The sequence below is a fragment of the Pantoea sp. EKM103V genome (genome assembly GCF_011800365.1).
GTDB lineage: Bacteria > Pseudomonadota > Gammaproteobacteria > Enterobacterales > Enterobacteriaceae > Pantoea > Pantoea anthophila.
The window spans coordinates 1-227,511 of the sequence record NZ_JAALFQ010000007.1 but is presented as its reverse complement, the minus strand read 5'-3'; the positions used below and the strand labels follow the sequence as shown (position 1 = coordinate 227,511).

Sequence of the window (227,511 nt, the reverse complement as noted above, 5' to 3'; positions counted from 1 at the left end):
AGAGGGACTTGAACCCTCACGTCCGTTAAGACACTAACACCTGAAGCTAGCGCGTCTACCAATTCCGCCACCTTCGCATACCCGTAACACCCTGAGAATGTTACAACCACGGAGGCGCATTCTAGAGATTTTACTCTTTGCGTCAACAACTATTTCGTCGGGCTGAAACGATCGCTCTAAAAAGCAACATTTTCAGCCCGGCAACGCGGTCAGTAGCGGAAAAAAGGATTAACGGGTTTTCGCACCGCGACCATAGACGGCACGGTAAACTTTAAAGCGGCCAGTCTGTGCGATCACTTCATGGCTGCCGAACGCCTCATCCAGCGCCTGTGGATAGGGCAGGAAGGCATTGGCAACGATACGCAGTTCACCGCCGGTGTTCAGATGCTTCACCGCGCCACGGATTAACGCCTGTGCCGCATCGAGGCTGGTCTGCGTGCCTTCATGGAACGGCGGGTTAGAGATAATCATGTCGAAACGTCCGGTGACGTCAGAGAAGACGTTGCTGGGGAAGACCTCGCCCTCAATGCCGTTGGCGGCCAGCGTCGCCTTACTCGCTTCAATCGCCGCCGCGTGAACGTCACACAGCCACAGGCGTACTTTAGGCGAACGGGCATGCAGTGAGGCGGCAATGACGCCTGCGCCACAGCCCATATCCAGCACTTTTCCTTTGGTGTGTGGCGTAAAGGTGGAGAGCAGCAGGGCACTGCCGCTGTCCAGACCATCGCGGCTGAAGACGCCTGGCAGGGTGTGAATCGTCAGATCATCCATCTGATACTGCTGACCAAAGGCGCCGGCATCAAAGTCAGGCTGTGCGTCGAGGCGACCGTGATAGAGACCACAGCGGCGCGCGCTGTCGATCTTCTCCAGCGTTACCCAGGACTCCAGCATGCCTTCTGCACTGCGCACGCCGCTGCGGTTTTCACCGACCACGAACACGTCGCAGCCCACCGGCAGCAGCGACAGCAGATTCTGCAGCTGGAACTGCACTTCCGGCTTATTTTTGGTCCAGAAATACACCAGCGTATCGCAGCCCTGCACATCTTCCGCCTGCGCAACCAGTCCATAACGCGCCTGTTCGCCCATACGGCGGCTCAGGTTTTGCCAGTGATGATATTGCTGGGTGTGTACGCGCGACGAGGCGGTTTCCAGCTGAGCGGGCAGGTCATCCTGCAAATCGCCAGCAAATAAAACGTGGCGGGCGGTAAATTCATCACTGTGGCGCAGAATGACTTCGCTGGCCGGGGTAAAAGCAGACATGTAGAGCTCCTGTAAGATCTGAGCGGGGATTATAGTGGTTTGTTGGCGCATGTTCGATGGGTTTGCTAGCATAGCGTCGCATTCAGGCAGCCAACAGGTAACACCATGACGTCCAGGCGCGACTGGCTTTTACAGCAAATGGGAATTACGCAGTATCAACTGCGCCGCCCGCGCGTGCTTCAGGGCGAAATTGCCGTCACGCTGGCGCCGGACACGCAGTTAATCATTGTCGCTGACGTGCCCCCCGGGCTGGATGAACCGCTGATGCGCGACGTGCTGCAGACGCTCAATCTTCAACCCGCCCAGGTGATGACCGTGACGCCGGATCAACTCCAGATGCTGCCGGAAACGCTGAACTGCGCCGGCTGGCTGCTTGGGGTTGAGAGTGCACAGACTTTTAATGGCGTGGCACTGACCAGCGCCGCTTTCAATGAACTGATCAGCAGCGGCGTCGCCAGACGCGCGCTCTGGCAACAGATGTGTAACCATGACAGCCATCTCTTTACTCACCCCTGACGATCGGGCCGAGGCCTTTGCCATCGAGCGTCGCAGTCACGCGTTTCCCTGGAGTGAACAGACGTTTGCCAGCAATCAGGGCGAGCGCTTCCTCAATTTACGGCTGGATGCCGAAGGAAAAATGGCCGCCTTTGCCATTACCCAGGTGGTGCTGGATGAAGCGTCGCTGTTTAACATTGCGGTCGATCCCGCCTGGCAGCGCCGGGGATTTGGCCGTCAGCTGTTGCAGCATCTGATCGACGAGTTAATAAAACGCGATGTGCTGACGCTGTGGCTCGAAGTCCGGGCGTCCAATCTGCCCGCCATTGCGCTTTATGAGCAGATGGGATTCAACCAGGTGAGCCGTCGTTCCAACTACTATCCCACCGCCAGCGGGCGTGAAGATGCCCTGATGATGGCGCTGACGCTGTAGCGGTGCTAAGGAGCTTTAATGTCAGAACAGTGGGATTGCATCCTGTTTGATGCGGACGATACCCTTTTTCATTTCGATGCTTATGCCGGGTTGCAGCGGCTGTTCGCCGGTTATGACGTGCAGTTCTCCGACCAGGATTACAGTGACTATCAGGCGGTTAACAAGCCGCTCTGGGTCGATTACCAGAACGGCACGATTACCGCGTTGCAGCTACAGACCCAGCGTTTCAATCACTGGAGCGAAAAGCTCAGCGTCGCCCCGGAGATCCTCAACAGCGGCTTCCTGACCGCAATGGGCGAGATCTGTACGCCGCTGCCAGGCGCGGTGAGCCTGATGAAGCAGCTGCACGGTCGGGTAAAGATGGGCATCATCACCAACGGCTTTACCGCGCTGCAGCAGACGCGCCTGGAGCGCACCGGTTTCCGCGACTACTTTTCGGCGCTGGTAATCTCTGAGCAGGTCGGCGTGCCAAAACCGGCGGTGGAGATTTTTGATTATGCGCTGAACCTGATGGGCAATCCGGATCGTCAGCGGGTGCTGATGGTCGGGGATACGCCGGAATCCGATATTCTCGGCGGCATGAATGCCGGGGTGAAAACCTGCTGGCTCGATGATGGCACCCGGCCGCTGCCGGAACATATCAAACCGACCTGGCAGGTCAAATCGCTGGCTGAGCTGGAAGCGCTGCTGATCGGCTGACAGATCCGAATACAAGTACAAGTAAATCTGACAGCAATAGACAGAGTTGATGCGCAGGGAATACGGGCAGAGGAGGAAAGCGTCCCGCGCCATGGATGGCGCGGGCCGAGCGGCCAGGGAGGGTTTAAGCGACTTTCCGATCTGACCGTGTTCCCTTCGCAGGCTCGGCCTCACCAGCTCCCTGACTGAGTTCTGTGCTCGCGTCCTGAACCGCTACGTTTTCTTCTCATCATCTTCATCCCGATCCTCCTGCACCGGCGTGCTGGCGGTGAGCAGGAACGGTGACTGCTGCCAGCGGGTACGGCGGTGGCGCAGCAGGGTACGGGAGAGGATAATGCCGATGGCCAGCGCCAGCAGCATCATCAGGCGCAGAATATTGGTGGTGTTGTCGACCTGATGTGAGTCGGTGACCAGCACATGGGTGTCCAGCGTCACGCGCAGAAAGCCCAGCGGGCCATCGTTTCCGGCCAGGGGCTGCACAATCTGATGGTTGAAATAGCTGCCCGCACGCTGCCCGTCGAGAGCGAGCCTGTCGCGCACGTTAATGTTTTCTCCGCTGTGCGCCACCAGGCTGCCATCACCGTCATACACCGACGCATCCAGAATGCGGCTGTTCGCCGTCATCTGATTCAGAATCGCTTCTATCTGATTACGGTTGTTTTCACTGTTGTCCATCAACGGCTTAAGGCTGAACGCCACCTGGCTGGTCAGCGTATGAGCCAGCTCTTCGACCTGTTCAGAACGCGCCATCTGATGACCGGTACTGAACCAGGAGACGCCCTGCATCAGGGCGACCAGCAGCGTCATCGAGATGAGAACGATCACGGTACGATGTAAGCGAAATTTCAGCGCGGTTTTAGCCATTACTCATCCGGGTCATGTCACAACAGAAAGCCTGGAGATTATGTTGCCAGAAGCGACGCAGACAGGGTAGCCTCTTGCGTGGTTTTGTTGTCCCTACAGGAGCTCTGATGCCAAATCGTTTAACCTGGTGCGATCTTCCCGCCGATGTCTCTCTCTGGCCGGGTTTGCCCCTTTCTCTTAGCGGTGATGAAGTGATGCCGCTGGATTATCGCGCTGGCCGCACCGGCTGGCTGCTGTATGGCCGCGGGCTGGATAAGCAACGGCTGACCGATTATCAGCATCAGCTGGGTGCAGCGATGGTGATTGTCAGCGCCTGGAACGTCGATGAGTATCAGGTGATCCGCCTGGCGGGCTCGCTGACGCCGTTTGCGACTAAACTGGCGCACGATGCCGGACTGGACGTGGCGCCGCTGGGTAAAATCCCTTACCTCAAGACCCCCGGTCTGCTGGTGATGGATATGGACTCCACCGCGATTCAGATCGAATGTATCGACGAGATCGCTAAACTGGCAGGTAGCGGAGAGCAGGTAGCAGAAGTGACAGAACGCGCGATGCGCGGTGAACTCGACTTCAGCGCCAGCCTGCGTCAGCGCGTTGCCACCCTGCAGGGCGCAGACGCCAATATTCTGAAACAGGTGCGTGATGAGCTGCCTTTAATGCCGGGCTTAACCACCCTGACGCAGAAGCTGCAGGCGCTGGGCTGGCAGGTGGCTATCGCCTCCGGCGGCTTCACCTACTACGCCGAATACCTGCGCGATAAGCTGCATCTGTCGGCCGTGGTCGCCAACGAACTGGAAATCCGCGACGGCAAACTGACCGGCAACGTGCTGGGTCCGATTGTCGACGCACAATATAAAGCCGATACGCTGAAGAAGCTGGCGCAGCGTTTTGATATCGCGCCGGAACAGACGGTCGCGATTGGCGACGGAGCCAATGACCTGCTGATGATCAAAGCCTCCGCGCTGGGCATTGCGTTCCATGCTAAACCTAAGGTGAATGAGCAGACTGCGGTCACCATTCGCCATGCCGATCTCATGGGGGTGTTCTGCATCCTGACCGGCAGCCTGATCCACGAAGAGCGTTAACTGAGGAATTGATTTGGCCAAAGCGGCAAAACGCGCATTTGTCTGTAACGAATGCGGCGCAGATTACCCACGCTGGCAGGGGCAGTGCAGCGCCTGTCACGCCTGGAACACCATCACCGAGGTGCGCATTGCCGCCTCACCCGCGGCTGCGCGCAACGAGCGCCTGAGCGGCTATGCCGGCAGCGCCAGCACCAGCCGGGTTCAGAAACTGTCAGAAATCAGCCTGGAGGCACTCCCGCGCTTCTCCACCACCTTTAAAGAGTTTGATCGGGTGCTGGGCGGCGGCGTGGTGCCGGGCAGTGCGATTCTGATTGGCGGCAGCCCCGGCGCCGGTAAATCCACGCTGCTGCTGCAGGTGATGTGTCGGTTGTCGGAAGGGATGAAAACCCTGTACGTCACCGGCGAAGAGTCCCTGCAACAGGTGGCGATGCGCGCCCATCGTCTGGGATTGCCCACCGAAAATGTGAACATGCTGTCGGAAACCAGCATTGAGCAGATCTGCCTGATCGCCGAGCAGGAGCAGCCGCAGCTGATGGTGATCGACTCGATCCAGGTGATGCACATGGCGGAGATCCAGTCCTCGCCGGGCAGCGTCGCCCAGGTGCGGGAAACCGCCGCCTACCTGACACGCTTCGCCAAAACGCGCGGCGTGGCGATCATCATGGTGGGGCACGTCACGAAAGATGGCTCGCTGGCCGGTCCGAAAGTGCTGGAGCACTGCATCGACTGTTCGGTGCTGCTGGATGGCGATGCCGACTCCCGCTTCCGCACCCTGCGCAGTCATAAAAACCGCTTCGGTGCGGTCAATGAGCTGGGGGTGTTTGCCATGACCGAACAGGGCATGCGCGAAGTCAGCAATCCGTCAGCGATCTTCCTGTCGCGCGGTGAAGAGATAACTTCAGGCAGCTCGGTTATGGTGCTCTGGGAGGGAACGCGACCGCTGCTGGTGGAGATTCAGGCGCTGGTCGATCACTCAATGATGGGCAACCCGCGTCGCGTCGCGGTCGGGCTGGAGCAGAACCGCCTGGCCATACTGCTGGCGGTGCTGCACCGTCATGGCGGATTGCAGATGGCGGATCAGGATGTGTTCGTCAACGTCGTGGGCGGCGTCAAAGTCACCGAAACCAGCGCCGATCTGGCGCTGATGCTGTCGATGGTGTCGAGTCTGCGCGATCGTCCGCTGCCGCAGGATCTGGTGATCTTCGGCGAAGTGGGGCTGGCCGGTGAGATCCGTCCGGTGCCCAGCGGTCAGGAACGCATCTCGGAAGCGGCGAAGCACGGCTTCAAACGTGCCATCGTTCCGGCAGGAAATGCGCCGAAAAAACCGATTGCCGGGATGCAGGTTTTCAGCGCGAAAAAGCTGGCCGATGCGCTGGCGATTCTGGACGATCTGTAACGCGCCTGACGCCTGCCCGGAAAAACCACGGGCAGGCGGCACCCACCTTAACCGCATTGATGCAGGAGGCACGACATGTCGTCGTTTGAGTATCTGAAAACGGCCATTCGCCAGCAGGGGCACACGCTGCAACAGGTCGCTGACGCCAGCGGCATGACCAAAGGCTATCTGAGCCAGTTGCTCAATGCCAAAATCAAAAGTCCCAGCGCGCAGAAGCTGGAAGCGCTGCACCGCTTTCTGGGGCTGGAATTTCCGCGCCGTGATAAAAGGGTGGGCGTGGTATTCGGTAAGTTCTATCCGCTGCATACCGGCCATATCTATCTGATCCAGCGCGCCTGCAGTCAGGTGGATGAGCTGCACATCATCATGGGCTACGATGAGCCGCGCGATCGGGAGCTGTTTGAGAACAGCGCCATGTCCCAGCAACCGACGGTCAGCGATCGCCTGCGCTGGCTGCTGCAGACCTTTAAGTACCAGAAAAACATCCGCATTCACGCCTTCAACGAGGAGGGGATTGAACCCTATCCGCATGGCTGGGATGTCTGGAGTGAGGGCGTCAGCGCTTTCCTCAGCGAGCACGGCATTGCTGCGGACTGTATCTACACCAGCGAAGCGCCGGATGCGGAGATGTATCAGCAGCACCTGGGCATTCAGACCGTGCTGGTCGATCCCAACCGATCCTTTATGAGCATCAGCGGCGGGCAGATCCGTCAGGATCCGTTCCGCTTCTGGGAGTACATCCCGACAGAAGTTAAACCCTTCTTTGTGCGTACCGTGGCGATCCTCGGCGGCGAGTCGAGCGGTAAATCGACGCTGGTGAACAAACTCGCCAACATCTTCAACACCACCAGTGCCTGGGAATATGGCCGCGACTATGTCTTTTCCCATCTGGGCGGTGACGAAATGGCGCTGCAATATTCTGATTACGACAAGATCGCGCTGGGACAGGCGCAGTACATCGATTTCGCGGTGAAATATGCCAATAAAGTGGCGTTTATCGACACTGACTTCGTGACGACTCAGGCGTTCTGTCTGAAGTATGAAGGGCGTGAGCATCCGTTTGTGCAGGCGCTGATCGATGAGTATCGCTTTGATCTGGTGATTCTGCTGGAGAACAACGTGCCCTGGGTGGCGGATGGCTTACGCAGCCTGGGCAGCTCAGTGGATCGGCGGGAGTTTCAGTCCATGCTGGTCACGATGCTGCGGGAAAACAACATCGACTTCGTCCATGTCCAGGAAGATGACTACGACACCCGTTTCCTGCGCTGTATTGAACTGGTCAAAGGGGTGCTGGGCGAGAAGAACGTTCAGCCGTAAGGTCTGTCATAGCCCGGTCTGCACCGGGCTACTTCATACATACATCCTCAGCGCGGCGGCTGTTGCTTTTCACCGCCGCCGCAGAACAGCCGGATTAATAGACCATAACCACTTTGCCGCGCATGTGACCTTCCAGCACACGCTGATGGGCAGCGGTTAAGGTCTCAACGCTTAAGCCGTGCAGCGTCTCGCTCAGTGTGGTCTGCAGTTTACCTTCATCCAGCAATGCCGAAACGGCATCCAGAATCTCGCCCTGGCGCGCCATATCGGGCGTTTTAAACATGCTGCGGGTGTACATCAGCTCGAAGTGCAGAGCGGCACTCTTCAGCTTCAGCTGATCCATCGACAGCGGATGCTCATTTTCCACGATGGTGCAGATATGGCCCTGCGGGGCGATCAGTTTTGCCATCGTCTCCCAGTGACCGTCGGTATCATTCAGGCAGAAGATGTAGTCCACCTGTTTAATGCCCTCTTTCTCCAGCTCACCGATCATATCTTTGTAGTTGATCACCTTGTCGGCGCCCCGATCGCGGCACCACTGCGCGGAGTCCTCGCGGGAGGCGGTGGCGATGATCTGAACCTTGCTGCGCAGCTTCGCCAGCGGGATCGCCAGCGATCCGACACCGCCAGCGCCGCCGACGATCAGCAGTGTCTGATCCTCGGTTGCCGTCTCCAGGTTCAGCCGCTCAAACAGGCCTTCCCAGGCGGTCAGCGCCGTCAGGGGAATGGCCGCCGACTGCGCCCAGTCCAGGCTTTCGGGCTTGTGGCCGGTGATGCGCGCATCCACCAGCTGCTCGGTGCTGTTACTGCCAGGACGGGTCAGGTCGCCCGCGTAAAAGACCTCATCGCCGGGTTTGAAGTTGCTGACTTTGCTGCCGACTTCCAGCACGACGCCGCTGGCATCCCAGCCGAGAACACGCGGCACCTGTAAGCCATTTTTGATCGCCCCTTTGTGGACTTTGGTGTCGACCGGGTTGACCGAGGCGGCTTTGACGCTGACCCGCAGGTCATACTCACCGGGCGTCGGGGTTTCAGGGAAGATTTCTGTGAAGTTTTCAGGACTTTCCGGATTAATAGCGATAGCGCGAATAGACATAGCATTTTCCTGTTAAGTCAGGCTCAAAGCCTGGAGAGTGTCAGTTGCCATTCTGGCCCTGGGCAGTGCACGCCAGCCGGTGAAGAGGCCGCCCGGCGGGTGATGCGCTGTCCGTGGCAGACTGGCGTCACGATCTGGAACAGGTTTAAGTGTAGAACCTGGTTTTAGCGGTGATAAGATGGACAATCTTTCATAGAGTGTTCGTCTGAGGTGAACAATGGCCTTCCGGCAGTGGCAGGATATGGCGCTCTTTGCGCTGGTGGCGGAGTGCGGCAGCTTTACCGGCGCGGCAGAGCGGGCGGGACTGCCGAAATCGAGCGTCAGTCAGCGCATCAGCCAGCTGGAGCAGCGGGTAGGGATTCGGTTGCTGAACCGCACAACCCGCCAGCTCAATCTGACCTTTGCCGGTGAGCGCTATCTGCTGCATTGTCAGGAGATGATGCAGGCGAGTGAACGCGCGGATCAGGCGATCGCCAGCCTGCGTGAAAATCCCAGCGGTCGTCTGCGCATCACCAGCCCGGCGGGGATCGGCGCGACGCTGCTGGCACGCTGTAACGCGGCATTTTTACGCCTCTACCCCGATGTGACGCTGGATGTGTCGATCTCCGACGAGATGCGCGATCTGGTGCAGGAGGGATTCGATGTGGCGCTGCGCACCGGTCAGCCGCACGAGTCGTCGCTGATTGGCCGCCGGATCGGTAACTGCCCGCGACTGCTGGTCGCCTCGCAGGGCTATCTCGATCAGCATCCGCCGCTGGTTCATCCGCAGCAACTCTCTGCGCACCGCTGTATTGCCCATCGCGCCTGGAATGAGTGGGTATTACAGCGCGATGATGAGTTCTACCGCTGGCTGCTGCCGCCAGGCCACCTCACCGATAATCTGCTCTACGCGCGTGAATGCGCGCTGGGTGATGCCGGTATCACGCTGCTGCCGCACTTTCTGACCGATGGCGCGATGGCGGACCCGCGTCTGGTACCCGTTCTGCCGGAATGGGAGATTGAAGGGAATGAACTCTGGCTGGTCTATCCGGGGCGCAAACTGCACTCTCCGGCGCTGGCTCGCTTTATCGAGTTCGCGCTGCAATCCCCGGTGTTCAGGGATTTTTATCGCTGACTGAGCCAAAAAAAAGGGCGGCATCGCTGCCGCCCGTTTGTATCTTTACTTCGTCATACGCTTGTACTTGATGCGCTTCGGCTCCAGCGCATCTGCGCCGAGGGTACGCTTCTTGTACTCTTCGTATTCGGTAAAGTTACCTTCGAAGAATTCAATTTTGCCCTCATCCTGGTAATCCAGAATATGGGTGGCGATACGGTCCAGGAACCAGCGGTCATGCGAGATGACCATGGCACAGCCCGGGAACTCCAGCAGGGCGTTTTCCAGTGCGCGCAGGGTTTCGATATCCAGGTCGTTCGTCGGTTCATCGAGCAGCAGCATGTTGCCGCCAACCTGCAGCAGCTTCGCAAGGTGCAGACGACCACGCTCACCGCCTGAGAGTTCGCCCACGCGTTTGCCCTGATCGACGCCCTTAAAGTTAAAGCGTCCGACATAGGCGCGGCTTGGCATCTCGGTGTTACCGATGCGCATAATATCCTGACCGCCGGAAACTTCTTCCCACACGGTTTTCGAGTTGTCCATGCTGTCGCGGAACTGATCCACAGCGGCCAGCTTGACGGTGTCGCCCAGCACGATGCTGCCGGAATCAGGCTGTTCCTGACCGGACATCATGCGGAACAGCGTCGATTTACCCGCGCCGTTCGGACCGATAATCCCGACAATCGCGCCTTTCGGCACGGAGAAGGAGAGATCGTCAATCAGCACACGGTCGCCATAGGACTTACGCAGGTTGCTGACTTCCAGCACTTTGTCACCCAGACGGGCACCTGGCGGAATGAACAGTTCGTTGGTTTCGTTACGCTTCTGGTAGTCGGTATTGTTCAGCTCTTCAAAGCGTGCCAGACGGGCTTTGCCTTTAGACTGCTGGCCTTTTGGTCCTTTGCGAACCCACTCCAGCTCTTTCTCAATCGACTTGCGACGGGCAGCTTCAGAAGAGGCTTCCTGCGCCAGACGCGCATCTTTCTGCTCCAGCCAGGAGGAGTAGTTGCCTTCCCATGGAATGCCTTCGCCACGGTCCAGCTCCAGGATCCAGCCTGCCACGTTATCCAGGAAGTAACGGTCATGCGTAATGGCGACGACTGTGCCTTCGAAGTCGTGCAGGAAGCGTTCCAGCCAGGCGACAGATTCCGCATCCAGGTGGTTAGTCGGTTCGTCCAGCAGCAGCATGTCTGGTTTTTCCAGCAGCAGGCGGCAGAGGGCAACACGGCGACGTTCACCACCGGAAAGGGTCGCGACTTTCGCATCCCAGTCTGGCAGACGCAGCGCATCGGCTGCACGTTCCAGCTGGGTATTCAGGTTGTGGCCGTCGTGCGCCTGGATAATCTCTTCCAGACGACCCTGTTCAGCGGCCAGCTTGTCGAAATCAGCATCCTCTTCAGCGTAGAGTGCGTAAACTTCATCAAGGCGTTTCAGTGCGCCAACCACTTCCGACAGCGCTTCTTCAATCGACTCACGCACGGTGTGTTCAGGGTTGAGCTGCGGTTCCTGCGGCAGGTAGCCAATCTTGATGCCTGGCTGCGGACGCGCTTCCCCTTCGATATCTTTATCGATGCCGGCCATGATGCGCAGCAGGGTCGATTTACCCGCGCCATTCAGGCCGAGTACGCCGATTTTAGCGCCAGGGAAGAAGCTGAGCGAGATGTTCTTCAGGATATGTCGCTTCGGCGGAACCACTTTGCCGACGCGATGCATGCTATAGACGAATTGAGCCACGTTGGTTTGAGCCTCTGGGTCTGTTGGTCGTTGGAATGATGTCGAAGTTTAGCCTTTTTCACCCCTTAATCCCAGCCGGGGGGCGGCGAATATTCGCGGGTCGGGGGCGGTCAGGCATAAGACGCTGATTTGTCCGGCTCACCGGAGAGCCATATGAAAAGGCGGGCAGAGACCGGCTGGCCTCCGGCCTCAGGGCAGACGCAGGGGAATAGCCTGCTGCGTCAGCCAGGTCTGCAGGGCCTGGTCGGGGGCACTGTCGCTGACCAGCAGATCGAAGCGCTGCAGGTCGCCGATGCGGGCGGGCAGCACTTTGCCATATTTGCTGCTGTCCGCCACCAGCACCGACTGCCGGGCGCGCAGCATGGCATGATGTTTCATCGTCAGCTCGTTGGTGTTGTAGCAGGTTGCGCCCTGATCTTTGTCGATCCCGGCCGCAGAGATAAAGGCGAGCGTCGGGCAGAGATCGTCGAGAAGGGTGTGCACACCCACCGGCGTAAAGAGCGCATTGTCGGCATGAAACTCCCCGCCGCTCAGGATCACGTGACAGGCCGGTTTCTCTTTCAGAGCCAGAAACGTGTTCATGGCGCAGCAGATGGCGGTAAAAGAGAGCGTGTCGGGGAGGGCATCAATGATATAGGGCAGGGTGGTGCCACAGTCAAAAAAGACCGTGTCGTTCTCGCTGACCAGGCTAGCGGCCACCTGAGCCAGCCGCTGCTTTCTGGCGGCGTTCTGCCCGTGCTGGTCGCTGACAAAATAGTGACCGGCATGACTTTTGGGATCGCTGACGATATAGCCGCCCAGCAGCACTACGCTGGAGCCCGGCTCGGTCAGATCGCGGCGAACCGTCATCTCAGAGACGCCCAGCAGCCGGGCCGCATCTTTCAGATGGAGTTTGTCGGTGCGTTTGAGCGCCTGCGTCAGTTTCTGGATGCGTTCATCGCGCCGGGTTTCCATGGTCATCTCTCTGTTCCCTATCCTGCAGTGCGGAGGAAGGACGCCGGAATCGGCGTCGATACGCGACAAACCTCACAGATTTGAATGAGTTGCGTCTCATCCGCCAGGCTGGCACTCAATCTTACCTGCAATCTGTAAGGGCCGCAAACCTCTGGCGCGCGGGGGAATCGCGCCACTGCTCAGTGGCGACCGGCTTACTGTAAGCCGGGCGTTAAATCGCCACCAGGCCGCGCACGCCTTCTGCCTCCATGGCGTCGCCGCGGCCTCGCTGCACAATTTCACCGCGGGACATCACCAGATAGCTGTCCGCCAGTTCGGCCGCGAAATCATAAAACTGCTCAACCAGCAGGATCGCCATATCGCCTCGCTGCGCCAGCTGGCGGATCACCGCGCCGATCTCTTTGATCACCGATGGCTGGATCCCTTCGGTCGGCTCATCCAGGATCAGCAGCTGCGGCCGACAGGCCAGCGCCCGGCCGATCGCCAGCTGCTGCTGCTGGCCGCCAGAGAGGTCGCCGCCCCGGCGTGACTTCATCGCCTGCAGCACCGGGAAGAGCTGATAGATCTCCTCCGGGACGGCCCGTGCCTCTGCCGCCGGAAAGCGTGACAGGCCCATCAGCAGATTCTCCTCCACCGTCAGACGCGGAAAAATTTCCCGCCCCTGCGGCACATAGGCGATGCCAGCCTGCACCCGCTGATGCGGTTTGCGGCCATTCATCCGCTGCTGCTGCCAGTGAATCTCCCCCGACTTCGCCGGGATCAGGCCCATCAGGCACTTCAGCAGCGTGGTTTTTCCCACGCCGTTGCGCCCCAGCAGGCAGGTGATTTCGCCAATCCTGACCTCAAACGAGAGGCCGCGCAGGATGTGACTGCCGCCATAATATTGATTCAGTTCAGTAACCTGTAACATCTCAGCGCCCCAGATAAACGTCGATAACCTGCTCGTTGGCCTGCACCTCGCGCAGCGATCCCTCCGCCAGCACCTGTCCCTGATGCAGCACCGTAACGTGGTCGGCGATGGTCTCCACAAAGCCCATGTCGTGCTCTACCACCATCAGCGAATGTTTCCCCGCCAGGCTGCGAAACAGTTCGGCGGTGTAGGCCGTTTCCGCATCGGTCATGCCCGCCGCCGGTTCATCCAGCAGCAGCAGATGCGGCTCCTGCACCAGCAGCATGCCAATCTCCAGAAACTGCTTCTGGCCGTGCGACAGCAGACCCGCCCGGCGCTGGCGCTCGCCGCCCAGCCGCAGCAGCTTCAGCACCTCATCAATCCGGTCCCGCTGCTCGCTGTTGAGGCGGGCGCGCAGGCAGGCCCACACCGATTTGTCGGCCCTGAGGGCGATCTCAAGATTCTCGAACACGGTCAGCGCTTCAAAAACCGTGGGTTTCTGGAACTTACGGCCAATCCCGGCGCGGGCGATCGCCACCGGTGACAGACGGGTCAGATCGCTGTCCTGGTCGTAGATCACCCGGCCTGCATCCGGCCGGGTTTTGCCGGTGATCACATCCATCAGCGTGGTTTTGCCCGCGCCGTTGGGGCCGATCACGCAGCGCAGCTCACCGACGCCGATCTGCAGCGAGAGATCGGTCAGCGCCCGGAAGCCCTCAAAGGAGACGCTGATCTTATCGAGCTGCAGCACCGGATCGCGCTGCACCCGGTGGCGATCCGCTAACTGGGGTTGGGTAAACAGGGCATCACTCATTTTTTTCTCCGGCGCAGCAGGCCAATCACGCCGTGCGGCAGAAACAGCGTGACCAGGATAAACATCAGGCCCAGGAAAAAGAGCCAGTATTCCGGGAAGGCGACGGTGAAGAAGCTGCGCGCGCCGTTAACGATCGCTGCGCCCAGCAGCGGGCCAATCAGCGTGCCGCGTCCGCCCAGCGCCACCCAGATCGCCGCTTCGATCGAGTTGGCGGGGGACATCTCGCCAGGGTTGATGATGCCGACCTGCGGCACATAGAGCGCCCCGGCCAAGCCGCACAGCACCGCGGAGAGCGTCCAGACAAACAGCTTGAAGCCGCGCGGATCGTAACCGCAGAAGGTCAGGCGGTTCTCCGCATCCCGCACGGCGGTCAGCACCCGGCCAAATTTGCTGCGCGCTAGGGCGAAGCCGATCGTCAGGCTCAGCAGCAGCAGCAGCACCGTGGCGACAAACAGTCCGATACGGGTCGGGGTCGCCGTGACCGAAAAGCCGAGCAGGGTGGTGAAGCCGGTAAAGCCATTGTTGCCGCCAAAACCGGTTTCGTTACGGAAGAAGAGCAGCATGCCCGCGTAGGTCAGCGCCTGAGTCATAATCGAAAAGTAGACGCCTTTGATTTTTGAGCGAAAGGCGAAGAAGCCAAACAGCAGCGCCAGCAGGCCTGGCACCAGCATGCTGAGACAGAGCGCCCACGCGAAGGAGTCGGTGCCGGCCCAGAACCAGGGCAGCTCACGCCAGGAGAGAAAGGACATAAAGGCGGGCAAGCCTTCCCCGGCGGCCTGGCGCATCAGGTACATGCCCATGGCGTAGCCGCCCAGGGCAAAAAAGAGGCCGTGGCCCAGCGACAGCAGGCCGGCGTAGCCCCACACCAGATCCAGCGCCACGGCGACCACCGCATAGCAGAGGATTTTGCCGACCAGTGTCAGGGTGTAGGTGGAGATTGCCAGCGGATGTGTAGCGGGCAGCAGCGCCAGAAACGGCATCACCAGCAGCGCCAGGGTGATAACCAGGCCAAGGGTAAAGGTCAGGCGTGGGGCGGTGCGCGCCACGCGAAGCGTGATAGGTTGCGTCATCAGTCAGTCACCCTTCCTTTCACCGCAAACAGCCCCTGTGGACGTTTCTGAATAAACAGCACGATGAGCACCAGAATCAGGATCTTGCCCAGGACCGCGCCAATCTGCGGCTCCAGCACTTTGTTCAGAATGCCCAGACTGAAGGCGGCGACCACGGTGCCCGCCAGCTGGCCGACGCCACCCAGCACCACCACCAGAAACGAGTCGATGATATAGCCCTGACCCAGTTCCGGGCCGACGTTGCCCAGCTGCGACAGCGCCACGCCGCCCAGCCCGGCAATGCCGGAGCCGAGTCCGAACGCCAGCATATCGACGCGGCCGGTCGGCACGCCGCAGCACTCCGCCATGGCGCGATTCTGCGTCACGGCGCGCACGTTCATGCCCAGGCGGGTGCGGTTCAGCAGCAGCCAGGTGAGCGCCAGCACAAATACCACGAACAGGATTACCGCGATGCGGTTCCACGGCAGCACCAGATTAGGCAGCACCTGCAATCCTCCTGACAGCCACGACGGGTTCGCTACCTCCAGGTTTTGTGCCCCGAACAGCACCCGCACCAGCTGAATCAGCATCAGGCTGATCCCCCAGGTGGCGAGCAGCGTCTCCAGGGGGCGGCCATAGAGATGGCGGATCACCGTGCGCTCCAGCGCCATACCGACGGCGGCGGTGACCAGGAAGGCGACCGGCAGCGCCAGCAGCGGATACCAGGCCAGGTAGTGCGGCGCAAACTGCTGAAACAGGCTCTGTACCCACCAGGTGGCGTACGCGCCGAGCATCAGCATTTCGCCGTGTGCCATATTGATCACCCCGAGCAGGCCATAGGTGATCGCCAGGCCCAGCGCGGCCAGCAGCAGGATCGATCCCAGCGACAGGCCGCTGAAGGCCTGACCCAGCAGATCGCCCCACCGCAGCCGCTGCTGAATCTGTTGCAGGCTGTCCGCCGCCGCAGCCCGCACCGTGGCATCCGGTTCATTTGCGGGCTGAGTCAGGCGTTGCAGGCTGGCCTGGGTGTCAGGATCGCTGGACTCACCCAGCAGATTGACCGCACGCAGGCGCACCATCGGATTGCTGTCTGCCAGTTGCAGGTTAGCCAGCGCCAGCGCTAAGGCGGCATGAACCCGGCTATCCTGCTCGGCGGCGAGGCGCTGCGTCAGCAGCGGCAGCTGGTCGGCAACCCCCCCATTCTGCAGTTGCTGCGCGGCGCGCAGGCGCAGCGCGGCATCACTGCTCACCAGCTGGTGGGCGGCCAGCGCATTGTTCACCAGCACGCGCAGCCGGTTGTTCATAAAGAGTTTTTTCAGGTTGCCTGCGGGCTGAGCCGCACCCTCCAGCGGTGTCAGCTGTGTACCCTGCTGGCTGAAGGGCTGTTTGTTCTGGTCGATGACGACCGTTTCGGCGTGCAGCGCTTCCAGCAGCGGCAGGCGCTGACTGTCCGGCGCGGCGGCCCATTGCTGCAGCAGGGTGGCCTGCTGGCTGCGGCTGGCGGCGGCAAAGTCAGCCGCCGGTCCGGCGCTGGCCAGCAGCGGCATCAGCAGCAGCAGGCTGAATAAGCAGCGGCATAGAGTCATAAAGAGAGCCTCGTCAGGGGGAGGCAGCACGGCGGATTAAACAGCCGTGCTGCCGCTTCGCAGCGATTGACGCTGCCTGTCTGCCGCGCGCTTACTGCGCGGTTTTTACCGGGTAGTCGGGCTTTTTGTCGTTACCGGCAATGTACGGGCTCCACGGCTGTGCGCGCACCGGCTTGTCGGTCTGCCACACCACGCTGAACTGGCCGTTCTCTTCCACTTCGCCAATCATCACCGGCTTGTGCAGATGGTGATTGGTTTTGTCCATGGTCAGGGTAAAGCCATCCGGTGCGTTAAAGGTCTGACCGGCCATTGCGGCCCGCACTTTGTCGACATCGGTGGTGCCCGCTTTTTCCACCGCCTGGGCCCACATATGGATGCCCACATAGGTTGCTTCCATCGGGTCATTGGTGACCACGGTGGCGGCGTTCGGCAGATTGTGCGCTTTGGCGTAGGCGCGGTAGTCCGCGACAAACTTCGCGTTGGTCGGGTTGTCGATCGACTCGAAGTAGTTCCAGGCGGCTAACTGGCCGACCAGCGGTTTGGTATCAATGCCGCGCAGCTCCTCTTCACCCACCGAGAAGGCGACCACCGGAATTTCGGTGGCTTTGATCCCCTGATTGGCCAGCTCTTTGTAGAACGGCACGTTGGAGTCGCCGTTGATGGTCGAGACCACCGCAGTTTTGCCGCCAGCCGCAAACTTTTTGATATTCGACACGATGGTCTGGTAGTCGCTGTAACCAAACGGCGTATAGACCTCTTCGATATCCTTGTCCGCCACGCCTTTGCTGTGCAGGAAGGCGCGCAGGATCTTGTTGGTGGTGCGTGGATAGACGTAGTCGGTGCCCAGCAGGAAGAAGCGTTTAGCACTGCCGCCATCTTCGCTCATCAGATACTCCACCGCCGGGATCGCCTGCTGGTTTGGCGCCGCACCGGTGTAGAAGACGTTAGGCGACATCTCTTCGCCTTCATACTGCACCGGATAGAAGAGCAGGCCGTTCAGCTCTTCAAATACCGGCAGCACCGATTTGCGTGACACTGAGGTCCAGCAGCCAAACACCACCGCCGCTTTGTCCTGCGTCAGCAGCTGCCGCGCCTTCTCGGCAAACAGCGGCCAGTTAGAGGCGGGATCTACCACCACCGGCTCCAGCTTTTTCCCCAGCACGCCCCCTTTGGCATTGATCTCATCAATGGTCATCAGCGCCACATCTTTCAGCGGCGTTTCAGAAATCGCCATGGTGCCGGAGAGGGAATGCATGATCCCCACTTTTATGGTGTCAGCCGCCTGCGCACTCCAGGCTAATCCCATGCTGACAACGGTGGCGGAGAGCGCAAAAGCTTTGATCAACGAACGTCTTTTCATCATCTGAACCCCTGAGTGGTTGTTGTGTTATTCGATGGTCTGGAGCCGGGCCTGCTGCAGGCGATGCAACGTGATCTTCCTGACTTCCGCCTTGCTGACGGCGATATGGTCGGTCAGCATGCGTTGCGCGTCGGTGGTCTGTTGCTGAAAAATCGCCTTTAAAATCTCTGCATGTTCCTGATAGGTCGCGCAGATACGGTCGTCGCGGGTGAAGTCGAGCCGCCGGATAATGCGGATCTTCTCCGTGAGTTCGGCATGGATGCGGGCCATCTCCGGGTTGCCCGCGGCTGCCACCAGCGTCATGTGAAACGCCTCATCGTGCTGCGAAACCACCAGCCCCTCGGTGAGCGCCTCTGCCTCACACCAGAACTGGTTCAGCTCCGCTAACAGGGCCGCACACTGCGGAGCGGGCAGGGCACAGAGGCGTTTTACCGCCTCGCACTCCAGCACGGTGCGCAGGTCATAAAGCGATTCAAACCAGGCGAAATCGAAGTTTCGGATCTGCCAGCCGCTGCGGAACCACACTTCCACAAAGCCTTCGCGCTCCAGCCGGAACAGCGCCTGACGCACCGGTGTGCGGCTTACCGCCAGCCGTCCGGCGATTTCGCTTTCACTGAAGCGGTCACCCGGCATCAGGCGAAAGGCGAAGATATCGGCCTTGAGCGCCTGATAGACCCGCTCTGCCAGCGCCTCCGGGCGCGCTTTTGGGGATTGAGGTTGCCTTGTCATTGCTGCTCCTTATTCCAGCCACAGCAGGTTATCGCCCGGGCTGACCGGGCGGCCCGCCTGGCAGGCGATACGCGTGACCCGACCGGCCTGCGGGGCGACAATCGCCAGCTCCATCTTCATCGCTTCCACGATGATCAGAGTCTGACCGGCGCTGACCGCGTCGCCCGGCTGCACCAGCACTTTCCAGATATTGCCGTTGAGGTCAGCCTGCACCGCCACGCCGTGCTCCTGCTCTTCGCTGACGCTGGCCAGCGCCTCCTCAGCCTGCGGCGCGCTCTGCTCTTCCTGCGCCCATAACTGCACCTCCTGTTCAAAAGCGGCGGCCTGGCGCTGGCGGAACGCCGCGATCTCAGCGGCGTGATCGGTGAGGAACTGCTGGTGGGCGGCAAAATCGAACTGCGTCTCTTCGATGCGCAGGCTGCCACGACCTTCGCGAAAATCTTCGCGCAGCCGGGTCAGCTCCTCTTCACTGACGGGATAAAAGCGCACCTGATCGAAGAAGCGCAGCAGCCACGGCGCGTCGGGCGCGAACTGCGGATTTTTCAGGAAGGTGTTCCAGATCGGCAGCGTCCGGCCCACCAGCTGATAGCCGCCAGGCGAGTCCATACCGTAGATACACATGTACATGCCGCCGATGCCGACGGTGCCTTCGGCGGTAAAGGTGCGCGCCGGACTGTATTTGGAACTCAGCAGACGATGGCGTGGATCGACCGGCACAGCGCAGGGCGCGCCAAGATAGACGTCGCCCAGCCCCAGCACCAGATAGCTGGCGTTAAACAGGGTCGCGCGCACCTCCTCCCGGCTGCTTAAGCCATTAATACGCTGGATAAAGTCCACGTTGTTCGGCAGCCAGGGGGCGCTGGCGCGAACCGTCTCCTGGTAGCGGCTGACGGCACCGAGCGTGGCGCTGTCCTCAAAGGCCATCGGCATCCACACCACGCGGGAGGGGACCTTCAGCGTGCTGACATCGCCCAGCGTCGCCTCCAGCGCCAGCAGCAGCGTCATCAGGGCGGACTGATTGATGATGCGGCTGTCGTAGCGTACCTGCAGCGAGCGCACGCCCGGCGACAGCTCCTCGACGCCGGGTTCTGCCTGCGCCGTCAGCGCATTCATCAGCAGATGCACGCGCAGACGTAGCGCCAGATCCAGCACGTTGTCGCCATATTCAATCAGCACATATTTGTCGCCCGCCTGGCGATAGACCACTTTCGGGGTGGTGTCGGTGGCGTCGAGGGCGGCGAGAATCGTGGCGGAGCCGTGAGCGGTTTCAGCCAGTGACGGCACGGCAAAGGCCGGGGGATGTTCCGGGCGCAGCGTCTCAATCAGATGACGCTGCGCGTTTTCCCGCGCCAGCGCCTCCTCCGCGCTGATTGGATGGAAGCGGATGGTGTCGCCGGGTTTGACCTGACCGACCTTCCACAACTCGGCTCTGGCGATGGTTACCGGACAGACAAAGCCGCCGAGGCTCGGGCCGTCGTGCGTCAGGATCACCGGGAAGTCGCCGGTGAAGTTGACCGCACCGATGGCATATTCACAGTCGTGAACGTTGGAGGGATGCAGGCCCGCCTCACCGCCGTTGGCGCGGGTCCAGGTCGGTTTCGGGCCGACCAGCCGCACGCCGAGACGGTTAGAGTTGTAGTGCACCTGCCAGTCGCTGGCAAAGAACTCGTCAATGGCGGCCTGGGTGAAAAAGTCCGGTGCGCCGTGCGGACCGTAGAGCACACCGATACGCCATTCACTGCCGTAGTGCGGAATCAGCGACGCATCAAGCGGCTGCGGCGCGCCAGTCGGGGCCGGTGTGGTGCAGGCGGCGCGCGCAGGCTGTGAGACTGGCAGCATGTCGGCGACCCGCAGGGTGCGTCCGGCGTGACCGCCAAACTGACCCAGCGAAAAGGTGCTGCGGCTGCCCAGATATTCCGGCACGTCAAAGCCGTTGCGCACCGCCAGATAGCTGCGGCAGCCCTGGCGGGCGCGTCCCATCGTCAGCGTCTGTCCCGCTTTCACCGTCAGCGGCTGCCAGTAACTGACCGCTTCACCATCAAGCTGCGCGTCACACTCTGCGCCGGTCAGCGCCACAATCGCGTCGTAGTGGAAGCGCAGGGTGGGGCCCTGCAGGGTGAACTCCAGCCCCGCCGCCGCCTCATGGTTTCCGACGATGCGGTTAGCCAGCCGGAACGCAAAGTCATCCATCGGGCCGGAAGGCGGCACCCCGATGTCCCAGTAGCCGAGGCGGCCGGGGTAGTCCTGCACCGAACTGAAGGTGCCGGGCTGCAGCACCTCCACCACGGTGGCGGCAGGCACCACGCTGTCGAGATAGCGCGTCCAGACGTTGCCGCTGCGAAACGCCTCGCTGGTGGTAATCTGCCGCAGATAGTCGAGGTTGGTGGCGATACCGTGCAGCTGGGTTGCATCCAGCGCGTGATGCAGTTTTTCCAGCGCCGCTTCACGGTTATCGGCATGCACAATCAGCTTGGCGATCATCGGGTCATAAAAGCTGGAGACTTCGCTGCCGGTTTCGACGCCGCTGTCGACACGCACGCCGTCAGGAAAGCTGACCGCGGTTAACAGGCCAGGGCTGGGCTGGAAGTTTTTCAGGGGATCTTCCGCGTAAAGCCGCACCTCGATCGCCGCGCCCTGAGGCGGCTGCTGCAGGCGTGACCACTCCACCGGATCACCCGCCGCCACCTGCAACATGCACGCCACCAGGTCAAGCCCGGTGACGCATTCGGTGACCGGATGTTCAACCTGCAGGCGGGTGTTCACTTCAAGGAAATAGAACGCCTGCTGGCTGACGTCGTAGATGTACTCCACGGTGCCTGCGCTGCGGTAGTTCACCTGCCTTCCAAGCCGCACCGCTGAGGCGAGCAGGGCATCGCGCGTCTCCTGCGAAAGGCCGGGCGCGGGTGTCTCTTCCACCACCTTCTGATTGCGGCGCTGCAGGGAGCAGTCGCGTTCACCCAGTGCGACGACGGTACCGTTACCGTCACCAAAAATCTGCACCTCAATATGGCGGGCGCGATCGATGCAGCGCTCCAGAAACACGCCTGCATCACTGAAGAACTGCTCACCAAGGCGGCGCACGCTCTCCCAGGCGCTGGCGAGTGCGTCGGCGTCGGCGCAGCGCGTCAGGCCAATGCCACCCCCACCGGCGGTGCTTTTCAGCATCACCGGGTAGCCAATCTCGTCGGCAGCCTGAATCGCCTCCTCCAGCGAGGCGAGCAGCGGGGTGCCTGGCGTCATCGGTACGCCCGCACTGGCTGCCAGCTCACGCGCGCGGTGCTTCAGGCCGAACTCGCCAATCTGCTGCGCGGTCGGGCCGACAAAGGCGATGCCCGCCGCGTCACAGGCTTCGGCAAAGGCCTGGCTTTCCGACAGAAAACCGTAGCCCGGCCAGATCGCCTGCGCGCCGCTCTGCTGCGCCGCCAGAATTTTGTCGATGCGCAGGTAGGAGTCACTGGCTTTGTCGCCGCCGAGGGCGATCGCGCTGTCCGCCTGCTTAACGTGCTGCGCGTTGCGATCCGCGTCAGAGTAGACCGCGACACTTTTGACGCCCAGGCGCTTCAGGGTGCGAATGGCGCGGCAGGCAATCTCGCCCCGGTTGGCAATCAGTACGGTGGTGAACATGATCAGTGACTCCCCTGTGAGGTCAGCCAGTTACGCCAGCCGCCCGATTCGGTGATTTCCAGCGCGCTGTTCAGCGCCGCGCCTTCGCAGATAAAGCCTTTCACGATCCGCCCATCCGCCAGCGTCAGGCTGCCGATACCCAGCGGGGCGGGGATCTCCGCCACAAATTCGCCGAAGCGTGCCAGCGGGATGTCCCACAGCTCCACGATGATGGCGGCACCCTGTTCGTCCCGCATCAGGCCGGGCTTTTTGATCGCCCCGTCCAGCAGGGCGAACAGGCGGTAGTGAGGGGCGGTCTTTGTCTCTTCCACCCACACCGCCCTGCGCTCGGTGAGCTGGAAATTCAGCGGCATGCCGGTGAGGTGTGCCCCCACCACCGCCAGCCGGACATGATCGGGGGAGACGGGGAGAGCGACGGGCGGCGGGCAGGGCAGGCCAGTCGCCCCCAGCGGCAGCGCCAGCTGGCGCTGCCAGCGAATGCCAAATTCAGCCAGCGCCCGGTCGTGCCAGGCGGGCGCAATCAGCGTGATACCCGCCGGAAGATCGTCATTGCGGAACGGTGCGGGCAGCGCCAGCGCGGCGAGGTCAGCGAGGTTGGTAAAGTTGGTGTAGGTGCCAAACTGTGAGTTGTAGTGAATCGGCTCCTGCTTCATCTCTGCGAGGGTATGAATGGTGGGCGAGGTCGGCACCACCAGCGCGTCGAACTGCGCCAGGGTCTGCTGAATCTGGCGCGTCAGCCCGGCCCGCAGATACTCCGCTTTGTAGGCATCGACGGCGCTGTATTTCAGGCCGCTGGCGACGATCTCATGCACTACCGGGTCCATATCGGTGGGGCGATCGAGCATCCCGCCTACCGCCACGGTGCGCTCAGCGACCCAGGCACCGTAGTAGAGCTGCTCTGCCAGCTGCCGGAACGGCGTGAAGTCGATGGGGTGCAGCGTCGCGCCACTCGCCTGCAGGGCCTCCAGCGCCCGATCCCAGGCGGCTTCAGCGGCGGCATCATCGAAAAACTCCGGCGTGTCAGGAACGGCAAAGCGGGGGCGAACCGGCAGGCTGGCGGGGGCAGTGCGCGGATTCACGCGCGAATAGGCGTCCCCGGCATCGTAGCCCCCGATCACGCTGGCGACGCTCCAGGCATCTTCCGCCGTCAGGGCGAACACGGAAATCGTGTCATTGAGGCGGCAGGCGGGCACGACGCCGCGCGCAGAGAACCAGCCTTTGGTCGGCTTCAGGCCAACGATATTGTTGAAACCGGCCGGGACGCGGCCCGAACCGGCGGTATCGGTGCCCAGGGAAAAGGCGACCAGTCCGCGCGCCAGCACCGAGGCCGAGCCGGAGCTGGAGCCGCCGCTGACATAATCGGGGTCAAAGGTGTTACTGACCGCGCCAAAAGGTGAGCGGGTGCCGACCAGACCGGTGGCAAACTGATCGAGGTTGGTTTTACCAATGACCACGGCCCCGGCCGCTTTGAGTCTGGCTACCGCTACCGCGTCCTCGCTGGCGGTATAGGTAAAGGCGGGACAGGCGGCGCTGGTGGGCCAGCCCGCCACATCGATATTGTCCTTGACCGCGAACGGCACGCCGAACAGAGGCAGCGATGCGGGATCGCGCTGATAGTGAGCCAGCAGCGGTTCAATCTGAGCCGCCAGCTGATCCGGGGTCGCCAGCATGATCCAGGCATTATCCCGGGGATCCAGGGCGGCAAGGTGAGCGCTCAGCAGTGCGCTAATCTGATGTGGCGCCTGCTGGTAGCGTTGTTGCCAGGCGTGCAGTGTCAGGCCAGTGGTCGAAGTCATAAGAAGGATTCCAGCTGGTATACAAGATGGAATTCAACAGAGCAAAGGGTGTGCCACTTTTTTAAGCTGATGATTCAACGCCTTAAAACGACAGGTGATAAGTTTTTCTGATGATTATTTGCACAATGACGGCGCGCAGGCTGAACGATGACGGTGCGTTTAATCGTCGCGTGCGTAAATATTGTGAAGAACATGGCAAGAGTCTGATGCCCTGGTTAGCATGAAGACTGCCTGGCAACTCGCCGGCGCCCAGCAACAGAGGAGATTTACGTGGTGAAGTGGCGTAACTGGATGATAGGGATCTGCCTGGTCGGTACGGCCAGCAGCGCATGGGCCGATTCGCTGGATCAACAACGGCAACGTTATCAACAAATTAAACAGGCGTGGGACAGCAATCAGATGGCCACCGTGGAGCAGCTGTTGCCCACGCTTCAGGATTATCCGCTCTATCCTTATCTGCAATATCGCCTGCTGGCACAGGATCTCGATCAGGAGACCGCCCTGGCCGTACAGAATTTTATTCGCCAGTATCCCACACTGCCGCCTGCGCGCTCGCTCAGCACCCGCTTTATCAATGTGCTGGCTTACCGGCAGGACTGGCAGGGCGTGCTGAATTTCAGCCCGACCGAACCGAAACCGGTGCAGGCGCGCTGTAACTGGTACTACGCCAAATGGGCCACGGGTCAGCAGCAGGCCGCGTTTGATGGCGCGAAGCAGATCTGGCTGCGCGGCACTGCGCTGCCTGCCGACTGCGATAAGCTCTTCTCGGTCTGGCAGTCATCGGGTCAGCTTTCACCGATCACGATCCTGGAGCGTATCCGTCTGGCGATGAAGGCGGGTAACGACAGCCTGGTGAGCTATCTGGCGAAAACCCTGCCGGCAGATTATCAGACCATGTCTGACGCGGTGCAGGCGCTGCAGCAGGACCCGCTGACGGTCAGCACCTTCGCCAGCGCCGTCGGACCCACCGACTTTACCCGCCAGGCGACGATTTACGCCTTTACCCGCGTGGCGCGGCAGGATATGGAAAACGCCCGCAGCCTGATCCCGATTCTGGTCCGGGCGCAGAAAATGGGGCCGGAAGATGAGCAGGCGCTGAAAGAGATCGTGGTCTGGCGCATGATGGGCAGCGATCTGACCGCTGAACAGGCACGCTGGCGCGATGCCGTGGTGATGAACAGTGAGTCCACCGCGCTGGTGGAACGCCGGGTGCGGCTGGCACTGTCGCAGCACGATCGGCGCGGTCTGAACACCTGGATCGCCCGTCTGCCGGTGGAGGCCAAAGAGAAAGATGAGTGGCAGTACTGGCAGGCTGACCTGCTGTTTGAGAAAGATCGCAAAGAGGAAGCGGAAGAGATCCTGCGTAAACTGATGCAGGCGCGTGGCTTCTATCCGATGGTGGCCGCTCAGCGTCTGGGGGTGGATTATCCGCTGCAGATTGATGAAGCACCCAAGCCTGACAGTGCTACGGTGCAGGGCCCCGAGCTGGCGCGCGTCCGTGAACTGATGTACTGGGGGCTGGATAACCTGGCACGCAGCGAGTGGAGCAATCTGATCGGCAGCCGCACACATACGCAGCAGCAGATGCTGGCGCGCTACGCCAATGAGCAGGACTGGTGGGATCTCAGCGTGCAGGCCACGATCACGGCCAAAATGTGGGACAGTCTGAAAGAGCGGTTCCCGCTGGCATGGCAGAGCGTTTACGAGCGCAACACCCAAGTGAAGCAGATCCCGCCAAGCTATGCGATGGCGATTTCGCGTCAGGAGAGTGCCTGGAACCCGAAAGCGCGTTCGCCGGTCGGGGCGAGTGGTCTGATGCAGATCATGCCTGCCACCGCGGCGCACACCGTGAAGATGTATGACATCCCCGGCTACAGCAACAGCAGTCAGCTGCTCGATCCGGAAACCAATATTCAGATTGGTACCCAGTATCTGGAGTATGTCTACCAGCAGTTTGACCAGAACCGGATTTTCGCCTCTGCGGCTTACAATGCCGGTCCGGGCCGGGTGCGAAGCTGGCTGAAAACCAGTGCAGGTAATCTCGACGCCGTGGCGTTTATCGAGACCATTCCGTTCTCTGAAACGCGCGGTTACGTGAAGAACGTGCTGGCCTATGACGCCTACTATCGGCACTTCATGGGCAAGCCTGACAAAATCCTGTCAGATGGTGAGTGGAATCGCCGTTACTAGCTGTGCTAAGCTTCCGTACTCTTTAGCGAGTACGGAAGCCTCTTCATGACCCATTCTCATTCCCCCTCTGCCGAAACCCCTCCGGCCGACGATAGCTGGCAGCGCTTTGTCAGGCTGATGCAGCAGGCCTTTGCCGATGGCCACGCGCTGCCCCTGATGCAACTGATGATGACGGCGGATGAGCGGGAAGCGTTTGGTACACGACTGCGGATTATCGAAGAGTTGATGAAGGGGGAGATGAGCCAGCGCGAGCTGAAAAACGAACTTGGCGTGGGTATCGCCACCATCACCCGTGGCTCTAACAGTCTGAAAGAGGCGCCGCCGGAGTTGAAACGCTGGCTGCAGGCGCATCTGGACGGCGAGTAATTACGACTGATAGAGCGGATGAACAAACGGGCAGAGCGCCAGAATCAGGGCCTGATGATAGACGCTGGCGCGGCTGAGCAGGCCGTGCGTGAACGCCCCGATAGCCCCGCCCTGATGTTTAATATTTTCAATGCCGGTTAACCGCGCCATCTCTTCGCCCAGTTCCCGCCCTTCGCGCAGACCCGCCAGCACCGCCGGCGGCAGCGTGAAGCTGGCTGACCGCGACTCGCCGCGCTGCTTCTGATTCTCTATCACGATACAGGCAAAGGCGCTGTCCTCTTCGATCCCCGCCTCAATCGCCACCCAGAATGTCGCTTCAGGCCGTACCTGACGGGCATTCATTACGCGCTGACGTGCGCCCGTTCGCGTTTCGAGGTGGCTCAGCGGCTGGGCGGCAACACCACTATCGACCCCGACCCCTTCAATATGGCAGGATCCCTCGCCGAAAACGTCGTTGAATGCCTGCGCAATCGCGTGAATCTTCGCTGGATTGGTGGTGGCTGCGACAACATGGTACATAATTAATTGAACCCTCAGATGGTTAAGCGCCTGGCCCATCAGGCTACAGACAGGCTCTAAGGCGATTCTGGTCGCAGTATAACGGAAACTACTATGTTACAGGTCTATCTTGTTCGTCACGGTGAAACGGTTTGGAATGCGGAACGTCGCATTCAGGGGCAGTCCGACAGTCCGCTGACGGAAAAAGGTGAACAGCAGGCGCATCAGGTGAGTGAACGCGTGAAACATCTGGGTATTACCCACGTTATCACCAGCGATCTGGGCCGTACGCGCCGCACCGCAGAGATTATCGCGGATGCCTGTGGTTGCACGGTGACGCTCGATCCGCGCCTGCGGGAACTCAATATGGGCGTGCTGGAGAAGCGTCCGCTGGATGGCTTAACCGCCGCAGAAGAGCAGTGGCGTGCCACGCTGGTGAACGGCACCGAAGGCGGGCGCATCCCGGAAGGGGAGTCCATGTCCGAACTGGCAGCGCGCATGCACGCCGCGCTGAATGCCTGTCTCGACCTGCCGGCCGGGAGCCGTCCGCTGCTGGTCAGTCACGGTATGGCGCTGGGATCGCTGGTCAGCACCATTCTCGGTCTGCCTGCCTGGGCGGAACGCCGGCTGCGTCTGCGAAACTGCTCGCTCTCGCGGGTCGATTATCAGCAGAGCGCCTGGCTGGCCGAAGGGTGGATTGTGGAGATGGCGGGCGATATCTCTCATCTGGATGCGCCTGCACTCGACGAGCTGCAGCGCTGAAGATGCGCAGGCCGCCGTCGTGAGGACAGCGGCCTGAGTATCAGCTGACCGGGGTCTGGCGGCGAATCGGAATCAGATATTCGCAACGGATCTCTGTCGGCGGCTCGGCACGCTTTTTACCGCCGTGGGTATAGAAGCGTTCAATATCCTGCCCCTGACGGCGGGTCAGCCCCAGCGTCGGCATGCAGGTGCCGTAGAGCAGCAGGATGAACTCCTGCAGATTGACGCGCGGGCCGGTGTAGGTGAACTGCACATAATCGCCCGCTTCCAGAATGACATTCTGACCGGAGTGCAGGCTGCCCGCGCTGTCAGCCGGCACCGCTGTGGTGTAGAGGATCTCCTGCTCGTCATCTTTTTCCTGGCTGGCGCGCACCTGATGCAGGCCATACAGCACCGGCGGCACGGTATCCGTTTCCAGCAGGAACTGCTTCCAGAAGTGAATCCGCATCTCGTCACGGTAGCTGGAAATCTGCTCCAGAATACAGGTGTAGTTCTGGGTCTGACCCACCAGCACCGTTTCCGGTAGAGTGACGAAGGTCGGTTCCGGCTGCGTCTCATTGTCCAGACGGATAGGGGGACGAATACCGAAGGAATTCCAGTCGGAAGCGCGACGATACCAGGCCGGCGTCTGCGCAAACTGCTTCTTGAAGGCGCGGGTAAAAGTCTGTTGTGAATCAAAACGATACTGCAGTGCGATGTCCAGAATCGGACGGCTGGTCAGGCGCAGCGCCACCGCCGCTTTAGACAGGCGACGCGCCCGGATATAGGCGCCGATCGCATGTCCGGTCACGTCTTTAAACATCCTTTGTAAGTGCCATTTAGAGTAACCGGCTTTCTGGGCAACGTTGTCCAGTGAAAGGGGTTGATCCAGATGGCTCTCCAGCCAGACAAGCAAATCGCGAATGATACCGGCTTGGTCCATAAAACATCCTCATACTCTGGTGGTGCAGCTAAATGCATCGAAGAATATTAGCACTCATTGCTCAAAAGACGTGGGCCGTTTTCCGGGGAAGATTGTGCTAAATCAGTGCGGGCATAACCCGTTTTGGTTTTGTCATTATATCGATTGACAGTACATTACATGTTCATCTATTCAATTTGCAATGGTAACCCCATGACAAGACCTCGTCTTATCCTCGCTGCGCTGACCGCACTGACCTTTTCCAGCCCGCTGCTCGCCGAACAGATCGGCTCTGTCGACACGGTGTTTAAGATATTCGGGCCTGACCACAAGATTGTCGTTGAAGCCTTCGACGATCCGGATGTTAAAAATGTAACCTGCTATATCAGCCGGGCGAAGACCGGTGGGATTAAAGGCGGGCTGGGGCTGGCTGAGGATACCTCCGATGCGGCAATTTCGTGCCAGCAGATTGGGCCAGTGGAGCTGAGTGAGAAAATCGCGCAGGGCAAAGCGGAGGGGGAGGTGGTCTTCCGCCAGCGTACCTCGCTGATCTTCAAAAAGCTGCAGGTGGTGCGCTTCTTCGATAAAAAACGTAACGCCCTGGTCTATCTGACCTACTCCGATAAAGTCGTCGATGGTTCACCGAAGAATGCGATCAGCGCCGTGCCGATTATGCCGTGGCACTGAGCATAAAAAAAACGCCCGCAGGGGCGTTTTTTTCAGGCTTACCGCAGCTTACTCATGCAGGTCGCCGCAGAAGCGGTAACCTTCGCCATGGATGGTGGCGATGATTTCAGGCGTGTCCGGCGTCGATTCGAAATGCTTACGAATACGACGGATGGTCACATCCACGGTGCGGTCGTGCGGCTTAAGGTCACGGCCGGTCATTTTTTTCAGCAGATCGGCACGGGTCTGAATCTTGCCCGGATTTTCGCAGAAGTGCAGCATGGCGCGGAACTCACTGCGTGGCAGTTTATAGTGCTCGCCGTTCGGGTTGATCAGTGAGCGGCTGTTGATATCCAGCTCCCAGCCATTGAATTTGTAACTCTCAACCTGACGGCGCTCTTCGCCCGGCATGGCGAGATTCATGGTGCGCGACAGCAGATTACGGGCACGAATCGTCAGCTCACGCGGATTGAACGGTTTGGTGATGTAGTCGTCAGCGCCAATTTCCAGACCGAGAATTTTATCAACTTCGTTGTCACGGCCGGTCAGGAACATCAGGGCGACATTGGCCTGTTCGCGCAGTTCACGGGCCAGCAGCAGGCCGTTTTTACCCGGCAGGTTGATGTCCATGATCACCAGGTTAACGTCATTGTCGGTCAGCACCTGATGCATTTCTGCACCATCAGTCGCCTCATACACCACATAACCTTCTGCCTCGAAGATGCTCTTGAGGGTGTTACGCGTGACCAGTTCGTCTTCAACGATAAGAATGTGCGGGGTCTGCATGTTTAGCTACCTAAAATTTGCCAACAAATTGAAAACAGGGCGTACAGCGGTATGGCGTTCTCCATCATCGAGAGCAGCGGGCCGCGCTGAACCGTTGTACGAAATCATATTTTGATAAGCCATCTATCAACGTCAACAACAGTATTAGCTCAGCCAGTCAGGATGAAAATTGCATGCCCCAGGCGAGAATGATAATGGCGCATATCCTAACTGCATTAACAGCAACCTAACAGCACCAACTACAACCGATAAGCATAAAAACAACGCTTCGTTGACTTATATCAAATGCAATTGTAGCACGTTAACACTTTTGTGAAAAACTTCTCGTAGATTGCCCGTTTAGCTCACAAAAAGCATCATTTTCATTACATTTTTCACGCTTCGGTTCCAAAATGAAACCCACTGGTAATCACATTCTATCCTGTTGAACTTAAATGTATTAATAGTGGTTTCTTTAATAAAGGCCGCTTCGCCGGTAAAAAGATTCGGACCGCTTTTTTTAACCGGTTTTAACAATGTTAATCACCGCTTTTCTTATTCGCTTCCGCCCGCTGAATCCTGAACAGTCATGTTAATATGGCGTTATGTAAATGGACCAATGGAATAAATATGCTCTTCCCCCTGATTCTCGTCTCGCCCGCGCGGCCAGAAAATATCGGCGCTGCGGCGCGCGCCATGAAAACCATGGGCTTCAGCCAGCTGCGCATTGTGGACAGCGACGCCTGGCAGGACCCGGCCGCGCGCCGGGTCGCGCATGGCGCGGGTGAGATCCTCGATAACGTCCAGACGTTTGCAACGCTGGCTGACGCATTAGCTGACATCGACTTCTCCGTCGCCACCACTGCGCGCAACCGGGCAAAGTTTCGCTACTACGCCACGCCAGAGCAGGTTGAAACACAGCTGCTGGAGAAGCGTCAGTGGGTAAAGAGTATGGCGCTGGTATTTGGTCGCGAAGACAGCGGGCTGACCAATGAGGAGCTGGAGCAGGTCGATCTGCTGACCGGCATCCCGATGGCGAATGACTATCCATCACTCAATCTCGGCCAGGCGGTGATGGTCTACTGCTATCAGCTGTCGAAGCTGAATCAGGTTGAGGCTCCGTTTACCGCCGCCGCAGACGGGCAGCAGTTGCAGGCGCTGCGGCAGCGCTTGCATCAGCTGCTGGCGCAGCTGGAGGTGAGTGATGATGAGAAGCTCTCTGACTGGATCGATCAGCGGGTGGGGCTGCTGGAACAGCGCGACACGGCGATGCTGCATCGTCTGCTGCACGATATTGAAAAAAAACTCGCAGATTAATCCTCGGCGAAAATCTGATTTTGCAGTAACAGATCGCAGAGAAGTTCAGCATCGCAAACGATCAAAGAGCGTTTTACGATTTCGCCGGTGGCTCTGCGCAGTCAGGGAAACGGGCCCGCCGGACAAATCGGGTTGACTTAATGTGCGCTTTGCTTTACTTCTGGATGCCAGACGGACAGACAAAGACAGACAGAAAAAAATCTCAATGCGTAAAATCAGCCTGAACACCACAATTATTACCATCACCATTACCACAGGTAACGGTGCGGGCTGACGCATACAGGAAAAACAGAAAAAAAGCCCGCACCTAACCAGTGCGGGCTTTTTTTTTCGGCTTAAATTCAGGAGAGTTTATATCATGCGAGTGCTGAAATTCGGCGGGACCTCGGTAGCGAATGCGGAACGGTTTCTTCGCGTCGCTGACATTCTGGAAAGTAATGCGCAACAAGGACAGGTTGCAACCGTGCTCTCTGCGCCAGCAAAGATCACTAACCACCTGGTGGCGATGATTGAAAAAACCATCAGTGGTCAGGACGCTTTGCCGAATATCAGCGACGCTGAGCGCATCTTCAGCGAGCTGCTGCAGGGGCTTGCTGAGTCACAGCCTGGCTTTGAATATGAGCGGCTGAAAACCCGCGTGGACCTGGAGTTTGCGCAGCTGAAGCAGGTGCTGCACGGCATCAGCCTGCTGGGGCAGTGCCCGGACAGCGTCAACGCGGCGATCATCTGCCGCGGTGAAAAGCTCTCGATTGCCATTATGGAGGCGCTGCTGCAGGCACGCGGTCATGAGGTCAGCGTGATCGATCCGGTAGAGAAGCTGCTCGCTGTCGGTCACTACCTGGAGTCCACCGTCGACATCGCCGAATCGACCCGTCGCATCGAAGCCAGCCAGATCCCGCCGCAGAATATGATCCTGATGGCGGGCTTTACCGCCGGCAACGAGCGCGGTGAGCTGGTGGTGCTGGGCCGTAATGGCTCAGACTACTCGGCGGCCGTACTGGCCGCCTGTCTGCGCGCCGACTGCTGTGAAATCTGGACCGATGTCGATGGCGTCTATACCTGCGATCCGCGTCAGGTGCCGGATGCGCGCCTGCTGAAATCGATGTCCTATCAGGAAGCGATGGAGCTCTCCTATTTCGGGGCCAAGGTGCTGCATCCCCGCACCATTGCGCCCATCGCGCAGTTCCAGATCCCGTGCCTGATCAAAAACACCGCCAATCCGCAGGCGCCCGGCACCCTGATTGGGGCAGAAGGCGAGCAGGATGAGAATCCGGTGAAAGGCATCACCAACCTGAATAACATGGCGATGGTTAACGTCTCCGGTCCCGGCATGAAAGGGATGGTCGGAATGGCGGCCAGGGTGTTTGCGGCGATGTCGCGCACCGGCATTTCCGTGGTACTGATCACCCAATCCTCGTCTGAATACAGCATCAGTTTCTGCGTGCCGCAGAGCGAGCTGGCGCGGGCGCGTCAGGTGCTGGAAGAGGAGTTCTATCTGGAGCTGAAAGATGGCCTGCTGGACCCGCTGGATATCATTGAAAATCTGGCGGTGATCTCGGTAGTGGGCGATGGCATGCGCACCCTGCGCGGCATCTCAGCCAAATTCTTCTCGGCGCTGGCGCGCGCCAACATCAATATCGTGGCGATTGCGCAGGGCTCCTCTGAACGTTCCATCTCCGTCGTGGTTAACAACGACGAAGTGATCACCGGCGTGCGCGTGGTGCATCAGATGCTGTTCGCCACCGATCAGGTTATCGAAGTCTTTGTGGTGGGCGTCGGCGGCGTCGGCGGTGCGCTGCTGGATCAGTTACATCGCCAGCAGGCGTGGCTGAAGCAGAAGCATATCGACCTGCGGGTCTGTGGCATCGCCAACTCGCATGCGCTGTTAACGAATGTTCACGGCATCGATCTGAGCCACTGGGAAGCGGCATTAAGCGAAGCCAAAGAGCCTTTCAATCTGGCGCGCCTGACCCGGCTGGTCAAAGAGTATCATCTGCTTAATCCGGTGATTGTGGACTGTACCTCCAGCCAGGCGGTCGCCGATCAGTATGCCGATTTTCTCAGCGAAGGTTTCCACGTGGTGACGCCGAACAAAAAGGCTAACACCTCATCCTGGAACTACTACCAGCAGATGCGTGCCGCCGCGGCCAAATCGCGCCGCAAATTCCTTTATGATACTAACGTCGGTGCCGGTCTGCCGGTGATCGAAAACCTGCAGAACCTGATGAACGCGGGTGATGAACTGCTGCGCTTCTCCGGCATTCTGTCTGGCTCGCTCTCCTTTATCTTCGGCAAGCTGGATGAAGGCGTCTCCCTGTCTCAGGCGACTCAGATGGCGCGGGAGATGGGCTTTACCGAACCCGATCCGCGTGACGATCTCGCCGGCACAGACGTGGCGCGTAAGCTGCTGATCCTGGCGCGCGAAGCGGGTCATCAGCTGGAGCTGACGGATATTGAAATTGAGCCGCTGCTGCCCGCCAGCCTGACCGACATTGCAGACGTTGAGCAGTTTATGCAGCGCCTGCCTGAGCTGGACAACGCCTTTGCCGCGCGGGTTGCGCAGGCGCGTGATGCGGGTAAAGTGTTGCGCTATGTCGGCGTGATCGAAGAGGGCGGCGTCTGCAAAGTCAGAATTGACGCCGTAGACAGCAACGATCCGCTCTTTAAGGTGAAAAATGGCGAGAATGCGCTGGCATTTTACAGCCGCTACTATCAGCCGATCCCGATGGTGCTGCGCGGGTACGGTGCAGGAAATGATGTGACAGCGGCCGGTGTCTTTGCCGACCTGCTGCGCACGCTGTCATGGAAGTTGGGAGTTTGAAAATGGTAAAAATTTACGCACCGGCCTCGATTGGTAACGTCAGCGTCGGCTTCGATGTGCTGGGCGCGGCGGTTTCGCCGGTCGACGGTTCCCTGCTGGGTGACTGCGTCTCCGTGGAGGCGGCAGAGCACTTTTCACTGACCAACGCCGGACGTTTTGTCAGTAAGCTGCCCGCCGATCCCAAAGAGAACATCGTTTATCAGTGCTGGCAGCGCTTCTGCGAGGCGGTGGGCAAAGAGATCCCGGTGGCGATGACGCTGGAGAAGAACATGCCCATCGGCTCCGGGCTGGGCTCCAGCGCCTGCTCGGTGGTGGCCGGTCTGGTCGCGATGAATGAATTTTGCGGTAAGCCCCTCGATGACAGCACCCTGCTGACGCTGATGGGCGAGCTGGAAGGACGTATCTCCGGCAGCGTTCATTACGATAACGTCGCGCCCTGCTTCCTCGGGGGCATTCAGCTGATGCTGCAGGAGAATGAGATTATCAGCCAGGCCGTGCCCGGCTTTGATGACTGGCTGTGGGTCATGGCCTATCCGGGCATTAAAGTCTCGACCGCCGAAGCGCGCGCGATTTTACCGGCGCAGTACCGCAAAGAGGAGTGCATCAAGCATGGCCGCCTGCTGGCGGGCTTCATTCACGCCTGCCATACGCGTCAGCCGCTGCTGGCCGCTAAACTTATGCAGGATGTCATTGCTGAACCTTATCGCACCAGACTGCTGCCGGGCTTCGCTGAGGCGCGACAGGCTGCCAAAGATATCGGCGCACTGGCGTGCGGTATCTCAGGCTCTGGTCCGACACTTTTCGCCGTTTGCAATCAGATGGAAACGGCACAGCGGATGGCTGACTGGCTGAGCCAGCACTATCTGCAGAACGATGAAGGCTTCGTCCATATCTGCCGTCTCGACACGGCTGGCGCACGACAATTGGGATAACGCATGAAACTCTACAATCTTAAGGATCACAACGAGCAGGTCAGCTTCGCCCAGGCGGTGAAACAGGGTCTGGGATCACAGCAGGGTCTGTTCTTTCCGCTGGAACTGCCGGAGTTTGAACTGACAGACATCGACGCGATGCTGGAGATGGATTTTGTCAGCCGCAGCAGCAAAATTCTGTCGGCTTATATTGGTGATGAGATCCCGGCCGAACAGCTGCATGAGCGTGTTAAAGCCGCGTTTGCGTTTCCGGCTCCGGTCAAAGCGGTCAGTGAAGATGTGGCCTGTCTGGAGCTGTTCCACGGTCCGACGCTGGCGTTTAAAGATTTCGGCGGCCGTTTTATGGCGCAGATGCTCTCCTATGTTTCCGGTTCAGACGAGCAGATCACGATTCTGACCGCGACCTCCGGTGATACCGGTGCGGCCGTGGCCCACGCCTTCTACGGCATGGAGAATGTGCGTGTAGTGATCCTCTATCCACAGGGCAAGATCAGCCCGCTGCAGGAGAAACTCTTCTGTACGCTGGGCGGCAACATCGAAACTATCGCCATCGACGGCGATTTCGATGCCTGTCAGGCGCTGGTCAAGCAGGCGTTCGATGATGAAGTGCTGAAAAAGACGATTGGCCTGAACTCAGCTAACTCCATCAACATCAGCCGCCTGCTGGCGCAGATCTGCTACTACTTTGAAGCGGTAGCGCAGCTGCCGCAGGAAAAACGCAATCAGCTGGTGGTTTCCGTGCCAAGCGGCAACTTCGGGGATTTAACGGCGGGTCTGCTGGCGAAATCACTGGGGCTGCCGATCAAACGCTTTATCGCCGCCACCAACGCCAACGACACGGTGCCGCGCTTCCTCGGAAACGGCGAGTGGCAGCCTAACCAGACGGTCGCGACCCTTTCGAATGCGATGGATGTCAGCCAGCCGAACAACTGGCCGCGTGTGGAAGAGCTGTTCCGCCGTAAAACCTGGCGGCTGACCGACCTGGCCTGCGGCGCGGTCTCTGACGAAACCACCCGTGCCGCCATGCGTGAACTGGCTGAGATTGGCTACATTTCTGAGCCCCACGCCGCCATCGCCTGGCGTCTGCTGCGCGATCAGCTGCAGGAGGGCGAGTATGGCCTGTTCCTCGGCACCGCCCATCCGGCCAAATTCCGTGAAAGCGTGGAAGCGATCCTTGAGCAGACCCTGACGCTGCCGCCGGAACTGGCGGAGCGTGCGGAACTCCCGCTGCTGTCACACCAGATGCAGGCGGACTTTGCCGCGCTGCGGGCATTTCTGCTGAAATAATCTTTCCCGGCTGCGGGAAAGAGAAGACGCGCGGGGCTACTGCTCCGCGCGCTTGAACACCAGCTCGCTTTCGCTGCTGCTGGCTGCATCAAAACGGTAGCCTTCCAGATCAAACGCCTTAAGCTGCTCCGGCTTTGTCAGGCGCTCCTGAATCACATAGCGACTCATCAGGCCGCGCGCCTTTTTGGCGTAGAAGCTGATGACTTTGTAGCTGCCATTTTTCTCATCCAGGAACACCGGCTTAATCATCTGCGCCTGTAACGCTTTCGGTCTGACCGCCCGGAAATATTCATCTGAGGCGAGATTGATCAGGACGTTGTCGCCCTGTTCCGCCAGCGCGGCGTTCAGCGTTTCGGTGATGAGATCACCCCAGAAGGTATAGAGATCTTTACCTGCCGGATTCGCCAACCGAATGCCCATCTCCAGCCGGTAAGGCTGCATAAGATCGAGTGGACGCAGCACGCCATACAGGCCAGACAGCATGCGCAGGTGCTGCTGCGCAAAATCGAAATCCTGATCGCTGAACGTCTCCGCCTGCAAACCGGTATAAACATCGCCTTTAAACGCCAGAATCGCCTGGCGGGCATTCTGCGGCGAGAAGTCGGGCTGCCAGCTGTTAAAACGCTCGGCATTCAGGTGCGCCAGTTTGTCGCTGATGCCCATTAAGGAGGCGATGCGGGCCGGTGACAGGTCACGCGCAATCTCAATCAGCTGTTGTGACTTTTCTAACAGCGCAGGCTGGGTATAGCGGGTTGTCGCCAGCGGGCTGTCATAATCCAGCGTCTTGGCGGGAGAGATCACCATCAACATAGTTGCTTCCTCGTTTAATGCCTGCTTTAACAGGATATTGGCAGCTTATCAGGCTCCGCAGTGTAGCAAAAAAGCCGCAAAGAATGACGAATCACACCTATTTGTTCGCGCTATCGTAAACGGCATTCCCTGACCTTGCGCCACCGTTGGCGCGTGATATTATCGCAACAGCCTTTTTTCACACTGACAGTTAACTAAGAGAAAAGAACATGACGGACAAACTTACCTCCCTGCGTCAGCTCACCACCGTCGTTGCCGACACCGGTGATATCGCAGCCATGAAGCTGTATCAGCCGCAGGATGCCACGACTAACCCTTCTCTGATTCTTAACGCCGCGCAAATCCCTGAATACCGTAAACTGATCGATGAAGCGATCGGCTGGGCGCGTGAGCAGAGCAGCGATAAAGATGAGCAGCTGCAGCTGGTTTCTGACAAGCTGGCCGTAAACATTGGTCTGGAAATTCTCAAACTGATCCCGGGCCGTATTTCGACCGAAGTGGATGCGCGTCTCTCTTACGACACCGAAGGCAGCATCAATAAAGCCCGCAGTCTGATCAAACTCTACAACGATGCCGGTATCAGCAATGACCGCATCCTGATCAAACTGGCCTCAACCTGGCAGGGTATCCGCGCCGCGGAGCAGCTGGAAAAAGAGGGCATCAACTGTAACCTGACGCTGCTGTTCTCCTTCGCTCAGGCGCGTGCCTGTGCCGAAGCGGGCGTTTTCCTGATCTCTCCGTTTGTGGGTCGTATTCTGGACTGGTACAAAGCCAACACCGACAAAAAAGAGTACGCAGCACACGAAGATCCCGGCGTGGTTTCTGTTTCTGAAATCTACAACTACTACAAGCAGCACGGCTATGAAACCGTCGTGATGGGCGCCAGCTTCCGTAACACCGGCGAAATCATCGAGCTGGCTGGCTGTGACCGTCTGACCATTTCGCCTGCGCTGCTGAAAGAGCTGGCCGAGAGCGAAGGAACCCTGGAGCGTAAACTGAGCTACAGCGGTGAAGTGAAAGCACGTCCGGCCCGCATGACCGAGTCTGAGTTCCTGTGGCAGCACAACCAGGATCCGATGGCGGTGGCGAAGCTGGCAGAAGGCATCCGCAACTTTGCCGTTGATCAGGGCAAACTTGAGAAGATGCTGGCAGAACTGCTGTAATCCTCCGATCGTGACGGCGCAGGCCGTCACGGTTTTCCCTTTTCCGACCCTTTCACTTTGTATTATCCTTTCGGCTATTCCCCTTTTACTCCACCGCACCGCGGTCATTCACAGCGAAGCTAACCATGAATACATTACGCATTGGCCTGATCTCGGTTTCCGATCGCGCCGCGAACGGCATCTATCAGGATCAGGGGATTCCCGCGCTGGAGAGCTGGCTCAGCACGGCCATCAGCAGCCCGTTCGAAATGGAGTCCCGACTGGTGCCGGACGAGCAGCCGATGATTGAGCAGGCGATTTGCGAGCTGGTCGATGAACGCTTTTGCCATCTGGTGCTGACCACTGGCGGCACCGGCCCGGCCCGGCGCGACGTCACTCCCGACGCCACCTTAGCCGTCGCCGATCGGGAGATGCCCGGATTCGGTGAGCAGATGCGCCAGATCAGCCTGCAGTTTGTGCCGACCGCGATTCTGTCGCGTCAGGTTGGCGTGATCCGTAAGCAGTCACTGATTCTCAATCTGCCTGGTCAGCCAAAGTCGATCAGGGAGACGCTGGAGGGGCTGAAAGATGAGCAGGGCAACGTCAAAGTCCACGGCATTTTTGCCTCTGTACCTTATTGTTTACAGCTACTGGAAGGACCGTATGTCGAAACCCATCGCGACGTGGTAGCAGCATTTCGGCCTAAAAGCGCGATACGTGAGATAAACAACTAAATATTGTCCATTTCAGGCATAAGCTAAAGCCCGACTGGTGTGGCAAAAGATTGACGGTATAGTAATAAGATCTTTACAACCCGATCTTTTGCCTCTGGACTATTATGAACCTGACCTCTACGCAGCGTCTGACCGGTAAGGATTACAGAACCCTGGCGCTGGCCGCACTGGGCGGCGCGCTGGAATTTTACGACTTCATCATTTTTGTCTTCTTCGCCACCGTGATTGGCGAACTCTTTTTCCCCGCCGATATTCCCGAGTGGCTGCGCCAGCTGCAGACCTTTGCCATTTTTGCCGCCGGCTATCTGGCACGTCCGCTGGGCGGCATCGTGATGGCCCACTTTGGCGATAAAGTGGGGCGTAAGAAGATGTTCAGCCTGAGCATTATGCTGATGGCGCTGCCGACATTGATGATGGGCGCGCTTCCCACCTGGCAGACCATCGGCGTGGCCGCACCGTTACTGATGCTGCTGATGCGGATGCTGCAGGGGGCGGCGATTGGTGGCGAAGTGCCGGGAGCCTGGGTGTTTGTCGCTGAGCATGTGCCCTATAAACGCATCGGTATCGCCTGCGGCACATTGACGGCCGGGCTGACCATCGGGATTTTACTGGGGTCGCTGGTGGCGACGCTGATCAATACCTCACTCTCACCCCAGGCGATTCATGATGGCGGCTGGCGCATCCCGTTCTTCCTCGGCGGCCTGTTTGGGCTGGGCGCGATGGTGCTGCGCCGCTGGCTGCATGAGACGCCGGTGTTTGTGGAGATGCAGCAGCGTAAAGCGCTCTCCAGTAAGCTGCCGCTGAAAACAGTGCTGGCTGAACATAAAAAATCGGTCGTCATTTCCATGCTGCTGACCTGGCTGCTCTCCGCCTGCATCGTGGTGGTGATCCTGATGTCCCCGGTCTGGCTGCAAAAACAGCTGGCCATTGCGCCTGCGTTGACGCTGCAGGCCAACAGCCTGGCCACCGTCATGCTCTGCTTCGGCTGTATTATTGCCGGCCTGGCGGCCGATCGCTTCGGTGCCAGCCGCACGCTGTGTGTCGGCAGCCTGCTGCTGGCGATCTGCTGCTGGCAGTTTTATCATCTGACTGCACTCTATCCGCAGCAGCTCTTCCTGCTGTATGGACTGGCCGGCCTCAGCGTTGGCGCCGTGGGCGCCGTGCCGTTCGTGATGGTGCGTGCCTTTCCGGCGGAAGTCCGTTTTACCGGTATCTCCTTCTCCTACAATCTCGCCTATGCGATTTTCGGCGGCCTGACACCGATTTTTGTGTCGCTGCTGATGAATGTGTCGGTGATGGCCCCATGCTGGTATGTGATGGCACTGGCGCTGGTGGGACTGGTGACGGGGATCTGGCTGCGGCGTGATATCAGCCACGAGCCAGAACTGCATCAGGGGGTTAATTCGCTGTAGTGAAATGACGCGGAGCCTGACTCCGCGTTTTATTATGATTGATGCGGCTTCTCGCCAATCGGCAGAACGGTACGGCCAAAGGTTTCGTTCAGCACTTCCCCCATGGCCAGATAGCAGGCGCTGGCGCCGCAGAGAAGGCCAACCCAGCCTGCCGTAGTGACCAGCGCAGGCAGATGCATCAGATGCGCCACGGCCAGCAGCAGAAACAGCAGCGTGAGCGTGGCGAAAACAAACTGCAGCATCCGCGCACTTTTCAGCGTGCCGACAAACATAAACAGCGTGAAGATGCCCCACAGAAGCAGCCAGGCCCCCAGAAAACGTTCGTCGGGGGCGTTCGCGAGGCCCATTTCCGGCAGCAGCAGAATCGCCACAAAGCTTAACCAGAACATCCCGTAAGAGGTAAAGGCCGTCAGCCCAAAGGTGTTATTCTTTTTAAACTCCAGCAGGCCTGCCAGCACCTGCGCAATCCCACCATAAAAAATCCCCATGGCCAGGATCGCGACGTCCATCGTGAACAGGCCCGCGTTGTGCAGGTTAAGTAAAACCGTTGTCATGCCAAATCCCATTAATCCCAGCGGGGCAGGGTTGGCCAGTGTTGAATTTGCCATAGTTCCTCGGCGGTCAGTAAACGTTGATGATAAAAAGCGCTCCGCTTCACTCCATCGAGCGGAGCGGCGCATCATATTCAGCGTTCTGCCTGGGTTCTTTGATCCCGACCGGGCCAGAGGTGAAAATTTTTTTTGGTTTAACCCTTGATGCGCATCGAAGCGGCCCCATTTACTTCTCATCGAGCGTTGTGAACGTTGGAAAAAAAGCATGTGCTGGCAGGTTGAATGCAAACAACCCGCCCACATAAAAGGTTCACAACCCAAATTGGCAACGAATTTAAGTGGGAGATGTTTAGATGGGTAAGATTATTGGTATTGACCTGGGTACAACCAACTCTTGTGTTGCGATCATGGATGGCACCAAAGCACGCGTGCTGGAAAATGCCGAGGGCGATCGCACCACGCCTTCAATTATTGCGTACACACAGGATGGCGAAATTCTGGTCGGTCAACCGGCTAAACGTCAGGCAGTGACCAACCCGCAGAATACCCTGTTCGCAATTAAGCGTCTGATCGGTCGTCGCTTCCAGGACGAAGAAGTTCAGCGTGATATTAAAATCATGCCGTACAAAATCGCCAGCGCTGACAACGGCGACGCCTGGCTGGAAGTGAAAGGCCAGAAAATGGCACCGCCGCAGATTTCAGCTGAAGTGCTGAAGAAAATGAAAAAGACCGCCGAAGATTACCTCGGTGAGCCAGTGACCGAAGCGGTGATCACCGTTCCGGCATACTTTAACGATGCACAGCGCCAGGCGACCAAAGATGCAGGCCGCATCGCGGGTCTGGAAGTTAAGCGTATCATTAACGAACCAACCGCTGCTGCACTGGCCTACGGCCTGGACAAAGGTCAGGGTAACCGCACCATCGCCGTGTATGACCTGGGTGGCGGTACCTTCGATATCTCCATCATCGAGATCGATGAAGTTGATGGCGAAAAAACCTTTGAAGTTCTGGCAACCAACGGTGATACCCACCTGGGTGGTGAAGACTTCGACAGCCGTCTGATTAACTATCTGGTAGCTGAATTTAAGAAAGATCAGGGCATCGATCTGCACAACGATCCTCTGGCGATGCAGCGTCTGAAAGAAGCCGCAGAGAAAGCGAAAATCGAGCTCTCTTCTGCTCAGCAGACCGACGTTAACCTGCCGTACATCACTGCAGATGCGACCGGTCCTAAGCACCTGAACATCAAAGTGACCCGCTCTAAGCTGGAGTCACTGGTTGAAGATCTGGTTGCACGCTCAATCGCGCCACTGAAAGTTGCGCTGCAGGATGCTGGCCTGTCGGTTTCTGACATCAACGACGTTATCCTGGTCGGTGGTCAGACCCGTATGCCACTGGTTCAGGCGAAAGTCACCGAGTTCTTTGGTAAAGAGCCACGTAAAGATGTGAACCCGGACGAAGCCGTTGCTGTCGGTGCTGCGGTTCAGGGTGGTGTACTGGGTGGCGACGTGAAAGACGTGCTGCTGCTGGACGTAACCCCGCTGTCACTGGGTATCGAAACCATGGGTGGCGTGATGACGTCGCTGATCAGCAAAAACACCACCATCCCGACCAAGCACAGCCAGGTCTTCTCGACTGCTGAAGATAACCAGTCAGCCGTGACCATTCACGTGCTGCAGGGTGAGCGTAAGCGCGCCAATGACAACAAGTCACTGGGCCAGTTCAACCTTGACGGTATCCAGGCTGCGCCTCGCGGTATGCCGCAGATCGAAGTCACCTTCGACATCGATGCGGATGGTATCCTGCACGTGTCGGCGAAAGATAAGAACAGCGGTAAAGAGCAGAAAATTACCATTAAAGCCTCTTCCGGTCTGAACGACGAAGAGATCGAAAAAATGGTGCGTGATGCGGAAGCGAACGCAGAAGCTGACCGTAAGTTCGAAGAGCTGGTACAGACGCGCAACCAGGGCGATCAGATTGCCCACAGCACGCGTAAGCAGCTGGAAGAAGCCGGCGACAAACTGTCAGCAGACGACAAAGCGCCAATCGAAGCCGCACTGGCCGCGCTGGAAACTGCGCTGAAAGGCGAAGACAAAGCGGAAATCGACGCCAAAATGCAGGCGCTGATGGAAGTGTCCGGCAAACTGATGGAAGCCGCACAGCAGTCTCAGGCAGGTGCAGCCGATGCCGGTGATGCGTCAGCGAAGAAAGATGACGACGTTGTCGATGCTGAATTCGAAGAAGTAAAAGACAACAAGAAATAATTGCCCCTGACCGGGCGCGACGGCTGGCCTGACAGCCGTTGAAACCAGCACGGGCGTCGGAGATCTCTCCACGCCCGTGCGATCATGTTAAGGGCTAAATAAACATGGCGAAGAGTGATTACTACGAGATTTTAGGCGTCGCCAAATCCGCGGACGAGCGTGAAATCAAAAAGGCGTACAAACGCCTGGCAATGAAATTTCACCCGGATCGTAATCCCGGAGATAAAGAAGCCGAAGCCAAATTCAAAGAGGCTAAAGAAGCGTACGAAATCCTGACCGATGCGCAGAAGCGTGCGGCCTACGATCAATATGGCCATGCAGCCTTTGAACAGGGCGGCATGGGTGGCGGTGGATTCGGCGGCGGCGGCTTTGGCGGCGGCGGTGCAGACTTCAGCGATATCTTTGGCGACGTATTCGGTGACATCTTTGGTGGTGGACGCCGTCAGCGCGCATCCCGCGGCGCCGATTTACGCTACAACATGGAGCTGACGCTGGAAGAAGCGGTACGCGGCGTGACCAAAGAGATCCGCATTCCAACGCTGGAAGAGTGTGATGTCTGCCACGGCAGCGGCGCGAAACCGGGCACGCAGCCACAAACCTGTTCGACCTGTCACGGTGCAGGCCAGGTGCAGATGCGCCAGGGCTTCTTCACCGTTCAGCAGGCCTGTCCGACCTGTCACGGTCGCGGCTCGGTGATCAAAGATCCGTGCAACGCCTGTCACGGTCACGGTCGCGTTGAGAAGTCGAAAACGCTGTCAGTGAAAATTCCGGCCGGGGTCGACACCGGCGATCGTATCCGTCTGAGCGGAGAAGGCGAAGCGGGCGAGCAGGGCGCACCAGCGGGCGATCTCTACGTTCAGGTTTCGGTGAAGAAACACCCGATTTTCGAACGTGAAGAGAACAACCTCTACTGCGAAGTGCCGATTAACTTTGCGATGGCGGCGCTGGGCGGCGAGATTGAAGTGCCGACGCTGGATGGACGCGTGAAGCTGAAAGTGCCGTCAGAAACCCAGACCGGCAAGCTGTTCCGCATGCGCGGACGCGGCGTGAAATCTGTCCGTGGTGGTGCGGTTGGTGACCTGTTGTGTCGCGTCGTGGTGGAAACACCGGTCAGCCTGAACGAGAAACAGAAATCGCTGCTGCGTGAACTGGAAGAGAGTTTTGGCGGTCCGAGCGGCGAGCACAATAGCCCGCGCTCCAAGAGCTTTTTCGACGGTGTGAAAAAATTCTTTGACGACCTGACCCGATAAACCGGGAAAGATAAAACGGAGCCCTGGGCTCCGTTTTTTTTGGCCTCTGATCAGGGATGCTGCACACCGACTGCCCCGCAGCGTAGCCGGGCCTGCGGATGATCCGGTCAATGCGAGCGACAACGCCGGACACAAGCTGCTGTTAACGGGCGATATGAGTCGTTACACTTATTCACTTTCACTCGCCGATCAGGAAGATAAACGTTGAATAAGCCTCGGAAACTCAGAAACCTCCTCAGGAGCTTTATTGAAAGTGATGCCAGTAACGGCATGATATTAATCCTGGCAGCCGTGGCGGCCATGATCCTCGCCAATACCGCTGCGACGGCCGAAGGCTATCAGGCGTTACTGAATGAGCCTGTCCAGATCCGCTTTGGTGCGCTGGATATCAGCAAAAATCTGCTGTTATGGATAAACGATGCGCTGATGGCGCTGTTTTTCCTGCTGATTGGGCTGGAGGTGAAGCGCGAGCTGAGGGTCGGTGAACTCGCAAGCCGGGAGAAGGCAATCTTTCCGGTTATCGCAGCCCTGGGAGGCATGGCGCTGCCCGCCCTGATCTTTCTGGCTTTCAACCACGGTGATGAGATTGCCCGCAACGGCTGGGCGATTCCCACGGCAACGGATATCGCGTTTGCACTGGGGGTGCTGGCCCTGCTCGGCAGCCGGGTTCCTGCTGCGCTGAAAGTTTTTCTGATGGCGCTGGCGATTATCGATGACCTGGGGGCGATTGTGATTATCGCCCTGTTCTATACCAGCGGCCTGTCGATGCTCTCTCTGGGCGTGGCGGCAGCGGCGATTGTGGTGCTGGCCCTGCTGAATTACTTCAACGTCCGCAAAATCTCGATCTACATTCTGGTGGGCATTGTGCTCTGGACCGCCGTCCTTAAGTCGGGTGTTCATGCAACGCTGGCAGGCGTTATCGTGGGCTTCTTTGTGCCGCTGGAGAAGAGAGAGGGGCACTCGCCAGCAGAGCATCTGGCGCACGGCCTGATGCCGTGGGTGAACTGGCTGATTCTGCCGCTGTTTGCCTTTGCCAATGCCGGTATTTCCCTCGCCGGTATTACGCTGGGCGATATCCTGTCACCGGAACCGGCAGGCATCATCTTTGGCCTGTTAATCGGCAAACCCCTGGGCATTACGCTCTTCTGCTGGCTGGCCGTCAGATTGCGGCTGGCGGTATTGCCTGGCGGCACCACCATCCGCGATATCATGGCGATCGGCGTGCTGTGCGGTATCGGCTTCACGATGTCGATATTTATCAGTTCACTGGCCTTTGATGCCGCCCATGAGCAGCTGGTGACGTTCTCTAAGCTGGGGATTCTGACCGGTTCTCTGCTCTCCGCCGTGTTGGGATATAGCCTGTTACGGGTCAGGCTGCGTTAAGAGAGAGGAGGCGAAAGCCTCCTTTTTTCGCCCTGCATCACCCTCACGAGGAGTGGCGGTGCGGCAAATGACAGGCGAAAAAAAACCGGCGTAAGCGCCGGTTCTTTCAACAAAGCGATAAACAACAGGCGATTAAGCCAGTTTGTTGATCTGTGCAGTCAGGTTTGCTTTATAACGTGCAGCTTTGTTTTTGTGGATCAGACCTTTAGCAGCCTGACGGTCCACGATTGGTTGCATTTCATTGAATGCGTTCTGCGCAGCAGCTTTGTCGCCTGAAGCGATCGCCGCGTATACTTTCTTAACGAAGGTACGCATCATAGAGCGGCGGCTAGCGTTATGCTTACGGCGTTTCTCAGATGTTACGGCGCGTTTCTTAGCTGATTTGATATTAGCCAAGGTCCAACTCCCAAATGTGTTCTATAGAGACAAATCAAAGGCCGAGGACTATGCCCTTCCAACCTGATTTTGTCAATGGATTTGTGCAAATAAGCGTCGCTCTATGAGCAGCACTCGGTTACGTATTTGATGGCGCAAGATTCTACCAGCTTCGCCTTCCTGAATACAGTATTTCGCGACAAAATTCTCAACACGTGCTTCTGTAACAGGAAATGCAGCGCGTTAAGCATGAAAGGCGTGCTGACGGGTTAACCTGAACCGGTTTCAAGGGTATAATCCGCCGATTTCCACCGGTTTGGGTCAGCCATGAAGTTTATCCGCGGTATTCATAATCTTAACGAGCAGCATCGCGGCTGCGTTCTGACCATTGGTAATTTCGATGGCGTACACCGCGGGCATCAGGCACTGATGGCCCGGCTGTGTGAAGAGGGACGCAAACGTAATCTGCCGGTGGTGGTCATGGTCTTTGAACCACAGCCGCTGGAGCTGTTTGCTGGCGATAAAGCCCCGGCTCGCCTGACGCGCCTGCGTGAAAAACTGCGCTACCTGGCTGAAGCCGGCGTCGATAAAGTGCTCTGCGTGCGATTTGACCGTCGCTTTGCGGCGTTATCCGCCCAGCGTTTTATCAGCGACCTGCTGGTTGAAAAGCTCGACGTCAGATACCTTGCGGTGGGCGATGATTTCCGCTTTGGCGCCGGTCGCCAGGGGGATTTCCGGTTATTGCAGAAAGCCGGTGTGGAGTATGGCTTCGAGGTTATCAGCACCGAAACCTTCTGTGAGGGCGGAAAGCGCATCAGCAGCACCGCCGTGCGTCAGGCGCTGGCCGCCGATGATTTAGCGCTGGCGCAGACGTTGTTAGGCCATCCTTTCACGATTTCCGGCCGCGTCGTGCACGGTGATGCACTGGGACGCACGCTGGGCTTCCCAACCGCCAACCTGCCTTTACGCCGCAGCGTGTCGCCGGTGAAAGGGGTCTATGCGGTGGAAGTGGAAGGGCTGACGCCGGAGCCGCTGCCGGGCGTGGCGAACATCGGCACCCGTCCGACGGTAAAAGGTTTACGCCAGCAGCTTGAAGTTCACCTGCTCGACATCAATATCAATCTTTATGGTCGTCACATTGATGTGGTGCTGAAACAGAAAATACGAAACGAGCAGCGCTTTGCCTCACTGGAGGCGTTGAAAGAACAAATTGCGAATGATGTGGTAACGGCCCGGCAGTTCTTTGGGCTGCTTTAACCTGAGCGAAAAACGGAATCGAGAATCTGATGAGTGACTATAAATCTACCCTGAATTTGCCGGAAACGGGATTCCCGATGCGTGGCGATCTGGCCAAACGCGAACCGGGAATGTTGCAACGTTGGTATGCCGACAACCTGTATGGCGTTATCCGCGAAGCCAAAAAGGGGAAAAAAACCTTTATCCTGCATGATGGCCCTCCTTATGCGAACGGCAGCATTCATATCGGTCACTCAGTTAACAAGATTCTGAAAGACATTATCGTTAAGTCGAAAGGCATGGCGGGCTATGACGCGCCCTATGTGCCGGGCTGGGACTGTCACGGTCTGCCTATCGAGCATAAAGTTGAGCAGATGATCGGCAAGCCGGGCGAGAAAGTCACGGCGGCAGAATTCCGCGAAGCGTGCCGCAAATATGCGGCAGAACAGGTTGAAGGCCAGAAAGCGGACTTTATCCGTCTGGGCGTACTGGGCGACTGGGATCGTCCTTACCTGACCATGGACTTCAACACGGAAGCCAACATCATCCGTGCGCTGGGTAAAATCATCGGCAACGGTCACCTGCACAAAGGCGCGAAGCCGGTGCACTGGTGCCTGGATTGCCGTTCTGCCCTGGCCGAAGCGGAAGTGGAATATTACGACAAGACCTCACCGTCGATTGATGTGATGTTCAACGCCGTCGATGCCGACGCGGTGCGTCAGGCGTTCGGCGTCACCACGGTTAACAGCCCGATTTCACTGGTTATCTGGACCACCACCCCGTGGACGCTGCCCGCTAACCGCGCCATCTCTCTGCACCCGGAATTTGACTATCAGCTGATCCAGATCGAGGGCCGTGCCCTGATCCTGGCAAAAGAGCTGGTGGAAAGCGTGATGAAGCGTGCCGGTGTCAGCGAATGGCAGGTGCTGGGCGAATGCAAAGGTGCCGCGCTGGAGCTGCAGCTGTTCCAGCATCCGTTCCTTGAGCAGATTCAGTCGAAAGTGGTGCTGGGCGAACACGTCACGCTGGATGCCGGTACCGGTGCGGTCCATACGGCACCCGGCCACGGCCCGGATGACTATGTGATCGGCCAGAAATATGGCATCGAAACCGCTAACCCGGTCGGGCCAGATGGCGCGTATCTGCCAGGTACTTACCCGACGCTGGATGGGGTTAACGTCTTTAAAGCCAACGATATGATCGTTGAGCTGCTGAAAGAGAAGCAGGCGCTGCTGCACGTTGAAAAACTGCTGCACAGCTACCCGCACTGCTGGCGTCACAAAACGCCTATCATCTTCCGTGCCACGCCACAGTGGTTCATCAGCATGGATCAGAAAGGCCTGCGTGCGCAGTCGCTGAAAGAGATCAAAGGCGTGCAGTGGATCCCGGACTGGGGTCAGGCGCGTATTGAATCGATGGTGGCGAACCGTCCGGACTGGTGTATCTCTCGTCAGCGTACCTGGGGCGTGCCGATGGCGCTGTTCGTTCATAAAGAGAGCGAAGAGCTGCACCCGGATACCCTGGCACTGATGGAGAAAGTGGCACAGCGTGTTGAGCAGGATGGCATTCAGGCCTGGTGGGATCTCGATCCGCGTGAGCTGATGGGCGATGACGCCGATCATTACGTCAAGGTTCCGGATACCCTGGATGTCTGGTTCGACTCCGGGTCAACCAGCTATTCTGTCGTGGATGCCCGTCCGGAATTCGAAGGACAGGCGCCGGACCTCTATCTGGAAGGGTCCGATCAGCATCGCGGCTGGTTTATGTCCTCGCTGATGATCGGCACCGCGATGAAAGGTAAAGCGCCTTATCGTCAGGTACTGACACACGGTTTCACCGTGGATGGTCAGGGCCGCAAAATGTCGAAATCGATCGGCAACACCGTGTCGCCGCAGGATGTGATGAACAAGCTGGGTGCTGACATTCTGCGCCTGTGGGTGGCATCAACCGACTATTCGGGTGAAATGGCGGTCTCCGATGAAATCCTGAAGCGTTCCGCCGATGCCTATCGCCGTATCCGTAACACCGCCCGCTTCCTGCTGGCAAACCTTAACGGCTTCAATCCGGCCACCGACCTGGTGAAACCGGAAGAGATGGTCGTGGTGGATCGCTGGGCCGTGGGACGTGCGCAGGCGGCGCAGGCCGATATCGTCGCCTCTTATGAGAACTACGATTTCCATGAAGTGATCCAGCGCCTGATGCAGTTCTGTTCTGTGGAGATGGGCAGCTTCTATCTCGACATCATCAAAGATCGCCAGTACACCGCGAAGGGCGACAGCCTGGCGCGTCGTAGCTGTCAGACCGCGCTGTGGCACATCGTTGAAGCACTGGTACGCTGGATGGCGCCGATCATGTCCTTTACCGCGGATGAGATCTGGGGCTATCTGCTTGGCGAACGCGCGCAGTATGTCTTCACCGAAGAGTGGTATCAGGGTCTGTTTGGCCTGGCGGAAGATGAAGCCCTGAACGATGCCTACTGGGCTGAGCTGCTGAAAGTGCGTGGCGAAGTCAACAAGGTCATCGAGCAGGCGCGTGCCGACAAACGTATCGGTGGCGCACTGGAAGCCACCGTGACGCTCTATGCCGATGCGGAGCTGGCCGCTAAGCTGCAGGCGCTGGGCAACGAGCTGCGCTTTGTGCTGCTGACCTCGGGTGCCCAGGTAGCTGATTACGCGCTGGCAAACGATGAAGCGCAGCAGAGCGAACTGCTGAAAGGTCTGAAAATTGCGCTGCACAAGGCGGAAGGCGAGAAATGTCAGCGCTGCTGGCATTACACTACCGACGTCGGCCAGAATCCGGAGCACGCTGCGGTCTGTGGTCGTTGTTACACTAACGTAGCCGGTGACGGTGAACAGCGTGAATTTGCCTGATGCGTAAACCTATTCTCTCAACCGGATTGCGCTGGCTGTGGCTGGTGCTGGTGGTCATCGTTGTCGACTTCGCCAGTAAGCAGTGGGTGATGAACAACATGATGCTGCATGAAACGCAGCCGCTGATGCCTTATCTGAACCTGTTCTATGCGCATAACTATGGCGCGGCGTTCAGTTTCCTGGCGGACAAAGGCGGCTGGCAGCGCTGGTTCTTTGCCGGTATTGCGCTGGCGATCGTGGTTTCACTGGTGCTGATGATGTATCGCAATCAGGCCAGCCAGAAGATTTCAAACATCGCGTATGCCCTGATTATCGGCGGTGCGATAGGCAATTTATTTGATCGCTCCTGGCATGGCTTTGTGGTCGATTTTATCGATTTTTATGTCGGTAACTGGCACTTCGCTACATTTAATATCGCTGACTGCGGCATCTGTATTGGTGCCGCATTGGTGGTGCTGGAGGGCTTTTTCAGCCCGAACGGCAAACAGGCTAAACAGAAAGGGTAAGTGATGACTGAGTCCGTACAGCGCGACAGCGCGGTGTTGGTGCATTTTACGCTGAAGCTGGAAGATGGCTCGACGGCGGAATCGACCCGTGCAAACGGTAAGCCTGCGCTGTTCCGTCTCGGTGATGGCAGCCTCTCTGCGGCACTGGAGGAGGCACTGCTGGGGCTGAAAGCGGGTGAAACTAAACAGTTCACTCTGGCGCCGGAAGAGGCATTTGGTGGCGTCAGCCCTGACCTGATCCAGTATTTCTCGCGTCGTGACTTTATCGATGCCGGTGAACCGGAAGTGGGGGCCATCATGCTGTTCAGCGGCATGGGCGGCAGTGAAATGCCAGGCGTGATCCGTGAAGTCTCCGGTGACTCGATCACCGTGGATTTTAACCATCCGCTGGCAGGTCATCGTATTCAGTTTGATGTAGAGGTGCTGGAGATCGATCCGGCACTGGAGGCGAACGATGCAAATCCTGTTAGCTAATCCGCGCGGTTTCTGCGCCGGCGTTGATCGCGCCATCAGTATCGTTGAGCGCGCGCTGGAGATGTATGGCGCGCCCATCTACGTGCGTCACGAAGTGGTGCATAACCGTTACGTGGTCAACAGCCTGCGTGAGCGCGGGGCGATCTTCATTGAAGAGATTAGTGAAGTGCCGGATAACGCGATTCTGATCTTCTCCGCGCACGGTGTTTCGCAGGCGGTGCGTGCAGAAGCCAAAGCGCGCAATCTGACCATGCTGTTTGATGCAACCTGTCCGCTGGTGACAAAAGTGCATATGGAAGTGGCACGTGCCAGCCGTAAAGGCGTTGAGGCGATACTGATCGGTCATGCGGGTCATCCGGAAGTGGAAGGCACCATGGGGCAGTACAACAACCCCAATGGCGGGATGTATCTCGTCGAGTCACCGGAAGATGTTTTCCGGCTGACGGTAAAGGATGAAAACAACCTGAGCTTCATGACGCAGACCACGCTGTCAGTGGATGATACGTCAGACATCATCGATGCTCTGCGTCAGCGCTTCCCAGCGATTATCGGGCCGCGTAAAGATGATATCTGCTATGCCACGACCAACCGCCAGGAAGCGGTTCGCACCCTGGCGAAAGATGCCGAGGTGGTGCTGGTGGTGGGGTCGAAGAACTCCTCCAACTCGAACCGTCTGGCTGAACTGGCGCAGCGCGCCGGTAAGCTGGCGAAGCTGATCGACTCTGCTGATGATATTCAGGAAGAGTGGGTCAAAGGCGTGGCCTGTATCGGTGTCACCGCCGGTGCCTCAGCGCCCGATATTCTGGTGCAGCAGGTGATTCAGCGACTGCGTGAGCTGGGCGGCGAAGCCGCGATCGAGCTGATTGGCCGTGAAGAGAACATCGTCTTTGAAGTGCCAAAAGAGCTGCGCGTCGAGGTGCGCAACGTGCAGTAACCGCACGTTAATCCTGATAAAAAGGCCGACTCTGTTCGGCCTTTTTTGTTTTTATCGGCCGATGAAAAGCCCATCTTTTGCCATGGCGATTGCTTTTACTGATAATCGCAGGCGGCTGGCATAAAATTCTTATTATCCCTGATTAATAGTGGCGTGACTGTTAACTCGTCGTTAACCTGATGACGCTTTGGATGCATAGTTTTGTTTTAGGAATGAATAAATATGAAGAATATCCGCATTGCCGTTGTGGGCGCGCCGGGCCGTATGGGCCGTAATCTGATTGAGGCGACACAGCAGGCAGAAGGCGTGGAGCTGGGTGCTGCGCTCGCCCGTCCGGGTTCATCGCTGACCGGCAGCGACGCCGGAGAGTTAGCGGGCATCGGCAGAAACGGCATCCTGATTGCTGACGATTTACGTGCAGTGATTGATGACTTTGATGTGCTGATCGACTTTACCCGTCCGGAAGGCACGCTGGAGTATATGGCGATCTGCCGTGAGCACGGCAAAGCGATGGTGATCGGCACCACAGGGTTCGATGACGCAGGCAAAGCAGCCATTCGCGCCGCCTCAGAAGATATCGCCATTGTATTCGCCGCAAACTTCAGTGTGGGCGTTAACCTGGTGCTGAAGCTGCTGGAGAAAGCCGCCAGCGTGATGGGGGAGTATGCGGATATTGAGATTACTGAAGCGCACCATCGCCACAAAGTGGATGCGCCATCGGGCACCGCACTGGCGATGGGTGAAGCGATTGCCGATGCGATGCAGTGGAAACTGGATGAGCACGCGGTCTATACGCGCGAAGGACACACCGGCGAACGTCAGCCTCAGACTATCGGTTTTGCCACGGTGCGCGCCGGGGACATCGTCGGTGAGCATACGGCTATGTTTGCGGATATTGGCGAACGGGTTGAGATAACCCACAAGGCCTCAAGCCGTATGACCTTCGCAAAAGGTGCGGTTAAGTCGGCATTATGGTTGAAAGAGAAGAAAGCAGGCCTGTTTGATATGCGGGATGTGCTGGATCTGTGATGTTGTGCGTGTTGTGAACCATCGTGATGTGGTTATTTCAATCGTTAACCAATTGATTGGAAAAGGGCAATATTTTTATTGCCCTTAATTTTGTCTTAAATCCTCGCTATGATGTAAAAGCAGATCAAACTATCTGTTTTTATCACTTTCTGTGCGTTTTATCTCCGTTAAGATGCCATTTTTGACCATTTGGTCAAAAAAATCAGCCTGACAGCCTCGCGTTCTTATTTTTACTGCCTGGCAAACGATTATTCGGCCGGGTTTTCTCCTGTTTTTACCGCTTAAGCCCGTTTCTGGCCTCATAAGTCAGATAAAGATGAAAAAAATGGGCCTCAGGGTAGACAAGCCCCAGGGTGATCATTAGAATGCGCGCAATTTGCCAAAAATCGACAATTCAGGCGGTTTTTGCATTGATTCAGGCGGCTATTTTGAATTAATATGCAGATATTATGACTGTTTATTCCCTGGAGGATGTTTTGATTAAGTCAGCAATCCTGGTTCTGGAAGACGGAACCCAATTCCACGGTCGGGCCATCGGGGCAACGGGGTCGGCAGTGGGGGAAGTCGTTTTCAACACCTCAATGACCGGTTATCAAGAAATCCTCACTGATCCTTCCTATTCCCGCCAAATCGTTACTCTCACTTATCCCCATATCGGTAATGTCGGTGCCAACGCCGCTGATGAAGAATCAAGCCAGATTCATGCTCAGGGCCTGGTCATCCGCGATCTGCCGTTGATTGCCAGCAACTTCCGAAGCGAAGAGGGACTCTCCGCTTACCTGCAGCGCAACAACATTGTGGCCATTGCCGATATCGATACCCGCAAGCTGACGCGTCTGCTGCGTGAGAAAGGCGCTCAGAATGGCTGCATTATCGCCGGTGATAATCCGGATGCCGCGCTGGCGCTGCAGAAAGCCCAGGCGTTCCCCGGGCTGAAAGGGATGGATCTGGCGAAAGAGGTCTGCACGACGGAAACCTACAGCTGGCAGCAGGGCAGCTGGACGCTGGGCAGTGGCCTGCCGGAACAATCCTCAGCGGAATCTCTGCCTTATCATGTGGTGGCTTACGATTACGGTGCCAAGCGCAACATTCTGCGTATGCTGGTTGACCGCGGCTGCCGTCTGACCGTCGTACCGGCTCAGACACCGGCGGAAGAGGTGCTGAAGATGAATCCGGATGGCATTTTCCTCTCCAACGGCCCGGGTGACCCGGAGCCATGTGACTATGCCATCAGCGCGATTCAGGCCTTTCTGAAAACCGAGATTCCGGTGTTCGGTATCTGCCTGGGTCATCAGCTGCTGGCGCTGGCCAGCGGAGCCCGGACCGTGAAGATGAAGCTTGGCCATCATGGCGGCAACCATCCGGTGAAGGATCTCGACAATAATCGCGTGATGATCACCGCCCAGAACCACGGTTTTGCCGTCGATGAGAACGATCTGCCCGCGAACCTGCGTGTCACCCACATTTCGCTGTTTGATAAAACGGTGCAGGGCATTCACCGCACTGACAAGCCAGCCTTCAGCTTCCAGGGACACCCGGAAGCCAGCCCGGGACCGGGTGATGCTGCGCCGCTGTTTGACCACTTTATTGAATTGATTGACGCCTTCCGTCTGCAAGCGAAGTAATCAGGAGCTAATTCATGCCAAAACGTACAGACATAAAATCAATCCTGATTCTTGGTGCCGGTCCGATTGTGATCGGTCAGGCCTGTGAATTTGACTATTCCGGTGCGCAGGCGTGTAAAGCGCTGCGTGAAGAGGGTTACCGGGTCATCCTGGTGAACTCCAACCCGGCGACCATCATGACCGACCCTGAGATGGCCGATGCCACCTATATCGAGCCCATTCACTGGGAAGTGGTGCGCAAAATCATCGAAAAAGAGCGTCCGGATGCCGTACTGCCGACTATGGGCGGCCAGACTGCGCTGAACTGCGCACTGGAGCTGGAGCGTCAGGGCGTGCTGGAAGAGTTTGGCGTGACCATGATTGGTGCGACTGCAGACGCCATTGATAAAGCAGAAGATCGTCGTCGCTTTGACGTCGCGATGAAAAGCATCGGGCTGGACACAGCCCGTTCCGGTATCGCACACACCATGGAAGAAGCGCTGGCCGTGGCGGAAGATGTCGGCTTCCCCTGCATCATCCGTCCCTCCTTTACCATGGGCGGCACCGGTGGCGGCATCGCCTATAACCGCGAAGAGTTTGAAGAGATTTGTGAACGAGGCCTCGACCTTTCACCAACCAATGAGCTGCTGATTGATGAGTCGCTGATTGGCTGGAAAGAGTATGAGATGGAAGTGGTTCGCGATAAAAACGACAACTGCATCATCGTCTGCTCGATTGAAAACTTCGATGCGATGGGGATTCACACCGGTGACTCCATCACGGTCGCCCCCGCTCAGACGCTGACGGATAAAGAGTATCAGATCATGCGTAACGCCTCGCTGGCGGTCCTGCGTGAAATCGGTGTGGAAACCGGTGGCTCTAACGTCCAGTTCTCGGTGAACCCGAAAGATGGTCGCCTGATTGTTATCGAGATGAACCCGCGCGTCTCTCGCTCCTCTGCGCTGGCTTCAAAAGCGACCGGCTTCCCGATTGCGAAAGTTGCGGCCAAGCTGGCGGTCGGCTTTACTCTCGATGAGCTGATGAATGACATCACCGGTGGTTTAACGCCCGCCTCATTTGAGCCGTCGATTGACTATGTGGTCACCAAAATTCCACGCTTCAACTTCGAAAAATTTGCCGGTGCCAACGACCGCCTGACCACCCAGATGAAATCGGTCGGTGAGGTGATGGCGATTGGCCGCACATTCCAGGAGTCCGTACAGAAAGCGCTGCGCGGCCTGGAAGTGGGCGCGCACGGCTTCGACCCGAAAGTGCATCTGGACGACCCGGAAGCCCTGACCCGCATCCGCCGCGAGCTGAAAGATGCCGGTTCAGACCGTATCTGGTATATCGCTGACGCGTTCCGCGCCGGGATGTCGGTCGATGGCGTCTTCAATCTCACCAACATTGACCGCTGGTTCCTGGTGCAGATTGAAGAGCTGATCCGGCTGGAAGACCAGGTGGCTCGTGAAGGGGTAAACAGCCTGGATGCGACCTTCCTGCGTGCGCTGAAGCGTAAAGGCTTTGCCGACGCCCGGCTGGCGGCGCTGGCAGGCGTGGCTGAGAGCGAAATTCGCAAGCTGCGTCAGCAGTTTAACCTGCACCCGGTTTATAAGCGTGTGGATACCTGCGCCGCCGAGTTCGCCACCGATACCGCTTACATGTACTCCACCTATGAAGAGGAGTGCGAAGCCAATCCGGCGACGGATCGCGATAAGATCATGATTCTGGGCGGTGGGCCAAACCGTATCGGTCAGGGTATTGAGTTCGACTACTGCTGCGTTCACGCCGCGCTGGCGCTGCGTGAAGATGGTTACCAGACCATTATGGTCAACTGTAACCCGGAAACGGTGTCGACCGATTATGACACCTCCGACCGTCTCTACTTTGAGCCGGTGACGCTGGAAGATGTGCTGGAAATCGTCCGTATCGAGCAGCCTAAAGGCGTGATCGTGCAGTATGGCGGTCAGACCCCGCTGAAGCTGGCGCGTGCGCTGGAAGCGGCAGGTGTGCCGGTTATCGGCACCAGCCCGGACTCTATTGACCGTGCTGAAGACCGTGAACGTTTCCAGCAGGCTGTCGATCGTCTGAGCCTGAAACAGCCAGCCAATGCCACGGTTGCGACACTGGAGCAGGCCGTTGAGAAAGCCGCTGGCCTGGGCTATCCGCTGGTGGTGCGTCCCTCTTATGTACTGGGCGGCCGTGCCATGGAGATCGTCTACGACGAAACCGACCTCAAGCGCTACTTCCAGACAGCGGTCTCCGTCTCTAACGATGCGCCGGTGCTGCTGGATCGCTTCCTGGATGATGCGGTCGAAGTGGATGTGGATGCGATCTGCGACGGTGAGCGGGTGCTGATTGGCGGCATCATGGAACATATCGAGCAGGCTGGCGTTCACTCCGGTGACTCCGCCTGTTCACTGCCGGCCTACACCCTGAATCAGGAGATTCAGAATGTGATGCGTCAGCAGGTTGAGAAGCTGGCGTTCGAGCTGAACGTCCGCGGCCTGATGAACGTCCAGTTCGCGGTCAAAGACAACGAAGTCTACCTGATCGAAGTTAACCCGCGCGCCGCGCGTACCGTGCCGTTCGTCTCGAAAGCGACCGGTGTGCCGCTGGCGAAAGTGGCCGCACGCGTGATGGCAGGCAAAACGCTGGCAGAGCAGGGCGTTACCGAAGAGGTGATTCCGCCTTACTACTCCGTGAAAGAGGTCGTACTGCCATTCAACAAGTTCCAGGGCGTTGACCCGATTCTTGGACCGGAAATGCGTTCGACTGGTGAAGTCATGGGCGTGGGCCGCACCTTTGCTGAGGCCTTCTCTAAAGCGATGCTGGGCGCACAGAGCAACATGAAGAAGTCGGGCCGTGCGCTGCTGTCGGTGCGTGAAGGCGACAAGAAACGTATCGTCGACCTGGCGGCCAAGCTGCAGAAGTTTGGTTTCGAGCTGGATGCGACACACGGCACGGCGGTTGTGCTGGGCGAGGCGGGAATTAACCCACGTCTGGTGAACAAGGTGCATGAAGGTCGTCCGCATATTCAGGACCGTCTGAAGAATGGCGAATATAGTTATATCGTCAACACCACGGCAGGACGCCAGGCGATTGAAGATTCGAAGCTGATTCGCCGCAGTGCTCTGCAGTATAAAGTGCACTATGACACCACGCTGAATGGCGGTTTCGCCACCGCGATGGCGCTGAATGCTGACCCGACGGAGCAGGTCATCTCCGTTCAGGAGATGCACGCGCAGATTAAGGCGATGTAAGACAAAGTAGTGTGAAAAGCGGCTCCTGCAGGAGCCGTTTTTTTTGTTTCTCACCTGGCGATAATCTGAAAATCAGGCTCGCGTAAAGCAAAGGATTTGCCTTAAAGTCACTGATTTGACTTAGTTTTTTAGCTATAGGTGCGAATCGGCCCCGTTCGCACAAATTTATAAGATAAACACTTCCTGTCCGGATTTTTCGCCAGTAATATGCCTGCCGCTCATCACCGGAGCGTGCAAGGACACCTATAAAAATGAAAATGCGTACTTTTTCTCTGAGTGCAGTGGCTGCACTGATGGCTATTCTTCCTTTCGCCAGCCAGGCGGAAATCACCCTGTTAAAACAGGATCCACAGGCTGGCGATCCGCTTAGCCGCCTCAACTTTACCTTTGGCGGCAGCATCCGTGCTCAGGTCAATCACCAGACCGGCGTGGATGACAAATCGTACAAGCGTGACGGATTCGATGGCGGCACCCGTTTCCGTTTCGGCGCGGATTACTACCTGTTCGATGATGTCAGCTGGATCAGCTACTACGAGCTGGGCGTGAATATTCCGGCGGTATTCAGCTGGGATCGTCACTATGCAGACGGTGCGAATAACACCACGCGCCGCCAGCTCTACACCGGTCTGAAAAGCAAGACCTGGGGCCAGCTGACCTTTGGTCAGCAGAACAGCGTTTACTACGATACCGTAGGGGCCAAGACCGATATCTGGGACTACGACATGATCGGTCAGGCACCAGGCAACGGGATCAATGGCGACTACGATGGCTCTTACCGTTCGCGTAAGCAGCTGAAGTATAAAAACACCTTCGGCGATCTGGATCTCTACGCCTCTTATCTGTTCGACGATAATGAGTTCCTGCCAGGCAACGGCCTGCGCTACAAGCGCAAAGGCGGCGGTTCGCTGGGTGTGGATTATCACATTACCGACGATCTGAGCTGGGGCACGGCGTGGAACTACACCCGCGCGGCGATGCGTAACCCGAACAACGGCGACAGCGGCGATTACGATCAGAACATTTATGGTACCGCGCTGAGCTGGACCCCGGGCAACTGGACGCTGTCAGCGGGCGGCGGCTGGTATCAGAACTTCATGACCACCAAACGCAAAGATGTGCATGACTACTTTGCTGGCGATGCATGGGGCGTGGAATACTTTGCCGGTTATAAAATCCCGGTGGCGCAGTATGGCCTGAAAGCGGTGCAGCCGTATGTTATGGGCGATCGCATTGAGTATGCGACCGGCCGTGATTATCAGCGCATCGACAACGGTCTGGGTGTGACGCTCTTCCTCGACTACGGTTTCCGTGTCGATTACGAACATGTCTTTACCTCCAGCACCGATAACCTGGGTGATATGAATCTGGTGCGTCTGCGCTACGACTTCTGATAACCCCGACGGCTCCTGCGGGAGCCGTTTTCTTATTCGCCCGGTTTTGTGCCAGCTGGCGTCAGATTACTGGCGAGCTGCGGCTAACAGACGCGATTTCGCGGTGAAAAACGCTGCGCAGGCAGTGAAACGCGACATCATAAAAAGCTTTACGCAATTAGACCTTCCCCCCTATCGACGAAAGTTTCACCTTCTCGTATCATGGCGCCAATTTTTTTCCTGTGAGTAGTTAACATGATTAGTCTTATCGCGGCATTAGCAGCAGATCGCATTATTGGAATGGAGAACGCCATGCCGTGGGACCTGCCTGCAGATCTGGCGTGGTTCAAGCGTAACACCCTGAAAAAACCGGTAATTATGGGCCGGCTGACCTTTGAATCGATTGGTCGCCCGCTGCCTGGCCGACTGAATATCGTGGTCAGCAGCCAGCCCGGCACCGCCGAAGGCGTCACCTGGGTCACTTCGCTGGATGAGGCGCTTCAGGCTGCCGGTGAAGCCGAAGAGATCATGGTGATCGGTGGCGGACGCGTTTATGAGCAGATGCTGAAGTGTGCCGATCGCCTCTATCTGACCCACATCGATGCAGAAGTAGAAGGTGATACGCAGTTCCCGGATTACGAGCCGGATGAGTGGCAGTCAACGTTCAGCGAGTTCCACGACGCTGATGAGCATAACTCCCACAGCTACTGCTTTGAGATCCTGGATCGCCGTCGCTGATTCCTTGCCCGCCCGCCTGTAACCTGGCTGTCATCTTTATTCATTAGCATTGCTTCTTTTCCGGGACCGACACAAAGGAAGCAATCACTGATGAAGATCGAACTCTCCGCGTTAAGCACAGACCGCCTGCCCGATTCGCAGCGACGTAAGTTCCTTGCCGGTTCCGGCGCACTCGGGCTGACCGGCTTTCTCAGCGGCGGCCTGACTTTCTCATCCGGCGCACTGGCGCAGGAAAAACCCGCCGGCAGCCCGCTGTTGGGCTTTCAGGCGATTGCCGCTTCGACCGCGGATGAGATTGTCGTGGCGCCAGGCTATCGCGCTGAAGTGCTGATCTCCTGGGGCGATCCGCTGGTTAATGGCGCGGCTGAGTTCGATCCGCATGGCAACAACAGCGCGGAGGATCAGGAAAAGCAGTTCGGTGACAACAATGACGGGATGAGCTTCTTCGCCATTGATGAGCATCGTGGCGTGATGGCAATCAACAATGAGTATGTGAATGAGCCGACGCTGTTCGCCCATGGCGGCAGCAAAGCGACCAGCCTGGATGATGTGAAGAAATCACAGGCGGCGCACGGCGTTTCTGTCGTTGAGATTAAACGCGGCGAAGGCAATCGCTGGCAGGTTGTCCGTCCTTCAGATTACAACCGCCGCATTACCGCCAATACCCCGATGCGTTTTTCCGGTCCGGCCGCAGGCGACAAAGCGCTGCAGACCGCCGCCGATCCTCAGGGCCTGCAGGTTCTCGGCACCTTTGGTAACTGCGCCAACGGTAAAACGCCCTGGGGCACTTATCTGACCTGCGAAGAGAACTACGACACCTACTTTGGCACGCATGACGCGGATTTTACGCCGACCGCCCAGCAGAAGCGCTACACCCTGAACGCCGCCGAGCCGGAGCGAAACTGGTCCGATTTTGATCCCCGCTTCGATATCGCAAAAAATCCTAACGAATTTAACCGCCACGGCTGGATAGTCGAAATCGATCCCTTCGATCCCCAATCGGTGCCGGTCAAACGAACCGCGCTGGGGCGTTTCAAGCATGAGAATGCTGCGGTGACGGTTGCTAAAACCGGCCAGCTGGTGGTCTACATGGGCGACGATGAGCGTGGCGAGTACATTTATAAATATGTCTCGGACGACAAGGTTAACCCGGACGATGCGAAAGCGAATCACGGACTGCTCGATCGGGGCACGCTCTATGTGGCGCAGTTTAACGGCGATGAACAGGGCACACCCCTGAAAGGCAGCGGTCGCTGGCTGGCACTGAAATGGGGGGAAAATGGACTCACTGCTGAGAAAGGATTTCATAGCCAGGCCGATGTCCTGATCAATGCGCGTGCTGCTGCCGATGTGGTTAACGCCACGCGGATGGATCGGCCGGAATGGATCGCCGTTAACCCGCATGATGGCCGCGCCTACTGTACGCTGACCAATAACAACAAGCGCGGCAATGAGGGGATGCCGGTTAATGCCGCCAACCCGCGTCCTAAAAATATCTACGGCCAGATTATCCGCTGGGATGAGAAGGGCGATGCCACGGCCACGTCGTTTGCCTGGGACATCTACGCGTTATGCGGCAATCCGATTGCCCATCCCGAAGGCATCTATCGTGGCACACCGAACATCACTGCTGAAAACACCTTTAACAGTCCGGATGGCCTGGGGTTTGATGCGCAGGGACGGCTCTGGATCCTTACCGATGGCAAATACAGCAACAAAGAGGATTATCAGGGGCAGGGGAATAATCAGATGCTGGCAGGAGACCCGGACAGCGGCGAGATTCGCCGGTTTATGGTCGGCCCTAAATCCTGCGAGCTGACCGGCATTACCTTCACGCCTGACTACAGAACGCTGTTCGTGAACGTGCAGCACCCTGGCGAAGAGGGGGATTCACATTTTCCTGACAACAGTCCGCGCCCGCGCTCGTCGGTGATCATGATCACCCGGGAGGATGGCGGCATTATCGGCGCATAAAACAGCAGGCTGGCCGCCAGGCCAGCCTCAGGGTTATAGCGCCGGAGGCGCCAGACTTTCGCTGGAGTCGAGCGCTTTCTCGCGGTTAGAGGGCTGAACCACATAGCGCTGCTCTTCCCAGTGCAGCAGGGTCAGCGCGCCGCCCCAGCAGCAGCCGGTATCCAGGCCGATAATTCCCTCTGGCGTGCCTTTGCCTTCCAGTGAAGCCCAGTGACCGAAAACGATGGTGTAGTCCCGGGCGACCGGTCCGTCGATGTTGAACCAGGGCTTCAGCGGTGGCAGCGCCGATTCAGGGGCATCTTTGCAGATCATGTCCAGCTGACCATTGGGGAAGCAGTAGCGCATACGGGTAAAGGCATTGGTGCTGAAGCGCAGTCGGGCCAGACCGGTCAGATCTTCGCTCCAGTTATTTGGCATATCGCCATACATCGCATCCAGGAACAGCGGATAACTGTCGCTGGCGAGCACCGCTTCCACTTCCCGCGCACATTTTTTCGCGGTGTCGATATCCCACTGAGGCGTGATACCGGCGTGTCCCATGACCAGCTTTTTCTCTTCATCCACCTGCAGCAGCGGCTGCCGGCGCAGCCAGTTGATCAGCTCATCAGCATCGTCCGCTTCCAGCAGGGTGGTGAGGCGATCTTTCGGCTTGTTACGGCTGATTCCGGCATAGACCGCCAGCAGATGTAAATCGTGGTTGCCCAGCACCAGGCGCACGGCGTCGCCCAGTGACTTCACATAGCGCAGGACCTCCAGTGAGCCAGGACCGCGCGCCACCAGGTCACCGGTCAGCCACAGCGTGTCATGCTCGGGATTGAAATCGACCTGCTGCAGCAAGGCACGTAATTCATCGTAGCAACCATGGACGTCGCCAATCAGGTATGTGCTCATAACGTTTTATCCATCGGGAATGTGCCCGACGTATCGGGCAAAAGGCGTGAAAATCAGTGAATGTGCGTCTGGATGGCGAGGCGGAACACCGGGATTTCAACGTGAAAGGTGTCGCCCTGATCGTCGACCATCACGTAGTGTCCCTGCATGGTGCCCATCGGCGTTTCGATGACAGCACCACTGGTGTACTGGAATTCGTTGCCCGGCGGGATAAGCGGCTGCTCACCGACCACGCCTTCACCCTGAACTTCTGTTTCGCGGCCGTTACCGTTGGTAATCAGCCAGTAACGCCCCAGCAGCTGCACGGCGGAACGGCCCAGATTGCGTATCGTAATGGTATAGGCGAAGACGTAGCGATCCTCATCCGGCGAGGACTGGGAGGCGACGTACTGGCTTTGCACATGAACGGAGACGCGGGCCGTTTCACTCATGACTTACTCCTGCGATTTTCCCTGATGTGTCGCCAGCCAGTTAGCCAGCTGACAATATTGCGCGACCGAGACGTTTTCAGCACGCAGACCAGGATCAATGGATAACTCTTCCAGCGCACCCGCCGCCACCATATGGTTCAGGCTGTTGCGCAATGTTTTACGGCGCTGACCAAAGGCTTCTGTCGTGATACGGCTCAGGATACGCACGTCGCTGACCGGATGCGGTGGCTCGGCAAACGGCACCAGACGCACGACAGCCGAGTCCACTTTCGGTGGCGGCGTGAAGGCGTGTGGCGGCACTTCCAGCACCGGAATAACCTGACAGTAATATTGCGCCATCACCGTCAGGCGACCATACGCTTTGCTACCCGGGCCCGCAACCAGACGGTTAACCACCTCTTTCTGCAGCATGAAGTGCATATCTTTGATCGAACCAGTATAGCTGAAAAGGTGGAACATCAGCGGGGTAGAAATATTGTAAGGCAGGTTACCAAATACCCGCAGCGGCTGGCCTCTCTCCTGTGCCAGCGCGGCAAAGTCGAAGGTCATGGCATCCTGCTGGAAGATGGTCAGTTTCGGGCCAAGGAACGGATGCGTTTGCAGACGCGCCGCGAGATCGCGGTCCAGCTCCACCACCGTTAAGCTATCGAGGCGTTCACCCACCGGCTCGGTTAAGGCGCCGAGGCCAGGGCCGATCTCCACCAGCGCTTCATCGCGCTGGGGATGAATGGCGGAGACAATGCTGTCGATAATGTACTGATCGTTCAGGAAGTTCTGCCCGAAACGTTTACGGGCGTAGTGCCCCTGATGGACGCGATTATTCATTACTGCTCTTGATCATAGTGATGGCGAGGTTAAGCGCCGTGATAAAGCTGCCCGGTTCCGCCTGACCCAGCCCGGCGAGTTCAAGCGCGGTGCCGTGGTCAACGGAGGTCCGGATAAAGGGCAGGCCCAGGGTAATATTTACCGCGCGACCAAACCCCTGAAACTTCAGTACCGGCAGGCCCTGGTCGTGATACATCGCCAGCACCGCATCGGCGTTTTGCAGATATTTGGGCTGGAACAGCGTATCCGCAGGCAGCGGGCCGGTCAGTTTAATGCCCTGCTGACGCAGTTCATTGAGGGCCGGCGTAATCGTCTCGATCTCTTCCCGTCCCATGTGGCCGCCTTCACCGGCGTGGGGGTTAAGACCACAGACATAGATATGCGGCTCGGCAATGGCGAACTTCTGCTGCAGATCACGATGAAGAATGGTGATCACTTCATGCAGGCATTCGCGGGTGACCGCCGCAGGCACCTCTTTCAGCGGCAGATGCGTGGTGGCCAGTGCCACACGCAGCGCTTCGGTTGCCAGCATCATCACCACGCGATGACCGCCTGCGCGGTCGGCGAAGAATTCGGTATGGCCGGTAAAGGCGATACCGGCATCGTTAATCACGCCTTTGTGCACCGGACCGGTAATCAGCGCCGCAAATTCACCCTGCAGACAGCCGTCACAGGCGCGGGCCAGCGTGGCCAGCACATAGTCACCGTTAGCGACACAGAGTTCGCCTGGTGTGACCGGCTGTGCCGTCTCAATCGGCAGAATGGTCAGCGTCCCCGCCTGCTGCGGCACGGGGTCCGCCTCAGGCTGGTAGTGACGCAGGGTCAGCGGCAGACCGAGCTGCGCTGCCCGCTGCTGCAACAGGGCAGGGGAGGCGCAGACGACGAGTTCCACCGGCCAGGCGTGCTGAGCCAGCTGAACGGTGAGATCGGGACCAATCCCGGCGGGCTCGCCGGGAGTGATCACCACACGCTGGTTACTGTGCATTGCCATCCAGAATCTTCACATAAGCACTGGCGCGCTGTTCCTGCATCCAGGTCTGCGCTTCTTCAGCAAATTTACGGTTAAACAGCATGCGATAAGCGCGCTCTTTCTGGGCCGCGTCGGTTTTATCCACCTGGCGGGTATCCAGCAGCTGAATCAGATGCCAGCCGAAAGAGGAGTGCACCGGCTGGCTGGTCTGGCCTTTCTGCAGACGCAGCAGCGCATCACGGAAGGCGGGATCAAAGACTTCCGGAGAGGTCCAGCCGAGATCGCCACCCTGATTCGCCGATCCCGGGTCATCAGAGTACTGTTTGGCCGCGGCGGCAAAGGTGGTTTTTCCGCTGCGGATATCGGCCGCGATCTGTTCCAGTTGCGCCCTGGCCTGATCGTCAGTGAGAATCGGCGATGGTTTCAGCAGAATATGACGGGCATGCACCTCAGTGACCGAGACGTTCTTACTTTCGCCACGCAGGTCGTTCACCTTCAGGATATGGAAGCCCACACCTGAACGCACCGGACCGACGATGTCACCTTTTTTCGCCGTTGCCAGCGCCTGGGCAAACAGGGTCGGTAACTCTTCGATTTTACCCCAGCCCATGTTGCCGCCTTTCAGCGCCTGCGAGTCGGCGGAGTAGGTCACGGCCATTTTGCCGAAATCCGCACCATTTTTCAGTTCGCCAACCAGCTGTTTCGCCAGCGTTTCCTGCTCATCGACCTGCTGTTGCGTCGGGTTTTCCGGCAGCGGCAGCAGAATGTGGCTGATGTTCAGCTCGGTTCCCTGGCTGTTCTGGGCGGCAATCTGGGTTGAAAGCGTATCCACTTCCTGCGGCAGGATGGTCACGCGACGACGCACTTCATTGTTGCGGACTTCGGCAATCATCATCTCTTTGCGGATCTGTGAGCGATAGACGCCATAGTTCATGCCGTCATAAGCCAGACGACTGCGCAGCTGATCCAGCGTCATGCGGTTCTGTGCGGCGATGTTCTTAATCGCCTGGTCCAGCTGCTCGTCGCTGATCTGGATCCCCGCTTTTTCACCCATCTGCAGAATGATGTTGTCCATGATCTGGCGTTCCAGAATCTGATGGCGCAGCGTTTTATCATCTGGCAACTGCTGACCTGCCTGCCGGGCCTGAGATTTCACCGTGCCCATCATGCCGTCCACGTCACTCTCAAGAACCACGCCGTTATTGACCACGGCGGCAACTTTATCAACGACTTGTGGTGCTGCGAACGCGGTGTTGGCACTGATTGCCACACCAAGAATCAGCATTCTCCAGTTCTTCATACTTTATCCATTGTTGGTTCCGCACTGCGGGATTGCCTGTCAAACATCACAACATCAGAAAGCGGGCTGGTAAGGGATAATCCCCTGACGCAGCATATCGTTGGTGCCTAAGCCATAGTTGGAGCTCAGACCACGCAGCTCAATGTTGAATGAGATTTGGTTGTCATATTTACTGTCGTCGTTTTCCCAACCGTTAATTTTGCGTTCGTAACCGACCCGAATGGCATAACAGCATGAGCTGTATTGCAGGCCTACCAGCTGCGAAGCCGGACGGCTGTTGCGGGTATCGTAGTAGTACGCGCCTACCACGGACCATGCATCCGCAATCGGCCAGCTGGCCGTGGTGCCCACCTGAGAAATCCCGTTTTTGTAGACACGGCTGTTAACCAGGTTACTGTCGTTCAGCGCAGCCGCAACATATTCCGGGCTGCTGTAACGGTAGCTCAGCTGCACCATGCGATCGGCATCACGACGATATTCCAGTACGGTATTGCCCTGGGAAACGTTGTCGAGTTTGGTGTCATACTGCAACCCACCCCGGACGCCCCAGCGATCGCTGATTTTCCAGTATGTATCGCCAGCCCAGATCAGGCTGCCGGTATCATCTTCTTTACTGGTTTGATTCACACCAGTACGAGAAGGGGTAAACGAGTAGATTTGACCTACAGAAACGTTAAAACGTTCAACCAGATCGGCATCATAAATGCGTGTGGTTACGCCGGTGGCAACATCATTGGCCGAGGCGATACGATCCAGGCCGCTGTAGGTGCGGTCGCGGAACAGGCCGGTGTAGTCGGTCTGCAGCAACGTTGAGTCGTATGGATAGATGTTGCTCTGATTGCGGTACGGGATATAGAGGTACTGCACCCGCGGCTCCAGCGTCTGGGTGTAGCCCGCCGCGGAGTCCATATCGCGGTCAAAGACCAGACGGCCATCGACTTTAAACTGCGGCAGGGTGCGATTAACGGACTCTTTAAGCTGGTTGTTGCGGTCGGTATCAATGTTGTTGTTGTAATACTCAACATCATCCTGCTGATAGTGCGTCGCCAGGAGTTTCGCTTCGGTATCCAGGCTAGCCCAGCCGTTTGACAGCGGCAGGTTCAGCGTTGGCTCAACGTGCAAACGGGTCGCTTCAGGATAGCGATCGCTGACGTTGGTGAATTTTACCGCCTGTGCATAGATCCGGCCATCAAACGGACCGATATCGTTCTGATAGAGATTGACGTCCAGCTGTGGCATGGCGCGATAGACGTTGCTGTTACTAGTGTTGCCAAATACCTGGAAATCTTTGGTGGAGAGCGTCGCATCCCAGTTGGTGTCCGCGTAGCCAATGCTGAATTTCTGCGTGGCGTAGTTGTCAGTCGAGCTGTAGTACTTCGAGTCGAGGTCGTTGAAGTAGTAGCTATCGCTGACCTTGGTGTAGTCCGCGCTGAAACGCCAGTGTTTATCGTAGACACCCGCATGACGCCAGTAGAACAGCCAGCGATCGGAGCTGTCATTTTCGGCGATGCCGCGCAGCGCTTTGTCTTTGTCATACTGCTTATCTGAGCCGAGGTAGTCGAACTCCATCAGACCTGCGCCCAGCTCTGTCAGATAACGGAATTCATTCTCAAACTTCATGCCGCGCTTGCTGATGTAGTGCGGCGTAATGGTGGCATCGGCCTGCGGCGCGATGTTCCAGTAATAAGGCAGGATGAACTCAAAGCCGTTGTTGCTGCCATATTTGGCATTCGGGATCAGGAAGCCGGAGCGACGACGGTCGCCAATCGGTAACTGCAGATAGGGACTGTAGAACACCGGAACGGAACCGAGTTTAAAGCGGGCGTTCCAGATCTCGGCCACTTCCTCTTCGCGGTCCTGAATCACTTCAGAACCCACCACGCTCCAGCTGTTGGAGCCGGGCAGACAGGAGGTAAAGGTGCCATTTTCCAGAATGGTGTAGCGGTTATCACCGCGCAGTTTCATCTGATCGGCGGTGCCGCGACCCTGACGATCCACCATCTGGTACTGACCGTTCCAGACGTTGGTATCTTTACTGTTCAGATTAGACCAGGCTTTCGGACCTTTCAGGATGACCTGGTTATCATCGTAATGCACATTACCCAGGGCATCGACGGTACGAACTGGCGTGGTCTGGCCCTCCTGCTGACGCTGATGAAGCTGAACTTCATCGGCCTGCATACGGCTGTTGCCCTGCTCAATATTCACATTGCCTGTGAAGACCGCATCATCGGGATAGTTCCCTTTGGCAGCGTCGGAGTGAATGGTGACAGGCAGCTGATTGGTATCGCCATTCACCAGCGGGCGGTTGTAACTCGGCACGCCTAACATACACTGCGACATCAGATCGTCGGCAACGGCTTGCTGGCTAATGGCTGCGCCGATCAGTGTGGCCAGCAGGGTAGGTATATGTTTTTTCATACGCGGTATCGAGAATTCCATGAAAACTGGCATCATGCCGACAATCGGGTCAGAGACTAACTTACTGCCCGGCGTTGCGCCAGTGTTAATCCTGGTCAGTCAGCGTTGCCGTTAGGCGCTGAGATAAATGACAGGTATGATAATGCAATTTTCAGCCGCAAGCATGGCGAATTGAGGAGTTTATGCGCTACTGGGGAAAAGTTGTGGGTCTGGCGCTGGGATTACTTTCCGGTGCAGGCTTCTGGGGTATTGTGATCGGTTTGATCATTGGCCATATGTTTGACAAAGTGCGCGGCGCGCAAGGCAAGGCTTACTTCTCAAATAATCAGACCCGACAGACGCTGTTTTTCAGCACCACCTTTCAGGTCATGGGCCATCTGACCAAGTCAAAAGGGCGCGTTACCGAAGCGGATATTCAGATTGCATCGCTGCTCATGGAGCGGATGCAGCTGCACGGTGACTCGCGCACCGCCGCCCAGCGCGCATTTCGCGAAGGCAAGCAGGCAGATTACCCGTTACGCAGCAAACTGCGGGAACTGCGCAGCGCCTGTTTTGGCCGGTTCGATCTGATTCGCATGTTCCTGGAAATTCAGATTCAGGCTGCCTTTGCCGACGGTTCCCTGCATCCCAATGAGCGGCAGGTGCTCTATGTCATCGCCGAGGAGCTGGGCATTTCACGCGTTCAGTTCGATCAGTTCCTGCGCATGATGGAAGGCGGCCAGCAGTTCGGCGGCGGACAGCGCAGTGGCAGTGGTGGCTTTCAGCAGGCGCAACGTGGACCAACGCTGGAAGATGCCTGCAGCGTGCTGGGTGTGAAGAGCAGCGATGACGCCGCCGCCATCAAGCGCGCATACCGCAAGCTGATGAGCGAGCATCATCCCGACAAGCTGGTGGCGAAGGGGCTGCCGCCAGAGATGATGGAGATGGCGAAGCAGAAGGCGCAGGAAATTCAGGCGGCGTACGATCTGATTCGCAAAGAAAAAGGCTTTAAGTAATCGCGCCTCTCTCCGCCTCTCAGAGGGAGGCGGCCAGGCGTACCGCCCCCCTTAAAAATCGGCGGGCTGACGAAACGTCATGGCATTATCGAATGCCGGATGGGTGATAGTCAGTGACTCCGCGTGCAGCAGCAGGCGCGGTGCCATCGCCCTGGCGTCCGGATGGGCATAGAAGTTGTCGCCCAGAATCGGATGGCCCAGGGCCAGCATATGCACCCGCAGCTGGTGCGAGCGGCCGGTAATCGGCTTCAGCGAAACGCGCGCACTGTTATCCGCACGATATTCCAGCACCTGATACTCCGTCTGCGCGGCTTTGCCGTTCTCGAAGCAGACCATCTGCTTCGGACGATTAGGCCAGTCGCAAATCAGCGGCAGATCAACCACTCCCTCCTCCTTCTCCGGATGACCCCAGATGCAGGCCACGTAGGTCTTGGCGGGTTCCCGCTCGCGAAACTGCCGTTTCAGCTCACGCTCAGCCGCCTTGGACAGGGCGACGACCATCACACCACTGGTCGCCATATCCAGCCGGTGAACCGATTCCGCCTGCGGAAAATCACGCTGTATCCGCGTCATCACGCTATCTTTGTGCTCATCCAGCCGACCGGGTACCGAGAGCAGACCGCTGGGTTTATTCACCACCATGATATGCGCATCCTGATAAAGGATGTGCAGCCAGGGTTCACGCGGTGGATTGTAAGGTTCCATAGGGCTTTCCAAAAATAAGGGGCCGGAAGGCCCCTGAGCTTACTGGTGAGTCACCACAATCAGGCGCAGCGCGTCGAGACGCCAGTTGGCCTGATCCAGGCTTTCCAGCACCTGTTCACGGTTGCTTTCCAGCGCCTCGATCTCATCTTCACGGATGTTCGGGTTCACCGCTTTCAGCGCGTTGAGACGGGAAAGCTCTGCGCCCAGCTTTTCATTCGCCTCGGCCCGCGCCGCTTCAATCACAGCACGTGCTTCGCTGACCACGCTCTCTTCACCCTGGGTGAGGATTGCATGCACATCCTGCTGCACCGCATTGACCAGTTTGCTGGCGGTGTGGCGGTTAACCGCATTCAGCTGGCGGTTAAAGCTTTCGAACTCCACTTTCCCGGCCAGGTTGGTGCCGTTGCGATCGAGCAGCAGACGGACAGGCGTCGGTGGCAGGAAGCGGGTCAGCTGCAGGTGCTTCGGTGCCTGCGCTTCCACCACGTAGATCAGCTCAACCAGCAGCGTGCCCACCGGCAGCGCCTTGTTCTTCAGCAGTGACAGCGCGGAGCTGCCGGTGTCACCCGACAGGATCAGATCCAGGCCGTTACGGATCAGCGGATGTTCCCAGGTGATGAACTGGGTATCCTCGCGGGAGAGCGCCTGATCGCGGTTGAACGTGATGGTGCAGCCATCTTCCGGCAGGCCAGGGAAATCGGGCACCAGCATGTGGTCGGAAGGGGTTAGCACAATCAGGTTATCGCTGCGATCTTCCTGATTGATACCAACAATATCAAACAGGTTCAGCGCGAAGTTCACCAGACCGGTGTCGTTATCCTGCTCGCTGATGGCGTTCGCCAGCAGCTGAGCCGATTCGCCGCCGTTAGAGTTCAGCTCCAGCAGACGATCGCGGCCCTGTTCCAGCTGCGATTTCAGCGCCTCGTGCTGTTTACGGCACTCCGCGATAAAGCTGTCAAAGCCTTCACTGTTTTCCGGCGCGGCTAAATAGCCGATCAGCTGCTGATGCACGCTGTCGTAGATGGTACGACCGGTCGGGCAGGTGTGCTCGAACGCGTCCAGACCTTCATGATACCAGCGCAGCAGCACCGCCTGAGCGGTCTGCTCCAGCCACGGCACCAGAATCTGAATATCGTGCGCCTGACCAATACGGTCCAGACGGCCGATACGCTGCTCCAGCAGATCCGGGTTAAAGGGCAGGTCGAACATCACCAGGCGGCTGGCAAACTGGAAGTTACGGCCTTCAGAACCGATTTCAGAGCAGAGCAGCACCTGCGCGCCGTTCTCTTCCGAGGCAAACCACGCGGCAGCCCGGTCACGCTCAATGATCGACAGGCCTTCGTGGAACACCGCCGCCCGGATGCCTTCGCGCTCGCGCAGCACCTGCTCCAGCTGCAGCGCCGTGGCCGCTTTGGCGCAGATGACCAGCACTTTCTCTTTACGGTTGCTGGTGAGATAGCCCATCAGCCATTCCACGCGCGGATCGAAGTTCCACCAGGTGCCGCTGTCGCCTTCAAACTCCTGATAAATCTGCTCCGGGTAGAGCAGGTCACGCGCCCGCTCCTCGGCGCTTTTGCGCGTGCCCATAATACCGGAGACTTTGATGGCCGTCTGATACTGCGCAGGCAGCGGCAGGCGGATCTGATGCAGTTCGCGTTTCGGGAAACCTTTCACACCGTTACGGGTGTTGCGGAACAGGACGCGGCTGGTGCCGTGGCGATCCATCAGCATGGCGATCAGCTCCTGACGCGCCTCCAGCTTGCCCTCACGATCGCTGTTGGCGACCTGCAGCAGCGGCTCGATATCCTCTTCGCCCACCAGATCGTTGATCCGGTTCATCTCCTCCTGGGAGATCGCCTGGTCAGCCAGCAGCGCTGTTACCGCATCAGCAATCGGACGGAAATGCTGCTGCTCTTCAACAAAGGCAGCAAAATCATGGAAACGGTCCGGATCGAGCAGGCGCAGACGGGCAAAGTGGCTTTCCATGCCGAGCTGTTCCGGCGTCGCCGTCAGCAGCAGCACCCCGGCCGTTTTCTCAGCCAGTTTTTCGATGACCAGATATTCACGGCTGGGTTCGCCTTCGGACCAGGCCAGGTGGTGCGCTTCATCCACCACCAGCAGATCCCATTCGGCATCGGCCAGCAGTTCAAGGCGATGTTTGTTACGGCGAACAAAGTCGAGCGAACAGATGATCAGCTGTTCCGTTTCAAACGGGTTATCGCTGTCGTGCTGCGCTTCGGTGTAGCGGTCATCATCAAACAGAGCGAAACGCAGGTTAAAGCGGCGCAGCATCTCGACCAGCCACTGATGCTGTAAGGTTTCAGGCACCACGATGAGTACCCGCTCGGCACGACCCGCCAGCAGTTGCTGCTGAATGATCATCCCGGCTTCAATGGTTTTACCCAGGCCCACTTCATCGGCCAGCAGTACGCGTGGCGCGTGGCGGCGACCCACATCGTGTGCGATATGCAGCTGATGAGGGATCAGATTGGTGCGCATGCCGCGTAACCCGCTGATCGGCAGACGGTATTGCTCACTCTGGTATTTGCGTGCGCGGAAGCGCAGGGCAAAGCGGTCCATGCGGTCGAGCTGACCGGCAAACAGACGATCCTGCGGCTTACTGAACACCAGCTTGCTGTCGAGCATCACTTCACGCAGGATTACATCGCTTTCTTCAGTATCCAGTCGGGTACCGATATAGGTCATCAGGTCATTTTCGTTGCGGACTTCATCGACGCGCATCTGCCAGCCTTCGTGACTGGTGATGGTATCACCCGGGTTAAAGATGACGCGGGTAACCGGCGAATCGTTGCGGGCGTAGAGGCGGTTTTCCCCCGTGGCCGGAAACAGCAGGGTGATCATGCGGGTATCGATCGCCACCACGGTGCCCAGTCCCAGTTCACTTTCCGTATCACTAATCCAGCGCTGACCTAATGTAAAAACCATATATTTTTAGCTCGAATTTTAACGTTTTTAGAGGTGTTCCCGAATCTCAGGCAATAGCGTTACCGCCAGACAACAAGGTCTGGAGCGTGCATAAGAGCGGTGAGTTTCAGGAAGGGCGCTATGGTACTGGATGGCAGGGCATTCGTCACCTGTCAAAAAAGCCCCAGTTGCCCCGTAATCAGTGTAGCAAAATCTCCCCCGACAAAGGGCAGAATCCCCTCTGCCACCGGCTGCAGCTGCTTCGTCACATAGTGGTCATAGTCGAGCGGCGTACTGCGCGCCTCCAGCGGTTCGGGGCCAGCCGTAGCCATGACGTAACGAATCCGGCCGCCGTTCTGATACTGCAGTGGCCGGTTCAGTTTGCGATTCTGCTCATCAGCCAGCCGGGCGGCGCGCACGTGCGGGGGCACATTTCGTTCATACTCCTTCAGCGGACGCCGCAGGCGCTTTTTGTAGATCAGCTGATCGTCCAGCTCGCCCGCCAGCAGCTGCGCCACGGTCTCCCGGATGTAATCCTGCCACGGCTCGCGGTGGAAAATACGGTGGTAGAGCTGCTGCTGAAATGTTTTGGCCAGCGGCGTCCAGTCGGTTCGCACCGACTCCAGTCCCTTAAAGACCATGCGCGCACCGTCGGCGTCACGAATCAGTCCGGCGTAGCGTTTCTTGCTGCCCTGTTCCGCGCCGCGAATGGTCGGCATCAGAAAACGGCAGAAGTGGTTTTCATACTCCAGTTCCAGCGCGCTGGTCAGTCCCAGCGTCTGCTGCAGGTGATCGCGCCACCAGGCATTCACTTTCTGCACCAGCTGATGACCAATGGCAGCGGCCTGCTCCTCATCGTGGGCCGACTTCAGCCAGACAAAGGTGGAGTCGGTGTCACCGTAGATGACGTCGTAGCCTTCCGCTTCAATCAGCGCGCGGGTCTGCTGCATGATGGCGTGACCGCGCAGGGTAATTGAGGAGGCGAGTCGCGGATCAAAGAAGCGGCAGGCACTGGTGCCCAGCACACCGTAAAAGGCGTTCATGATGATCTTCAGTGCCTGTGACAGCGGCTGATTGTTCTGTTTTTTCGCCGCTTCGCGCCCCAGCCAGATCTGTTCAACCATCGCCGGCAGGCAGTGGGTGTGGCGAGAGAAGCGCGCTTCCCGGAAACCGGCAACCGAATCCGCATCATCAGGATGGGCCAGACCCTCCACCAGGCCCACCGGATCGATCAGGAAGGTGCGGATAATCGACGGATAGAGGCTTTTGTAATCCAGCACCAGCACCGAGTCGTAGAGACCGGGACGCGAATCCATGACATAACCGCCCGGGCTCGCTTCCGGGGCCACCTCACCCATGTTGGGCGCGACAAACCCGACACGGTGCATGCGCGGAATATAGAGGTGACTGAACGCCGCCACCGAACCGCCATGGCGGTCCACGGCCAGACCATTGACCGCCGCGCGCTCCAGCAGAAACGGCATGATCGCCGTTTTGTGGAAGATGCGCGTCACCAGTTCGCAATCTTTCAGGTTGTAGCGCGCCAGCGCCGGTTTATCGTTGGCAAACCGCCAGTTGATCTCCTCCATGCGCTGCCAGGGGTTGTCGATCGCTTTGCCTTCACCCAGCAGCTGCTGCGACACCGACTCCAGGCTGAACGACGGAAAATCCCAGAACGCCGACTTCAGTGCGTCGATGCCATCAATAATCAGGCGGCCGCTGGCCTGTGCGAAAAAAACGCCCGGCTTGAAGCCATGTTCCCGCCACTCCAGCGCCGTCTGCTGGCGGCCAAGACGCAGCGGAATGCCGTAGCGGTCGGCATGCTTCTGCAGCACCCGCAGGTCAAACTGCACCACGTTCCAGCCAATCAGGACATCCGGGTCATGCTCTGCAAACCACTGGTTCAGGGCTTCCAGCAGCTGTGGCCGGCTGTCGAGATAGATCAGGTCGAAATCCAGCGTGCTGGCATCGCCGTTAGCCGGGCCGAGCATGTAGACCTGGCGCTGACCGCAGCCCTCCAGTCCGATGCAGTAGAGCTCGCCATGCTGGGTGGTTTCAATATCCAGCGAGACCCATTTCAGCGGCGGGCGATAGTCGGGATGGGGCTTAAGCCGCGCATTGATCAGCGTGTCGCCCTGCTGCTCGCCATCAAACCAGACGGGGGCGGTAATAAAGCGCTCCATCAGATAGCGTTCCGGCGGGCGGATATCTGCCTCGTAGATCGGAATCCCCTGTTCGCGCAGCCGTTTTTCGATGCGCTGCAGCTGACGATGCTGCTGGCAGTAGAGGCCCAGCACCGGACGATGACGAAAATCTTTCAGCGCCAGCGGCTGGATACGCAGCTGGCGTTCCTCTCTCTGCAGCTCGCTGATCTGCGCCTGATATTCCGCAGGCACAAAAGCGACAGACTCCTGCACGGGCAGCACCACGCGCTGCGCGCCCGCATCGGTGGCGAGCCAGAGGATAATTTCGGTGCCATTCGGGCTGTCCCGCCAGTGGCGGGTGAGCAGAAAACCTGCGCGGGGCATAGTCAGATGTTCTCCGGACGCCGTGTTTCAGGGATAAGTAAACAACCTGAGTATATCATGGATATTTATACAGTTCCTGTCGCCACGATTTGTCAACATTGTCCTACAATTCTTGCCTTGACGCTGTGTGGCTGGCTCTGGACAATCCAGCCTTCTGCTTTGACTAAGGACCACTATGGAAGCCTGGATTCAACAACTGATTACGCAGTCCCTGGAGTGGGCGCTGTTTGCCGTTGCGCTGGTGACGTTTCTGGAGTCGCTGGCGCTGGTCGGGCTGTTGCTGCCAGGTACGGTGATGATGGCCAGCCTGGGCGCGCTGATCGGCAGTGGCGAGCTTGGTCTTTATCCTGCCTGGGCGGCGGGCTTTGCGGGCTGCCTGATCGGTGACTGGGTTTCCTACGGTATCGGCTGGAAATTCCAGGGGCCGCTGCACCGCTGGAAGTATCTGCAAAAGTACAAAGGCCTGCTGGATAAAACCGAGCATGCCCTGCATCAGCACAGTATGTTTACCATCCTGGTCGGACGTTTTGTCGGCCCCACGCGGCCGCTAATCCCGCTGGCGGCGGGTATGCTGGAGCTGCCGGTACGTAAATTTCTGCCGCCTAATCTTATCGGCTGTCTTCTCTGGCCGCCGATCTATCTGCTGCCCGGCATTCTGGCCGGGGTGGCGATTGACGTGCCAAAAGCGGCGCAGGGCGGCAGCTTTAAATGGCTGTTACTCGGCGCAGCGCTGCTGATCTGGCTTGGCGGCTGGTTAGGCTGGCGCTGGTGGCGCAGTGGCAAAAGCCGTGACTGGGCCACCGCCTGGCTGCCCCCGGCGCGCCTGCGCTGGGCTGGCCCGCTGGGGCTGGCGATCGCCGTGGTGGCGTTTGTCGCGATCCAGTTCCATCCCATGATGCCGGTTTTCCGCCATCTGCTGTGGCAGGTTTTCATCGCCTGAGCCGCTAACGACGCGGGATGCCGAGTACGTCAGCCTCCCGCGTGTCGCCCGACAGCAGCTGTCGGGTTTCGCCATCCCAGTAAACCCGGCCATCCACAATCACCACGCTGCGCGGCGCGATCTGCTGCGCATCTTCCAGACTGTGTGACACCATCAGCAGCGTGATGCTGCGCGCCTCACACACCGATCGCACCAGCTGAAGCATCTCGCCGCGCAGGGCGGGGTCCAGCGCGGAAAAGGGCTCATCCAGCAGCAGCACCGGACGGTCACGTAACAGGCAACGGGCCAGCGCCACGCGCTGGCGCTGGCCGCCCGACAGTTCGCCTGGCAGGCGTGACAGCAGATCGCCTAATCCCACCTGTTCAGCCAGCGCAGTCAGCTGCTGCTGCTGTTCCGCGCTTAGTCGTAGCCCCGGGTGCAGCCCCAGCGCCATGTTCTGCTGCACGCTGAGGTGCGGAAACAGGTTGTTCTCCTGAAACAGCATGGAGACCGGTCGTCGGGCCGGAACACTGTGGGTGTGCTCCTGACCGTCAATCAGCAGGGTGCCCTGATTCACCGGCAGAAAACCGGCAATCAGGCTCAGCAGGGTGCTTTTTCCCGCGCCGCTGGGGCCGAGAATCGCGATGCGTTCACCGCGTGTGGCCCTGAAGCTGAAGCGCATCGGCAGATGCTGGTAGAGATAGGTAAGGTTATCAAGAGTCAGCATGGCGGCCCGGTAATTTTTCCATTAGCGTGAACAGCAATAAGCAGAGCAGCAGCAGCAGCAGGGCGGTAACCGCACCATCAGCGCCACGATAGGCGCCTATCTGCTGATAGAGATAGAACGGCAGCGTGCGGAAGTCGGCGCTGCCAAACAGCGCCACCACGCCAAAATCACCAATCGACAGGACGCAGGCAAAGGCCAGCGCCTGGGCCAGCGGACGTTTCAGCGCCCGCAACTCGATCAGCCGCAGCCGGTTCCAGCCCTGAATATCCAGTGAATGGCAGAGTCTGCCGTAACGCTCCGCGGTGTCGCGCATCGGGTTTTCCAGCACTTTCAGCGCATAGGGAATGGCGATCAGCGCATTGGTAAACATCACCAGCCCTTCGGCGGAGTCGGGCAGGCCGATGGTGGCGTTGAACAGCAGGAAAAAGCCGGTGGCGAGCACAATGCCCGGCATCGCCAGAATCAGTATTCCGCTGGTGTCGATAAGCGTGGCCGCCGCCGGATGCTGGCGCAGACGCAGCTCGCGGCTGCTCCAGAGCAGCATCATGGTCAGCACCACGCAGATCAATCCGGCCCCGGTGGCGATGCGTAATGAGGTCAGGGTTGCCCGCCAGAGAGCAGGCTGAGCCAGCGCACCGCGCACGCCGCCATGCAGGCCCTCCACAATCACCGCCGCCAGCGGAGGCAGCAGCAGGAGCAGCGCCAGCAGGATGAGCAGCGCATCGCTGAGCTGTGCGCCCCATGAATCCTGCGGATCGCGCCAGCCCTTCAGCTGACGGGTGCCGGCGGGGATCGCCTTACTGAAGCGCTGGCTGAGCAGCACCAGCGTCAGGCAGCAGCCGAGCTGAATCAGCGCCAGCAGCGCGGCACGGCCCGTATCGTAGTCATAACTCAGCGCCTGGAAAATCGCCAGTTCGAGCGTGGTAGCCTGCGGCCCGCCCCCCAGTGACAGCACGGTGGCAAAGCTGGCAAAGCAGAGCATAAAGATCAGCGCGCCGGTCGGCAGCAACTGACGCCGCAGCCACGGCCACTCCAGCAGGCGAAAATGGTGCCAGCCGCGCAGATCGAGCTGCGCCGCGAGCTGACGCTGCTCGGCCGGAATGCTCTCCAGCGCCTGCAGCATCAGACGCGTCGCCAGCGGCAGATTAAAGAAGACGTGCGCCAGCAAAATGCCCGGCAGACCATAGGGTGAGAAGTGATAACCGATGCCCAGCAGCTGACAGAGCTGGGCCAGCCAGCCAACGCGGCCATAGACGGTCAGCAGACCAAACACCGCCACCAGTACCGGCAGGACCAGAGTCATGGCACAGAGACGCAGCAGCAGCTGGCGGCCGGGAAAACGGCGCCGATAGAGCGCACGCGCCAGCGGCACGGCAGGCAGCAGGGAGAGCAGGGCGGAGAGCAGCGCCTGACCGAAAGAGAAGCCGATCACGTGCCGCAGATATGCATCCTGCAGCACGCTGCGCCACTCCAGGCCTGGCGCGGCCATCCAGAGTGCGCCAAAGGCCAGCAGCGCCACGCCGGTTAGCAGCAGCGTGGCGAGCGAGCCGGGGATCAGCCAGCGCGGCATCAGCGGCTGACGGCGCGTTGCCACTGGCTGATCCAGCCTGAACGCTGTGTGGCCACCTCTTCAGGCGAGAACTGCAGGGCGGTGGACGGCACCGTCAGGCTGGCAAAACCGGCAGGCAGCGGCGTATCGATCACCGGGTACATCCAGTTGCCGGTGGGAATGGTGCGCTGGAACGCAGGCGAGACCATAAACTGCATGAACTGCTGTGCCAGCGCAGGCTGTTTGCTGCTGGCTAACTGTGCTGCCACTTCCACCTGCAGATAGTGTCCTTCGGCAAACGGGGCGGCAGCGTAGTTCTCTTTTTTCTCTTCGATGATGTGGTAAGCCGGAGAGGTGGTGTAACTCAGCACCAGATCGCCTTCGCCCTTCAGGAACAGGCCATAGGCTTCGCTCCAGCCTTTGGTCACCGTTACGGTTTTCTGCGCCAGCTTCTGCCACGCCTGCGGAGCCTGGTCGCCGTAGACCTTCTGCATCCACAGCAGCAGGCCTAAGCCGGGGGTACTGGTACGGGGATCTTCGTAGATCACCCGCCACTTTTCCGGGCTGTCGACCAGCTCTTTCAGGCTCCTGGGCGGGTTTTTCAGCCGGGTTTTGTCATAGACAAAGGCGAAGTAGCCATAGTCAAACGGCACAAAGGTGGTGTCGTGCCAGCCGCCAGGCAGGGTAAGTTTTGCGGTGTCGACCTGACTTTCAGTAAACAGACCGGTTTTCTGCGCCGCCTGCACCAGATTGTTATCCAGCCCCAGCACCAGATCCGCTTTGCTGTTTTTGCCTTCCATCCGTATGCGGTTCAGCAGCGAGACGCCATCTTCCAGCGTGACGAATTTCAGCTCACAGTTGCACTGCGCCTCAAAGGCTTTTTTTACCGCCGGGCCAGGGCCCCAGTCGGCAGAGAAGGAGTCGTAGGTGTAGACCGTGAGGACCGGCTTAGCCGCCAGAACGGGGGCGGAGAGTAACAGCAATACCGGCAGAACTTTGTTTAACACTTTGCGCTCCTTCAGGAGAATAGGGGATGAGTCGCAAAGGATCTGAGCACAGCGGCCTCTCAAATCCCTACGTCGGTATTAACCGAATCAGGTTCGACGGGTCTCTCTCAGCTGCTTGCTGGTGGCAGGCGGCACCCCGTTGAGAACGTCACATTCTAGTCATTTCAGCGCCGTGGCGAAAGCGTCACAGTGCCGGCGGCGCAAACCAGGCCGATTTAAAATCAAACCAGCCCAGGGTATTCATCCGCACGCCACGCATGCTGCGCTGGCCCTCCAGCAATAGCCAGTGATGAAACAGCGGATGCAGGCCCGCCTCTTCAACCAGCTGTTTGCTCCACTCGGCCAGCGGCAGCGTTTTCTCACGCCAGCGGGCTGCGTCACTGTGCCAGTCAATCGGCAGGCAGTGATGCAGCAGCGGGATCTCATACAGCTGGGCGAACAGCGACCAGTTCAGCGGCAGGGTAAAGTTGACGCTGCCGAGCCAGATATCACTCTCCGCGTCGCCCTGATACCAGCTTTCATAACTGATCTCACGGGTTTCCAGCGTGACGCCCTGTTGGGCCAGCAGGGGACGCAGCGCATTGGCGATGCCCTCATGCTCCACGTGCTGACTGTACCAGGTCAGCGTCAGATGGGTCAGGCCGGGCGGCTTTTCGACCGGGGTCAGGTTCCGGCGGTGGTGCCAGCGCGGCAGCAGGCCATAAGCCGGAAACCAGTATCGCTGATAGCCGACGCCCGCGTGGTTGAGCAGGGCGATAGGGTTGAAGAGATAACTGACCCAGCGCCTGACTGCCTCGCTGCGACCCTGCTCTGAACGCTGGTCAAACAGCAGATAGTAGCAGCCCTCCTCAAGGCGGCTCTCCTCCTGAATCTCATCCGCAGCGTCCCCCTGCAGGCGCACACCGGCATAGACCAGCTCATCGCTGATGTCGGGCAGCACCCAGATAGAGACATCGTCGATCAGGGCGCGAAAGCCAAAGTAATCATCAAAGGCTTCAATCTTCAGCTGGCTCTCATGATTGCGGATCACCCGGTAGGGGCCGGTGCCGACTGGCTGGCGGGCAAAATCCTGAATCGTCGGCCACTCGCGCGGCAGGATCATCGCGCTGACGCTGCCCAGCAGCCAGGGCAGGCCGTCGTCGGGCTGGCTCAGATGCACATCCAGCGTCCAGGGGGCGGGTGAGGAGATCTCCGCAATGTGGGAAAAGAGCGGATGAGGGCGCTGACGCTCCAGGGTGGCGATGACATCCGCCATCTCCAGCTCCCTACCGTGATGGAAACGAATAGCCGGACGCAGAAAGAAGCGCCAGTGCAGCGGAGAGGTCTGCTGCCAGTGATGCGCGATATCGGGCTCGATTTCCCCGTTTTCCTCATTTATCCGCGTCAGGCCATTAAAAATCTGCCGGGCGATGTGCGTTTCAGAGCGCCGCAGCGGCGAGCCAGGCAGCAGATTGAGCAGGGGACGATAGTAGAGCACCCGCAGGATATGCTTACCCTGCCGGAAACTGCGGCCGAGATGCGCACTGATCATCTGCCGCACCTGATCCTTATCGCCCACCAGCTGGACCAGCTGATCGATGCGATCCTGCTCCAGCAGATCTTCGGCACGCTGCTGCTGTAAAGCCAGCCCGGTATAGCAGAACGTCAGATGTGACCGCCTGCCGCGTCCCGCTTCTGCCTGCCAGACCAGCCAGCCTGCCGCCTGCATCCGGTTGAGCAGATTGCGCATGTGGCGGCGCGAGCAGTGCAGCAGGTCAGCCAGTTCGCTGAGGGTAATGGCCTGCGACTGGCCCTGGCAGCTCTGCCACAGGCGAATGAATTGCTGCTTCAGACGTGACGAGGACATAAAAGAGGAACTCCCGCTGAAAAGCGCTCTGTTTTTTCTGCCTCATTTTAAGAGCAAACTTTGCGCTATGGGAAGAGCGGGAGGCATTCAGTCTGGAATGGCGTTCAACCCTGACTTCGCTGTTCAGCGGAGTGCTTTTCTGAGTAGGGTGCATTTACACCGCCAGCAGAGGATCTCTGCTGGCTTTTTTCATCGTGCGCGGTATGGTCTACCCTTCTTTTTTTCCTCTCTGTTTAGCCTCTAAGGGATTTCGCTATGAAATCGCTGTTAACGCGGCAGCGCCGCATCAATCCGGTTTACCTCGCTTTTATGGTCGCCTCGTTCATGCTGGGCGTGGCGGGCGCATTGCAGGCACCGACGCTGAGCCTGTTTCTGACGCGCGAAGTGCAGGCCCGCCCTTTCTGGGTCGGACTGTTTTTTACCATCAATGCAGTGGCCGGTATTCTGGTGAGCATGCTGGTGGCGAAGCGTTCGGACAGCGTGGGGGACCGCCGTAATATCATCCTGTTCTGCTGCCTGATGGCGCTGGTTAATGCGCTGCTGTTTGCCTTCAGCCGCCACTACCTGACGCTGATTACGCTGGGTGTGCTGCTGTCGGCGCTCGCCAGCGTCTCAATGCCTCAGCTCTTTGCGCTGGCCCGGGAATATGCCGATCAGTCGGCGCGTGAAGCGGTCATGTTCAGTTCGGTGATGCGCGCGCAGCTGTCGCTGGCGTGGGTCATCGGGCCACCGCTCTCATTTGCGCTGGCGCTGAACTATGGTTTTGTCACGCTGTTTATGGTGGCCGCCGCGCTGTTTCTGATCTGTATCCTGCTGGTCTGGTTTACCCTGCCGTCAGTGCCCCGTGCGCAGCCGCTGCTGCAAAGCGGCGGTCTGCCGCTAAACGGCTGGCGCGACCGGGATGTGCGCCTGCTGTTTATCGCCTCGGTGGTGATGTGGACCTGCAATACCATGTATATCATTGATATGCCGCTCTATATCAGTACGACGCTTGGCCTGCCGGAAAAGCTGGCGGGTCTGCTGATGGGCACGGCCGCCGGGCTGGAGATCCCGGTGATGCTGCTGGCCGGGCATTACGCCCGCCGCATGGGCAAGCGCCGGTTAATGCTGGTGGCGGTGGCCGCCGGGGTGCTGTTTTACCTGGGGCTGGTGCTGTTTAACTCCCGCACGTCACTGATGGTATTGCAGCTGTTTAATGCGGTGTTTGTCGGGATTATTGCCGGGATTGGGATGTTGTGGTTCCAGGATCTGATGCCGGGACGGCCTGGCGCCGCAACCACCCTGTTCACCAACTCTATCTCAACCGGCATGATTCTGGCCGGGGTGATTCAGGGTACGCTGAGCGAGCGGCTGGGACATGAGGCGGTCTACTGGCTGGCATTCGCGCTGGCGATTGTGGCGCTGGTGATGTCGGCACGGGTGCGCGACGTATAAAGAAGAAGGGCGACAGGATGTCGCCCTTTTTTTAACTATTGAGGAATCTGGACCGGTCGCTGTGATAGCGAGCCTGCTCAGGGAACACGGTCAGATCGGAAAGGCGCTTAAGCCAATCCCTGGCCGCTCGGCCCGCGCGATTACGCACCTCATCCATGAGGTGCGCCCGTAAACGGGCCAACGCATTGCGTTGTTCAAAAACGCTCCCGACGTTTTTGTCCCTGGCGCGGGACGCTTTCCTCCTCTGACCGTGTTCCCTGCGCGTTAAGCTAAATTGTTGCTGTCAGATTAGCCCTGTCTTAACGCAATCAGCGCAGGAAGGCGGGCTGATTCTGCTCATACTGCGAAATTGACGCTTCATGCTGCAGGGTCAGACCGATGCTGTCGAGGCCGTTGATCATGCAGTGGCGACGGAAGCTGTCGAGTTCGAACGGGTAGACTTTATCGCCTGCGGTCACCGTCTGCGCTTCCAGATCGACCGTAAAGCTGATGCCTGGCTGAGCCGCAACCAGCCGGAACAGCTCATCCACTTCCTCTTCGCTTAACTTCACCGGCAGCAGCTGATTGTTGAAGCTGTTGCCGTAGAAGATATCGGCGAAGCTTGGCGCAATCACCACGTGAAAACCGAAATCGGTCAGCGCCCACGGAGCGTGTTCACGAGAGGAGCCACAGCCAAAGTTCTCGCGCGCCAGCAGAATGCTGGTGCCTTTAAACTCTGGCTTGTTCAGCACAAAGCCGGGGGTAGGGACCGTGCCGGCGTCATCTTCAAAACGCCAGTCATGGAACAGGTGCTGACCAAAACCGGTGCGGGTCACCTTCTGCAAAAACTGCTTAGGGATGATCGCGTCGGTATCGACGTTTGCGGCGTCCAGCGGCGCGACGATGCCGGTGTGCTGAGTAAATTTATTCGCCATGACTTATGCTCCTGTCGTCAGTTCACGGATGTCGGCAAAGTGGCCGGTGACGGCTGCCGCTGCGGCCATCGCCGGGCTGACCAGATGGGTTCGTCCACCGCGGCCCTGACGACCTTCAAAATTACGGTTGCTGGTTGACGCGCAACGCTCGCCGGGGTTGAGGCGGTCATTGTTCATCGCCAGACACATGGAGCAGCCTGGCAGACGCCACTCAAAGCCCGCTTCCAGGAAGATTTTATCCAGACCTTCCGCTTCCGCCTGTGCTTTTACAGGACCGGAACCGGGCACTACCATTGCAACCACACCCGGCGCAACTTTGCGGCCTTTGGCGATAGCGGCGGCGGCACGCAGATCCTCAATGCGCGAGTTGGTGCAGGAGCCGATAAAGACTTTATCAATCGCGACATCGGTCAGTCGGATGCCTGGCTGCAGATTCATATACGCCAGCGCTTTTTCCGCTGAGGCGCGCTCCACCGGATCGGCGAATGAGGCCGGGTTCGGGATCACCTGATCAACGGCGATCACCTGACCGGGGTTGGTGCCCCAGGTGACCTGTGGCGCAATCTCTTCTGCATGCAGCGTGACCACCGCATCATAGGTCGCGCCTTCATCTGACTTCAGCGTGCGCCAGTACTCTACAGCCTGCTCCCACTTCTCACCCTGTGGGGAGAACTGGCGGCCTTTCAGGTAGCTGAAGGTGGTCTCGTCCGGTGCCACCAGGCCCGCTTTCGCGCCCATTTCAATCGCCATGTTGCACAGCGTCATACGACCTTCCATGCTCAGCGCCTGAATGGCCGGACCGCAGAACTCAACCACATAGCCGGTTCCGCCTGCGCTGCCGGTTTTGCCGATGATCGCCAGGACAATATCTTTTGCCGTAATACCGGTTGAAGCCTGGCCCAGCACCTCAATTTTCATGGTTTTCGCCCGGCCCTGCTTCAGGGTCTGGGTGGCAAACACATGCTCTACTTCGGAGGTGCCGATACCAAAGGCCAGTGAGCCGAAGGCTCCGTGCGTCGCCGTGTGCGAGTCACCGCACACGATGGTCATGCCTGGCAGCGTCATGCCCTGCTCAGGGCCGATAACGTGCACAATTCCCTGATACGGGTGGTTCAGGTCATAGAGCTGTACGCCAAATTCAGCGCAGTTCTTCATCAGCTCCTGCATCTGAATCCGCGCCATCTCGCCCGACGCATTGATGTCTTTGGTCTGAGTAGAGACGTTGTGGTCCATGGTGGCAAAGGTTTTGCCCGGCTGACGCACCTTGCGTCCATGCGCGCGCAGACCATCAAAAGCCTGTGGCGAGGTGACTTCATGGATCAGGTGGCGATCGATATAGAGTAATGGCGTTTCGTTCGGCGCTTCGTGGACGACATGTGCATCAAATAACTTCTGGTATAAGGTTTTCATTTTTTTATTTTTCCTCGGCGATAAAGCGGGCAATGATGCTGCCCATCTCATCTGTGCTGACCGCTGGGCCATCACCGGCTAAATCTTTAGTGCGGTAGCCCTGTTCCAGCGCACGACTGATGGCGCGTTCGATACTGTCGGCAGCCTCATCGGCATTCAGGCTGTAGCGTAACAGCAGGGACAGCGACAGGATCTGCGCGACCGGGTTAGCAATATTCTGTCCGGCGATATCCGGTGCGGAGCCGCCTGCCGGTTCAAACAGGCCAAAGCCCGCTTCATTCAGGCTGGCGGAAGGCAGCATCCCCATCGAACCGGTGATCATGGCGCACTCATCAGAGAGAATGTCGCCGAACAGGTTGGAGCAGAGCAGCACGTCAAACTGTGACGGATCTTTGATCAACTGCATGGTGGCATTGTCGATATAGATGTGGCTCAGCTGTACGTCCGGATACTCTTTAGCGACCTCGTTAACGATTTCACGCCACATGACTGAGGTCTGCAGGACGTTGGCTTTATCTACTGAGGTCACTTTATTGCGGCGTTTACGCGCAGACTCAAACGCGATACGGGCGATGCGCTCGATCTCGAAGCGGTGGTAAACCTCCGTATCGAATGCCCGCTCTTCCGGGCCGCTGCCTTCGCGTCCTTTAGGCTGACCAAAATAGATGCCGCCGGTCAGTTCACGCACGCACAGGATATCGAAGCCTTTCGCCGCGATGTCGGCGCGCAGCGGGCAGAAAGCTTCCAGACCGCTGTAGAGTGCCGCCGGGCGCAGGTTACTGAACAGTCTGAAGTGTTTGCGCAGGGGCAGCAGAGCACCGCGTTCCGGCTGCGAAGCCGGTGGCAAATGTTCCCACTTCGGTCCGCCAACCGAACCAAACAGGATCGCATCTGCCTGCTCGCAGCCCGCTACGGTCGCAGGAGGCAGGGGTTCGCCGTGCTGATCGATAGCGATGCCGCCGACCGCATATTCCTGAGTGGTAATCTGCATATCAAAGCGCTGACGAATGGCATCCAGCACTTTCATTGCCTGTGCCATCACTTCCGGGCCAATGCCGTCACCGGGTAAAACTGCGATATGAGAAGAGCTGGACATAGTTATACGGTTTCCTTCTGATCTTTAAATTTGCGTTGCAATTCCTGTTCAACCTGGCGGGCACGCCAGATATTGTTCAGCGCATTCACCATCGCTTTGGCAGACGATTCCACGATATCGGTCGCCAGACCGACGCCGTGGAACTTACGGCCGTTGTAGCTCACCACAATGTCGACCTGACCCAGCGCGTTTTCGCCGTGGCCTTTGGCGGTCAGTTTGTAGTTAACCAGCTCCGCGTCGAACTGAGTAATACGGTTAATGGCCTGATAGACCGCGTCAACCGGGCCGTTGCCGGTGGCCGCATCCGCTTTGGCATCATCGCCGCAGCCCAGCTTGACAGAGGCGGTAGCGGTGATGCCGGAACCGGTCTGAACGTTAAATTCATGCAGCTGAAAATGCTCCGGCTCTTCATTCTGTTTATTGATGAAGGCCAGCGCTTCCAGGTCGTAGTCGAACACCTGACCTTTTTTGTCAGCCAGTTTCAGGAAGGCGTCATACAGGGCATCCAGATTGTAATCCTGCTCTGCATAGCCCATCTCTTCCATACGATGTTTTACCGCCGCGCGGCCAGAACGTGAGGTCAGGTTCAGCTGAATCTTGTGTAAGCCGATCGACTCCGGCGTCAGGATTTCATAGTTTTCGCGATTCTTCAGCACGCCATCCTGATGAATACCGGAGGAGTGGGCGAAGGCGTTGGAGCCGACCACCGCCTTGTTCGCCGGGATAGGCATATTGCAGATCTGGCTCACCATCTGGCTGGTGCGGTAGATCTCCTGATGATTGATGTTGGTGTGCACATTCATGATCTGCTGGCGGGTTTTGATCGCCATGATCACCTCTTCCAGCGCACAGTTACCGGCACGTTCACCCAGACCATTCAGCGTGCCTTCAACCTGACGTGCACCCGCCTGGACAGCCGCCAGGGCGTTACCGGTCGCCATACCCAGGTCATCGTGCGTATGGACAGAGAGAATCGCTTTGTCGATGTTAGGCACGCGGTTGATCAACTGGCTGATGATGTGAGCATATTCGCCTGGCAGGGTATAACCCACGGTGTCCGGGATATTGATGGTGTTTGCACCGGCATTAATTGCGGCTTCAACCATCCGGCACAGGTCATCAATCGGGGTACGGCCGCCATCTTCACAGGAGAATTCAACGTCATTGGTGTAGTTGCGGGCACGTTTCACCATGTGAACCGCGCGCTCAATCACCTCGGGCAGCGTGCTGCGCAGTTTGGTGGCGATATGCATCGGTGAGGTGGCAATGAAGGTATGAATACGGAAGGCTTCGGCAACGCGCAGTGATTCGTACGCCGCATCAATATCCTTCTCCACACAGCGGGCCAGACCGCAGACCCGACTGTTTTTAATGGTGCGCGCGATGGTCTGTACGGATTCAAAATCGCCAGGTGAGGAGACCGGGAAACCCACTTCCATGACATCCACGCCCATACGCTCCAGCGCTAATGCAATCTGCAATTTTTCTTTCACACTCAGGCTGGCCTGTAATGCCTGCTCACCGTCGCGCAGAGTGGTATCGAAAATAATGACTTGCTGACTCATCGTATTCATCCTTATGCATTTTCTGGCCTGGCAACGAGCATAAAAAAACCCGCGACAGGCGCGGGTTTTTAACTTTCAGCAGGTTTGAATCAGTGTTTGATTCCGCCCACAAGTCTACCGCGCAAGCTGTATGCGTTTAGTAGTAGACCGAGAAGGCGAGCAAAACGAAACATGGATTCAAACCTTATAAATTGTTGTGCTGCCTATATTGGTACTGCAATCACTCAGGGATGTCAACCTTCTGTGCAGGGTTATTCTCCAGCGAGTAAAAGGAAGATCGTCTGTTATTTTACGGCCTGACAGCGTAATGAATAGCGCAGAAGTGAGTGCCGCGCCGGTCAGGCAGGATAAGCACGCTGTTGTAGCGTAAGGATTCTTTTATCTATCTGAAATTTAATGTTTTTATTTTTGCGCCTCTCAGGCGTGACGCAGAATTTATGTCCGCCTGCTTAGCATAATCGTATGCGCTTTAGCGATTTTCTGGTTAATTAACCCGGAAAATAAAAAGGTGTGGCGATTGTGGGCTGGGGCAGGTCACAATAAGTTTTCGTTATTTCTTAGATCACGCTAAAAATAATTTCTTAGTCAGCATTTTCCTCTGCGGTTCTGCGGCGTAATTAGTTTAATCCGCGCAGCCAATTCTTATCGGGCAGAGCCTTTACGTCCCTGCCATTTAATTTACACGGCTTTGCGGTTTGCCTGCCCGCTGAAGTGCGGTTATGGTAATCGACCTACTCTCAGAACAATGAACTCGACAGATTTCTCTGTAACCGGACAGCGGCACAGGTTTCCGCTGTCGTGCATAAACATAAGATTTTGATTGGCAGAGCAGGCACCGGCGTGACGCGATACGTGCAAACGGCCCTATTCATGGCGCCCGGTCCTGAAGCCTGGAGGCAGAAGATGGAGATGTTGTCAGGAGCCGAAATGGTCGTCCGTTCGTTAATCGATCAGGGCGTTAAGCAGGTATTCGGTTATCCGGGTGGCGCGGTATTAGATATCTATGATGCGCTGCAAACCGTCGGGGGTATCGATCACATTCTGGTACGCCATGAGCAGGCTGCGGTGCATATGGCTGACGGCCTCGCACGCGCCACGGGTGAAGTCGGGGTCGTGCTGGTCACTTCCGGCCCCGGCGCGACCAATGCGATCACCGGGATCGCCACCGCCTATATGGACTCTATTCCGCTGGTGATTCTGTCGGGCCAGGTGCCTACCTCACTGATTGGCTATGATGCCTTTCAGGAGTGCGACATGGTCGGCATTTCACGGCCGGTGGTGAAGCACAGTTTTCTGGTGAAAAGCACCGAAGAGATCCCCACCGTGCTGAAAAAGGCGTTCTGGCTCGCCGCCAGCGGACGTCCGGGACCGGTGGTTATCGATCTGCCGAAAGATATTCTCAACCCGGCCAATAAGCTCCCTTATCACTGGCCGGACGCTGTCAGCATGCGCTCCTACAATCCGACCATCCAGGGCCATAAAGGTCAGATTAAGCGTGCGCTGACGACACTGCTGGGCGCAAAACAGCCGGTGATTTATGCCGGTGGCGGAGCCATCACCGCGGGCTGTGAAGCGGAACTGTTACAGCTGGCCGAAAGCCTGAACATTCCGGTCACCACGTCTCTGATGGGGCTGGGCGCGTTTCCTGGGACGCATCGTCAGTGCGTCGGGATGCTTGGCATGCACGGCACCTATGAAGCCAACATGACGATGCACAACACCGATCTGATTTTTGGTATCGGCGTTCGCTTTGACGACCGCACCACCAATAATCTGGCGAAGTATTGCCCCAACGCCACCATCATGCACATTGATATCGACCCGACCTCAATCTCCAAAACGGTGGCGGCGGATATCCCGATCGTGGGTGATGCGAAGCAGGTACTGCAGCAGATGCTGGAGCTGCTGGCGCAAAACGACAGTGAGCCGCGCTCTGAGAGTCTGCAGGCGTGGTGGAGCGCGATTGAGGGCTGGCGCAGTCGTCAGTGCCTGGAGTTCGATCGGACCAGCGACAAGATCAAGCCGCAGGCCGTCATTGAAACCATCAGCCGTCTGACCCACGGCGACGCCTACGTCACGTCCGATGTGGGCCAGCATCAGATGTTTGCTGCGCTCTATTATCCGTTCGATAAACCGCGTCGCTGGATCAACTCCGGGGGGCTGGGCACAATGGGCTTTGGCCTGCCCGCTGCGCTGGGTGTCAAGATGGCGCTGCCGGACGAAACCGTTATCTGCGTGACGGGCGATGGCAGTATCCAGATGAACATTCAGGAGCTCTCTACCGCACTGCAGTACAATCTGCCGGTGCTGGTACTGAGCCTGAATAACCGGGTTCTGGGCATGGTGAAACAGTGGCAGGATATGATCTACTCCGGCCGCCACTCGCAGTCCTATATGGAATCACTGCCTGACTTCGTGCGTCTGGCTGAGGCCTACGGCCACGTCGGGATTGCCATTGAGCATCCGGCTGAGCTGGAAGAGAAGCTGACGCTGGCGCTGGAGAAACTGGCACAGGGGCGTCTGGTGTTTGTGGATGTCGCCGTGGACGGTAGCGAGCATGTTTACCCGATGCAGATTCGCGGTGGCAGCATGGATGAGATGTGGTTAAGCAAAACGGAGAGGACATAATTATGCGTCGCATTTTATCAGTTCTGCTGGAAAACGAATCTGGCGCATTATCCCGTGTCGTCGGTCTCTTTTCGCAGCGCGGCTACAACATCGAAAGCCTGACCGTTGCGCCTACCGATGATCCCACCCTGTCGCGGATGACCATTCAGACGGTAGGCGACCAGAAGGTGCTGGAGCAGATCGAAAAGCAGCTGCACAAGCTGGTGGATGTGCTGCGCGTGACCGAACTGGGGCAGGGTGCCTACGTTGAGCGTGAGATCATGCTGGTGAAGATCCAGGCGAGTGGCTATGGCCGTGAAGAGGTGAAGCGCAACGCTGAGATCTTCCGTGGTCAAATCATTGATGTAACGCCTACGCTGTACACGGTTCAGCTGGCAGGCACCAGTGACAAACTGGACGCGTTTCTCCATTCCGTGCGTGAAGTTGCCGAAATCGTTGAAGTGGCCCGCTCCGGTATTGTGGGCGTATCACGCGGCGATCGCATCATGCGTTAATCACGCTGCGTCACCATCGAACCTCACCTAACCCGGCGAAATGCCGGGTTTTTTTATTTTTTATGCGCCAGGCTGGTTACATTCAGAAAAGCGGTTGCTCCGCGCACTTTTCTGCTGTTAGATGATAGCCATGAGTTATCCATAGCTTAACTGCGGCTATTTCTGCCGTAAAAGCGGATTTGATGGTGGGGTTATCGTGAAGCTGGATGAAATTGCGCGTTTGGCAGGCGTGTCGCGCACCACGGCCAGTTATGTGATCAATGGTAAAGCGCGGCAGTATCGTGTCAGCGACAAAACCGTTGAGAAAGTGATGGCGGTCGTGCGTGAACATAATTATCACCCCAATGCGGTGGCCGCCGGGCTGCGCGCCGGGCGAACGCGCTCTATTGGGCTGGTGATTCCCGATCTGGAGAATACCAGTTACACCCGTATTGCAAACTATCTTGAACGTCAGGCGCGTCAGCGAGGCTATCAGCTGCTGATCGCCTGCTCAGAAGATCAGCCTGATAACGAGATGCGTTGTATTGAGCATCTGCTACAGCGTCAGGTCGACGCAATCATCGTCTCCACCTCGTTACCGCCTGAGCATCCCTTTTATCAGCGCTGGGTCAACGATCCGCTGCCGATCATTGCGTTAGACCGTGCGCTGGATCGTGAACATTTCACCAGCGTCGTGGGTGCCGACCAGGACGATGCCCATACGCTGGCGGCTGAACTGCGTCAGCTTGAGGTCAAAAACGTGCTGTTCCTCGGCGCCCTGCCTGAGCTGTCAGTGAGCTTTCTGCGTGAGATGGGATTCCGTGATGCGTGGAAAGATGACCCGCGGCCGATAGATTACATCTACTGCAACAGCTTCGAACGCACCGCTGCCGCCGCACTGTTTGAGCGTTATCTTGAAGAGCATCCGATGCCGGAGGCGCTTTTTACCACCTCTTTCGGGCTGCTGCAGGGCGTCATGGATGTCACGCTGAAACGAGACGGCCGGCTGCCTACCGAGCTGGCGATTGCCACCTTTGGCGACCACGAATTACTGGACTTTCTTGAGTGCCCGGTGCTGGCCGTAGGACAGCGCCATCGTGACGTCGCCGAACGGGTACTGGAATTAGTTTTAGCCTCGCTGGATGAGCCAAGAAAACCTAAACCCGGTTTAACCCGTATCCGCCGTAATTTATATCGTCGCGGACAATTAAGCCGAAGAGTTAAATGAGGGAAGGGCAGTATTACGCTGCCCGCCACGTTTATTTTTTCCGAATTACTGATTAAATAAACAGGTCGACGTAAAAAAGCGTAAATTCTGCTCATCAATTCTAACAAAGCAGAAAGGGTTATTTTTATTATCTGCTTACAACTTCAACAAATGCCGCTTTCCTGTCCGGCCTGAGCCGCTGGGCTTTCTTTCGGAAATCCCCTAAAATGCCGCCGCTGTCTCAGAAACCACGAGAAATATTCAGCGTGTGACGCTGTTTCATTTTTAATCGTTTTTTCCGCGCCCGCTTTTTTTATTCAGGTATTCATTGGTTTAATTTTTTCTTTCTCTTTTTATTCGATCAGGGCGTCGGCAGCCATTAATTCGGCGCTCTGTAAATAGTGATATTCAACTGCCGCTCCGGCTTGACAAGGATTTCATCGAATCCTTAAACTCGTTTCGTGGTAAAAAGTGGGATAAAGTGGTGCAAACGGGTGACCAGGGGGAGAGACTGGCATGTTCCGCGGAGCAACGTTAGTCAATCTCGACAGTAAAGGGCGGCTTGCCGTACCCACGCGATATCGCGATTTGCTGATCGGGGAATCTCAGGGGCAGATGGTCTGTACCATCGACCTCCACCAGCCATGCCTGTTGCTTTATACCCTGCCCGAATGGGAAATCATTGAAAAAAAGCTCGCCCGCTTATCCAGTATGAATCCACTTGAGCGCCGTGTGCAGCGTCTGTTGCTGGGACATGCCAGTGAATGTCAGATGGATAATGCAGGACGCCTGCTGCTGGCGAATACGCTTCGGCAGCACGCAAAATTAACCAAAGAAGTGATGCTGGTCGGACAGTTCAACAAGTTTGAGCTGTGGGATGAACAGACCTGGTATCAACAGGTCAGGGACGATATTGACGCAGAACAGTCAGCTCAGGAGCCTTTATCTGAGCGGTTGCAGGACTTGTCGCTATAGCTATGCAGGAAAATTTCAAACATACCACCGTGCTGTTGGATGAGGCGGTTAACGGCCTCAATATCAGGGAAGACGGTATCTACATCGACGGCACGTTTGGTCGTGGTGGTCATTCACGTCTGATTCTTTCGCAACTGGGAGAGAAGGGACAACTGATCGCCATCGATCGCGACCCTCAAGCTATCGCCGCTGCCGCTGAGATTACAGATCCCCGCTTCTCTATTATTCATGGCCCTTTTTCCGCCCTGGCAGAGTATGTCTCTGAGCGGGATTTGGTCGGAAAAATTGACGGCATCCTGCTGGATCTGGGGGTTTCCTCACCGCAGCTGGATGACGCAGAGCGCGGCTTCTCGTTTATGCGTGACGGACCGCTGGATATGCGTATGGATCCTTCGCGCGGTCACTCCGCCGCCGAGTGGTTGCTGCAGGCGGAAGAGGCAGACATCGCTTTCGTTCTGAAAACCTACGGTGAAGAGCGGTTCGCCAAACGTATCGCCCGCGCCATTGTTGAGCGCAATCGCGAAGCGCCGATGACCCGGACACGGGAGCTGGCTGAGGTGATCGCCGTTGCCACGCCGGTTAAAGATAAGTTCAAGCATCCGGCGACGCGCAGTTTCCAGGCGATCCGTATCTGGATTAACAGTGAACTGGAAGAGATCGATATTGCGCTGAAAGGGGCAGTTGAGGTGCTGGCACCACAAGGGCGCCTTTCGGTGATCAGCTTCCACTCGCTGGAAGATCGGCTGGTGAAACGCTTTATGCGCGATCAGAGTCGCGGGCCGCAGGTCCCAGCCGGGCTGCCAATGACGGAACATCAGCTGCGTGCCCTGGGCGGTCGTGAACTGAAATTACTCGGCAAAATGTCGCCGGGCGATGCCGAAGTTTCTGAGAACCCGCGCGCGCGCAGTTCGGTATTACGTATTGCGGAGAAAACCGACGCATGATCGGTAATGAGCGTCACAGTCTGCCCGCCGTCATCGGCGGGGATCTGCTGCGAAAGGGCAAGATCCCGGTGCTGTTGCTGATCGCTGTGGTGGTTTCTGCCGTGCTGGTGGTCACCACCACCCATAAAACCCGACTGTTAACCGCACAGCGTGAACAGCTGGTACTGGAGCGCGACGCGCTGGATATCGAATGGCGCAACCTGATTCTGGAAGAGAATGCGCTGGGCGATCACAGCCGTGTCGAACGCATCGCCACCGAGAAGCTGCAGCTGCAGCACGTTGATCCTTCACAAGAAAATATCGTGGTGCAGAAATAAGGACCTCAGATAGCGAATGAGCGGTACAGGCAGAACGCTGAAGTTAAAGAAACCGGAAGATAAGGCCAGCTTTGTAAGCTGGCGTTTTGCGTTGCTGTGCGGCTGTATTTTGCTGGCGCTGGGTGGACTGCTGTCACGCGTTGCCTGGCTGCAGGTGATCAATCCAGGCAAGCTGGTCAAAGAGGGCGATCTTCGCTCGCTGCGCGTGCAGGCGGTGCCGACATCGCGCGGGATGATCAGCGATCGAGCCGGACGCCCGCTCGCCGTCAGTGTCCCGGTAAATGCCATCTGGGCCGATCCCAAAGAGCTCCACGCCGGCGGCGGCGTCACACTGGACAGCCGCTGGAAGGCGCTCTCCGATGCGCTTTCGATTCCGCTGGATCAGCTGGCGGCGCGTGTTAACGCCAACCCTAAAGGCCGCTTCGTCTATCTGGCGCGCCAGGTCAATCCGGCTATCGGCGAGTACGTTAAAAAACTCAAACTTCCCGGTATTCATCTGCGCGAAGAGTCACGCCGCTACTATCCTGCCGGGCAGGTCACCTCCCATCTGATTGGTTTTACCAATATCGACGGACAGGGCATTGAAGGCATCGAGAAGAGCTTTGATAAGTGGCTGACCGGTGCGCCGGGCGAACGAACGGTGCGTAAAGACCGTTACGGTCGGGTCATCGAAGATATCTCTTCCGTCGACAGCCGGGCGGCCCACAACCTGACCCTGAGCATTGATGAACGTCTGCAGGCGCTGGTTTACCGCGAACTGAATAACGCCGTGGCGTTCAACAAAGCGGAGTCGGGCACGGCGGTGCTGGTGGATGTGAACACCGGTGAAGTGCTGGCGATGGCTAACAGCCCGGCTTACAACCCGAACAATCTCAGTAATACCTCCAAAGATCTGATGCGCAACCGCGCCATTACCGACATTTTCGAGCCTGGCTCAACCGTGAAGCCGATGGTGGTGATGACGGCGCTGCAACGCGGCGTGGTCAGAGAGAACAGCGTTCTGAATACCGTGCCGTACCGCGTCAATGGTCATGAGATCAAAGATGTGGCGCGCTACAACGAATTGACCCTGACAGGGGTTCTGCAGAAGTCGAGTAACGTCGGGGTTTCACGTCTGGCGTTAGCGATGCCCTCCTCAGCGCTGGTAGAAACTTACTCGCGTTTTGGACTGGGCAAACCGACCAATTTGGGGCTGGTCGGGGAAAGCAGTGGCTTATACCCTAAAAAACAACGGTGGTCTGACATAGAGAGGGCCACCTTCTCTTTCGGCTACGGGCTAATGGTAACGCCGTTACAGTTAGCGCGAGTCTACGCAACCATTGGCAGCTATGGCATTAATCGCCCGCTGTCGATTACCAAAGTCGACCCGCCCGTCGCGGGTGAGCGCGTTTTCGATGAGTCGCTGGTGAAAACCGTGATGCATATGATGGAAAGCGTGGCGCTGCCCGGTGGCGGCGGTGTCAAAGCGGCCATCAAGGGCTATCGCATTGCGATAAAAACCGGTACGGCGAAAAAAGTCGGGCCGGATGGTCGCTACGTCAACAAATACATCGCCTATACCGCAGGTGTTGCACCTGCCAGTCATCCTCGGTTCGCGCTGGTGGTGGTGATCAACGATCCCCAGGCCGGCAAATATTATGGTGGTGCGGTTTCTGCTCCGGTGTTTGGTGCCATCATGGGCGGCGTACTGCGCACCATGAACATCGAACCGGATGCGTTACCGACCAATGACAGAAACGAGCTGGTGACTAACAGAAGTGAGGAATCAAGTGACAGATCGTAACCTGCGCGACTTACTCGGCCCCTGGGTGCCAGGCGCGCCGGCGCGCCCACTGCGTGACATGACCCTGGACAGCCGCCTTGCGGCGTCTGGCGATCTGTTTGTCGCTGTTTCAGGCCATCAGGTTGATGGACGCCGCTTTATCCCGCAGGCGATTGCGCAGGGCGTCGCTGCGGTTGTGGCGGAAGCCGAAGGCGAAGCCGCCGACGGTGAAATCCGTGAGATGCACGGCGTGCCGGTTATCTATCTGGCGCAGCTGCATCAGCGTCTTTCGGCATTAGCCGGACGCTTTTACCAGCAGCCAGGTGAAAAACAGAAGCTGATCGGCGTGACCGGCACCAACGGCAAAACCACCACCACGCAGTTACTGGCGCAGTGGGCAATGCTGCTGGGTGAAACCAGCGCGGTCATGGGCACGGTCGGCAACGGCCTTGTAGGCCAGCTGGCCGCAGCCGAAAATACCACCGGCTCTGCGGTAGACGTACAGCATCTGCTGCACGATCTGGCTGAAAAAGGGGCGACTCTGACCGCTATGGAAGTTTCTTCACACGGGCTGGTTCAGCATCGCGTCGCGGCGCTGCCGTTTGCCGCTGCGGTCTTCACTAATCTCAGCCGCGACCACCTCGACTATCACGGTGACATGGAGAGCTATGAGTCCGCCAAATGGCTGCTCTTCTCTGAGCATCAGGTCGGTCAGGCGATCCTCAACGCGGATGATGAAGTGGGGCGTCGCTGGCTCGCGCGCTTACCGGATGCGGTCGCGGTCACTATGGAGAATAACCTCCAGCCGGGTTGCCATGGCCGCTGGCTGAAAGCCGACGCGGTGGAGTATCACGACAACGGCGCCCATATCCGTTTCAGCTCCAGCTGGGGCAATGGCGACATTGTCAGCCCGCTGATGGGCGCATTCAATGTCAGCAATCTGATGCTGGCGCTGGCGACCCTGCTGGCGCTCGACTATCCGCTGGCGACGCTGATCGACGCCGCCCCCCGGTTACAGCCGGTCAACGGGCGTATGGAAGTGTTCAGTGCCGCAGGTAAACCCACGGTCGTGGTCGATTACGCTCACACGCCAGACGCGCTGGAAAAAGCGCTGGAAGCGGCACGCCTGCACTGCACAGGAAAACTGTGGTGCCTGTTTGGCTGCGGTGGCGATCGTGATAAAGGGAAACGCCCGTTAATGGGGGCGATTGCCGAGCAGTTTGCCGATGTGGTGGTGATTACCGATGACAACCCGCGCAGCGAAGATCCGCAGGCCATCGTCAACGATATTCTGACCGGTTTGCTGGACCCGGGCCGCGCCCGTGTGGTCTCCGGTCGTGCGCAGGCGGTGACTAACACCATTATGCAGGCGCAGCCTGACGACATCGTGCTGGTCGCGGGCAAGGGCCACGAAGATTATCAGATCATCGGTACACACCGGCTTGATTACTCCGACCGCGCAACGGTCGCGGCTCTGCTGGGAGGCACAGCATGATTCCGGTTTCATTACAGACCCTGGCACAGATTACCGGCGGCACGCTTTACGGCAGCGACCTCACTCTGAACGAGGTCACCACAGATACCCGCAAGGTGACGGCTGGCAGCCTGTTTGTCGCGCTGGTGGGTGAGCGTTTTGATGCGCATGACTTTGTCGGCGATGCGATAGCGAATGGCGCACAGGCGCTGCTGGTCAGTCAGCATTTACCTGTCGCTGTACCGCAGGTGGTCGTTGAGGATACCCGGCTCGCCTTTGGCAGACTGGGGGCCTGGGTTCGCCAGCAGTCGACCGCTCGCGTCGTGGCGCTGACCGGCTCTTCCGGGAAAACCTCGGTGAAAGAGATGACCGCGGCGATTTTGCGTCAGTGTGGTGAAACGCTCTATACCGCCGGTAATCTCAATAACGACTATGGCGTCCCGATGACGCTGCTGCGCCTGACACCTGAACATCAGTATGCGGTGATCGAGCTGGGCGCGAATCATCAGGGCGAGATCGCCTATACCACCGATCTGGTTCGGCCGGAGAGTGCGCTGGTTAACAACCTGGCGGCAGCACATCTGGAAGGCTTTGGTTCACTGGCAGGCGTTGCCAAAGCCAAAGGCGAAATTTTTCAGGGCTTACCGCCGCACGGCATTGCGATTCTGAATGCCGAGAGCAATGACTGGCCAAAGTGGCAGGCGAATCTGCAGGATAAAACCGTGTGGCGCTTTGCACCGCAGGCGGCAGGGTGCGACTTCTCCGCCCGCGATATCCGCATTGCTCAGGACGGCACCCATTTTGTCATGGTGACTCCGCATGGCGAAGTGGAGATCGTTCTGCCGCTGCCGGGTCGCCATAACATCGCTAATGCTCTGGCCGCTGCGGCGCTGGCCCTGTCAGTGGACGCGCCGCTGAGCGCCGTTCAGCAGGGGCTGAAAAGCCTGCAGTCGGTGCCTGGCCGTCTGTTCCCGGTGCGCCTTTCTGCGCAGCAGCTGCTGCTGGATGACAGCTACAACGCTAACGTCGGTTCAATGACCGCAGCGGTTCAGGTGCTGTCCGAGATGCCGGGCTATCGGGTGCTGGTGGCGGGGGATATGGCCGAGCTGGGCGACGAGACCGAACAGTGTCACCGCGAAGTCGGCGAGGCGGCACGTGACGCAGGCATTGATCGCGTGCTGACGACCGGCAGATTCAGCCATTTCATCAGCGAAAGCAGCAAAGCTGGCGAACATTTCAGCGATAAGACGGCGCTGACTGAACGTTTACGCCAGCTGTTGTCCGAACACTCAGAAATTACTGTCTTGATAAAAGGTTCGCGTAGTGCCGCCATGGAGCAGGTAGTACAGAGCTTACAGGAGAAAGGAACATGTTAGTTTGGCTGGCCGAGCATCTGGTCGCTTTATATTCCGGTTTTAACGTCTTTTCCTATCTGACGTTTCGCGCCATTGTCAGCCTGCTGACCGCGTTATTTATCTCGCTCTGGATGGGACCGCGCCTGATCGCCTGGCTGCAGAAGTTACAGATCGGTCAGGTTGTCCGCAACGACGGCCCGGAGTCTCACTTCAGCAAGCGCGGCACGCCGACTATGGGCGGCATCATGATCCTGACCTCCATCACCATTTCGGTGCTGATGTGGGCCTATCCGTCGAATCCGTATGTCTGGTGTGTGCTGGTGGTATTAATCGGCTTTGGCATCATCGGCTTTGTCGACGACTACCGCAAAGTCGTACGTAAAGACACCAAGGGACTGATTGCCCGCTGGAAATATTTCTGGATGTCGGTGATTTCGCTGGGCGTGGCGTTCGCGCTGTATGCGGCAGGCAAAGATACGCCGGCGACCCAGCTGGTGGTGCCATTTTTCAAAGACATCATGCCGCAGCTCGGCCTCTTTTATGTGCTGCTGGCCTACTTTGTGATTGTCGGAACGGGTAATGCGGTCAACCTGACCGATGGCCTGGATGGTCTGGCTATTATGCCGACCGTCTTTGTAGCGGCCGGCTTCGCACTGGTTGCCTGGGCAACGGGTAATGTGAAATTCGCAGAATATCTGCATATCCCTTACCTGCGTCATGCCGGTGAACTGGTGATTGTCTGCACCGCTATCGTCGGGGCAGGGCTGGGCTTTCTGTGGTTCAACACCTACCCGGCACAGGTCTTTATGGGGGACGTGGGCTCGCTGGCACTGGGCGGCGCGCTGGGAACCATCGCGGTGTTACTGCGTCAGGAATTTTTACTGGTGATCATGGGCGGCGTGTTTGTGGTTGAGACGCTGTCGGTGATCCTGCAGGTGGGATCGTTCAAGCTGCGCGGTCAGCGTATTTTCCGCATGGCGCCGATCCATCACCACTATGAACTGAAAGGCTGGCCGGAACCGCGCGTGATTGTGCGCTTCTGGATTATTTCGCTAATGCTGGTGCTGATTGGCCTGGCCACGCTGAAGGTGCGTTAATCATGGCTGACTATCGGGGTAGAAAAGTCGTCATCATCGGGCTGGGCCTGACCGGGCTCTCCTGTGTTGATTTCTTTCTGGCGCAGGGCGTAACGCCTCGCGTGATGGATACCCGTGTCTCGCCGCCGGGGCTGGATAAATTGCCCGGGCAGGTTGAACGCCATCTGGGCGGTCTTAACGGCGACTGGCTGCTGACCTCCGATCTGATTGTTGCCAGTCCGGGCATCGCGCTGGCGCATCCGCTTCTCAGCGAAGCAGCAGATGCCGGCATCGAAATCGTCGGCGACATCGAGCTGTTTTGCCGCGAGGCGCAGGCGCCTGTCGTGGCGATTACCGGTTCCAACGGCAAAAGCACGGTGACGACGCTGGTGGGCGAGATGGCCAAAGCCGCAGGCTGGCAGGTGGGCGTGGGCGGCAACATCGGCCTGCCCGCACTGAGCCTGCTGCAGTCTCCGGCGCAGCTCTACGTGCTGGAGCTCTCCAGTTTTCAGCTTGAGACTACGCACAGCCTGAAAGCCGCGGCGGCAACCGTGCTGAACGTCAGCGAAGATCATATGGATCGCTATCCGCTGGGGATGCAGCAGTATCGTGCCGCCAAACTGCGGGTTTACGAGAACGCGCAGACCTGCATCGTTAACGCCGATGACGCCCTGACGATGCCGGTTCGCGGGGCGGACACCCGTTGTGTCAGCTTTGGCATCGATTTCGGTGACTATCACCTTAACAAGCAGCAGGGCAGTATCTGGCTGCGGGTGAAGGGTGAGAAGGTGCTGAACACCGCTGAAATGAAAATGACCGGCCAGCACAACTACACCAATGCACTGGCGGCGCTGGCTCTGGCTGATGCCGTAGGGTTGCCACGCGCCTCCAGCCTGGCCGCTTTAACGCATTTTAACGGTCTGGCACATCGCTTCCAGCTGGTGCATGAGCATCAGGGCGTGCGCTGGATTAACGACTCTAAAGCCACCAATGTTGGCAGCACCGAAGCGGCACTGAATGGTCTGCAGGTGAACGGCACGTTATGGCTGCTGATGGGCGGCGATGGCAAATCAGCCGACTTTACGCCGCTGATCCCCTGGCTGCAGGGTGACAATGTGCGTCTCTACTGTTTTGGCCGCGACGGTGATGCGCTGGCGGCGCTGCGTCCTGAGATCGCCGTACGCACGGAGACGATGCGTCAGGCAATGGAGCAGATCGCGCCTCAGGTTAAATCCGGCGATATGGTTCTGCTCTCGCCCGCCTGTGCCAGCCTTGACCAGTTCCGTAACTTTGAGCAGCGCGGCGATCAGTTCGCGCAGCTGGCGAAGGAGCTGAGCTGATGCGTATTCCTGGCGCCGGACTGGCTCACTATTTCTCAGGACGCCTGAAAGATTGGGTCATGGGAGCGCGTGAAAGTGATGACACTTCACTGGTGCTCTATGACCGCACGCTGTTATGGCTGACGCTCGGTCTGGCAGTGATTGGTTTTGTGATGGTGACCTCGGCCTCTATGCCGGTCGGTCAGCGTCTGAATGACGATCTCTTTTACTTTGCCAAGCGTGACGCCTTCTACATTGCGCTGGCGCTGGGCATGGCGCTGGTCACGCTGCGGGTGCCGATGGATTTCTGGCAGCGCTACAGCAACGTGATGCTGATGGTCACGATCGTCATGCTGCTGATTGTTCTGGTGGTCGGCAGCTCGGTTAACGGCGCATCGCGCTGGATTGCGCTGGGTCCGCTGCGTATCCAGCCTGCGGAGCTGTCGAAGCTCTCCCTGTTCTGCTATCTCGCCAGTTACCTGGTGCGCAAAGTGGAAGAGGTGCGTAATAACTTCTGGGGCTTCTGTAAACCGATGGGCGTCATGGTCGTGCTGGCGGTGTTACTGCTGGCGCAGCCCGACCTGGGAACGGTGGTGGTGCTGTTTGTTACGACGCTGGCGATGCTCTTCCTGGCGGGGGCCAAGCTGTGGCAGTTCATGGCGATTATCGGCTCCGGTATCTTTGCGGTGATCCTGCTTATCATTGCAGAACCCTACCGTATGCGCCGCGTGACGTCGTTCTGGAATCCCTGGGAAGATCCGTTTGGGAGTGGCTACCAGCTGACCCAGTCGCTGATGGCCTTTGGCCGCGGTGAGTTCTGGGGGCAGGGACTCGGTAACTCCGTGCAAAAGCTGGAATATCTGCCGGAGGCGCACACCGACTTTATTTTCGCCATCATAGGGGAAGAACTCGGTTACATCGGTGTGGTATTGGCACTTTTAATGGTATTCTTCGTCGCTTTTCGTGCGATGTCGATTGGCCGACGTGCGCTGGAGCTGGATCAGCGTTTTTCCGGCTTTTTAGCCTGTTCAATTGGCGTCTGGTTCAGCTTCCAGGCGCTGGTTAACGTTGGGGCTGCAGCCGGTATGTTACCGACTAAAGGCCTGACCTTGCCGCTGATCAGTTACGGTGGTTCGAGTCTGATCATTATGTCGACCGCCATCGTCTTTTTATTACGCATAGATTATGAAACGCGCCTGGCGAAAGCGCAGGCGTTTACCCGAGGTGGTCGATGAGCGGTAAGCGATTGATGGTGATGGCAGGCGGAACCGGCGGACATGTTTTTCCCGGTCTGGCTGTCGCCCATCATCTGATGGAACAGGGCTGGCAGGTTCGCTGGTTAGGCACTGCCGACCGCATGGAGGCCGATCTGGTGCCGAAGCACGGCATTGAGATCGACTTTATCCGCATCAGCGGACTGCGTGGTAAAGGCCTGAAAGCGCTGCTGCTGGCGCCCATGCGCATCTTCAATGCATGGCGTCAGGCACGTCGCATTATGAAAGCCTGGCAGCCCGATGTTGTGCTGGGCATGGGCGGCTACGTTTCCGGTCCCGGTGGCCTGGCGGCCTGGAGTTGCGGCATTCCGGTGGTACTGCATGAGCAGAACGGGATTGCCGGACTGACCAACAAATGGCTGGCGAAAATCGCCACCAAAGTGCTGCAGGCGTTTCCGGGGGCTTTTCCTGCTGCCGATGTAGTGGGCAATCCGGTGCGTACGGATGTGCTGGCGCTGCCTCTGCCGGCACAACGACTGGCCGACCGGTCGGGCCCGATCCGGGTGCTGGTGATTGGCGGCAGTCAGGGCGCACGCATACTGAACCAGACGCTGCCGCAGATTGCGGCGCTGGTGGGTGATGAGATCACCCTGTGGCATCAGACCGGTAAAGGGGCGCTGCCTGAAACGGAGAAAGCCTATCAGCAGGCGGGTCAGACGCAGCACAGGGTCACCGAGTTTATCGATGATATGGCGGCGGCCTATGCCTGGGCCGATGTGGTGGTCTGCCGCTCCGGGGCGTTAACCGTGAGTGAAGTCGCTGCCGCCGGTTTACCGGCGATTTTCGTGCCGTTTCAGCACAAGGATCGCCAGCAGTACTGGAACGCGCTGCCGCTGGAAAAAGCGGGCGCCGCCAGAATTTTTGAGCAGCCACAGTTTACTGCGGAGGCCGTAGCGGATCTGCTACGCCACTGGGATCGCGCAACCCTGTTGACGATGGCTGAGCAAGCCCGTCAGGTGGCGATCCCCGATGCGACCGATCGGGTCGCACAGGAAGTGGCTCGCGCCGCAAAGTAATCATTCCGGTCAGCGTGTCTGACCTGTACCCGGGCCGGGTACAAACTGAAAGAGCAGGTAATTGAGAGCGATGAATACACAACAATTGGCAAAACTGCGTTCTATCGTGCCCGAGATGCGTCGCGTCCGGCACATCCACTTTGTCGGCATCGGTGGTGCTGGCATGGGCGGTATTGCCGAAGTGTTAGCAAATGAAGGCTACCATATCAGCGGTTCAGATCTGGCCCCTAACCCGGTGACGCAGAACCTGATAGCGCTGGGTGCGACCATCTATTTTAACCATCGCCCTGAAAACGTGAACGATGCCAGCGTGGTGGTGGTTTCCAGCGCGGTTTCGCAGGATAACCCTGAACTGGTGGCGGCGCGTGAACAGCGCATTCCGGTCATCCGTCGCGCGGAGATGCTGGCGGAGCTGATGCGATTCCGTCACGGCATCGCCGTTGCGGGCACCCATGGCAAAACTACCACCACGGCGATGGTCTCAAGCATTTATGCGGAAGCCGGGCTGGATCCGACCTTTGTGAACGGCGGACTGGTCAAAGCAGCAGGCACCCATGCCCGTCTGGGCAACAGCCGCTATCTGATTGCCGAAGCGGATGAGAGTGACGCGTCGTTCCTGCATCTGCAGCCGATGGTGGCGATTGTGACCAACATCGAAGCGGACCACATGGACACCTATCAGGGCGATTTTGAGAACCTGAAGCAGACCTTTATTAACTTCCTGCACAACCTGCCGTTTTACGGTCGCGCAGTGATGTGCGTGGATGATGCGGTGATCCGCGATCTGATCCCACGTGTAGGACGGCACATTACCACCTACGGTTTCAGTGATGACGCTGACCTGCGCATTGAGAATTATGAGCAGAGTGGTGCGCAGGGACATTTCACCCTGATTCGTCAGGATAAAGCGCCGCTGCAGATTACGCTGAACGCACCGGGCCGCCACAACGCGCTGAATGCGGCCGCCGCGGTTGCCGTCGCCAGTGAAGAGGGCATTGAAGACAACGCCATTCTGGCCGCGCTGGAAAGCTTCCAGGGCACGGGCCGTCGCTTTGATCTGCTGGGTGAGTTCCCGACCGAACCGGTAAACGGGCAGCCGGGCAGCGCAATGCTGGTGGATGACTATGGTCATCATCCGACTGAAGTTGAGGCGACGATCAAAGCGGCACGCGCAGGCTGGCCGGACAAAAAACTGGTCATGGTATTTCAGCCGCACCGTTTCAGCCGAACCCGCGATCTCTTCGATGATTTCGCCAACGTGCTGTCACATGTCGATGTCCTGCTGATGCTGGATGTCTACTCTGCCGGTGAGACGGCCATTCCGGGCGCAGACAGCCGTTCGCTCTGCCGTGCGATTCGCAATCGGGGCAAAGTGGATCCGATTCTGGTGCCGGAACATGACGCGCTGCCGGAGATGCTGGCACCGCTGCTGTCAGGCAACGATCTGATTCTGGTGCAGGGGGCCGGTAACGTCGGTAAGGTTGCCCGCAAGCTGGCTGACGCGAAGCTCCAGCCGGAGCAGAAAGCGGAGGATCGTCATGGCGGATAAAGTTGCCGTATTAATGGGCGGTACCTCGGCAGAGCGTGAGGTGTCACTCAACTCGGGTCAGGCTGTGTTAGCCGGATTACGGGAAATGGGCATTGATGCACATGGCATCGATACCCGTGATGTTTCGGTTCTCACGCTGAAAGAGCAGGGCTTTACCAAAGCCTTTATCGCTCTGCATGGCCGGGGTGGCGAAGATGGCTCGCTGCAGGCGGTGCTGGAGTTTCTGCAACTGCCCTACACGGGCAGCGGCGTGATGGCCTCAGCCGTCACCATGGACAAGCTGCGCACCAAACTGCTGTGGCAGGGGCGCGGCTTACCTTCAGGGCGCTTTGTCTGGCTGACGCGTCAGCAGTTTGCTGCCGGGCTGGATGCAGAGAGCGACGCGGCGATTGCGGCGCTTGGCCTGCCACTGTTTGTTAAGCCAGCCTGTGAAGGCTCCAGCGTGGGTATCAGCCGGGTCAACGATCTGAGCGCGCTGCCTGCTGCACTGGAACTGGCGTTTAAGCACGACAATGACGTGCTGGTCGAGGCGTTTCTCAGCGGCGCGGAGTATACCGTCGCGATTGTGGGCGATCGTATTCTGCCTGCCATTGAAATTAAGAGCGCCAGTGAGTTCTATGACTATGAAGCTAAATACATTTCTGACGATACTCAGTATCTCTGTCCGGCCGATTTAAGTGCCGAACGGGAAGCAGAATTGCAGCAGCTGGTGCTGGCAGCCTGGCGTGCGCTGGGATGCCGTGGCTGGGGACGGGTTGATGTGATGACCGACGGAGAGGGGAACTTTCAGCTGCTGGAAGCCAACACCTCACCGGGCATGACCAGCCACAGTCTGGTTCCGATGGCGGCGAAACAGGCGGGTATGCGTTTCCCGCAGCTGGTTGCCCATATTCTGGAGCTGGCCGACTGATATGTCACAGGCGGCGATGAGAGTTCGAAACCGTGAACCGCAGGAGCGTACTCGCACCGGGCGCAGTAACGGAGCCCGACTGTTCGGTATTGTTTTCCTGCTGATCGTCATCGGGATTATGATTTCCGGCGGGCTGGTGGTGCTGAAGTGGATGAATGATGCGTCCCGGTTGCCGTTATCCAGACTGGTGGTAACGGGGCAGACGCACTACACCACGCACGATGATATCCGCCAGGCGATCCTGTCGCTTGGCCCACCGGGCACCTTTATGTCGCAGAATGTCGACATCCTGCAGCAGCAGATCGAGCGGCTGCCGTGGATCAAGCAGGTCAGCGTGCGTAAACAGTGGCCGGACGAGCTGAAAATTCATCTGGTGGAGTACACGCCAGTGGCGCGCTGGAACGATGTGCATATGGTGGATGCTGATGGGGTTTCCTTCAGTGTGCCTGCCAGCCACATTGGTAAAGAGACGTTGCCAATGCTGTATGGACCTGAAGGGAGTGAAAAAGAGGTCCTGGCGGGCTATCACAGCATGGATGATGTGCTGAAAGCCCGGAAGTTTACTCTGAAGGTGGCGTCGATGACGGCCCGGCGTTCATGGCAGCTGGTCACCAGCGATGATGTTCGTATCGAGCTGGGCCGCAGCGACACCATGAAACGACTGAATCGCTTTATTGAGCTCTACCCGGTGCTGGAACAGCAAGGTCAGAACGAGAGCAAACGTATCAGCTACGTGGATTTGCGATACGACTCGGGCGCTTCTGTTGGCTGGACACCGGTTGTGATGGAGCCACAGGACAGTAATCAGCAACAGAACCAGGCACAGGCTAAACAACAATGATCAAGGCAACGGACAGAAAACTGGTAGTTGGACTCGAAATCGGCACTGCGAAGGTCGCCGCCCTGGTTGGGGAAATTCTGCCCGATGGTATGGTCAACATTATTGGGGTGGGCAGCTGTCCCTCCCGCGGTATGGATAAAGGTGGTGTAAACGACCTTGAGTCGGTGGTGAAATGCGTTCAGCGTGCCATCGACCAGGCTGAGCTGATGGCAGATTGCCAGATCTCCTCTGTCTACCTTGCTTTATCGGGCAAACATATCAGTTGTCAGAACGAAATCGGGATGGTTCCGATTTCGGAAGAGGAAGTGACTCAGGATGATGTGGAGAACGTCGTGCATACCGCCAAATCGGTGCGTGTGCGTGATGAGCATCGCATCCTGCACGTGATTCCTCAGGAATATGCCATCGACTATCAGGAAGGGATTAAGAACCCGGTCGGCCTTTCCGGCGTGCGTATGCAGGCGAAAGTGCACCTGATCACCTGTCACAACGACATGGCGAAGAACATCGTGAAAGCCGTTGAGCGGTGCGGGCTGAAAGTCGATCAGCTGATTTTTGCCGGTCTCGCCTCCAGTTTTGCCGTTTTAACGGAAGACGAACGTGAGCTGGGCGTGTGTGTTGTCGACATTGGTGGCGGTACAATGGACATTGCCGTATATACCGGCGGCGCTTTACGGCACACTAAGGTTATTCCGTATGCGGGCAACGTCGTCACCAGCGATATCGCCTATGCGTTTGGCACACCGCCAACCGATGCGGAGGCGATTAAAGTGCGCCATGGCTGTGCGCTGGGATCGATTGTCGGCAAAGATGAGAACGTTGAAGTGCCAAGCGTGGGTGGACGTCCACCGCGCAGCCTGCAGCGTCAGACGCTGGCAGAGGTGATTGAGCCGCGTTATACCGAACTTTTGAATCTGGTCAACGACGAGATTCTGCAGTTACAGGAACAACTGCGTCAGCAGGGCGTGAAGCACCACTTAGCCGCAGGCATTGTCCTGACCGGTGGCGCCGCGCAAATTGAAGGACTGGCGGCCTGTGCGCAACGCGTATTCCATACGCAGGTGCGTATCGGACAGCCGCTGAATATTACTGGCCTGACTGATTATGCGCAGGAATCGTACTACTCCACCGCGGTGGGACTGCTGCACTATGGCAAAGAGTCGCACATGAACGGTGATGCAGAGACCGAAAAGCGTGTCTCAGTAGGTAACTGGTTCAAGCGTTTTAACAGTTGGTTAAAAAAAGAGTTTTAATTTTTGTGAAAGGAGATCATGCTGTTTTCTTTAGTGATCTCCAGGCGACAGGCACATAACGGAGAGAAATCATGTTTGAACCTATGGAATTAACCAACGACGCGGTGATTAAAGTCATCGGCGTCGGTGGCGGCGGCGGTAACGCCGTAGAGCACATGGTACGCGAGCGTATCGAAGGTGTGGAATTCTTTGCTGTGAATACCGACGCTCAGGCGCTGCGTAAAACAGCGGTCGGCCAGACGATCCAGATCGGTAATAACATTACCAAAGGTCTGGGTGCGGGTGCGAACCCGGAAGTGGGCCGTAACTCTGCAGAAGAAGATCGCGAAGCACTGCGTTCTGCGCTGGAAGGGGCAGACATGGTGTTCATCGCAGCCGGCATGGGCGGCGGTACCGGTACCGGTGCAGCGCCTGTCGTGGCTGAAGTGGCAAAGGATTTAGGCATACTGACGGTGGCCGTGGTCACCAAGCCGTTCAACTTCGAAGGCAAAAAACGCATGGCGTTTGCCGAGCAGGGGATCGCTGAACTCTCTAAGCATGTCGATTCACTGATCACCATTCCTAACGACAAGCTGCTGAAAGTGCTGGGTCGCGGAATCTCCCTGCTGGATGCGTTTGGCGCAGCCAACGACGTGCTGAAAGGTGCAGTCCAGGGTATTGCCGAGCTGATCACCCGTCCGGGCCTGATGAACGTCGACTTTGCTGACGTGCGTACCGTCATGTCTGAAATGGGTTATGCGATGATGGGTTCAGGCGTGGCGTGCGGTGAAGATCGCGCGGAAGAAGCGGCTGAAATGGCGATCTCTAGCCCACTGCTGGAAGATATCGACCTGTCTGGTGCACGTGGCGTGCTGGTCAACATTACGGCAGGCTTCGATCTGCGTCTGGATGAGTTCGAAACCGTGGGTAACACCATCCGCGCCTTCGCCTCTGACAACGCAACCGTGGTTATCGGCACCTCGCTGGATCCGGAAATGAATGACGAACTGCGCGTCACCGTGGTGGCAACCGGTATCGGCATGGACAAGCGTCCGGAAATCACGCTGGTCACTAACAAGCCAGCCAGCCAGCCTGTGATGGATCACCGCTATCAGCAGCACGGTATGTCACCGCTGCCGCAGGAGCAGAAACCCGCTGCTAAAGTGGTTAACGACCAGGCTGCGCAGTCGAACAAAGAGCCCGACTATCTTGATATTCCGGCCTTTTTACGCAAGCAGGCCGATTAGGATTAACCCTATAATTGGGGTTCTCCGCTCTTTGTGCTAAAGTGTCTGCCCGCTGGTAAAGTATACTGGCGGTCGGAAAGGTAATATTGCGAGATAATGCGATGATCAAACAAAGGACATTAAAACGTATTGTTCAGGCGACGGGTGTCGGTTTGCATACCGGCAAAAAAGTCACCCTGACATTACGCCCTGCGTCGGCTAACACCGGGGTCATCTATCGTCGCACCGACTTGAATCCACCGGTAGATTTTCCGGCTGATGCAAAATACGTGCGCGACACCATGCTGAGTACCTGCCTGGTGAATGATGACGGCGTGCGTATTTCAACGGTCGAACACCTCAATGCCGCCCTGGCCGGTCTGGGTATCGATAACATTATTGTTGAAGTCGATGCTCCGGAAATCCCGATCATGGATGGCAGCGCAGCACCGTTTATCTATCTGCTGATGGATGCGGGTATCGAGCAGCTCAACAGCGCGAAGAAATTTGTGCGCGTTAAGCAGACCGTGTGTGTGGAAGAGGGTGATAAATGGGCCGAGATCAAACCGTACAACGGTTTCTCGCTTGATTTCACCATCGACTTCAAACACCCGGCTATCGATTCCAGCTCACAGCGTTATGCGATGAACTTCTCTGCTGATGCCTTTGTTCGTCAGATCAGCCGGGCGCGTACATTTGGCTTTATGCGTGAAATCGAATATCTGCAGTCTAAAGGCCTGTGCCTGGGCGGTAGCTTAGATTGTGCGATAGGTCTGGATGATTTCCGCGTACTGAATGAAGAAGGCCTGCGTTTTGAAGACGAGTTTGTCCGTCACAAAATGCTGGACGCTATCGGCGACCTGTTTATGTGTGGTCACAACATCATTGGTGCATTTACTGCATTCAAATCAGGCCACGCACTGAATAACAAGCTGCTGCAAGCGGTTCTGGCTAAGCAGGAAGCCTGGGAATGGGCAACCTTCGAAGACGAAGCTGAACTGCCGCTGGCATTCAAAGCACCGAATCTGGTTCTGGCTTAATTACCCCGGAACGCGAAACGGCTGGTTATGCTGACACCCTCTCCGGTCAGCGGCGCCAGCCGTTTTTTATTGCCCCCATCTTCTCCATCGCAATAGTGTGACCTCTCTCGTAACACCTTGTCTGTTCTGCTGAATTGCTGAACAATCGCTCGCCTTTTCTCACACCGCCACTTTAATCTCAGGTGTGGATGCCCCACATTAATGATACTATCTGTGGCGCTTTTACAGGCCGAAATCCGTTGCAGCATGCGGCGGTTGAACGAAAACAAAGGCGCAGGAGCATGCGCAATGGAAAGGGTGTGATCGGGATTCTTCAGCGCTGGCGACAATTGGGTAGACGCTATTTCTGGCCCCATCTCCTGTTAGGGATGGTCGCGGCCAGCTTTGGCCTGCCAGCCTGTGCGCAAAACTCAGAACTCAGCACCTCTTCAGAATCTCCGGCCAGCAGCCTTTTTCTGGGCAGTGCCGCACGTTTTGACCACCTGATACGGCTTCAGGAAGCGTCCCGCCGTCCCAGCTTCAGCGTGGATTACTGGCATCAGCACGCCATCCGTACGGTTATCCGTCATCTTTCGTTCACGCTGGCGCCACAGGCCCAGGCGGAGCCACAGATTTTACCGCTGGCGGCACAAAAGCTGGCGCTGATTGATTCACTGCATAACTTACTGACGTCTCATTCTGCGCGGCATACCGCCCCGCAGCTGATGACGGCACCCCCGCTTTTCACCGCCGTAACCCGCTCATGGGTTGAGTGGCATGCCAGCGTGCATGGCATTCGCGCCGGACCTGCCCGATTGTTCTGCTAATATTTTTGGTTTTATTCACTCTGTTAAGATTTCGCAGTCCGGCAAGCGCCGGCTGAATTGAGAAACTATTGATTATGTTAAGCAAAATATTGACCAAGGTTTTTGGCAGCAGCAACGATCGTACGCTGCGCCGCATGCGCAAAGTGGTAGATGTCATCAACAAGATGGAGCCTGATTTCGAGAAGCTCTCTGATGATGAACTGAAAGCCAAAACGGACGAGTTCCGCGAGCGCCTGAAAAAAGGCGAATCGCTGGAGAGCCTGATTCCTGAAGCCTTTGCGACGGTGCGTGAAGCCAGTAAACGTGTGTTTGGCATGCGTCACTTCGACGTTCAGCTGATCGGCGGCATGGTGCTGAACGACCGCTGCATCGCTGAGATGCGCACCGGTGAAGGTAAAACCCTGACCGCGACCCTGCCAGCCTACCTGAACGCACTCTCCGGCAAGGGCGTTCACGTGGTGACCGTCAACGACTATCTGGCTCAGCGCGATGCGGAAAACAACCGTCCCCTGTTCGAGTTCCTTGGCCTGAGCATTGGTATCAACATGTCGGGCCTGCCTGCGGTAGCGAAGCGCGAAGCCTACGCTGCAGACATCACCTACGGCACCAACAACGAGTATGGCTTCGACTACCTGCGCGACAATATGGCTTTCAGCCCGGAAGAGCGCGTACAGCGTAAACTGCACTATGCACTGGTGGATGAGGTCGACTCCATCCTGATCGATGAAGCGCGTACGCCGCTGATTATCTCCGGTCCGGCAGAAGACAGTTCTGACCTCTACACCAAAGTGAACAAAATCATCCCTCATCTGGTTCGTCAGGATAAGGAAGATAACGAAACTCATCAGGGTGAAGGTGACTTCTGGGTCGATGAGAAAGCGCGTCAGGCTCACATGTCCGAGCGCGGTCTGGTTAAGGTGGAAGAGCTGCTGGTCAGCCAGGGCATCATGGAAGCGGGTGAGTCACTCTATTCACCGACCAACATCATGCTGATGCATCACGTTACGGCGGCGCTGCGTGCTCATGCGCTCTTTACCCGCGACGTGGACTATATCGTCAAAGATGGCGAGGTCGTGATTGTTGATGAACACACCGGCCGTACCATGCAGGGTCGTCGCTGGTCCGATGGTCTGCATCAGGCGATTGAAGCGAAAGAAGGGGTAGAGATTCAGAACGAGAACCAGACGCTGGCCTCTATCACTTTCCAGAACTACTTCCGTATCTACGAGAAGCTGGCCGGTATGACCGGTACCGCAGACACTGAAGCGTTCGAATTCAGCTCCATCTATAAACTCGACACTATCGTGGTGCCGACCAACCGTCCGATGGTACGTAAAGATCTGGCTGACCTGGTCTACATGACCGAGAAAGAGAAGATCGACGCTATTATCGAAGATATCCGTGAGCGTACTGCTAACGGTCAGCCGGTGCTGGTGGGGACAATCTCGATTGAAAAATCGGAAGTGGTCTCTAACGAACTGACCCGTGCGGGTATTAAACACAACGTTCTGAACGCCAAGTTCCACGCCCGCGAAGCGGATATCGTGGCGCAGGCGGGTCAGCCGGGTGCGGTAACGATCGCCACCAACATGGCGGGTCGTGGTACAGACATTATGCTGGGCGGCAGCTGGCATGCCGATGTGGCGGCGCTGGAGAATCCGACCGAAGCGCAGATCGAAGAGATCAAAGCGGCCTGGAAGGTTCGTCACGATGCGGTTCTGGCATCAGGGGGTTTGCACATCGTCGGTACCGAGCGTCATGAGTCCCGCCGTATCGACAACCAGCTGCGTGGTCGTGCCGGTCGCCAGGGTGATGCCGGTTCCTCACGCTTCTACCTCTCAATGGAAGATGCGCTGATGCGTATTTTTGCCTCCGATCGCGTGTCGAATATGATGCGTAAACTGGGCATGAAGCCCGGCGAGGCGATTGAGCATCCATGGGTGACCAAAGCGATCGCCAATGCTCAGCGCAAAGTTGAAAGCCGTAACTTCGATATTCGTAAGCAGCTGCTGGAATATGATGATGTGGCAAACGATCAGCGTCGCGCTATCTACAGCCAGCGTAATGAGCTGCTGGATGTCTCTGATGTGAGCGAAACCATTAACAGCATTCGCCACGATGTCTACAAAGCGACCATCGATACCTACATTCCGCCGCAGTCACTGGAGGAGATGTGGGACGTGCCAGGGCTGGAAGAGCGTCTGCGCGCCGACTTCGATCTTAACCTGCCGATTGCGGAATGGCTGGATAAAGAGCCGGATCTGCACGAGGAAGTGCTGCGTGAGCGCATCATGACCCACGCGACCGAGAGCTATGCTGCCAAAGAAGAGATCGTCGGTGCCGAGATGATGCGTAACTTCGAAAAAGGCGTGATGCTCCAGACGCTGGATTCGCTGTGGAAAGAGCATCTGGCTGCGATGGACTATCTGCGTCAGGGTATCCATCTGCGTGGCTATGCGCAGAAAGATCCGAAGCAGGAGTACAAGCGCGAATCCTTCGCCATGTTCGCTGCGATGCTGGAATCACTGAAGTATGAAGTGATCAGTACCCTGAGCAAGGTTCAGGTGCGTATGCCTGAAGAGGTTGAAGCGATGGAGCAGCAGCGTCGTGAAGAAGCCGAGCGTCTGGCGCAGCAGCAGCAGCTGAGCCACGTAGAAGAGGATGCGCTGGCAGAACCGGCGGCAGAGCAGAGCGGTGAACGTAAAGTCGGCCGCAACGATCCCTGCCCATGTGGTTCCGGTAAGAAATACAAGCAGTGTCATGGCCGTATCGCCTGATACGCAATGCTGATGAAAAAGGAGCCGCTGGCTCCTTTTTTATGCCCGCGGCCCATCTCGCCAGAGCAGACGTAAAGCGGTTAACTTCCGCTATAGCATGTTTTAAAATCAGCCCTCACTCATTACGACCGGACAGTTTCCATGAAGCACCTGCAGGTTGCGGTTGGCATCATTCGCAATGCCAGTAAACAAATTTTCCTTGCCCAGCGCGCGTCAACGTCTTACATGGCGAACAAATGGGAGTTTCCCGGCGGTAAGATTGAAGCGGGCGAAAGCGCGGAGGAGGGGCTCGTCAGAGAACTCCACGAAGAAACCGGTATTGAAGTGACCGATGCGCGCCCGATTGGTCATGCCGACCACATCTATGACGATCTGCGCGTGACGCTGCATTTCTTTCTGGTCGAAGGCTGGAAGGGAGAGCCGTGGGGTAAAGAGGGGCAGCCGCAGCGCTGGGTTGATCAGCAGGCGCTGGTCGCCGACGAATTTCCGGCCGCGAATCATCAGCTGATTGCGCGTCTGGTCGCCGGCGAGCTCTGAGCGGATGGGGCAGTGCGCCCCATCCTTCTGTCAGCGATCTTCTTCGCTCCAGTTTTCACTGTCGTTCATATCATCGCTGCTGGGAATGCGTTTCTCTTCGGCAGCCCATTCCCCTAAATCGATAAGCTGACAGCGCTTACTGCAAAACGGCCGAAACGGGCTGAGTTCGTCCCAGATCACCTCTTTGCCGCACTGCGGACAGGAGACGGTCATGACTTCTTGCTGCATAGTTACCTCTAACAACAGGCCAGCTGGAAGTTAAGACGGGCGGGCACTTCGCCGCGCTCGCTGTCCAGCGGCATAAAACGAATGGCGTAGCGGCTTTTGTGGCCGGACACCTGTGGGTAGAGCGCATCGTCCAGCGACAGCTGCAGTCGCAGCAGATCGGCATCCTCGGCATTATCCTGATAAAAGCCATTGAGGCTGGTCTGCGTATGGAACGAACCCGACTGGCGGATCAAATCCAGCACCATCGCCAGGGCATGATGGAGTGGCTCCAGGGTCTGCATCCAGGCTTCAACCTGCGCATCGCGGACTTCCTGTGGCAGATGCAGCCAGATGTGCAGACCCGGCAAATCAAAACTGCAGCAGCCGCCAGGAATGCTCAGACGCTGGCGAACCAGGGCAATGAGACGATCCTCGCGGAGTTGCTGCCCCATCCGTGGTGCATTCATCAACCGGGTTGACTGACTTTTGAGTTTATCGCTCAGGGCATCAACCCGCGTCATATCGACACCCGGCACATCCGCCCAGGCGCGTAATTTCTGCTGCTGACGCTCCAGCTCTTTCAGCAGCTCTGTGCGAATATCGCCCCGCTCGAAAATGTCGAGCAACTCGCCAGTGAGGCGGAAAAAGGTCAGTGCATTGACGGTTTTATCCAGCGGGGTCGTTTCGTCTAACTGATTAATTAAAAACTCAACCCGTAGCCAGGTCCGCATTTTTTCATTCAGTGGGTGTTCAAACAGAACGGGTGTGCTCATGTTATTAATCCTGTTTCGTTGCCGCCAGCCGGAGGTAGCGCTGGTGAAGTCCGGCAACCTGTGGCAAGGCGTCATCGGGCTCGCCACTGTTATCAATAATATCGTCGGCACAGGCGAGGCGCTGCTGGCGCGTCGCCTGCGCGGAAAGAATACGTTGCGCCTGCTCCGGGGAGAGCCCATCGCGCTGTCGGGTACGGGCTAACTGCGTCTTCTCATCAACATCCACGACCAGCACCCGATCAGCCTGGTGCTGTAACTGATTTTCTACCAGTAGTGGCACCACCCAGAGCACATAAGGTGAGGCCGCCTGGGCGATCAGCTGTCGCGTCCGGGCGTTAATCAGCGGGTGCAGCAGCGCGTTTAACCAGCTTTTCTCTTCGGGCTGCTGAAAAATAATTTCGCGCAGGCGGGCACGGTCAAGCGTTCCCTGTCCGGTCACGATCGATGCGCCGAAGCGCGCCTCAATGGCCTGCAGAGCGGGAGTGCCCGGCTCGACAACTTCGCGTGCGATCAGGTCAGCATCAATAATTTCCACACCAAGCGCAGCAAAGGCTCCGGCTATCGTGCTTTTACCACTGCCGATTCCTCCTGTGAGCGCGACGGTATAGGACATGTTTCTCACCTGGCTTCTCATATGGACATAGGTTCAGGGTAATGATCTGAACAAAAAACGCAAAAATGAGCGACAGATCACACCAATAAAGCAGCAATAAATTTTACGGATTGTAGCGTAAATAAAGTGAAATTCGCAGTCTTGTCGCGTCGCCAGAGGCGCGTAATATAACGTCACTGGAACCGTGCTTATTTCGCGAACGGCGAGTTGTTGCCACCTACCAGGACACTGTTTATGCGTATTGAAGAAGATCTGAAACTGGGCTTTAAAGATGTCTTAATCCGGCCCAAACGCTCCACGCTGCAAAGCCGCTCGCAGGTCGAGCTGGAACGCAGCTTCACCTTCCGCCACTCTCGCCTGAGCTGGAGCGGCGTCCCGATTATCGCGGCTAACATGGATACCGTCGGCACTTTTTTAATGGCTGAGGCGCTGGCCAGTTTTGATATCCTCACCGCCGTTCACAAGCACTACAGCGTGGAGGAGTGGCGGGCGTTTATTCAGCGCGTCTCCGCCACGGTTCTGAAGCATGTGATGGTGTCAACCGGCACCTCTGAAAACGATCTGAACAAGCTGGTCGCCATTATGGCGCTGTCCGACGATCTGCAGTTTATCTGCATCGACGTGGCCAACGGTTACTCGCAGCATTTTGTTGATTTTCTGCAGCGCGCTCGTGAGATGTTTCCCGCGAAAACCATCTGTGCCGGTAATGTGGTGACAGGGGAGATGGTGGAAGAGCTGATTCTGTCGGGTGCGGATATCGTTAAGGTTGGCATCGGTCCGGGATCGGTCTGCACGACCCGGGTGAAAACCGGCGTGGGCTATCCGCAGCTCTCTGCCGTCATTGAATGTGCCGATGCGGCCCATGGCTTAAGTGGACAGATTGTCAGTGATGGCGGCTGTTCGGTGCCAGGCGATATTGCGAAAGCTTTTGGTGGCGGAGCGGACTTTGTGATGCTGGGAGGCATGCTGGCGGCACACGATGAGTGTGAAGGGCAGGTCGTCGAAGAAAATGGCGAAAGCTTCATGCTGTTTTACGGCATGAGTTCTGAATCGGCGATGAAACGTCATGTCGGCGGTGTCGCCCAGTATCGGGCCGCCGAAGGTAAAACGGTGAAGCTGCCATTACGTGGCCCGGTGGCTGATACTGCACGGGATATTCTGGGAGGTTTGCGGTCCGCCTGCACCTACGTCGGGGCTGAGCGTCTGAAAGAGCTGACCAAGCGCACGACCTTCATCCGGGTCAATGAGCAGGAAAACCGCGTATTCAACCGGTAATTGTCCGGGGCGCATCCGGCGCCCCTTAATGCATCGCATCACCCAGACCGAATACGGGCAGATACATCGCTACCACCAGCGAGCCGACGATAGCGCCAATGACCATCATCATTACCGGCTCCAGCGATGCCGCCAGGGTATCAGCACGTTTGCGGGTCTCTGCCTCGTGCCACTCCGCCAGACGCGCCAGCATCACATCCAGTGCCCCCGCCTCTTCGCCCACCCGAATCAGCTGACCACATAACGGCGTGAACAGCGAGTGATGCATCAATGCCTGATGCAGGGGATGACCCTGAGCAATGTGTTGCTGGAGGGCGGCCATGGCCTCCCGCCAGAGCAGGGCAGAGAGCGTCACTTCTGCGGCGGCCAGTCCCTGTAACAGGGTCAACCCGGCACGCTGCGTCAGCGTCAGGATGGTGTAGATCTGCGTCAGCTGCATCCCCCGCCATAATCCGGCAAGCAGGGGGAGGCGCAGCAACAGCGCCTGTTCGCGGCGCTGCCAGTCCGCAGAGCGCCGTCGCAGCGGAAACACAATCGCCAGTATCAGCGTTACGCCGAAAGCGAGGACGCCTCCCCATGCCTGAAGCTGGGCTGATAGCTGCATCACCGCTGCCGTAAAGGCGGGCAGGGGCGCGTCAAAGGCGTCATAGACGGCAACGAACTCAGGCAGCACAAACAGCAGCATGCCGCAGGTGACAGCGAGAGCCACCAGCAGGATGAACAGCGGATAACGCAACGCTTTCACCACCTGCTGACCTAACTGCTGTTGCCGGATCTGCTGACGGGCCAGCTCCTCGCAGCAGACATCGAGCTGACCGGTCAGTTCACCCACCTCCATCAGTGCCGGATAGAGCGCCGGAAAAATCTGCGGCCATTCACGTAACGCCTGAGAAAAAGGGGTGCCGCTGAGCACCCGATAATGCAGGGCGAGCAGCAATGCCCGCCAGCCTGCATGCGGATGCCCCTCTGCCAGCAACGCCAGACTCTCTGCCAGCGGCAGACCGGCTTTGAGCAGGGTGGCCAGCTGGCGTATCAGATCGCTCTTCTGCTGCCACTTCCATTCCGACTGACGCCAGCCCTTTTCCCGCTTCCAGCTCACGGGCAGCAGGTCGCGCTGCGCCAGCACCCGCAGCAGGGTTTCACTGTCAACCGCCAGCAGCTGACCACTGCGCAACTGCCCCTTGCTATCTACCGCCTGCCAGCGGAACAGCGCTGCATCAGCCATCGTCCAGCCCGATGACCCGCTGCATCTCTTCCAGCGAGGTGTCGCCCCGGCTTACGGCTTCCAGACCGGAAACCAGCAGGGGGCGCAATCCCTGCTGTTTTGCCAGCGTGAGCAGATTCTCCAGCGGCATCTCAGCAGCAATGGCATTCTGTAGCCTGGCATTGATCGGCAGCAGTTCAAACAGCGCCAGCCGGCCAAAGTAGCCGGAGAAACAGTGATCGCAACCGGGCGCCCGCCAGGTTTGCAGCGTGCCGGGCCAGATTTCTGTGGGGTAGTGCGCCACCGCCTGGGCCGGCTGACGGCAATGGGGGCAGAGGCGCCGGACCAGGCGTTGAGCCACGATCAGCTTCAGCGCCGGGCCCAGCAGATAACCGGGGATGCCCATCTGCCGCAGCCGCGTCAGCGTCTCGGCGGTGGAGTTGGTGTGCAGAGTTGAAAGCACCAGATGGCCGGTCTGCGCTGCCTTCACTGCAATCTCTGCCGTTTCGGCATCGCGGATCTCTCCGACCATAATGACGTCCGGATCCTGTCTCAGTAACGCCCGCAGCACACGGTTAAAATCCAGCCCCTTGCGGTTATGGATCTGCGTCTGATTAATGCCGGACAGCGGGATCTCAATCGGATCTTCCACGCTGCACAGGTTTTTTTCCGGCCGGTTCAGGGCGCTGAGTCCACTGTAGAGGGTAAATGTCTTGCCGCTGCCGGTCGGCCCGGTGACCAGGATCAGCCCCTGCGGCTGGGCCAGCGCCGCCGTGAAGAGGCGCAGCTGCGCAGGGGGGAGGCCGAGCTTATCCAGTGACAGCGCCGCGCTTTCACTCTGCAACAGCCGGATGACCGCTTTTTCACCGCCATACACGGGTAACGTTGCCAGACGAAAGGAGGCTGACTGACCGGCGATCGCCAGACTGAACTGACCATCCTGGGGCAACCGGCGTTCGGCAATATCCAGTCCGCCGAGGATTTTCAGGCGCGCCAGCAGCGCCCCAGGCTGGGTCACAGGCAGGGAAGAGAGCGGGTGAAGGACACCGTCAATGCGCAGCCGCACCCGCATCCCCTCAGCGCCGGGTTCGATATGCACATCCGAGGCGCGACGTTCCAGCGCCTGACGCAGAATCAGCTCGGCGGCTTCAATCGCCGATTCAGCGGGTGTCTCTTCGCGCGCGACCCGCCCCGTGTCGGCATGCTGACGTTGATCCAGGCGGGCCTGAGGCCAGCATTCAATGTCAATCTGACACTGACTGGCAAAGTGAAGCGATTCAGAGAGGCCGGGCGGAACGCTCTCCGCCACGGCAACGCGTAACCGATCGGCATCATGCTGCAAAATCAGCGCGCGATAGCGCTGGCAGAGTGCTGTTATTGCGTCGTCAGGCGGATTCATCGCTGGCCCCTTTATCCGCAAAGCGGAACTGTTCCAGGCAATTGTCGCGCAGATTGTTGTTGCTGCTGGTGCAGCTGCGCTGCCAGCTGATGCTGCCATCCGTGGCATCATGAATCGGCACCATTTCAACGCTCAGGCCATTCAGACTCTCCTGGCCGGTCAGTGTAATCACCCCGTTAGTGACGCTCAGTGCCGAAACGTAGCGCGATCCTTTCGCAGCAGGGATACCAGCCTGTCCGGCCTGACACTGCGTCGGGCCGCCGCGCTCCATGGCACAGAGTTCGACGGCGGTTTTATAGGGCACCATCGTTTGCAGCATGTCGGTGAGCGCGGCGCGCTGCAGATAGTTTTGATAGGCGGGCAGGCCAATGGCACTCAGAATCGCCACAATGCCGACCACAATCATCAGTTCAACCAGCGTAAATCCACGTTGATAGTTCATTCCATCGTCTCCTGATTAAGAAGTCGACAGGGTAGAAAGCGGGGGCAGTGAAAAACAGTGGCGAGTTTTCAGGCTGGAAAGGATCACCGAAAGAATGTGCGTCGTTACAGCGCAGTAGCAATGGCGCTGTAAGCGAGGTCGCAAAACGTGTGGCCGCGCAGGCGGGTCAGCAGAATGCGCGGACAGAGGCAGCGGCACTGACCGTGCCGCTGCGGTTTACTTTTGCTGAAAACGCATCGAGAGATCCAGCGCCCGGACATGTTTGGTCAGTGCGCCAACCGAAACGTAGTCCACGCCGGTCAGGGCAATCTGCGGCAGGGTAGCTTCGGTAACGTTGCCGGAAACTTCCAGCAGCGTCCGCCCCTGATTCAGTTCGACGGCGGCCCGCATCTCCTCCAGGCTGAAGTTATCCAGCATGACAATGTCAGCGGCGGCCTCCAGCGCCTGGCGTAACTCCTCCAGCGATTCCACCTCAACTTCAACCGGCACGTCCGGCTGTAACCACTGCGCTCTTTCCACCGCCTGAGCAATCGACCCGCTGGCGATAATATGATTCTCTTTGATCAGATAGGCGTCAGAGAGGCCGAGCCGGTGATTGCTGCCGCCACCACAGAGCACGGCATATTTCAGCGCCGTCCGCAGGCCGGGCAGGGTTTTACGCGTGTCCAGCAGCTGGGTCTGGCTGCCTGCCAGCAGCGCAACATAGCGGCTGACTTCGGTCGCCACGCCGGAGAGCGTCTGCACAAAATTGAGCGCCGTCCGCTCGGCGGTCAGCAGCAGGCGGGCCGGGCCTTCAATTTCAAACAGCAGTTGGTCACCCTTGATCGGATCGCCATCACTGACGTGCCAGTTCAGGGTGGCGTGCGCGCCCAGCTGAATAAACACCTCTTCGACCCAGCGTTTACCACAGAAAACACCGGCTTCGCGGGTGATGACCTGCGCATGGGCCTGGGTATCGGCCGGTAACAGCTGTGCGGTGATATCGCGGTCGGCGTCGATCTCCCCACCGAGATCCTCCTTTAATGCCAGCGCAACGGCATCCGGGATGTCACTTTCAATGCGTTTAATCAGCGCCTGACGGCGGCTGTCGGGATCATAACCACGAGAAGACATAGGCTTACACTCCAGATAAGGGGATGTCTGAGGCGGTCACAATAGCCTGAACTGCCACGCGGTGCCAGCCATAAACCGTATTTTGTTTAGTATCCTTAACAAGGAATCAGATAATGTCACGCTGCCGACACACTAAGGGGCAAGAATCCTTTATTATTCATGCTATTCTCAGCCAGGCAGAACAAGGAAATCCGGTATGAAAATCAAACAGGGCTGGCTGACCGGTGTACGTCAGGTGCCCTCATTACATTGCAATGAACGACCTGACAATGAGGCGCCGTCGCTGCTGGTGATTCACAATATCAGCCTGCCGCCGGGAGAGTTTGGCGGACCGTGGATCGATAAGCTGTTCACCGGCACGCTTCCGCCGGATGCGCATCCCTATTTTGCCGATATTGCGGCACTGAAAGTGGCGGCACACTGCCTGATTCGCCGTGACGGCGAGATTGTGCAGTATGTCCCTTTTGATAAGCGCGCCTGGCATGCGGGGGTTTCGCAGTTTGAGGGCCGGGAAAACTGCAATGACTTCTCTATTGGCATCGAGCTGGAAGGAACTGACAGCGAGCCTTATACCGGGGCGCAATATCGGGCTTTGCAGCAGGTTACGCAATTGCTGCTGCAGCACTATCCGGTCACGCCTGCACGTATTACCGGGCATAGCGACATCGCTCCGGCGCGCAAAACCGATCCTGGTCCTGCTTTTGACTGGGAGTACTACAGAGAGCTGTTAACGCAGCAAAAATCCTGATTTTTGCGGGGTCAGTATGACGTTGTTTACCTTGTTGTTGGTTCTGGGCTGGGAGCGCCTGTTTAAACTGGGCGAGCACTGGCAGCTCGAACACCGGCTGGAGCCGATTTTTCGCCATCGCCGCCACTTCTCCATGTTGCGGACGCTGCTGATGACCGCGCTGGCGATGGCGCTGACGGCACTGGTGCTGGTGACGCTGAAAGGCGTGCTGTTTGGCGTGGTGCTATTGCTGTTCTGGATTGTGGTCGGGCTGCTCTGTATCGGGGCCGGTTCAGTGCGGCAGCACTACCATCACTATCTGAAGGCGGCCAGTCATGACGACGATGCGGCGCATCAGGCGATGGCGGCGGAGCTGACGCTGATTCATGGTGTGCCGGTGGAGTGCAGCGAACGCGAATTTCTGCGCGAGCTGCAGAATGCGCTGATCTGGATAAACTTCCGTTTCTATCTGGCACCGATGTTCTGGCTGGTGGTGGGTGGCCCCTGGGGACCAGTGCTGCTGGTGGGTTACGCCTTCCTGCGAGCCTGGCAGGGCTGGCTGGCAAAGCACGGCACACCGATGGCGCGGGCGCAATCGGGGGTCGACGGTATTCTGCATCTGCTCGACTGGATACCGGTCCGGCTGGCGGGGGTGGCTTACGCTCTGCTGGGCCACGGTGAAAAGGCGCTGCCCGCCTGGTTTGTCTCACTGACCGATCGTCACCGTTCTCAGTATCAGGTGCTGACCACCCTGGCGCAGTTCTCGCTGTCCCGCGATCCGCACACGGATAAAGTTGAAACGCCACGGGTGGCCGTGGCGCTGGCGAAACGGACCTCACTGGTGCTGGTGGTGGCCGTAGCGCTGCTGACGATTTATGGCACGCTGGTGTGATCGGCAGGGGGCACGCCAAAATCGGGCGTGCCATCGCTGCGCCAGCTGAAATATTTCAGTCGGGTATGGCGGTTCGGGTCCCATAACGGATCGCCCTCAATCTCCGTGTAGTTTCGTGCATGGTAGACCAGCACGTCCCGCCCCGACTCATCCTGCGTAAAACTGTTGTGCCCCGGCCCATACTGATGATTGTCCCAGCTGGAAACAAACACCGGCCGCGCCGATTTCTGCCATGCGGTCACATCGAGCGGGTCCGCCTCTGCGGCAATCGACAGCATGCCCAGGCAGTAATTCTCATCGGTGGCGCTGGCGGAGTAGGTAACAAACAGCCTGTCACCATGACGAATGACCGCCGGTCCTTCATTCACGCTAAATCCTGCACACTCCCACTCATATTCAGGCCGGCTCAGCATTACCGGCGTGCCTTTCAGCGTCCAGGGATTAAGCAGCTCCGCCAGATAGAGGTTGGAGTTACCGGGAATGGCGGGATCTTTCTGTGCCCAGAGATACCAGTTTTTACCCTGATGCACGAAGTGGGTGGCATCCAGTGAAAAGCTGTCAAGCTGGCTGAAGACGCGCCGGCAGGGCTGCCATTCGCCCTGCAGCGGGTCGCCGGCCTCGCACACCAGTGCGTACATCCGATGCTGGAATAACCCCTCTTTAATGTCGCGCGTCGGTGCCGCCGCGAAATAGATCACCCACAGCCCGTCGATATAGTGCAGCTCGGGTGCCCAGATGAGTTCGCTGCAGGGGCCGCTCTCCGGCTTGTGCCAGACCACTACCGGTTCTGCGCTGCGCAGGTCAGCCAGCGTGGTGGCGCGGCGAATCTCCAGCCGGTCATATTCCGGTACTGAGGCGACAAAATAGTAGTGCTGTTCATGGCGCAGAATAAACGGGTCAGCGCGCTGCTCAATAAAAGGATTCGGCCAGGTTGGGCTCATTTTACATCTCCGGTTGGCGTGGCAGCACGGTTGTGCAGATGAACAGTGTGTAAGTCGTGGAAGTTTTCGCGACGCAGCGCCAGATCCTGCTGGATGGTGAGCATCATTTTGCGGTCAACCTTCATCAGCCGTACTACGCCGGCGGTGATCAGGTAGCCGACGCCCGGAATAACGGTAAACAGCAGCATGATGCCGTTAATCGCCTCGGCTGACTGCTGTTTTGCGCCCGCGTTGTAGCCATACATTGAGAGCAGAAAACCGACCATCGCCCCCGCGACAGCCAGACCCACCTTGAGGAAAAAGAGGTTGCCGGAGAAGCTGATGCCGGTAATGCGTTTACCGGTTTTCCATTCGCCGTAGTCATCCACATCGGCCATCAGCGACCAGTGCAGGGGGGAGGGGATCTGATGCAGAATATTCAGCACAAAATAAGCCACCACGACCATCAGGGTGGCGTGCGGATCGATCCAGTAAAAGCCGCTGGAAAAAAGGGCCAGCGCGATATTGGTCCAGAAAAAGACTTTGAGTTTGCACCAGCGGTCGGTGAGCACTTTCGCCAGCGTGCTGCCCACCATCATGCCGATTACCCCCAGGCTGATAAACAAGGTGGCGAAGTGCGTTGACTGACCCATGACCCAGGTTACGTAGTACATGGTCGCCGCCATGCGAATGAAGCCGGGACAGACGTTGCAGAAGGTGAGCAGCAGGATCCGGACCCACTGGTCATTCTTCCAGACGTCACGCAGATCTTTTTTCAGGTCATCATTGCTGGGAACGGCAGGGCGGATGCGTTCACGCACCGTAGCAAAGCAGAAGAGAAACATCGCCAGGCCCAGGGTGGCCAGCACCGCCATCGCCATCTGATAGCCGCGCGCCTTATCCGCGCCGCCAAACCACTCCGCCATCGGCAGCAGTGACAGGGAGAGGGTCAGCGTGGCGATGCCCACCATAACAAAGCGGTAGGACTGGCAGGAGACGCGCTCGCCGGGATCGCTGGTAATCACGCCGCCCAGTGAACAGTAAGGAATATTAATGGCGGTGTAGGTCAGTGACATCAGGAAGTAGGTGACAAATGCCCAGATCACCTTGTTGTGATAGGTCCAGTCTGGCGTGGTGAACATCAGTACGCTGAACAGCACGTAGGGAACGGGGACCCACAGCAGCCAGGGACGAAAACGACCCCAGCGACTCTGGGTACGATCGGCAATCGCGCCCATAATCGGGTCGGTGACCGCATCCAGCACCCTGACCGAGAGCAGCAGCGTGCCCACCAGCGCCGGAGCCAGGCCGAACACGTCGGTATAGAAGTAGTTGAGGAACAGCATGATGGCACCGCCAATCATGTTGCATCCGGCATCGCCCATGCCATAACCCAGTTTTTCTTTGAATGTGAGTGCCGCGGGCTTCATTGTGCTTCTCCTGCAAACCATGAAGCTAATGATTATCAGCGCTTAAGTCATTCACGGCGTGGCAGTATTGAGTCACAGAGATGGACAAAACGGGCGGGCGCAAAAAAATGTGAACTGGCACGCAGGCGCGGGCCCGTTCACATCACATTAAGCGGGGCAGGGCGGCAGAGAATCGTTAAGCTGCGCTGTTATTCTGTCCTTCAACCAGGCCACCGAGCAGACTGCCAATCCAGCCACCAATGGTGCTGAAAAGCGTACTGGCCACCGAGGAGATCACGCCGTTGAGAAAGGGAATCGGTATCAGGGAACCCATCACGCTGCCCAAAAGCGAACCGGCCTGCTGGCCGACGGCGGTGGTGATATCCTGAATCAGGCCACATCCGCTGACGGCCATAATTTCTGAAGGTGCGAGTTCACGCATAGTTATTTTTTCCTTTATTGGGTGAGAAGCAGGAAAAAATTATCACTACCCGTCAGCAATAAAAATAGTAACAGAACGAAAGTGGCCGGTGCGCCTGAGCAGGCGCACCGGATAAGAGAAGGGATCAGACTTTCTGCGTCTGGTTCTTAATAAAGTAACCCAGCGCCAGAATCACCAGCCAGACCGGGATCAGCCAGACAGAGATGGCCATGCCCGGCGTGGTTGCCATCAGCACCAGAATTGCCGCCAGGAAGATCAGGCAAATCCAGTTACCGGCCGGATAGAGCAGCGCTTTGAAGCGGGTGGTCACGCCCTGCTGATCTTTCTTACGACGGAACTTAAGGTGCGCCAGGCTGATCATCGCCCAGTTGATGACCAATGCAGAGACCACCAGTGACATCAGCAGGCCGAACGCTTCACCGGGCATCAGGTAGTTGATCAGCACGCAGAGCGCCGTGGCGACCGCAGAAACCAGAATGGTTAAGACCGGAACGCCGCGACGGTCAACTTTCAGCAGCGATTTGGGCGCGTTGCCCTGCTGAGCCAGACCAAACAGCATACGGCTGTTGCAGTAAACGCAGCTGTTGTAGACCGACAGGGCGGCCGTCAGGATCACCACGTTCAGCGCATTCGCCACCATGGCATCGCCCAGCTCGTGGAAGATAAAGACAAACGGGCTGACTTCAGAGGTGACACGGCTCCACGGCATCAGTGACAGCAGCACCGCCAGTGAACCAATGTAGAAAATCAGGATGCGCCACAGCACCTGGTTGGTCGCTTTCGGGATGCTGACTTCCGGATTATCGGCTTCAGCGGCGGTGATCCCCACCAGCTCCAGCCCACCGAATGAGAACATGATGATCGCCATGACCGTCACCAGACCGCCAAGGCCGTGCGGGAAAAAGCCGCCCTGTTCCCAGAGGTTACGCACTGTCGCCTGCGGGCCGCCGTTGCCGCTGAAGAGCAGCCAGCCGCCGAACAGGATCATGCCAATGACCGCCACCACTTTAATAATGGCGAACCAGAACTCCATCTCACCAAAGACTTTCACGTTGGTCAGGTTGATGGCGTTAATCATGACGAAGAAGATGGCTGCCGAAGCCCAGGTCGGAAAGTCGGGCCACCAGAACTGAATATATTTGCCGACGGCAGTGAGCTCTGCCATGGCGACCAGCACGTAAAGTACCCAGTAGTTCCAGCCCGAGGCGAAGCCGGCAAAGTTGCCCCAGTATTTATAGGCGAAGTGGCTGAAGCTGCCGGCAACCGGCTCCTCAACGACCATCTCGCCCAGCTGGCGCATGATTAAAAAGGCAATAAAACCGGCAATGGCATAGCCCAGAATAACGGCCGGACCGGCGGATTCGATGACCGATGCGCTGCCCAGAAACAGGCCGGTTCCTACTGCTCCACCCAGCGCGATGAGCTGAATATGGCGGTTCTTAAGACCACGTTTCAGCGCCTCGCCTTGCTGTTGTTCCATACAAACCTCGTGATGTTTTTATTCTTCGTTCCCAGCGCGGTTCGCTGTAAGGAAGTAGTTACATTAACGTATTGATTATTTTACGGTATCTGGCGTGCTGAGTGCTGCCATGCGCTACCCTGGCGACAAGAATAGTGATAAGCGAATCGCTTTGCACCTGCTTTCGCCTTTCGTGCTGAGAGTTGACTGAAAAAACGCCGTCCCGGTCACGTCAGGCCAGAGAAATTTCTGCCATGAAATGCGGTTCATGACGAATAGCTTTCACTTATGGATGCCGCTGCGCTTCGGGGCTAAGCAGGTGTAAGGTTTGGTAAAAGTGAATTTATTTAACATTCAGCTCAACGGGAATTTTTCATTTTTTTAACCGCAAGTTAGCGTCAGGGCGGTCTTCAGAGGCAGGGGAATGTCACAGACACCATATAGACACAAGGTGAATACTTTGTTACTTTACCGCCACCTCTGTACAATTGGTATTACCAATTTACTCCGGACGACTGGCTTAATAAGAAGGGATGATGGCTTACAGTAAGATTCGCCAACCCAAGCTCTCAGATGCTATCGAGCAACAGCTCGAATCCCTGATTATGGAAGGGACACTGCGTCCGGGAGAGAAGCTGCTCCCTGAGCGCGAACTCGCCAAACAATTCGATGTCTCACGTCCGTCTCTCCGCGAAGCGATCCAGCGCTTAGAAGCGAAAGGATTGTTGCTGCGCCGTCAGGGCGGCGGAACATTCGTACAGGAGCATCTCTGGCAAAGCCTGAGTGATCCACTCGTTGAGCTTCTCGCAGACCATCCGGAATCACAGTTTGACCTGCTGGAAACGCGTCATGCCTTAGAGGGCATCGCCGCCTATTACGCAGCGCTGCGCGGCACAGAAGAAGATCTGCTGCGCATTCGCGACTGCCATGTGCACATCCAGCAGGCGCAGGACAGCGGCGATTTAGACGCCGAAGCGGACGCCGTGATGCAGTATCAGATCGCTGTCACAGAAGCGGCCCATAATGTGGTGCTTTTGCATTTGCTACGCTCAATGGGCCCTATGCTGGAACAAAACGTCCGTCAGAATTTCGAATTGCTCTACTCTCGCCGGGAAATGCTGGCAAAAGTGAGCGGTCACCGCGCCAGAATCTTTGAGGCGATTGTGGCCCGTGAGCCAGAAAAAGCGCGCGAGGCTTCACACCGTCACCTGGCGTTCATAGAGGAAATCTTGCTGGACAGAAGTCGGGAGCAGAGCCGTCGAGAACGCTCCCTGCGTCGTTTACAGCAACGTAAGGAATAACGTGCGACAAAGATCGTACGGACATGTGCGACGAGCCTGCCTGCTTGTGCTTTGACAGGCTCCCGATTATTCAACGTATTAGACACAGATAAGGAACACACCCATGTCAGAACGTTTACACAATGACGTGGATCCGATTGAAACTCGTGACTGGCTACAGGCGATCGAATCGGTCATCCGTGAAGAAGGTGTTGAACGTGCACAGTATCTGATCGATCAGGTACTGGGTGCAGCCCGCAAAGGCGGCGTGAACGTTGCTGCAGGATCGTCTGCTATCAGCAACTACATCAACTCTATTGCCGTTGAAGATGAACCCGACTATCCGGGCAACACCTCTCTTGAACGTCGTATCCGTTCCGCTATCCGCTGGAACGCCATCATGTCGGTGCTGCGCGCATCGAAGAAAGATCTGGAACTCGGCGGCCATATGTCCTCCTTCCAGTCTTCTGCGACCATTTATGAAGTGTGCTTCAACCACTTCTTCCGCGCGCGTAATGACAAAGATGGCGGCGATCTGGTCTATTTCCAGGGCCACATCTCTCCGGGCATCTATGCCCGTGCGTTCCTTGAAGGTCGCCTGACCGAAGAGCAGATGAACAACTTCCGTCAGGAAGTTGACGGTAAAGGTCTCTCTTCTTATCCGCACCCGAAATTAATGCCGGAGTTCTGGCAGTTCCCGACCGTTTCTATGGGTCTGGGTCCATTGTCAGCGATCTATCAGGCGAAGTTCCTGAAATATCTGGAACACCGTGGCCTGAAAGATACCTCTGCTCAGACCGTCTACGCCTTCCTGGGTGATGGTGAGATGGATGAGCCAGAATCCAAAGGTGCGATCACCATCGCGACCCGTGAAAAACTGGATAACCTGGTCTTCATCATCAACTGCAACCTGCAGCGTCTGGATGGCCCGGTCACCGGTAATGGCAAGATCATCAACGAGCTGGAAGGCATCTTTGCCGGTGCTGGCTGGGAAGTGATTAAAGTCATCTGGGGCGGTCGCTGGGATGAGCTGCTGCGCAAAGATACCAGCGGCAAGCTGATTCAGCTGATGAACGAAACTGTCGACGGCGACTACCAGACCTTTAAATCCCGTGATGGCGCCTATGTGCGTGAGCACTTCTTTGGCAAATATCCGGAAACCGCCGCGCTGGTTAAAGACATGTCCGATGATGAAATCTGGGCACTGAACCGTGGCGGCCACGATCCGAAGAAAATCTACGCGGCACTGAAAAAAGCGCAGGACACCAAAGGCAAGCCTGTGCTGATCCTGGCGCATACCATCAAAGGTTATGGTATGGGCGACACCGCGGAAGGCAAAAACATTGCTCACCAGGTGAAGAAGATGAACATGGATGGCGTGCGCTATATCCGTGATCGCTTCAACGTGCCGGTTGCTGACGATAAAATTGAAGAACTGCCGTACGTGACCTTCGAAAAAGGCTCAGAAGAGCACACTTACCTGCACGGTCAGCGTGAGAAGCTGGGTGGCTACCTGCCAACGCGTCAGCCGAAGTTCACCGAGAAGCTGGAAATGCCAGCGCTGGAAGAGTTCGGTGCGCTGCTGGAAGAGCAGAACAAAGAGATCTCCACCACCATCGCTTTCGTTCGTGCCCTGAACGTGATGCTGAAGAACAAGTCGATCAAAGATCGTCTGGTTCCGATCCTCGCGGATGAAGCGCGTACCTTCGGTATGGAAGGTCTGTTCCGTCAGATTGGTATCTACAGCCCGAACGGCCAGCAGTACACTCCGCAGGACCGTGAGCAGGTTGCTTACTACAAAGAAGATGAGAAAGGCCAGATTCTGCAGGAAGGGATCAATGAGCTGGGCGCAGGTTCATCCTGGCTGGCAGCGGCGACCTCTTACAGCACCAACAACCTGCCGATGATCCCGTTCTACATCTATTATTCGATGTTCGGCTTCCAGCGTATCGGCGATCTGATGTGGCTGGCGGGTGACCAGCAGGCGCGCGGCTTCCTGGTCGGCGGAACCTCCGGTCGTACCACGCTGAACGGCGAAGGCCTGCAGCATGAAGATGGCCACAGCCATATTCAGTCGCTGACCATCCCGAACTGTATCTCTTACGACCCGTCTTACGCCTATGAAGTGGCTGTCATCATGCATGATGGTCTGGTGCGTATGTATGGCGAAGCGCAGGAGAATATCTACTACTACATCACCACGCTGAACGAAAACTACCATATGCCAGCCATGCCGCAGGGTGCGGAAGAGGGTATCCGTAAGGGTATCTACAAGCTGGAAACGGTAGAAGGCAGCAAAGGCAAAGTGCAGCTGCTGGGCTCAGGTTCTATCCTGCGTCACGTACGTGAAGCGGCACAGATCCTGGCGAAAGATTACGGTATCGGCTCTGATGTCTACAGCGTCACCTCGTTCACCGAACTGGCGCGTGATGGCCAGGATTGTGAGCGCTGGAACATGCTGCATCCGACAGAAGAAGCACGCGTGCCTTACATCGCTCAGGTGATGAATGACGCGCCAGCGGTTGCCTCAACCGACTACATGAAACTGTTCGCTGAACAGGTTCGCAGCTATGTTCCAGCCAGCGATTACCGCGTGCTGGGTACCGATGGCTTTGGTCGCTCTGACAGCCGTGAGAATCTGCGTCATCACTTTGAAGTTGATGCATCTTATGTGGTGGTTGCTGCGCTGGGTGAGCTGGCTAAACGCGGCGAGATCGAGAAGAAAGTGGTGGCGGATGCCATTACCAAATTCAACATCGATGCCGATAAAGTTAACCCGCGTCTGGCTTAAGAGGTAAGAGAGTAATGGCTATCGAAATTAAGGTACCGGATATCGGGTCTGACGAAGTTGAAGTCACCGAGATTCTGGTGAAAGTTGGCGACAAGGTGGAAGCCGAGCAGTCGCTGATCACCGTGGAAGGCGACAAAGCCTCAATGGAAGTGCCTTCCCCGCAGGCTGGCGTAGTGAAAGAGATCAAAATCGCCACCGGTGACAAAGTAGAAACCGGCTCGCTGATCATGGTGTTTGACGCAGAAGGGGCCGCAGAAGCGGCACCTGCCGCCGCCGAAGAGAAGAAAGCGGACGCGGCACCTGCACCCGCCGCGGCAGCAGCCACCGCCAGCAAAGAAGTGGCTGTGCCGGATATCGGCGGTGACGAAGTCGAAGTCACTGAGATTCTGGTGAAGGTTGGCGATAAAGTTGAAGCCGAACAGTCACTGATTGTGGTGGAAGGTGATAAAGCGTCAATGGAAGTGCCGGCTCCGTTCGCGGGTGTGGTTAAAGAGATCACCATTGCGACCGGCGATAAAGTCAGCACCGGTTCTGCCATCATGGTCTTTGAAGCGGAAGGGGCTGCACCGGCCGCTGACGCGAAGCCAGAACTGAAAGAAGAAGCGGCATCGGCACCCGCCGCAGCGGCGGGCGCAAAAGAGGTTAATGTCCCGGACATCGGCGGTGATGAAGTCGAAGTCACCGAGATCCTCGTGAAAGTGGGCGACAAAGTTGACGCTGAGCAGTCACTGATCGTGGTGGAAGGCGATAAAGCGTCAATGGAAGTGCCTGCGCCATTCGCGGGTACCGTCAAAGAGCTGAAAGTGGCGACCGGCGACAAAGTCAGCACCGGATCACTGATCATGGTGTTTGAAGTCGAAGGTGCCGCACCGGCCCCGGCCCCGGCGGCAGCGAAGCAGGAAGCCGCACCGGCCCCGGCTGCGAAACCTGAAGCTAAATCTGCGGCGCCTGCTCCGGCAGCCAAAGCGGACAGCAAAGGTGAGTTTGCCGAGAACGATGCATACGTTCACGCCACCCCGGTGATCCGTCGCCTGGCGCGTGAGTTCGGTGTGAACCTGGCGAAAGTCAAAGGCACCGGCCGTAAAGGTCGCATTCTGAAAGAAGACGTGCAGACTTACGTGAAAGAGGCGGTGAAACGCGCTGAAGCGGCACCGGCTGCGGCAAGCGGTGGCGGCCTGCCAGGCATGCTGCCATGGCCGAAAGTGGACTTCAGCAAGTTCGGTGAAGTCGAAGAAGTCGAACTGGGTCGTATCCAGAAAATTTCGGGTGCGAACCTGAGCCGTAACTGGGTGATGATCCCGCACGTTACGCATTTCGACAAAACCGATATCACCGATCTGGAAGCGTTCCGTAAGCAGCAGAATGCCGAAGCAGAGAAGCGTAAGCTCGATGTGAAATACACCCCGGTGGTGTTCATCATGAAAGCTGTCGCTGCCGCGCTTGAGCAGATGCCACGCTTCAACAGCTCGCTTTCCGAAGATGCGCAGAAGCTGACGCTGAAGAAATACATCAACATCGGTGTGGCGGTCGATACGCCAAATGGCCTGGTGGTTCCGGTCTTCAAAGACGTGAACAAAAAGGGCATTACCGAGCTGTCGCGTGAGCTGATGGCGGTGTCGAAGAAAGCGCGTGACGGTAAGCTGACCGCGGGCGACATGCAGGGCGGATGCTTCACTATCTCCAGCCTGGGCGGCCTGGGAACCACGCACTTCGCGCCGATTGTTAACGCGCCGGAAGTGGCTATCCTGGGTGTCTCTAAATCGGCGATGGAGCCGGTGTGGAACGGTAAAGAGTTTGCGCCGCGTCTGATGATGCCAATCTCTCTCTCCTTCGACCACCGCGTGATCGACGGAGCTGATGGTGCAAGATTCATCACCATTATTGGCAATATGCTCTCTGACATACGTCGTTTAGTTATGTAAATGTGAAGAAGGCCGGCGGATGCCGGCCTTCCTTTAACGTTTCGTCGCGTCACGGTTGGCAGTTTGTTAACAATTCTGTAAACTCTTGCGGTGAAAGTCCCGGTGGAACAAGGGCATTATAAGAACGTCTGACCCGCCGGATATCAAATAAGAGGTCATGATGAGTACAGAGATTAAAACCCAGGTCGTGGTACTTGGGGCAGGTCCTGCAGGTTACTCTGCAGCCTTCCGTTGTGCGGATTTAGGTCTGGAAACCGTACTGGTAGAGCGTTACAGCACCCTTGGCGGTGTGTGTCTGAACGTCGGTTGTATCCCCTCTAAAGCGCTGCTGCACGTTGCCAAAGTGATCGAAGAGGCGAAAGCCCTTGAAGAGCACGGCATTGTGTTTGGTCAGCCCTCTACTGATATCAACAAGATTCGCAGCTGGAAAGAGAAGGTGATTAACCAGCTGACTGGCGGCCTGTCAGGAATGGCAAAAGGTCGTAAAGTCAAAGTGGTTAATGGCCTCGGCAAATTCACCGGTGCTAACACCCTGGTGGTGGAAGGTGAAGGCGGCGCGACCACCATCAACTTCGATAATGCCATCATCGCTGCGGGTTCACGCCCAATCGAACTGCCTTTCATTCCTCATGACGATCCCCGCGTCTGGGATTCAACCGATGCGCTGGAACTGAAAGAAGTGCCGAAGCGTCTGCTGGTTATGGGCGGCGGTATCATCGGTCTGGAAATGGCGACGGTGTATCATGCGCTGGGTTCAGAGATCGATGTGGTTGAGATGTTTGACCAGGTTATCCCGGCTGCGGATAAAGATGTCGTCAAAGTCTTTACCAAGAAAATCAGCAAGAAGTTCAACCTGATGCTGGAAACCAAAGTGACCGCCGTTGAAGCAAAAGACGATGGCATTTACGTTTCAATGGAAGGCAAAAAGGCACCGGGTGAAGCGCAGCGTTATGACGCCGTGCTGGTGGCTATCGGTCGTGTGCCGAACGGTAAAGGTCTGGATGCCGGTAAAGCGGGCGTGGAAGTGGACGATCGCGGCTTTATCCGCGTCGACAAGCAGATGCGTACCAACGTGCCACACATCTATGCTATCGGCGACATCGTCGGTCAGCCAATGCTGGCGCACAAAGGCGTGCACGAAGGCCACGTTGCGGCGGAAGTGATCTCCGGTCTGAAGCACTACTTCGACCCGAAAGTGATCCCATCCATTGCCTATACTGAGCCAGAAGTTGCCTGGGTCGGTCTGACCGAGAAAGAAGCGAAAGAGAAGGGCATCAGCTACGAGATCTCCACCTTCCCGTGGGCTGCCTCTGGCCGTGCTATCGCTTCTGATTGTGCAGACGGTATGACCAAACTGATTTTCGACAAAGAGACGCACCGTGTCATCGGTGGCGCGATTGTCGGCACTAACGGCGGCGAGCTGTTAGGCGAAATCGGTCTGGCGATTGAGATGGGTTGTGATGCGGAAGATATCGCGCTGACCATCCATGCTCACCCGACCCTGCATGAGTCAGTCGGTCTGGCAGCAGAAATCTTCGAAGGCAGCATCACCGATCTGCCTAACGCGAAAGCGAAGAAGAAGTAAGTTTCCGCTGCTGACGAAAAAGCCTCCAATATGGAGGCTTTTTTTTGGTCTGGATTATACGAAGACCAAAGCGATGTCACCACAGACGAACGGCATCTGCGATGCGCTTCCACATGACGATATTGCAGGAAGGTGACGTTCCGCAAAAGCTGTATGGTGAACCCGACACATTAAGATCTGATCTTGATGACTGGCTGGCTCACTTAATAATTAGTGAAGTCATCAGGGGAAAATGTGCCCTGGCCGGACGCTTATGAAAATATTACCTGATGGAAAAGGCCTCTGAGCTGAGAAGAATGCAATCCAAATGTATTCTGATAAATACCTGTATAAACAACGGGTAACTTTCAGATGAAGTCTGAGCTGATAAAAGTGAGTATAGCCCCATGAGGGGCTTACTGATTTGGCCGTTCAGGTAAGACCTTACCTATCAGATAGACAACCCCGATAGACAGACCAATCGCCATCAGCCGCTCATGCCAGGTTTCATAGTGAAAGAACCAGTAGCAGCACAGAAGGAGCAGCAACCCGCCTATGATCGCACCTGACACCTCTATAAGGCTATACATGATGCGTTTGCCTAAGCTCAGCTTGGTAGACTCATTATCTCGCATTAGCGTTTACCTCCTTCTCTACCATTTCAATGATCCGTTCAAAAGCCGGTTGCCCTTGCGTTCGCTTCACATTGAGAGCTTCTAAGAACGGGTTCAGAGCTGGCTCAAGTAGGAAGTAGAGTAAATCATAGTTCCTCACGCGTAATGCGTTATAGACTTCAGGATTGCTCTTTTGCAGCTTTTCAGAGGTATAGATACATCTCTCTGTCATGCCACCAATAAGCAGGGCATTACCAATCAGACCACCTCTGACCGCAACAAGGAACGAGCTACGCTGCGCAATAGTAGTTGCTAACCTTCCTGCTATTAATGAGTTCGTAAGCGTCCGGCCAGCAACTGAAGCCATCGTTTTGCTATAGATAGCGTTCTGCCTGACTTCAGGCACATTCTTGTTGAAGATATTGAGCACAGTCTCAATAGTCTTCATGAAGTTGTGATTTTCCAGAATGCCATGCCTGATGGCACTAACCATCCTGATTTTCTCTGTTTCACGTTGATAGCGGCTGTCCGTATCAAGAAATCCGTAGGCAAGATAGCCAATGTCTGTAGGCACAGACAGGACTCCATGCATTAATCCTATCGCTGACTCAGGCGATATAATGATTTTGGCTATACGCTTAGCGATCTCGCTGTAGCTACGCATCCTGAAGCCCCTTATCCTTGCTTACTTTGACTACATAATAGTCCCTTGCTCCCGGCACTATCCTATCAACCTTGATGCCGACTGTGCCACTGTTGACCGCATCGTAAGGAACACGGTCTATCTCAATGCTTTCAATATTGAGTAAGTGCCAATGATTCTCGCTGTCCTGTATTGCGATTTTATCAACCCTTGATACAGTAAAGTTGCTGTCAGCAGGGATTCTAAGAGAGTAAACCACCACTCGGTCATAGCAGTGGTTAAACTCAAGCCGGTGAAGGCTCTGCCTAAAGTCTAGGAGGCCTTCTTGCTTAAAGGTTTCACGAGCAGCCTCTTTGCTGATAACCCCTGATTCTATCATGTGATAAATGTTGAAAAGCTCATAGGTGAATGTCATACCTCGATTAGCTATCTCAGCATCAGTAATTTGGTTTTCGTTAAAGGGAATCGGCTCTCGTTCTTTAGGCGCTTTGTATCGACGGTGATTGACTATGTAGACGGCTTTGTATGTGTTTCCCGGATTAGCTTTCTTTCTGCGCAGGGCAATCTTAGAGATTTGAGCACACTGAGCATCGGTTGAATTTCCACCAATCCCTTTCACTTCAAGCAAGAAGTGAATACCGTTTTGCTCAAAGTTCAAATCTTCCTCAAACACTTCCCCAGCATTTACATCAACATCTTTATCTGGATCAACCACATTAGCGAAGCCTATATACTCAAGAAACCACTTAACCGCAGATACAAGATCATCTCCTGTTTCTTTTAGCATAGCTCTGAGCTTTATATTTTCTTCTTTAGAGTGAACCCTTTCATATTCTTTTTGTAAAGAGGACAATGCTTCTTGATGCCTAGATTTTTCATTTTCAATATCTATTATTTTGTTTCTTTCCTCTAGAGATATATAGTCGAAATATTTTATCCATTTAAAATTACCATGATTAGGGAATATTTCTTTGCTAAAGCCAATGTCGGGCAAAACGTTATTAAAAAGATCAAATAGGAAGCCTGGCTTGTCGTATATTTCCGGTAAAAAGAAAACTAACTTTGATCCCATTTTCCTTATAAAGCAGACGTCTTCACCTGCTTCATTTCTAAGCAATGGAACATCGGTAGATTTATCACCTTTAATTAAATTAAAGACAAAATTATAGTTTGAGTTAGGAAGATATCTTTCAAGACACTGTTTTATCTCTATTGCCTGTTTACCTTCTACTATATTCATTCTACTTCCTCTTCTCCGCGCAGGTTTAAAACCATAATAGTTAGGAAAACAGTAAGTATTAGTTTGGTATTGGCTATGTTGACCAGCTTCATTTTGGAGTATATACGTTTCTTCATTATAGCTTTCACAAAATATGAATAATAGCTGAAATTTTTCTGTAGAAAAGACATCAGTAAGCGCTCTATTCATATCCAGAGGAAAAAGATCGATAAAGCTTGGCGTATGATTATAAATCACTTTTATAGATGAGCGACCTTTTATCAATTGATTTCTCAAACCAGTATCAATAACTACTATTTCTGCTTCATGTAAGTTAGAAGGAAGATTGGAAGAATAAGAAACCTCCAAAGGACGATAGCTGGCTGCTTCGTATTCGCTATAACCATTCATCCAATAATGATTAGCGTTAAAAACTGCATTTAGCTTTTTTACGACAGTTGCTGGAGTGTTTAATAAATAAATCAATGGTTTATTATCAGGGTTCATTACTGACTTCCTTTTAAGATTTTCGTATAAAGTATCATTTTTCTTAATGGATAACATCACTTGAGCAACGAGAGTAAAGAGTATATGCAGATTGAGACCATACTTTACTGTGTGAAATCTGGAACTGCGGCAGGGGACAAGGTCAGTTCAGGCGGGTATTATTGGTATAGTCCCGGATAGACCAAAGATTGCCGCTTTGGGCCAGCAATCTGATCGTATGAGAACGTTTCGTATATTAAGATAGAGATTACTAGAATCTATACTTAATGATTGCTATTACTTGAGCAGCGTTCCGGACTTCACCACAGCCTTATATAGCCCCAATCAGGGGCCTGCCAATGATCGACAATCTGGTGTTCCACGCTTTAGGGGGATAAACCGCAGCTTCATCTTTGGAATGCGTTTTTTGCATGTTTCCCGCGTCAACGGAAACAAACTCAGCTACCTTAGCGCTCAGCGACGCGCTTCTCCTGCGCCACCCGCTCCACAAACATCTGCGCCAGGGCCGCAATGGCGCTGTTGCCGGGCAGCCTCTCTTCATTGATATACATCACCAGCGAACTGCTGCGTCGGCGGCCCTGCAACAGCGGCAGAGGGCGCAGTTCACCGCTCTTTAGCAGCCCGGCGATATTCTGTTCCGGTAACCAGCCATAGCCCAGCTGATGCTGGACTGCTTCAATCGCGGCGGAGAGCGTCGTGAAGGACCAGTTCTCCGCCTGATCGCCACTGACTTCGGATTGGTGCTGTTGCTGCCGATCCAGGATGGTGATGCAGGGCCAGCGAGCCAGCGTGGTGGCACTCAGCGGGGCAGGTTCACTGTGCAGCGGATGATCACGATGGGCAACGGCCACGAAATCGACGCTCATCAGGCTTTCGCCAGCGACAGGGGCATCGCCATATTGCGCGACCAGCCAGAGGTCAGCCTGCTGCTCAGCCAGCCTTTCCGGCGTTTCGCTGCGAACAATTTCGCTGAACCAGATGCGGACATGGGGGTAGTGCTGCTGAAAGGTCTGCAGCACATCAAACAGCAGAGGTTTAGGCAGCGTCGCGTCCACCATCAGATCGATGCGCGAACGTTCACCCCGCTGCAGCGCATGCGCCTTAGCTTCAAGCGCGCTGAATCCCTCCAGCAATGGACGAACCTGAGCCAGTAGCTGATGTCCCTCGGCAGTGAGGACGGCGCGCCGCCCCTCCTGCTGCAGCAGTGTCAGACCCAGCCGCTGCTGAAGCAGGCTAAGCTGATAGCTCAGTGAAGACTGGCTGCGATGATGCTTTTCTGCGGCCAGCGCAAAGCTTCCTTCATTCACCACCGCGTCGAGCAGCGCCCACTGTTCCAGTGTCGTTTTATACATGGCAACTCATCGAAAAATTGGATTATTCAGTGCTAAAAATAGCGTTATTCATCTCATCTGTAACGCGCAATAATCTCCTCAAGGCAAATAAATGAGGAATTGACCATGAGCACTTTTGATAAACACGATCTGTCAGGCATCGTTGGCAAACACCTGGTTTACACCTACGACAACGGCTGGAATTACGAGCTCTACATCAAAAATGCCAGCACTATCGACTATCGCATCCACAGCGGCATGGTAGGTAATCGCTGGGTTAAAAATCAGCATGTCTATGTCGTCCGTCTGGCGCAGGATGTCTATAAAGTTTCCTGGACTGAACCTACCGGCACCGATGTCAGCCTGGCCGTCAACCTGGCGGATAAAATCTTCCACGGCACCATCTTCTTCCCGCGCTGGGTAATGAACAATCCGGAAAAAACCGTCTGTTTCCAGAATGACCATCTGGAAGAGATGGCCGCCTTCCGCGAAGCGGGTCCGGCTTACCCAACCGAAGTCATTGACGAGTTCGCGACGCTGACCGTAATCCGGGATGTGGGCGAAAATAACGAAAGCGTGATCGACTGCCCGCCCGATCAGCTGCCCGCTGACTTCCCGGAAAATCTGAAAAACTGATAGCAGGCAGAAGAGGCCATTAAGGCCTCTTCTGCGCCGCTGTTTCTGGCCGGTGGCATCGTTGGCCAGTCCTGCAAACCGCACCTTTCTATTCCTGCCCGTTATCGATTCCGCCCTGATACTTCTCTTAAACCGCGATAAACCTGACATTTTCCAGGGCTAATTTCCCCGGCATGCGGTACGCTCGGGACTGTCCGTTTACGCACAGTCAGCCCGCGCAGACGGCGAACCGGACGGGCAGAATGGGCGTAGTCGATTATGTTGTATTTTTGTAAACAGATTAACAAACAGACGAAATCCTGCTATTCTGCCCTCCGCGAAACCGGGCACCTCAACCTGGACAAGAAAAGGGAAGGTTGTTCTCCATAAGTGAGCAAGGTGGTCGGAAAGCCCTACATAATGAGAGCGAGGATAACGTCGTGCTAGAAGAATACCGTAAGCACGTTGCCGAGCGTGCTGCCCAGGGAATTGTTCCTAAGCCTTTAGAGGCTTCCCAGATGGCCGCGCTGGTTGAACTGCTGAAAAATCCACCTGCGGGTGAAGAAGAATTTCTGACCGATTTACTGGTCAACCGAGTCCCACCTGGCGTCGATGAAGCGGCGTATGTCAAAGCCGGTTTCCTGGCGGCTGTTGCCAAAGGCGAAGCAACCTCTCCTCTGATCTCTCCTGAAAAAGCGGTCGAACTGCTCGGTACCATGCAGGGCGGTTATAACATTCATCCGTTGATCGAGGCGCTGGACGACAGCCGACTGGCCCCCATCGCGGCCAAAGCCCTTTCACACACCCTGCTGATGTTCGACAACTTCTATGATGTCGAAGAGAAAGCCAAAGCGGGCAATGAATACGCGAAGCAGGTCATGCAATCCTGGGCCGATGCGGAATGGTATCTGTCACGTCCTGAGCTGGCCGAAAAGATCACGGTCACGGTATTCAAGGTAACGGGCGAAACCAACACCGACGACCTCTCTCCGGCCCCGGATGCCTGGTCACGTCCTGACATCCCGCTGCACGCTCTGGCGATGCTGAAAAATGCCCGCGAAGGCATTGAGCCGGATGAGCCGGGCAATATCGGCCCGATCAAACAGATCGAAGCGCTGCAGGCCAAAGGCTATCCGCTGGCTTACGTCGGTGACGTGGTCGGAACCGGCTCATCCCGTAAATCCGCTACCAACTCGGTGCTGTGGTTCATGGGCGACGACATCCCGAACGTGCCAAACAAAAAAGGCGGCGGCGTGGTGCTGGGCAGCAAGATTGCGCCTATCTTCTTCAACACCATGGAAGATGCGGGCGCACTGCCTATCGAAGTGGACGTCAACGACCTGAACATGGGCGATGTGATCGACATCTACCCCTACAAAGGTGAAGTGCGTAACCACGAAACTAACGACCTGCTGGCCAGCTTCGAACTGAAAACTGAAGTGCTGATTGATGAAGTGCGCGCCGGTGGCCGTATTCCGCTGATCATCGGCCGTGGCCTGACCACCAAAGCGCGCGAGTCGCTGGGTCTGCCGCACAGCACCGTATTCCGTCAGGCGAAAGATGTTGCGGAGAGCACCCGTGGCTTCTCACTGGCGCAGAAAATGGTCGGCCGCGCCTGTGGCGTAACCGGTGTGCGTCCGGGCGCGTATTGCGAACCGAAAATGACCTCCGTGGGATCGCAGGATACCACCGGTCCGATGACCCGTGACGAGCTGAAAGATCTGGCTTGCCTGGGCTTCTCGACCGATCTGGTGATGCAGTCCTTCTGCCACACCGCCGCCTATCCTAAGCCGGTTGATGTGAACACGCACCACACGCTGCCAGACTTCATCATGAACCGTGGCGGTGTCTCACTGCGTCCGGGTGACGGCATTATCCACAGCTGGCTGAACCGTATGCTGCTGCCGGATACCGTCGGAACCGGCGGTGACTCCCATACCCGTTTCCCTATCGGTATCTCTTTCCCGGCCGGTTCGGGCCTGGTGGCGTTTGCCGCGGCAACGGGCGTCATGCCGCTCGATATGCCGGAATCGGTCCTGGTGCGCTTCAAAGGCAAGATGGAACCCGGTATTACGCTGCGCGATCTGGTTCACGCCATTCCGCTTTATGCCATCAAACAGGGCCTGCTGACCGTTGAGAAGAAAGGTAAGAAAAACATCTTCTCTGGTCGCATCCTGGAGATTGAAGGTCTGCCGGATCTGAAAGTTGAGCAGGCGTTTGAGCTGTCCGATGCGTCAGCAGAGCGTTCTGCGGCGGGCTGTACCATCAAGCTGGATAAAGCGCCAATCATCGAATATCTCAACTCCAACATCGTGCTGCTGAAGTGGATGATCGCTGAAGGTTACGGCGATCGTCGTACGCTGGAGCGTCGCGTGGAGAGCATGGAGAAATGGCTGGCCGATCCTCAGCTGCTGGAAGCCGATGCGGATGCGGAATACGCCGCCGTGATCGAGATCGATCTGGCTGATATCAAAGAGCCAATCCTCTGTGCCCCTAACGATCCTGACGATGCCCGTCTGCTCTCGGACGTTCAGGGCGAGAAGATCGACGAAGTGTTTATCGGCTCGTGCATGACCAACATCGGTCACTTCCGTGCTGCCGGTAAGCTGCTGGACAGCCACAAAGGTCAGCTGCCAACCCGTCTGTGGGTGGCGCCGCCAACCAAGATGGATGCCGCACAGCTGACTGAAGAGGGCTACTACAGCGTCTTCGGTAAAAGCGGTGCGCGTATCGAGATCCCGGGCTGTTCACTCTGCATGGGTAACCAGGCGCGTGTGGCAGATGGTTCGACAGTGGTTTCCACCTCGACCCGTAACTTCCCGAACCGTCTCGGTACCGGCGCTAACGTCTATCTGGCGTCTGCCGAGCTGGCTGCCGTTGCATCACTGCTGGGCCGGCTGCCCACGCCTGATGAGTATCAGCAATTTATGGCGCAGGTCGATAAAACGGCCAGCGACACCTATCGCTATCTCAACTTCGACCAGCTGGCGCAGTACACCGACAAAGCGGAAGGCGTGATTTTCCAGACCGCCGTCTGATCCTTCCACCTTGCAAACATGCATAAGGGGCGATGATTCGCCCCTTTTTTTCGTCTTCGCGCCGGTCACCGGCACGATCAAAAGCTGGATTTCGCCTGACAGCCTGTAATAATGCGCGACGTGTCACATTATGCTGCAAAGCCAGCCGTGACACTCATTGAGTGACGCGACGACGTTGAGAGGAACGGGCGATGGAATATGAATTTTTACGCGATGTGACCGGACAGATTAAGGTCCGCATGTCGATGGATCATGAAGCGGTCGGCCACTGGTTCAACGAAGAGGTGAAAAACGATCCGGGTCTGCTGGATGAAGTCGAAGCCGCTATCGAAGACGTCAAGGGCAGCGTGCGACAGTGGCAGCGCATCGGCAGCGAATACACCATCCTGGTGGATGAGGAGGAGGTGATGATTCGCGCCAACCTGCTGGCGCTGGAAGATGACGGCATGGAGGAGGGGATGAACTACTACGACGAAGAGAGCCTCTCATTCTGCGGCATTGAAGATTTTCTGCTGGTCATCGCCGCGTACCGCCAGTTTGTGAACCAGTATGGCAATCCCGTCCGGCGCTAAATACCGGACAGGTGGCGCTTCACGTCTGGCAGGGATGTGAAACCGCCCGGCGTCAGAGGCAGGTTAGCTCAGCGAGGCGCCACCGCAGATCACCAGTTGCTGCCCGGTGATTGCCGCTGCTGAGGGAGAGAGCAGGAACGCCACCAGATCGGCCACTTCCTGCGGCTGAATATAGCGGCCTATCGGCGGCAGGCGCGGCGGTGAACTGGCGCGGCCCGGCTGGTGCAGCATCGGTGTTTCGGTCGCACCGGGAGCCACGATATTGGCGGTAATGCCACGCGGAGCCAGTTCTGCCGCCCAGCTGCGCACCATGCCGATCATCGCTGATTTGGTCGCCACGTACTGACTGCGGCCTGCGGCACCGCCTGACGTACGGCTGCCCAGCAGCAATACTCTCCCGCCTGCCGCCATCCGCGGTGCAAAATGGTTCGCCAGCTGTTCCGCAGCGGCCACGTGCAGCTGCCACAGACGGGCGCTGGCCGCCAAATCCAGTTCCCCCAGCGGCGCGGCCTGCATCATACCCGCGGCATGGATCACCGCCTGCGGCACAGGCAGTTGTTCCAGCAGCACCTGCAGGGCAGCGCTGTCACTGATATCGATCTGATGACTCTGCCAGCCCGGTTCTGTGCGGCTGACCGCCGAACGGCTCAGGCCGATCACCTGCCAGCCGTCACTCAGTAAGCGGTCACAAATCGCCTGACCGATGCCGGAGCTGGCACCGGTCACCAGCGCCATCCGTTCATTCACGCGTCACCTCCCTGCACCCATGACTCCTCAATCCGCACATATTTGATCGCCTGACGATACCAGGTATAGGCGATATGCAGTTCGCCATGCAGACCCTCTTTGATGCTGGGATAGGAGAACTCACGGTTTAACTTCTGCTGCGAGTTATTGGTCATACAGTAGCCATCGCCTTCGTCCAGATTGCGCTGCAGCGGCCAGCTTTTGCCGCCATCTGTTGAGATCGCCAGCGTCATGGGCGCACGGGGCGCACCCCAGAAGGCGGTACGGCCGCTGTGTATCACCGCTTCGGCGGCCACCGCCACCTCACCGTCCTCTTCATCATCTTCAATTTCGTCATAGAGCGACAGGCGACGTTCGCTGGCACCTTCAGCGCTCATGGCGTTAAACACCAGCGCCAGATGACCGTTGCGCAGCGTCGTGACCTGAATAGAGGAGTTGTTATTTGGCAGCGACAGCGCTTCGGGTGCACTCCAGCTCTCACCCTGATCAAACGAGCGGCTCTGGTAGATGTGATCGGCCCAGCGACTGCGGTAGAGCGCCAGCAGCGAGCCATCCTCCAGCAGGGTGACGTTCATATGGACGCAGCCGGTGCTGTCAGGCACGCTGACATCGCGCCAGCTCCGGCCTTTATCCTCCGAGATCTTCACGGCGCTGACATCATAGTTACCCACCCATTTTTCACCGGGCGGCGTCAGGCAGTAAAAGACCGGCAGCAGCCAGTTGCCATTCGGCAGCACCACGATCGGCTGGCGAATAAAGGTGCCAGGCTTATCCAGCAGGGTGTCGATCGCCCCCCAGCTCCGGCCCAGATCGTGAGACTGACGATAGCGCACGATGGCGGTGTCCTGATTACCGGACTTCTGCGCCGTCCAGAGCAGCCACAGGACCTGATCGGGGTCGAGGAACAGCACCGGATTCTGCTCGGACCGCGTCGGATCCTCAGAGAGTTTCTGCGCCTCACTCCAGCGATCGCTGCCTTTCTGCAGCCGTGAACACCAGACAGAGATATCGGCGATCCCCTCCTGGGTGCCGCCAAACCAGACGCAGAGCAGATCGCCATCCGGCAGCGGCAGCAGGTTAGCCGCATGGTTTTGCGGGCAGGAGGAGGGCAGCATCGCAACCTGCTGCGCGCTATCCTGCGGATGCGGCGCAAGCTGACCGGTACGTTCGGCGGTGACGGTTTCCTGAGTCATATTAGGCTCCACTCTTTTGTGCATTGCGTTGCGGTTGAGGCTGAGACTGGCGTGACGGGATGCAGCGATCAATCACCATAATGATCGCCGGCGTGGCCAGCGCCACATACATATTATCGATGCCAAACGGATTCCCCATCAGGAACCAGACGGAGGTGACCAGACAGGAACCAATCAGACCGGCGTTGGCGCCGCGTGTGCTCTTAAACCACGGCAGATAGAACGCCATGATCGCCACGACGGTGATCGACAGGCGAATCGCGCGGGTAAAGAAGGAGAGCTTCAGCACTTCCGGGAAGAACAGCACAAACAGCAGCGGAAAGAAGCCGATGGCAATCGAGAACCAGCGCGTCACTTTGAACTCGCGCTCTGGCGTAGGGTGACGGTAAGGAACATAAAAATCTTTCACCACCAGCGAGGCGATCGCCAGCGCCACGGTGCCGACGCTGACGAAAATCGATGCCACCAGCGAGGTCGTCACGATGCCCGCCAGCCAGGGGGACATATCCTGCAAAAACACCGGCAGGGCATAGAGGCTCTTGATGTCGGGATGAGCAAACTTCGCCGCCACGCCGATCAGTGCCATCGCCAGGCCGATAGGCAGGCAGAAGAAGAAGGCGACCCACGTGGCACGCTTAGCGGATTTGACATCTTTGGTCGAGGAGATCGCCTGGATCACAAACTGGGTGCAGAAGATCGAGCCCACGGTTCCGATCAGCCAGGCCACAATGGTACTGGCCCCGACGTGACCATCCCACGTCCAGTAGAAGGCGGGCATTTTCTCGATCATCGGGGCCACGCCGCCGGTCATCTTCAGCGCCACGTAGAGGATAATCAGGATCCCGATGTACTTAATGGCGCTGTGCAGCAGCGTCACCCAGGCCACCCCTTTCATGCCGCCAAACGCGAAGTAGAAGGTACTCACCACCGCGGTAATAAAGGCCGCCTGGGTCAGGTCGATCTTCAGCACGGTAGAGATCGCCGCCGCGCCGCTGATGTAGTTGCCGACGTTCACCAGCAGCAGCGCATAGATCATGATCAGCGAAATGATGTTTTTGGTCGAACTGCCATATTTTTCGGCGATCGCCCCGGAGATGGTGATCTTACCGGTGTTGTAGATGCGCTTCACCAGGATCAGACCAAACAGCGGGAAGCCAATCGCCGCGCCGATCACTGACCAGGAAGCGGCGAAGCCATTTTCAAAGGCGGCCTGCGCAGTGCCGATCGTGGATTTTGCCCCGATATATTCCGACATCAGCATGATGCCGACGATAAAGGCGGGCATGGCGCGGGAGCCTTCCATAAAGTCACCGCTGCTTTTACTGCGCAGCCGCCAGGTCAGCCAGGTGGTGAACAGGATATAGGCGACCACCATGCCTACGATCAGTAAGGTGCTCTCAGTTGAAAATGCGTTCATCATAACCTCGATTGTGCTGGCAGATGGCGACCATCAGGTTCGTTCTCATCTGACCGGTAGGAGACAAAGGCGATGGCGTTTATTGCAGGTAGTGGGTGACGATCTGACGGATCTGCTGCTGCTCTTCGGCGCTGAACTGCACCGCATAGCGGCTTTCACCCACCTCGAAGCCCAGCAGGCTGACCGCTTTTTTCACGGCGGCCGGTGAGAAACCGATGCTGTAGAGCGCCGTGCGCAGACCGGTGACGTTCTCCTGAGCCTGCTGCGAACCGGCAATATCGCCGGCAGCGAAGCGCGCCCAGATAGCGTTAATCGCCTCCGGGGCCACGTTGGCCAGCCCGGAAATGGCGGCGGAGCAGCCCTCAACAAACCCCTGATGGATCAGCGAGTCGGGGCCATTCAGCACATCAAAACCGTCACAGTCGGCGGTGGCCTGCAGGAAGCCGCGCAGGCTGTCATAACTGCCCGCCGAATCTTTGATGCCGATGATGTTGGGATGGGCGGCCAGCGTGCGCACCGTCTCCGGCTGCAGCGTATTGCCGGTGCGCGCCGGGATGTTGTAGAGGAACAGCGGCACCGTCAGCGCGTCAGCCACGCGCCGGTAGTGATCGATCAGCTCCTGCTGTTTCAGCGGCACAAACCAGGGGGTGATCGCGGAGACGGCATCCACGCCCAGGCGGGCGATCTGTGTGCCGAGCCGGATCGTTTCACGCGTCGAGATTTCGCCGATGTGCGCCACCACCGCCGCGCGGCCGCTGACTTCATCCACGCAGGTGGCGGTGACGGCGAGCTTTTCCTGCTCGTTCAGCACAAAGAATTCGCCGTTGGTGCCGCCGCAGAAGATGCCGTTACCGGCCCGCAGCTGTCGTCTGACCTGCTCACGCTGTCTCACCGGATCAAAAGCGCCGTCACGATCGAAGGTGGTGACGATGGCGGTCAGTACGCCGCTTATTTTCTTATTCATGACAATCCTCATTACGCCTGGCAGGAAGGAAACAGGGTCAGATAGACCGCGCGCACATCGTCAGCGGTGACCGCCATCGGGACATTTTTCATCAGGCGCTGCACGTCGAGCGCGGCTTCCACCAGATAGGGCAGGTGATCCGGGCCGATGCCCAGCGCTTCCAGACTGGCAGGCAGCTGCAGACGCGCCACCAGTGCGGTGAAGTAGTCGACCAGCGCATGGGACTTCGCTTCATCACTTAAACGGCGGTCAGCATCGGGCAGCAGGTCATAGGCCTGAGCGAATTTACTCACCGCCGCCGGACGGACAAAGCGCATGCAGGGGGCCAGCAGAATGGCATTCGCCACGCCGTGCGGCAGATGATATTTGCCGCCGAGCGGGTAGGAGAGGGCGTGCACCAGATGCGTGCCGGCATGGGCAATCGACGCGCCGCCATAATAAGAAGCCCACAGCATCTCCAGTCGTGCCTGCAGGTTCTCCGGCTCCCGCAGGGTGGTTTCGAGATTGGCGAACAGCTTCTTCATCCCGATCAGCGCATAGTTATCGCTGACCGGATTGGCGACGCAGGCGGTAAAGCACTCGATCAGGTGGCAAAGGGCATCAATACCGGTTGAGGAGGCGATGTGCGCGGGCATGCTGGTGGTGAGTTCCGGCACCAGCGCGACGACATCGGGCAGCATGATCGGGGAAATAATACCGACTTTGGTCTCCTTCTCCGGGATCGCCAGAATCGCATTGGGCGTGGCTTCTGAGCCGGTACCCGCGGTGGTCGGAATCAGCATGGAGCGGGTGCGGTGCTGCGGTTTCTCCCCCGCCAGCAGGGCTTCCAGCGACGGGGCCGCATCCACGCACAGCACCGACAGCAGCTTTGCCACATCCAGCACGCTGCCACCGCCGATACCGATCACCATGTCAGCCCTGCGCGACGTGAGTGCGGCAAGAAGGGCGGCCACATCATGCTGGCTCGGCTCGGGGGGAACACTGTTCACCACGCTGATGTGGGGGATCTGCTCCCGGAGTTGCCCCAGCAGCGCCTGCACAGCCGGAATCGCTTCAATGTTCCGGTCAGTTACCACTACCGCGGATGAAACCCCCTCCAGCAGATAGCGCATGTCGTTTAACGCCTGATAGCCGCTGATCACCGTGCTGTTAATGTTCATTTCATACCCTTATATCGATCGCGTCTGAGCAGATGATTAACTTTGCTCATCTCAATGCGAGGTCAGTCACTCTGTATGGCTCATTTTATAGGGCATATCGATTTCGATTAATTTGAAGTTGCTCACATATAATCAATTATGATTGAATATAATCAATGGCAGCGGTAATCGCCTGACAGGAGTGAGGATGGGCTCATCATTATGGAAAACGCCGGTGCTGGTCATCGCCGATGACTTTACCGGTGCCAACGATGCGGGAAGCGGACTGGCGCAGGCCGGCGCAGGCGTTCAGGTGCTGTTCGACACCCGGGGCGCGTTGCCAGAGACGGCAGATGTGCTGGTCGTCAGCACGGAGAGTCGGGCGATCAGCGCCACTCAAGCGGCAGAGCGCGTCACGCAGGCGGTGCGGCACTTCGCGGCGCAGTTTCAGCACGGCTGGCTGTTCAAAAAGATCGACTCCACGCTGCGCGGCAATATCGGCGCTGAAACGGTGGCGGCACTGAAGGCCAGTGCGAAAACGCTGGCGCTGGTTGCACCGGCGGTGCCACGGCTGGGCCGCACCACGTGCGGAGGTCACGTCCGGGTCCATCAGCGTCTGCTCACGGACACCGAATTTGCCAGCGATCCGAAAACCCCGATCGCCAGCGCCAGCGTTCTCGAACAGATGCAGATCGCCGGCAGTGTGATCGATCTTGCCACGCTACGCAGCGACCGGTTTGATGCGGTGCTGGCGGCGGCGCACGGCATCGTCGTCGTGGATGCCGAAACCGGGGCGGACCTGGCGCGACTGATCGCCGCTGCTGCGCGGCTGCGCGAGACGCCGCTGCTGGTCGGTGCCGCCGGATTAAGCGATGCGCTGGGCGCCGCGCTCCGGGTGCGAACGCCCCGGCCGGTGCTGGCGGTGGTGGGATCGATGAGCGAGAGCGGGCAGCAGCAGGTTGCCACGCTGCTCAGCCGGCGTGACGCAGCGAGAGTGGATGTCGATATCCGGCAGCTGTTCCGGCAGCCCGCCTGGCCCGATCGGGATCGCTGGATCGACGAGGCGGCTGCGGCACTGCGGGCCGGTCGCCATACGGTGATCACCACCTGCCAGCACGAGGCGCAGCGGCACGAGATTGCGCAGCTCTGTCAGCACTTCAGCATGACGCGCCAGCAGCTGGGGGAGGCGATCTGCCAGTTTCTCGGCGAGATCACCTACCGGCTCTGCCGCACTGCGCAGCCGCATGCGCTCTATCTGTCGGGAGGGGATGTGGCGATGGCCGTCGCCCGGGCACTGGGTGCCAGCGGCTTTACCATTCAGGGTCTGGTGGCGGGCTGTGTGCCGCACGGGGTTCTGCTTAACAGTGAATTTACTCTGCCGGTGATGACCAAAGCGGGTGGCTTTGGTGATGAAAACACCCTGGTAGCAGCCATTGATTTTATTGAGGAGAAGTCGAGTGAGTAAAATTATTGCGATCACCATGGGCGACCCGGCGGGCATCAGCCCGGAAATCATCATTAAATCGCTCTCTGAAGGTGAGCTGAATGGCATTCCTGCCGTGGTGATTGGCTGCGCCAGTACGCTGCGCCGCATTCTGGCGATGAACATTACGCCCCAGGCCGAGCTGCGGGTCCTTGACCGGGTGCAGGATGCACGCTTTGCTCCTGGCATCATCAACGTGATTGACGAGCCGCTGGCTGACCCCGACGCGCTGAAACCCGGCGTGGTGCAGAAAGAGGCGGGCGATCTGGCGTGGCGCTGTGTGAAACGTGCTACGGCGCTGGCGCTGGCGGGCGACGTGCAGGCGATTGCCACCGCGCCGCTGAACAAAGAGGCGATGCATGCGGCCGGCCATCTCTATCCGGGGCACACAGAGCTGCTGGCCCACCTCACTGACACCCGGGATTACGCCATGGTGCTCTACACCGATAAGCTGAAGGTGATTCACGTCACCACTCACATTGCGCTGCGTAAGTTCCTCGACACGCTGAACCAGCCGCGCATTAAAACGGTCATTGGTATGGCGGACACTTTCCTGCGGCGCGTCGGTTATCAGGCTCCGCGCATCGCCGTGGCGGGCGTCAATCCCCATGCCGGAGAGAACGGACTGTTTGGCGATGAGGAGATCACCACCGTTGCACCTGCCATTCAGGCGATGAAAGCGCAGGGGATTGATGTCGCCGGGCCGTGCCCGCCGGACACGGTGTTCCTGCAATGCCAGGAGGGACACTATGACATGGTGGTCGCGATGTACCACGATCAGGGGCATATCCCGCTGAAGCTGCTGGGCTTCTATGACGGCGTCAACATTACTGCCGGCCTGCCGTTTATCCGCACCTCTGCGGACCACGGCACCGCCTTTGATATCGCCTGGACAGGTAAAGCGAAGTCTGAGAGCATGGCGATCTCCATCAAACTCGCGATGCAGCTCGCATAGGGAAATATGAAGGGACAGAGCCGTCTTGACCAGATTATGGATTATCTGAAAAGCCATAATCTGGTGACTGTTGAGCAACTGGTCAGTGCGATCTCCGCCTCACCCGCCACGATTCGCCGTGATTTGATCAAGCTGGATAAAGAGGGCGTGATCAGCCGCAGTCACGGTGGTGTCACCCTGAATCGGTTTATTCCCGCCCAGCCGACCACCCTGGAGAAGATGCAGCGTCACCTGGCTGAGAAGCAGGCCATCGCGGAGTGCGCCGCCAGCTTTGTCCGGGCAGGCGATGCCATCGTACTGGATGCCGGCACCACCATGCTGGAACTGGCGCGTCAGCTGACACATCTGCCGCTGCGGGTGATCACGGCCGATCTGCACATTGCGCTGTTTCTGTCGGAATTTAAGCAGATTGAGGTGACGATTATCGGCGGGCGGATTGATGACTCCAGTCAGTCCTGCGTGGGCGAACATGGACGCCGGTTGCTGCGCAGCATCAATCCCGATATCGCCTTCGTCAGCTGTAACTCCTGGAGCCTGGAGCGCGGCATCACCACGCCGACCGAGGAGAAAGCGGGGCTGAAACATGACCTGCTAGCCAATGCGGCTCGCCGGGTTCTGCTGGCGGACAGCAGCAAATATGGTTCCTGGTCGCTGTTCTGCGCGGCACCGCTGGATGAGCTGACCGATGTGGTGACGGACAGCGGTTTAGAGGACGCGGTCTGCCGCACGCTGCGCGAGCGCGGCATTGCGCTCGCGCTGACGGCCTGAGAGACAGCACGCGCAGGTTACCGCCGGTAACGCTGCGCGCCGGGTGATTACAGCGTCTTCAGACCAACATAAGGGATGTTTCTGCCGTAGTAGATCTCACGCATCTCTTTCCACAGCAGGTCGGTGATGCGTTTGTGCTCCTGCGGGCTGAGATCTTCCGGACGGGTGTTAAACAGGTAGTGCTTCAGCTCAAACTCTTTCAGCAACATCTTGGTGTGGAAGATGTTTTCCTGATAGACGTTCACATCCACCATGTCATACATCGCCTTCATATCCTCAGACATGAAGTTCTGAATCGAATTAATCTCGTGGTCGATAAAGTGCTTCATCCCTTTCACGTCACGGGTAAAGCCGCGCACCCGGTAATCGACGGTGACGATGTCTGACTCCAGCTGGTGGATCAGGTAGTTCAGCGCTTTCAGCGGTGAGATCACGCCACAGGTTGAGACTTCAATATCCGCGCGGAACGTGCAGAGTCCGCCTTCAGGGTGGCTCTCCGGGTAGGTGTGCACGCAGATATGGCTCTTATCCAGATGGGCCACCACCGAGTTGGGCAGGGGACCCGGATGTTCTGAGTTATCGATATCTTTCGGATCTATCGGCTCTTCGCTGACCAGAATCGTGACGCTGGCTCCCTGCGGCTCATAATCCTGACGCGCGATGTTCAGCACGTTGGCACCGATGATGGAGCAGGTCTCGGTCAGGATCTCCGTCAGGCGATTCGCGTTATATTGTTCATCGATATAGGCGATGTACCCATCGCGTTCAGCTTCAGTATTCGCATAGCAGATATCGTAAATACAAAAACTCAGGCTTTTCGTCAGGTTGTTGAAGCCATGTAGTTTTAGCTTTTGCAATTTCATTCACCCCCTTAGAAATGTGCTGTCAGCACGCGGCAGACAGCGCATTCAACAGATATTGTGGCAGGGCAAAGCTGCCGGTATGGATGGCTGGCGTGTAGTAACGGCAGGCCAGGCCAGCGGCCTCGAAACGCGCCTGTAGCGTGGCGGTATCCAGGTGGCGCAGCGCCGGATTGTCGCTCGCCCAGGCAAACGTCATGATGCCGCCGTAGTAGGTCGGGATCGCGGCCTGATAGAAGCTGACATCCGCAAAGTAGTGACCCAGTTTGCGATGGCTGTTCACCGCCTCATCCTGCTGCAGGAAGCAGACGCCATTCTGTGCCACAAAGATGCCATTTTCATTAAGGGCCGCTTTGCAGCCGGCATAAAATTCAGAGGTGAACAGACTCTCGCCCGGACCAATCGGATCGGTACAGTCGGAGATGATCACATCGAATTTTTCCTGCGTCTGATTGACGAAGTTTACCCCGTCATCGATCACCAGCGTAAAGCGCGGATCGTCGTAGGCGCCTGCGCTGTGGTTCGGCAGGTACTGGCGGCAAAAGGTCACGACGCCCGCATCGATCTCCACCATGGTAATCTTTTCGATCTGAGAATGACGCGACACTTCACGCAGCATCGCACCGTCACCACCGCCAATGATCAGCACGCTCTTCGCGGCGCCGTGCGCCAGCAGGGGAACGTGAGTCATCATTTCATGATAGATAAATTCGTCACGCTCGGTCGTCTGAACCACACCGTCCAGCGCCATGACGCGACCCATCGCGGCATTTTCGAAAATGATTAAATCCTGATGCGCAGTTTTTTCACGGAACAGCTCTTTGTCTACCGTAAAATACTGGCCAAAACCGGCATGAAGGGTTTCATGCCACGTTTCATTGTGGGCCATGGTGCTCTCCTCTGATGTCGCCATGAAGATGGGCGGCACATCATAGCTAACACTGACCGTGGTTGCACGGTCAAATGTCCGGCAGCAGAGGGTGGGGGCGTTACCTGACGTAAGCCAGCAGGCTCAGTGAATCGCGGGCCAGAGACTTGCACTTTTTGTCGTTGGTGATGGCGATGCCGCTGAGGTCGCGATAGCTCTCTTCGCCCAGCGCTTTCATGTTGTAGTTGCTGTAGTTGCTTAAATCCCAGCGGTTCTGCTGAGCAAAAAAGACCAGCGCTTTGCGAATCTGCGCGTCCGGAAGATCCTGATAGCCACAATCATTTTTCAGATAGACGAAAACCGCCGTGAGATCCGCCAGATCTTCCGCTTCGGATTCACTCAGGGCAAAACTGGTGGAGGAGAAGCCAAGGAGTCCCGTCAGCAGCAGGATCTTGATGCTTTGCTTCATAGTCGTTCTCTTCAATGGATATTGTTAATGACGTTAGCACAGTTGCTCTCAGGTTTTCGATTAATTTGCCGTGGTGAGCCGCTGCGCCGCCTTTTTTCGTCAGATTCTCACGGGTAGCGCTTGACCTTCCCATAAGGTCAGGGTTTAGGCTGTGCGCTCTGATGCCACAAGGATGCTCACCATGCAACGTCGCCACTTCCTGAAACTCACCGCCGCACTGAGTGCAGCCGGAGCGTTACCGCTCTGGAGCCGTTCGCTGATGGCGGCACCCCGCCCGCTGCTGCCGATTCCCTCTCTGCTGGAACCCGACGCCAGAGGCACATACAGCCTCACCGCCATGCAGGGGAGCACGCAGTGGAACGGCAAAGCGGTGCCGACCTGGGGCTACAACGGCAGCCTGCTGGGGCCGGTACTGCGGCTGCAGCGCGGCCAGCCGGTGACGGTGAACATTCATAACCGGCTCAGCGAAGCGACCACGCTGCACTGGCACGGGCTGGAAATCCCTGGCGCGGTGGATGGCGGACCGCAGGCGGCGATAGCCCCCGGCGGCTCGCGTCAGGTCTCCTTCACGCCCGATCAGCCCGCCGCAACCTGCTGGTATCACCCCCATCTGCACGGCAAAACCGGGCATCAGGTGGCGCAGGGGCTGGCGGGCCTGATCATGCTGGAAGATAAAGAGAGCGGCACACTGCGGCTGCCTGTGCAGTGGGGCGTGGATGATGTGCCGCTGATTTTTCAGGATAAGCAGCTGACTCAGGATGGCCGCCATATCGACTATCAGCTCGACGTGATGCGCGCGGCGGTAGGCTGGTTTGGTGACATGATGCTGACTAACGGGGCGCACTATCCGCAGCATGCGGTGCCGCGCGGCTGGCTGCGGCTGCGCCTGCTCAACGGCTGTAATGCCCGGTCGCTGCACGTTGCCGCCAGTGATAAACGTCCTCTCTATGTGATCGCCAGCGACGGCGGTCTGCTGGCGGAGCCGGTCAGCGCCGAGGCGCTGCCGATCCTGCCGGGCGAGCGCTTTGAGGTGATGATCGACACCTCCGACGGCAAAGCCTTTGATCTGGTGACGCTGCCTACCGATCAGATGGGGATGACGCTGCCGCCATTCGATCAACCGCTGCCGCTGGTGCAGATCCTGCCGCTGCGGGTGATGGCCAGCGCCACGCTGCCGGATCGGCTGGCGACGCTGCCCGCTCTGCCCGCGACAGCGGGGCTGCACACCCGCTGGCTGCAGCTGATGATGGACCCGCAGCTGGACCAGCAGGGGATGCAGGCGCTGATGCAGCGCTATGGCGAGAAAGCGATGGGCAAAGGCGGGCATCACGCGATGCCGCAGAGGCAGGGAAAAGCCGGGGAGACGGGCGACCATCCGGCGATGGCGCAGGCGCACGGCTCCTCCGCCGCGCCGATGGATCACAGCATGCACGGTATGACGGGTATGGCGCAGCCAGCGGGTTATGATTTCCGAAACGGCAATAAAATCAACGGTCAGGCGTTTGATATGACGAAACCGTCGTTTGCGGTGAAGCTGGGCGACTATGAGAAGTGGACGATCTCCGGCGAAGGCGATGCGATGCTGCATCCGTTTCATATTCACGGCACCCAGTTCCGCATTCTCTCCGAGAATGGCAAACCGCCGGCACCCCATCGCCAGGGCTGGAAAGATATGGTCAATGTCGACGGCTGGCGCAGTGAAGTGCTGGTGCGCTTCAACTATGTCGCCGCCGCCGAACACGCTTATATGGCCCACTGTCATCTGCTGGAGCATGAAGATACCGGCATGATGCTGGGCTTTACCGTGAGCTGATTACGCCTGCTCCAGCGCCAGCTTCACATCTTCAATCAGGTCGCCCGCGTTCTCAATGCCAATCGACAGCCGCACCGTGGCGCCAGTGATACCGATCCGCTGACGCACCGCCTGCGGCACGCCGGAGTGGGTGGTGCTGCCCGGATGGCTGGCCAGCGACTCGGTGCCGCCCAGGCTCACCGCCTGCCTGAACAGCGACAGCGCGTTGAGGAAACGGAACGCCGCAGGCTGGCCGCCGACGATATCGAACGAGAAGGTCGAACCGGCGCCGCTGCACTGCTCGCGATACGTTTTGCCCTCGGCGCTCTCCGCGTCGAGATAGGGCAGCCAGTGCAGCTTCGCCACTTTCGGGTGATCGCGCAGAAACGCCGCCACGGCTTCCGCATTCTGCCAGGCCTTTTCCATGCGCAGCGACAGCGTTTCCAGCGATCGGCTGAGCATCCAGCTTGAGTGCGGGTCCAGCTGGGTACCGATGGCGCTGCGCAGGGCGCGCACTTTTGCCATCAGTGCTTTGCTGCCCATCGCCGCCCCCGCAATCAGGTCCGAATGTCCCCCCACATATTTAGTCAGCGAGTAGAGCGAGAGATCCGCGCCCAGGGTCAGCGGCTGCTGGAACAGCGGGCCGAGCAGCGTGTTGTCACAGGCGATAATGGGTCGTGAGCCCTGCTGCTGGTCAATCTCATCAGCGATACGCGCCATCAGACGAATGTTGACCAGGCTGTTGGTGGGATTCGCCGGGGTTTCAATCAGGATGATCGCCACGCGGCCCTGCGCCATCGCCTGCTGTGCCGCCTCACGTACTCTGGCCTCATCATTGCCGTCGCTGAAGCCGACCGCGCCAATCTCCAGATTGTGCAGCGTCTTGCTGAGCAGGGTTTCGGTGCCGCCATACAGCGGCTGGGAGTGCAGGATCACCTCGCCGGGACGGGCAAAGGTCAGCAGGGTGGTGGCGATGGCAGCCATGCCGGAGGAGAAGAGTGAGCAGCTCTCCGCCTGCTCATAGACGGCCAGCCGATCTTCCACTATTTCGCTGTTAGGGTGGTTAAAGCGGGAGTAGACCAGCCCGCCCGATTTGCCCTCTGGCGGCTCGCGCCGGCCGGAGACGTAATCGAAGAAATCGCGTCCCTCTTCGGCGCTGTCGAAGACAAAGGTGGAGGTCAGAAAGACCGGCGGCTTCACCGCGCCTTCTGACAGGCGGGGATCGTAGCCATAGTTCAGCATCTGCGTTTCAGGGTGCAGCGGCCTGTCGCCGATATGCGTTTTCTTGCTTGAAGGTGAAGTCATTGTGATCTCCGGCCTGCGGCGCGAGTAGGGTAACGATATGTTGGATAAAGGCTACCATGCAGCGAATCATGCTGGTAAATGCCGTAATGTTCTAAGGTAATGCGCATTTGAGCCAGCCGCAGACGACCGTGAACAATTTTCGCGACGTAATCGTTTGCCTGCGCTGCGGCGCAGCCGACGCGGCGGCGTCTGTGATAGACTTCGGGGCTTTTCTGACGTAACCGGGCTGAACGCAATGAAACACACTGTTGAAGTGATGATCCCTGAACAGGCAATCGCCACGCGCATCGCTGAACTGGGCAAAGAGATTACCGATCACTACCGCGACAGCGGCAGCGATATGGTGCTGGTGGGGCTGCTGCGCGGCTCATTCATGTTCATGGCTGACCTGTGTCGCGCCATTGAGGTGCCGCATGAAGTCGATTTTATGACCGCCTCCAGTTACGGCAGCGGCATGTCCAGCTCACGTGATGTGAAAATCCTGAAAGATCTGGACGAGGACATTCGCGGCAAGGATGTGCTGATCGTCGAAGATATCATTGACTCCGGCAACACCCTGAGCAAAGTGCGGGAGATCCTGCAGCTGCGTCAGCCAAAATCCCTGGCGATCTGCACCCTGCTGGATAAGCCTGAACGCCGCGAAGTCGAGGTTAACGTTGAGTATGTCGGCTTCGCCATTCCCGATGAATTTGTGGTGGGCTTTGGTATCGACTACGCCCAGCACTATCGCCATCTGCCTTACATCGGCAAAGTGGTGCCGCTGGAATCCTGACAGCGCATAACCGCACATTCTTCCAAGGCCTGCACCCTCCGACTGGTGTAGGCTATGTCGCGTTTTGCGCCGCGATCGGTTCAGGCTTCGACCTTCATCTGCAGACTGGCGATGCCATTGCGGTAGCGCTGTTCCAGGATCTCCCGGCTGTCTGCCGTGACATCAAGGTTACGCAGGCAGCCGTCCTGAATGCCGTAAACCCAGCCGTGCAGTGAGACTTTCTGCCCGCGTTTCCAGGCAGATTGCACTACGGTCGAGTGCCCCAGGTTATAGACCTGTTCAATCACGTTGATTTCACACAGTTTGTCCAGGCGCTTATCCGGCGGGAGTTCCCCCAGCAACACGCTATGCTTGTACCAGAGGTCGCGGATGTGCAGCAGCCAGTTGTCGATCAACCCCAGCTCCGGGTTATCCATCGCGGCCTGCACGCCGCCGCAGCCGTAGTGGCCGCACACGATGACGTGTTCAACTTCCAGCACTTCAATAGCGTACTGCACCACGGACAGACAGTTCAGATCGGTGTGGATCACCAGATTGGCGACGTTGCGGTGAACAAAGAGTTCGCCCGGTTCCAGTCCGGTCAGGCGTTCGGCAGGAACACGACTGTCTGAGCAGCCGATCCACAGGAAGCGCGGTTTTTGTGCCTGGGCGAGCCGCTCAAAAAAGCCGGGATCTTCTTCAATCAGTAATTTTGACCATTCGCGGTTGTTACTGATCAGGGTGTTAATGTCTGTCATGGCGTTGAGCGACCGGTTACTGCGCAAGGTGCGCGCGCGTACTATATGCCAGGGCTGACTAAATTTAAACGGCATTACGATGCCACCAAAACAGGGTATGGATGCAGAATGACATATGCACTGGAACTTTCTCAGCTGACCAAGACCTATCCCGGCGGCGTACAGGCGCTGAAGGGCATCGATCTTAACGTTGAAGCGGGTGACTTTTATGCGCTGCTGGGGCCAAACGGTGCCGGTAAATCCACCACCATCGGGATTATCAGTTCGCTGGTCAATAAATCCGGCGGCAGCGTGCGGGTGTTTGGCTACGACCTGCAAAAAGATGTGGTGAATGCCAAGCGCCAGCTCGGCCTGGTGCCACAGGAGTTTAACTTTAACCCATTTGAGACGGTGATGCAGATCGTCGTTAACCAGGCGGGTTACTACGGCGTCGGACGGCGTGAGGCCAATCAGCGGGCGGAGAAGTACCTGAAACAGCTCGATCTGTGGGGAAAACGCAGTGAACGGGCGCGCATGCTCTCCGGCGGGATGAAACGCCGTCTGATGATCGCCCGCGCGCTGATGCATGAGCCCAAACTGCTGATTCTGGATGAGCCGACGGCGGGGGTCGATATCGAACTGCGGCGCTCAATGTGGGGGTTCCTGAAAGATCTGAATGCCAAAGGCACCACCATCATTCTCACCACCCACTATCTGGAAGAGGCGGAGATGTTGTGCCGCAACATCGGCATCATCCAGAGCGGTGAGCTGGTGGAAAACACCTCGATGAAAGGGCTGCTGTCCAAGCTGAAATCAGAAACCTTTATCCTCGATCTGGCGCCGCGCAGTCCGCTGCCCGCGCTGGAAGGATTCCAGTATCGCCTGACGGATACCTCCACGCTGGAGGTGGAAGTACTGCGTGAGCAGGGGCTGAACAGCGTCTTCAGCCAGCTGAGTGCGCAGGGGGTGCAGGTACTGAGTATGCGAAATAAAGCGAACCGTCTGGAAGAGCTGTTCGTTGGCCTGACGACGCAGGGAAAAACAGGAGCAAAAGCATGACACATTTGTACTGGGTGGCGCTGAAAAGTATCTGGGCCAAAGAGATTAACCGTTTTGCCCGCATCTGGATCCAGACGCTGGTGCCGCCGGTGATCACCATGACGCTCTATTTCATCATCTTCGGTAACCTGATCGGGTCACGCATTGGTGAGATGCACGGCTTCAGCTATATGCAGTTTATCGTGCCGGGATTGATCATGATGGCGGTCATTACCAACGCCTATGCTAACGTCGCATCCTCATTCTTCAGTGCCAAATTCCAGCGCAATATTGAAGAGCTGCTGGTCGCACCGGTGCCGACCCACATCATTATTGCGGGGTATGTTGGCGGCGGCGTGGCGCGTGGCGTCTGCGTCGGAGTTCTGGTCACGGCCATTTCGCTCTTCTTCGTGCCGTTTCACGTTCACTCCTGGACGATGGTGGCGGTGACGCTGCTGCTGACCGCGATTCTGTTTTCACTGGCCGGTCTGCTGAACGCCGTGTTTGCCCGGACCTTTGACGATATCAGCCTGATCCCGACCTTTGTGCTGACGCCGCTGACCTATCTGGGGGGCGTGTTCTATTCGCTGAGTCTGCTGCCGCCATTCTGGCAGGCCGTTTCGAAGCTGAACCCTATCGTCTATATGATCAGCGGGTTCCGCTATGGCTTCCTGGGCATTAATGACGTGCCGCTGGCCTTTACGCTTTCGGTATTGATCGCGTTTATTCTGGTTTTTTACTGGCTGGTCTATGCGCTGATTCAGCGCGGACGCGGATTACGCACCTGACGAAACCTTTACCGAAGCCACGCAGCGAAACGCGCGTGGCTTTTTTATTATCGGATAAAAAATCGCCGCCTTTTCCGGTTGTCACTGGCCTTAAAAAACGATCCTTTCTTCTGTTCCGCCTCTCTTTTTTCACGCGATTGCGGAAAATAGCCGCCTTTTTCGCCCTCCTGATAAAAAATAACCCTAAGCATTATCTGATATTAAAGTGGAACCGGTTTCTATCTTAATGATTCTCCACTGTTAAATTTTTTTTAAGATTAGCCTTAAGCCCCGACTGTTGTTTATTTCAGCGCGAGTGATCAGAATACCGCCGAATAAGGTTATTCCTCTGCTCATGGACGAAAGGGCGGGAATGGAGTGTCTGTAATAAGAAGAATGGTCGCACATTCAGGGCCAGTTTTTAATCAAAGGCAGGAAAAGATGAATCGTATAACGTGGATCGACAATCTGCGGGGATTGAGTATTCTCGCAATCATTTTTTTGCACAGTACTATCGCTGTCCATAACAATGCCGGTCATTTTACCGCCTTCAGCAGCCTGCTAAATGAGATGCTGGCACCGGTAAGGCTGGGGCTGATGTTTTTTGTGTCGGGCTTATTTGTCGATGCCGGATTAAGAAAAGGCCTGGGTCCTTTTTTTAATAACAAGGTGCGCAGTATTCTCTATCCGTTTGTGGTCTGGGTGGCAGTTTATGGCGGGCTGAAAATTCTGTTCAGCTCAATGGCCAATACGCCGCAATCGCCGATGAATATTATTCTCTCTCACCTGACCGGTGGCGGCGATATGACCTGGTTCCTGCATTCGCTGTTTATCTTCTTTATTGTGATTATCTTTGCCCGTCATCTGCCGTTCCTGCTGGTGTTCGGCATCTGTATGGCGCTGAGCTGGGCACTGCCAGCCATTGACCCGGACGGCGTGTTTGCCAGTTTCGATAACAGCCACATTAATAAATCCCTTTATCTGTTTGTTTTCTTCTATCTGGGCGATTACGTGGTGAGAAAGCAGGTGGATATCGCGGAGAAAGTGCAGCACGGTCCGACCCTGCTCATTTCAGTGGCCAGTTTTGCGCTGCTCTCCTGCCTGAATATTTTTGTGCTGGATCGTCATTCGCAGGCATTACTGTCACCGCTGGCACTGCTGTCGGTTCCGTTCTTTGTCTGGATTGCGCTGAAGCTGAAGTCTGAACTGGTTTATTATATCGGCGTCAATTCTATCGTCTTCTACCTGTCGCATTATCTGGCGATTCAGTTCTTCAGTAAGATTGTGAAATTTGAAAGCCCGTCCGCCTGGGTTAACGATCTGAAGTTTATTTCGGCTTTCCTGGTGGCGCTGGCGTTACCCTGGACGCTCTGCCTGATGAGAAAGCGTGGCTGGTTTAATTTCCTCTTTACGATGAAAAAACCGTCGAAGCCGCTGGCGGCCAAACCGGTTTAACGAAAATAACCGCAAAGAAAAAGGGCCGGCCGTATCACGGGCGGCCCTTTTTTATCAGGCGATCTGTACTGGCAGCGCTTTTGCCAGACGCTTCATCTGGTTGTCACCCTCAAAATAGGCGACCTTAGGCTGCCACTGACGTGCTTCCGCATCTTCAACCTGCACATAGGAGCAGATAATTAAAATATCGCCCTGGCAGGCGCAGCGGGCGGCCGCACCATTCACCGAAATGATCTTTGAGCCACGCTCAGCCGCGATAGCATAGGTGGAAAAACGCTGACCGTTGGTGACGTTATAAATATCGATCGCTTCATATTGCAGAATGCCGGAAGCATCCAGGAAATCCTGATCGATCGCGCAGGAACCTTCGTAATTGAGGTCCGCCTGCGTCACTTTCACGCGGTGTAATTTGCCTTGCAGAACAGTGCGAATCATAGCCAGAAACCTTGTCAGAGAAATAAAATAATCTGTAGCGGGTGTGCTTACAGCGTCAGGTCAACGGTTTGGTTGTCAATCAGGCGGGCATTGCCCAGCCAAGCGGCCATCAGTACGACAGCGCGCTGACTGTCCACCGTCAGCGGCTGCAGCGTTTCCGCATCGCAGATCGCCAGGCCATCAGGACGCAATCCCTGCGCGACCAGCGCCTCACTGGCCGCCTCAATAATCTCTTCAACATGGCGCTCGCCGTTTTCCAGCCGCGTCGCCATCTGACGCATCACCTGGCTCAGCACCGGGGCCAGCTGACGCTCATCGGCCGTCAGGTAGCCGTTGCGCGAACTCAGCGCCAGACCATCCGCAGCCCGTACGGTAGGCACGCCGACAATTTCAATGTCAAAGCCCATATCGGCCACCATCTTACGAATGATAGCCAGCTGCTGAAAATCCTTTTCACCGAAACAGGCAATGTCGGGCTGCACCAGATTAAAGAGTTTGCTGACGATGGTGGCCACGCCGCGAAAATGGCCCGGACGGGTCGCGCCCTCCAGCAGAGAGGAGAGCACCGGCACCTCAACAAAGGTCTGATTCTGCGCGCCCTGCGGATAGACTTCAGCCGGCGAGGGGGCAAAGACGACATCCACCTGATGGCGGTTCAGCTTTTCGCAATCCTCCTGCAGCGTGCGCGGATAGCGAGCCAGGTCGTCTGCCCGGTCAAACTGCATCGGATTCACGAAGATCGACACAATCACGATGTCGCCGCGCGCCCGCGCCTCATCCACCAGCGTCAGATGCCCTTCATGCAGGTTGCCCATGGTCGGCACCAGCGCAATACGTTTACCCTGCTGACGCCAGCGACGGACTTCCTGGCGCAGCATCAGCAGCGTTTCAATGATCAACACGGTGACTCTCCCGAATTACTGGAAACTGTGCTCGGCCGCCGGGTAGGTACCGGCTTCAACTTCAGCGATATAGTGGCGAATCGCCGCGCGAACATCGCCGCTCTCCGCCAGGAAATTTTTGGCAAATTTAGGGATGTGGCCGCCGGTCACGCCCAGGGCGTCATGCATCACCAGAATCTGTCCATCGGTGACGTTACCGGCACCAATGCCGATCACTGGAATCGTGAGGGCGGCGGTGATCCGCTGGGCCAGCGAGACTGGCACGCACTCCAGCACCATCAGCTGTGCGCCCGCGGCTTCCAGCGCCAGCGCGTCGGCCAGCAGCTGCTCGGCTCCCGCTTCATCACGCCCCTGGACTTTATAACCGCCAAAGATATTGACCGACTGCGGCGTCAGCCCCAGATGACCGCACACCGGCACGGCGCGTTCGGTCAGCATCCGGACGGTTTCAGCCAGCCAGCTGCCGCCTTCCAGTTTGACCATGTTGGCTCCGGCGCGCATCAGCTGCGCAGCGTTGTCAAAGGTCTGTGCCGGCGTGGCATAGCTCATGAAGGGCAGGTCAGCGAGCAGCAGCGCCTGCGGCGCGCCACGGCGCACGGCGGCGGTGTGATAGGCGATGTCGCTGACCGTCACCGGCAGCGTTGAGTCATGCCCCTGAATCGTCATACCTAACGAATCGCCAACCAGCAGCACCTGAATGCCTTCATCGGCAAACAGGCGGGCAAAACTGAAATCGTAGGCGGTCAGCGTCGCGAATTTTTTACCGCTGGCTTTCGCCTGACGCAGATGTGAAATCGTGGTGGGTTTCATGGCGCTCTCAACTCAGGAATTCTGATGGGCGCAGTTTACTGGATAGCGTCAGAGAGCGGAATCAGAGAGTTGTGTTTGTCTGCTCAGCGCGGCCACAGGGTGATGCTGCGGCTGTCGAGCGTGGCCAGAATCGTGCTGAGCGCGCGGCCATCCGGCAGGCGAACATCCGGCGCAATCGCCAGCAGCGGCACCAGCATAAACGCCCGATTCAGCAGGTCATAGTGCGGCACCGTCAGGCGTTCGCTGTTGATCACAGCCTCGCCAAACAGCATCAGATCGATATCCAGCGTGCGCGGTCCCCAGCGCTCCGCCTTACGCACCCGGCCATGCTCCTGCTCAATGCGCTGGGTGTGGTCCAGCAGCGCTTCGGCGCTGAGATCGGTCTCCAGCGCCACGGCGGCATTCAGGAAGTCGGGCTGATCAGGCGGGCCATAGGGCGGCGTGCGGTAGAAGGGCGAGGTGGCAATGCGCTGCGTCTGCGGCAACGCATCCAGGGCGCGAAGTGCTGCATCAACCTGATGCAGCGGATCGGCCAAGTTACTGCCTAATGCCAGGTAAACCCGGGTCATGAGGCGTTCTGGTTATCACGACGCGGCGCGGAAGAACGGCGGCGCGGACGACGCGATTTATGGCGCGGCACCGGATCGTCGCCGAGGTTGTTCAGCATGTTTTTCTGCTGCGGCGGCGCGGCGACCTGGAATTCGCCCCACCACTGGCTCAGACGCAGCAGTTCCGGGTTATTTTCCACTTCCGCCCGCAGCGCCAGCAGATCGTAAGCGGCGCGGAATTTCGGATGCTCCATCAGTTTCCAGGCGCGTTTACCGTGACGGCGCGACATGCGTAGCTGCAGCAGCCAGATATCGCGGATCAGCGAGGTGATGCGCTTCGGAATCGCCAGCGCACGGCAGGCTTCATCCAGCGTATCATTCATCGCCATCGCAAAGGCTTCAAAGTAGGTCAGGCCACTTTCCTGCGCAATGCGCTCTGCCGCTTCCAGCTGCGGATACCAGAACATCGCGGCAAACAGAAACGCCGGATTCACGCGCATATCATTCTGAATGCGGTTATCGGTGTTTTTCAGCACCTGCGCCAGCATGCGCTCCATGTGGCTATCGCTGTTTTCCGTGAAGTTGCGCGCCAGCGTCGGGAACAGCGGCTGGAACAGCTGATATTCACAAAGCTTCAGATAGGTGCTGTAGCCGTAGCCTGCCTGAAGCAGCTTCAGCGACTCTTCAAACAGGCGAGCCGGTGGAATATCACGCAGCAGCGAGGCCAGACGCGGGATCGGCTCTGCCGTTTCCGGCGCAATGCGCATGTTAAGCTTCGCAGCAAAGCGCGCCACGCGCAGCATACGGACCGGGTCTTCGCGGTAACGGGTTTCCGGATCGCCAATCAGGCGGATGATGCCCTGTTCCAGATCGCTGATGCCGCCCACGTAGTCACGCACGGTGAAATCCGCCACGCTGTAGTAGAGGCTGTTGATGGTGAGATCGCGGCGCTGAGCATCATCTTCAATCGAACCGAAAATATTGTCGCGCAGCAGCATGCCGCTCTGGGCGCGCTGCGAACTGTTGCGATCCTCAGCCATCTCTTCCGCCTGATGATGTCCACGGAAGGTGGCAACTTCGATCACTTCCGGGCCAAACATCACGTGTGCCAGACGGAAACGGCGACCGACCAGACGGCAGTTGCGGAACAGCTTGCGCATCTGCTCAGGCGTGGCGTTGGTCGTCACATCGAAATCTTTCGGTTTTTGCCCCAGTAGCAAATCGCGCACGCCACCGCCTACCAGATAGGCTTCATAACCGGCTTTATTGAGGCGATAGAGCACTTTGAGGGCATTTTCGCTGATGTCTTTACGTGAGATGGTATGGCTTTCACGAGGGATGATGGTCATAAGACGCTCTGGTTCAACCTCTGCTGGGGCTTCCTCTTCATCACGCTTCAGGACTTTCCGGCAAAAATTAGCTACTCGGGTAAAAATGGGACACCTCGACAGTGGCATAAAAAGGGTGTAGGTAAAATCAGCGGCTAATCATAGCCTGTTGAGAACCGTTTGAGAATGCTGTTGTCTATGCATCCGGTTTCAGGGCGTTCTCCTGCGGCATCAAAGCGATATTCCACTGCGACACCGCATCAGACAGCAGTTTGTCCTGCGTTAAGTCCTGCCAGCCGGGTGAAACAGGCTGTCCGAGAAAGCGCAACGCCGCCACTAACAGCGGCCGGGCGTCGCCATCCGGCAGCGACGGCGCATGATTCTGCTTCGACAGCTTATTACCGTCGTGATTAAGCGCCAGCGGCAGGTGCAGCCAGGCGGGCACCGTCCAGCCGAACTGTTGATAAAGTGCAATCTGCCGCACGGTCGGCTCAATGAGATCGGCGCCGCGCACCACTTCGGTAATCCCCTGAAAGTGATCGTCAACCACCACCGCCAGGTTATAGGCAAACAGCCCGTCGCGCCGGTGAATAATAAAATCTTCCTCTGCCAGCCCCCTGTCCGCCTCAACGTGACCGCGCAGCCGGTCCTCAAAGGCAAAAACCGGGGCATGCTGACGTAAACGCAGCGCAGCATTCTCCGGCCCGCGATGCCGATCGCGGCAGTAGCCATCATAGAAACCGCCAATCTCCTGAATGCGGCGCCGCGGGCAGGTGCAGAAATAGCTCTGACGATGCTGCTGCAGCCAGGCCAGCGCCTCCCGGTAGGCTTCATGACGCTGCGACTGCCACAGCACCTCACCATCCCACTCCAGTCCATAGTGCGCCAGCTGATGCAGGATACGATCTGCAGCCCCCGGCACTTCGCGTGGCGGGTCGATATCTTCAATCCGCACCCGCCAGAGCCCGTTCTGCGCACGCGCGCTCAGGTAACTGCCCAGCGCAGCAATCAGCGAGCCGAAATGGAGTTCACCAGAAGGAGAGGGGGCGAAGCGACCGATACAGGAGGATGACATAGGTTTCAGAAGTGACCACGCAGCGGACAGGACAACAGGTGTACCGCTGCGTGGCAACAGGCTGGACGCGGCATCAGCCGGCCATTTGTTTCTCACGAATTTCTGCTAAGGTCTTACAGTCGATGCAGAGATCGGCGGTAGGACGCGCTTCGAGACGGCGGATACCGATCTCTACGCCACAGGAATCGCAATAGCCGAAGTCGTCATCTTCCACTTTCTTCAGCGTCTTCTCGATCTTTTTAATCAGTTTACGTTCGCGATCGCGGTTACGCAGCTCCAGGCTGAACTCCTCTTCCTGCGCGGCACGGTCTACCGGGTCCGGGAAGTTAGCAGCTTCATCCTGCATGTGCGATACGGTACGATCGACTTCGTCCCGCAATTGATTACGCCAGGCTTCCAGAATCTTGCGAAAATGGGTCAGCTGCGCGTCGTTCATATACTCTTCGCCCGGTTTCACCTGGTAAGGTTCGACGCCGGCGATAGCGAGAATACTCAGGGACGATGTTTTACGGTTTTGACCTTCTTGCATGTTGCTTCTCCTGGATAACACGCACTATACCCTTCGACTTGCGTCTCGCAGGGGCGTTGCTGCCAGCCTGCATTTGACATCTGCGGGGTACATCGATCCCCCATTGGGGAAAAAAACAGGCCGCTATAAATAACAGAAGCAGTCAGGGTTGGCAATTCTTCGTGAACACACCTTGACAAGCCTGTGAGGAACAGCGTAGTTGGCCCCCGATTCTGAGCATTCTTACCACATAAAATTGCAAAAGATATTACAAGGTTACGTTAACCGGCGTTTTAAGAACTATTCCCGCCGCGGATAAGTCTGCCTGATACGCGAAAACCTCTACACCCTCTCGCTGCGCCTGAGCCAGTTGTTCTGCATACGCCGCATCAATGTGGCGTGCCGGGGAAACGTCCTCAATCCCCGAGTGCAGAACGGCAAACAACAAAACGGCCCGATGACCCTCTGCCGCAACCGTCGCCAGTTCGCGCAGGTGTTTCTGTCCTCGAATCGTCACCGCATCCGGAAAATAACCTTTACCTTCATGTAAAAGGGTTACGGATTTCACCTCAATATAGCAGTTGCGTCGGCCCTCTGCTCTGAGCAGGAAATCAATTCTGCTTTTTTCACTGCCATATCTGACTTCCGCCTGACGCTGGGCATAACCGGTCAGTTCCGCTATCCGGTTCTGGTCCAGCGCTTCGGCTACCAGTTGATTCGCGCGCAGCGTATTGACGCAGATCCACTCTCCCGCCTGCGTCTCGGTCAGCTCCCAGCTGTGCGGGTATTTGCGCGTCAGGCTGCCGGAGGTGGAGTACCAGACCCGATCGCCTGGGGTGGCGCAGCCGGTCATGGCGCCGGTGTTGGCGCAGTGAATCGTCAGCTGCTCGCCCTCGGGCGTCACGACATCGGCCAGGAAGCGCTTGTAGCGGGCGATCAGGCGGGCGGGTTTAAGAGGAGGAGAGAAGTGCATGGGGATCCTGAGAGCGTAACGGCCAGCTGGCCAGGGTGCGATAACGGGTACGGCCCCGGCTGTACTCCGAGGCAAACAGCGAAAACGCCGGGACATGAAAACGCCAGTGAAAGCCGCGCGGCGGCAGCGCCACGGGCTGTGTCGCCCGGCGTAACAGCGTGATGTGCGGATGAAACGGCTGTGGGCTCTGGTGGCAGCCGTGCCGGGCGGCCTGGGCCCGCAGCAGGCTGGCGAGCTGTAACAGACCGCGTGGGGCGCGCTGGCAGCCGAGCCAGACTACGCCGGGGCGCGGCCAGTGTCCGGCATCATCCAGCTCGAGATCGAAGCCGGGCTGATCAATGCGCGATGCCAGCGTCTGCAGGCGCTGGGAGGTCTCCGGCGCGACCTCGCCGAGAAACGCCAGCGTCAGGTGCAGACTGGCGGCGGCCACCGGCTGGCCCGCCTCTGCAGGGAAGGTGTCGGCCCGCCAGCGCACCAGCTGTTGCTGCATCGCGTCAGGCAGGCTGATGGCAAAAAATAAGCGTTGTGTCGCCATGGCGCTCTCCGGCAAATATCACGGATGGATGCTACAATGCGCGCCATCTTAGCACAGGCAGAAGCGGAGTTTGCTGTGAGCGATTTACCGGTCAGCGCGGTGCTGCCTGACATTCTGGCGGCGCTGAGCCACGCCCCTCAAATCCTGCTGGCCGCACCGACGGGGGCAGGCAAATCGACCTGGCTGCCGCTGCAGCTATTACAGCAGGCGGCACTGCCGGGGCGAATCATTATGCTGGAGCCACGGCGGCTGGCGGCGCGCAACGTAGCGCAACGGCTGGCGGAGCAGCTCGGCGAGCAGCCGGGGGCGACGGTAGGATTCCGCATGCGCGGCGAAAGCTGCGTCGGGCCAGAGACGCGACTGGAAGTGGTGACCGAAGGCATGCTGACGCGCATGCTTCAGCACGACCCGATGCTGGAGGGCGTGTCGCTGGTGATCCTGGATGAGTTTCACGAGCGCAGCCTGCAGGCCGATCTGGCGCTGGCGCTGCTGCTTGATGTGCAGCAGGGGCTGCGCGACGACCTCCGAATCCTGCTGATGTCCGCCACGCTGGACAATGCCCGGCTGGCGGCGCTGCTGCCCGACGCCCCTTTGATCGTCTCTGAAGGACGCAGCTTTCCGGTGGAGCGGCGTTATGCGTCGCTGAACCAGACGGTGCGTTTCGAAGAGGCGGTAGCGCGTGAAGTTGCCCAGCTGCTGCAGGAAGAGAGCGGTTCGCTGCTGCTGTTTCTGCCGGGCGTGGCGGAGATCGAACGGGTGAAGCGTGAACTGGAAGCGCGCATCAGCGACGACGTGGATCTGACGCCGCTCTACGGTGCGCTGCCGCTGGCGGCACAGCGCCGGGCAATCCAGCCCGCCGCGGCCGGACGCCGCAAAGTGGTGCTCGCCACCAATATTGCCGAAACCAGTCTGACCATTGAGGGGATCCGGCTGGTGGTCGACAGCGCACTGGAACGCAGCGCCCTGTTCGATGCCCGCAGTGCCGTGACGCGTCTGCAGACCCAGCGCATCAGCCAGGCGTCGATGATCCAGCGTGCGGGCCGCGCCGGGCGTCTGATGCCGGGGATCTGCCTGCATTTACTGCCGCAGGAGCAGGCCGCCCGCGCGGCCGCGCAGAGCGAGCCGGAGATCATGAACAGCGATCTCTCCTCGCTGTGGCTGGATCTGCTGCAGTGGGGCTGCACCCAGCCGCAACAGCTGCAGTGGCTGGATCAGCCACCGATGAAAAACCTGGCGGCGGCCCGGCAGCAGTTAACCCATCTGGGGGCACTGGATGACCATGGCCTGCTGAATACCCTGGGGCGGCGCATGGCACAGCTGGGCAGCGATCCGCGCCTGGCGGCGATGCTCTGTGCTGCGGGCGACGAGGCGGATGCGGTTGCCAGCGCCGCACTGCTGGTGGCGATTCTGGAAGAGCCACCCCGCAGCGGCAGCGCCGATCTGCGCGATGCGCTGCACCGGCCTCAGGCTCAGTGGCAGCGGCGGGCGCAGCAGTGGCAGCAGCGACTGAAGGTACGAGGCGGGAGGGTCGATGAGGATCGTTTCGCTGGCTTGCTGGCGGTGGGGTTTGGCGATCGGCTGGCGCGGCGACGCGACCAGAGCGGCCGCTATCAGCTCGCCAACGGGCTGGGGGCCAGGCTGGATGAGCAGGATGGCCTGACGCGTCATGAATGGCTGATCGCGCCTGCCCTGTTACAGAGCAGCGCCGCGCCGGATGCCCGGATGCTGCTGGCTCTGCCGGTCGACATTGAGGCGCTGTGCCAGCAGCGGCCCGCCCTGGTTGAACGCCGCACCGAGGTTGAGTGGGATGAAGAGAAGGGCACGCTGCGCGCCCTGAAGCGTGAGCAGATTGGCGCACTGATACTCCGGACGCAGCCGATGGCAAAGCCGGAACCGGCGGTGCTGCACGCGGCGATGCTGCGCTGGATTGCGGAAAAGGGGCTCTCCGTGCTCGGCTGGACGCCAGAAGCAGAGCAGCTGCGGGTGCGTATCCAGTGTGCGGCTCAGTGGCTGCCGGAAGAGTGCTGGCCTGTCGTCGATGATGCGGCACTGCTTGAACGTCTGCCGGAGTGGCTGCTGCCGCAGATGACCACGGTGCGCGATCTCCGCAGCCTGCAGGCGGTAAACCTGACCTCCGCGCTCTTACATTTACTCACATGGTCACAACGTCAGCGGCTGGATAGTGCGCTGCCAACTCATTACACTGTGCCGACCGGAAGCCGGCTGCCGATTCGCTACGATGCGGAGAAGCCGCCCGCGCTGGCGGTACGGATTCAGGAGATGTTTGGTGAAGCGCAGAACCCCACCGTAGCGGAAGGACGCATTCCGCTGGTGCTGGAGCTGTTATCGCCCGCCCAGCGGCCGTTGCAGATCACCCGCGATCTGGCGGCGTTCTGGCGCGGTGCCTGGCCGGAGGTCAGGAAAGAGATGAAAGGACGGTATCCGAAACACCTCTGGCCCGACGATCCGGCTACCGCCTTGCCAACAAGGCGAACCAAAAAAATGTCCCCGCAGGGTTGAGTCCACTGGATCGAATTCAGAGGGTTCTGCCATGCGTTATGCGAGAAAGCAGTTAGAGTAGCGGCGCTGCCGTAAGCACTGCCTGGAGAAGAAAAGTAATGTCTGGGAACGATCGCGAACCAATAGGGCGCAAAGGTAAAGCGTTGCCGCCGCGCAGCAGTGCGGGGCGGGGACGACGCAGGGATATCGAACAGGATATCGACCAGGACGATTTTAATGATGACGAGGAGGAAGCGCCGGTGCCACGTAAAGGTAAAGGTGGAAAACCGCCGCGCGGCAAACGCCGTTGGCTGGGATGGGTAATTAAACTGTTCCTGGTGTTTGTGGTGGTTATGGCCGCGTGGGGCATCTACCTCGACTCGGAAATTCGCAGCCGTATCGACGGTAAAGTGTGGCAACTGCCCGCCACCGTCTATGGCCGCATGGTCAGCCTGGAACCGGGCATGGCCTACAACAAAAGTGAAATGGTCGCCCTGCTGGAAGGCACCCAGTATCGCGAAGTGTCGCGCATTACCCGTCCCGGCGAGTTTTCGGTGAAGGGCAACACGATTGAGCTGCTGCGTCGTCCGTTTGATTTTCCCGACAGTAAAGAGGGGCAGATCCATGCACGCATGAGCTTCAGCAAGGATGAGCTGAGCGAGATTAAAAACCTCGAAACCGGTCGCGATTTTGGCTTCTTCCGCCTCGATCCCCGGCTGATCACCATGCTGCAGTCGCCAAATGGCGAACAGCGACTCTTTGTGCCCCGCGCCGGTTTCCCGGATCTGCTGGTCGATACGCTGATTGCCACCGAAGATCGCCATTTCTATGAGCATGACGGCATCAGCCCTTACTCGATTGGCCGTGCCTTCCTGGCGAACATCACCGCCGGCAAAGCGGTGCAGGGCGGCAGTACGCTGACGCAGCAGCTGGTGAAGAACCTGTTCCTCACCAACGAGCGTTCGCTGTGGCGAAAAGCGCGTGAAGCCTATATGGCGGTGATCATGGATGCGCGCTACAGCAAAGACCGCATCCTGGAGCTCTACCTGAACGAGGTCTATCTCGGCCAGGCGGGCAGCGATCAGATCCGCGGTTTCCCGCTGGCGAGCCTCTACTACTTTGGCCGTCCGGTCGATGAGCTGAGTCTGGATCAGCAGGCGATGCTGGTCGGCATGGTAAAAGGTGCCTCGCTCTACAACCCATGGCGCAACCCGAAACTGGCGCTGGAGCGACGCAACCTGGTGCTGCGCCTGCTGCAGCAGCAGAAGGTGATCGATCAGGAGCTGTATGACATGCTGTCGGCGCGTCCGCTGGGCGTGCAGCCGAAAGGGGGCGTGATCACGCCACAGCCTGCCTTTATGCAGATGGTGCGTAACGAACTGCAGGCGAAACTGGGCGATAAGATCAAAGATCTCTCCGGGGTGAAAATCTTCACCACGCTGGATCCGGTGTCGCAGGATGCGGCGGAAAAAGCGGTGGTTGACGGGATTCCGACGCTGAAAAAACAGCGCGGCCTGAAGGATCTGGAAACGGCGATGGTGGTGGTTGACCGCTTCAGTGGCGAAGTGCGCGCCATGGTCGGCGGTGCCGATCCGCAGTACGCCGGTTACAACCGTGCGCTGCAGGCGCGCCGTTCGATTGGCTCACTGGCGAAGCCGGCGACCTATCTGACCGCGCTGAGTCAGCCTAACAGCTACCGTCTCAACAGCTGGATCGCCGATGAGCCGATTGCGCTGAAGCAGCCCAACGGCAGCCTCTGGAAACCGATGAACGACGATCGTCGCTTCAGCGGCAAAGTGATGCTGGTGGATGCGCTCACCAACTCCATGAACGTGCCGACGGTGAACCTCGGTATGACGCTGGGGCTGGATGCGGTGGTGGACACCTGGACGAAGCTGGGCGTGGCGAAGGATCAGCTCAATCCGGTGCCTGCCATGCTGCTGGGTGCACTGAACCTGACGCCGGTTGAAGTAGCGCAGGCGTTCCAGTCGATTGCCAGCGGCGGTAACCGCGCTGAGCTGTCGGCGGTGCGGTCGGTGATCGCCGAAGATGGCAGCGTGCTCTATCAGAGCTATCCGCAGGCGCAGCGCGTGGAACCGGCTCAGGCCGCCTATCTGACGCTCTATACCCTGCAGCAGGTCGCCGATCACGGCACCGCCCGTGCGCTGGGGGCGCGTTTCCCGAATGCGCATCTGGCCGGGAAAACCGGGACCACCAACGATCTGATCGACAGCTGGTTTGCCGGTATTGATGGCAAAGAAGTGGCGATCACCTGGGTAGGACGCGACAACAACCAGCCGACCAAACTCTACGGTGCCAGCGGTGCGATGCAGATCTACCGTCGCTACCTCGATAATCAGGCGCCGATGCCGCTGCAGCTGACGCCGCCGGAAGATGTCTCGCTGATGAACATCGACTCTGCCGGTAACTTTGTCTGCGGCACGGGCAGCAGCACCTGGCGCGCGCTGCCGGTCTGGGCGCTGGATCCGAATGCGCTGTGTCAGCAACAGCAGCAACAGGTTCAGCAGCAGCAACAGCTGTTCGATCAGCAGCAGCAGCAACAGCAGCAACAGCAGCAGCCGACCCAGCAACCGCAGGAGCAGAAAGAGAGCGACGGCGTAGCAGGGTGGATAAAAGATATGTTTGGCAAATAAATCGGCCAGATGGGTTAAAAAGGGCGCTTCGGCGCCCTTTTTTTGTGGTCTTTTATTACTCTTCAATCGCCCCGCAAACGGCGTCAACGCTGGGATTTGTTCTTGCAGTGCCCGCTGCAGTTCGCATATTATCTAATCCGTTATAATAATCATTATCGTTTCGATTCGCTCGCCTGAGCCTATTTTAAGAGACACTTTTATGAATGCGCGAACGCGTTTTGCCGACAACACCAAAAAAACATTTTCCCGACCGCTTCTGGGCGTCATGATCTCACTCAGCCTGAGCACCTCGCTGTATGCCGCGCAGACGGAGACGATGGTCGTCTCGGCAGAAGGCGGCAGTGGGGTCGAAGCCGAAAGCCCCTGGGGCCCGGCGCCGACGATCGCCGCGAAGCGCAGCGCTACCGGCACCAAAACCGATACCCCAATCGAAAAAAATCCGCAGTCCGTCTCCGTGGTGACCCGCGAAGAGATGGAGATGCGCAACGTGACCAGCGTCAAAGGGGCGTTTAACTACACGCCTGGCGTGCTGACCGGCAACCGGGGCAGCTCAGACGTGATTGATGCGTTGTCGATCCGCGGCTTCAGCGAAACCAACACCAACCAGTATCTGGATGGCCTGAAACTGCAGGGGGATAGCTTCTCCGAGTTTGCCCTCGACCCTTACTTCCTGGAGCGCGCCGAACTGCTGCGCGGTCCGGTTTCGGTGCTCTACGGCAAAAGCAATCCCGGCGGCGTAGTCGCGCTGGTGAGTAAGCGCCCGACGCAGGAGACCCTGCGTGAAGTCCAGTTCCAGATGGGTAACGATAACCTCTTCTCAACCGGCTTTGATTTCGGCGGCGCGCTGGATGATGACGGCGTTTATAGCTATCGACTGACCGGCCAGGCGCGCAGTCAGGATGCGCAGCAGACGATGAACAAAGAGAAGCGCTACACCATCGCGCCCGCATTCAGCTGGCGTCCCGATGAGCGGACCCGCATTGACCTGCTGACCTATTTCCAGAACGAGCCGGAAACCGGCTATTACGGCTGGCTGCCGCGGCAGGGCACGATCGTGCCGATCACCCGCGCGGATGGCCGTGAATATAAGCTGCCGACCAACTTCAATGAAGGCGAGCAGAGCAACAAGATCTCCCGCACCACCAAAATGGTGGGCTACAGCGCCGAGCACAGCGTCGACGACACCTGGACGCTGCGTCAGAACCTGCGCTACGCCGATCTGCGCACCGACTACCGCAATATTTATGGCAATGGCCTTATCCCGGGGACGCAGATAATATCCCGTGGCTCTGCGCTTTCCCATGAGAAGCTGAACCAGTTCGCGGTGGATAACCAGGCGCAGGCAAAATTTGCTACCGGGCGGGTGGATCATACGCTGTTGCTGGGCGTGGACTTCCAGCGTACCCGCAACGATATCGACGCACAGTATGGTGCTGCATCCAGCCTGGATGCCGTCAATCCGCAGTATGGCAATGACAGTGTGACATCCTACGGCCCTTATCAGCACCTTAATAAGCAGCGTCAGACTGGCCTTTATACGCAGGATCAAATGGAGTGGAACCGCTGGGTGCTGACGCTCGGTGGACGCTACGACTACGCCATGACCTCGGTTTACGATCGGGTGAAGAATAGCGTTGATCGCCAGAACGACCAGGCCTTCACCTGGCGGGGCGGTCTGAACTATGTGTTTGATAACGGTATCGCGCCTTACTTCAGCTACAGCGAAGCCTTTATTCCTAATGCGGGTGGGACCTATGACGGTCAGGCTTTTGATCCGTCACGTGCGAAGCAGTATGAAGCGGGCGTGAAGTATGTGCCGAAAGATCGTCCGGTGGTCCTCACTGCCGCGCTGTATCAACTGACCAAAACTAAAAACCTGACCGCCGATCCGGATACGAAAAATCATCCCAATGCCAGCGTACAGAGCGGTGAGATCCGTTCGCGCGGCGTTGAGCTGGAAGCCAAAGCGGCGCTGAATGCCAACGTCAACCTGACCGCCTCATATACCTACACCGATGCGGAATATACCGAAGACACCCTGCTGAAAGGCAAAACGCCGGTGCAGGTGCCGAAGCATATGGCCTCACTCTGGAGCGACTACACCTTCCACGAAACTGCGCTGTCAGGTGTGACGCTGGGCGCTGGGGTACGGTATGTGGGCGAAAGTCAGGGGCTTTACAGCACTGGCTCTGAGCAGAACCAGAACTTTAAGGTTGCCGGTTACACCACGGTGGATGCGGCGCTGAAATATGATCTGGGCCGTTTCGGATTGCCAGGCTCGTCGGTGGGCGTGAACGTCAACAACCTGTTCAACCGCGAGTATGTCGCCAGTTGCTACCGTGAATACGCCTGCTACTGGGGTGCAGAGCGCCAGATTGTCGGTACCGCCACCTTCAGATTCTGATTTAACCGGGCGCTGCGGCGCCCGTTCACAGGGATTATCATGCCGTATCCGCACGCAGAAGAGGCCACCTTTACGCTGGATAACGCCAGCTTTGAGGTCCCGGGCCGAACCCTCCTCCAGCCACTTTCACTGACCTTTCCACCAGGCAAAATGACTGCGCTGATTGGTCACAACGGTTCAGGTAAGTCGACGCTGTTGAAAATGCTGGGTCGTCATCATGGTGCCAGCCACGGCGAGGTTCGTCTTAATCAGCAGCCGGTCGGGCGCTGGAACAGTAAAGCCTTTGCCCGTCAGGTCGCCTATCTGCCGCAGCAGCTACCGGCAGCCGAAGGCATGACGGTTCGTGAGCTGGTGGCGATTGGCCGCTATCCCTGGCACGGCGCGCTGGGCCGCTTTGGTCAGGAAGATCGCGACCGGGTGGAGGATGCGATTACGCAGGTGGGGCTTAAACCCTTTGCCGGTCGGCTGGTGGACAGCCTGTCGGGCGGTGAACGCCAGCGCGCCTGGCTGGCCATGATGGTGGCGCAGAACAGCCGCTGCCTGCTGCTGGATGAACCCACCTCGGCGCTGGATATTGCTCATCAGGTTGAGGTGCTGGCGCTGATCAAAAACCTCAGTCAGCAGCGCGGCTTAACCGTGATTGCGGTACTGCATGATATCAATATGGCAGCACGCTATTGCGATCATCTGGTGGCGCTGCGTCAGGGAACGATGATTGCCGAAGGTGACGCAGAGGCCATTATGCAGGCTGAGGTGCTGGGTGCAATTTACGGCATCCCGATGGGGATTTTACCGCACCCGCAGGGTGGCGCACCGGTCAGTTTTGTCTGTTAAGGAAAGGATGATGCCCGATCTTTCTCGCCGCCGCCTGATGCTGGCACTGGCGGCCTCGCCACTCTTTTGTGCGCTTCCCCTGCGTGCCGCGACGCCGAACCCTAGCCGGATTATCGCGCTGGAGTGGTTACCCACCGAATTGCTGATGGCGCTGGGTATCACACCTTACGGCGTGGCCGATCTGCATAACTACAACATCTGGGTCGGGGAGCCGCCGCTGCCGGCGGGCGTGACGGATGTCGGTCTGCGCACGGAACCCAATCTTGAGCTGATGGTACAGATGCAGCCGTCGCTGATCCTCTGCTCCAACGGCTACGGCCCTTCGAAAGAAAAACTGATGCGCATCGCGCCGATCATGGGCTTTGACCTGCAAAGCGGCGACGGCAAACCCCTGACCGCCGCCCGGGCATCGCTGCGCCAGCTGGCTGCGCGGCTTGGGGTCAGCGAGCGGGCGGAGCAGCATCTGCGCGAGGTCGACGCTCAGCTGGCGGCAGCGCGGCAGCGTCTGGCACCCTATGCCGGACGCACCCTCCTGCTGATGTCGCTGCTCGACAGCCGTCATGCCATCACCTTCGGCAAAAACAGTCTGTTTCTGGAAGTGATGACGCTGCTGGGCCTGAAAAATGGCTGGCAGGGCGAAACCAACTTCTGGGGCAGCGCGGTGGTTGGCATCGAACAGCTGGCGCAGGCCGGGGATGTGCAGGCAATCTGCTTCGATCACGACAACGATGCCGATATGGCACAGCTGATGCGCAGTCCGCTGTGGCAGTCGCTGCCGTTTGTACGCGCCGGACGTTTTCAGCGCGTTCCGGCGGTCTGGTATTACGGTGCCACGCTCTCGGCGCTGCACTTTGTTCGCGTGCTGGAACGCGCGCTGGAGACGCAATGATGCGCCATGCCCTGTTTCCTCGCCTGCTGCTTAGCCTGCTGTTTCTGCTGGCGCTCAGCCTGACGCTGGTTAATCTGCAACAGGCCCTGCCGCCCGCCGACTGGGCGCAGGCGCTCTGGTCACCGGCTGTCGATAACCTGTCGCAGATGGTGTTTCACTACAGCCTGCTGCCGCGCACCGTACTGGCGCTGCTGGTCGGTGCCGGACTGGGGCTGGCCGGTCTGCTGTTTCAGCAGATCCTGCGCAATCCGCTGGCGGAGCCGACCACGCTGGGCGTCTCGTCCGGGGCGCAGCTTGGGATCACCGTGGCGACGCTCTGGCATCTGCCCGGCGGCGCGCTGACCCAGCAGTTTGCCGCGCTCAGCGGCGCGGTGCTGGTGGGGGCGCTGGTGCTGGGTGTGGCCTGGGGCAAGCGTCTGTCGCCGGTCACGCTGATTCTGGCCGGCCTGGTGCTGAGTCTCTACAGCGGCTCGGTCAATCAAATCTTCGCTATCTTCAATCACGATCAGCTGCAGAACATGTTTCTGTGGAGCACCGGCGCACTGAATCAGATGAGCTGGGACAATGTGCAGCAACTCTGGCCGCGCCTGCTGCTGGCCTTTGTGCTGGCCCTGGCGCTGCTGCGTCCGCTGACGCTGATGGGGCTGGATGATAGTGTGGCGAAGAATCTGGGCCTCGCGCTCTCTGTGGCGCGCATTGGCGGCCTTGCGCTGGCCATCCTGCTCAGTGCCCAGCTGGTGAATGTGGCCGGGGTCATCGGTTTTATCGGGCTGTTCGCTCCTCTGCTGGCGAAGCTGCTGGGGGGACGACGGCTAATCACCCGGATGGTGCTGGCTCCCCTGACGGGCGCGCTGCTGCTCTGGCTGGCGGACAGCGGCGTGCTGTGGCTCAGCACGCACTGGCGTGATATTCCGACCGGCACTGCCACCGCGCTGCTGGGCGTGCCCATCCTGCTGTGGCTGCTGCCGCGTCTGCGAACCGGCTCCGTGCCGCCCGCCCTGAATCAGGGTGACAACGTGCCCGCCGAGCGGCAGAACCTGCTGCGCTGGGCGCTGATCGGCATCGCCGTGCTGGCCCTGCTGGCCTGGGTCGGCCTGGCCGGGGGACGGGATGCGCAGGGCTGGAGCTGGTCAGCGGGGGAGATGCTGCATTCACTGCTGCCGTGGCGTGCGCCACGGGTGCTGGCTGCGCTGGTGACCGGCCTGATGCTGGGCGTGGCGGGCAGCCTGATCCAGCGGCTGACCGGCAATCCGATGGCCAGCCCGGAAGTGCTGGGCATCAGTTCCGGTGCCGCCTGTGGTGTGGTCGTCATGATGTTTCTCGTGCCGGGGGATGCACTGGCGTGGCTGCTGCCTGCCGGTGCGCTGGGTGCGGCGCTGACGCTGCTGGTGATTATGCTGGTCGCCAGCCGGGGGGGATTCTCGCCGGAGCGGATGCTGCTGGCAGGTATGGCGCTGAACAGCGCCTTTGTCACCCTGCTGATGCTGCTGCTGGCCAGTGGCGATCCGCGCATGGGCGACCTGCTGAGCTGGATCTCCGGCTCGACCTATAACATCAGCGGCCGTCAGGCGATGCAGAGCGCGCTCTGCGCGCTGGTGCTGGTCGCGCTGGCGCCGCTCGCCAGTCGCTGGCTGACCCTGCTGCCGCTCGGCAGTGTCACCGCGCGCTCGGCCGGCATCGCATTAACACCGGTGCGGCTGAGTCTGCTGCTGCTGGCGGCCGCGCTGACCGCCAGCGCGACGCTGACTATCGGTCCGCTGAGCTTTGTCGGGCTGATGGCTCCGCATATGGCGCGGATGCTGGGCTTCCGGCGGGCTCTGCCGCAGATGGTGCTGTCAGGATTGCTGGGAGCGGGGTTGATGGTGCTGGCGGACTGGTGCGGGCGGATGCTGGCCTTTCCGGATCAGATCCCAGCCGGGCTGATGGCGACGTTTTTAGGCGCGCCTTACTTTATCTGGCTGTTGCGGCGTTCAGTTTAATAAGACCGGCGCCGGTCTGAGAGTATTGACAAAATCTGGTCCGACTCGCTGTCAGACCGAGCCTGCGCAGGGAACACAGTCAGATCGGAAAGGCGCAAAAGCCGTCATCCCTGACACGCTCGGCCCGCGCCATCCCTGGCGCGGGACGCTTTCCTCCTCTGCCTGTGTTCCCTGCGCATTGAGTTTCGTGTTGCTGTGAGATCCTGCATCGGATTCTACTGCCGATCTGCATCTCTACTGCAGCCTGCTACAGCTTCGCGAAACAACGACGCGCGGCATCGATGGTGTGCTGAATATCCACTTCGCTGTGTGCCAGCGACATAAAGCCCGCTTCATAAGCCGATGGAGCAAAGTAAACGCCTTCCTCGAGCATCAGGTGGAAGAAGGTTTTAAAGCGCTCCACATCGCAACGGGTCACGTCTGCATAACAGGTCACGCTATCAGCGTCGGTGAAGAAGAGGCCGAACATGCCGCCAACGTGGTTCACCACCAGCGGGATATTCTGCTCTTTCGCCGCGTCACGCAGACCTTCAGCCAGCTGACGGGTCAGCGCATCCAGTTTCTCATGGGTGCCCGGCTGTGCAAGCTGAGTCAGACAGGCGTAGCCCGCCGCCATCGCGATCGGGTTTCCGGAGAGCGTACCCGCCTGATAAACCGGACCGGTCGGGGCCAGCGCCGCCATCACTTCGCGACGGCCACCGAATGCGCCTACCGGCATACCGCCACCGATGATTTTACCCAGGCAGGTAAGATCGGGACGGACATTGTAGTGAGCCTGCGCGCCGCCCAGCGCAACGCGGAAGCCGGTCATCACCTCGTCAATAATCAGCAGCGCACCAAACTCGTCGCACAGGGCGCGCAGGCCCGGCAGAAACTCAGGCTGTGGCGGAATGCAGTTCATGTTGCCCGCGACCGGCTCAACGATAATGGCGGCAATCGCCTCAGGGTATTGCTCAAACGCGCTGCGCACCGAGTCGAGGTCGTTAAAGGTGCAGGTCAGGGTATGTTTGGCGAAATCGGCCGGGACACCCGGCGAGTTTGGCTGACCGAGGGTCAGGGCACCGGAACCCGCTTTCACCAGTAGATGATCGGCGTGGCCGTGATAGCAGCCTTCAAACTTGATGATTTTGTCGCGGCCGGTAAAGCCACGCGCCAGACGGATAGCGCTCATGGTCGCTTCGGTGCCGGAGTTCACCATCCGCACCATCTCCATGCTCGGCACCAGATCGCACACCAGCTGCGCCATGGTCACTTCCATGCCCGTCGGTGCGCCAAAGCTCAGGCCACGCCCGGCCGCTTCGATCACCGCATCGCGGATCGCCGCGTTATTGTGACCCAGTACCATCGGGCCCCATGAGCCGACATAATCGATATAGGCTTTGCCATCGGCGTCATAGAGACAGGCTCCGTCAGCGTGATCGATAAACAGCGGAACGCCGCCCACACCGGTAAATGCGCGTACTGGCGAGTTTACGCCACCCGGGATCAGGCGTTGTGCCTCGGCAAACAGTTGTTCGGACTTACTCATTTTCGGCTCCAGCGGTTCAGAAAAATAGGGTGCCATTCTACGGAAGAGGGGCAGCCGGCGAAAGGTGGTTTCACCCGCAGCGCCCCTTACAGAGGGGAAAGCGGCACAGAGTGCGAAGGGCAGAGCTTGATTGCGCTGAGGTGCTGACTGATAATAGCGTAATTAAGGTCGTTTTCTGACCTGGACGTTTAGCGGAGTAAAACATGAGTGATGAAGTAGTAGCACTGCCGTTGCAGTTTACCGACGCCGCAGCCAACAAGGTCAAGAACCTCATTGCCGATGAAGAGAACCCGGCGCTGAAACTGCGTGTCTATATCACCGGTGGCGGTTGCAGTGGTTTCCAGTATGGCTTCACCTTTGATGACCAGCTGAACGATGGCGATATGACGATTGAAAAGCAGGGCGTCTCGCTGGTGGTTGACCCGATGAGCCTGCAATATCTGGTGGGTGGATCGGTGGATTACACCGAAGGGCTGGAAGGTTCGCGCTTCATCGTGACCAACCCGAATGCGAAAACCACCTGTGGCTGTGGCTCCTCTTTCAGTATCTGATGATGCAGGCCGTCAATCTGACGGCCTCGTTTACCACTCTACCGTTACCAGACGGATTCCCTGCTTCTGACTTCCCTCTGTCCGGCTCTGGCTCTCTGTAATGCGCGGCTGCGCACTGGCCTGTCTGCCACAGTTAACCTGCGGTGCGGGCTGACCACGTGCCGTGTTAATTTCACAGCGTGAATAGATGACAAGCCTGGCGCCTATAGAGCCAGTGATCGATCCCGCACAGGCAGATCCGGCGATCGTCAGCCCTATGGCCAGCAGCAGTGCTCTGGTCATATGAAGTTCCTGGTGTTTAAAAGGCGCCGGGGCGCTAAAAGGAGGGCGAGCATACGTGGCTCGCCCGTCTCTGTTATTGATTAACGGCAAAAAGTGCGGCGGCTTTAATCAATTCGCTGATTTATCGATCGGGATGCAGGGCCGCACAGAGTTGCTGCGCCGCCAGCAGCAGTCGCGGGCCAGGGCGGCTAAGCCAGTCCTCGTTGATGGCGATCACCGGCACCCTGAGCTGCGGCTGCCAGAATGTCCGGATATTCTCCGCCTGCTGCGCATCGCCGCCCGTCACTATCGCCTGAGGATGGCGCATCAGAACCTGCTCGCGGCTCACCTGCGGCCAGCTGACGCGGCTGTCAGCAAAAATATTCCTGCCCCCGCAGAGGGTAACCATCTCATTCTGCATCGTCTCTCTGGCGGCGGTGAACAGCGGCTGCTGGCCAAACTGCAAAAAAAGCGGAACCGCAGCCAGGTGAGTATAGCGCTGGCGCAGCGCCGCCGCCTGCTGATGTAACTGCCGGGCCGCGCGGGCCGCCTGCTCCGGCCTGGGGCTCCAGTGACCCAGATCGGCCAGCGCCGCGATCATCTCATCCAGCGTCCGCGGATCGATCCACTTAACCGGTACACCGAGCTGCTGTAACTGGGCGATCTGCCGCTGCGGATTGCCGCCCCGCCAGGCCAGAACCAGATCGGGTTTAAGCTGCAGGATCCGTTCTGTTCTGATGCCCTGCCAGTCGGCAACCTGTTCAATCTGTTTTGCCTGTGGCGGATAGTCGGACCAGGCGCTGACCGCAATCGGGGTGATCCCGGCGGCAAAGGCGAGTTCGGTGAGATGGGGAGCAAGGGTAATAACGCGGGGTGGGGAAGCCAGCAGGCTGCCGCTCAACAGCAGCAGCCAGCAGAAGAGCAGGGTTTTAGCCACGCGCCAGATGCGCCAGCAGGTTCTCCACCATCAGTGAAGATTGCTTTGCTGCCACGCTGAGGAACTCATCAAAACTGAGGTGCGACGCTTTGTCGGCCACGTCAGAGATGGCCCGCACCACCACAAATGGCACCTGGAACTGATGGCAGACGTGACCGATGGCGGTCGCCTCCATCTCAACCGCAATCGCCTGCGGGAACTGACTGCGAATGCGCGCCAGCGGTTCGGCGCCGTTGATAAAGGCATCTCCGCTGACCACCAGGCCGCGCACAGCATTCAGATCAAGCTGTTTGATGCAGGCTTCCGCTGCGGCGATGAGGGTGCTGTCTGCCACGAACGCGCCCGGACAACCCGCCATCTGACCCGGCTCGTAGCCAAAGGCCGTGACGTCCGCATCGTGATAACGCACTTCTTCAGAGACCACGATATCGCCCACGCTGAGCGACGGCGCTAATCCACCCGCAGAACCGGTGTTGATCACGACGTCAGGCTTGCAGAGTTGCAGCAGCAGCGTGGTACCCAGCGCGGCAGAGGTTTTACCAATGCCCGATTTCAGCAGTGCCACCTCAACGCCCTGCAGGGTGCCGATATAAATTTCACAACCCGCCAGCGACAGCGTTTGACGGTTTTCAATTTTGTCGCGCAGCAGTGTGACTTCCTGCTCCATCGCGCCAATAATGCCTGCTTTCATAGTGAGTCCCGCTAATGTAAAAAATGAAAAATTAGGGCATAGTTTAGCATGGCATTCAGGGGATTAATTCACGAAAAAATAAGGGGTAATCCATGTCGGCGATCAATTTCAGGAAGAAGATCAGCTTCTCGCGCCCTTATACCAGTCGAAAAGATCCGGAAGGCGAATATTACATTACCCGCCATTTTGAGAGCGACCGCGGGCGGATTATCAACTCCGCCGCTATCCGTCGCCTGCAGCAGAAAACCCAGGTGTTCCCGCTGGAGCGCAACGCTGCCGTCCGCTCCCGCTTGACACACTCGCTGGAGGTCCAGCAGACCGGCCGCTACATCACCAAAGAGATCCTGCAGACGCTGAAGATGCAGGGCGGGCTGGCGCAGTATGGTCTGGATGAGTTAGAGGGGGCGTTTGAAAGCCTGATAGAGATGGCGTGTCTGCTGCACGACGTCGGCAATCCGCCGTTTGGCCACTTTGGCGAGGCGGCGATCAACGACTGGTTTGAAGAAAATCTGCCTGCCGAACTGGTCGATCCGCTGGTGGCCGGTGTGGAAGGGGAGGCGCAGCGTCAGGCTTTTGATCAGCTCAACGCCACCATCCGCCAGGATCTCTGCCATTTTGAAGGCAACGCCCAGGCCATTCGCATGGTGCATACGCTGCTGCAACTCAATCTCAGCTATTCTCAGGTTGCCTGCATCCTGAAATATACGGCCCCCGCCTGGTGGCAGGGTGAAAAACCCGCCGAATTTAGCGTATTGATGAAGAAACCGGGTTTTTATCTCTCTGAACAGGATTATATTACCGAGCTGCGTGCTGCCACCAATATGAAAGAGCACCACCGCTTTCCGCTCACCTATATAATGGAAGCCGCGGATGATATCTCCTATTGTATTGCCGATTTGGACGACGCTGTAGAAAAAGATATCTTCAATGTTGAGAGTTTGTATGAATTTCTCAATAAAGCCTGGGGACCGGTTAAAAATAATGACGCTTTCAGCCGGACGATTGGCGAAGCCTGGCGTGAAGCCTGTAATAAAAAACGCCGCAGCCGCAGTGATCAATTTTTTATGTCATTACGCGTAAATGTTCAGAGTGTATTGGTCAGCTATGCAGTCAAGCGTTTTGTTGATAATCTGCCTGCCATATTCGACGGCAGTTTCAATCATGCGCTGCTGGAAGATGAGGGTGAAGAGGGGCGCTTACTGCAGCTGTTTAAGACCGTCGCCCGTCAGCAGGTCTTTAACCATTCTGAAGTGGAGCAGCTGGAACTTCAGGGTTACCGGGTCATCAGGGGCCTGCTGGAGATCTATCAGCCGCTGATGCGCCTCAATTACGAAGCCTTTACCACGCTGATAAATGAAGATTTCCTGCGTAAGCACCCCATCGAAACCCGGCTTTTTCATAAGCTCTCCGGTAAACACCGCAAAGCGTATTTACATAAGATGCGTAACCTGGTGGTGGAGCATAAATATCAGCGGCTGTTGTGGGAGCGTTATTATCGCTTCCGCCTCATTCAGGATTATATCAGCGGCATGACCGATCTCTATGCCTGGGATGAGTACCGGCGGCTGATGGCCGTAGAATAAGCCGCCAATTGTAAAGAGCGCGAATAAATTTTTACTTTTGCCTGAAACTTTTTAAGGAACTTCGCGCTAAAACATTTATCTCACCTTTCGACCACAGCAATGGTCTGAACAGTAATCTTACAGAGAAATGAAAAATGAAAAAAAAGACCTTAGTATTAAGTGCGCTGGCGTTAAGCCTGAGCATGGCGCTCGCCCCTGTTACTGTTTCTGCTGCGCAAACGGCCTCTTCAGATAGCCAGCAACTGCCAAGTCTGGCTCCAATGCTGGAGAAGGTCATGCCGTCTGTGGTCAGTATCAGCGTCGAGGGCACCACCACGGTTAAAACTCCCCGCATGCCACAACAGTTTCAGCAATTCTTTGGCGACAATTCGCCTTTCTGCCAGGACGGCTCGCCGTTCCAGGGCTCACCAATGTGCCAGGACGGTGGAGCAGGCGGTAACGGCGGAGCGCCAGGCCCGGATACCCAGCAGGAGAAATTCCGCGCGCTGGGATCGGGCGTCATCATTAACGCCGAAAAAGGCTATGTGGTCACCAACAACCACGTGGTGAACAACGCCACCAAAATTCAGGTGCAGCTGAGCGATGGCCGTCGCTATGACGCCAAAGTCATTGGCAAAGATCCGAGCTCCGATATTGCGCTGGTGCAGCTGCAGGACGCTAAAAATCTGACCGCGGTGAAGATCGCCGACTCTGACAGCCTGCGGGTGGGGGACTACACCGTGGCCATCGGTAACCCTTACGGACTGGGTGAAACCGTGACGTCAGGTATCGTCTCTGCGCTGGGACGCAGCGGACTGAACGTGGAAAATTATGAGAACTTTATTCAGACCGATGCGGCGATTAACCGGGGTAACTCCGGCGGCGCGCTGGTTAACCTCAACGGTGAGCTGATCGGAATTAACACCGCGATTCTGGCACCGGATGGCGGCAACATTGGTATCGGCTTTGCTATCCCCAGCAACATGGTGAAAAACCTGACGGCGCAGATGGTGGAGTTTGGTCAGGTGAAACGGGGTGAGCTGGGCGTGCAGGGAACAGAGCTGAACTCCGAGCTGGCTAAAGCGATGAAGGTGGACGCACAGCGCGGTGCCTTTGTCAGCCAGGTGCTGCCGGACTCAGCTGCCGCCAAAGCGGGGATTAAAGCCGGTGACGTGATCGTCTCCATGAACGGCAAACCGCTCAGCAGCTTTGCCTCGCTGCGTGCGGAAGTGGGCTCACTGCCGGTGGGCACTACGCTGAAGCTGGGCCTGCTGCGTGACGGCAAGCCGCTCGACGTCTCTGTCCAGCTGCAGCAGAGCAGCCAGGCGAAAGTTCAGTCTGCGACCATCTACACCGGCATTGAAGGCGCCGATCTCAGCAACATCGAAGCGGGTGCCAAAGGTGTGCGGGTGGATAACGTCAAACCGGGCAGTGCCGCGGCGCGTATCGGCCTGAAGAAGGGCGACGTGATTCAGGGCGTTAACCAGCAGGTGGTGACCAACCTGGGCGAGCTGCGTAAAGTCCTCGACACCAAACCGTCGGTTCTGGCGCTGAACGTGAAGCGTGGCGACAATACGCTCTATCTGCTGATGCAGTAAGCGACGCGTAATAACCTCTCAGGCGGACTGCGGTCCGCCTTTTTTATGCCCGCTCTCCGCCGTGACAGAGTGTGATAGTGACCGCAAATCCGGGAAATCAGCGCCCGCCTCTGTGCAATTGCACAATGCTCCGCGCGCGACGCCTGCGTATTCTGTTGCTCCCCTATTTTTTCAGGAGTAATGGATGGCTGCCTATCACCTTGATGCCCGGCTGGCGCAGGATATCGTGGCGCGCACCATGAGAATTATCGACAGCAATGTCAACGTGATGGACGCGCGGGGCCGCATCATTGGCAGCGGCGATCCTGAACGCGTTGGAGAGTTGCACGAAGGCGCACTGCTGGTGCTCTCTCAGGGACGCGTGGTGGACATTGATGACGCCGTGGCTAAACATCTGCACGGCGTGCGGCCAGGCATCAACCTGCCGCTGCGCCTGGATGGCGATATTGCGGGTGTGATTGGTCTGACCGGCGAACCGCTGGCGCTGCGTCATTATGGCGAGCTGGTCTGTATGGCGGCAGAGATGATGCTGGAGCAGGCGCGACTGCTGCACATGCTGGCCCAGGATAGCCGTCTGCGTGAAGAGCTGGTGCTGAATCTGATCCGCAGTGACACGCTGTCGCCGCAGCTGACCGAGTGGGCGCAGCGGCTCGGCATCGACCTCAATCAGCCTCGCGTTGCCGCTGTCATTGAGGTGGACAGCGGCCAGCTCGGCGTAGACAGTGCCATGTCAGAGTTGCAGCAGCTGCAGACACTGCTGACCACGCCGGAGCGCGATAATCTGATCGCCATTGTTTCGCTGACCGAAATGGTGGTGCTGAAACCCGCCCTGAATGCACATGGACGCCACGATCAGGAGGATCATCGCCGCCGCATCGAGCAGTTGCTGCAGCGGATGAAAGAGCGTGGGCATCTGCGGATGCGTATTGCACTCGGCAATGTTTTTACCGGGCCCGGCAGCATTGCGCGCTCCTATCGCACCGCCCGCACCACCATGATGGTGGGCAAACAGCGGATGCCGGGATTACGCAGCTACTTCTATCAGGATCTGGTGCTGCCGGTGCTGCTCGACAGCCTGCGAGGCGGCTGGCAGGCGAATGAGCTGGCGCGGCCACTGGCAAAGCTTAAAAGCATGGATAACAACGGCCTGCTGCGTCGTACGCTGATGGCCTGGTTCACCCACAACGTGCAGCCGGGCGCCACTGCGCGCGCGCTGTTTATCCATCGCAACACGCTGGAGTACCGGCTGAACCGGATTTCTGAACTGACCGGGCTTAACCTGGGGCAGTTTGATGACAGGCTGCTGCTCTACGTGGCGCTGCAGCTGGATGAGCAGGGATAACACGCAAACGGCGGGCATAAAAAAGGCCAGCGGTGCTGGCCTTTCCGGTCGGGCAGGGAATTAACGACCGTTACGGGTTAATTTTTCCAGGTCCGATTCAATCTCACTGATTTTGTGAGAAACCACGCTTTCCAGATGACGCAGGTCATCCAGAATTTTGCGTTTCAGATCCACTTCAACCTGGTCACGCTGGCAAATCTGGTCCAGTTCGTCGATGACATAACGCAGATTCGGGCTGATCTCCTGAACTTCTTTATAGCCCTGGGTCGCGTGGTCGGCCACGACGGTTTTGCGCTGACGCGGATATTTGAATTTGACGCTTTTCGCGAAAAATTCACCTTTATCTTTGCGGAAGTAGATTTTCAGAATGTCGTTATTCGCTTCCTGACGCAGGCTGTAGCGATCGATGTCGTCCGGATTACTGATTCCTAAGCTTTTCAGATTGTCATACATGGCGTTGTTTCCATCAAAAGTGAGAAGCGCGCAGTCTTGTTCATGACGTCAGACAACTGTAGACATAAATCAGCGGGATGAACATTGCGCGACAGGATTTAACTGGCGCGGATTATGACCTGGATGAAATCTAAACGCACCCGTTCCTTCGCGGCGCGAATCAGGTTGATTTGGAATGGCTGTAAAGAAAAGATGACGGGCTGGTTTCCAGCCCGTCACTGACATCAGTCGATGGTGCGCAGCAGTTCGTTGATACCGGTTTTGCTCAGGGTTTTCGCGTCAACTTTCTTCACGATCACCGCACAGTAGAGGCTGTAGCTGCCATCTTTAGACGGCAGGTTACCGGAAACGACGACCGAACCGGCAGGAACGCGGCCGTAATGGACTTCGCCGGTTTCACGGTCATAAATTTTGGTGCTCTGACCGATATAGACGGCCATTGAGATCACGGAGCCTTCTTCAACAATCACGCCTTCAACGATTTCAGAGCGTGCGCCAATGAAGCAGTTGTCTTCGATAATGGTCGGGTTTGCCTGCAGCGGTTCCAGCACGCCACCGATTCCCACGCCACCTGAGAGGTGAACGTTTTTGCCGATCTGCGCACAGGAGCCGACGGTCGCCCAGGTATCCACCATGGTGCCTTCATCCACGAAAGCGCCGATGTTGACATAAGAGGGCATCAGCACCGTGTTACGGGCAATGAACGCACCCTGACGCACTGCCGCAGGCGGCACCACGCGGAAACCGGCGGCTTTAAAACGCGCCTCATCCCAGCCAGCAAACTTCATCGGGACTTTGTCGTAAAAACGGGTTTCTGCCCCTTCCATGACCTGATTGTCGTTGATGCGGAAGGAGAGCAGCACTGCTTTTTTCAGCCACTGATGCGTTACCCACTCGCCGTCGATCTTTTCAGAAACGCGCAGTTCGCCGCTGTCCAGCAGGGCGATCACCTGGTTGATGGCATCACGGGTTTCGCTGTCAACGCTGACGGGGGTAATGTCCGCGCGACGTTCAAAGGCGGATTCGATAACGCTCTGTAACTGTTGCATATTTTTTTCCTGATCGGTCATGTGCAATGCCGGGCACTCTCCCGGCACAAATAAAATAGAGGATGATAAATCGTGTCTGGTCACACTTTATCGTTTGGATTAAGGGCCTCTGTCAACCGTTGTTGCAATGCTTTGCGCATTTCTTCGTCCAGCGCCTGCCGCTCACTGTTGGCCAGAATAAAGAGATCTTCGACCCGTTCGCCGATGGTGCTGATGCGCGCGCCGTGCAGTGAAACGCCGAGATCGGCAAAGACTTCACCAACCCGGGCCAGCAGACCCGGCTGGTCCAGCGCCACCAGTTCCAGGTAGCTGCGCCGGTCGGTGTGGGTCGGCAGGAAGTTGACCTCGGTGTCCACACTGAAGTGCCGGAGTTTGGCTGACGGTCGGCGGGTGCGCGGCGGCACCCACTGCGACTGGGTTATCGCCTGCTCCAGCGCCTGAATGATCATCGGATGGCGATCCGGGGAGAGCGGACTGCCATCGGGTTCCAGCACAATAAAGGTATCCATGGCCATACCGTCGCGGCTGGTGAAGATCTGAGCGTCATGGACGCTGAGATTGCGGCGGTCCAGTTCACCGGCGACAGCGGCAAACAGGTGGGGGCGATCGGGGCTCCAGATAAAAATCTCCGTTCCGCCGCGCGTGGCCTGCGGGCTGACCAGCACCAGCGGCTTCTTCAGGTCATGCACCAGCAGATGGCGGGCATGCCAGGCGATCTGATTTGGCGTATGGCGCAGGAAGTAGTCAGCGCGGCAGCGGTTCCAGATCTGATGCAGGCGCTCCTCATCTATATTGTCCATCCGCAGCAGCGCCAGCGCCTGCAGACGATGATGGCGCACCCGCTCGCGCAGATCCGGACTGTTCTCCATGCCACGACGCAGCTGCTTTTCCGTGGCGAAAAAGAGTTCGCGCAGCAGGCTCTGCTTCCAGCTGTTCCAGAGGCTCTCGTTGGTGGCGCAGATATCGGCCACCGTCAGGCAGACCAGATAGCGCAGCCGGTTTTCGTTCTGCATCACCTCCGCGAACTGCTGGATGACCGTCGGGTCCTGAATATCGCGCCGCTGAGCCGTGACCGACATCAGCAGATGATGGCGCACCAGCCAGGCCACCAGCTGTGTTTCCCGCGAGTTGAGGCCGTGCATCTCCGCGAAGTCGAGCGCGTCCTGTGCGCCGAGAATCGAGTGGTCACCGCCGCGCCCCTTGGCGATGTCATGCAGCAGCGCGGCCATCAGCAGCAGCTCCTGCTGAGGCAGGCGCGGCCACAGCTCGACGCACAGCGGATGCTGCGGACGGGTAGACTCGCTGGCGAAGCTCTCCAGCTTCTGCAGGACGCGAATGGTGTGCTCATCCACGGTGTAGGCGTGGAACAGATCAAACTGCATCTGGCCGACAATATGGCCCCACAGCGGCGTATAGGCCCACAGCACGCTGTGGCGATGCATCGGCACCAGCGCCCGGCTGACCGCGCCAGGATGGCGCAGAATCGACATAAACGTGCGGCGCGCCTCCGGGATCTGACACAGCGGCTGTTTCAGATGGCGGCGGGCATGGCGCAGGTGACGCAGGGTGGTGGAGTAGATGCCTTTGATGTTCTCGTTGCGCACCATGACGTAGAACATGCGCAGGATCGCCTGCGGCTCACGGGTGAACAGCGTTTCATCACGCAGGTCGATCAGGTCGCCACGCAGCTGAAAGTCGTCATCGACAGGTCTGGGCTTCTCATTGGTGGAGAGCGCCAGAATCGCCTCATCAAACAGCTGTAACAGCATCTGGTTCAGTTCACCGATGCGTCGCGTACCCCGGTAGAAATCCTTCATCATCCGCTCGACCGGCTCGTTGCCTTCGCCCTGATAGTTCAGGCGCTGCGCCACGCTGAGCTGGCGATCAAACAGCAGGCGGTTATCGTAGCGGGGCAGGGAGAGGTGCAGCGCAAAGCGGATGCGCCAGAGAAACGCCTGGCATTCGTTGAGTTCGCTGCGCTCTGCCTCGGTGAGAAAGCCAAAGCCGACCATCTCATCCAGCGTGGTGGCACCGAAATGGCGTCGGGCGACCCATTGCAGCGTATGAATGTCACGCAGGCCGCCGGGGCTGCTTTTGATATCCGGCTCAAGGTTGTAGCTGGTGCCGTGATAACGTTTGTGGCGCTCCTGCTGCTCCTCGATTTTGGCGGCAAAAAAGCGGGATGAGGGCCAGAAGCCGTCACTGAAGACGTTCTTCTGCAACTCCAGGAACAGCGCCACGTCGCCGGTCAGCATGCGTGATTCAATCAGATTGGTGGCGACGGTGAGGTCAGATAATCCCTCCAGCAGACACTCCTCCAGCGTGCGTACGCTGTGGCCCACTTCCAGCCGGAGATCCCACATCAGGGTCAGCAGTTCGCTGGTGCGCTGCGCCGCCTGCTCATCCAGCGGCTGACGGCTGAGGATCAGCACGTCGATGTCAGAGAGCGGGTGGAGTTCGGCCCGCCCATAGCCGCCCACGGCTACCAGCGCGATGGCGGACATCGCATCGAAGCCAAAGAAGCGCCACAGGCGGCGCAGCAGCCGATCGATAAACAGCGTGCGGGCATCAATCAGCTGTTCCACGGCTTCACCGGCGTCGAACGCTGCAGCCAGATGCTGCTGAAACAGCTCGAGCCGCGGCTTCAGCAGGTCGCGCGTCAGCTGATCGTCACCCCATTCGGCCGGTGAATCGACCAGACCGTTTTTTACCTCTTCCGACAGGCTCACGCTCATGCTGCTCTTCTCTTTTTTAGCCAAAAAAAAGCCGGCACATGGCCGGCTTGATCTCTATCCGGGGAATTACCCCTCGGCGACGAGCACAGCAGGCAGCGTGTCGTCTTTGCGCAGGGTTAAAATCTCACAGCCGTTTTCCGTCACCACAATAGTATGCTCATACTGCGCGGACAAGCTGCGATCTTTGGTTTTTACCGTCCAGCCATCTTTCATGGTGCGGATGCGGTAATCGCCGGCATTGACCATCGGTTCAACGGTAAAGGTCATGCCCGCCTGCAGCACGACGCCGCTGTCATCCGCATCGTAATGCAGCACCTGCGGCTCTTCGTGGAACCCTTTACCGATGCCGTGACCGCAATATTCACGCACCACGGAGAAGTCATTCGCTTCTACATACTTCTGGATAGCCCGGCCCAGCTCGCGCAGACGGATACCTGGCTTGATCAGACGCAGTGAAAGATAGAGGCTCTCCTGGGTCACGCGGCAGAGGCGCTCGCCCTGAATGGTCGGTTTGCCGACAATAAACATCTTCGAGGTATCGCCGTGGTACTCATCTTTGATCACGGTGACGTCAATGTTGACGATATCGCCATCCTTTAACGGGCGATCGTCGCTCGGGATACCGTGGCACACCACTTCGTTCACCGAAATGCAGACCGACTTTGGAAAACCGTGATAGCCGAGACAGGCAGAGACAGCCTGCTGCTTTTGGGTAATGTGATCGTGGCAGATGCGGTCCAGTTCACCGGTGGTCACACCCGGTTTAACGTGCGGTTCGATCATCTCCAGCACTTCGGCGGCCAGGCGGCCCGCGACGCGCATTTTTTCGATTTCTTCAGCTGTTTTGATTGAAATTGGCATTAAATTAATCCGCATTTGTCGAAATTTTCGACAATAATAAGTTCTGTGCTGTCATGTTAGCAGCCAGAAAATGGGCTGCCAAATAGAGAACGCGCTGGCTTCCGTCAGCGATCATTTATTGGCGTCCCCCGGCGGTTTGTGGTATAAAGCGCGCCGACGATTCTCTGTATGGCCGTTTTGGTCAGCAGGAAACGCATAACTCTCATTATGTGTAATAAAACACACATGTATCGACACATACGCCGGGGTGCCTTGAAAGAGGTCGGTCGTATGGGATACATGGAGGCCCAACCCCAAATCAAATTTCAGAGGTAATCATGGCAACTGTTTCCATGCGCGACATGCTCCAGGCTGGTGTTCACTTCGGTCACCAGACCCGTTACTGGAACCCAAAAATGAAGCCATTCATTTTTGGTGCACGTAACAAGGTTCACATCATCAACCTGGAAAAAACCGTTCCTATGTTCAACGAAGCTCTGGCTGAACTGAACAAGATCGCTTCCCGTAAAGGTAAGATCCTGATCGTAGGTACCAAGCGCGCTGCTGCTGAAGCGGTAAAAGAGTCTGCACTGAGCTGCGACCAGTTCTTCGTAAACCACCGCTGGTTAGGTGGCATGCTGACTAACTGGAAAACCGTGCGTCAGTCAATCAAGCGTCTGAAAGATCTGGAGACTCAGTCTCAGGATGGTACTTTCGACAAACTGACCAAAAAAGAAGCGCTGATGCGTGCGCGTGAGCTGGCCAAGCTGGAAAACAGCCTGGGCGGTATCAAAGACATGGGCGGTCTGCCAGACGCGCTGTTTGTTGTTGATGCTGACCACGAACACATCGCAATCAAAGAAGCAAACAACCTGGGTATCCCGGTATTTGCTATCGTTGATACCAACTCTGATCCAGATGGCGTTGATTTCGTTATCCCAGGTAACGACGACGCAATCCGTGCTGTAAGCCTGTACCTGAATGCCGTTGCGACCACCGTTCGCGAAGGCCGTTCTCAGGATCTGGCTGAGCAAGCTGAAGAAGCGTCTTTAGAAAACGCTTAATAAGGTTTGCTCTGCATAAGAGCCCTTAGTATTCAGATGTGATCTGTAAGGGGCCTGTACTGGCCCCTTTATTTTATCTAAGTCTGTAACGCCCCCTGTCGGACGGCGGGACAGAGTAAATTTTCCGCAAATAAGTGTCTGCTGGTGCACATGTACTCAGGCACGAACCGAGGATTCTGGAATGGCTGACATTACCGCTGCATTGGTAAAAGAACTGCGCGAGCGTACTGGCGCTGGCATGATGGACTGCAAAAAAGCGCTGACCGAAGCGAACGGCGACATTGAGCTGGCGATTGAGAACATGCGTAAGTCTGGCGCAATCAAAGCAGCGAAAAAAGCAGGTAACGTTGCGGCTGATGGCGTGATCAAAACCAAGATCGTTGGCGACTACGGCGTGATTCTGGAAGTAAACTGCCAGACTGACTTCGTCGCAAAAGATGGCGGTTTCCAGGCATTCGCAGACAAAGTTCTGGACGCGGCTGCAGCCGATCGCGTAACCGATGTAGAAGTTCTGAAAGCGCAGTTCGAAGAAGAGCGCGTTGCACTGGTTGCTAAAATCGGTGAGAACATCAACATCCGTCGCGTAGCAATCCTGGAAGGCGCAGAGCTGGGCAGCTACCTGCACGGCGCACGTATCGGCGTACTGGTTTCAGCGAAAGGCGCTAACGAAGATCTGATCAAACAGATCGCTATGCACGTTGCGGCAAGCAAGCCTGAATTCGTTAAGCCAGAAGACGTTTCTGCTGACGTGGTTGAGAAAGAGTACCAGGTTCAGCTGGACATCGCGATGCAGTCTGGCAAGCCAAAAGAGATCGCAGAGAAGATGGTTGAAGGCCGCATGAAGAAATTCACCGGCGAAGTCTCTCTGACTGGTCAGGCTTTCGTTATCGACCCAAGCAAAACCGTTGGCCAGGCTCTGAAAGAGCAGGGCGCTGACGTCATCAACTTCATCCGCTTCGAAGTGGGCGAAGGCATCGAGAAAGTTGAGTCTGACTTCGCTGCAGAAGTTGCAGCCATGTCCAAGCAGTCTTAATGCTCTGAAAGAACCGCCAGATGGCGGTTCTTTTTTGTCTGTGAACCGCAACAGACACATTTTCAGTTTCATCCCAATAGCAATTTCATTGCGGTAAGCGGATGATCGATCACAATTTACTTCTCCTTTACACCCTATCTTCCAGGAAGAACTGACCATGGCGACCAACGCAAAACCTGTTTATCAACGTATCCTGCTTAAACTCAGCGGTGAAGCCCTGCAAGGCGCTGAAGGTTTTGGTATCGACGCGAGTGTGCTGGACCGTATGGCACAAGAGGTAAAAGAGCTGGTTGAGCTGGGCATCCAGGTTGGCGTTGTGATCGGCGGGGGTAACCTGTTCCGCGGAGCGGGCCTGGCGCAGGCCGGGATGAACCGCGTTGTGGGTGACCACATGGGTATGCTGGCTACCGTAATGAACGGCCTGGCGATGCGTGATGCGCTGCACCGCGCCTATGTGAATGCCCGCCTGATGTCAGCGATTCCACTGAATGGCGTCTGCGATAACTACAGCTGGGCAGAGGCGATCAGCCTGCTGCGTAACAACCGCGTGGTGATCTTCTCCGCCGGTACCGGCAATCCGTTCTTCACCACCGATTCTGCGGCCTGCCTGCGCGGTATTGAGATCGAAGCGGATGTGGTCCTGAAAGCGACCAAAGTGGATGGCGTCTATTCCGCCGATCCGGTGAAAAACCCGGATGCGACCCTGTATGAGCAACTGACCTATACTGAAGTGCTGGATCAGGAGCTGAAAGTGATGGATCTTGCGGCCTTTACCCTGGCGCGTGACCACAAACTGCCTATCCGTGTTTTCAACATGAATAAGCCAGGCGCGCTGCGTCGCGTAGTGATGGGTGAAAAAGAAGGCACCCTGATTACGCATTAATACCCGAGGCGAGATAAAATAAGGTATATTCTGTCAGCGCGATGATGACGCATCGCGCACCAGTCAGGATTATCGATGATTATCGATCCCGCTTCCGGCCAGGCCGGAACTGGCCAGGTCAAACCGAATCCAAGGGTTTCAACGTGATTAACGACATCAAAAAAGATGCTGACACGCGCATGGAAAAATGCGTTGAAGCATTCAAAAACACCATCAGCAAAGTGCGCACGGGTCGTGCTTCCCCTTCGCTGCTTGACGGCATCGTCGTCGAATATTACGGCACGCCGACGCCACTGCGTCAGCTGGCTTCCGTCACTGTAGAAGACTCACGCACGCTGAAAATCAACGTGTTTGATCGCACCCTGAGTGCGGCAGTTGAAAAAGCGATCATGAAGTCCGATCTCGGTCTGAACCCAAGTTCAGCCGGCAGCGACATCCGTGTTCCGCTGCCTGCGCTGACCGAAGAGCGTCGTAAAGATCTGATTAAAATCGTGCGCGGCGAAGCCGAGCAGGGCCGTGTGTCGGTACGTAACGTCCGTCGCGATGCCAACGATAAAATCAAAGCGCTGCTGAAAGATAAAGAGATCAGCGAAGACGACGAACGTCGTGCGCAGGATGAAATCCAGAAAATGACGGATGCTTACATCAAGAAAGTGGATGCTGCACTGTCAGAAAAAGAGACGGAGCTGATGGATTTCTAATCCCATCGCTGCCGGAAAAAACGCCGTACAGAGAGGTATTCGTATGAATGCGACATCTGGCGGCGTTTTACATTGTGCCACTGTGCACCCTGACTTCACACGGATAGCTTCATGAAGCGATTAACTCTGCTGGGATCAACCGGCTCAATCGGCACCAGCACGCTGGCGGTGGTTCGCGCCAATCCGGCGCTCTATCAGATTACAGCACTGGTGGCCGGTCATAACGTGGCGCTGATGGCCGAACAGTGTGCAGCCTTTACCCCGCGCTACGCCTGCATGGCAGACGAAGCCTCCGCTGCTGCGTTGCGTGAGCGACTGAGAGCAATCAGGGTCAATACTGAAGTGCTCTCCGGCGTTCAGGCAGCCTGTGAGCTGGCCGCGCTGGATGAGGTGGATCAGGTGATGGCGGCGATTGTTGGCGCCTCCGGCCTGCTGCCGACGCTGGCAGCCATCCGTGCCGGAAAAACCGTGCTGCTGGCGAACAAAGAGTCCCTTGTCACCTGCGGCCGTTTGTTTATGGAGGCCGTGCGTCATCATCACGCACAGTTACTACCGGTCGACAGCGAGCATAACGCCATTTTTCAGAGTTTACCGGCTACCATCCAGCATCAGTTAGGTTACGCTGACCTGCGGGATAATGGCATCGAGTCGATTATCCTTACGGGATCAGGTGGTCCTTTTCGTGACACAGATTTAGCCGATCTCAGCGCCATGTCGCCCGATCAGGCCTGTGCTCATCCGAACTGGTCGATGGGGAGAAAAATCTCTGTCGACTCGGCCACCATGATGAATAAAGGTCTTGAGTACATTGAAGCCCGTTGGTTGTTCAACGCCAGCGCAGCGCAGATGGAAGTGATACTCCACCCGCAGTCGGTGATTCACTCCATGGTGCGATACTGCGATGGCAGCGTGCTGGCTCAGTTAGGTTCACCGGATATGCGTACGCCCATTGCTCACAGCATGGCCTGGCCTTCGCGCATCAATGCAGGCGTGACGCCGCTGGATTTCACCCGCATGTCGGCGCTGACGTTTGCTGAACCTGACTTTAATCGCTACCCCTGTCTGAAGCTGGCCATTGATGCCTGCGAAGCAGGGCAGGCGGCCACCACCACGCTCAATGCAGCCAACGAGGTTGCCGTTGCGGCTTTCCTGAATCACCAGATCCGCTTTACCGACATCGCTGCGCTGAACAGTGCGGTGCTGGCGGCACAGGTGTGTGCGGAACCGGATTCGGTGGACGCTGTCCTTGAAATCGATCGCTCTGCGCGCGCGCGGGCAACAGAAATGTTGTCGCGCTTCACGTCGTGACGCCGATCGATATGAGGCCATTTGTTCGCTTCAGGTGAAAATGGTATAGTCGCTGGCTCGCGTTTCACGGTCTGTCACCGAATTCGGTGTGGCCCGACACTGAGAATCTGTCGGGATTTGAATCGGGCGCAATGTATTCAGAAACCACAGCATTTCTGATGAAAGGAATTGGTTAAGCGTTATGTCGTCTAACAATCACAACAACACTGATGACCAGCAGGGAAACGGTCCGCGCCACGTCGCTATCATCATGGATGGCAACGGTCGCTGGGCCAAAAATCAGGGAAAATTGCGCATTTCAGGCCACAAAGCGGGCGTCAAATCGGTACGTCGTGCCGTCAGCTTTGCTGTCAGCAACAATCTCGAAGCCCTGACGCTTTACGCCTTCAGCAGTGAAAACTGGAGCCGTCCGGCGCAGGAAGTTACCGCGTTAATGGAACTGTTTGTCTGGGCACTCGACAGTGAAGTGAAGAGCCTGCACAAACACAACGTCCGGTTACGCGTCATTGGCGATACCAGCCGATTCAGCCCGCGTATTCAGGAACGTATTCGCCGTTCTGAGACGCTGACTGCAAATAATAGTGGCCTGACGCTCAACATTGCTGCCAACTATGGCGGCCGTTGGGATATTATCGAAGGCGTGAAAAAACTGGCTGAACAGGTTCAGGAAGGCTTACTGCGTCCTGACCAGATTACCGAAGAGAGCCTGACGTCGCAGCTCTGTATGCAGGAGCTGGCGCCAGTGGATTTAGTGATAAGGACCGGGGGAGAGCATCGGATTAGCAACTTCCTGCTGTGGCAGATTGCCTATGCTGAATTCTATTTTACCGATGTGCTCTGGCCGGATTTCGATGAACACGTTTTTGAAGGTGCACTGAATGCATTCTCTCTGCGGGAGCGTCGTTTTGGCGGCGCTGCACCAGGCGGCGCCTGAGCAATCTGGGGGTAACCTTTGCTGAAGTCTCGTCTGATTACCGCGTTAATTTTAATTCCGCTGGTAATAGCTGCACTGTTCTGGTTACCACCTGTGGGTTTCGCAATTACCACCATCATTATCTGTATGCTGGCCGCCTGGGAATGGGGTCAGCTGGCAGGGATGGCATCCCGTCAGCAGCGCGTCTGGCTGGCGGTTCTTTGTGGTCTCTTACTGGCCCTGATGCAGTTTACCCTGCCTCCTTATCAGCATGATGTGCATCTGCCGCAGGTGGCGACATCGCTCTGGGCGTCGCTGGTGTGGTGGGTCGTTGCGCTGCTGCTGGTTCTCTCCTATCCCGCTTCGGCCGCCTTCTGGCGCCATTCACGTCCGCTTCGCCTGCTGTTTGGTCTCTTAACCCTGGTGCCTTTTTTCTGGGGCATGATGGCGCTGCGTCAGTATCACTATGAAACCGATCACTTTGCCGGGGCCTGGTGGCTGCTGTTTGTCATGCTGCTGGTGTGGGGCGCGGATTCAGGGGCCTACATGTTTGGCAAGATGTTTGGCAAACACAAGCTGGCGCCAAAGGTCTCTCCGGGTAAAACCTGGGAAGGTTTTCTGGGCGGTCTGGTCTCTTCCGCGCTGATTGCGCTGCTGTTCGCAACGCTGGCCCCCCTGACGGTGTCAGCTGGCACGCTGGTGGTCTGCGCGGTGATTGCGACCCTGGCGTCGGTGCTGGGTGATCTCACCGAAAGTATGTTCAAACGCGAAGCGGGCATCAAAGACAGCGGTAATCTGATCCCCGGTCACGGCGGGATTCTGGATCGCATTGATAGTCTGACTGCGGCAGTGCCGGTGTTTGCCTGTTTATTGCTGCTGGTGTTTCGCACCCTTTAAGGACAGGCAAAGATGTTGAGCATAATCTGGAGTTTTGTCGCCTTTATCGTTGCGCTGGGCGTGCTGATTACCGTCCATGAATTTGGCCATTTCTGGGTCGCCCGCCGCTGTGGCGTCAAAGTTGAACGCTTTTCTATCGGTTTCGGTAAATCACTCTGGCGGCGTCGTGACCGCCAGGGCACCGAGTTTGTCATCGCGCTGATTCCCCTTGGCGGCTACGTGAAAATGCTCGACGAGCGTGTCGAAAGCGTGCCCGCCGAACTGCGTCATCAGGCTTTCAACAACAAAGCCGTCTGGCAGCGCGCTTCCATCATTGCGGCGGGTCCTGTCGCTAACTTCCTCTTTGCCATCTTTGCCTACTGGGTTGTGTTTATTCACGGCGTGCCGGGTGTGCGTCCGGTAATCGGTGAAATTTTAAACGGTTCGGTCGCGGCGGAAGCGCAAATTGCACCCGGTATGGAACTTAAGGCGGTTGACGGTATCGAAACGCCTGACTGGGATGCTGTGCGTATGGCGCTGGTGGGTAAAATCGGTGACAGCAGCACAACCCTGACGGTGGCACGATTTGGCGAGGACGCGACCCAGGAGAAACAGCTGGATTTGCGTAACTGGCAGTTTGAGCCAGACAAGCAGGATCCGGTTGTTGCGCTGGGCATCCGGCCACGTGGTCCGCAGATTGAGACCACACTGGCAGAAGTGCAGGCGAACTCGCCAGCCAGTGAAGCCGGTTTGCAAGCTGGCGACAGGATCGTTAAAGTCGATGGTCAGCCATTATCGCAGTGGCAGACTTTTGTCACGCAGGTCCGGGATAACCCGGGCAAAAGCATGGCGCTTGAGGTGGATCGCGGCGGTGATGCAATTACGCTGACCATGACGCCAGAAGCCAGATCGGGCAGCAAAGGCGAAGGGTTTGCGGGTGTTATCCCGCGCATTGTTCCGCTGCCGGAAGAGTACAGAACGGTAAGACAGTATGGCGCGTTTGCGGCTATCGGTGAGGCCAGTGTAAAAACCTGGCAGCTGATGAAGCTTACCGTTTCTATGCTGGGCAAGTTAATCACGGGTGATGTGAAGCTGAACAACCTGAGCGGGCCAATCTCGATTGCGCAGGGTGCAGGGTTGTCAGCAGAGTATGGGTTGATTTACTACCTGATGTTCCTGGCGCTGATCAGCGTCAACCTGGGCATCATCAACCTGTTCCCATTGCCGGTTTTAGATGGTGGGCATCTGCTCTTCCTGGCGATCGAAAAGATCAAAGGTGGACCGGTGTCCGAGCGAGTTCAGGACTTTAGTTATCGCATCGGTTCGATTTTGCTGGTGCTGTTAATGGGGCTTGCACTTTTCAATGATTTCTCCCGTTTGTAACCGCTGGAACGCGAACATTCAGGGGATGTGTTAGGAAAACGCATAATAACGATGGCGATGAAAAAGTTGCTCATAGCGTCGCTGCTGTTTAGCAGCGCCACCGTTTACGGTGCAGACGATTTCGTGGTGAAGGATATTCATTTCGAAGGGCTGCAGCGAGTCGCCGTCGGCGCGGCTCTGCTGAGCATGCCAGTTCGGGTTGGCGATACGGTGAATGACGATGATGTCAGAAACACCATTCGCTCACTGTTCGCGACTGGCAACTTTGAGGATGTTCAGGTCCTGCGAGACGGTACAACGCTGATTGTCCAGGTCAAAGAACGTCCTACCATTGCCAGCATTACCTTCACCGGTAACAAAGCGGTGAAAGAGGATCAGCTGAAACAGAATCTGGAAGCCTCCGGTGTGCGTGTCGGCGAAGCGCTTGACCGCACCACGCTCTCTTCTATCGAAAAGGGCCTGGAGGATTTCTACTACAGCGTCGGTAAATATACGGCCAACGTGAAAGCGGTGGTCACGCCACTGCCGCGTAACCGTGTCGATCTGAAGCTGGTCTTTACGGAGGGTGTCTCTGCCAAAATTCAGCAGATCAACATCGTCGGTAACAAGGCGTTCAGTTCTGATGAATTGATCTCCCGCTTCCAGCTGCGCGATGAAGTGCCATGGTGGAACGTGGTCGGCGACCGTAAATACCAGAAACAGAAACTGGCCGGTGACCTCGAAACCCTGCGCAGCTTCTATCTGGATCGCGGCTACGCCCGCTTTAACATCGATTCGACCCAGGTCAGCCTGACGCCGGATAAAAAAGGCATCTACATCACGGTCAACATCACTGAAGGCGATCAGTACAAAATCGCCGGCGTGATCGTGAATGGCAGCATGGCAGGCCACTCAGCAGAGATTGAACATCTGACCAAAATTCCGGCAGGCGAGCTCTATAACGGCGCCAAAGTCACGAAGATGGAAGATGACATTAAGAAACTGCTGGGCCGCTACGGCTACGCCTATCCGCGCGTCGTGACACAGCCTGAAATCAACGATGCTGACAAGACCGTCAAACTGCACATCAACGTCGATGCCGGTAACCGCTACTACGTGCGTCATGTTCGCTTTGAAGGTAACGACACCTCAAAAGATGCGGTGCTGCGTCGTGAAATGCGTCAGATGGAAGGGGCCTGGCTGGGCAGCGACCTGGTCGAGCAGGGCAAAGAGCGTCTGAACCGCACCGGTTACTTTGAAAACGTCGATGTGGATACTCAGCGCGTGCCGGGTTCACCGGATCAGGTGGATGTGGTCTACAAGGTTAAAGAGCGCAACACCGGGACCTTCAACTTCGGCGTCGGTTACGGCACCGAGAGTGGCGTAAGCTTCCAGGTCGGGGTCACGCAGGATAACTGGCTGGGCACCGGTAATACCGTCGGCATCAGCGGCACCAAAAATGATTACCAGACCTATGCCGAGTTCTCGCTGACTGACCCTTACTTCACCGTGGATGGGGTGAGTCTGGGTGGTCGTGTGTTCTATAACGACTTTAAAGCGGACAATGCAGACCTCTCTGACTACACCAACAAGAGTTATGGTCTGGATGGGACGCTGGGCTTCCCGGTTAACGAAAACAACACTCTGCGTGTCGGTCTGGGCTATGTCCACAACGACCTCTCTAACATGCAGCCGCAGGTGGCGATGTGGCGTTATCTGGATTCAGTCGGCAAGCCGCAGCAGAAGGATGACAAAGGCGAATTCTCTGCTGATGACTTCACCTTCAACTACGGCTGGACCTACAACACGCTGGACCGTGGCTTCTTCCCGACGGCGGGTAACCGCACCAACCTGAACGGTAAGGTGACGATTCCTGGCTCAGACAACAGCTTCTACAAGGCCACGCTGGACACCCAGCAGTATGTGCCGATTAACCAGGATCACACCTGGGTGCTGCTGGGTCGTGGTCGTGTGGGTTACGGCGATGGTCTCGGCGGCAAAGAGATGCCGTTCTATGAGAACTTCTACGCCGGTGGTTCCAGTACCGTTCGTGGCTTCCAGTCCAATACCATTGGTCCGAAGGCTGCCTACTACAATAACAACTCGTCGAATTGCCGCCTGGCCGATCCGGATGGCATCTGTAAGTCTGACGATGCGGTCGGCGGAAACGCCATGGCGATTGCCAGCCTTGAGCTGATCACGCCAACGCCGTTCCTGAGCGAGAAGTATGCCAACTCGGTACGTACCTCGGTGTTTGTCGATACCGGTACCGCATGGGATACCCACTGGGAAAACACGGCCGAAACTCGTGCGGCGGGCATTCCGGACTACAGCGATCCTAACAATATCCGCGTTTCAAGCGGTGTTGCGCTGCAGTGGATGTCACCGCTCGGCCCGCTGGTGTTCTCTTACGCCCAGCCGATAAAGAAAGTGGATGGAGACAAGTCAGAGCAGTTCCAGTTTAACATTGGTAAAACCTGGTAATGTTCTGAGCATGGATGCATAGCTGAAGTCTTGCTGCCGGACAGCGCAGGCTGTTCCGGGGCAAACACTGTGTCGCTGACACAAACGTTGATGGTAAGGAGTTTATAGTGAAAAAGTTGTTGTGTGCCGCAGGTCTGGGTCTTGCTTTAGCGGTTTCCGCTGGTGTTCAGGCTGCTGACAAAATTGCAGTGGTAAACGTGTCCAGCATTTTCCAACAGTTACCGCAACGTGCGACTGTTGCTAAACAGCTGGAAAATGAGTTCAAAGGCCGTGCAACTGAGCTGCAGAGCCAGGAACGCGATCTGCAAACTAAAATGCAGCGTTTACAGCGTGACGGCTCTACCATGAAGGCCAGCGAACGCAGCCGTATGGAAAAAGATGTCATGTCTCAGCGTGAAGCTTTCTCTTCAAAAGCCCAGGCCTTTGAGCAGGATAACCGCCGTCGTCAGATGGAAGAGCGTAACAAGCTGCTGAGCCGCATTCAGGACGCCGTGAAGAAAGTCGCTGACAGCGATGGTTACGATGTCGTGATCGACGCGAACGCGGTGGCTTATGCATCAAACGCAAAAGACATTACTGCTGACGTGCTGAAACAGGTTAAATAATTCATGGCATCTATTCGACTGGCTGATTTAGCCCAGCAGTTGGATGCAGAATTGCACGGAGATGGCGATATCGTCATCTCCGGCATTGCTTCTATGCAATCCGCCACAACTGGCCAAATCACATTTCTTGCAAACAGCCGTTACCGCGAGCAACTCGCCCTGATAAAGGCTTCAGCCGTGGTGCTGACGGAAGCGGATCTGGAGTGGTGCAATACGGCAGCGCTGGTGGTGAAAAATCCCTACCTGACCTATGCGCGTATGGCACAGATACTCGATACCACCCCCCAGCCCGCGCAGAATATCGCGCCCAGCGCGGTGATCGACCCTTCAGCCCGACTCGGCAACAACGTCGCGATTGGCGCTAACGCCGTAATCGAAGCGGATGTGGAGCTGGGCGACAACGTGGTGATCGGCGCAGGCTGCTTTGTGGGCAAAAAAACCCGCATCGGTCGTGGCACCCGTCTCTGGGCCAACGTCTCCGTTTATCATGAGATTCAAATCGGCCAGGATTGTCTGATTCAGTCAGGCACCGTCATCGGTTCTGATGGCTTCGGCTATGCCAACGATCGCGGTAACTGGGTGAAAATCCCGCAGTTAGGCGCGGTAATTATCGGCGATCGGGTGGAAATTGGTGCCTGCACTACCATCGATCGCGGTGCGCTGGATAACACTCTGATAGGCAATGGTGTTATCATAGACAACCAGTGCCAGATCGCTCACAACGTAGTTATTGGCGACAATACTGCGGTTGCAGGCGGTGTGATCATGGCGGGTAGTTTGAAAATTGGACGTTACTGTATGATTGGCGGTGCCAGCGTCATTAACGGCCATATGGAAATCTGTGACAAAGTCACCGTGACCGGTATGGGCATGGTCATGCGTCCTATCACAGAGCCTGGCGTCTATTCCTCAGGCATTCCGCTGCAACCCAACAAAACCTGGCGCAAAACTGCAGCGCTGGTGATGAACATCGATGACATGAGCAAACGCTTAAAAGCCATCGAGCGCAAGGTCGGCAAAGACGACTGACCGCCATCCCAAAACTGACCGGCTTTCATAATAAAAATGTTAAGCAGGGAAGCCCGGCGCCACAGAACCTATTTGCGGCCTGCGGAAGATCATTTTGATCTGTGCAGGCCGTGTTATTGATGTCATCAGATTTTTAGGACAGGAAGAGTATTTTGACTACTGAAACTCATACTCTGAAAATTGAAGAGATTTTAGAGCTGCTGCCGCACCGCTATCCGTTTCTGCTGGTAGACCGCGTGCTGGAATTTGAAGAGCACAAATACCTGCGTGCAGTGAAGAACGTTTCTGTTAACGAACCGTTTTTCCAGGGGCATTTCCCTGGTAAACCGATTTTTCCTGGCGTTCTTATCCTGGAAGCGATGGCGCAGGCCACCGGTATTCTGGCGTTTAAAAGCGTAGGTAAACTGGAGCCAGGTGAACTCTATTATTTTGCCGGTATCGACAACGCCCGCTTCAAGCGCCCTGTGGTACCAGGCGACCAGATGATCATGGAAGTCACTTTCGAGAAAACCCGCCGTGGTCTGACCCGCTTCAAAGGCGTGGCGACTGTCGACGGTAAAATCGTTTGTGAAGCGACCATGATGTGTGCCCGCAGCCGGGAGGCATAATTCGTGATTGATCCAACCGCCACTATCCATCCCAGTTCTGTCATCGAAGAGGGCGCGGTTATCGGCGCCCGCGTTCACATTGGCCCGTTTTGCTTTATTGGCGCGAATGTGGAGATCGGTGAAGGAACGGTACTGAAGTCACACGTTGTGGTGAACGGCCACACGCGTATCGGTAAAGATAACCAGATCTATCAGTTCGCCTCTATCGGCGAAGTGAACCAGGATCTGAAATATGCCGGTGAGCCAACACGGGTTGAAATCGGCGATCGCAACCGCATCCGTGAAAGCGTGACGATTCATCGCGGCACCACTCAGGGTGGCCATGTCACCACGGTGGGCAGCGATAATCTGCTGATGGTCAACGTTCATATTGCGCACGACTGCGTCATCGGTAACCGCTGTATCTTCGCCAACAACGCGACCCTGGGTGGTCACGTCACGGTCGATGATTTCGCCATTATTGGCGGCATGACAGCAGTGCATCAGTGGTGCACTATTGGTGCGCACGTGATGGTGGGTGGCTGTTCCGGCGTGGCGCAGGATGTGCCGCCTTACGTTATTGCGCAGGGCAACCATGCCACGCCGTTCGGGATCAACATTGAAGGCCTCAAGCGCCGTGGATTCAGCAAAGAGTCGTTGCACGCGATCCGCAACGCCTACAAGTTGCTCTATCGCAGCGGCAGAACGCTGGAGGAAGTGAAGCCGGAGATTGAAGCGCTTGCGCAGCAGCATAGCGAAGTGCAGCCTTTCTACGATTTCTTTGCCCGTTCAACCCGTGGATTAATTCGTTAATTCATGTCAGCGCGTCCTCTAACGATTGCCCTGGTCGCCGGAGAAACCTCCGGCGATATTCTTGGTGCAGGTCTGATTCGAGCCCTGAAAGCGCGCCATCCCGACGCGCGTTTTGTCGGCGTAGCCGGTCCGCTGATGCAGGCGGAAGGGTGTGAAGCCTGGTATGAGATGGAAGAGCTGGCGGTCATGGGCATTGTGGAGGTGCTGGGACGTCTGCGCCGTCTGCTGACGATCCGCCGCGATCTCACCCGGCGCTTTACCGAACTCCAGCCCGATGTGTTTGTCGGGATCGATGCGCCTGACTTCAATATTACGCTGGAAGGCAACCTGAAACGCGCCGGTATCCGTACCATTCACTACGTCAGTCCCTCTGTCTGGGCATGGCGTCAGAAGCGCGTCTTCAAGATTGGTCGTAACACCAATCTGGTGCTGGCCTTCCTGCCGTTTGAAAAAGCGTTCTACGATCGCTTTAATGTTCCCTGCCGTTTTATCGGTCATACCATGGCGGATGCGATGCCGCTGCACCCTGACAAACAGGCTGCGCGTCGTCACCTGGGAATTGCCGATGATGCGCTCTGTCTGGCCCTGCTGCCCGGCAGTCGTGGCGCAGAAGTTGACATGCTCAGCGCCGATTTTCTCAAAACAGCCCGGTTACTGCGCCGTCACTATCCGGCGCTGGAAATCGTCGTTCCGCTGGTTAACGCCCGCCGGCGCGAACAGTTTGAGAAGATAAAAGCCGAAACGGCTCCCGACCTTCCTGTGCATCTGCTGGATGGTCAGGGACGCGAGGCGATGATCGCGAGCGATGCCGCACTTCTGGCGTCGGGCACTGCTGCGCTGGAGTGCATGCTGGCAAAATGCCCGATGGTGGTGGGGTATCGTATGAAACCGGCGACCTTCTGGCTGGCGAAACGGCTGGTGAAGACCCCCTATGTTTCGCTGCCCAACCTGCTGGCAGGGCGGGAACTGGTGAAAGAGTTACTGCAGGATGAGTGTCAGCCTGAAGCCCTGGCCGCGGCGTTAGATCCGCTGCTGCATGCCGGGCCTGAGCGCGAAACCCTGCTGCAGACGTTCAATGAATTACATCAACAGATCCGCTGGAACGCTGATGAACAGGCGGCGGATGCGGTACTGGAGCTGGTGAATGCCTGATTTTATCTATCCTGCCGCCACGCTGATTGCCGGTGTGGACGAAGTCGGGCGCGGCCCGCTGGTTGGCGCGGTCGTTACGGCGGCGGTGATCCTCGATCCGGCCAACCCGATTACCGGGCTGGCGGACTCGAAGAAGCTGTCGGAAAAACGCCGGCTGGCCCTGTTTGACGAAATTAAAGAGAAGGCGCTGGCGTGGAGCCTGGGCCGGGCAGAACCGGAAGAGATTGACCAGCTGAATATCCTGCATGCGACTATGCTGGCGATGCAGCGTGCGGTTGCTGGCCTCTGCATTCAGCCTGACTATGTGCTGATCGACGGTAATCGCTGCCCGGCGCTGCCGATGCCGTCGCAGGCGGTAGTAAAAGGGGACAGTCTGGTCGCTGAGATCAGCGCCGCTTCTATCATTGCCAAGGTCTCCCGCGACCGTGAAATGGCTGAACTCGATCTGCTGTTCCCGCAATATGGCTTTGCACAGCACAAAGGCTATCCGACGGCGCTGCACATGGAAAAACTGACGCAATATGGCGCGACCCCGCACCACCGTCGCAGTTTTGCTCCTGTCCGCAACGCGCTGATCGATGCGGACGTACTGGCCGCCAGCCAGCCCCATACGCTTTAATAGCCTGACGCTGTTTTAACCGGAAACTGATATGGCTGAACCCCGTTTTATACATCTGCGCGTCCACAGTGACTATTCGATGGTTGATGGCCTGGCGAAAACCGGGCCGCTGATCAAAAAGGCGGCTGCGCTCGGCATGCCCGCGATTGCGATCACCGACTTCACTAACCTGTGTGGCCTGGTGAAATTCTACGGCGGGGCGCACGGCGCAGGGATAAAACCGGTTATTGGTGCCGATTTTAAGGTCGCCAGCGAGCTGATGGGGGATGAACTCACGCAGCTGACCGTGCTGGCGGCGAACAATACCGGCTATCAGAACCTGACGCTGCTGATCTCCCGCGCCTATCAGCGTGGCTATGGCGTGGACGGGCCGATTATCGATCGCGACTGGCTGATGGAATTGCAGGAAGGGTTAATCCTGCTGTCAGGCGGACGCCGCGGAGATGTCGGCCGCAGCCTGCTGCGCGGTAACAGCGCGCTGGTTTCACAGTGCCTCTCTTTTTATCAGCAGCATTTCCCTGACAGATACTATCTGGAACTGATTCGCACCGGCCGTCCGGATGAAGAGAGCTACCTGCACGCGGCGGTGGAGCTGGCGATTGCCGAAGGCATTCCGGTGGTCGCGACCAACGAAGTCTGCTTTATCAATGAAGAGGATTTCGACGCGCATGAAATCCGCGTGGCCATCCATGACGGCTATACGCTGGATGACCCCAAGCGTCCGCGCAACTACAGTCCTCAGCAATATATGCGCAGCGAAGCGGAGATGTGCGAGCTCTTCTCGGACATCCCGGAAGCGCTGGAAAACAGCGTAGAGATTGCTAAGCGTTGTAACGTCACGGTCCGGCTGGGCGAATACTTCCTGCCGCAGTTCCCGACCGGTGATATGACCACGGAAGATTATCTGGTCGCGAAATCCCGCGAGGGGCTGGAAGAGCGTCTGGTGTTCCTGTTCCCGGACGAAGCTGAGCGGCTGCAGAAACGCCCGGAATATGATGAGCGTCTGGAGGTTGAACTCAATGTAATCAACCAGATGGGCTTCCCGGGCTACTTCCTGATCGTGATGGAGTTCATCCAGTGGTCCAAGGATAATGGCGTGCCGGTCGGGCCGGGTCGTGGTTCCGGTGCCGGCTCGCTGGTGGCCTATGCGCTAAAAATTACCGATATCGATCCGCTGGAGTTTGACCTGCTGTTCGAACGTTTCCTGAACCCGGAACGTGTCTCAATGCCCGACTTTGACGTCGATTTCTGCATGGAGAAGCGTGACCAGGTGATTGAACACGTCGCGGACATGTACGGGCGCGAAGCGGTTTCACAGATCATCACTTTCGGCACCATGGCGGCGAAAGCGGTTATCCGCGACGTTGGCCGCGTGCTGGGTCATCCTTATGGTTTCGTGGATCGCATTTCCAAACTGATCCCGCCCGATCCCGGCATGACGCTGGAAAAAGCCTTTATTGCTGAACCGCAGCTGCCGGCCATGTATGAGGCGGATGAAGAGATCAAAGCGCTGATCGACATGGCGCGTAAGCTGGAAGGGGTCACGCGTAACGCCGGTAAACATGCCGGTGGCGTGGTCATCGCGCCAACGAAGATCACCGATTTTGCGCCGCTCTACTGCGATGAGCACGGTCAGTTCCCGGTGACCCAGTTCGATAAAAATGATGTGGAGTATGCCGGCCTGGTGAAGTTCGACTTCCTGGGGCTGAGAACGCTGACCATCATCGACTGGGCGCTGAAGATGATTAACCCGCGCCGGGAAAAGCAGGGGCTGGAGCCGATCGACATCGCCTCTATCCCGCTGGATGACAAGAAAAGCTTCGATATGCTGCAGCGCTCGGAAACCACCGCGGTATTCCAGCTTGAATCGCGCGGCATGAAGGATCTGATCAAGCGTCTGAAGCCCGACTGCTTTGAAGATATGATCGCACTGGTGGCGCTGTTCCGTCCGGGGCCGCTGCAGTCCGGCATGGTGGATAACTTCATCGACCGTAAGCATGGTCGTGAAGCGATCTCCTATCCCGATATCCAGTGGCAGCATGAAAGCCTGAAACCGGTGCTGGAGCCCACATACGGCATCATTCTTTATCAGGAACAGGTGATGCAGATCGCCCAGGTCCTCTCCGGGTATACCCTGGGTGGCGCAGATATGCTGCGTCGCGCCATGGGGAAAAAGAAACCGGAAGAGATGGCCAAGCAGCGTTCCGTTTTCCGTGACGGTGCAGAAAGCATGGGCATCGACGGCGAACTGTCGATGAAGATCTTCGATCTGGTAGAAAAATTTGCAGGCTATGGCTTTAACAAGTCACACTCTGCGGCTTATGCACTGGTCTCTTACCAGACGCTGTGGCTGAAAGCGCACTATCCGGCAGAGTTTATGGCCGCGGTAATGACCGCCGATATGGATAACACCGAGAAGGTGGTAGGCCTGGTCGATGAGTGCTGGCGGATGGGACTGAAGGTGCTGCCGCCCGATATCAACTCCGGCCTCTATCCCTTCCATGTGAATGACGCAGGTGAAATTGTTTACGGTATCGGTGCGATAAAAGGGGTCGGTGAAGGCCCGATCGAAGCGATCATTGATGCGCGAAACGAAGGCGGTTACTTCCGCGAGCTGTTTGACCTCTGCGCCCGAACCGACACCAAAAAGATCAACCGTCGGGTGATGGAAAAACTGATCATGTCCGGGGCCTTCGATCGCCTGGGGCCGCATCGCGCCGCGCTGATGAGTGCACTCGGCGACGCGTTAAAAGCGGCCGATCAGCACGCGAAGGCGGAGGCGATTGGCCAGGCAGATATGTTCGGCGTGCTGGCGGAAGAGCCGGAGCAGGTGGAGAAATCGTACGCCAGCGTCACGCGATGGCCGGAGCAGGTGCAGCTGGATGGCGAACGGGAAACCCTGGGGCTCTACCTGACCGGGCACCCGATTAATCAGTATCTGAAAGAAATTGAGCGTTACGTTGGCGGGGTGCGGCTGAAAGATATGCATCCAACCGACCGGGGGAAAATTACCGTGGCGGCCGGTCTGGTGATCGCTGCACGGGTAATGGTCACCAAACGCGGCAACCGAATTGGTATCTGTACTCTGGACGATCGTTCTGGTCGTCTTGAGGTGATGTTATTTACCGATGCGTTAGATAAATACCAGCAGCTGCTGGAGAAAGACCGAATCCTGATCGTCAGTGGACAGGTCAGCTTTGATGACTTCAGTGGTGGCCTTAAAATGACCGCTCGTGAAGTTATGGACATCGACGAAGCTCGCGAAAAATACGCGCGCGGACTTGCTATCTCGCTGACGGACAGGCAAATTGATGACCAGCTATTAAACCGACTCCGTCAGTCCCTGGAACCTCATCGATCAGGGACGATTCCGGTGCATCTCTACTATCAGAGAGCCGACGCGCGAGCGAAGCTGCGCTTTGGGGCAGCGTGGCGAATTTCGCCCAGCGATCGTTTACTTAACGATCTGCGCTCGTTGATCGGATCGGAGCAGGTGGAACTGGAGTTTGACTAGAACAGGAACATTATGAGTCTTAATTACCTGGATTTTGAACAGCCAATTGCAGAACTCGAAGCGAAGATTGATTCGCTGACTTCAATTGGTCGTCAGGATGATAAACACGTTAATCTGGATGAAGAAGTTCAGCGCCTGCGCGAGAAGAGCGTTGAGCTGACCCGTAAAATCTTCGCCGATTTAGGCGCATGGCAGATCGCTCAACTGGCGCGCCATCCTTTGCGTCCTTATACCTTTGACTACGTCCGCAACGCGTTCGACGATTTCGATGAGCTGGCGGGCGACCGTGCTTATGCGGATGACAAAGCGATTGTTGGCGGTATTGCGCGTCTGGATGGACGTCCGGTGATGATCATCGGGCACCAGAAAGGCCGTGAAACCAAAGAGAAAATTCGCCGTAACTTCGGCATGCCAGCACCGGAAGGCTATCGCAAAGCGCTGCGCCTGATGGAGATGGCTGAGCGCTTCAAAATGCCTGTCATCACCTTCATCGACACCCCGGGTGCTTATCCGGGTGTGGGCGCGGAAGAGCGCGGGCAGTCTGAAGCGATTGCGCGCAACCTGCGTGAAATGTCTGGCCTGAAAGTACCGGTCATCTGTACGGTCATCGGTGAAGGCGGTTCAGGTGGTGCACTGGCCATCGGCGTGGGCGATAAAGTGAATATGCTGCAGTACAGCACCTATTCCGTTATCTCGCCTGAAGGCTGTGCCTCTATTCTGTGGAAAAGTGCAGATAAAGCGCCGCTGGCTGCGGAAGCGATGGGCATTACCGCTCACCGTCTGAAAGAGCTGAAGCTGATTGACTCCGTAATCCCGGAGCCGCTGGGTGGCGCGCATCGCCGTCCGGTCGACATGGCGCAGTCTCTGAAGCAGCAGCTGCTGGCCGATCTGGCCGAACTCGATGGGTTAAGCACTGAAGAGCTGCTGGATCGTCGTTATCAGCGTCTGATGAGCTACGGCTACGCCTGATAAGTGCACTTCCATAAAAGCGGACTCCGGTCCGCTTTTTTTATGCCTGCACTTTCCCTCAACACGCTCACTCGCCGCTTTCAGTTTCCTCCTGGCTCCGCCTCGCTACACCTTACGGGGGTTAGCGGTTATGCTTGACCGGTTCCACCACAATCAGGGAGACAGGCATTGAATATTCTGGCGATCATGGGCGCGCACGGCGTGTTTTACAAAGATGAACCGTTACGCGAACTCGACGCGGCGTTAAATCTGCAGGGCTTCCAGCTGCTTTACCCGAAAAACAGTGACGATCTGCTGAAACTGATCGAACACAACCCGCGTATCAGCGGCGTTATCTTCGACTGGGATGCGCACAACAGTCCCGAACTGTGCGGAGAGATTAATCAGCTAAACGAATACCTGCCTCTGTATGCCTTTATCAATACCCACTCGCAGATGGATATCAGCATCAATGAGATGCGTATGCCGCTGCACTTTTTTGAGTATGCGCTGAATGCCGCCGAGGATATCGCGCTCCATATCCGGCAATACACGGATGACTATCTTGACCACATCACGCCGCCGCTGACCAAAGCGCTGTTCACCTATGTGAAAGAGGGCAAGTACACCTTCTGCACGCCGGGCCATATGGCGGGCACCGCGTTTCAGAAGAGCCCGGTCGGCTGTCTGTTCTACGATTTCTTCGGTGCTAACACCCTGAAATCAGACATCTCGATTTCGGTGACCGAGCTGGGTTCGCTGCTTGACCACACCGGGCCGCACCTGGAAGCGGAAGAGTATATCGCGCGCACCTTCGGCGCTGAGCAGAGCTACATGGTGACCAACGGCACCTCGACCTCAAATAAAATTGTCGGGATGTATGCCGCTCCGGCGGGCAGCACCGTGCTGATCGATCGCAACTGCCACAAATCGCTGACCCATCTGCTGATGATGAGCGATCTGATCCCGATCTGGCTGAAGCCGACCCGCAATGCGCTGGGGATCCTTGGCGGCATCCCGAAGCAGGAGTTCACCCGCGACGCGATAGCGCATAAAGTGGCATCGACTGACAGAGCCACCTGGCCGGTGCATGCGGTCATTACTAACTCCACCTATGATGGGCTGCTCTACAACACCCAGTACATCAAAGAGACGCTGGCTGTGCCGTCGATTCATTTCGACTCCGCCTGGGTGCCTTACACCAATTTCCACCCGATTTATGCGGGCAAAAGCGGCATGAGCGGAGACCGTATTCCGGGCAAGGTGGTCTATGAAACGCAGTCGACCCATAAACTGCTGGCGGCGTTCTCTCAGGCATCCATGATCCACATTAAAGGCGACTACGACGAGCAGACGTTTAACGAAGCCTACATGATGCACACCACCACCTCGCCTAACTACGCCATCGTCTCCTCTATTGAAACCGCTGCCGCCATGCTGCGCGGCAATCCGGGTAAGCGTTTGATCAATCGCTCGGTCGAACGCGCGCTTCATTTCCGCCGCGAGATCCAGCGGCTGCGTGAAGAGTCTGACAGCTGGTTCTTTGACATCTGGCAGCCGGAACAGGTTGACGAAGCGCAGTGCTGGCCGATCCAGCCGGGCGACGAAGCGTGGCATGGATTCACGCAGGCCGATCGCGATCACATGTATCTCGATCCGATCAAGGTGACAATCCTGACGCCGGGCATGAGCGAATTGGGGGAGATGGCGGAAGAGGGGATCCCGGCAGCGCTGGTGGCGAAGTTTCTGGACGAGCGCGGCATCGTGGTGGAGAAAACCGGCCCCTATAACCTGCTGTTCCTGTTCAGTATCGGCATCGATAAAACCAAGGCGATGAGCGTGCTGCGCGGGCTGACCGAATTTAAACGCGCCTACGATCTGAATCTGCGGGTGAAAAACATGCTGCCGGATCTCTACGCAGAGGATCCCGACTTCTATCGCAATATGCGTATTCAGACCCTGGCGCAGGGGATCCATCAGCTGATCCGCCATCACGATCTGCCGCGTCTGATGCTGCAGGCATTCGACGTGCTGCCTGAAATGAAGATGACACCGCATCAGGCGTTTCAGCAGCAGGTGAAGGGCAACATTGAAACGGTGGATATCAGTGAGCTGGTCGGTCGGGTTTCGGCCAACATGATCCTGCCCTATCCGCCGGGCGTTCCCCTGGTGATGCCGGGAGAGATGATCACTGAGAAGAGTCGCGCGGTGCTCGATTTCCTGCTGATGCTGTGCAGCATTGGCCGGCACTATCCGGGGTTTGAAACCGACATTCACGGTGCCAGCCTGACGGAAGAGGGCGAATACCGTGTGCGCGTGCTGAAAAACGACCCGGCATAAATTTTTAAATTTTATCAGCGGCGGGATGCCTGACTCAGGTATCCTGCCCGAATCAGGATATTCAACATGTTGCAGTTAAACGCTATTCACCACATCGCCATCATCGCCTCTGACTATCCGCGCAGCAAAGCCTTCTATTGCGATGTGCTGGGCTTTCGACTGATGGGCGAAGTTTACCGCGAAGCGCGCGACTCCTGGAAAGGCGATCTCGCGTTAGGGGATCGCTATACCATTGAGCTTTTCTCTTTTCCTGAACCCCCTGCACGGGTCAGTCATCCCGAGGCGTGCGGCCTGCGCCATCTGGCCTTTACCGTGCCGGATGTGGCCGCCGCGGTGGCGACGCTGGCTGAGAAAGGTGTGATCTGCGAGCCGATTCGCATTGATGAACTCACGGGTAAACCCTGTACTTTCTTTGCCGACCCGGATGGTTTGCCGCTGGAGCTCTATCAGGCGTAAACTAGCGCGCTCGGCGGGCGACATTCAGTGGCCCGATATTCTGGATTCTGCGATGTCTTTGCCCGCTTTTGACTCACTGCTGCAACCGGACGCTGCCCTGGTGGTCGCGTTCAGTGGCGGACTTGACTCCACCGTGCTGCTGCATCAGCTTCGCGACTGGCAGCAGCAGCATCCTCAGTCGCGTCTGCGGGCGCTGCATGTTCACCACGGACTCAGCCCGAATGCTGACCGCTGGGCGGCCCACTGCCAGGCGATATGCGAACAGTGGCAGCTGACGTGTGACGTGCTGCACGTCACCGTTGACGGCAGTGAAAAGGGCATTGAGGCGGCGGCACGCACCGCCCGTTATCAGGCGCTGGGCGCGGCGCTGCAGCCGGGCGAACAACTACTGACGGCGCAGCATCTCGACGATCAGTGTGAAACCTTTTTGCTGGCGCTGAAGCGCGGCAGCGGTCCGGCAGGGCTGGCGGCCATGCCCGCAGTGCGCAGGCTGGGTTCCCATCGGCTGTTACGTCCTCTGCTTAATCAGTCACGACAGTCGCTTGAAGCCTATGCTCATGCCCATCAGCTGGTGTGGATCGAAGACGAGAGTAATCAGGATCTGCGCTACGACCGTAACTTTCTGCGTCAGCGGCTGCTGCCTGAACTCTCTCAGCGCTGGCCCCACTTTGCTGAGGCGACCGCCCGAAGCGCAGCCCTGTGCAGTGAGCAGGAGCAGCTGCTGGATGAACTTCTCGCCGGAGAGCTGGCTGAGCTCGTCCAGCCGGATGGCAGTCTGCACTTTCCGCCGCTGATGACGATGAGTGAGCCGCGCGCTAACGCCTTACTGCGTCGCTGGATCGCCGGGCAGGGCGGAGCGATGCCCTCCCGCGACGCGCTGCAGCGCATCCGCAATGAGGTGATGGCGAGTCGTGAGGATGCGCAGCCTCGTCTGCGATTCGGACAGGCGGAACTGCGGCGATACCGGCAGCAGCTCTACTGGCTGCCGGTGCGCAGTTCGCTGCGCGACACGGTGCTGACGTGGCCTGAACGCACCCAGCCGCTGACGCTGCCGCAAAGCCTCGGCACGCTGCGTGCCAGCCAGGCGCAGAGCCTGTTGCGCCATCCGCAGCCCGATGAGCAGGTCAGCGTGCGATTTCACGCGCAGGGCCAGGTGCATCTGGTGGGGCGGGAAGGGGGACGGGAGATGAAGAAGCTCTGGCAGGCACTGCATATTCCTCCATGGCAGCGCGAGCGGCTGCCGCTAATTTTTTATAATCAGACGCTGGTCTGTGTTCCGGATCTCTTTATCACCCGGGAGGGTGCGGCATGCGATGAGCAGGGCTGGCAGATTGTCTGGGACAGGACCGCCTGCACAGGAGCTGAACAATGAAAACATGGCTGATCGGCGCCCTGATGGCCGCTGTATTACCGGCCTGGGCCGCGGGAGATGCGCAGCGTGGCGCAGAGAAAGCGGGCAGCTGTATGGCCTGTCATGGCGCGGAAGGCAAAGCGACCGTGCCGCTTTATCCCAGTCTGGCCGGGCAGCACGCCCCGTATCTTGAACATGCGCTGCAGGCTTATAAAAAGGGCGAGCGCAGTGGCGGTCAGGCTGAGGTCATGAAGGCGTTTGTTGCGGGATTAAGTGATGACGATATGGCGGATCTGGCGGCGTATTACAGTTCGCTGCAGCCCTGAGTGTGACAGGGGCGGGGATGTCCCGCCCGGAAGGAGTGAATTACTCTGCGCTGACAACCACCGTGCCCAGCTCGGGATGGGTAAAGCTGGCGATGTGGTCGAGACGTAACTCGCGATGTTCACCGGAGAGATCGATAGCCAGATATTCCACGTTCTTACGTGAAAAAATCTCTTTCGCCTTTGCCTTCAGCTGCTCGCCATCTTTCATGTCCAGTGACAGCATCCAGTTTTTCTGACAGGCGAGTTCCAGGTTATCGTAATCATCGCAATTGATGGGGTGGTACGCTTCATTAATCAACATAGTCGCTCACCAATAAGTTAGCAGCGGCGTAGGCCGCCTGTTCCCTGACAGAAGAGTTTAGCTCACTATTTGCGGCAATATCATCAAGTGCCTTCAATGCGCAGCCAATCGCATCCGGTATGTAACCTAAATCTCCGCTACCGATTTCGGCATATTTGCGGCGAACTAACTCACAATAATTTTGCACATGATCCTCCTCGGCAGAGCGTAGATACTCTGATTAACTGGCGACTATACCATAGCCATTTACAGGAAATCAGCCTGCGTAAAGCAGGAACAGCACGTAAAACACTGCTAAAGTGACAGATTCCGCTGGCTGCCGCGCAACGCAGGATCGCACAAAAGGTTAAGTTGATGAACAGGTTATCAGAGGTAAAGGTCATGAAGCAGGGGAGAGGAGAGCGATGATTATGCTGTCCCGTTCGGTTGAGATCCCGGACAGTGAGATTGAGCTGACGGCGATACGCGCTCAGGGAGCGGGTGGGCAACATGTCAATAAAGCCAGCACGGCTATCCATCTGCGTTTTGACATTGCCGCCTCTTCACTGCCCGCCTTCTATAAAGAGCGGCTGCTTACCGCCAGCCATCATCTGATCACTGCTGAAGGCGTCGTGGTGATCAAAGCGCAGGAGTACCGCAGTCAGGAGATGAATCGCGAAGCCGCGCTGCAACGGCTGCTCAATCTGATCCGCGAACTGAGCACGGTCGAAAAAGTGCGTCGCGCCACGCGGCCGACCCGCGCGTCAAAAGAGCGACGACTGGAAGGAAAAGCGCGCCGCAGCAGTACCAAAGCGATGCGCGGCAGAGTGCAATAAAAAACGCCCCGCAGGCGGGGCGTTTGAGTGCTTATACCTTCAGGGGCGGGCCGCGAAGAGTTCCAGCCCGCGGTGAGAACTTACTTATTCAGCGCCTTCAGCAGGAAATCGACGATCTCATCCTGCTTAATCATCTGCTTCTCACCGGCACGACGTGATTTGTACTCAATCTCCTGATTATCGAGATTGCGATCGCCAATGACGATGGTGTGTGGCACACCGATCAGTTCCATATCAGCGAACATCACGCCCGGACGCTCTTTACGGTCATCCAGAATCACGTCGACGCCTTTCGCGCGCAGTGTGGCATACAGCTCTTCCGCCAGCTCTTTCACCCGGAAGGATTTCTGCATATTCATGGGCAGAATCGCGACCTCAAACGGAGCCAGTGCCGCCGGCCAGATGATGCCGCGCTCGTCATGGTTCTGCTCGATCGCTGCAGCGACAACACGGGTGATGCCGATACCGTAGCAGCCCATGCTCATTATCTGGTTGCGGCCATCTTCGCCCTGAACAGAGGCTTTCAGCGCGTCCGAATATTTCGTGCCGAGCTGGAAAATGTGACCCACTTCGATGCCGCGCTTAATCTGCAGTGTGCCTTTGCCATCCGGGCTCAGATCGCCTTCAACCACGTTACGGATATCCGCAACGCTGGCCAGCGGCAGATCGCGCTCCCAGTTAATGCCGAAGTAGTGCTTACCATCGACGTTAGCACCGGCGCTGAAGTCACTCATCTTCGCGACGGTACGGTCTGCGATGATCGGCATCTGCAGGCCGACCGGCCCGATTGAACCCGGACCTGCACCCACTGCCGCGCGAATCTCTTCTTCAGTCGCGAAGACCAGCGGTGACGCTACGATAGCTGACTTCTCTGCTTTGATTTCGTTCAGCTGATGATCGCCACGAACCAGCAGGGCAACCAGCGCATGACCGCTCTCTTCCGCCCCTTTAACAATCAGCGTTTTCACGGTTTTCTCAACCGGCACATCAAATTGCTCAACCAGCTCCGCGATGGTTTTTGCGTCTGGCGTCTCAACCAGCTGCATCGCCTGCGACGGCGCAGCGCGTTCACCGGCTGGTGCGACGGCTTCGGCCAGCTCGATGTTGGCGGCGTAATCAGAATCGGTTGAGAAGATCACATCGTCTTCGCCGCTCTGGGCCAGCACCTGGAACTCGTGTGATGCACTGCCACCAATAGAGCCGGTGTCGGCCTGTACGGCACGGAAATCCAGGCCCATACGGCTGAAGATCTGGCTGTAGGCGCGGTACATCGCATCATAGGTTTCCTGCAGCGATTCCTGCGACACGTGGAAAGAGTAGGCATCTTTCATGGTGAATTCGCGCGAACGCATCACGCCAAAGCGCGGACGCACTTCGTCACGGAATTTGGTCTGGATCTGATAGAGGTTCAGTGGCAGCTGCTTATAAGAGCTCAGCTCATTACGGATCAGGTCAGTGACCACCTCTTCATGCGTCGGACCCAGCACAAACGGACGCTCGTGACGGTCGGCAATACGTAACAGCTCCGGGCCATACTCCTCCCAGCGACCGCTCTCCTGCCACAGGTCGGCAGGCTGCACGACCGGCATTAAAATCTCAACCGCACCCGCGTTGTTCATCTCTTCGCGCACGATGTTTTCGACTTTTTTCAGCACGCGAACCCCGGTCGGCAACCAGGTGTACAAGCCAGAAGCCAGTTTGCGGATCATACCGGCGCGCAGCATCAGCTGGTGGCTGATCACTTCGGCGTCGGAAGGCGTCTCTTTCTGAGTAGAGAGCAGATATTGAGTAGTACGCATTGATTACGGTTCCAGTTGATCGGAAAGTCACAGACAGAAATTTGCTGGCGGCTAGTGTACCAGTGAGATCACTGGCTCAAAAGCGGGTTTTAACGCGGGTCGATAGCGATCACTTCTGTCCCGGCATCGTCAATGCGCCAGCGTACATTAAAATCCATCAGCCAGGCCGCATATTCCCGCTCCTCTGCCTGGCCCTGACGGTAAGCGGGACGGGGATCCTGCGCCAGCACGTCACGGATAAAACGCGCCAGATGGGGATAGCGGGCATGCTGTTGCAGCTGCTCCTGCGCCAGCGCGGAGAAGCGCACCGGCATCGTGGCCGCCGGTGCTGCCTGGGCAAATCCCGCCCGGGCTTCGGGCAGCGCTTCGGCAAAAGGCAGATAGGGTTTGATATCCACGATGGGGGTGCCATCGACCAGATCCAGACTGCCAAGCTGCAGGATCACCTGCTGCTTCTCAAGCCTGATCTCTTTCAGCTCGACCAGCGACATGCCAATCGGGTTGGGACGAAACGTTGAACGGGTTGCAAAGACACCCATGCGCGCATTGCCGCCCAGTCGGGGAGGGCGAACCGTGGGACGCCAGCCGCCTGCCATCGTCTGATGAAAGACAAACAGCAGCCAGAGGTGACTGAACGCTTCCAGTCCGCGAACCGCTTCCGGCTGATTGTACGGGGGCAGCAGGTGCAGTTCTCCGCCGCCATCCTGCACCAGGCCTGGCTGACGCGGCACGGCAAACTTCTCTTTCCACGGCGAGCGGATGACCCCAATCTGCGCAAAGGTGAATTCACTCATTGATTGCTGACTTTCAATGCCGAGCCCTGACACACCGCCTGACGGTAGCACCCTGGCGTACCCGTCACGATTTCACACTTGTGCAGCAGCACCGCATTGGCTTTCATCTGTGACGCCCGGATCTGCAGACGTTTACGGGCCGTGGCGATGTTAGCGGGCGAGTTCTGATTGCTGATCTGGCAATCTTCAGCAGAGACTTCACCCAGATCGCGGAACGGTTTGCTGACCAGATCGGCGGCATCCGTGTAGAGCTTAACCGGTGCGGGGCGGGCAGCGGGTTTGCGGGTCGGTTCAGTGGAGTGCTGCGGCCTGGACGGTGCGCTGGTTATCGGGTGATACTCATGAACACACCCTGTCAGCATCAATGCTAACAAGCCGAGCGGTAAAAAACGCATGGCAACATCCTCAGGTTTCCAAAAGTGGCGTTATTGAAACAAGGACAGGAATAAATAACAAGTCGGGCAGGGCAGGCTGTAACAGAAAGGGCGGCATAGCGCCGCCCCCGGGGAGAATGTCGGCTGACTTACCAGCCTTTAACTGCACCGCCGTTAAAGACTTTGTTGGCGGCTTCGTTAACTTCGTCAGACTGGTAAGCCTGAACGAACTTCTTCACGTTTTCCGCATCTTTGTTATCTTCGCGCGCGACAATCAGGTTCACATAAGGTGAATCTTTATCTTCGACGAAAATCCCATCTTTAGTCGGGGTCAGGCCGATCTGGCTGGCATAGGTGGTATTGATGACCGCCAGGGCGATCTGCTGATCGTCCAGTGAGCGGGGCAGCTGTGGCGCTTCCAGCTCAACAATTTTCAGATGCTTTGGATTCTCAGTGATATCCAGCGAGGTTGGCAGCAGGCCTGTGCCCTCTTTCAGTTTAATCAGGCCGGCTTTCTGCAGCAGCAGCAGCGAACGTCCCAGGTTAGTCGGATCGTTTGGAATCGCGATCTGAGCGCCATCCTGTAACTCATCCAGCGATTTGATCTTTTTCGAGTAGCCCGCAATCGGGTAAACGAAAGAGTTACCGACGGAAACCAGTTTGTAGCCACGATCTTTGATCTGCTGATCCAGATAAGGTTTGTGCTGGAAGGCGTTAACGTCGATATCGCCTTTGCTCAGTGCCTCATTCGGCAGAACGTAATCGTTGAAGGTAACCAGCTCAACGTCCAGACCATACTTATCTTTCGCGACTTTCTGCGCGGCTTCAGCAACCTGCTGTTCAGCGCCGACAATCACGCCCACTTTGATGTGGTTCGCATCTTTCTCTTTTTGATCGCATCCTGCCAGCGCAATCGCGCCAATCAGTGCACCCACAGCGGCAATTTTTTTGAATTTGAAAGACATATCCTTTCCTTAATAATGTGATATTGCTGGCTTACTTATGGGACACAGCACGTACGATGCGGTCGCCACAGAACTGAATGAGATACACCAAAACCACTAACAACACCAATACCGTATTCATCACGGTGGCGTTATATCCGATATAACCATACTGATAACCGATCTGACCCAGACCACCGGCACCGACCGCGCCGCCCATGGCAGAGTAACCTACCAGGGTAATCAGGGTGATCGTCGCGGCGTTCACCAGACCCGGCATCGCTTCCGGCAGCAGCACCTTGCGAACGATCTGCATCGGCGTGGCACCCATGGCACGTGACGCTTCAATCAGGCCGGTAGGCAGTTCCAGCAGGGCATTTTCCACCATACGGGCGATAAAGGGGGCGGCGCCAACGGTCAGCGGGACGATTGCCGCCTGCAGTCCGATGGAGGTGCCGACGATCACGCGGGTAAAAGGAATCATCCAGACCAGTAAGATAATGAACGGAATGGAGCGGAAGATATTCACCAGCGCGGAGAGCACGCGATAGAGCCCCTGGTTCTGCAGAATCTGTCCCGGACGGGTGACATAAAGCAGAACGCCGACTGGCAGACCCAGTACAAAACCAAAAAAGCCGGAGACAAAGGTCATCATCAGCGTTTCCCACACGCCCCGTCCCAGCAACCACATCATCGCTTCAGACATAACCCAGCACCTCTACTTTCACATGATTCTCCTGCAGCCAGGCTATCGCCTCGCGGGTATCGCTTTCAGTGCCGTGCATTTCGGCCAGCATAATGCCGAACTTCACGCCGCCGGCGTAATCCATCTGCGCACTGATAATGTTGTTATTCACGTTATAACGTCGTGCGGCTTCGGAAAGCAGCGGGGCGTCAACCGATTTACCGGTAAATTCCAGTCGCAGCAAAGGCACGCTGTTCTCGGCGGCAGTGGCTGACAGGCGCTGCTGATAATCATCCGGGATATCCAGATGCAGGGTAGACTGAATGAACTGCTGAGCCAGCGGCGTCTTAGGATGCGAGAAAACCTCACTGACGCTATCTTTCTCAATCAGCTCACCCTGACTGATGACAGCCACCTGGTCGCAGATGCGCTTCACCACATCCATTTCATGGGTGATGAGCAGAATCGTCAGGCCAAGCCGGCGGTTAATGTCCTTCAACAGTTCCAGAATAGAACGGGTTGTCGCCGGGTCCAGAGCGCTGGTGGCTTCATCACACAACAGCACTTTTGGATTGCTGGCCAGCGCACGGGCAATCGCAACGCGTTGCTTCTGTCCACCCGACAGGTTCGCAGGCCAGGCATCGTGCTTATCGGCTAATCCCACCAGTTCCAGCAGTTCCGTCACGCGAGCGTTGATCTGTTCACGGGAGAGATTTCCCAGCTCCAGCGGCAGGGAGACATTGCCCGCGACGGTCCGGGAGGTCATCAGGTTGAAGTGCTGGAAGATCATGCCAATCTGACGACGGGCCTGAGTCAGCTGACGTTCGCTGAGTGCGGTCAGGTCAGCACCGTCGACCAGCACACGGCCTGATGTCGGACGTTCCAGCAGGTTAACGCACCGAATCAGCGTACTTTTACCGGCACCGGAAGCACCGATAACGCCATAAATCTGTCCGGCAGGCACGTGCAGGCTGACGTCCTTCAACGCCGAAATGGTGCGCGTACCCTGCTGGAACACTTTGGTGATATTTTCGAGTTTAATCATTAGGTTATTTATTATCGTGTTGCGTTGTCCGTGGTGTGGGAAGCCTCGTTGCTTTTATTAAGGGTAAAAGCTGGATGGATGGTAAGGCATCCAGACGTCTGAATCAATGGAAGTGATTCAATCTGACATTCTCCCTTTCACAGCAATCATGCGATACTGATCGGCAATTTTTACAGCAGGAGTTTCTACGTGGCGAATAAAGTCCCCGCTATTTTTCTTGATCGTGATGGCACCCTTAATGTCGATAATGGCTATGTCCATGAGATCGATAACTTTCAGTTTATTGACGGCACCATTGAAGCGCTGCAGCAACTGAAGGCGATGGGGTATGCGCTGGTGGTCGTGACCAATCAGTCTGGCATCGCGCGCGGTATGTTTACTGAAGACACCTTTATGCAGCTCACCGAATGGATGGACTGGTCGCTGGCCGATCGCAACGTTGATCTGGACGGCATCTATTTCTGCCCGCACCATCCCGACGCCGCCGTTGCAGAGTATCGTCAGGCGTGCGACTGCCGTAAACCTCAGCCGGGTATGCTCGTGATGGCTCAGCAAGAGCTGAATATTGATATGGCGGCTTCTTATATGGTGGGTGACAAGCTGGAGGATATGCTGGCAGGGCAGGCTGCCGGTGTCGGTACCAAAGTCCTGGTGCGTAGCGGTAAACCGGTGACCGCGGAAGGGGAAGCCGCCGCTGACTGGGTCATCGATAGCCTGGCCGCACTGCCAGCGCGCATTAAACAGGCATAAAAGGGCGCTTTTGTGCAAATTTCAGACGAACGGAAAAAAAGTCTTAATTTGCACTTGCGCTATCTGAACCGCTCCCTATAATGCGCCTCCATCGACACGGCACACCGGCAACGGGAAACGGGTTGAAGGTTCAGGAGACTGAGCCGCC

195 protein-coding genes, 1 pseudogene, 1 riboswitch and 1 other annotated feature are annotated in these 227,511 nt (G+C 57.5%); of the genes and pseudogenes, 110 read left to right on the top strand and 86 right to left on the bottom strand.

What is annotated here, in order from left to right:
- Positions 1 to 228 precede the first annotated feature (228 nt).
- The gene (gene rsmC / locus HFD97_RS15510; protein WP_009092268.1) at positions 229 to 1,260 is read right to left on the bottom strand and encodes a 16S rRNA (guanine(1207)-N(2))-methyltransferase RsmC; all 1,032 of its coding nucleotides are present in this window, start codon (positions 1,258 to 1,260) and stop codon (positions 229 to 231) included.
- A 105-nt stretch (positions 1,261 to 1,365) separates the two neighbouring features.
- On the opposite strand from rsmC, the gene HFD97_RS15505 reads away from it, so the two are divergent.
- Genes HFD97_RS15505 through yjjG form a run of 3 tightly spaced genes read left to right on the top strand, consistent with a single transcriptional unit; the run spans position 1,366 to position 2,887 of the window.
- Positions 1,366 to 1,776, top strand: coding sequence for a DNA polymerase III subunit psi (locus HFD97_RS15505; RefSeq protein WP_033736409.1), 411 nt, complete (start codon positions 1,366 to 1,368; stop codon positions 1,774 to 1,776).
- Positions 1,748 to 2,188, top strand: a complete 441-nt coding sequence (gene rimI / locus HFD97_RS15500) for a ribosomal protein S18-alanine N-acetyltransferase (protein ID WP_009092266.1) — start codon at positions 1,748 to 1,750, stop codon at positions 2,186 to 2,188. The genes HFD97_RS15505 and rimI overlap by 29 nt, the downstream gene beginning before the upstream one ends.
- An 18-nt stretch (positions 2,189 to 2,206) precedes the next feature.
- Positions 2,207 to 2,887: a pyrimidine 5'-nucleotidase gene (gene yjjG, locus HFD97_RS15495; protein WP_167432215.1), complete on the top strand. Its 681-nt coding sequence runs from the start codon at positions 2,207 to 2,209 to the stop codon at positions 2,885 to 2,887.
- 213 nt (positions 2,888 to 3,100) lie between these two features.
- Here yjjG and HFD97_RS15490 read toward each other — a convergent pair whose 3' ends face one another.
- On the bottom strand, positions 3,101 to 3,751 hold the full coding sequence (locus HFD97_RS15490) for a YtjB family periplasmic protein (protein ID WP_140924184.1): 651 nt from the start codon (positions 3,749 to 3,751) through the stop codon (positions 3,101 to 3,103).
- Positions 3,752 to 3,858: 107 nt separating this feature from the next.
- Between HFD97_RS15490 and serB the strand changes: the two genes are divergently transcribed.
- The 3 genes from serB (at position 3,859) to nadR (ending at position 7,549) form a co-directional block, all read left to right on the top strand.
- The gene (gene serB, locus HFD97_RS15485; protein ID WP_046101170.1) at positions 3,859 to 4,836 is read left to right on the top strand and encodes a phosphoserine phosphatase; all 978 of its coding nucleotides are present in this window, start codon (positions 3,859 to 3,861) and stop codon (positions 4,834 to 4,836) included.
- Positions 4,837 to 4,849: 13 nt separating this feature from the next.
- A complete protein-coding gene (radA, locus tag HFD97_RS15480) occupies positions 4,850 to 6,232 on the top strand; it encodes a DNA repair protein RadA (RefSeq protein WP_167432214.1) in 1,383 nt (460 codons plus the stop codon).
- Between the two features lie 75 nt (positions 6,233 to 6,307).
- Entirely contained in the window at positions 6,308 to 7,549 is a 1,242-nt protein-coding gene (nadR, locus tag HFD97_RS15475; protein ID WP_009092260.1) for a multifunctional transcriptional regulator/nicotinamide-nucleotide adenylyltransferase/ribosylnicotinamide kinase NadR, read from the top strand.
- Positions 7,550 to 7,643: 94 nt separating this feature from the next.
- Here nadR and HFD97_RS15470 read toward each other — a convergent pair whose 3' ends face one another.
- Positions 7,644 to 8,645, bottom strand: coding sequence for a zinc-binding alcohol dehydrogenase family protein (locus HFD97_RS15470; protein WP_009092259.1), 1,002 nt, complete (start codon positions 8,643 to 8,645; stop codon positions 7,644 to 7,646).
- 217 nt (positions 8,646 to 8,862) lie between these two features.
- On the opposite strand from HFD97_RS15470, the gene HFD97_RS15465 reads away from it, so the two are divergent.
- Complete coding sequence (locus HFD97_RS15465) at positions 8,863 to 9,759, top strand: LysR family transcriptional regulator (protein WP_058957759.1); 897 nt, start codon at positions 8,863 to 8,865, stop codon at positions 9,757 to 9,759.
- A gap of 45 nt (positions 9,760 to 9,804) precedes the next feature.
- On the opposite strand, the gene ettA is transcribed toward HFD97_RS15465, so the two are convergent.
- The 10 genes from ettA to atzF form a co-directional block, all read right to left on the bottom strand.
- Positions 9,805 to 11,472 carry an energy-dependent translational throttle protein EttA gene (gene ettA / locus HFD97_RS15460; RefSeq protein ID WP_072215507.1) on the bottom strand — a complete coding sequence of 556 codons (1,668 nt, stop codon included), beginning with the start codon at positions 11,470 to 11,472 and terminating at the stop codon, positions 9,805 to 9,807.
- A 189-nt stretch (positions 11,473 to 11,661) separates the two neighbouring features.
- Entirely contained in the window at positions 11,662 to 12,426 is a 765-nt protein-coding gene (gene deoR / locus HFD97_RS15455) for a DNA-binding transcriptional repressor DeoR (protein WP_009092255.1), read from the bottom strand.
- Positions 12,427 to 12,637: 211 nt separating this feature from the next.
- A complete protein-coding gene (gene urtE, locus HFD97_RS15450) occupies positions 12,638 to 13,336 on the bottom strand; it encodes an urea ABC transporter ATP-binding subunit UrtE (RefSeq protein ID WP_009092254.1) in 699 nt (232 codons plus the stop codon).
- Between the two features lies 1 nt (position 13,337).
- Positions 13,338 to 14,129, bottom strand: a complete 792-nt coding sequence (urtD, locus tag HFD97_RS15445) for an urea ABC transporter ATP-binding protein UrtD (RefSeq protein ID WP_009092253.1) — start codon at positions 14,127 to 14,129, stop codon at positions 13,338 to 13,340.
- Entirely contained in the window at positions 14,126 to 15,199 is a 1,074-nt protein-coding gene (urtC, locus tag HFD97_RS15440) for an urea ABC transporter permease subunit UrtC (protein WP_167432213.1), read from the bottom strand. The genes urtD and urtC overlap by 4 nt, the downstream gene beginning before the upstream one ends.
- Positions 15,199 to 16,764 (bottom strand): urea ABC transporter permease subunit UrtB, encoded by a 1,566-nt coding sequence (gene urtB / locus HFD97_RS15435; protein ID WP_167432212.1) that lies wholly within the window; start codon positions 16,762 to 16,764, stop codon positions 15,199 to 15,201. The genes urtC and urtB overlap by 1 nt, the downstream gene beginning before the upstream one ends.
- 91 nt (positions 16,765 to 16,855) lie before the next feature.
- Positions 16,856 to 18,124 (bottom strand): urea ABC transporter substrate-binding protein, encoded by a 1,269-nt coding sequence (urtA, locus tag HFD97_RS15430; protein ID WP_167432218.1) that lies wholly within the window; start codon positions 18,122 to 18,124, stop codon positions 16,856 to 16,858.
- Between the two features lie 27 nt (positions 18,125 to 18,151).
- Positions 18,152 to 18,853, bottom strand: a complete 702-nt coding sequence (locus tag HFD97_RS15425; protein ID WP_167432211.1) for a GntR family transcriptional regulator — start codon at positions 18,851 to 18,853, stop codon at positions 18,152 to 18,154.
- Positions 18,854 to 18,862: 9 nt separating this feature from the next.
- The gene (uca, locus tag HFD97_RS15420) at positions 18,863 to 22,477 is read right to left on the bottom strand and encodes an urea carboxylase (protein WP_167432210.1); all 3,615 of its coding nucleotides are present in this window, start codon (positions 22,475 to 22,477) and stop codon (positions 18,863 to 18,865) included.
- Between the two features lie 2 nt (positions 22,478 to 22,479).
- On the bottom strand, positions 22,480 to 24,273 hold the full coding sequence (gene atzF / locus HFD97_RS15415; protein ID WP_167432209.1) for an allophanate hydrolase: 1,794 nt from the start codon (positions 24,271 to 24,273) through the stop codon (positions 22,480 to 22,482).
- Between the two features lie 270 nt (positions 24,274 to 24,543).
- Between atzF and sltY the strand changes: the two genes are divergently transcribed.
- Positions 24,544 to 26,463 (top strand): murein transglycosylase, encoded by a 1,920-nt coding sequence (gene sltY / locus HFD97_RS15410; protein WP_009092246.1) that lies wholly within the window; start codon positions 24,544 to 24,546, stop codon positions 26,461 to 26,463.
- Positions 26,464 to 26,508: 45 nt separating this feature from the next.
- The gene (gene trpR, locus HFD97_RS15405) at positions 26,509 to 26,829 is read left to right on the top strand and encodes a trp operon repressor (RefSeq protein WP_058957753.1); all 321 of its coding nucleotides are present in this window, start codon (positions 26,509 to 26,511) and stop codon (positions 26,827 to 26,829) included.
- On the opposite strand, the gene yjjX is transcribed toward trpR, so the two are convergent.
- Entirely contained in the window at positions 26,830 to 27,348 is a 519-nt protein-coding gene (yjjX, locus tag HFD97_RS15400; protein ID WP_009092243.1) for an inosine/xanthosine triphosphatase, read from the bottom strand.
- Between the two features lie 93 nt (positions 27,349 to 27,441).
- Between yjjX and gpmB the strand changes: the two genes are divergently transcribed.
- Positions 27,442 to 28,089 carry a 2,3-diphosphoglycerate-dependent phosphoglycerate mutase GpmB gene (gpmB, locus tag HFD97_RS15395; RefSeq protein WP_046101183.1) on the top strand — a complete coding sequence of 216 codons (648 nt, stop codon included), beginning with the start codon at positions 27,442 to 27,444 and terminating at the stop codon, positions 28,087 to 28,089.
- 40 nt (positions 28,090 to 28,129) lie between these two features.
- Here the strand turns inward: gpmB and robA are convergent, their stop codons facing one another.
- Positions 28,130 to 29,011 (bottom strand): MDR efflux pump AcrAB transcriptional activator RobA, encoded by an 882-nt coding sequence (gene robA, locus HFD97_RS15390; RefSeq protein WP_009092241.1) that lies wholly within the window; start codon positions 29,009 to 29,011, stop codon positions 28,130 to 28,132.
- A gap of 192 nt (positions 29,012 to 29,203) precedes the next feature.
- Here robA and creA point away from each other — a divergent pair, with 192 nt between their 5' ends.
- The gene (creA, locus tag HFD97_RS15385; protein WP_009092240.1) at positions 29,204 to 29,677 is read left to right on the top strand and encodes a protein CreA; all 474 of its coding nucleotides are present in this window, start codon (positions 29,204 to 29,206) and stop codon (positions 29,675 to 29,677) included.
- Between the two features lie 48 nt (positions 29,678 to 29,725).
- On the opposite strand, the gene arcA is transcribed toward creA, so the two are convergent.
- A complete protein-coding gene (gene arcA, locus HFD97_RS15380; protein WP_009092239.1) occupies positions 29,726 to 30,442 on the bottom strand; it encodes a two-component system response regulator ArcA in 717 nt (238 codons plus the stop codon).
- Between the two features lie 609 nt (positions 30,443 to 31,051).
- On the opposite strand from arcA, the gene HFD97_RS15375 reads away from it, so the two are divergent.
- The 5 genes from HFD97_RS15375 (at position 31,052) to thrC (ending at position 36,778) form a co-directional block, all read left to right on the top strand.
- Positions 31,052 to 31,738 (top strand): tRNA/rRNA methyltransferase, encoded by a 687-nt coding sequence (locus HFD97_RS15375; protein WP_167432208.1) that lies wholly within the window; start codon positions 31,052 to 31,054, stop codon positions 31,736 to 31,738.
- Positions 31,739 to 31,943: 205 nt separating this feature from the next.
- The gene (gene thrL / locus HFD97_RS15370) at positions 31,944 to 32,012 is read left to right on the top strand and encodes a thr operon leader peptide (protein ID WP_111209051.1); all 69 of its coding nucleotides are present in this window, start codon (positions 31,944 to 31,946) and stop codon (positions 32,010 to 32,012) included.
- Positions 31,951 to 32,069 (top strand) — a sequence feature (Thr leader region). It overlaps the preceding gene by 62 nt.
- Before the next feature lie 27 nt (positions 32,070 to 32,096).
- On the top strand, positions 32,097 to 34,559 hold the full coding sequence (gene thrA / locus HFD97_RS15365; protein ID WP_009092237.1) for a bifunctional aspartate kinase/homoserine dehydrogenase I: 2,463 nt from the start codon (positions 32,097 to 32,099) through the stop codon (positions 34,557 to 34,559).
- A gap of 2 nt (positions 34,560 to 34,561) precedes the next feature.
- Positions 34,562 to 35,491 carry a homoserine kinase gene (gene thrB / locus HFD97_RS15360; RefSeq protein WP_058957752.1) on the top strand — a complete coding sequence of 310 codons (930 nt, stop codon included), beginning with the start codon at positions 34,562 to 34,564 and terminating at the stop codon, positions 35,489 to 35,491.
- Positions 35,492 to 35,494: 3 nt separating this feature from the next.
- Positions 35,495 to 36,778 (top strand): threonine synthase, encoded by a 1,284-nt coding sequence (gene thrC / locus HFD97_RS15355; protein ID WP_009092235.1) that lies wholly within the window; start codon positions 35,495 to 35,497, stop codon positions 36,776 to 36,778.
- Positions 36,779 to 36,814: 36 nt separating this feature from the next.
- Here thrC and yaaA read toward each other — a convergent pair whose 3' ends face one another.
- Positions 36,815 to 37,588 (bottom strand): peroxide stress protein YaaA, encoded by a 774-nt coding sequence (yaaA, locus tag HFD97_RS15350; protein WP_167432207.1) that lies wholly within the window; start codon positions 37,586 to 37,588, stop codon positions 36,815 to 36,817.
- Between the two features lie 209 nt (positions 37,589 to 37,797).
- On the opposite strand from yaaA, the gene tal reads away from it, so the two are divergent.
- The 3 genes from tal to HFD97_RS15335 all read left to right on the top strand — a co-directional run bounded on the left by tal (position 37,798) and on the right by HFD97_RS15335 (position 40,876).
- Positions 37,798 to 38,751 (top strand): transaldolase, encoded by a 954-nt coding sequence (tal, locus tag HFD97_RS15345; protein WP_009092233.1) that lies wholly within the window; start codon positions 37,798 to 37,800, stop codon positions 38,749 to 38,751.
- 125 nt (positions 38,752 to 38,876) lie between these two features.
- Positions 38,877 to 39,464 (top strand): molybdopterin adenylyltransferase, encoded by a 588-nt coding sequence (mog, locus tag HFD97_RS15340; RefSeq protein WP_009092232.1) that lies wholly within the window; start codon positions 38,877 to 38,879, stop codon positions 39,462 to 39,464.
- 104 nt (positions 39,465 to 39,568) lie between these two features.
- Positions 39,569 to 40,876 carry an MFS transporter gene (locus HFD97_RS15335; RefSeq protein WP_167432206.1) on the top strand — a complete coding sequence of 436 codons (1,308 nt, stop codon included), beginning with the start codon at positions 39,569 to 39,571 and terminating at the stop codon, positions 40,874 to 40,876.
- 32 nt (positions 40,877 to 40,908) lie between these two features.
- On the opposite strand, the gene satP is transcribed toward HFD97_RS15335, so the two are convergent.
- Positions 40,909 to 41,484 (bottom strand): acetate uptake transporter, encoded by a 576-nt coding sequence (gene satP, locus HFD97_RS15330; RefSeq protein WP_154928462.1) that lies wholly within the window; start codon positions 41,482 to 41,484, stop codon positions 40,909 to 40,911.
- 296 nt (positions 41,485 to 41,780) lie between these two features.
- Between satP and dnaK the strand changes: the two genes are divergently transcribed.
- The 3 genes from dnaK to nhaA all read left to right on the top strand — a co-directional run bounded on the left by dnaK (position 41,781) and on the right by nhaA (position 46,324).
- Entirely contained in the window at positions 41,781 to 43,691 is a 1,911-nt protein-coding gene (dnaK, locus tag HFD97_RS15325) for a molecular chaperone DnaK (RefSeq protein WP_009092227.1), read from the top strand.
- A gap of 104 nt (positions 43,692 to 43,795) precedes the next feature.
- A complete protein-coding gene (gene dnaJ / locus HFD97_RS15320; RefSeq protein ID WP_009092225.1) occupies positions 43,796 to 44,941 on the top strand; it encodes a molecular chaperone DnaJ in 1,146 nt (381 codons plus the stop codon).
- Positions 44,942 to 45,145: 204 nt separating this feature from the next.
- Complete coding sequence (nhaA, locus tag HFD97_RS15315; protein ID WP_033736405.1) at positions 45,146 to 46,324, top strand: Na+/H+ antiporter NhaA; 1,179 nt, start codon at positions 45,146 to 45,148, stop codon at positions 46,322 to 46,324.
- A gap of 132 nt (positions 46,325 to 46,456) precedes the next feature.
- Here the strand turns inward: nhaA and rpsT are convergent, their stop codons facing one another.
- Complete coding sequence (rpsT, locus tag HFD97_RS15310) at positions 46,457 to 46,720, bottom strand: 30S ribosomal protein S20 (protein WP_006117633.1); 264 nt, start codon at positions 46,718 to 46,720, stop codon at positions 46,457 to 46,459.
- Between the two features lie 306 nt (positions 46,721 to 47,026).
- On the opposite strand from rpsT, the gene ribF reads away from it, so the two are divergent.
- The 11 genes from ribF to HFD97_RS15255 all read left to right on the top strand — a co-directional run bounded on the left by ribF (position 47,027) and on the right by HFD97_RS15255 (position 62,697).
- Positions 47,027 to 47,956 (top strand): bifunctional riboflavin kinase/FAD synthetase, encoded by a 930-nt coding sequence (gene ribF, locus HFD97_RS15305; protein ID WP_167432205.1) that lies wholly within the window; start codon positions 47,027 to 47,029, stop codon positions 47,954 to 47,956.
- 29 nt (positions 47,957 to 47,985) lie between these two features.
- Positions 47,986 to 50,805: an isoleucine--tRNA ligase gene (gene ileS, locus HFD97_RS15300; protein ID WP_167432204.1), complete on the top strand. Its 2,820-nt coding sequence runs from the start codon at positions 47,986 to 47,988 to the stop codon at positions 50,803 to 50,805.
- On the top strand, positions 50,805 to 51,311 hold the full coding sequence (lspA, locus tag HFD97_RS15295; protein WP_009092212.1) for a signal peptidase II: 507 nt from the start codon (positions 50,805 to 50,807) through the stop codon (positions 51,309 to 51,311). Before ileS ends, lspA begins: the two co-directional genes overlap by 1 nt.
- A 3-nt stretch (positions 51,312 to 51,314) precedes the next feature.
- Positions 51,315 to 51,785: an FKBP-type peptidyl-prolyl cis-trans isomerase gene (fkpB, locus tag HFD97_RS15290; protein ID WP_009092210.1), complete on the top strand. Its 471-nt coding sequence runs from the start codon at positions 51,315 to 51,317 to the stop codon at positions 51,783 to 51,785.
- Positions 51,766 to 52,719: a 4-hydroxy-3-methylbut-2-enyl diphosphate reductase gene (ispH, locus tag HFD97_RS15285; protein WP_010253724.1), complete on the top strand. Its 954-nt coding sequence runs from the start codon at positions 51,766 to 51,768 to the stop codon at positions 52,717 to 52,719. The genes fkpB and ispH overlap by 20 nt, the downstream gene beginning before the upstream one ends.
- A 222-nt stretch (positions 52,720 to 52,941) precedes the next feature.
- Complete coding sequence (gene dapB, locus HFD97_RS15280; RefSeq protein WP_009092207.1) at positions 52,942 to 53,748, top strand: 4-hydroxy-tetrahydrodipicolinate reductase; 807 nt, start codon at positions 52,942 to 52,944, stop codon at positions 53,746 to 53,748.
- Positions 53,749 to 54,224: 476 nt separating this feature from the next.
- Complete coding sequence (carA, locus tag HFD97_RS15275) at positions 54,225 to 55,373, top strand: glutamine-hydrolyzing carbamoyl-phosphate synthase small subunit (RefSeq protein WP_058957748.1); 1,149 nt, start codon at positions 54,225 to 54,227, stop codon at positions 55,371 to 55,373.
- 14 nt (positions 55,374 to 55,387) lie between these two features.
- Entirely contained in the window at positions 55,388 to 58,615 is a 3,228-nt protein-coding gene (carB, locus tag HFD97_RS15270) for a carbamoyl-phosphate synthase large subunit (RefSeq protein WP_009092204.1), read from the top strand.
- 257 nt (positions 58,616 to 58,872) lie between these two features.
- Entirely contained in the window at positions 58,873 to 60,006 is a 1,134-nt protein-coding gene (locus HFD97_RS15265; protein WP_370528422.1) for a porin, read from the top strand.
- Positions 60,007 to 60,240: 234 nt separating this feature from the next.
- Entirely contained in the window at positions 60,241 to 60,723 is a 483-nt protein-coding gene (folA, locus tag HFD97_RS15260) for a type 3 dihydrofolate reductase (RefSeq protein WP_167432203.1), read from the top strand.
- Between the two features lie 90 nt (positions 60,724 to 60,813).
- Positions 60,814 to 62,697 (top strand): PhoX family phosphatase, encoded by a 1,884-nt coding sequence (locus HFD97_RS15255; protein ID WP_167432202.1) that lies wholly within the window; start codon positions 60,814 to 60,816, stop codon positions 62,695 to 62,697.
- Positions 62,698 to 62,730: 33 nt separating this feature from the next.
- Here HFD97_RS15255 and apaH read toward each other — a convergent pair whose 3' ends face one another.
- Genes apaH through lptD form a run of 6 tightly spaced genes read right to left on the bottom strand, consistent with a single transcriptional unit; the run spans position 62,731 to position 69,535 of the window.
- Entirely contained in the window at positions 62,731 to 63,588 is an 858-nt protein-coding gene (apaH, locus tag HFD97_RS15250) for a bis(5'-nucleosyl)-tetraphosphatase (symmetrical) ApaH (RefSeq protein WP_009092197.1), read from the bottom strand.
- Between the two features lie 53 nt (positions 63,589 to 63,641).
- Positions 63,642 to 64,019, bottom strand: a complete 378-nt coding sequence (gene apaG / locus HFD97_RS15245; protein ID WP_009092195.1) for a Co2+/Mg2+ efflux protein ApaG — start codon at positions 64,017 to 64,019, stop codon at positions 63,642 to 63,644.
- A 3-nt stretch (positions 64,020 to 64,022) separates the two neighbouring features.
- Positions 64,023 to 64,844, bottom strand: a complete 822-nt coding sequence (gene rsmA, locus HFD97_RS15240) for a 16S rRNA (adenine(1518)-N(6)/adenine(1519)-N(6))-dimethyltransferase RsmA (protein WP_009092193.1) — start codon at positions 64,842 to 64,844, stop codon at positions 64,023 to 64,025.
- The gene (pdxA, locus tag HFD97_RS15235; RefSeq protein WP_009092191.1) at positions 64,837 to 65,829 is read right to left on the bottom strand and encodes a 4-hydroxythreonine-4-phosphate dehydrogenase PdxA; all 993 of its coding nucleotides are present in this window, start codon (positions 65,827 to 65,829) and stop codon (positions 64,837 to 64,839) included. The genes rsmA and pdxA overlap by 8 nt, the downstream gene beginning before the upstream one ends.
- Positions 65,819 to 67,114 (bottom strand): peptidylprolyl isomerase SurA, encoded by a 1,296-nt coding sequence (surA, locus tag HFD97_RS15230; protein WP_009092189.1) that lies wholly within the window; start codon positions 67,112 to 67,114, stop codon positions 65,819 to 65,821. Before surA ends, pdxA begins: the two co-directional genes overlap by 11 nt.
- 54 nt (positions 67,115 to 67,168) lie before the next feature.
- Entirely contained in the window at positions 67,169 to 69,535 is a 2,367-nt protein-coding gene (lptD, locus tag HFD97_RS15225) for an LPS assembly protein LptD (protein WP_167432201.1), read from the bottom strand.
- A 182-nt stretch (positions 69,536 to 69,717) separates the two neighbouring features.
- Between lptD and djlA the strand changes: the two genes are divergently transcribed.
- On the top strand, positions 69,718 to 70,530 hold the full coding sequence (gene djlA, locus HFD97_RS15220; RefSeq protein WP_167432200.1) for a co-chaperone DjlA: 813 nt from the start codon (positions 69,718 to 69,720) through the stop codon (positions 70,528 to 70,530).
- A 51-nt stretch (positions 70,531 to 70,581) separates the two neighbouring features.
- Here djlA and rluA read toward each other — a convergent pair whose 3' ends face one another.
- The 3 genes from rluA to polB all read right to left on the bottom strand — a co-directional run bounded on the left by rluA (position 70,582) and on the right by polB (position 76,694).
- Positions 70,582 to 71,235 (bottom strand): bifunctional tRNA pseudouridine(32) synthase/23S rRNA pseudouridine(746) synthase RluA, encoded by a 654-nt coding sequence (gene rluA, locus HFD97_RS15215; RefSeq protein ID WP_167432199.1) that lies wholly within the window; start codon positions 71,233 to 71,235, stop codon positions 70,582 to 70,584.
- 39 nt (positions 71,236 to 71,274) lie between these two features.
- Complete coding sequence (rapA, locus tag HFD97_RS15210; RefSeq protein WP_167432198.1) at positions 71,275 to 74,181, bottom strand: RNA polymerase-associated protein RapA; 2,907 nt, start codon at positions 74,179 to 74,181, stop codon at positions 71,275 to 71,277.
- Between the two features lie 152 nt (positions 74,182 to 74,333).
- Positions 74,334 to 76,694 carry a DNA polymerase II gene (gene polB, locus HFD97_RS15205; protein ID WP_167432217.1) on the bottom strand — a complete coding sequence of 787 codons (2,361 nt, stop codon included), beginning with the start codon at positions 76,692 to 76,694 and terminating at the stop codon, positions 74,334 to 74,336.
- Positions 76,695 to 76,863: 169 nt separating this feature from the next.
- Here polB and HFD97_RS15200 point away from each other — a divergent pair, with 169 nt between their 5' ends.
- On the top strand, positions 76,864 to 77,628 hold the full coding sequence (locus tag HFD97_RS15200) for a DedA family protein (protein ID WP_167432197.1): 765 nt from the start codon (positions 76,864 to 76,866) through the stop codon (positions 77,626 to 77,628).
- 4 nt (positions 77,629 to 77,632) lie between these two features.
- Here HFD97_RS15200 and thiQ read toward each other — a convergent pair whose 3' ends face one another.
- From thiQ to sgrR, 4 genes are all read right to left on the bottom strand, one after another.
- The gene (gene thiQ / locus HFD97_RS15195) at positions 77,633 to 78,334 is read right to left on the bottom strand and encodes a thiamine ABC transporter ATP-binding protein ThiQ (protein ID WP_167432196.1); all 702 of its coding nucleotides are present in this window, start codon (positions 78,332 to 78,334) and stop codon (positions 77,633 to 77,635) included.
- Entirely contained in the window at positions 78,321 to 79,928 is a 1,608-nt protein-coding gene (gene thiP / locus HFD97_RS15190) for a thiamine/thiamine pyrophosphate ABC transporter permease ThiP (protein WP_167432195.1), read from the bottom strand. Before thiP ends, thiQ begins: the two co-directional genes overlap by 14 nt.
- Positions 79,904 to 80,890, bottom strand: coding sequence for a thiamine ABC transporter substrate binding subunit (gene thiB, locus HFD97_RS15185; RefSeq protein ID WP_167432194.1), 987 nt, complete (start codon positions 80,888 to 80,890; stop codon positions 79,904 to 79,906). The genes thiP and thiB overlap by 25 nt, the downstream gene beginning before the upstream one ends.
- A 46-nt stretch (positions 80,891 to 80,936) precedes the next feature.
- Positions 80,937 to 81,039, bottom strand: a riboswitch (TPP riboswitch).
- A gap of 35 nt (positions 81,040 to 81,074) precedes the next feature.
- Positions 81,075 to 82,736 carry an HTH-type transcriptional regulator SgrR gene (gene sgrR / locus HFD97_RS15180; RefSeq protein ID WP_167432193.1) on the bottom strand — a complete coding sequence of 554 codons (1,662 nt, stop codon included), beginning with the start codon at positions 82,734 to 82,736 and terminating at the stop codon, positions 81,075 to 81,077.
- A gap of 255 nt (positions 82,737 to 82,991) precedes the next feature.
- On the opposite strand from sgrR, the gene HFD97_RS15175 reads away from it, so the two are divergent.
- The gene (locus HFD97_RS15175) at positions 82,992 to 84,170 is read left to right on the top strand and encodes an MFS transporter (protein ID WP_167432192.1); all 1,179 of its coding nucleotides are present in this window, start codon (positions 82,992 to 82,994) and stop codon (positions 84,168 to 84,170) included.
- Positions 84,171 to 84,478: 308 nt separating this feature from the next.
- Here the strand turns inward: HFD97_RS15175 and leuD are convergent, their stop codons facing one another.
- The 5 genes from leuD to leuL form a co-directional block, all read right to left on the bottom strand.
- Positions 84,479 to 85,084 (bottom strand): 3-isopropylmalate dehydratase small subunit, encoded by a 606-nt coding sequence (gene leuD / locus HFD97_RS15170; RefSeq protein WP_003854779.1) that lies wholly within the window; start codon positions 85,082 to 85,084, stop codon positions 84,479 to 84,481.
- Positions 85,085 to 85,087: 3 nt separating this feature from the next.
- The gene (gene leuC / locus HFD97_RS15165; protein WP_009092161.1) at positions 85,088 to 86,494 is read right to left on the bottom strand and encodes a 3-isopropylmalate dehydratase large subunit; all 1,407 of its coding nucleotides are present in this window, start codon (positions 86,492 to 86,494) and stop codon (positions 85,088 to 85,090) included.
- Positions 86,495 to 86,498: 4 nt separating this feature from the next.
- Positions 86,499 to 87,590, bottom strand: a complete 1,092-nt coding sequence (leuB, locus tag HFD97_RS15160; RefSeq protein WP_009092158.1) for a 3-isopropylmalate dehydrogenase — start codon at positions 87,588 to 87,590, stop codon at positions 86,499 to 86,501.
- A gap of 2 nt (positions 87,591 to 87,592) precedes the next feature.
- A complete protein-coding gene (gene leuA / locus HFD97_RS15155) occupies positions 87,593 to 89,155 on the bottom strand; it encodes a 2-isopropylmalate synthase (RefSeq protein ID WP_046101207.1) in 1,563 nt (520 codons plus the stop codon).
- Positions 89,156 to 89,244: 89 nt separating this feature from the next.
- Positions 89,245 to 89,328, bottom strand: a complete 84-nt coding sequence (gene leuL / locus HFD97_RS22500) for a leu operon leader peptide (RefSeq protein ID WP_111208305.1) — start codon at positions 89,326 to 89,328, stop codon at positions 89,245 to 89,247.
- Between the two features lie 730 nt (positions 89,329 to 90,058).
- Here leuL and ilvI point away from each other — a divergent pair.
- From ilvI to mutT, 22 genes are all read left to right on the top strand, one after another.
- Positions 90,059 to 91,783: an acetolactate synthase 3 large subunit gene (gene ilvI / locus HFD97_RS15145; protein ID WP_167432191.1), complete on the top strand. Its 1,725-nt coding sequence runs from the start codon at positions 90,059 to 90,061 to the stop codon at positions 91,781 to 91,783.
- 2 nt (positions 91,784 to 91,785) lie between these two features.
- Positions 91,786 to 92,277, top strand: coding sequence for an acetolactate synthase small subunit (gene ilvN / locus HFD97_RS15140; RefSeq protein ID WP_111208304.1), 492 nt, complete (start codon positions 91,786 to 91,788; stop codon positions 92,275 to 92,277).
- A 196-nt stretch (positions 92,278 to 92,473) separates the two neighbouring features.
- The gene (cra, locus tag HFD97_RS15135) at positions 92,474 to 93,484 is read left to right on the top strand and encodes a catabolite repressor/activator (RefSeq protein WP_009092150.1); all 1,011 of its coding nucleotides are present in this window, start codon (positions 92,474 to 92,476) and stop codon (positions 93,482 to 93,484) included.
- Between the two features lie 495 nt (positions 93,485 to 93,979).
- On the top strand, positions 93,980 to 94,438 hold the full coding sequence (mraZ, locus tag HFD97_RS15130; RefSeq protein ID WP_009092149.1) for a division/cell wall cluster transcriptional repressor MraZ: 459 nt from the start codon (positions 93,980 to 93,982) through the stop codon (positions 94,436 to 94,438).
- Between the two features lie 2 nt (positions 94,439 to 94,440).
- Positions 94,441 to 95,382 carry a 16S rRNA (cytosine(1402)-N(4))-methyltransferase RsmH gene (gene rsmH / locus HFD97_RS15125; RefSeq protein WP_009092147.1) on the top strand — a complete coding sequence of 314 codons (942 nt, stop codon included), beginning with the start codon at positions 94,441 to 94,443 and terminating at the stop codon, positions 95,380 to 95,382.
- Positions 95,379 to 95,699 carry a cell division protein FtsL gene (ftsL, locus tag HFD97_RS15120; protein WP_003854764.1) on the top strand — a complete coding sequence of 107 codons (321 nt, stop codon included), beginning with the start codon at positions 95,379 to 95,381 and terminating at the stop codon, positions 95,697 to 95,699. The genes rsmH and ftsL overlap by 4 nt, the downstream gene beginning before the upstream one ends.
- 16 nt (positions 95,700 to 95,715) lie before the next feature.
- Positions 95,716 to 97,482, top strand: a complete 1,767-nt coding sequence (locus HFD97_RS15115) for a peptidoglycan glycosyltransferase FtsI (RefSeq protein ID WP_009092146.1) — start codon at positions 95,716 to 95,718, stop codon at positions 97,480 to 97,482.
- Complete coding sequence (gene murE / locus HFD97_RS15110) at positions 97,469 to 98,956, top strand: UDP-N-acetylmuramoyl-L-alanyl-D-glutamate--2,6-diaminopimelate ligase (RefSeq protein ID WP_167432190.1); 1,488 nt, start codon at positions 97,469 to 97,471, stop codon at positions 98,954 to 98,956. Before HFD97_RS15115 ends, murE begins: the two co-directional genes overlap by 14 nt.
- A complete protein-coding gene (gene murF, locus HFD97_RS15105) occupies positions 98,953 to 100,311 on the top strand; it encodes a UDP-N-acetylmuramoyl-tripeptide--D-alanyl-D-alanine ligase (protein WP_167432189.1) in 1,359 nt (452 codons plus the stop codon). The genes murE and murF overlap by 4 nt, the downstream gene beginning before the upstream one ends.
- Entirely contained in the window at positions 100,305 to 101,387 is a 1,083-nt protein-coding gene (gene mraY / locus HFD97_RS15100) for a phospho-N-acetylmuramoyl-pentapeptide-transferase (RefSeq protein ID WP_009092141.1), read from the top strand. Before murF ends, mraY begins: the two co-directional genes overlap by 7 nt.
- A gap of 2 nt (positions 101,388 to 101,389) precedes the next feature.
- Positions 101,390 to 102,706, top strand: coding sequence for a UDP-N-acetylmuramoyl-L-alanine--D-glutamate ligase (gene murD / locus HFD97_RS15095; protein WP_009092140.1), 1,317 nt, complete (start codon positions 101,390 to 101,392; stop codon positions 102,704 to 102,706).
- The gene (ftsW, locus tag HFD97_RS15090) at positions 102,706 to 103,920 is read left to right on the top strand and encodes a cell division protein FtsW (RefSeq protein ID WP_009092138.1); all 1,215 of its coding nucleotides are present in this window, start codon (positions 102,706 to 102,708) and stop codon (positions 103,918 to 103,920) included. Before murD ends, ftsW begins: the two co-directional genes overlap by 1 nt.
- Positions 103,917 to 104,975: an undecaprenyldiphospho-muramoylpentapeptide beta-N-acetylglucosaminyltransferase gene (murG, locus tag HFD97_RS15085; protein ID WP_009092136.1), complete on the top strand. Its 1,059-nt coding sequence runs from the start codon at positions 103,917 to 103,919 to the stop codon at positions 104,973 to 104,975. The genes ftsW and murG overlap by 4 nt, the downstream gene beginning before the upstream one ends.
- A 70-nt stretch (positions 104,976 to 105,045) precedes the next feature.
- On the top strand, positions 105,046 to 106,524 hold the full coding sequence (gene murC, locus HFD97_RS15080; protein WP_009092134.1) for a UDP-N-acetylmuramate--L-alanine ligase: 1,479 nt from the start codon (positions 105,046 to 105,048) through the stop codon (positions 106,522 to 106,524).
- A complete protein-coding gene (locus HFD97_RS15075) occupies positions 106,514 to 107,434 on the top strand; it encodes a D-alanine--D-alanine ligase (protein ID WP_140028858.1) in 921 nt (306 codons plus the stop codon). The genes murC and HFD97_RS15075 overlap by 11 nt, the downstream gene beginning before the upstream one ends.
- A 1-nt stretch (position 107,435) precedes the next feature.
- A complete protein-coding gene (ftsQ, locus tag HFD97_RS15070) occupies positions 107,436 to 108,275 on the top strand; it encodes a cell division protein FtsQ (RefSeq protein ID WP_009092131.1) in 840 nt (279 codons plus the stop codon).
- Entirely contained in the window at positions 108,272 to 109,528 is a 1,257-nt protein-coding gene (ftsA, locus tag HFD97_RS15065; protein ID WP_009092129.1) for a cell division protein FtsA, read from the top strand. The genes ftsQ and ftsA overlap by 4 nt, the downstream gene beginning before the upstream one ends.
- 71 nt (positions 109,529 to 109,599) lie before the next feature.
- Positions 109,600 to 110,754 carry a cell division protein FtsZ gene (ftsZ, locus tag HFD97_RS15060; RefSeq protein WP_009092127.1) on the top strand — a complete coding sequence of 385 codons (1,155 nt, stop codon included), beginning with the start codon at positions 109,600 to 109,602 and terminating at the stop codon, positions 110,752 to 110,754.
- A gap of 101 nt (positions 110,755 to 110,855) precedes the next feature.
- Positions 110,856 to 111,773: a UDP-3-O-acyl-N-acetylglucosamine deacetylase gene (lpxC, locus tag HFD97_RS15055; protein ID WP_167432188.1), complete on the top strand. Its 918-nt coding sequence runs from the start codon at positions 110,856 to 110,858 to the stop codon at positions 111,771 to 111,773.
- A gap of 299 nt (positions 111,774 to 112,072) precedes the next feature.
- Positions 112,073 to 112,579: a secA translation cis-regulator SecM gene (gene secM, locus HFD97_RS15050; RefSeq protein ID WP_223812705.1), complete on the top strand. Its 507-nt coding sequence runs from the start codon at positions 112,073 to 112,075 to the stop codon at positions 112,577 to 112,579.
- A 74-nt stretch (positions 112,580 to 112,653) separates the two neighbouring features.
- The gene (gene secA / locus HFD97_RS15045; RefSeq protein WP_009092121.1) at positions 112,654 to 115,356 is read left to right on the top strand and encodes a preprotein translocase subunit SecA; all 2,703 of its coding nucleotides are present in this window, start codon (positions 112,654 to 112,656) and stop codon (positions 115,354 to 115,356) included.
- Positions 115,357 to 115,497: 141 nt separating this feature from the next.
- Positions 115,498 to 115,893: an 8-oxo-dGTP diphosphatase MutT gene (gene mutT, locus HFD97_RS15040; protein ID WP_167432187.1), complete on the top strand. Its 396-nt coding sequence runs from the start codon at positions 115,498 to 115,500 to the stop codon at positions 115,891 to 115,893.
- 30 nt (positions 115,894 to 115,923) lie between these two features.
- Here the strand turns inward: mutT and yacG are convergent, their stop codons facing one another.
- Genes yacG through coaE form a run of 3 tightly spaced genes read right to left on the bottom strand, consistent with a single transcriptional unit; the run spans position 115,924 to position 117,486 of the window.
- The gene (gene yacG, locus HFD97_RS15035) at positions 115,924 to 116,121 is read right to left on the bottom strand and encodes a DNA gyrase inhibitor YacG (RefSeq protein ID WP_009092117.1); all 198 of its coding nucleotides are present in this window, start codon (positions 116,119 to 116,121) and stop codon (positions 115,924 to 115,926) included.
- An 8-nt stretch (positions 116,122 to 116,129) separates the two neighbouring features.
- Entirely contained in the window at positions 116,130 to 116,873 is a 744-nt protein-coding gene (gene zapD / locus HFD97_RS15030) for a cell division protein ZapD (RefSeq protein ID WP_009092116.1), read from the bottom strand.
- A 4-nt stretch (positions 116,874 to 116,877) separates the two neighbouring features.
- Positions 116,878 to 117,486 (bottom strand): dephospho-CoA kinase, encoded by a 609-nt coding sequence (coaE, locus tag HFD97_RS15025; protein WP_167432186.1) that lies wholly within the window; start codon positions 117,484 to 117,486, stop codon positions 116,878 to 116,880.
- Positions 117,487 to 117,720: 234 nt separating this feature from the next.
- Here coaE and HFD97_RS15020 point away from each other — a divergent pair, with 234 nt between their 5' ends.
- On the top strand, positions 117,721 to 118,761 hold the full coding sequence (locus HFD97_RS15020) for a GMP reductase (RefSeq protein ID WP_167432185.1): 1,041 nt from the start codon (positions 117,721 to 117,723) through the stop codon (positions 118,759 to 118,761).
- 25 nt (positions 118,762 to 118,786) lie between these two features.
- On the opposite strand, the gene hofC is transcribed toward HFD97_RS15020, so the two are convergent.
- From hofC to nadC, 4 genes are all read right to left on the bottom strand, one after another.
- Positions 118,787 to 119,986, bottom strand: coding sequence for a protein transport protein HofC (gene hofC / locus HFD97_RS15015; protein WP_167432184.1), 1,200 nt, complete (start codon positions 119,984 to 119,986; stop codon positions 118,787 to 118,789).
- Complete coding sequence (gene gspE, locus HFD97_RS15010; protein ID WP_150028628.1) at positions 119,979 to 121,364, bottom strand: type II secretion system protein GspE; 1,386 nt, start codon at positions 121,362 to 121,364, stop codon at positions 119,979 to 119,981. The genes hofC and gspE overlap by 8 nt, the downstream gene beginning before the upstream one ends.
- Entirely contained in the window at positions 121,351 to 121,806 is a 456-nt protein-coding gene (gene ppdD / locus HFD97_RS15005) for a prepilin peptidase-dependent pilin (RefSeq protein ID WP_009092106.1), read from the bottom strand. The genes gspE and ppdD overlap by 14 nt, the downstream gene beginning before the upstream one ends.
- Before the next feature lie 216 nt (positions 121,807 to 122,022).
- Complete coding sequence (nadC, locus tag HFD97_RS15000; protein WP_167432183.1) at positions 122,023 to 122,919, bottom strand: carboxylating nicotinate-nucleotide diphosphorylase; 897 nt, start codon at positions 122,917 to 122,919, stop codon at positions 122,023 to 122,025.
- Between the two features lie 196 nt (positions 122,920 to 123,115).
- On the opposite strand from nadC, the gene ampD reads away from it, so the two are divergent.
- Both ampD and ampE read left to right on the top strand, forming a co-directional pair.
- Positions 123,116 to 123,667 carry a 1,6-anhydro-N-acetylmuramyl-L-alanine amidase AmpD gene (gene ampD, locus HFD97_RS14995; protein ID WP_009092102.1) on the top strand — a complete coding sequence of 184 codons (552 nt, stop codon included), beginning with the start codon at positions 123,116 to 123,118 and terminating at the stop codon, positions 123,665 to 123,667.
- A 16-nt stretch (positions 123,668 to 123,683) separates the two neighbouring features.
- A complete protein-coding gene (gene ampE / locus HFD97_RS14990; RefSeq protein WP_140028863.1) occupies positions 123,684 to 124,538 on the top strand; it encodes a beta-lactamase regulator AmpE in 855 nt (284 codons plus the stop codon).
- On the opposite strand, the gene HFD97_RS14985 is transcribed toward ampE, so the two are convergent.
- The 4 genes from HFD97_RS14985 to aroP form a co-directional block, all read right to left on the bottom strand.
- The gene (locus tag HFD97_RS14985) at positions 124,520 to 125,479 is read right to left on the bottom strand and encodes a family 43 glycosylhydrolase (protein WP_009092100.1); all 960 of its coding nucleotides are present in this window, start codon (positions 125,477 to 125,479) and stop codon (positions 124,520 to 124,522) included. The genes ampE and HFD97_RS14985 overlap by 19 nt on opposite strands.
- Complete coding sequence (locus HFD97_RS14980) at positions 125,476 to 126,888, bottom strand: glycoside-pentoside-hexuronide (GPH):cation symporter (protein ID WP_167432182.1); 1,413 nt, start codon at positions 126,886 to 126,888, stop codon at positions 125,476 to 125,478. The genes HFD97_RS14985 and HFD97_RS14980 overlap by 4 nt, the downstream gene beginning before the upstream one ends.
- Before the next feature lie 175 nt (positions 126,889 to 127,063).
- Positions 127,064 to 127,309 carry a hypothetical protein gene (locus tag HFD97_RS14975; protein WP_009092098.1) on the bottom strand — a complete coding sequence of 82 codons (246 nt, stop codon included), beginning with the start codon at positions 127,307 to 127,309 and terminating at the stop codon, positions 127,064 to 127,066.
- Positions 127,310 to 127,433: 124 nt separating this feature from the next.
- Positions 127,434 to 128,789: an aromatic amino acid transporter AroP gene (gene aroP / locus HFD97_RS14970; RefSeq protein ID WP_167432181.1), complete on the bottom strand. Its 1,356-nt coding sequence runs from the start codon at positions 128,787 to 128,789 to the stop codon at positions 127,434 to 127,436.
- 515 nt (positions 128,790 to 129,304) lie between these two features.
- On the opposite strand from aroP, the gene pdhR reads away from it, so the two are divergent.
- The 5 genes and pseudogenes from pdhR to HFD97_RS22390 all read left to right on the top strand — a co-directional run.
- Positions 129,305 to 130,069 (top strand): pyruvate dehydrogenase complex transcriptional repressor PdhR, encoded by a 765-nt coding sequence (pdhR, locus tag HFD97_RS14965; RefSeq protein ID WP_009092096.1) that lies wholly within the window; start codon positions 129,305 to 129,307, stop codon positions 130,067 to 130,069.
- 103 nt (positions 130,070 to 130,172) lie between these two features.
- Complete coding sequence (gene aceE, locus HFD97_RS14960) at positions 130,173 to 132,839, top strand: pyruvate dehydrogenase (acetyl-transferring), homodimeric type (RefSeq protein WP_111208293.1); 2,667 nt, start codon at positions 130,173 to 130,175, stop codon at positions 132,837 to 132,839.
- 14 nt (positions 132,840 to 132,853) lie between these two features.
- Positions 132,854 to 134,761, top strand: a complete 1,908-nt coding sequence (gene aceF / locus HFD97_RS14955; RefSeq protein ID WP_167432180.1) for a pyruvate dehydrogenase complex dihydrolipoyllysine-residue acetyltransferase — start codon at positions 132,854 to 132,856, stop codon at positions 134,759 to 134,761.
- Between the two features lie 160 nt (positions 134,762 to 134,921).
- On the top strand, positions 134,922 to 136,346 hold the full coding sequence (lpdA, locus tag HFD97_RS14950) for a dihydrolipoyl dehydrogenase (protein ID WP_167432179.1): 1,425 nt from the start codon (positions 134,922 to 134,924) through the stop codon (positions 136,344 to 136,346).
- A 49-nt stretch (positions 136,347 to 136,395) separates the two neighbouring features.
- A pseudogene (locus HFD97_RS22390) lies at positions 136,396 to 136,632 on the top strand (IS481 family transposase); the annotation flags it as partial.
- A 317-nt stretch (positions 136,633 to 136,949) separates the two neighbouring features.
- On the opposite strand, the gene HFD97_RS14940 reads toward HFD97_RS22390, so the two are convergent.
- From HFD97_RS14940 to HFD97_RS14930, 3 genes are all read right to left on the bottom strand, one after another.
- Positions 136,950 to 137,603, bottom strand: coding sequence for a hypothetical protein (locus HFD97_RS14940; protein WP_167429132.1), 654 nt, complete (start codon positions 137,601 to 137,603; stop codon positions 136,950 to 136,952).
- Positions 137,596 to 139,308, bottom strand: a complete 1,713-nt coding sequence (locus HFD97_RS14935) for a hypothetical protein (protein WP_167432178.1) — start codon at positions 139,306 to 139,308, stop codon at positions 137,596 to 137,598. The genes HFD97_RS14940 and HFD97_RS14935 overlap by 8 nt, the downstream gene beginning before the upstream one ends.
- A gap of 446 nt (positions 139,309 to 139,754) precedes the next feature.
- Entirely contained in the window at positions 139,755 to 140,660 is a 906-nt protein-coding gene (locus tag HFD97_RS14930) for a LysR family transcriptional regulator (RefSeq protein WP_167432177.1), read from the bottom strand.
- A gap of 105 nt (positions 140,661 to 140,765) precedes the next feature.
- Here HFD97_RS14930 and HFD97_RS14925 point away from each other — a divergent pair, with 105 nt between their 5' ends.
- The 3 genes from HFD97_RS14925 to yacL all read left to right on the top strand — a co-directional run bounded on the left by HFD97_RS14925 (position 140,766) and on the right by yacL (position 144,864).
- Positions 140,766 to 141,275, top strand: coding sequence for a phenolic acid decarboxylase (locus HFD97_RS14925; RefSeq protein WP_009092087.1), 510 nt, complete (start codon positions 140,766 to 140,768; stop codon positions 141,273 to 141,275).
- A gap of 419 nt (positions 141,276 to 141,694) precedes the next feature.
- Complete coding sequence (gene acnB, locus HFD97_RS14920; RefSeq protein WP_111208287.1) at positions 141,695 to 144,292, top strand: bifunctional aconitate hydratase 2/2-methylisocitrate dehydratase; 2,598 nt, start codon at positions 141,695 to 141,697, stop codon at positions 144,290 to 144,292.
- A 191-nt stretch (positions 144,293 to 144,483) separates the two neighbouring features.
- A complete protein-coding gene (gene yacL / locus HFD97_RS14915) occupies positions 144,484 to 144,864 on the top strand; it encodes a protein YacL (protein ID WP_009092085.1) in 381 nt (126 codons plus the stop codon).
- Between the two features lie 63 nt (positions 144,865 to 144,927).
- On the opposite strand, the gene HFD97_RS14910 is transcribed toward yacL, so the two are convergent.
- The 5 genes from HFD97_RS14910 to HFD97_RS14890 all read right to left on the bottom strand — a co-directional run bounded on the left by HFD97_RS14910 (position 144,928) and on the right by HFD97_RS14890 (position 150,345).
- The gene (locus tag HFD97_RS14910; protein WP_185155358.1) at positions 144,928 to 145,599 is read right to left on the bottom strand and encodes an SDR family NAD(P)-dependent oxidoreductase; all 672 of its coding nucleotides are present in this window, start codon (positions 145,597 to 145,599) and stop codon (positions 144,928 to 144,930) included.
- Between the two features lie 8 nt (positions 145,600 to 145,607).
- Positions 145,608 to 146,804 (bottom strand): exo-alpha-sialidase, encoded by a 1,197-nt coding sequence (locus HFD97_RS14905; RefSeq protein WP_167432175.1) that lies wholly within the window; start codon positions 146,802 to 146,804, stop codon positions 145,608 to 145,610.
- A 1-nt stretch (position 146,805) separates the two neighbouring features.
- A complete protein-coding gene (locus HFD97_RS14900; protein ID WP_009092082.1) occupies positions 146,806 to 148,221 on the bottom strand; it encodes a sodium:solute symporter family protein in 1,416 nt (471 codons plus the stop codon).
- A 79-nt stretch (positions 148,222 to 148,300) separates the two neighbouring features.
- Positions 148,301 to 149,185, bottom strand: a complete 885-nt coding sequence (locus HFD97_RS14895) for a dihydrodipicolinate synthase family protein (RefSeq protein WP_154928413.1) — start codon at positions 149,183 to 149,185, stop codon at positions 148,301 to 148,303.
- An 11-nt stretch (positions 149,186 to 149,196) separates the two neighbouring features.
- Positions 149,197 to 150,345: an iron-containing alcohol dehydrogenase gene (locus tag HFD97_RS14890; RefSeq protein ID WP_167432174.1), complete on the bottom strand. Its 1,149-nt coding sequence runs from the start codon at positions 150,343 to 150,345 to the stop codon at positions 149,197 to 149,199.
- 187 nt (positions 150,346 to 150,532) lie between these two features.
- Between HFD97_RS14890 and HFD97_RS14885 the strand changes: the two genes are divergently transcribed.
- From HFD97_RS14885 to HFD97_RS14875, 3 genes are read left to right on the top strand one after another with little or no spacing between them, the layout of a single operon-like run.
- Positions 150,533 to 151,789, top strand: coding sequence for a four-carbon acid sugar kinase family protein (locus tag HFD97_RS14885; protein WP_167432173.1), 1,257 nt, complete (start codon positions 150,533 to 150,535; stop codon positions 151,787 to 151,789).
- Positions 151,782 to 152,762 (top strand): D-threonate 4-phosphate dehydrogenase, encoded by a 981-nt coding sequence (locus HFD97_RS14880; protein WP_009092077.1) that lies wholly within the window; start codon positions 151,782 to 151,784, stop codon positions 152,760 to 152,762. The genes HFD97_RS14885 and HFD97_RS14880 overlap by 8 nt, the downstream gene beginning before the upstream one ends.
- 6 nt (positions 152,763 to 152,768) lie before the next feature.
- Positions 152,769 to 153,530, top strand: a complete 762-nt coding sequence (locus HFD97_RS14875) for a DeoR/GlpR family DNA-binding transcription regulator (RefSeq protein WP_046101239.1) — start codon at positions 152,769 to 152,771, stop codon at positions 153,528 to 153,530.
- A 47-nt stretch (positions 153,531 to 153,577) separates the two neighbouring features.
- On the opposite strand, the gene speD is transcribed toward HFD97_RS14875, so the two are convergent.
- The 3 genes from speD to HFD97_RS14860 all read right to left on the bottom strand — a co-directional run bounded on the left by speD (position 153,578) and on the right by HFD97_RS14860 (position 155,727).
- Positions 153,578 to 154,393, bottom strand: coding sequence for an adenosylmethionine decarboxylase (gene speD, locus HFD97_RS14870; RefSeq protein WP_167432172.1), 816 nt, complete (start codon positions 154,391 to 154,393; stop codon positions 153,578 to 153,580).
- A 22-nt stretch (positions 154,394 to 154,415) separates the two neighbouring features.
- Complete coding sequence (gene speE, locus HFD97_RS14865; RefSeq protein ID WP_167432171.1) at positions 154,416 to 155,279, bottom strand: polyamine aminopropyltransferase; 864 nt, start codon at positions 155,277 to 155,279, stop codon at positions 154,416 to 154,418.
- A gap of 100 nt (positions 155,280 to 155,379) precedes the next feature.
- Positions 155,380 to 155,727 carry a YacC family pilotin-like protein gene (locus tag HFD97_RS14860; protein ID WP_009092068.1) on the bottom strand — a complete coding sequence of 116 codons (348 nt, stop codon included), beginning with the start codon at positions 155,725 to 155,727 and terminating at the stop codon, positions 155,380 to 155,382.
- A gap of 181 nt (positions 155,728 to 155,908) precedes the next feature.
- Between HFD97_RS14860 and cueO the strand changes: the two genes are divergently transcribed.
- A complete protein-coding gene (gene cueO, locus HFD97_RS14855) occupies positions 155,909 to 157,540 on the top strand; it encodes a multicopper oxidase CueO (protein WP_167432170.1) in 1,632 nt (543 codons plus the stop codon).
- Here the strand turns inward: cueO and HFD97_RS14850 are convergent, their stop codons facing one another.
- Positions 157,541 to 158,824, bottom strand: a complete 1,284-nt coding sequence (locus tag HFD97_RS14850; RefSeq protein ID WP_167432169.1) for a cystathionine gamma-synthase family protein — start codon at positions 158,822 to 158,824, stop codon at positions 157,541 to 157,543.
- A gap of 235 nt (positions 158,825 to 159,059) precedes the next feature.
- Between HFD97_RS14850 and hpt the strand changes: the two genes are divergently transcribed.
- Complete coding sequence (hpt, locus tag HFD97_RS14845) at positions 159,060 to 159,596, top strand: hypoxanthine phosphoribosyltransferase (protein ID WP_009092060.1); 537 nt, start codon at positions 159,060 to 159,062, stop codon at positions 159,594 to 159,596.
- A gap of 80 nt (positions 159,597 to 159,676) precedes the next feature.
- On the opposite strand, the gene can is transcribed toward hpt, so the two are convergent.
- A complete protein-coding gene (gene can, locus HFD97_RS14840) occupies positions 159,677 to 160,333 on the bottom strand; it encodes a carbonate dehydratase (protein ID WP_033736612.1) in 657 nt (218 codons plus the stop codon).
- A gap of 108 nt (positions 160,334 to 160,441) precedes the next feature.
- Here can and HFD97_RS14835 point away from each other — a divergent pair, with 108 nt between their 5' ends.
- The 3 genes from HFD97_RS14835 (at position 160,442) to HFD97_RS14825 (ending at position 163,572) form a co-directional block, all read left to right on the top strand.
- On the top strand, positions 160,442 to 161,371 hold the full coding sequence (locus tag HFD97_RS14835; RefSeq protein ID WP_009092057.1) for an ABC transporter ATP-binding protein: 930 nt from the start codon (positions 160,442 to 160,444) through the stop codon (positions 161,369 to 161,371).
- Complete coding sequence (locus HFD97_RS14830; protein WP_167432168.1) at positions 161,368 to 162,138, top strand: ABC transporter permease; 771 nt, start codon at positions 161,368 to 161,370, stop codon at positions 162,136 to 162,138. Before HFD97_RS14835 ends, HFD97_RS14830 begins: the two co-directional genes overlap by 4 nt.
- A gap of 420 nt (positions 162,139 to 162,558) precedes the next feature.
- Positions 162,559 to 163,572, top strand: coding sequence for an acyltransferase family protein (locus HFD97_RS14825; protein ID WP_009092052.1), 1,014 nt, complete (start codon positions 162,559 to 162,561; stop codon positions 163,570 to 163,572).
- Positions 163,573 to 163,626: 54 nt separating this feature from the next.
- On the opposite strand, the gene panD is transcribed toward HFD97_RS14825, so the two are convergent.
- From panD to thpR, 9 genes are all read right to left on the bottom strand, one after another.
- Positions 163,627 to 164,007, bottom strand: coding sequence for an aspartate 1-decarboxylase (panD, locus tag HFD97_RS14820; RefSeq protein WP_009092050.1), 381 nt, complete (start codon positions 164,005 to 164,007; stop codon positions 163,627 to 163,629).
- 47 nt (positions 164,008 to 164,054) lie between these two features.
- Complete coding sequence (gene panC, locus HFD97_RS14815) at positions 164,055 to 164,909, bottom strand: pantoate--beta-alanine ligase (protein WP_046101244.1); 855 nt, start codon at positions 164,907 to 164,909, stop codon at positions 164,055 to 164,057.
- A gap of 15 nt (positions 164,910 to 164,924) precedes the next feature.
- The gene (gene panB, locus HFD97_RS14810) at positions 164,925 to 165,719 is read right to left on the bottom strand and encodes a 3-methyl-2-oxobutanoate hydroxymethyltransferase (protein ID WP_009092046.1); all 795 of its coding nucleotides are present in this window, start codon (positions 165,717 to 165,719) and stop codon (positions 164,925 to 164,927) included.
- Between the two features lie 83 nt (positions 165,720 to 165,802).
- A complete protein-coding gene (folK, locus tag HFD97_RS14805; protein WP_046101246.1) occupies positions 165,803 to 166,288 on the bottom strand; it encodes a 2-amino-4-hydroxy-6-hydroxymethyldihydropteridine diphosphokinase in 486 nt (161 codons plus the stop codon).
- On the bottom strand, positions 166,285 to 167,703 hold the full coding sequence (gene pcnB, locus HFD97_RS14800) for a polynucleotide adenylyltransferase PcnB (protein ID WP_208971008.1): 1,419 nt from the start codon (positions 167,701 to 167,703) through the stop codon (positions 166,285 to 166,287). The genes folK and pcnB overlap by 4 nt, the downstream gene beginning before the upstream one ends.
- A gap of 88 nt (positions 167,704 to 167,791) precedes the next feature.
- On the bottom strand, positions 167,792 to 168,670 hold the full coding sequence (gene gluQRS / locus HFD97_RS14795) for a tRNA glutamyl-Q(34) synthetase GluQRS (RefSeq protein ID WP_058957913.1): 879 nt from the start codon (positions 168,668 to 168,670) through the stop codon (positions 167,792 to 167,794).
- A 73-nt stretch (positions 168,671 to 168,743) separates the two neighbouring features.
- Positions 168,744 to 169,199 (bottom strand): RNA polymerase-binding protein DksA, encoded by a 456-nt coding sequence (dksA, locus tag HFD97_RS14790; protein WP_008925615.1) that lies wholly within the window; start codon positions 169,197 to 169,199, stop codon positions 168,744 to 168,746.
- 247 nt (positions 169,200 to 169,446) lie between these two features.
- Positions 169,447 to 170,151, bottom strand: a complete 705-nt coding sequence (gene sfsA / locus HFD97_RS14785; RefSeq protein ID WP_058957914.1) for a DNA/RNA nuclease SfsA — start codon at positions 170,149 to 170,151, stop codon at positions 169,447 to 169,449.
- Positions 170,129 to 170,686 carry an RNA 2',3'-cyclic phosphodiesterase gene (gene thpR, locus HFD97_RS14780; RefSeq protein WP_167432167.1) on the bottom strand — a complete coding sequence of 186 codons (558 nt, stop codon included), beginning with the start codon at positions 170,684 to 170,686 and terminating at the stop codon, positions 170,129 to 170,131. Before thpR ends, sfsA begins: the two co-directional genes overlap by 23 nt.
- 36 nt (positions 170,687 to 170,722) lie before the next feature.
- Between thpR and hrpB the strand changes: the two genes are divergently transcribed.
- From hrpB to fhuB, 6 genes are all read left to right on the top strand, one after another.
- Positions 170,723 to 173,206, top strand: a complete 2,484-nt coding sequence (gene hrpB, locus HFD97_RS14775; protein WP_167432166.1) for an ATP-dependent helicase HrpB — start codon at positions 170,723 to 170,725, stop codon at positions 173,204 to 173,206.
- 98 nt (positions 173,207 to 173,304) lie between these two features.
- Positions 173,305 to 175,839 carry a bifunctional glycosyl transferase/transpeptidase gene (gene mrcB / locus HFD97_RS14770; protein ID WP_111208507.1) on the top strand — a complete coding sequence of 845 codons (2,535 nt, stop codon included), beginning with the start codon at positions 173,305 to 173,307 and terminating at the stop codon, positions 175,837 to 175,839.
- Between the two features lie 199 nt (positions 175,840 to 176,038).
- Entirely contained in the window at positions 176,039 to 178,243 is a 2,205-nt protein-coding gene (gene fhuA, locus HFD97_RS14765) for a ferrichrome porin FhuA (RefSeq protein ID WP_167432165.1), read from the top strand.
- A 39-nt stretch (positions 178,244 to 178,282) separates the two neighbouring features.
- Positions 178,283 to 179,077, top strand: a complete 795-nt coding sequence (fhuC, locus tag HFD97_RS14760; protein WP_009092026.1) for a Fe3+-hydroxamate ABC transporter ATP-binding protein FhuC — start codon at positions 178,283 to 178,285, stop codon at positions 179,075 to 179,077.
- Positions 179,078 to 179,087: 10 nt separating this feature from the next.
- A complete protein-coding gene (gene fhuD, locus HFD97_RS14755) occupies positions 179,088 to 179,966 on the top strand; it encodes a Fe(3+)-hydroxamate ABC transporter substrate-binding protein FhuD (protein ID WP_167432164.1) in 879 nt (292 codons plus the stop codon).
- A complete protein-coding gene (fhuB, locus tag HFD97_RS14750) occupies positions 179,966 to 181,945 on the top strand; it encodes a Fe(3+)-hydroxamate ABC transporter permease FhuB (RefSeq protein WP_167432216.1) in 1,980 nt (659 codons plus the stop codon). Before fhuD ends, fhuB begins: the two co-directional genes overlap by 1 nt.
- Before the next feature lie 247 nt (positions 181,946 to 182,192).
- Here the strand turns inward: fhuB and hemL are convergent, their stop codons facing one another.
- Entirely contained in the window at positions 182,193 to 183,473 is a 1,281-nt protein-coding gene (gene hemL, locus HFD97_RS14745; RefSeq protein WP_167429122.1) for a glutamate-1-semialdehyde 2,1-aminomutase, read from the bottom strand.
- A gap of 203 nt (positions 183,474 to 183,676) precedes the next feature.
- Here hemL and erpA point away from each other — a divergent pair, with 203 nt between their 5' ends.
- Positions 183,677 to 184,024: an iron-sulfur cluster insertion protein ErpA gene (gene erpA / locus HFD97_RS14740; RefSeq protein WP_009092018.1), complete on the top strand. Its 348-nt coding sequence runs from the start codon at positions 183,677 to 183,679 to the stop codon at positions 184,022 to 184,024.
- Positions 184,025 to 184,054: 30 nt separating this feature from the next.
- On the opposite strand, the gene HFD97_RS14735 is transcribed toward erpA, so the two are convergent.
- The 3 genes from HFD97_RS14735 to mtnN all read right to left on the bottom strand — a co-directional run bounded on the left by HFD97_RS14735 (position 184,055) and on the right by mtnN (position 185,913).
- Entirely contained in the window at positions 184,055 to 184,306 is a 252-nt protein-coding gene (locus HFD97_RS14735) for a hypothetical protein (protein ID WP_167432163.1), read from the bottom strand.
- Positions 184,307 to 184,427: 121 nt separating this feature from the next.
- Positions 184,428 to 185,222: a vitamin B12 ABC transporter substrate-binding protein BtuF gene (gene btuF, locus HFD97_RS14730; protein WP_167432162.1), complete on the bottom strand. Its 795-nt coding sequence runs from the start codon at positions 185,220 to 185,222 to the stop codon at positions 184,428 to 184,430.
- Positions 185,215 to 185,913 (bottom strand): 5'-methylthioadenosine/S-adenosylhomocysteine nucleosidase, encoded by a 699-nt coding sequence (mtnN, locus tag HFD97_RS14725; protein WP_167432161.1) that lies wholly within the window; start codon positions 185,911 to 185,913, stop codon positions 185,215 to 185,217. The genes btuF and mtnN overlap by 8 nt, the downstream gene beginning before the upstream one ends.
- Positions 185,914 to 186,005: 92 nt before the next feature.
- On the opposite strand from mtnN, the gene dgt reads away from it, so the two are divergent.
- From dgt to HFD97_RS14710, 3 genes are all read left to right on the top strand, one after another.
- The gene (gene dgt, locus HFD97_RS14720; protein WP_058958053.1) at positions 186,006 to 187,496 is read left to right on the top strand and encodes a dGTPase; all 1,491 of its coding nucleotides are present in this window, start codon (positions 186,006 to 186,008) and stop codon (positions 187,494 to 187,496) included.
- 134 nt (positions 187,497 to 187,630) lie between these two features.
- On the top strand, positions 187,631 to 189,073 hold the full coding sequence (degP, locus tag HFD97_RS14715; protein WP_009092009.1) for a serine endoprotease DegP: 1,443 nt from the start codon (positions 187,631 to 187,633) through the stop codon (positions 189,071 to 189,073).
- A 184-nt stretch (positions 189,074 to 189,257) separates the two neighbouring features.
- Positions 189,258 to 190,415, top strand: coding sequence for a CdaR family transcriptional regulator (locus HFD97_RS14710; RefSeq protein WP_167432160.1), 1,158 nt, complete (start codon positions 189,258 to 189,260; stop codon positions 190,413 to 190,415).
- 60 nt (positions 190,416 to 190,475) lie between these two features.
- On the opposite strand, the gene HFD97_RS14705 is transcribed toward HFD97_RS14710, so the two are convergent.
- The 4 genes from HFD97_RS14705 to map form a co-directional block, all read right to left on the bottom strand.
- The gene (locus HFD97_RS14705) at positions 190,476 to 190,868 is read right to left on the bottom strand and encodes a DUF3461 family protein (RefSeq protein ID WP_009092005.1); all 393 of its coding nucleotides are present in this window, start codon (positions 190,866 to 190,868) and stop codon (positions 190,476 to 190,478) included.
- A 224-nt stretch (positions 190,869 to 191,092) separates the two neighbouring features.
- Positions 191,093 to 191,917 (bottom strand): 2,3,4,5-tetrahydropyridine-2,6-dicarboxylate N-succinyltransferase, encoded by an 825-nt coding sequence (gene dapD, locus HFD97_RS14700; RefSeq protein ID WP_167432159.1) that lies wholly within the window; start codon positions 191,915 to 191,917, stop codon positions 191,093 to 191,095.
- 80 nt (positions 191,918 to 191,997) lie between these two features.
- Positions 191,998 to 194,652, bottom strand: coding sequence for a bifunctional uridylyltransferase/uridylyl-removing protein GlnD (glnD, locus tag HFD97_RS14695; RefSeq protein WP_167432158.1), 2,655 nt, complete (start codon positions 194,650 to 194,652; stop codon positions 191,998 to 192,000).
- A gap of 66 nt (positions 194,653 to 194,718) precedes the next feature.
- On the bottom strand, positions 194,719 to 195,513 hold the full coding sequence (gene map, locus HFD97_RS14690; protein WP_009091999.1) for a type I methionyl aminopeptidase: 795 nt from the start codon (positions 195,511 to 195,513) through the stop codon (positions 194,719 to 194,721).
- A gap of 317 nt (positions 195,514 to 195,830) precedes the next feature.
- Between map and rpsB the strand changes: the two genes are divergently transcribed.
- The 21 genes from rpsB (at position 195,831) to HFD97_RS14585 (ending at position 219,856) form a co-directional block, all read left to right on the top strand.
- Positions 195,831 to 196,556, top strand: coding sequence for a 30S ribosomal protein S2 (gene rpsB / locus HFD97_RS14685; RefSeq protein ID WP_009091997.1), 726 nt, complete (start codon positions 195,831 to 195,833; stop codon positions 196,554 to 196,556).
- A gap of 181 nt (positions 196,557 to 196,737) precedes the next feature.
- A complete protein-coding gene (tsf, locus tag HFD97_RS14680) occupies positions 196,738 to 197,589 on the top strand; it encodes a translation elongation factor Ts (RefSeq protein WP_009091996.1) in 852 nt (283 codons plus the stop codon).
- A gap of 157 nt (positions 197,590 to 197,746) precedes the next feature.
- Positions 197,747 to 198,472: a UMP kinase gene (pyrH, locus tag HFD97_RS14675; protein WP_009091994.1), complete on the top strand. Its 726-nt coding sequence runs from the start codon at positions 197,747 to 197,749 to the stop codon at positions 198,470 to 198,472.
- Positions 198,473 to 198,615: 143 nt separating this feature from the next.
- Positions 198,616 to 199,173, top strand: a complete 558-nt coding sequence (gene frr, locus HFD97_RS14670) for a ribosome recycling factor (RefSeq protein ID WP_009091992.1) — start codon at positions 198,616 to 198,618, stop codon at positions 199,171 to 199,173.
- A 111-nt stretch (positions 199,174 to 199,284) separates the two neighbouring features.
- Positions 199,285 to 200,481 (top strand): 1-deoxy-D-xylulose-5-phosphate reductoisomerase, encoded by a 1,197-nt coding sequence (ispC, locus tag HFD97_RS14665; RefSeq protein WP_046101259.1) that lies wholly within the window; start codon positions 199,285 to 199,287, stop codon positions 200,479 to 200,481.
- A 181-nt stretch (positions 200,482 to 200,662) separates the two neighbouring features.
- Positions 200,663 to 201,415, top strand: coding sequence for a (2E,6E)-farnesyl-diphosphate-specific ditrans,polycis-undecaprenyl-diphosphate synthase (ispU, locus tag HFD97_RS14660; protein WP_009091989.1), 753 nt, complete (start codon positions 200,663 to 200,665; stop codon positions 201,413 to 201,415).
- A gap of 18 nt (positions 201,416 to 201,433) precedes the next feature.
- Positions 201,434 to 202,291 carry a phosphatidate cytidylyltransferase gene (gene cdsA / locus HFD97_RS14655; protein WP_009091988.1) on the top strand — a complete coding sequence of 286 codons (858 nt, stop codon included), beginning with the start codon at positions 201,434 to 201,436 and terminating at the stop codon, positions 202,289 to 202,291.
- A gap of 12 nt (positions 202,292 to 202,303) precedes the next feature.
- Positions 202,304 to 203,653, top strand: coding sequence for a sigma E protease regulator RseP (gene rseP / locus HFD97_RS14650; RefSeq protein WP_009091986.1), 1,350 nt, complete (start codon positions 202,304 to 202,306; stop codon positions 203,651 to 203,653).
- Between the two features lie 51 nt (positions 203,654 to 203,704).
- Entirely contained in the window at positions 203,705 to 206,116 is a 2,412-nt protein-coding gene (gene bamA, locus HFD97_RS14645) for an outer membrane protein assembly factor BamA (RefSeq protein ID WP_167432157.1), read from the top strand.
- Between the two features lie 107 nt (positions 206,117 to 206,223).
- Positions 206,224 to 206,721, top strand: coding sequence for a molecular chaperone Skp (gene skp, locus HFD97_RS14640; RefSeq protein WP_003852644.1), 498 nt, complete (start codon positions 206,224 to 206,226; stop codon positions 206,719 to 206,721).
- A 3-nt stretch (positions 206,722 to 206,724) separates the two neighbouring features.
- Positions 206,725 to 207,750, top strand: a complete 1,026-nt coding sequence (gene lpxD, locus HFD97_RS14635) for a UDP-3-O-(3-hydroxymyristoyl)glucosamine N-acyltransferase (protein WP_058958057.1) — start codon at positions 206,725 to 206,727, stop codon at positions 207,748 to 207,750.
- Positions 207,751 to 207,902: 152 nt separating this feature from the next.
- The gene (gene fabZ / locus HFD97_RS14630; protein WP_009091980.1) at positions 207,903 to 208,358 is read left to right on the top strand and encodes a 3-hydroxyacyl-ACP dehydratase FabZ; all 456 of its coding nucleotides are present in this window, start codon (positions 207,903 to 207,905) and stop codon (positions 208,356 to 208,358) included.
- 3 nt (positions 208,359 to 208,361) lie between these two features.
- On the top strand, positions 208,362 to 209,150 hold the full coding sequence (gene lpxA, locus HFD97_RS14625) for an acyl-ACP--UDP-N-acetylglucosamine O-acyltransferase (protein WP_009091978.1): 789 nt from the start codon (positions 208,362 to 208,364) through the stop codon (positions 209,148 to 209,150).
- 3 nt (positions 209,151 to 209,153) lie between these two features.
- Positions 209,154 to 210,302 carry a lipid-A-disaccharide synthase gene (gene lpxB / locus HFD97_RS14620; RefSeq protein ID WP_046101262.1) on the top strand — a complete coding sequence of 383 codons (1,149 nt, stop codon included), beginning with the start codon at positions 209,154 to 209,156 and terminating at the stop codon, positions 210,300 to 210,302.
- Entirely contained in the window at positions 210,295 to 210,921 is a 627-nt protein-coding gene (gene rnhB, locus HFD97_RS14615) for a ribonuclease HII (RefSeq protein WP_046101263.1), read from the top strand. The genes lpxB and rnhB overlap by 8 nt, the downstream gene beginning before the upstream one ends.
- A gap of 31 nt (positions 210,922 to 210,952) precedes the next feature.
- Positions 210,953 to 214,435 (top strand): DNA polymerase III subunit alpha, encoded by a 3,483-nt coding sequence (dnaE, locus tag HFD97_RS14610; RefSeq protein ID WP_167432156.1) that lies wholly within the window; start codon positions 210,953 to 210,955, stop codon positions 214,433 to 214,435.
- Between the two features lie 12 nt (positions 214,436 to 214,447).
- Positions 214,448 to 215,404, top strand: a complete 957-nt coding sequence (gene accA, locus HFD97_RS14605) for an acetyl-CoA carboxylase carboxyl transferase subunit alpha (protein ID WP_009091971.1) — start codon at positions 214,448 to 214,450, stop codon at positions 215,402 to 215,404.
- 168 nt (positions 215,405 to 215,572) lie between these two features.
- Entirely contained in the window at positions 215,573 to 217,723 is a 2,151-nt protein-coding gene (locus HFD97_RS14600) for a lysine decarboxylase LdcC (RefSeq protein WP_046101264.1), read from the top strand.
- 66 nt (positions 217,724 to 217,789) lie between these two features.
- A complete protein-coding gene (locus tag HFD97_RS14595) occupies positions 217,790 to 218,179 on the top strand; it encodes a VOC family protein (RefSeq protein WP_167429112.1) in 390 nt (129 codons plus the stop codon).
- 52 nt (positions 218,180 to 218,231) lie between these two features.
- A complete protein-coding gene (gene tilS / locus HFD97_RS14590; RefSeq protein WP_167432155.1) occupies positions 218,232 to 219,551 on the top strand; it encodes a tRNA lysidine(34) synthetase TilS in 1,320 nt (439 codons plus the stop codon).
- Positions 219,548 to 219,856 carry a cytochrome c gene (locus HFD97_RS14585; protein ID WP_046101267.1) on the top strand — a complete coding sequence of 103 codons (309 nt, stop codon included), beginning with the start codon at positions 219,548 to 219,550 and terminating at the stop codon, positions 219,854 to 219,856. Before tilS ends, HFD97_RS14585 begins: the two co-directional genes overlap by 4 nt.
- A 40-nt stretch (positions 219,857 to 219,896) precedes the next feature.
- Here HFD97_RS14585 and rof read toward each other — a convergent pair whose 3' ends face one another.
- Both rof and HFD97_RS14575 read right to left on the bottom strand, forming a co-directional pair.
- Positions 219,897 to 220,157, bottom strand: coding sequence for a Rho-binding antiterminator (gene rof, locus HFD97_RS14580; RefSeq protein WP_009091965.1), 261 nt, complete (start codon positions 220,155 to 220,157; stop codon positions 219,897 to 219,899).
- Positions 220,147 to 220,344 (bottom strand): YaeP family protein, encoded by a 198-nt coding sequence (locus tag HFD97_RS14575; RefSeq protein ID WP_009091964.1) that lies wholly within the window; start codon positions 220,342 to 220,344, stop codon positions 220,147 to 220,149. Before HFD97_RS14575 ends, rof begins: the two co-directional genes overlap by 11 nt.
- Before the next feature lie 217 nt (positions 220,345 to 220,561).
- On the opposite strand from HFD97_RS14575, the gene arfB reads away from it, so the two are divergent.
- Positions 220,562 to 220,972, top strand: coding sequence for an alternative ribosome rescue aminoacyl-tRNA hydrolase ArfB (gene arfB, locus HFD97_RS14570; RefSeq protein ID WP_009091963.1), 411 nt, complete (start codon positions 220,562 to 220,564; stop codon positions 220,970 to 220,972).
- 80 nt (positions 220,973 to 221,052) lie between these two features.
- Here the strand turns inward: arfB and proS are convergent, their stop codons facing one another.
- From proS to metN, 6 genes are all read right to left on the bottom strand, one after another.
- Positions 221,053 to 222,771 carry a proline--tRNA ligase gene (gene proS / locus HFD97_RS14565; RefSeq protein ID WP_009091962.1) on the bottom strand — a complete coding sequence of 573 codons (1,719 nt, stop codon included), beginning with the start codon at positions 222,769 to 222,771 and terminating at the stop codon, positions 221,053 to 221,055.
- An 89-nt stretch (positions 222,772 to 222,860) separates the two neighbouring features.
- Positions 222,861 to 223,565 carry a tRNA (N6-threonylcarbamoyladenosine(37)-N6)-methyltransferase TrmO gene (gene tsaA, locus HFD97_RS14560; protein ID WP_111208495.1) on the bottom strand — a complete coding sequence of 235 codons (705 nt, stop codon included), beginning with the start codon at positions 223,563 to 223,565 and terminating at the stop codon, positions 222,861 to 222,863.
- Positions 223,562 to 223,960, bottom strand: coding sequence for an Rcs stress response system protein RcsF (rcsF, locus tag HFD97_RS14555; protein WP_009091960.1), 399 nt, complete (start codon positions 223,958 to 223,960; stop codon positions 223,562 to 223,564). Before rcsF ends, tsaA begins: the two co-directional genes overlap by 4 nt.
- A 128-nt stretch (positions 223,961 to 224,088) precedes the next feature.
- On the bottom strand, positions 224,089 to 224,904 hold the full coding sequence (locus HFD97_RS14550; protein ID WP_167432154.1) for a MetQ/NlpA family lipoprotein: 816 nt from the start codon (positions 224,902 to 224,904) through the stop codon (positions 224,089 to 224,091).
- A gap of 31 nt (positions 224,905 to 224,935) precedes the next feature.
- Positions 224,936 to 225,589, bottom strand: coding sequence for a methionine ABC transporter permease MetI (locus HFD97_RS14545; protein ID WP_009091958.1), 654 nt, complete (start codon positions 225,587 to 225,589; stop codon positions 224,936 to 224,938).
- Positions 225,582 to 226,613 (bottom strand): methionine ABC transporter ATP-binding protein MetN, encoded by a 1,032-nt coding sequence (gene metN / locus HFD97_RS14540; RefSeq protein WP_111208494.1) that lies wholly within the window; start codon positions 226,611 to 226,613, stop codon positions 225,582 to 225,584. Before metN ends, HFD97_RS14545 begins: the two co-directional genes overlap by 8 nt.
- A 189-nt stretch (positions 226,614 to 226,802) precedes the next feature.
- Between metN and gmhB the strand changes: the two genes are divergently transcribed.
- Complete coding sequence (gene gmhB, locus HFD97_RS14535; RefSeq protein WP_167432153.1) at positions 226,803 to 227,363, top strand: D-glycero-beta-D-manno-heptose 1,7-bisphosphate 7-phosphatase; 561 nt, start codon at positions 226,803 to 226,805, stop codon at positions 227,361 to 227,363.
- The last annotated feature ends 148 nt before the right edge of the window (positions 227,364 to 227,511 follow it).

Excerpts from the sequence above, each read along its gene's own strand:
- surA (WP_009092189.1), bottom strand. The coding sequence starts at position 67,114 with ATGAAGAACTGGAGAATGCTGATTCTTGGTGTGGCAATCAGTGCCAAC.
- aceE (WP_111208293.1), top strand. The coding sequence starts at position 130,173 with ATGTCAGAACGTTTACACAATGACGTGGATCCGATTGAAACTCGTGAC.
- panB (WP_009092046.1), bottom strand. The coding sequence starts at position 165,719 with ATGAAACCCACCACGATTTCACATCTGCGTCAGGCGAAAGCCAGCGGT.
- ftsW (WP_009092138.1), top strand. The coding sequence starts at position 102,706 with ATGCGTATTCCTGGCGCCGGACTGGCTCACTATTTCTCAGGACGCCTG.
- HFD97_RS15375 (WP_167432208.1), top strand. The coding sequence starts at position 31,052 with ATGCTCTTCCCCCTGATTCTCGTCTCGCCCGCGCGGCCAGAAAATATC.
- HFD97_RS14735 (WP_167432163.1), bottom strand. The coding sequence starts at position 184,306 with ATGACCAGAGCACTGCTGCTGGCCATAGGGCTGACGATCGCCGGATCT.
- creA (WP_009092240.1), top strand. The coding sequence starts at position 29,204 with ATGACAAGACCTCGTCTTATCCTCGCTGCGCTGACCGCACTGACCTTT.
- HFD97_RS15075 (WP_140028858.1), top strand. The coding sequence starts at position 106,514 with ATGGCGGATAAAGTTGCCGTATTAATGGGCGGTACCTCGGCAGAGCGT.
- fhuB (WP_167432216.1), top strand. The coding sequence starts at position 179,966 with ATGCGCCATGCCCTGTTTCCTCGCCTGCTGCTTAGCCTGCTGTTTCTG.
- hofC (WP_167432184.1), bottom strand. The coding sequence starts at position 119,986 with ATGGCTGATGCAGCGCTGTTCCGCTGGCAGGCGGTAGATAGCAAGGGG.
- yaaA (WP_167432207.1), bottom strand. The coding sequence starts at position 37,588 with ATGTTGATGGTGATCTCTCCCGCCAAGACGCTGGATTATGACAGCCCG.
- dnaJ (WP_009092225.1), top strand. The coding sequence starts at position 43,796 with ATGGCGAAGAGTGATTACTACGAGATTTTAGGCGTCGCCAAATCCGCG.
- yjjX (WP_009092243.1), bottom strand. The coding sequence starts at position 27,348 with ATGTACCATGTTGTCGCAGCCACCACCAATCCAGCGAAGATTCACGCG.
- mog (WP_009092232.1), top strand. The coding sequence starts at position 38,877 with ATGAATACATTACGCATTGGCCTGATCTCGGTTTCCGATCGCGCCGCG.
- aceF (WP_167432180.1), top strand. The coding sequence starts at position 132,854 with ATGGCTATCGAAATTAAGGTACCGGATATCGGGTCTGACGAAGTTGAA.
- tsf (WP_009091996.1), top strand. The coding sequence starts at position 196,738 with ATGGCTGACATTACCGCTGCATTGGTAAAAGAACTGCGCGAGCGTACT.
- secA (WP_009092121.1), top strand. The coding sequence starts at position 112,654 with ATGTTAAGCAAAATATTGACCAAGGTTTTTGGCAGCAGCAACGATCGT.
- tal (WP_009092233.1), top strand. The coding sequence starts at position 37,798 with ATGACGGACAAACTTACCTCCCTGCGTCAGCTCACCACCGTCGTTGCC.
- speD (WP_167432172.1), bottom strand. The coding sequence starts at position 154,393 with ATGAAATTGCAAAAGCTAAAACTACATGGCTTCAACAACCTGACGAAA.
- lpdA (WP_167432179.1), top strand. The coding sequence starts at position 134,922 with ATGAGTACAGAGATTAAAACCCAGGTCGTGGTACTTGGGGCAGGTCCT.
- lpxD (WP_058958057.1), top strand. The coding sequence starts at position 206,725 with ATGGCATCTATTCGACTGGCTGATTTAGCCCAGCAGTTGGATGCAGAA.
- apaG (WP_009092195.1), bottom strand. The coding sequence starts at position 64,019 with ATGAGTGAAACGGCCCGCGTCTCCGTTCATGTGCAAAGCCAGTACGTC.
- ampE (WP_140028863.1), top strand. The coding sequence starts at position 123,684 with ATGACGTTGTTTACCTTGTTGTTGGTTCTGGGCTGGGAGCGCCTGTTT.
- rluA (WP_167432199.1), bottom strand. The coding sequence starts at position 71,235 with ATGGAACCTTACAATCCACCGCGTGAACCCTGGCTGCACATCCTTTAT.
- dapD (WP_167432159.1), bottom strand. The coding sequence starts at position 191,917 with ATGCAACAGTTACAGAGCGTTATCGAATCCGCCTTTGAACGTCGCGCG.
- pyrH (WP_009091994.1), top strand. The coding sequence starts at position 197,747 with ATGGCGACCAACGCAAAACCTGTTTATCAACGTATCCTGCTTAAACTC.
- mtnN (WP_167432161.1), bottom strand. The coding sequence starts at position 185,913 with ATGAAAGCAGGCATTATTGGCGCGATGGAGCAGGAAGTCACACTGCTG.
- deoR (WP_009092255.1), bottom strand. The coding sequence starts at position 12,426 with ATGGAAACCCGGCGCGATGAACGCATCCAGAAACTGACGCAGGCGCTC.
- murF (WP_167432189.1), top strand. The coding sequence starts at position 98,953 with ATGATTCCGGTTTCATTACAGACCCTGGCACAGATTACCGGCGGCACG.
- HFD97_RS14705 (WP_009092005.1), bottom strand. The coding sequence starts at position 190,868 with ATGTATGACAATCTGAAAAGCTTAGGAATCAGTAATCCGGACGACATC.
- fhuC (WP_009092026.1), top strand. The coding sequence starts at position 178,283 with ATGCCGTATCCGCACGCAGAAGAGGCCACCTTTACGCTGGATAACGCC.
- rseP (WP_009091986.1), top strand. The coding sequence starts at position 202,304 with ATGTTGAGCATAATCTGGAGTTTTGTCGCCTTTATCGTTGCGCTGGGC.
- rcsF (WP_009091960.1), bottom strand. The coding sequence starts at position 223,960 with ATGCGTTTTTTACCGCTCGGCTTGTTAGCATTGATGCTGACAGGGTGT.
- degP (WP_009092009.1), top strand. The coding sequence starts at position 187,631 with ATGAAAAAAAAGACCTTAGTATTAAGTGCGCTGGCGTTAAGCCTGAGC.
- HFD97_RS14985 (WP_009092100.1), bottom strand. The coding sequence starts at position 125,479 with ATGAGCCCAACCTGGCCGAATCCTTTTATTGAGCAGCGCGCTGACCCG.
- serB (WP_046101170.1), top strand. The coding sequence starts at position 3,859 with ATGCCAAATCGTTTAACCTGGTGCGATCTTCCCGCCGATGTCTCTCTC.
- metN (WP_111208494.1), bottom strand. The coding sequence starts at position 226,613 with ATGATTAAACTCGAAAATATCACCAAAGTGTTCCAGCAGGGTACGCGC.
- dnaK (WP_009092227.1), top strand. The coding sequence starts at position 41,781 with ATGGGTAAGATTATTGGTATTGACCTGGGTACAACCAACTCTTGTGTT.
- ppdD (WP_009092106.1), bottom strand. The coding sequence starts at position 121,806 with ATGAACTATCAACGTGGATTTACGCTGGTTGAACTGATGATTGTGGTC.
- dapB (WP_009092207.1), top strand. The coding sequence starts at position 52,942 with ATGAAGAATATCCGCATTGCCGTTGTGGGCGCGCCGGGCCGTATGGGC.
- HFD97_RS14825 (WP_009092052.1), top strand. The coding sequence starts at position 162,559 with ATGAATCGTATAACGTGGATCGACAATCTGCGGGGATTGAGTATTCTC.
- zapD (WP_009092116.1), bottom strand. The coding sequence starts at position 116,873 with ATGAGCACACCCGTTCTGTTTGAACACCCACTGAATGAAAAAATGCGG.
- ribF (WP_167432205.1), top strand. The coding sequence starts at position 47,027 with ATGAAGTTTATCCGCGGTATTCATAATCTTAACGAGCAGCATCGCGGC.
- arcA (WP_009092239.1), bottom strand. The coding sequence starts at position 30,442 with ATGCAGACCCCGCACATTCTTATCGTTGAAGACGAACTGGTCACGCGT.
- satP (WP_154928462.1), bottom strand. The coding sequence starts at position 41,484 with ATGGCAAATTCAACACTGGCCAACCCTGCCCCGCTGGGATTAATGGGA.
- HFD97_RS14830 (WP_167432168.1), top strand. The coding sequence starts at position 161,368 with ATGACACATTTGTACTGGGTGGCGCTGAAAAGTATCTGGGCCAAAGAG.
- ilvN (WP_111208304.1), top strand. The coding sequence starts at position 91,786 with ATGCGTCGCATTTTATCAGTTCTGCTGGAAAACGAATCTGGCGCATTA.
- HFD97_RS14835 (WP_009092057.1), top strand. The coding sequence starts at position 160,442 with ATGACATATGCACTGGAACTTTCTCAGCTGACCAAGACCTATCCCGGC.
- HFD97_RS14940 (WP_167429132.1), bottom strand. The coding sequence starts at position 137,603 with ATGCGTAGCTACAGCGAGATCGCTAAGCGTATAGCCAAAATCATTATA.
- robA (WP_009092241.1), bottom strand. The coding sequence starts at position 29,011 with ATGGACCAAGCCGGTATCATTCGCGATTTGCTTGTCTGGCTGGAGAGC.
- urtC (WP_167432213.1), bottom strand. The coding sequence starts at position 15,199 with ATGACGCAACCTATCACGCTTCGCGTGGCGCGCACCGCCCCACGCCTG.
- HFD97_RS15425 (WP_167432211.1), bottom strand. The coding sequence starts at position 18,853 with ATGACAAGGCAACCTCAATCCCCAAAAGCGCGCCCGGAGGCGCTGGCA.
- rpsB (WP_009091997.1), top strand. The coding sequence starts at position 195,831 with ATGGCAACTGTTTCCATGCGCGACATGCTCCAGGCTGGTGTTCACTTC.
- ftsZ (WP_009092127.1), top strand. The coding sequence starts at position 109,600 with ATGTTTGAACCTATGGAATTAACCAACGACGCGGTGATTAAAGTCATC.
- arfB (WP_009091963.1), top strand. The coding sequence starts at position 220,562 with ATGATTATGCTGTCCCGTTCGGTTGAGATCCCGGACAGTGAGATTGAG.
- rnhB (WP_046101263.1), top strand. The coding sequence starts at position 210,295 with ATGCCTGATTTTATCTATCCTGCCGCCACGCTGATTGCCGGTGTGGAC.
- can (WP_033736612.1), bottom strand. The coding sequence starts at position 160,333 with ATGACAGACATTAACACCCTGATCAGTAACAACCGCGAATGGTCAAAA.
- yacL (WP_009092085.1), top strand. The coding sequence starts at position 144,484 with ATGGAATATGAATTTTTACGCGATGTGACCGGACAGATTAAGGTCCGC.
- HFD97_RS15490 (WP_140924184.1), bottom strand. The coding sequence starts at position 3,751 with ATGGCTAAAACCGCGCTGAAATTTCGCTTACATCGTACCGTGATCGTT.
- rsmA (WP_009092193.1), bottom strand. The coding sequence starts at position 64,844 with ATGAATAATCGCGTCCATCAGGGGCACTACGCCCGTAAACGTTTCGGG.
- thpR (WP_167432167.1), bottom strand. The coding sequence starts at position 170,686 with ATGGCGACACAACGCTTATTTTTTGCCATCAGCCTGCCTGACGCGATG.
- HFD97_RS15200 (WP_167432197.1), top strand. The coding sequence starts at position 76,864 with ATGGAAGCCTGGATTCAACAACTGATTACGCAGTCCCTGGAGTGGGCG.
- fhuA (WP_167432165.1), top strand. The coding sequence starts at position 176,039 with ATGAATGCGCGAACGCGTTTTGCCGACAACACCAAAAAAACATTTTCC.
- bamA (WP_167432157.1), top strand. The coding sequence starts at position 203,705 with ATGGCGATGAAAAAGTTGCTCATAGCGTCGCTGCTGTTTAGCAGCGCC.
- murD (WP_009092140.1), top strand. The coding sequence starts at position 101,390 with ATGGCTGACTATCGGGGTAGAAAAGTCGTCATCATCGGGCTGGGCCTG.
- leuL (WP_111208305.1), bottom strand. The coding sequence starts at position 89,328 with ATGTTTCGTTTTGCTCGCCTTCTCGGTCTACTACTAAACGCATACAGC.
- folK (WP_046101246.1), bottom strand. The coding sequence starts at position 166,288 with ATGACCCGGGTTTACCTGGCATTAGGCAGTAACTTGGCCGATCCGCTG.
- ileS (WP_167432204.1), top strand. The coding sequence starts at position 47,986 with ATGAGTGACTATAAATCTACCCTGAATTTGCCGGAAACGGGATTCCCG.
- dgt (WP_058958053.1), top strand. The coding sequence starts at position 186,006 with ATGTCGGCGATCAATTTCAGGAAGAAGATCAGCTTCTCGCGCCCTTAT.
- yjjG (WP_167432215.1), top strand. The coding sequence starts at position 2,207 with ATGTCAGAACAGTGGGATTGCATCCTGTTTGATGCGGACGATACCCTT.
- ftsA (WP_009092129.1), top strand. The coding sequence starts at position 108,272 with ATGATCAAGGCAACGGACAGAAAACTGGTAGTTGGACTCGAAATCGGC.
- HFD97_RS14545 (WP_009091958.1), bottom strand. The coding sequence starts at position 225,589 with ATGTCTGAAGCGATGATGTGGTTGCTGGGACGGGGCGTGTGGGAAACG.
- nadC (WP_167432183.1), bottom strand. The coding sequence starts at position 122,919 with ATGTCTTCTCGTGGTTATGATCCCGACAGCCGCCGTCAGGCGCTGATT.
- accA (WP_009091971.1), top strand. The coding sequence starts at position 214,448 with ATGAGTCTTAATTACCTGGATTTTGAACAGCCAATTGCAGAACTCGAA.
- fhuD (WP_167432164.1), top strand. The coding sequence starts at position 179,088 with ATGCCCGATCTTTCTCGCCGCCGCCTGATGCTGGCACTGGCGGCCTCG.
- HFD97_RS14910 (WP_185155358.1), bottom strand. The coding sequence starts at position 145,599 with ATGGCGCTGGTGACCGGTGCCAGCTCCGGCATCGGTCAGGCGATTTGT.
- speE (WP_167432171.1), bottom strand. The coding sequence starts at position 155,279 with ATGGCCCACAATGAAACGTGGCATGAAACCCTTCATGCCGGTTTTGGC.
- leuD (WP_003854779.1), bottom strand. The coding sequence starts at position 85,084 with ATGGCGAATAAATTTACTCAGCACACCGGCATCGTCGCGCCGCTGGAC.
- urtE (WP_009092254.1), bottom strand. The coding sequence starts at position 13,336 with ATGTTACAGGTTACTGAACTGAATCAATATTATGGCGGCAGTCACATC.
- nadR (WP_009092260.1), top strand. The coding sequence starts at position 6,308 with ATGTCGTCGTTTGAGTATCTGAAAACGGCCATTCGCCAGCAGGGGCAC.
- aroP (WP_167432181.1), bottom strand. The coding sequence starts at position 128,789 with ATGGAACAACAGCAAGGCGAGGCGCTGAAACGTGGTCTTAAGAACCGC.
- leuA (WP_046101207.1), bottom strand. The coding sequence starts at position 89,155 with ATGAGTCAGCAAGTCATTATTTTCGATACCACTCTGCGCGACGGTGAG.
- map (WP_009091999.1), bottom strand. The coding sequence starts at position 195,513 with ATGCCAATTTCAATCAAAACAGCTGAAGAAATCGAAAAAATGCGCGTC.
- ampD (WP_009092102.1), top strand. The coding sequence starts at position 123,116 with ATGAAAATCAAACAGGGCTGGCTGACCGGTGTACGTCAGGTGCCCTCA.
- dksA (WP_008925615.1), bottom strand. The coding sequence starts at position 169,199 with ATGCAAGAAGGTCAAAACCGTAAAACATCGTCCCTGAGTATTCTCGCT.
- ispH (WP_010253724.1), top strand. The coding sequence starts at position 51,766 with ATGCAAATCCTGTTAGCTAATCCGCGCGGTTTCTGCGCCGGCGTTGAT.
- HFD97_RS15175 (WP_167432192.1), top strand. The coding sequence starts at position 82,992 with ATGAAATCGCTGTTAACGCGGCAGCGCCGCATCAATCCGGTTTACCTC.
- thiQ (WP_167432196.1), bottom strand. The coding sequence starts at position 78,334 with ATGCTGACTCTTGATAACCTTACCTATCTCTACCAGCATCTGCCGATG.
- HFD97_RS14550 (WP_167432154.1), bottom strand. The coding sequence starts at position 224,904 with ATGTCTTTCAAATTCAAAAAAATTGCCGCTGTGGGTGCACTGATTGGC.
- rimI (WP_009092266.1), top strand. The coding sequence starts at position 1,748 with ATGACAGCCATCTCTTTACTCACCCCTGACGATCGGGCCGAGGCCTTT.
- HFD97_RS14980 (WP_167432182.1), bottom strand. The coding sequence starts at position 126,888 with ATGAAGCCCGCGGCACTCACATTCAAAGAAAAACTGGGTTATGGCATG.
- urtD (WP_009092253.1), bottom strand. The coding sequence starts at position 14,129 with ATGAGTGATGCCCTGTTTACCCAACCCCAGTTAGCGGATCGCCACCGG.
- hemL (WP_167429122.1), bottom strand. The coding sequence starts at position 183,473 with ATGAGTAAGTCCGAACAACTGTTTGCCGAGGCACAACGCCTGATCCCG.
- HFD97_RS15465 (WP_058957759.1), top strand. The coding sequence starts at position 8,863 with ATGGCCTTCCGGCAGTGGCAGGATATGGCGCTCTTTGCGCTGGTGGCG.
- thrC (WP_009092235.1), top strand. The coding sequence starts at position 35,495 with ATGAAACTCTACAATCTTAAGGATCACAACGAGCAGGTCAGCTTCGCC.
- rapA (WP_167432198.1), bottom strand. The coding sequence starts at position 74,181 with ATGGTTTTTACATTAGGTCAGCGCTGGATTAGTGATACGGAAAGTGAA.
- hpt (WP_009092060.1), top strand. The coding sequence starts at position 159,060 with ATGAAACACACTGTTGAAGTGATGATCCCTGAACAGGCAATCGCCACG.
- thrB (WP_058957752.1), top strand. The coding sequence starts at position 34,562 with ATGGTAAAAATTTACGCACCGGCCTCGATTGGTAACGTCAGCGTCGGC.
- leuB (WP_009092158.1), bottom strand. The coding sequence starts at position 87,590 with ATGTCCAGCTCTTCTCATATCGCAGTTTTACCCGGTGACGGCATTGGC.
- ftsQ (WP_009092131.1), top strand. The coding sequence starts at position 107,436 with ATGTCACAGGCGGCGATGAGAGTTCGAAACCGTGAACCGCAGGAGCGT.
- HFD97_RS14930 (WP_167432177.1), bottom strand. The coding sequence starts at position 140,660 with ATGTATAAAACGACACTGGAACAGTGGGCGCTGCTCGACGCGGTGGTG.
- mrcB (WP_111208507.1), top strand. The coding sequence starts at position 173,305 with ATGTCTGGGAACGATCGCGAACCAATAGGGCGCAAAGGTAAAGCGTTG.
- murG (WP_009092136.1), top strand. The coding sequence starts at position 103,917 with ATGAGCGGTAAGCGATTGATGGTGATGGCAGGCGGAACCGGCGGACAT.
- ilvI (WP_167432191.1), top strand. The coding sequence starts at position 90,059 with ATGGAGATGTTGTCAGGAGCCGAAATGGTCGTCCGTTCGTTAATCGAT.
- djlA (WP_167432200.1), top strand. The coding sequence starts at position 69,718 with ATGCGCTACTGGGGAAAAGTTGTGGGTCTGGCGCTGGGATTACTTTCC.
- urtB (WP_167432212.1), bottom strand. The coding sequence starts at position 16,764 with ATGACTCTATGCCGCTGCTTATTCAGCCTGCTGCTGCTGATGCCGCTG.
- gpmB (WP_046101183.1), top strand. The coding sequence starts at position 27,442 with ATGTTACAGGTCTATCTTGTTCGTCACGGTGAAACGGTTTGGAATGCG.
- HFD97_RS14935 (WP_167432178.1), bottom strand. The coding sequence starts at position 139,308 with ATGAACCCTGATAATAAACCATTGATTTATTTATTAAACACTCCAGCA.
- apaH (WP_009092197.1), bottom strand. The coding sequence starts at position 63,588 with ATGAGCACATACCTGATTGGCGACGTCCATGGTTGCTACGATGAATTA.
- dnaE (WP_167432156.1), top strand. The coding sequence starts at position 210,953 with ATGGCTGAACCCCGTTTTATACATCTGCGCGTCCACAGTGACTATTCG.
- HFD97_RS15505 (WP_033736409.1), top strand. The coding sequence starts at position 1,366 with ATGACGTCCAGGCGCGACTGGCTTTTACAGCAAATGGGAATTACGCAG.
- HFD97_RS14905 (WP_167432175.1), bottom strand. The coding sequence starts at position 146,804 with ATGACTCAGGAAACCGTCACCGCCGAACGTACCGGTCAGCTTGCGCCG.
- tsaA (WP_111208495.1), bottom strand. The coding sequence starts at position 223,565 with ATGAGTGAATTCACCTTTGCGCAGATTGGGGTCATCCGCTCGCCGTGG.
- HFD97_RS14595 (WP_167429112.1), top strand. The coding sequence starts at position 217,790 with ATGTTGCAGTTAAACGCTATTCACCACATCGCCATCATCGCCTCTGAC.
- mraZ (WP_009092149.1), top strand. The coding sequence starts at position 93,980 with ATGTTCCGCGGAGCAACGTTAGTCAATCTCGACAGTAAAGGGCGGCTT.
- erpA (WP_009092018.1), top strand. The coding sequence starts at position 183,677 with ATGAGTGATGAAGTAGTAGCACTGCCGTTGCAGTTTACCGACGCCGCA.
- rsmC (WP_009092268.1), bottom strand. The coding sequence starts at position 1,260 with ATGTCTGCTTTTACCCCGGCCAGCGAAGTCATTCTGCGCCACAGTGAT.
- glnD (WP_167432158.1), bottom strand. The coding sequence starts at position 194,652 with ATGAGCGTGAGCCTGTCGGAAGAGGTAAAAAACGGTCTGGTCGATTCA.
- HFD97_RS14850 (WP_167432169.1), bottom strand. The coding sequence starts at position 158,824 with ATGACTTCACCTTCAAGCAAGAAAACGCATATCGGCGACAGGCCGCTG.
- HFD97_RS14890 (WP_167432174.1), bottom strand. The coding sequence starts at position 150,345 with ATGAACATTAACAGCACGGTGATCAGCGGCTATCAGGCGTTAAACGAC.
- HFD97_RS14975 (WP_009092098.1), bottom strand. The coding sequence starts at position 127,309 with ATGCGTGAACTCGCACCTTCAGAAATTATGGCCGTCAGCGGATGTGGC.
- carB (WP_009092204.1), top strand. The coding sequence starts at position 55,388 with ATGCCAAAACGTACAGACATAAAATCAATCCTGATTCTTGGTGCCGGT.
- tilS (WP_167432155.1), top strand. The coding sequence starts at position 218,232 with ATGTCTTTGCCCGCTTTTGACTCACTGCTGCAACCGGACGCTGCCCTG.
- lpxB (WP_046101262.1), top strand. The coding sequence starts at position 209,154 with ATGTCAGCGCGTCCTCTAACGATTGCCCTGGTCGCCGGAGAAACCTCC.
- lspA (WP_009092212.1), top strand. The coding sequence starts at position 50,805 with ATGCGTAAACCTATTCTCTCAACCGGATTGCGCTGGCTGTGGCTGGTG.
- HFD97_RS14860 (WP_009092068.1), bottom strand. The coding sequence starts at position 155,727 with ATGAAGCAAAGCATCAAGATCCTGCTGCTGACGGGACTCCTTGGCTTC.
- sfsA (WP_058957914.1), bottom strand. The coding sequence starts at position 170,151 with ATGCACTTCTCTCCTCCTCTTAAACCCGCCCGCCTGATCGCCCGCTAC.
- lptD (WP_167432201.1), bottom strand. The coding sequence starts at position 69,535 with ATGAAAAAACATATACCTACCCTGCTGGCCACACTGATCGGCGCAGCC.
- HFD97_RS15020 (WP_167432185.1), top strand. The coding sequence starts at position 117,721 with ATGCGTATTGAAGAAGATCTGAAACTGGGCTTTAAAGATGTCTTAATC.
- sgrR (WP_167432193.1), bottom strand. The coding sequence starts at position 82,736 with ATGTCCTCGTCACGTCTGAAGCAGCAATTCATTCGCCTGTGGCAGAGC.
- HFD97_RS14895 (WP_154928413.1), bottom strand. The coding sequence starts at position 149,185 with ATGAATAAGAAAATAAGCGGCGTACTGACCGCCATCGTCACCACCTTC.
- urtA (WP_167432218.1), bottom strand. The coding sequence starts at position 18,124 with ATGAAAAGACGTTCGTTGATCAAAGCTTTTGCGCTCTCCGCCACCGTT.
- HFD97_RS14875 (WP_046101239.1), top strand. The coding sequence starts at position 152,769 with ATGAAGGGACAGAGCCGTCTTGACCAGATTATGGATTATCTGAAAAGC.
- yacG (WP_009092117.1), bottom strand. The coding sequence starts at position 116,121 with ATGCAGCAAGAAGTCATGACCGTCTCCTGTCCGCAGTGCGGCAAAGAG.
- HFD97_RS15265 (WP_370528422.1), top strand. The coding sequence starts at position 58,873 with ATGCGTACTTTTTCTCTGAGTGCAGTGGCTGCACTGATGGCTATTCTT.
- rof (WP_009091965.1), bottom strand. The coding sequence starts at position 220,157 with ATGTTGATTAATGAAGCGTACCACCCCATCAATTGCGATGATTACGAT.
- HFD97_RS14900 (WP_009092082.1), bottom strand. The coding sequence starts at position 148,221 with ATGAACGCATTTTCAACTGAGAGCACCTTACTGATCGTAGGCATGGTG.
- fkpB (WP_009092210.1), top strand. The coding sequence starts at position 51,315 with ATGACTGAGTCCGTACAGCGCGACAGCGCGGTGTTGGTGCATTTTACG.
- ftsL (WP_003854764.1), top strand. The coding sequence starts at position 95,379 with ATGATCGGTAATGAGCGTCACAGTCTGCCCGCCGTCATCGGCGGGGAT.
- HFD97_RS14585 (WP_046101267.1), top strand. The coding sequence starts at position 219,548 with ATGAAAACATGGCTGATCGGCGCCCTGATGGCCGCTGTATTACCGGCC.
- trpR (WP_058957753.1), top strand. The coding sequence starts at position 26,509 with ATGACCCATTCTCATTCCCCCTCTGCCGAAACCCCTCCGGCCGACGAT.
- murC (WP_009092134.1), top strand. The coding sequence starts at position 105,046 with ATGAATACACAACAATTGGCAAAACTGCGTTCTATCGTGCCCGAGATG.
- leuC (WP_009092161.1), bottom strand. The coding sequence starts at position 86,494 with ATGAAAACCTTATACCAGAAGTTATTTGATGCACATGTCGTCCACGAA.
- coaE (WP_167432186.1), bottom strand. The coding sequence starts at position 117,486 with ATGTCCTATACCGTCGCGCTCACAGGAGGAATCGGCAGTGGTAAAAGC.
- gluQRS (WP_058957913.1), bottom strand. The coding sequence starts at position 168,670 with ATGTCATCCTCCTGTATCGGTCGCTTCGCCCCCTCTCCTTCTGGTGAA.
- cueO (WP_167432170.1), top strand. The coding sequence starts at position 155,909 with ATGCAACGTCGCCACTTCCTGAAACTCACCGCCGCACTGAGTGCAGCC.
- hrpB (WP_167432166.1), top strand. The coding sequence starts at position 170,723 with ATGCGCGCCATCTTAGCACAGGCAGAAGCGGAGTTTGCTGTGAGCGAT.
- pdhR (WP_009092096.1), top strand. The coding sequence starts at position 129,305 with ATGGCTTACAGTAAGATTCGCCAACCCAAGCTCTCAGATGCTATCGAG.
- gspE (WP_150028628.1), bottom strand. The coding sequence starts at position 121,364 with ATGAATCCGCCTGACGACGCAATAACAGCACTCTGCCAGCGCTATCGC.
- mutT (WP_167432187.1), top strand. The coding sequence starts at position 115,498 with ATGAAGCACCTGCAGGTTGCGGTTGGCATCATTCGCAATGCCAGTAAA.
- atzF (WP_167432209.1), bottom strand. The coding sequence starts at position 24,273 with ATGACTTCGACCACTGGCCTGACACTGCACGCCTGGCAACAACGCTAC.
- mraY (WP_009092141.1), top strand. The coding sequence starts at position 100,305 with ATGTTAGTTTGGCTGGCCGAGCATCTGGTCGCTTTATATTCCGGTTTT.
- HFD97_RS14925 (WP_009092087.1), top strand. The coding sequence starts at position 140,766 with ATGAGCACTTTTGATAAACACGATCTGTCAGGCATCGTTGGCAAACAC.
- HFD97_RS15255 (WP_167432202.1), top strand. The coding sequence starts at position 60,814 with ATGAAGATCGAACTCTCCGCGTTAAGCACAGACCGCCTGCCCGATTCG.
- HFD97_RS15115 (WP_009092146.1), top strand. The coding sequence starts at position 95,716 with ATGAGCGGTACAGGCAGAACGCTGAAGTTAAAGAAACCGGAAGATAAG.
- rsmH (WP_009092147.1), top strand. The coding sequence starts at position 94,441 with ATGCAGGAAAATTTCAAACATACCACCGTGCTGTTGGATGAGGCGGTT.
- HFD97_RS15470 (WP_009092259.1), bottom strand. The coding sequence starts at position 8,645 with ATGTCTATTCGCGCTATCGCTATTAATCCGGAAAGTCCTGAAAACTTC.
- thrA (WP_009092237.1), top strand. The coding sequence starts at position 32,097 with ATGCGAGTGCTGAAATTCGGCGGGACCTCGGTAGCGAATGCGGAACGG.
- ispC (WP_046101259.1), top strand. The coding sequence starts at position 199,285 with ATGAAGCGATTAACTCTGCTGGGATCAACCGGCTCAATCGGCACCAGC.
- HFD97_RS14885 (WP_167432173.1), top strand. The coding sequence starts at position 150,533 with ATGGGCTCATCATTATGGAAAACGCCGGTGCTGGTCATCGCCGATGAC.
- uca (WP_167432210.1), bottom strand. The coding sequence starts at position 22,477 with ATGTTCACCACCGTACTGATTGCCAACCGGGGCGAGATTGCCTGCCGC.
- proS (WP_009091962.1), bottom strand. The coding sequence starts at position 222,771 with ATGCGTACTACTCAATATCTGCTCTCTACTCAGAAAGAGACGCCTTCC.
- HFD97_RS15335 (WP_167432206.1), top strand. The coding sequence starts at position 39,569 with ATGAACCTGACCTCTACGCAGCGTCTGACCGGTAAGGATTACAGAACC.
- lpxC (WP_167432188.1), top strand. The coding sequence starts at position 110,856 with ATGATCAAACAAAGGACATTAAAACGTATTGTTCAGGCGACGGGTGTC.
- pdxA (WP_009092191.1), bottom strand. The coding sequence starts at position 65,829 with ATGCACAGTAACCAGCGTGTGGTGATCACTCCCGGCGAGCCCGCCGGG.
- folA (WP_167432203.1), top strand. The coding sequence starts at position 60,241 with ATGATTAGTCTTATCGCGGCATTAGCAGCAGATCGCATTATTGGAATG.
- HFD97_RS14710 (WP_167432160.1), top strand. The coding sequence starts at position 189,258 with ATGGCTGCCTATCACCTTGATGCCCGGCTGGCGCAGGATATCGTGGCG.
- panD (WP_009092050.1), bottom strand. The coding sequence starts at position 164,007 with ATGATTCGCACTGTTCTGCAAGGCAAATTACACCGCGTGAAAGTGACG.
- ispU (WP_009091989.1), top strand. The coding sequence starts at position 200,663 with ATGTCGTCTAACAATCACAACAACACTGATGACCAGCAGGGAAACGGT.